Origin of the sequence: Pikeienuella sp. (assembly GCF_046290545.1) — a bacterium.
GTDB lineage: Bacteria > Pseudomonadota > Alphaproteobacteria > Rhodobacterales > Rhodobacteraceae > Pikeienuella.
In genome coordinates, this window is sequence record NZ_JBKAGV010000005.1 from 110849 (window position 1) to 279952 (window position 169104).

At 70.0% G+C, this 169104-nt stretch carries 149 protein-coding genes, 1 tRNA gene and 1 pseudogene; 72 read left to right on the top strand and 79 right to left on the bottom strand.

Annotated elements, in window-relative coordinates; genetic code table 11:
- Nucleotides 1-33: 33 nt before the first annotated feature.
- Entirely contained in the window at nt 34-513 is a 480-nt protein-coding gene (locus ACE37J_RS03185) for a DUF2214 domain-containing protein (protein ID WP_409706914.1), read from the top strand.
- Nucleotides 514-527: 14 nt separating this feature from the next.
- The gene (locus ACE37J_RS03190) at nt 528-896 is read left to right on the top strand and encodes a DUF6152 family protein (protein WP_409706917.1); all 369 of its coding nucleotides are present in this window, start codon (nt 528-530) and stop codon (nt 894-896) included.
- A 268-nt stretch (nt 897-1164) separates the two neighbouring features.
- Here ACE37J_RS03190 and ACE37J_RS03195 read toward each other — a convergent pair whose 3' ends face one another.
- From ACE37J_RS03195 to ACE37J_RS03230, 8 genes are all read right to left on the bottom strand, one after another.
- Nucleotides 1165-2247, bottom strand: coding sequence for a PA0069 family radical SAM protein (locus ACE37J_RS03195; protein ID WP_409706920.1), 1083 nt, complete (start codon nt 2245-2247; stop codon nt 1165-1167).
- Nucleotides 2248-2467: 220 nt separating this feature from the next.
- Nucleotides 2468-2543: transfer RNA gene (locus ACE37J_RS03200), tRNA-Arg, on the bottom strand.
- 45 nt (nt 2544-2588) lie between these two features.
- The gene (parE, locus tag ACE37J_RS03205) at nt 2589-4589 is read right to left on the bottom strand and encodes a DNA topoisomerase IV subunit B (protein ID WP_409706923.1); all 2001 of its coding nucleotides are present in this window, start codon (nt 4587-4589) and stop codon (nt 2589-2591) included.
- Between the two features lie 57 nt (nt 4590-4646).
- Entirely contained in the window at nt 4647-5822 is a 1176-nt protein-coding gene (locus ACE37J_RS03210; RefSeq protein WP_409706927.1) for a sugar-transfer associated ATP-grasp domain-containing protein, read from the bottom strand.
- Nucleotides 5823-5848: 26 nt separating this feature from the next.
- Nucleotides 5849-6784, bottom strand: coding sequence for a DMT family transporter (locus ACE37J_RS03215; protein WP_409706930.1), 936 nt, complete (start codon nt 6782-6784; stop codon nt 5849-5851).
- Nucleotides 6785-6824: 40 nt separating this feature from the next.
- Nucleotides 6825-7709: an alpha/beta fold hydrolase gene (locus ACE37J_RS03220; protein WP_409706933.1), complete on the bottom strand. Its 885-nt coding sequence runs from the start codon at nt 7707-7709 to the stop codon at nt 6825-6827.
- A 49-nt stretch (nt 7710-7758) separates the two neighbouring features.
- Nucleotides 7759-9021, bottom strand: a complete 1263-nt coding sequence (locus ACE37J_RS03225) for a DUF898 family protein (protein ID WP_409706936.1) — start codon at nt 9019-9021, stop codon at nt 7759-7761.
- A 58-nt stretch (nt 9022-9079) separates the two neighbouring features.
- Nucleotides 9080-10021 carry a hydrogen peroxide-inducible genes activator gene (locus ACE37J_RS03230; RefSeq protein ID WP_409706939.1) on the bottom strand — a complete coding sequence of 314 codons (942 nt, stop codon included), beginning with the start codon at nt 10019-10021 and terminating at the stop codon, nt 9080-9082.
- Between the two features lie 127 nt (nt 10022-10148).
- On the opposite strand from ACE37J_RS03230, the gene ACE37J_RS03235 reads away from it, so the two are divergent.
- The gene (locus ACE37J_RS03235) at nt 10149-10367 is read left to right on the top strand and encodes a YdcH family protein (protein WP_409706942.1); all 219 of its coding nucleotides are present in this window, start codon (nt 10149-10151) and stop codon (nt 10365-10367) included.
- A gap of 11 nt (nt 10368-10378) precedes the next feature.
- Nucleotides 10379-10543 carry a hypothetical protein gene (locus ACE37J_RS03240; protein WP_409706945.1) on the top strand — a complete coding sequence of 55 codons (165 nt, stop codon included), beginning with the start codon at nt 10379-10381 and terminating at the stop codon, nt 10541-10543.
- A 36-nt stretch (nt 10544-10579) separates the two neighbouring features.
- Here the strand turns inward: ACE37J_RS03240 and dddP are convergent, their stop codons facing one another.
- Both dddP and ACE37J_RS03250 read right to left on the bottom strand, forming a co-directional pair.
- Nucleotides 10580-11932 carry a dimethylsulfonioproprionate lyase DddP gene (dddP, locus tag ACE37J_RS03245; protein WP_409706948.1) on the bottom strand — a complete coding sequence of 451 codons (1353 nt, stop codon included), beginning with the start codon at nt 11930-11932 and terminating at the stop codon, nt 10580-10582.
- Between the two features lie 102 nt (nt 11933-12034).
- Nucleotides 12035-13711 carry a cation:proton antiporter gene (locus ACE37J_RS03250; protein ID WP_409706951.1) on the bottom strand — a complete coding sequence of 559 codons (1677 nt, stop codon included), beginning with the start codon at nt 13709-13711 and terminating at the stop codon, nt 12035-12037.
- 109 nt (nt 13712-13820) lie between these two features.
- Here ACE37J_RS03250 and ACE37J_RS03255 point away from each other — a divergent pair, with 109 nt between their 5' ends.
- Genes ACE37J_RS03255 through ACE37J_RS03270 form a run of 4 tightly spaced genes read left to right on the top strand, consistent with a single transcriptional unit; the run spans nt 13821 to nt 17128 of the window.
- The gene (locus ACE37J_RS03255) at nt 13821-14672 is read left to right on the top strand and encodes a universal stress protein (protein WP_409706954.1); all 852 of its coding nucleotides are present in this window, start codon (nt 13821-13823) and stop codon (nt 14670-14672) included.
- Nucleotides 14673-14721: 49 nt separating this feature from the next.
- A complete protein-coding gene (locus ACE37J_RS03260) occupies nt 14722-15921 on the top strand; it encodes a class I SAM-dependent methyltransferase (RefSeq protein WP_409706957.1) in 1200 nt (399 codons plus the stop codon).
- Entirely contained in the window at nt 15921-16769 is an 849-nt protein-coding gene (locus tag ACE37J_RS03265) for a heme-dependent oxidative N-demethylase family protein (RefSeq protein WP_409706960.1), read from the top strand. Before ACE37J_RS03260 ends, ACE37J_RS03265 begins: the two co-directional genes overlap by 1 nt.
- A gap of 56 nt (nt 16770-16825) precedes the next feature.
- Nucleotides 16826-17128 (top strand): excalibur calcium-binding domain-containing protein, encoded by a 303-nt coding sequence (locus ACE37J_RS03270; RefSeq protein ID WP_409706963.1) that lies wholly within the window; start codon nt 16826-16828, stop codon nt 17126-17128.
- On the opposite strand, the gene ACE37J_RS03275 is transcribed toward ACE37J_RS03270, so the two are convergent.
- Nucleotides 17125-17538 carry a metallopeptidase family protein gene (locus ACE37J_RS03275; protein WP_409706966.1) on the bottom strand — a complete coding sequence of 138 codons (414 nt, stop codon included), beginning with the start codon at nt 17536-17538 and terminating at the stop codon, nt 17125-17127. The two genes, ACE37J_RS03270 and ACE37J_RS03275, sit on opposite strands and share 4 nt — an antisense overlap.
- 95 nt (nt 17539-17633) lie before the next feature.
- Between ACE37J_RS03275 and ACE37J_RS03280 the strand changes: the two genes are divergently transcribed.
- Nucleotides 17634-18788 (top strand): M20 aminoacylase family protein, encoded by a 1155-nt coding sequence (locus tag ACE37J_RS03280; RefSeq protein WP_409706969.1) that lies wholly within the window; start codon nt 17634-17636, stop codon nt 18786-18788.
- A 7-nt stretch (nt 18789-18795) separates the two neighbouring features.
- Here the strand turns inward: ACE37J_RS03280 and ACE37J_RS03285 are convergent, their stop codons facing one another.
- The 11 genes from ACE37J_RS03285 to ACE37J_RS03335 all read right to left on the bottom strand — a co-directional run bounded on the left by ACE37J_RS03285 (nt 18796) and on the right by ACE37J_RS03335 (nt 32336).
- The gene (locus tag ACE37J_RS03285) at nt 18796-19905 is read right to left on the bottom strand and encodes a S8 family serine peptidase (protein ID WP_409706972.1); all 1110 of its coding nucleotides are present in this window, start codon (nt 19903-19905) and stop codon (nt 18796-18798) included.
- Between the two features lie 133 nt (nt 19906-20038).
- Complete coding sequence (rplI, locus tag ACE37J_RS03290; RefSeq protein WP_409706975.1) at nt 20039-20644, bottom strand: 50S ribosomal protein L9; 606 nt, start codon at nt 20642-20644, stop codon at nt 20039-20041.
- A gap of 11 nt (nt 20645-20655) precedes the next feature.
- Nucleotides 20656-20883, bottom strand: coding sequence for a 30S ribosomal protein S18 (gene rpsR / locus ACE37J_RS03295; protein WP_409706978.1), 228 nt, complete (start codon nt 20881-20883; stop codon nt 20656-20658).
- Between the two features lie 17 nt (nt 20884-20900).
- Nucleotides 20901-21311, bottom strand: coding sequence for a 30S ribosomal protein S6 (gene rpsF, locus ACE37J_RS03300; RefSeq protein ID WP_409707353.1), 411 nt, complete (start codon nt 21309-21311; stop codon nt 20901-20903).
- Between the two features lie 133 nt (nt 21312-21444).
- Complete coding sequence (locus ACE37J_RS03305; RefSeq protein ID WP_409706981.1) at nt 21445-22596, bottom strand: peptidoglycan-binding protein; 1152 nt, start codon at nt 22594-22596, stop codon at nt 21445-21447.
- A 71-nt stretch (nt 22597-22667) separates the two neighbouring features.
- Nucleotides 22668-24125 carry an aldehyde dehydrogenase family protein gene (locus ACE37J_RS03310; RefSeq protein WP_409706984.1) on the bottom strand — a complete coding sequence of 486 codons (1458 nt, stop codon included), beginning with the start codon at nt 24123-24125 and terminating at the stop codon, nt 22668-22670.
- Entirely contained in the window at nt 24122-25720 is a 1599-nt protein-coding gene (locus ACE37J_RS03315; RefSeq protein ID WP_409706987.1) for an ABC transporter ATP-binding protein, read from the bottom strand. Before ACE37J_RS03315 ends, ACE37J_RS03310 begins: the two co-directional genes overlap by 4 nt.
- Nucleotides 25717-26529 (bottom strand): ABC transporter permease, encoded by an 813-nt coding sequence (locus tag ACE37J_RS03320; protein ID WP_409706990.1) that lies wholly within the window; start codon nt 26527-26529, stop codon nt 25717-25719. The genes ACE37J_RS03315 and ACE37J_RS03320 overlap by 4 nt, the downstream gene beginning before the upstream one ends.
- On the bottom strand, nt 26526-27470 hold the full coding sequence (locus ACE37J_RS03325) for an ABC transporter permease (protein WP_409706993.1): 945 nt from the start codon (nt 27468-27470) through the stop codon (nt 26526-26528). The genes ACE37J_RS03320 and ACE37J_RS03325 overlap by 4 nt, the downstream gene beginning before the upstream one ends.
- A 71-nt stretch (nt 27471-27541) precedes the next feature.
- The gene (locus tag ACE37J_RS03330; protein WP_409706996.1) at nt 27542-29017 is read right to left on the bottom strand and encodes an ABC transporter substrate-binding protein; all 1476 of its coding nucleotides are present in this window, start codon (nt 29015-29017) and stop codon (nt 27542-27544) included.
- A 55-nt stretch (nt 29018-29072) separates the two neighbouring features.
- Nucleotides 29073-32336 (bottom strand): chemotaxis protein CheB, encoded by a 3264-nt coding sequence (locus tag ACE37J_RS03335; RefSeq protein WP_409706999.1) that lies wholly within the window; start codon nt 32334-32336, stop codon nt 29073-29075.
- A gap of 143 nt (nt 32337-32479) precedes the next feature.
- On the opposite strand from ACE37J_RS03335, the gene ppdK reads away from it, so the two are divergent.
- The 3 genes from ppdK to ACE37J_RS03350 all read left to right on the top strand — a co-directional run bounded on the left by ppdK (nt 32480) and on the right by ACE37J_RS03350 (nt 36649).
- The gene (gene ppdK, locus ACE37J_RS03340) at nt 32480-35107 is read left to right on the top strand and encodes a pyruvate, phosphate dikinase (RefSeq protein WP_409707002.1); all 2628 of its coding nucleotides are present in this window, start codon (nt 32480-32482) and stop codon (nt 35105-35107) included.
- 246 nt (nt 35108-35353) lie between these two features.
- Nucleotides 35354-36148, top strand: a complete 795-nt coding sequence (locus tag ACE37J_RS03345) for a cell wall hydrolase (RefSeq protein ID WP_409707005.1) — start codon at nt 35354-35356, stop codon at nt 36146-36148.
- A 105-nt stretch (nt 36149-36253) separates the two neighbouring features.
- Nucleotides 36254-36649, top strand: coding sequence for a dihydroneopterin aldolase (locus ACE37J_RS03350; RefSeq protein WP_409707008.1), 396 nt, complete (start codon nt 36254-36256; stop codon nt 36647-36649).
- Here ACE37J_RS03350 and ACE37J_RS03355 read toward each other — a convergent pair.
- Entirely contained in the window at nt 36642-37535 is an 894-nt protein-coding gene (locus ACE37J_RS03355) for a DUF6473 family protein (RefSeq protein WP_409707011.1), read from the bottom strand. The genes ACE37J_RS03350 and ACE37J_RS03355 overlap by 8 nt on opposite strands.
- 212 nt (nt 37536-37747) lie before the next feature.
- On the opposite strand from ACE37J_RS03355, the gene ACE37J_RS03360 reads away from it, so the two are divergent.
- Nucleotides 37748-37957: a hypothetical protein gene (locus ACE37J_RS03360; RefSeq protein ID WP_409707014.1), complete on the top strand. Its 210-nt coding sequence runs from the start codon at nt 37748-37750 to the stop codon at nt 37955-37957.
- A gap of 18 nt (nt 37958-37975) precedes the next feature.
- On the opposite strand, the gene ACE37J_RS03365 is transcribed toward ACE37J_RS03360, so the two are convergent.
- Together ACE37J_RS03365 and trpE are read right to left on the bottom strand one after the other, a co-directional pair.
- Nucleotides 37976-38611, bottom strand: a complete 636-nt coding sequence (locus tag ACE37J_RS03365; RefSeq protein ID WP_409707017.1) for an FMN-binding negative transcriptional regulator — start codon at nt 38609-38611, stop codon at nt 37976-37978.
- Nucleotides 38612-38705: 94 nt separating this feature from the next.
- A complete protein-coding gene (gene trpE / locus ACE37J_RS03370) occupies nt 38706-40220 on the bottom strand; it encodes an anthranilate synthase component I (protein WP_409707020.1) in 1515 nt (504 codons plus the stop codon).
- A gap of 204 nt (nt 40221-40424) precedes the next feature.
- Between trpE and ACE37J_RS03375 the strand changes: the two genes are divergently transcribed.
- Entirely contained in the window at nt 40425-40745 is a 321-nt protein-coding gene (locus tag ACE37J_RS03375) for a DUF1476 domain-containing protein (RefSeq protein WP_409707023.1), read from the top strand.
- A 265-nt stretch (nt 40746-41010) separates the two neighbouring features.
- On the opposite strand, the gene purB is transcribed toward ACE37J_RS03375, so the two are convergent.
- The 4 genes from purB to ACE37J_RS03395 all read right to left on the bottom strand — a co-directional run bounded on the left by purB (nt 41011) and on the right by ACE37J_RS03395 (nt 47255).
- On the bottom strand, nt 41011-42324 hold the full coding sequence (purB, locus tag ACE37J_RS03380) for an adenylosuccinate lyase (protein WP_409707026.1): 1314 nt from the start codon (nt 42322-42324) through the stop codon (nt 41011-41013).
- A gap of 72 nt (nt 42325-42396) precedes the next feature.
- Nucleotides 42397-45051: a TRAP transporter large permease subunit gene (locus ACE37J_RS03385; RefSeq protein ID WP_409707029.1), complete on the bottom strand. Its 2655-nt coding sequence runs from the start codon at nt 45049-45051 to the stop codon at nt 42397-42399.
- 10 nt (nt 45052-45061) lie between these two features.
- Nucleotides 45062-46045: a TRAP transporter small permease subunit gene (locus ACE37J_RS03390; protein ID WP_409707032.1), complete on the bottom strand. Its 984-nt coding sequence runs from the start codon at nt 46043-46045 to the stop codon at nt 45062-45064.
- A 130-nt stretch (nt 46046-46175) separates the two neighbouring features.
- Nucleotides 46176-47255 carry a TRAP transporter substrate-binding protein gene (locus ACE37J_RS03395; RefSeq protein ID WP_409707035.1) on the bottom strand — a complete coding sequence of 360 codons (1080 nt, stop codon included), beginning with the start codon at nt 47253-47255 and terminating at the stop codon, nt 46176-46178.
- Nucleotides 47256-47558: 303 nt separating this feature from the next.
- Between ACE37J_RS03395 and ACE37J_RS03400 the strand changes: the two genes are divergently transcribed.
- Nucleotides 47559-48641, top strand: a complete 1083-nt coding sequence (locus ACE37J_RS03400) for a TRAP transporter substrate-binding protein (protein WP_409707038.1) — start codon at nt 47559-47561, stop codon at nt 48639-48641.
- A 130-nt stretch (nt 48642-48771) separates the two neighbouring features.
- Nucleotides 48772-51264, top strand: coding sequence for a M10 family metallopeptidase (locus ACE37J_RS03405; RefSeq protein WP_409707041.1), 2493 nt, complete (start codon nt 48772-48774; stop codon nt 51262-51264).
- 6 nt (nt 51265-51270) lie between these two features.
- Here ACE37J_RS03405 and ACE37J_RS03410 read toward each other — a convergent pair whose 3' ends face one another.
- From ACE37J_RS03410 to ppk2, 3 genes are read right to left on the bottom strand one after another with little or no spacing between them, the layout of a single operon-like run.
- Nucleotides 51271-52056: an arginyltransferase gene (locus tag ACE37J_RS03410; protein ID WP_409707044.1), complete on the bottom strand. Its 786-nt coding sequence runs from the start codon at nt 52054-52056 to the stop codon at nt 51271-51273.
- 59 nt (nt 52057-52115) lie between these two features.
- Nucleotides 52116-52586 carry an RDD family protein gene (locus ACE37J_RS03415; RefSeq protein WP_409707047.1) on the bottom strand — a complete coding sequence of 157 codons (471 nt, stop codon included), beginning with the start codon at nt 52584-52586 and terminating at the stop codon, nt 52116-52118.
- 57 nt (nt 52587-52643) lie between these two features.
- Entirely contained in the window at nt 52644-53507 is an 864-nt protein-coding gene (gene ppk2 / locus ACE37J_RS03420; protein WP_409707050.1) for a polyphosphate kinase 2, read from the bottom strand.
- Between the two features lie 154 nt (nt 53508-53661).
- Between ppk2 and ACE37J_RS03425 the strand changes: the two genes are divergently transcribed.
- Together ACE37J_RS03425 and ACE37J_RS03430 are read left to right on the top strand one after the other, a co-directional pair.
- A complete protein-coding gene (locus ACE37J_RS03425; RefSeq protein WP_409707053.1) occupies nt 53662-53979 on the top strand; it encodes an ArsR/SmtB family transcription factor in 318 nt (105 codons plus the stop codon).
- Between the two features lie 46 nt (nt 53980-54025).
- The gene (locus ACE37J_RS03430) at nt 54026-55075 is read left to right on the top strand and encodes a permease (RefSeq protein WP_409707056.1); all 1050 of its coding nucleotides are present in this window, start codon (nt 54026-54028) and stop codon (nt 55073-55075) included.
- Between the two features lie 16 nt (nt 55076-55091).
- Here ACE37J_RS03430 and ACE37J_RS03435 read toward each other — a convergent pair whose 3' ends face one another.
- Nucleotides 55092-56519: an aldehyde dehydrogenase family protein gene (locus tag ACE37J_RS03435; RefSeq protein WP_409707059.1), complete on the bottom strand. Its 1428-nt coding sequence runs from the start codon at nt 56517-56519 to the stop codon at nt 55092-55094.
- Between the two features lie 166 nt (nt 56520-56685).
- Between ACE37J_RS03435 and modA the strand changes: the two genes are divergently transcribed.
- From modA to ACE37J_RS03460, 5 genes are all read left to right on the top strand, one after another.
- Nucleotides 56686-57450 (top strand): molybdate ABC transporter substrate-binding protein, encoded by a 765-nt coding sequence (modA, locus tag ACE37J_RS03440; RefSeq protein WP_409707062.1) that lies wholly within the window; start codon nt 56686-56688, stop codon nt 57448-57450.
- Between the two features lie 143 nt (nt 57451-57593).
- Complete coding sequence (gene purL / locus ACE37J_RS03445; protein ID WP_409707065.1) at nt 57594-59771, top strand: phosphoribosylformylglycinamidine synthase subunit PurL; 2178 nt, start codon at nt 57594-57596, stop codon at nt 59769-59771.
- Between the two features lie 376 nt (nt 59772-60147).
- Entirely contained in the window at nt 60148-60381 is a 234-nt protein-coding gene (locus ACE37J_RS03450) for a BolA/IbaG family iron-sulfur metabolism protein (RefSeq protein ID WP_409707068.1), read from the top strand.
- A gap of 10 nt (nt 60382-60391) precedes the next feature.
- A complete protein-coding gene (gene grxD / locus ACE37J_RS03455; RefSeq protein WP_409707071.1) occupies nt 60392-60769 on the top strand; it encodes a Grx4 family monothiol glutaredoxin in 378 nt (125 codons plus the stop codon).
- Between the two features lie 75 nt (nt 60770-60844).
- On the top strand, nt 60845-61738 hold the full coding sequence (locus ACE37J_RS03460; protein ID WP_409707074.1) for a DMT family transporter: 894 nt from the start codon (nt 60845-60847) through the stop codon (nt 61736-61738).
- A gap of 3 nt (nt 61739-61741) precedes the next feature.
- Here the strand turns inward: ACE37J_RS03460 and purQ are convergent, their stop codons facing one another.
- From purQ to purC, 3 genes are read right to left on the bottom strand one after another with little or no spacing between them, the layout of a single operon-like run.
- On the bottom strand, nt 61742-62413 hold the full coding sequence (purQ, locus tag ACE37J_RS03465; RefSeq protein ID WP_409707077.1) for a phosphoribosylformylglycinamidine synthase subunit PurQ: 672 nt from the start codon (nt 62411-62413) through the stop codon (nt 61742-61744).
- A 7-nt stretch (nt 62414-62420) separates the two neighbouring features.
- Nucleotides 62421-62660 carry a phosphoribosylformylglycinamidine synthase subunit PurS gene (gene purS, locus ACE37J_RS03470; RefSeq protein WP_409707080.1) on the bottom strand — a complete coding sequence of 80 codons (240 nt, stop codon included), beginning with the start codon at nt 62658-62660 and terminating at the stop codon, nt 62421-62423.
- Between the two features lie 23 nt (nt 62661-62683).
- Nucleotides 62684-63448, bottom strand: coding sequence for a phosphoribosylaminoimidazolesuccinocarboxamide synthase (gene purC / locus ACE37J_RS03475; RefSeq protein WP_409707083.1), 765 nt, complete (start codon nt 63446-63448; stop codon nt 62684-62686).
- A 171-nt stretch (nt 63449-63619) separates the two neighbouring features.
- Here purC and ACE37J_RS03480 point away from each other — a divergent pair, with 171 nt between their 5' ends.
- The gene (locus tag ACE37J_RS03480; RefSeq protein WP_409707086.1) at nt 63620-64918 is read left to right on the top strand and encodes a hypothetical protein; all 1299 of its coding nucleotides are present in this window, start codon (nt 63620-63622) and stop codon (nt 64916-64918) included.
- Nucleotides 64919-64928: 10 nt separating this feature from the next.
- On the opposite strand, the gene ACE37J_RS03485 is transcribed toward ACE37J_RS03480, so the two are convergent.
- The 4 genes from ACE37J_RS03485 to ACE37J_RS03500 form a co-directional block, all read right to left on the bottom strand.
- Nucleotides 64929-66752 carry an ABC-F family ATP-binding cassette domain-containing protein gene (locus ACE37J_RS03485; RefSeq protein WP_409707090.1) on the bottom strand — a complete coding sequence of 608 codons (1824 nt, stop codon included), beginning with the start codon at nt 66750-66752 and terminating at the stop codon, nt 64929-64931.
- Nucleotides 66753-66791: 39 nt separating this feature from the next.
- Nucleotides 66792-67352, bottom strand: a complete 561-nt coding sequence (locus ACE37J_RS03490) for a hypothetical protein (RefSeq protein ID WP_409707093.1) — start codon at nt 67350-67352, stop codon at nt 66792-66794.
- 87 nt (nt 67353-67439) lie between these two features.
- Nucleotides 67440-68567 (bottom strand): carboxylate-amine ligase, encoded by a 1128-nt coding sequence (locus ACE37J_RS03495; protein ID WP_409707096.1) that lies wholly within the window; start codon nt 68565-68567, stop codon nt 67440-67442.
- Nucleotide 68568: 1 nt separating this feature from the next.
- Complete coding sequence (locus ACE37J_RS03500) at nt 68569-70071, bottom strand: CoA-acylating methylmalonate-semialdehyde dehydrogenase (RefSeq protein ID WP_409707099.1); 1503 nt, start codon at nt 70069-70071, stop codon at nt 68569-68571.
- 94 nt (nt 70072-70165) lie between these two features.
- Here ACE37J_RS03500 and ACE37J_RS03505 point away from each other — a divergent pair, with 94 nt between their 5' ends.
- Nucleotides 70166-70624 (top strand): NUDIX hydrolase, encoded by a 459-nt coding sequence (locus ACE37J_RS03505; protein WP_409707102.1) that lies wholly within the window; start codon nt 70166-70168, stop codon nt 70622-70624.
- An 80-nt stretch (nt 70625-70704) separates the two neighbouring features.
- Here the strand turns inward: ACE37J_RS03505 and ACE37J_RS03510 are convergent, their stop codons facing one another.
- Entirely contained in the window at nt 70705-72096 is a 1392-nt protein-coding gene (locus tag ACE37J_RS03510) for an L-serine ammonia-lyase (protein ID WP_409707105.1), read from the bottom strand.
- 297 nt (nt 72097-72393) lie between these two features.
- Between ACE37J_RS03510 and ACE37J_RS03515 the strand changes: the two genes are divergently transcribed.
- The 5 genes from ACE37J_RS03515 (at nt 72394) to ACE37J_RS03535 (ending at nt 76179) form a co-directional block, all read left to right on the top strand.
- Entirely contained in the window at nt 72394-73047 is a 654-nt protein-coding gene (locus ACE37J_RS03515; RefSeq protein ID WP_409707108.1) for a VPLPA-CTERM sorting domain-containing protein, read from the top strand.
- A gap of 393 nt (nt 73048-73440) precedes the next feature.
- Entirely contained in the window at nt 73441-74157 is a 717-nt protein-coding gene (locus ACE37J_RS03520) for a VPLPA-CTERM sorting domain-containing protein (RefSeq protein WP_409707111.1), read from the top strand.
- A 101-nt stretch (nt 74158-74258) separates the two neighbouring features.
- Nucleotides 74259-75044 (top strand): sterol desaturase family protein, encoded by a 786-nt coding sequence (locus ACE37J_RS03525; protein WP_409707114.1) that lies wholly within the window; start codon nt 74259-74261, stop codon nt 75042-75044.
- Complete coding sequence (locus ACE37J_RS03530; protein WP_409707117.1) at nt 75041-75697, top strand: ferredoxin; 657 nt, start codon at nt 75041-75043, stop codon at nt 75695-75697. Before ACE37J_RS03525 ends, ACE37J_RS03530 begins: the two co-directional genes overlap by 4 nt.
- Nucleotides 75697-76179 (top strand): SixA phosphatase family protein, encoded by a 483-nt coding sequence (locus ACE37J_RS03535; RefSeq protein ID WP_409707120.1) that lies wholly within the window; start codon nt 75697-75699, stop codon nt 76177-76179. The genes ACE37J_RS03530 and ACE37J_RS03535 overlap by 1 nt, the downstream gene beginning before the upstream one ends.
- A 12-nt stretch (nt 76180-76191) precedes the next feature.
- On the opposite strand, the gene ACE37J_RS03540 is transcribed toward ACE37J_RS03535, so the two are convergent.
- The 5 genes from ACE37J_RS03540 to ACE37J_RS03560 all read right to left on the bottom strand — a co-directional run bounded on the left by ACE37J_RS03540 (nt 76192) and on the right by ACE37J_RS03560 (nt 81387).
- Nucleotides 76192-76971: an amino acid ABC transporter ATP-binding protein gene (locus tag ACE37J_RS03540; protein ID WP_409707356.1), complete on the bottom strand. Its 780-nt coding sequence runs from the start codon at nt 76969-76971 to the stop codon at nt 76192-76194.
- A gap of 27 nt (nt 76972-76998) precedes the next feature.
- Nucleotides 76999-78342, bottom strand: coding sequence for an amino acid ABC transporter permease (locus ACE37J_RS03545; RefSeq protein ID WP_409707123.1), 1344 nt, complete (start codon nt 78340-78342; stop codon nt 76999-77001).
- A 1-nt stretch (nt 78343) separates the two neighbouring features.
- The gene (locus ACE37J_RS03550; RefSeq protein WP_409707126.1) at nt 78344-79579 is read right to left on the bottom strand and encodes an amino acid ABC transporter permease; all 1236 of its coding nucleotides are present in this window, start codon (nt 79577-79579) and stop codon (nt 78344-78346) included.
- 97 nt (nt 79580-79676) lie between these two features.
- Nucleotides 79677-80693: an amino acid ABC transporter substrate-binding protein gene (locus ACE37J_RS03555; RefSeq protein WP_409707130.1), complete on the bottom strand. Its 1017-nt coding sequence runs from the start codon at nt 80691-80693 to the stop codon at nt 79677-79679.
- 214 nt (nt 80694-80907) lie between these two features.
- Nucleotides 80908-81387 carry a PaaI family thioesterase gene (locus tag ACE37J_RS03560; RefSeq protein WP_409707133.1) on the bottom strand — a complete coding sequence of 160 codons (480 nt, stop codon included), beginning with the start codon at nt 81385-81387 and terminating at the stop codon, nt 80908-80910.
- Between the two features lie 163 nt (nt 81388-81550).
- On the opposite strand from ACE37J_RS03560, the gene ACE37J_RS03565 reads away from it, so the two are divergent.
- A complete protein-coding gene (locus ACE37J_RS03565; RefSeq protein WP_409707136.1) occupies nt 81551-82636 on the top strand; it encodes a peptidoglycan-binding protein in 1086 nt (361 codons plus the stop codon).
- Nucleotides 82637-82654: 18 nt separating this feature from the next.
- Here the strand turns inward: ACE37J_RS03565 and ACE37J_RS03570 are convergent, their stop codons facing one another.
- The 5 genes from ACE37J_RS03570 to secF all read right to left on the bottom strand — a co-directional run bounded on the left by ACE37J_RS03570 (nt 82655) and on the right by secF (nt 87450).
- On the bottom strand, nt 82655-83668 hold the full coding sequence (locus tag ACE37J_RS03570; protein WP_409707139.1) for a cytochrome d ubiquinol oxidase subunit II: 1014 nt from the start codon (nt 83666-83668) through the stop codon (nt 82655-82657).
- A gap of 4 nt (nt 83669-83672) precedes the next feature.
- Complete coding sequence (locus ACE37J_RS03575) at nt 83673-85049, bottom strand: cytochrome ubiquinol oxidase subunit I (RefSeq protein ID WP_409707142.1); 1377 nt, start codon at nt 85047-85049, stop codon at nt 83673-83675.
- 205 nt (nt 85050-85254) lie between these two features.
- The gene (locus ACE37J_RS03580; protein WP_409707146.1) at nt 85255-85578 is read right to left on the bottom strand and encodes an AzlD domain-containing protein; all 324 of its coding nucleotides are present in this window, start codon (nt 85576-85578) and stop codon (nt 85255-85257) included.
- Entirely contained in the window at nt 85571-86278 is a 708-nt protein-coding gene (locus tag ACE37J_RS03585; protein WP_409707149.1) for an AzlC family ABC transporter permease, read from the bottom strand. Before ACE37J_RS03585 ends, ACE37J_RS03580 begins: the two co-directional genes overlap by 8 nt.
- 245 nt (nt 86279-86523) lie before the next feature.
- Complete coding sequence (gene secF / locus ACE37J_RS03590; protein ID WP_409707152.1) at nt 86524-87450, bottom strand: protein translocase subunit SecF; 927 nt, start codon at nt 87448-87450, stop codon at nt 86524-86526.
- Nucleotides 87451-87679: 229 nt separating this feature from the next.
- Between secF and ACE37J_RS03595 the strand changes: the two genes are divergently transcribed.
- The gene (locus ACE37J_RS03595; RefSeq protein ID WP_409707155.1) at nt 87680-89719 is read left to right on the top strand and encodes a methyl-accepting chemotaxis protein; all 2040 of its coding nucleotides are present in this window, start codon (nt 87680-87682) and stop codon (nt 89717-89719) included.
- 334 nt (nt 89720-90053) lie between these two features.
- Here the strand turns inward: ACE37J_RS03595 and groL are convergent, their stop codons facing one another.
- A complete protein-coding gene (gene groL / locus ACE37J_RS03600) occupies nt 90054-91691 on the bottom strand; it encodes a chaperonin GroEL (protein ID WP_409707158.1) in 1638 nt (545 codons plus the stop codon).
- Nucleotides 91692-91736: 45 nt separating this feature from the next.
- Nucleotides 91737-92048: a co-chaperone GroES gene (gene groES / locus ACE37J_RS03605; protein ID WP_409707161.1), complete on the bottom strand. Its 312-nt coding sequence runs from the start codon at nt 92046-92048 to the stop codon at nt 91737-91739.
- A gap of 172 nt (nt 92049-92220) precedes the next feature.
- Between groES and ACE37J_RS03610 the strand changes: the two genes are divergently transcribed.
- The 6 genes from ACE37J_RS03610 (at nt 92221) to gluQRS (ending at nt 97870) form a co-directional block, all read left to right on the top strand.
- The gene (locus tag ACE37J_RS03610) at nt 92221-93084 is read left to right on the top strand and encodes a TIGR01459 family HAD-type hydrolase (protein ID WP_409707164.1); all 864 of its coding nucleotides are present in this window, start codon (nt 92221-92223) and stop codon (nt 93082-93084) included.
- Between the two features lie 296 nt (nt 93085-93380).
- Complete coding sequence (locus tag ACE37J_RS03615) at nt 93381-93839, top strand: MaoC family dehydratase (RefSeq protein ID WP_409707167.1); 459 nt, start codon at nt 93381-93383, stop codon at nt 93837-93839.
- Nucleotides 93840-93889: 50 nt separating this feature from the next.
- The gene (locus ACE37J_RS03620) at nt 93890-94834 is read left to right on the top strand and encodes a bifunctional riboflavin kinase/FAD synthetase (protein ID WP_409707170.1); all 945 of its coding nucleotides are present in this window, start codon (nt 93890-93892) and stop codon (nt 94832-94834) included.
- Nucleotides 94831-95610 (top strand): lysophospholipid acyltransferase family protein, encoded by a 780-nt coding sequence (locus tag ACE37J_RS03625; protein ID WP_409707173.1) that lies wholly within the window; start codon nt 94831-94833, stop codon nt 95608-95610. The genes ACE37J_RS03620 and ACE37J_RS03625 overlap by 4 nt, the downstream gene beginning before the upstream one ends.
- A gap of 68 nt (nt 95611-95678) precedes the next feature.
- A complete protein-coding gene (locus ACE37J_RS03630) occupies nt 95679-97022 on the top strand; it encodes an MFS transporter (protein ID WP_409707176.1) in 1344 nt (447 codons plus the stop codon).
- Nucleotides 97019-97870 (top strand): tRNA glutamyl-Q(34) synthetase GluQRS, encoded by an 852-nt coding sequence (gluQRS, locus tag ACE37J_RS03635; RefSeq protein ID WP_409707179.1) that lies wholly within the window; start codon nt 97019-97021, stop codon nt 97868-97870. The genes ACE37J_RS03630 and gluQRS overlap by 4 nt, the downstream gene beginning before the upstream one ends.
- On the opposite strand, the gene ACE37J_RS03640 is transcribed toward gluQRS, so the two are convergent.
- Nucleotides 97854-98801, bottom strand: a complete 948-nt coding sequence (locus ACE37J_RS03640; RefSeq protein WP_409707182.1) for an NAD-dependent epimerase/dehydratase family protein — start codon at nt 98799-98801, stop codon at nt 97854-97856. The two genes, gluQRS and ACE37J_RS03640, sit on opposite strands and share 17 nt — an antisense overlap.
- Nucleotides 98798-100546 (bottom strand): fatty acyl-AMP ligase, encoded by a 1749-nt coding sequence (locus ACE37J_RS03645; RefSeq protein ID WP_409707185.1) that lies wholly within the window; start codon nt 100544-100546, stop codon nt 98798-98800. Before ACE37J_RS03645 ends, ACE37J_RS03640 begins: the two co-directional genes overlap by 4 nt.
- Before the next feature lie 154 nt (nt 100547-100700).
- On the opposite strand from ACE37J_RS03645, the gene betC reads away from it, so the two are divergent.
- Complete coding sequence (gene betC, locus ACE37J_RS03650; RefSeq protein ID WP_409707188.1) at nt 100701-102218, top strand: choline-sulfatase; 1518 nt, start codon at nt 100701-100703, stop codon at nt 102216-102218.
- Nucleotides 102219-102221: 3 nt separating this feature from the next.
- Here the strand turns inward: betC and ACE37J_RS03655 are convergent, their stop codons facing one another.
- Nucleotides 102222-103625, bottom strand: a complete 1404-nt coding sequence (locus ACE37J_RS03655) for an AMP nucleosidase (protein ID WP_409707191.1) — start codon at nt 103623-103625, stop codon at nt 102222-102224.
- 95 nt (nt 103626-103720) lie between these two features.
- On the opposite strand from ACE37J_RS03655, the gene ACE37J_RS03660 reads away from it, so the two are divergent.
- Both ACE37J_RS03660 and ACE37J_RS03665 read left to right on the top strand, forming a co-directional pair.
- Complete coding sequence (locus tag ACE37J_RS03660; RefSeq protein WP_409707194.1) at nt 103721-104569, top strand: FkbM family methyltransferase; 849 nt, start codon at nt 103721-103723, stop codon at nt 104567-104569.
- 3 nt (nt 104570-104572) lie between these two features.
- Nucleotides 104573-105931, top strand: coding sequence for a tetratricopeptide repeat protein (locus ACE37J_RS03665; protein WP_409707198.1), 1359 nt, complete (start codon nt 104573-104575; stop codon nt 105929-105931).
- Nucleotide 105932: 1 nt separating this feature from the next.
- Here ACE37J_RS03665 and ACE37J_RS03670 read toward each other — a convergent pair whose 3' ends face one another.
- On the bottom strand, nt 105933-107465 hold the full coding sequence (locus tag ACE37J_RS03670) for an acetolactate synthase large subunit (RefSeq protein WP_409707201.1): 1533 nt from the start codon (nt 107463-107465) through the stop codon (nt 105933-105935).
- A 63-nt stretch (nt 107466-107528) separates the two neighbouring features.
- A complete protein-coding gene (locus ACE37J_RS03675; protein ID WP_409707204.1) occupies nt 107529-108281 on the bottom strand; it encodes an alpha/beta fold hydrolase in 753 nt (250 codons plus the stop codon).
- Nucleotides 108282-108290: 9 nt separating this feature from the next.
- On the opposite strand from ACE37J_RS03675, the gene ACE37J_RS03680 reads away from it, so the two are divergent.
- Nucleotides 108291-109496 carry a glycosyltransferase gene (locus ACE37J_RS03680; RefSeq protein ID WP_409707207.1) on the top strand — a complete coding sequence of 402 codons (1206 nt, stop codon included), beginning with the start codon at nt 108291-108293 and terminating at the stop codon, nt 109494-109496.
- Here ACE37J_RS03680 and ACE37J_RS03685 read toward each other — a convergent pair.
- Entirely contained in the window at nt 109457-110857 is a 1401-nt protein-coding gene (locus ACE37J_RS03685; protein WP_409707210.1) for an MATE family efflux transporter, read from the bottom strand. The two genes, ACE37J_RS03680 and ACE37J_RS03685, sit on opposite strands and share 40 nt — an antisense overlap.
- A 311-nt stretch (nt 110858-111168) precedes the next feature.
- The gene (locus ACE37J_RS03690; protein WP_409707359.1) at nt 111169-111609 is read right to left on the bottom strand and encodes a MarR family winged helix-turn-helix transcriptional regulator; all 441 of its coding nucleotides are present in this window, start codon (nt 111607-111609) and stop codon (nt 111169-111171) included.
- Between the two features lie 71 nt (nt 111610-111680).
- Here ACE37J_RS03690 and ACE37J_RS03695 point away from each other — a divergent pair, with 71 nt between their 5' ends.
- Entirely contained in the window at nt 111681-112037 is a 357-nt protein-coding gene (locus ACE37J_RS03695; RefSeq protein ID WP_409707213.1) for a DUF1428 domain-containing protein, read from the top strand.
- A gap of 6 nt (nt 112038-112043) precedes the next feature.
- Here the strand turns inward: ACE37J_RS03695 and ACE37J_RS03700 are convergent, their stop codons facing one another.
- Nucleotides 112044-112283, bottom strand: a complete 240-nt coding sequence (locus tag ACE37J_RS03700) for a hypothetical protein (protein ID WP_409707216.1) — start codon at nt 112281-112283, stop codon at nt 112044-112046.
- Nucleotides 112284-112537: 254 nt separating this feature from the next.
- Between ACE37J_RS03700 and rnr the strand changes: the two genes are divergently transcribed.
- On the top strand, nt 112538-114772 hold the full coding sequence (gene rnr / locus ACE37J_RS03705; protein ID WP_409707362.1) for a ribonuclease R: 2235 nt from the start codon (nt 112538-112540) through the stop codon (nt 114770-114772).
- 3 nt (nt 114773-114775) lie between these two features.
- Here rnr and murJ read toward each other — a convergent pair whose 3' ends face one another.
- The 3 genes from murJ to ACE37J_RS03720 are packed head-to-tail and all read right to left on the bottom strand — an operon-like array spanning nt 114776 to nt 120324.
- Nucleotides 114776-116338, bottom strand: a complete 1563-nt coding sequence (murJ, locus tag ACE37J_RS03710; RefSeq protein ID WP_409707219.1) for a murein biosynthesis integral membrane protein MurJ — start codon at nt 116336-116338, stop codon at nt 114776-114778.
- A complete protein-coding gene (locus ACE37J_RS03715; RefSeq protein ID WP_409707222.1) occupies nt 116335-119094 on the bottom strand; it encodes a [protein-PII] uridylyltransferase in 2760 nt (919 codons plus the stop codon). Before ACE37J_RS03715 ends, murJ begins: the two co-directional genes overlap by 4 nt.
- A gap of 6 nt (nt 119095-119100) precedes the next feature.
- On the bottom strand, nt 119101-120324 hold the full coding sequence (locus ACE37J_RS03720) for a penicillin-binding protein activator (RefSeq protein ID WP_409707225.1): 1224 nt from the start codon (nt 120322-120324) through the stop codon (nt 119101-119103).
- A gap of 58 nt (nt 120325-120382) precedes the next feature.
- Between ACE37J_RS03720 and rsmI the strand changes: the two genes are divergently transcribed.
- From rsmI to ACE37J_RS03745, 5 genes are read left to right on the top strand one after another with little or no spacing between them, the layout of a single operon-like run.
- Nucleotides 120383-121273, top strand: a complete 891-nt coding sequence (gene rsmI, locus ACE37J_RS03725) for a 16S rRNA (cytidine(1402)-2'-O)-methyltransferase (protein ID WP_409707228.1) — start codon at nt 120383-120385, stop codon at nt 121271-121273.
- Entirely contained in the window at nt 121270-121626 is a 357-nt protein-coding gene (locus tag ACE37J_RS03730; protein ID WP_409707230.1) for a YraN family protein, read from the top strand. The genes rsmI and ACE37J_RS03730 overlap by 4 nt, the downstream gene beginning before the upstream one ends.
- A gap of 16 nt (nt 121627-121642) precedes the next feature.
- Nucleotides 121643-122251 carry a BON domain-containing protein gene (locus ACE37J_RS03735; protein ID WP_409707233.1) on the top strand — a complete coding sequence of 203 codons (609 nt, stop codon included), beginning with the start codon at nt 121643-121645 and terminating at the stop codon, nt 122249-122251.
- A gap of 25 nt (nt 122252-122276) precedes the next feature.
- The gene (gshB, locus tag ACE37J_RS03740) at nt 122277-123236 is read left to right on the top strand and encodes a glutathione synthase (protein ID WP_409707236.1); all 960 of its coding nucleotides are present in this window, start codon (nt 122277-122279) and stop codon (nt 123234-123236) included.
- Nucleotides 123236-124153, top strand: coding sequence for an alpha/beta hydrolase (locus ACE37J_RS03745; protein WP_409707239.1), 918 nt, complete (start codon nt 123236-123238; stop codon nt 124151-124153). The genes gshB and ACE37J_RS03745 overlap by 1 nt, the downstream gene beginning before the upstream one ends.
- 70 nt (nt 124154-124223) lie before the next feature.
- Here ACE37J_RS03745 and ACE37J_RS03750 read toward each other — a convergent pair whose 3' ends face one another.
- Nucleotides 124224-125807 carry an SGNH/GDSL hydrolase family protein gene (locus ACE37J_RS03750; RefSeq protein ID WP_409707242.1) on the bottom strand — a complete coding sequence of 528 codons (1584 nt, stop codon included), beginning with the start codon at nt 125805-125807 and terminating at the stop codon, nt 124224-124226.
- Between the two features lie 191 nt (nt 125808-125998).
- Here ACE37J_RS03750 and ACE37J_RS03755 point away from each other — a divergent pair, with 191 nt between their 5' ends.
- The gene (locus ACE37J_RS03755) at nt 125999-126898 is read left to right on the top strand and encodes an alpha/beta fold hydrolase (RefSeq protein ID WP_409707245.1); all 900 of its coding nucleotides are present in this window, start codon (nt 125999-126001) and stop codon (nt 126896-126898) included.
- Between the two features lie 3 nt (nt 126899-126901).
- On the opposite strand, the gene ACE37J_RS03760 is transcribed toward ACE37J_RS03755, so the two are convergent.
- Nucleotides 126902-131509 (bottom strand): translocation/assembly module TamB domain-containing protein, encoded by a 4608-nt coding sequence (locus ACE37J_RS03760; protein WP_409707248.1) that lies wholly within the window; start codon nt 131507-131509, stop codon nt 126902-126904.
- The gene (locus ACE37J_RS03765) at nt 131509-133380 is read right to left on the bottom strand and encodes an autotransporter assembly complex protein TamA (RefSeq protein ID WP_409707251.1); all 1872 of its coding nucleotides are present in this window, start codon (nt 133378-133380) and stop codon (nt 131509-131511) included. The genes ACE37J_RS03760 and ACE37J_RS03765 overlap by 1 nt, the downstream gene beginning before the upstream one ends.
- A 175-nt stretch (nt 133381-133555) precedes the next feature.
- Between ACE37J_RS03765 and ACE37J_RS03770 the strand changes: the two genes are divergently transcribed.
- The 4 genes from ACE37J_RS03770 to putA all read left to right on the top strand — a co-directional run bounded on the left by ACE37J_RS03770 (nt 133556) and on the right by putA (nt 140758).
- Nucleotides 133556-134041, top strand: a complete 486-nt coding sequence (locus ACE37J_RS03770; RefSeq protein WP_409707254.1) for a hypothetical protein — start codon at nt 133556-133558, stop codon at nt 134039-134041.
- A complete protein-coding gene (locus tag ACE37J_RS03775; protein ID WP_409707257.1) occupies nt 134038-135462 on the top strand; it encodes a sensor histidine kinase in 1425 nt (474 codons plus the stop codon). Before ACE37J_RS03770 ends, ACE37J_RS03775 begins: the two co-directional genes overlap by 4 nt.
- 78 nt (nt 135463-135540) lie before the next feature.
- Entirely contained in the window at nt 135541-137046 is a 1506-nt protein-coding gene (gene glpK, locus ACE37J_RS03780; RefSeq protein ID WP_409707260.1) for a glycerol kinase GlpK, read from the top strand.
- A 157-nt stretch (nt 137047-137203) separates the two neighbouring features.
- Entirely contained in the window at nt 137204-140758 is a 3555-nt protein-coding gene (gene putA / locus ACE37J_RS03785; protein WP_409707263.1) for a bifunctional proline dehydrogenase/L-glutamate gamma-semialdehyde dehydrogenase PutA, read from the top strand.
- 503 nt (nt 140759-141261) lie between these two features.
- On the opposite strand, the gene ACE37J_RS03790 is transcribed toward putA, so the two are convergent.
- The 6 genes from ACE37J_RS03790 to ACE37J_RS03815 form a co-directional block, all read right to left on the bottom strand.
- Nucleotides 141262-142020: an ABC transporter permease gene (locus ACE37J_RS03790; protein WP_409707266.1), complete on the bottom strand. Its 759-nt coding sequence runs from the start codon at nt 142018-142020 to the stop codon at nt 141262-141264.
- Complete coding sequence (locus ACE37J_RS03795) at nt 142017-142733, bottom strand: ABC transporter ATP-binding protein (protein WP_409707269.1); 717 nt, start codon at nt 142731-142733, stop codon at nt 142017-142019. The genes ACE37J_RS03790 and ACE37J_RS03795 overlap by 4 nt, the downstream gene beginning before the upstream one ends.
- A gap of 65 nt (nt 142734-142798) precedes the next feature.
- Nucleotides 142799-143830 (bottom strand): ABC transporter substrate-binding protein, encoded by a 1032-nt coding sequence (locus tag ACE37J_RS03800; protein WP_409707272.1) that lies wholly within the window; start codon nt 143828-143830, stop codon nt 142799-142801.
- Nucleotides 143831-143851: 21 nt separating this feature from the next.
- Nucleotides 143852-144289, bottom strand: coding sequence for a VOC family protein (locus tag ACE37J_RS03805; protein ID WP_409707275.1), 438 nt, complete (start codon nt 144287-144289; stop codon nt 143852-143854).
- A 13-nt stretch (nt 144290-144302) separates the two neighbouring features.
- Complete coding sequence (locus ACE37J_RS03810; protein ID WP_409707278.1) at nt 144303-145070, bottom strand: FadR/GntR family transcriptional regulator; 768 nt, start codon at nt 145068-145070, stop codon at nt 144303-144305.
- Between the two features lie 113 nt (nt 145071-145183).
- Nucleotides 145184-146644: a 4-hydroxyphenylacetate 3-hydroxylase family protein gene (locus ACE37J_RS03815; RefSeq protein WP_409707281.1), complete on the bottom strand. Its 1461-nt coding sequence runs from the start codon at nt 146642-146644 to the stop codon at nt 145184-145186.
- Nucleotides 146645-146772: 128 nt separating this feature from the next.
- Here ACE37J_RS03815 and ACE37J_RS03820 point away from each other — a divergent pair, with 128 nt between their 5' ends.
- The 6 genes and pseudogenes from ACE37J_RS03820 to ACE37J_RS03845 all read left to right on the top strand — a co-directional run bounded on the left by ACE37J_RS03820 (nt 146773) and on the right by ACE37J_RS03845 (nt 151695).
- On the top strand, nt 146773-147678 hold the full coding sequence (locus ACE37J_RS03820) for a polysaccharide deacetylase family protein (protein WP_409707284.1): 906 nt from the start codon (nt 146773-146775) through the stop codon (nt 147676-147678).
- Nucleotides 147679-147681: 3 nt separating this feature from the next.
- Entirely contained in the window at nt 147682-148578 is an 897-nt protein-coding gene (locus ACE37J_RS03825) for an NAD-dependent epimerase/dehydratase family protein (RefSeq protein ID WP_409707287.1), read from the top strand.
- A 101-nt stretch (nt 148579-148679) separates the two neighbouring features.
- A complete protein-coding gene (locus ACE37J_RS03830) occupies nt 148680-148805 on the top strand; it encodes a hypothetical protein (protein WP_409707290.1) in 126 nt (41 codons plus the stop codon).
- 207 nt (nt 148806-149012) lie between these two features.
- Complete coding sequence (locus tag ACE37J_RS03835) at nt 149013-149870, top strand: ABC transporter substrate-binding protein (RefSeq protein WP_409707293.1); 858 nt, start codon at nt 149013-149015, stop codon at nt 149868-149870.
- 160 nt (nt 149871-150030) lie between these two features.
- Nucleotides 150031-150693, top strand: a pseudogene (locus ACE37J_RS03840) (amino acid ABC transporter permease); the annotation flags it as partial.
- A gap of 240 nt (nt 150694-150933) precedes the next feature.
- Nucleotides 150934-151695, top strand: a complete 762-nt coding sequence (locus tag ACE37J_RS03845) for an amino acid ABC transporter ATP-binding protein (protein WP_409707365.1) — start codon at nt 150934-150936, stop codon at nt 151693-151695.
- 17 nt (nt 151696-151712) lie between these two features.
- Here ACE37J_RS03845 and ACE37J_RS03850 read toward each other — a convergent pair whose 3' ends face one another.
- Genes ACE37J_RS03850 through ACE37J_RS03860 form a run of 3 tightly spaced genes read right to left on the bottom strand, consistent with a single transcriptional unit; the run spans nt 151713 to nt 153320 of the window.
- Nucleotides 151713-152330, bottom strand: a complete 618-nt coding sequence (locus ACE37J_RS03850; RefSeq protein ID WP_409707296.1) for a cupin domain-containing protein — start codon at nt 152328-152330, stop codon at nt 151713-151715.
- Between the two features lie 42 nt (nt 152331-152372).
- Nucleotides 152373-152765: a RidA family protein gene (locus tag ACE37J_RS03855; protein WP_409707298.1), complete on the bottom strand. Its 393-nt coding sequence runs from the start codon at nt 152763-152765 to the stop codon at nt 152373-152375.
- A 6-nt stretch (nt 152766-152771) separates the two neighbouring features.
- Complete coding sequence (locus ACE37J_RS03860; RefSeq protein WP_409707301.1) at nt 152772-153320, bottom strand: RidA family protein; 549 nt, start codon at nt 153318-153320, stop codon at nt 152772-152774.
- Between the two features lie 60 nt (nt 153321-153380).
- On the opposite strand from ACE37J_RS03860, the gene ACE37J_RS03865 reads away from it, so the two are divergent.
- From ACE37J_RS03865 to ACE37J_RS03880, 4 genes are all read left to right on the top strand, one after another.
- Nucleotides 153381-155441: a hydantoinase/oxoprolinase family protein gene (locus tag ACE37J_RS03865; RefSeq protein ID WP_409707304.1), complete on the top strand. Its 2061-nt coding sequence runs from the start codon at nt 153381-153383 to the stop codon at nt 155439-155441.
- Nucleotides 155438-157246 carry a hydantoinase B/oxoprolinase family protein gene (locus tag ACE37J_RS03870; protein ID WP_409707307.1) on the top strand — a complete coding sequence of 603 codons (1809 nt, stop codon included), beginning with the start codon at nt 155438-155440 and terminating at the stop codon, nt 157244-157246. Before ACE37J_RS03865 ends, ACE37J_RS03870 begins: the two co-directional genes overlap by 4 nt.
- Before the next feature lie 399 nt (nt 157247-157645).
- Complete coding sequence (locus ACE37J_RS03875; protein WP_409707310.1) at nt 157646-158299, top strand: TetR family transcriptional regulator; 654 nt, start codon at nt 157646-157648, stop codon at nt 158297-158299.
- 49 nt (nt 158300-158348) lie between these two features.
- Nucleotides 158349-158822 carry a RidA family protein gene (locus ACE37J_RS03880; RefSeq protein ID WP_409707313.1) on the top strand — a complete coding sequence of 158 codons (474 nt, stop codon included), beginning with the start codon at nt 158349-158351 and terminating at the stop codon, nt 158820-158822.
- On the opposite strand, the gene ACE37J_RS03885 is transcribed toward ACE37J_RS03880, so the two are convergent.
- Nucleotides 158797-160020 carry an amidase family protein gene (locus ACE37J_RS03885; RefSeq protein ID WP_409707316.1) on the bottom strand — a complete coding sequence of 408 codons (1224 nt, stop codon included), beginning with the start codon at nt 160018-160020 and terminating at the stop codon, nt 158797-158799. The two genes, ACE37J_RS03880 and ACE37J_RS03885, sit on opposite strands and share 26 nt — an antisense overlap.
- Nucleotides 160021-160209: 189 nt before the next feature.
- On the opposite strand from ACE37J_RS03885, the gene dctP reads away from it, so the two are divergent.
- From dctP to ACE37J_RS03925, 8 genes are all read left to right on the top strand, one after another.
- The gene (dctP, locus tag ACE37J_RS03890) at nt 160210-161214 is read left to right on the top strand and encodes a TRAP transporter substrate-binding protein DctP (RefSeq protein ID WP_409707319.1); all 1005 of its coding nucleotides are present in this window, start codon (nt 160210-160212) and stop codon (nt 161212-161214) included.
- Nucleotides 161211-161732 carry a TRAP transporter small permease gene (locus tag ACE37J_RS03895; protein WP_409707322.1) on the top strand — a complete coding sequence of 174 codons (522 nt, stop codon included), beginning with the start codon at nt 161211-161213 and terminating at the stop codon, nt 161730-161732. Before dctP ends, ACE37J_RS03895 begins: the two co-directional genes overlap by 4 nt.
- Before the next feature lies 1 nt (nt 161733).
- Entirely contained in the window at nt 161734-163035 is a 1302-nt protein-coding gene (locus ACE37J_RS03900) for a TRAP transporter large permease subunit (RefSeq protein WP_409707325.1), read from the top strand.
- Between the two features lie 257 nt (nt 163036-163292).
- Complete coding sequence (locus tag ACE37J_RS03905) at nt 163293-163655, top strand: hypothetical protein (protein WP_409707328.1); 363 nt, start codon at nt 163293-163295, stop codon at nt 163653-163655.
- Nucleotides 163656-163708: 53 nt separating this feature from the next.
- Nucleotides 163709-165331 carry a multicopper oxidase domain-containing protein gene (locus ACE37J_RS03910; protein ID WP_409707332.1) on the top strand — a complete coding sequence of 541 codons (1623 nt, stop codon included), beginning with the start codon at nt 163709-163711 and terminating at the stop codon, nt 165329-165331.
- Nucleotides 165321-166019 (top strand): copper resistance protein B, encoded by a 699-nt coding sequence (locus tag ACE37J_RS03915; RefSeq protein WP_409707335.1) that lies wholly within the window; start codon nt 165321-165323, stop codon nt 166017-166019. Before ACE37J_RS03910 ends, ACE37J_RS03915 begins: the two co-directional genes overlap by 11 nt.
- A gap of 51 nt (nt 166020-166070) precedes the next feature.
- Nucleotides 166071-166409, top strand: coding sequence for a copper resistance protein CopC (locus ACE37J_RS03920; protein WP_409707338.1), 339 nt, complete (start codon nt 166071-166073; stop codon nt 166407-166409).
- Between the two features lie 22 nt (nt 166410-166431).
- Complete coding sequence (locus tag ACE37J_RS03925; RefSeq protein WP_409707341.1) at nt 166432-167298, top strand: CopD family protein; 867 nt, start codon at nt 166432-166434, stop codon at nt 167296-167298.
- Nucleotides 167299-167508: 210 nt separating this feature from the next.
- Here the strand turns inward: ACE37J_RS03925 and ACE37J_RS03930 are convergent, their stop codons facing one another.
- On the bottom strand, nt 167509-168351 hold the full coding sequence (locus ACE37J_RS03930; protein WP_409707345.1) for a class I SAM-dependent methyltransferase: 843 nt from the start codon (nt 168349-168351) through the stop codon (nt 167509-167511).
- A 440-nt stretch (nt 168352-168791) separates the two neighbouring features.
- Nucleotides 168792-169104 (bottom strand): hypothetical protein (locus ACE37J_RS03935; RefSeq protein WP_409707348.1); only part of this gene is annotated, 313 nt, incomplete at its 5' end.

The window sequence follows — 169104 nt, forward strand, 5'->3', positions numbered from 1 at the left end:
GCGCCGGCCCCCGCGCCGCGCTAAGGCTGGCGCATGACGACGCTCGCCGACTTCGCCGCAGCCGTGGAGAGCCTCGAGGCCGTGAAGGCGCTCAAGTTCTCGCGCTGGGGCTATTCGCTGACGAACGCGGCGCATGTGCTCGGCATCGCGCTCCTCGTCGGCGCGATCCTGCCGCTCGACCTCCGGCTCCTCGGCGCCTGGCGGAGCGTGGACCGGGTCGCGCTGGCGCGGGTTCTCGTGCCCGTCGCGGCGACAGGTCTCCTCCTCGCCGTGGCGGCGGGGGTGGTGCTCTTCTCCGTCCGGGCGCCGCATTACGTGAAGGTCGATCTCCTCGCCTGGAAGCTCGGGCTGATCGTGACGGGGGCGACGCTGGCGCTGGTCTTCCATGCGCGCGCCGGGCTCTGGGTCGAGCGGGCGGGGCCGGGGCAGGCGGCGTTCCACGGCGCGGCCTCGCTCGTCTGCTGGCTCGGCGCGCTTCTCTGCGGTCGTCTGATCGCCTATTTTCCGGGTTGAAACGGGAGGCACCGATGAAGATCACCCGCCGCGCCGCGCTCCTCGCGCTCGCCGCCGCGCCCGCCGCGGCGCATCACGGCTTCATGCAATGGGACTACGAGAACCCCGTCTTCATCGAGGGCTGGGTCTCGAAGGAGATGGACGGGTTCCCGCACTGGGAGATCTGGGTCCGGGTCGAGGGGAAGGACTGGGAGGTCGATGTCGGCGACCAGTTCGTGCTGGAGAAGGCCGGGCTCTCCGCTGACGGGAAGGAATTCCGGATGCGGCGGGAGATTCGCGTTGAGGGTTACAGGCCGATGGACAAGTCGGTGCTCCGCATCCTTCCGCGGCGGATCATTTTCGACGGCGGCGACGAGGCCTACGACATCGTGGTCGAGGGCTGAGGCGCGGCCCGGGCTGCTCCGGCCTCGCGCGGGTTTGGCCGGGGCAACGCGGTCCGCGCTCCCCTTGGCCCGGGCGACCAGCCCGGGCCGCGGCCTCCCTCCCGCCAGGGAGGCCGCATCGCGACGGTTCGGGACGTGCAACCGTCGAAGTCCCTGACGACATAAACCGCTGAAACCACTCGCTTCGAGGCGTCGTCCCGAGGGAGCCCGCGGCCCTCCGCGCGCCGCCCGGCCCGCGGATGGCCCCGGTTTCGCGCGGCCCGCTTCGTCAGCCCGGCGCCTCGCCAAGCCTGTCGAGAAACGACAATTGCGGGGCGGGGGGCGCCGGTGGCGGCGCGAAGAGGTCCTCCCTCAGCGGCGGCGCCGGCCGGTCCAGCCCCGCCTCCCGCGCCGCGCGGGCGAAGCGGCGGCGGATGAGGTCCGCGAGCGGGCCCTGCCCGGCGAGGCGCTTGCCCCATTCCGGGTCGTAGTCCCTGCCGCCATGCAGGTCCCGCACCTGGCGCATGACGCGCGCCGCACGGTCCGGAAACGCCGCCTCCAGCCATTCGACGAAAAGGTCCCGCACTTCGAGCGGCAGGCGGAGCACGACATAGCCCGCGCTCTTCGCACCGGAGGCGGCGGCGGCCTTCAGCAGGCTTTCGATCTCGTGGTCGTTGATCGCGGGGATGAGCGGGGCGGTCATCACGCCGACCGGGCAACCGGCGGCGGCGAGGCGGCGCATCGCCCAGAGCCGCCGAGCGGGCTGCGCCGCGCGCGGCTCCATCCGGGCGGAAAGCGCCGGGTCCAATGTCGTGAGCGAGAGCGAGACGCGGGCGAGGCCGCGCCGCCCCATCGGGCCGAGAATGTCCGCATCCCGCGCCACGAGCGCGGATTTCGTGACGATGGCGACGGGATGGGAGAATTCGGAAAGGACTTCGAGCACCCCGCGCATGATCCGCTGCGTCTTCTCGACCGGCTGGTAAGGGTCCGTGTTCGTGCCGATGGCGAGGGTCTTCGGCCGGTATCCGGGGCGGGAGAGGGCGCGGCGGAGGAGCGCGGGGGCGTCAGGCTTCACGGTGATCTTCGTCTCGAAATCGAGGCCGGGCGAGAGGCCGAGCCAGGCGTGGGTCGGCCGCGCGAAGCAATAGACGCAGCCATGCTCGCAGCCCCGGTAGGGGTTGAGCGACCGCTCGAAATTCAGGTCCGGCGAGACGACGCGGGAGATGACGCTCTTCGAGCGGTCGATCGTGAGTTCGGTGCGGAGCCGGGGCGGCTCGCCCTCCTCTTCCTGCGCCCAGCCGTCATCCTCCGCCATGCGCGAAAGATCGAACCGCCCGGAGCGGTTCGAGACCGCCCCGCGCCCCTTCGCCATGCCGTTCCGATTCGGTGCATTCATGAGGAACAATATAGGAACATTCCGCCCGCGGCGCGAGAGGGAGTCAGGGCCCATCGGCCGCCTGAAACAATCGATCACGAGTTTATTCGTTTGGAATCAAGGCTCCGATGCCGATTTCCATGGAAATCCCGAAATCAGGGATTGAGCGCCGCATTCCGCGCTCAAGCAGCGCGAAGCGCGGTAGCGCAAACAAAGATGGTGACTCCGGATGGATTCGAACCATCGACCTGCCGCTTAGGAGGCGGCCGCTCTATCCCCTGAGCTACGGAGCCGGCGCGGCGGAAACTACAGGCTCGGGCGCGAAAGGCAACCGCCCCTCAGATGTCCAGCATCTCCGCGAAGCGGGCGTTCTCCTGGATATAGTCGAACCGCGCCTCCGGCTTCTTCCCCATCAGCCGTTCCACAAGGTCCGCCGTCTCCCCCGGCTCGTCGTCGTCGATGGCGACGCGGATGAGGGTGCGGGTGGCCGGGTCCATCGTGGTGGACTTCAGGTCCTTCGCGTCCATCTCTCCGAGGCCCTTGAACCGGCTCACGTCGATCCGGCCGCGGCCCGTGAAGGCGGTCTTCATCAGCCGGTCCCGCTCCGCCTCGTCCTTGGCGTAGACCGACTTTCCGCCCTGGGTCAGCCGGAAGAGCGGCGGCTGCGCGAGGAAGAGGCGGCCATTGTCCACCAGCGGGCGCATCTGGGTGAAGAAGAAGGTCATCAGGAGCGCGGCGATATGCGCCCCGTCGACATCCGCGTCCGTCATGATGATGACGCGCTCGTAGCGCAGGTCCTCGTCGTCATAGCGGGAGCCGAGGCCGACGCCGAGCGCGAGGGCGAGGTCCGCGATCTCCTGGTTCTGGCCGAGCTTGGAGGAGGCGGCGCCGAGCACGTTCAGGATCTTGCCGCGAAGGGGGAGGAGCGCCTGGTTCCGCCGGTCCCGCGCCATCTTGGCGGAGCCGCCCGCGCTGTCCCCCTCGACGAGGAAGACTTCCGTGCCCTTTCGGTCGGTCGCGGAGCAATCGACGAGCTTGCCGGGGAGGCGGAGCTTCTTCGTCGCGGTCTTCCGCGCCGTCTCCTTCTCCTTCCGCCGCCGCTGCCGCTCCTCCGCCCGCTCGATGAAGGTCTCGATCAGGGCGCCGGCGGATTTCGGGTCGGCGGCGAGCCAGTTGTCCCAATGATCGCGCACCGCGCCCTCGACGAGGCGCTGCGCCTCCACGGTCGAGAGACGGTCCTTGGTCTGGCCCACGAAGTCCGGGTCCCGGATGAAGGCGGAGATCATGGCGCAGCCCTGCGCGAACACGTCCTCCCCCGTGATCTGCGCGGCGCGGCGGTTGCCCGTGAGCTCCCCATAGGCGCGGGCGCCCTTGGCGAGGGCCGCGCGAAAGCCGGCTTCGTGCGTGCCGCCCTCGGGCGTCGGCACCGTGTTGCAATAGGAGGAGACGAAAGCGTCCCGCATCGGGGTCCAGTGGATCGCCCATTCGACGGAGCCAGGCGTGCCCGCGAACTTTTCCGCGAACTCGACCTTGCCGGCGAAGGGCAGCGCCGTTTCCGTCGCCACGCCCTTCAGGGTCGCGCCGAGAAAATCGGCGAGGCCGCCGGGGAAATGGAACACGTCCTCAGCCGGCGTCTCGTCCTGGATCAGCGCGGCGGCGCAGCGCCAGCGGATCTCGACCCCGCGGAAGAGGTAGGCCTTGGAGCGCGCCATCTTCCAGAGCCGCGCCGGCTTCAGCGCCGCGCGGGGGCCGAAGATTTCGGCGTCGGGGTGGAAGGTCACGGTCGTCCCCCGCCGGTTCGGCGCCGCGCCGACGCGGGCGAGTGGGGCGAGCGGGGCGCCGCGGGAGAAATCCTGCCGCCAGAGCGTCCTGTCCCGTGCGACCTCTACCTCCAGCCGGTCGGAGAGCGCGTTCACGACGGAGATGCCGACGCCGTGGAGCCCGCCCGAAGTCTCGTAGGCCTTGCCGGAGAACTTGCCGCCGGAATGGAGCGTGGTGAGGATCACCTCGAGCGCGGACTTGCCGGGAAAGCGCGGATGAGGGTCCACCGGGATGCCGCGGCCGTTATCCGAGATGCGGCAGGCGCCGTCCTCCAGCAGCTCGATCTCGATACGGCTGGCATGGCCCGCGACCGCCTCGTCCATCGAATTGTCCAGCACCTCGGCGACGAGATGATGGAGCGCGCGCTCGTCCGTCCCGCCGATATACATGCCGGGGCGCTTGCGGACGGGCTCCAGCCCCTCCAGCACCTCGATGGCGGAGGCGTCATAGGCTTTCGATGCGGCGTCCTCGGCGGCGAAGAGGTCCTTCGCGGCCTGGCTTCCCGGGGCGGCGGCCATTGGGCTCATCCTGTTCTGCTCGACGGTCCGGGATAATGCGCCGGGAGCGCGGCGTGATCAATGGCGGGCGATGTTGAGGCGAAGGAGGTCGTTCCACCGCTCCGGCGCCATCCAGCGGAGGTTCGGCCGCTGGGCCGCGACCATCGAGGCCTTCGCGTTGCCCTCGATCAGCCAGACGCGCTCCGCCGTCGGCGCAAGGTCCCATCCGCAATAGGCGTAGTCGGGGAAGGCCGTATCATGCGCCGCGACGGCGAGGTCCACGATCTCCCGGAAGCGGGGCAGGGGGCGGCCGCGGAAGAGGACGCCGTTGGCCGGGTTCCGCTCGTGCATTCTCGATTGCGCGCGGCCCGTCCCGATGGTGAGCAGCCCCGTCTGCGGCTCGACGCCGACATGGATGCCGACGCCGGCGCCGTTGTCCGCCAGCGCCTCCGGCACGGTCGAGAGCTTCAGCGCGACGGAGACGATTTCCGCCCGCCGCGCCTCGTTCAGGATCGTGTAGACGCGCACGGTGGAGAGCGCCTTTAGCGTCACGTCGGCGATGTCGGGATGCGAGCGGAGCCGGTCCTGCGCGATCCAGTCCGCCTTCGCGCCCGCGTCGCACCGGAGGCGGACTTCGAGGGCGGGGAGGCCATCATGACCGGAAGCGGAGACAACGCCGACGCCGAAGCCGCCCGTCCCGAACATCGGCTTCACGAAAAGCTCCGGCGCCTCGGGGAATGAGCGCGCCTCGATCCGGCCCTTGCGGCAGATCGCGCGAAGCGGGGGATGGGGCAGGCCGTGGCGGGCGCAGCGGGCGGCGAAGGCCGCCTTGTCGTCCATCTCGCAGGTCCCGTTCCAGTATTGCGGGTTGAGCCTCCGGCTGATCGCCGCCTCCTCGAACCGGCGGACATAGAGCGCGGCCTCGGCCTCGGTCTTCAGGTCCTGCACGATCGCGTCCCTCGGGTCGAGGAAGCGGGCGCGGCTGAGCGCCAGCACCGCGGCGGCGCGGTCGGGCGGCAGGGCGTGCGCCCTCGCCAGCGATCGCGCGCGGCCGGGGAGCCAGGCGAGGAAGGCGAGGCGCGTCAGCCGGAAAAAGAGGCGGCGGAGCGGCCCCGCCTCGCGCCAGATCGCGGCGTAGACGTCATGGAGCCCGGCTGCGGCGAGAAAGGGCGGCTCCGCGCCCGCCGGCGCGCGGGGGAAGACGAGCGGCGTCTTCTTGAGGAAATACCAGAAGCGGTTGTGCGCGCGGATCATGTCCGCGGCTCATTCTCCGATTCCGGTCACGCTTTCGTGACGGTTTCCGGCGGCGGCAGCGGCTCCGGCGCCCGGGCGGCGCCCGCCTTCGCGTCCCGCAGCGCGAGGAGGACGGCGCCGGCGACGATGAGCCCCGCCCCGGCGAAGGAAAGCGCGGTCGGGATCGTGCCGAACCAGAGCGCGTCATAGAGCGCGGCGAAGACGAGCGTGGCGTAGAAGAACGGGGTGGCGAAGCTGGCGTCCGTCACCTTCAGCGTCGCCATGAACAGCGCCTGCGCCGTCACCATCGTCCAGCCGACAAGCGCCATCATGACAAGCTCCGCCGCCGAGGGCAGGCGCCAGACGAAGGCGGCGGCGAGGAGGGCGACGGCCGCGCCGAGGAGGTTGGTGCAGAAGAGCATCCTCAGCACCCCCTCCCGCCGCGCCAGGAGCTTGGCGAAGATGATCTCCACCGCCATGAAGAGCGCGGCGGCGAGGGCGATGAGCGCGCCCGGCTCGGTCGCGCCCGAGCCGGGGCGGATGAGGAGCGCGCCGCCCGCCAGCGCCACCGCGGCGGCGGCCCAGCGCACCTTCCCCACCCGCTCCCCCAGGAAGAGGATGGCGAGGATCATCGCGAAGACCGGGTTGAGGAAGCTGATCGCCGTCGCGTCCGCCAGCGGGATCATCGCCGCTGCGGCGAAGAGCCCGGTGACGCCGGCCCAGCCGAAGACGGAACGGCCGGCATAGAGCCCCCAGGGCGCGCCGGAGAGCCCCTGCCGCCGCCAGAGCATGAGGACGGAAAGCGCCAGCAGCGCGAAGCCGTAGCGGCCGAGCACGATCTCGAACGGGTGCATCGGCTCGCCGCCCCATTCCTCCCCGATCCCGCGCCCCAGAGCCTTCGCGAGGAAGGTTGAGAGCGCGACGAAGGCGCAGCAGAGCGTCATGTAGAGCGCGGCGCGGAGCGGCGGGGACAGGGCGATCATCGCCCGCCCTTGCGCCCGGCGGCGCGATTCGTCCAGCGGATCAGCCGCAGAACCCGGCGATGAGGCGGCAAACCTCGTCCGGCTTCTGGTGGTGGAGCCAATGGTCCGCCCCCGCGACCTCGACGCGGCGGAGATCGTCGCAGAGCGCCTCCAGCCCCTCCGTCGCGGCGGGGAGGAGCGCCCTGTCCCCCGTCCCCCAGATCAGGAGATGGGGCATGCGGATGCGGAGCCGCGCCGGGTCGAGCGGGAGGAGCGCCGAGTCGGGCAGGGGCGCGCCGGCGTCGGCCACTTTCAGCGGCGTCGCGCGATACCAGTTCAGCATCCCCGTCAGCGCGCCGGGCTCCGCCCAGGCCGCGCGGTAGCGGGCGAGGCGGTCTCCGGCGAGCCAGGAGAGGTCCATGCCCTCGGCGAAGAGCTTCTCCAACTTCGCGAAATCGTCGGCGGAGAGCCGCGCCTCCGCCTCCGGCGACCGGAGATAGTGGAAATATTGCGAGGCGGCGGATTGCGCGCCGCCCGCCGCCAGCGCCCGCTGGAAGGGGATCGGATGCGCGCCGTTCATGATGACGAGCCGCTCCATAAGCTCCGGGCGGGCGATGGCGAGGGCGTAGGCGACGGAGGCGCCCCAGTCATGCCCGACCACGGCGCGCGCCTTCGGCGCGAAATGCGTCAGGACCGCCGCCGCGTCCCCCGCCAGCTTGCCGGCGGCGTAGTCCTTCACATCGGCGGGCTTCGAGGAGCGGCCATAGCCGCGCTGGTCCGGCGCGACGAGATGGAAGCTTCCGGCGAGCCGCTCCAGCACCTCCTCCCACGCTCCGGAATATTCCGGGAAGCCGTGGAGGAGAAGGAGGAGCGGCGCGCCCGGCTCCCCGGCTTCGAGGCAATGGAAGCGGAGGCCCTGATGGGCGATTTTGGTCTCTCGGATCACCGGAGGAGGATCGGCCGGCGCGCGGGGCCAGTCAATCGCCCGCACGGCGTCAGAGCCCGCCCGCGTCCAGCACGTCTGCGAAGCCTTCCGCCTCGATCTGCCCCTCTCCGGGCCGGTTGCGCACGGCGGCGAGGCTGGCGAGGCCCGTCGCCTCCGCCGCCGCCATCAGCGCGGCGTGGGCGCGCGGCGCGTGAACGCCGTGGACGAGCCAGATGAGGTAGAGCACGGCGAAGCCGTAATTGGCCCATGCGGCGACAAGGAACAGCGCCTGGCCCGCCAGCGTCTCGAACCGCGCGAAGAGCGAGAGGTCGAGGCTGAGCGGCACCTCCGCCGCATCGCCCCCTTCCGCCATCACGGCGAGGTTCAGCGCCGTGGCGGCGAGGCTGACGAGGAAGAGCGCGAGGAAGGGCAGGGCGAGGAGCCCGCGCCCGACCGTCGCCCACGCCGCGCGGCGGAGCGCCGCGCCATCAAGCCGGCAGGTGATGCGGAGGCCGGCGACCCGCCGCGCCTCCATGAAGGCGTTGAGCTCCGCCGCCCGGTACCCGCACCAGAGCGCGTAGAGTAAGGCGGCGGCGAGCGCGGCGGCGAGCGGATAGAGCACGCGCATCATGTCGAGCCGCGTCTCGCCCCAGGCGACGACGAAGCCGAAATTGCGGATCAACGCGAGAAAGGCGAAGGCGGCGAGCGCGCCGAACCACACCATCGCCCACGGGCGGAAAAGGGGCGCGGCCCGCCCTTCGAACCGGAACGGCGCGTCGCCATAGCGCATCCGCTCCGTCATCCGCCGCTCCCGCGCCATCCGGAGCCAGGGGCGGGAGAGGCCGAGCGTCAGGACCATGAGCAGCGCATGGCGCGCCCAGAGCAGCACGAACCCGCCCGCGCCCCGCTCCATCCCGAAGCGCACGCCGCGCCAGCGGGTGCGGAGCAGCCGGTAGCGCCGCGCCCGGTATTTCGCGAATTCCAGCACCGGCAGCACGGCGAGCGCCGTGAGCCCGACCGCCGCGGGCGGAGAGACCGCGCCGAAGAGCCGGAGCGAGAGCCAGGAGAGCGCGAGGTTGAAGCCGAGAATCGCAAGGCCGAGCAGGATCACGACCATCACGGAGCCGCGCAGCATCTCCCCCGCCGTTCCGTCATATTCGAACGGGTCGCCGCCGAGCGTCGTCCGCCCCCAGAAGAGCCGGCGCTGCGCCGTCTTGAACCAGAAGCGCCCGAGCCCGAAGGTGAATGCGGAAAGCGCGCCCCAGCGCAGCGTCACGCGCGTGACCTCGCCCGCGTCGGGCGAGAAGGCGAACCGGGCCGTATCGTTCTCCATGCGCTTTCCGCTCCTCCGCCCCACCTAAGCCCGTAGGGCGGGGGAGGGAAAGGGCGCCTCACGCTCCGCGCGTCGCCGCGCCGATCCGGGCGATGAGCGCTGCGGCGACCTCGCGCGCCGTCTCCGCGATCTCCTCATAGGCCGGGGCGCGCCCGGCGCTCTTGCGCCAGACGAGGCCGATCGTGCGATAGGGCGCGCCGAAGGCGAAGCGGCGCACGACGACCTCGCTCCCTTCCCGGATCTCGGAATGGGCGTAGAGCGCGGGCAGGATCGTGACGCCCATCCCCATCCCCGCCATCTGGCGGAGCGCGTCGAGGCTCGTGCCCTCATAGTCGCGGTTCAGCCGCGCGCCGTGGGCGCGCGCCAGCGCCTCGATCTGGTCATGGAGGTGAAAGGCGGGGGAGAGGGAGAGAACCTCGAGCCCGGCCAGATCCTCCGAGGCGATGCGCCGCTTCGCCGCCAGCGGGTGATCGGCCGCGACGGCGAGATAGAGCGGCTCGCGGAAGAGCGGCCGCGCCTCCAGCTCCGCCCCCGCGGCGGGAAGCTGGGCGAGGATCACGTCGTGCACGCCCTCCGCCAGCTCCCGCTCCAGCACGCGGGGCGGCGCCTCCCGGATATAGAGCTTCAGCGCGCGGCGCTTCGCATGGAGCGCCGCGACGACATGAGGCAGGAGATAGGGGCCGAGCGTCGGCTTTGCGCCGAGGCGGATCGCGCCCACCGGCCCCTCCCGCGCCGCGGCGGCGAGGTCCGCCACGCCCTGCGCGGCCTCCAGCGCGATGCGGGCGCGGGCGACGACCTCCCGCCCCACCGGCGTCAGCGTCGCCCCCGCGCCGCCGCGCTCCACGAGCCGGACGCCGAGCGCCTCCTCCAGCGCCTCGATCTGCGCGCTGAGCGAAGGCTGGCTGACGCCGCAGCGCTCCGCCGCGCGGCGGAAATGCCCGGTTTCCGCCAGCGCGACGAGGCGGCGGAGCTGTTTCAGCGTGATCTTCCCGGCGTCCATCCCCATCCCCCCGGCCGTCTCCGAGGGAGATAGGATTTTCCTATCAGGATTTCATCTCCGATCATGTTTTTCGCGCGCGACCGGCGCCCATATTCCTAGGGTCCGACAAAGAACAGGAGGTTCCGCCATGACCCCGCATGACGATGACGATCCGACCCCGCCGCGCGTCGGCGCACTGCGCGCCCGCCGCGCCCGCATCGATGCGGAGATCGCGGCGGAAGTTCGACGCCCGGCGCCGGACGCGCTCCGGCTCCAGGAGTTGAAGCGGCGTCGGCTGAAGGCGAAGGACGAGATGGCGGGCGTTTTCCGCACCCTTTCCCGCCCCGATCAGCTGCCCGCGGCGTGAAGGGGGCGGCGATGACCTTCAGCTTCTTCGGTTACGTCCCCCCGCTCGCTCCCGCGCGTGAGGCTTCCCGCCTCACGGGTTCGGGCGCGGGCGTCGACGAATGGATGGCGGAGCACGGGCTCCGCGCCAAGACGCGCGAACGCGAGGCGGAGGCCCCCCGCGCCGAAGCCGCGTGAGCGCAGGGTCGCCGGCCGTCCCCTCCGGTCGGCGACCTACCTTCCGAGCGGGTCCCTGAGGCCGCCCATGAGCTTGGGGTCGAACGGGCAGCGGGTGAGGTTCTCCACCCCCGCCTCCGTGATCATCACCTGATCCTCCAGCTTGATCCCGAAGCCGCCGCCGACGCGGCCGAGATAGCTTTCGGAACAGAGGAACATCCCCGGCTCCAGCGGCGAGTCGAATTCGCCGTCCACCCAGAGATCGGGATACTTCACCAGCGGCCACTCGTCGCAAAGCCCGACGCCATGCATGACGCAGCCGTATTTCAGCGCCTGGAATTCCGGCGGCATCGGCCGCGTCGCCATCGAGACCTCGCGGAGCGTCATGCCCGGCTTCAGCAGGGACCAGTTCTCCCAGACCTGCATCCACGCTTCCTGGTGCGTCTCCACCATTTCGCGCGTCGGCTCCGCGTCCCCCACGATCCAGGTGCGGGAAATGTCCACGCACATGCCGTAGCAGCCGATGAGGTCGGTGTCCCAGGCGAGGATGTCTCCCTCCGCGATCACGCGCGGCCCGCATTCCTGGAACCAGGGGTTCGTCCGCGGGCCGGAGGACAGGAGCCGCGTCTCGATCCATTCGCCGCCGCGGCGGATGTTCTCCGCATGGAGCACGGCCCAGACGTCATTCTCCGTCATGCCGGGCCGCATCGCGCGGCGCATCTCCGCCAGCGCCTGCTCGCAGGCGTGCTGGGCGCAGCGGAGCGCGGCGATCTCGTCCGGCCCCTTCACCGCGCGGGTCTTCTCCATCACTTCCTCGCCGTCCGACAGCCCGATGCCGCACGCGGCGAGGGCGGCGTGGCCGACCGGCATCATCTTGTCCACGGCGAGGCGGCGGCCGCGGCCGCATTCCCGCGCCATGATCCCTTCCACCGCCTTCGCGAAGTCGGCGGCGACCTCGGGCGTCCTGTCCCCGTAGTTGAAGTAGAAGAGGCCGGCGCCGTTCAGGATCTCCTTCACGAGCGGATTATGCGCCGCGAGATGGTCGAGCCCCTTGTATTCCCAGAGCGCGACATGGCCGGAGGCCGTGACCATACAGGCGCGGAACGGGTTGTGCGTGTTCCAGAGCTGCATGTTCGGCGCATCCGTGGCGTAGCGGATGTTGAGCGGGTCGGTCAGCAGAACCGCGTCGAGCCCCCGCGCCTCCAGCGCCGCGACGATCCGGTCGCGCCGGTGGAGCCGCATCCGCGGCAGGTCGGGGCATTCGATCCCCGCCGCCGCCCATTCGACATAGGCGAGCTTCGTCGGCCCGATCTCCACCCGGTCGTTGTCATCCGGCGTCATGTCGGGCCTGAGCCCGGGCGTGATTTTCCGCCGTTCGGCGAAGTGGCTTTCGGTGATGTGGCGGTTCATCGGGGGCGCTCCGGCGGGTGACGCGAAAGTGAGCGCGAGAAAGCGGCGGCGCGCTCGCCCGATTGCGGCGAAGGATTGTCGCGAACGGTCCGGCCCGTGCGGTCAGGCTTCTCCGGTCCTGCCTTCGAGCAGCGCCATCGCCGCCCGTTCCGCCGCGTCTGCAAACGGCTCCAGCACGAGGTCGGCTCCGATCTCCGCAAGCCTCCTCGATTCTTCCCGGTCATGCGAGGTAACGGCCAGGAGGCCGCCGAAGCCCGCGCCGCGGGCGATCTGGATCAAGGTCCGCCGCGCATCCTCATGCGTGAGCGCGGCAGGCAGAAGCGGAATGCTGGAGACGATCCAGCGCGCCCGCCCGAGCGGCAGGGACGCGACGAACTCGGCGTCGTTCGCATCGCCGAACTCGGCGCGAAGGCCGAGCGCGCGCCAGCGGCGCACGGCCGCCGGGTTCACGTCGACCCCGAGCACGGCCAGCCCCTCCGCCTTGAGCCGGAGGCCGAGCTCCGCGCCGAAACGCCCCAGCCCGAAGATGATGATCTCCGGCGGCGCTTCGCCCTCATCGTCCGCGCCCGCTTCCTCCGCGAAGGCGCGCCTGCGCTCGAACACCCCGAGGAAGGGCGCGAAGATCCTGTAGAGCTGATGCGAATAGGTGATCATGTAGGTCGAGGCGGCGATGGTCACGAGGCCGACGAGCGTGACGAGGCCGAGCGCCCCGTCGCCGACATGGCCGAGGCTGACCCCCATCGCCACGAAGATGAGCGAGAACTCGCTGATCTGCGCCACAGTCAAGCCCGCCAGGAACCCGGTTTCCTTCCGGTAGCCGAGGGAGCCCATGATCACGAGGACGATGAGCGGGTTGCCGACCAGAACAAAGACGGAGAAGACCAGCGCTGTGAAAAGCTCCTCGCCGAGCCGCGCGAGATCGAGCCCGGCCCCGAGCGCGATGAAGAAGAAGAGAAGGAGGAAATCCCTCAACGGGCCTAGCCGCGCGGAGATCGTCTCCCGATAGGGCGTCGAGGCGAGGGCGACGCCGGCGAGCAGGCCGCCAACCTCCTTGCCGAGCCCGGCGGCTTCTCCGGTCGCCGCGAAGGCGGCGGCGAGGGCGACGGCGAAGGTCACGAGAAGCTCCGGCGCCCGCGCCAGCTTCTCGGTCAGCGGATCGGCCACGTAGCGGATGAAGAGGACCACCGCGCCCACGAGCGCGAGCCCGGAGGCGAGCACGCCGACGATCCGCATCGCCGTCTCCTCGTCCTCGCCGCCGATGCCGATCGCGGAGAGCGCGATCATGGCGACGACCACGAAAAGATCCTGCACGATGAGGAAGCCGAGCGCGATCCGGCCGTGCAGCGTTTCGAGCTCCCGCTTGTCGGACAGCAGCTTGACGATGATGATCGTGCTCGAAAACGTCAGTGCGACGGCGACGTAGAGGCTCTCTACCGCATCGAGGCCGAGGGCGAGGCCGATCAGGAAGCCGAAGATCGAGGTGAAGAGCACCTGCCCGAGGCCGGTCGTCACCGCAACGGCGCCGAGCGAGCGGATCAGCTTCAGGTCGAGCTTGATGCCGACGAGAAAAAGCAGCACCGCCACGCCGAGTTCCGCCAGAAGCTCGATCGCCTCGCCGGAATGGACGATGTCGAGCGCCGAGGGCCCCGCCATCAGGCCGACGGCGATGAAGCTGACGATCAGCGGCTGCCGGAGCAACAGCCCGACGGCGCCGAGCGCGGCGGCGAGCGCGAGCAGCGCCGCGACTTCCGCGAAAGTCGATTGCATCGTGACGTCCATCGCCGCTCCGCATTCCGTTCCAGCAGGATAGCGGCGCCCGGCCGGCCGCGCCACTGCGCGGTCTTGATCGCCGCCGCAACATCGCCATTCTCTTTCGAGGGAGTGCGTGATGGCCTTGTCCTCGATCCTCGCGGCGACGGACTTTTCCGCCCGTTCGGAGCGGTCGGTCGCGCGCGCAGCGCGCCTCGCCGCCGCTCACGGCGCAGCGCTCATCCTCGTGCATGTCATGGATGACGACCGTTCGCCCGCGCTCGTCGGCGCCGAGCGCGCGGTGGCGGAGGCGCTCCTTCAGAAGGCTGCGGCGAGCCTTGCCCCGGCGCCGTCCGACGTTCTGCTGCTTTCCGGAGATCCGTTCCAGGAGATCGCCGCGGCGACGGAGCGGGGCGCCCCCGATCTCCTCGTGGTCGGGGCGCACCGCCCGCGACCGATCGGCGACTACTTCATCGGGACGACTGCGGAGCGGGTCATCCGCGCGAGCCGGCGGCCCGTTCTGATGGCCAAGGGGCCAGCGGACGGAGCCTATCGCCGCGTGCTTGTCGCCGTGGATTTCTCCGCCGCGTCGGCGACGGCCGCCCGCGCCCTCGCCGCGCTCGAACTGGCGGGGGAGGCGGAGGTCGTGCTCGTGCATGTGCGAAAAAGCGCGGCGGACACGCTCTTTCTTCGCGGCGGAATGACGATCGCGGAGCGGGAACGGTCCCTCGCCGAAATCTCTGCGCGGCTATCCGAACGCCTCGCCGCCTTCGCCGCCCATGCGGGGCTTCGCGCCTCGCGCCGCATCGTCGCTTCGGGGGACGAGGGCGACGCCGGCGCCATCCTCGCGACGGCCGAGGCCGTCGGCGCCGATCTCGTCGTGATCGGCACGCGCGGGCGGAGCCGCGGCCGCGCGATCCTGCTCGGTGGCGTGGCCGAGGCGGTGCTCCGCGATTCGGCGATCGACGTTCTTGCAGTCCCCATGCGCTGAGGCGCGTGCGCATATGGCGCGTTCCGCGTCTCCGCGCTATTCCGGAGGCATGGACGCGGTGGCCCGACAATACGAAGCCTATCCCTATCCCGCCCGCGACCCGGCGGAGGAGGGGAAGCGCCTCATCGTCGGCTCCCCTTCCGACCCGCCGGAAATCGACCATTTCCTCTTCGGCGGCAGGCGGGACTGGCGGAAGCCCTTCCGCGCCCTCGTCGCCGGCGGGGGGACGGGTGACGCGACGGTGATGCTCGCGCAGAAGCTCGCCGATGCGGGCGCGGCGGCGGAGATCGTCTATCTCGACATGTCGGCGGCGAGCCGGAAGGTGGCCGAGGCGCGGGCGGCGGCGCGCGGGCTCTCCTCCATCCGCTTCGTGACGGCGGACCTCCTGACCGCGCCGGAGCTCGGGCCCTTCGACTATGTCGACTGCACGGGCGTGCTTCATCACCTGCCGAACCCGCAGGCGGGGTTCGACGCGCTCTCTGCGGCGCTCGCAGAGGGCGGCGGGATGGGTGGCATGGTCTACGCCCCCTACGGGCGCACCGGCGTCTATCCGCTCCAGGCCGCGCTCGCGGCGCTGACGGAGGGCGAGGCGCCGGAGGCGCAGGTGGAGATCGCGAAGCGGGCGCTGGCCGGGCTGCCGAAGACGAACTGGTTCCTCGCCAACCCGCATCTTTCCGACCACCGGGCGAGCGACGCCGGGCTTTATGACCTGCTTTTGCACGCGCGGGACGTTCCCTTCGACGTTCCCGCCCTGCTCGGGGCGCTGGCGCGGGCGGGCCTCGCCTTCGTCTCCTTCATCGAGCCGCTGCGCTATGACCCGGCGCGCTACCTGCCGGAGAGCCTCCAGGCCCGCGCCGTCGCGCTTGACCCGCCCGCCCGGATGGCGCTGGCGGAGAGATTGGCGGGAAACATGAAAACGCATGTGTTCTACGCGGCGAAGGGCGCGCGGAAACCCGCCGCTCCCTCGCCCGAGGCCCGGCCGCGGCTCAACGGCCTCTCCGCCGCCGCGCTCGCCGCCGAGATCGGGCGGAAGGGCGCGCTCCGCCTCACGTCGGACGGCCTGAGCCACCGGCTCGACATCCCGCGCGAGGCGGCGCCGGCGCTCGTGCTGGCGGACGGGCGGCTGCGGCTCGGCGAGATTGCGAGGCGGCTGGGGAAGGATTGGTTCGCCTTCGCGGCGCTCTGGGCGCCGGCCCATGCGGCGCTCACCGGATTCAACCTGCTGCGCTATTCGGAAGGAACGCGATGATGGAGCTCGGCTACGCCCCGCTGACGCCATGGATCCCCGGCCGCCTCCCCGGCATGTCCCCGCTCGCGATGGAGGGCTGGCTGCACCGGGACGAGGCCTTCGAGGAGCAGATGGCCTATCGCGACCGGCTGATCGCGGAGCGGGGGGAGATCGTGCTGGCGGGCGAGGGATGCGACGGGGCGGAGGAATTGCTCGACCTCGTGCTCGCCACGCTCGCGGTGCATGACCGGGATTACGATGTGGGCGACGACGCGGCGCGCCGGCCCGACGGCGAGACTGTCGCGCTCGACCGGTCGCGGCCGCTCGCCACGCTGGGGCGGCTGGCGCAGGAGGATTTCGTGATCCTCCGGAAGGGGCCGGAGGATGCGGAGCATGTTCTCATCGGCGCCATCCTCTGCTTCCCCTCGCGCTGGTCGCTGGCGGAGAAGTTCGGCCGCCCGCTCGTCGCGATCCATGAGCGCGTGCCGGTCTATGACGAGGGGCTTGCGCCGCGGGTGCAGCGCCTCTTCGACGTGCTGACGCCGGACCGGCCGCTGGTTCGCGCCAACTGGCTGCTTCATCCGACGCCCGAGCTTCACCAGCCCAAGCTCTTCGAGGGAAACAAGAAGCCGCATGACCCGACAGGGCGGTTCTGGCTCCGGGTCGAGCGGCAGTCGATCCTCAAGCTGCGCTCTTCGGGCCATGCGGTCTTTTCGATCAAGACCCTGGTGACGTCGGTTGAGGCGCTGGCTGAGGATCAGCGCGAAAGCCTGATCGCCGCGCTGGAGGAGAAGCCGAAGGCGATGCAGGATTATCACGGCGGCGCCGCCTTCACGCAGCTTGCGCTGGCGGCGCTCCGGGCGCTCTAGGCGCGATGCCGGGTTTCGGGCCATTCCGGAAGGGAGCCGAACGCCGGGAGCGCGCATTGCGGCGACGGTTCGAGGCGGTCAGCTCCGGCATCGAGCGTCGGGAAAGATGGCGGGCGAGGCGGAAGCGGCTGCTGATCTTCCTTGCGATCGCCACCCTGTTCGCCGCGGTCGTCGTCGAGGCGTTCAGGCGAAGCGAGCGGCCGGCCCTTCTGACGCTGCGCCACATCGCAGCCTTCCCGAGTTGCGACGCCGCCCGCGCCGTCGGTCTTGCGCCGGCGGCGCGCGGCGCCCCGGGCTACCACCGCCATCTCGATGCGGATGATGACGGGATCGCCTGCGAGCCCTTCAGTCGCCCCTAATGCACCCTCGAAAGAATCGCGTCGATCTCCTCGTCCGACAGGCCGAAATGATGCCCGATCTCGTGGACGAGCACATGCGAGACCAGCTCGTAGAGCCCCGTATCCCCCCGCTCCGCCCATTCGTCGAGGATCGGGCGGCGGTAGAGCCAGACTTCATCCGGCAGGCCGCCGGAATCGACCACGCTCTTCTGCGTCAGGTCCACGCCGGAATAGAGGCCGGTGAGCTGGAACGCGTCCTCGATCCCCATCTCCTCCAGCACGTCGTCCTGCGCGAAATCCGCGACACGGATGAGGAGCCCCTCGCAGCGGGATCGGAAGGTCTCCGGCAGGGCGGCGAAGGCGGCTTCGGCCATCGCCTCGAACTCTTCGAGATCGGGGGGGTAGAGGTCGGATTCGAATTCGTGGGGCATGGCGCCGCGTAGGCCGGCCCGCGGCCCCGGTCAAGCTTCTGGACATTCCCGCGCCGCGGCGGAACAGTGCGGCATCCCGCTACAAGGAGACCCAGATGGCCCCGCTCGACCGCATCACCGCCTATGCCGACGAACTGACCGCGATCCGCCGTGACTTCCATGAGAATCCCGAGCTCGGCTTCGAGGAGGTGCGGACCTCGGGCATCGTCGCTGAAAAGCTGCGGAGCTGGGGTGTCGAGGTCACGACCGGAATCGGCAAGACGGGCGTCGTCGGCGTGATCGAGGGGAACCGGCCGGGCAAGACCATCGGCCTCCGGGCGGACATGGACGCGCTGCCGATCCACGAGACGACGAACCTGCCCTGGGCCTCCAAGACGCCGGGGATCATGCATGCCTGCGGCCATGACGGGCACACGACCATGCTGCTCGGCGCCGCCCGCTACCTTGCGGAGAACCGGGATTTCGCGGGGCGCTGCGTTCTGATCTTCCAGCCGGCGGAGGAAGGGCTCGGCGGCGGGCGGGCGATGATCGCGGACGGGCTCTTCAAAAAGTTCCCCTGCGACGAGATCTACGCCATGCACAACTCGCCCTATCACGAGCCGGGCGTGATCGGCGTGAAGAAGGGGCCGGCGATGGCGGGCGCCAATTTCTTCGACATCACGGTGCGCGGCGTCGGCAGCCACGCCGCGAGCCCCGAGCATTCGCGGGACCCGATCGTCATCATGTCCGCCCTCGTGGGGCAGATCCAGTCCATCGTCTCCCGCAATGTTGCGGCGACTGAGCAGATCGTCCTCTCCATCACGCAGTTCCACGCGGGCGCCGCCTATAACGTGATCCCGGAGGAGGCGAAGATCTGCGGCACCGTCCGCTATTTCAGCCGCGAGACGGCGGACAAGGTCTCCGACCGGATGCGCGCGCTCTGCTCCGGCTTCGCCTCCGCGCATGAGGTGGAGATCGACTGCGACATCCGCAACGTCTTCGACGTGCTGGAGAACGACCCGGCGCTGGCGGAGGCGATGATCGGAGTCGCGCAGGAATTCGTCGGCGACAAGGCGCAGATCAAGGACCAGCTCGTCATGGGCTCCGAGGATTTCGCGGACATGCTCCATGTCGTCCCCGGCGCCTATTGCACGGTCGGCCATGGCGGCTCCGTGCCGCTGCACAACCCCGGCTTCTATCTCGATGACGGGATCCTGCCGCTCGGCGCCAGCCTCTTTGCGCGGCTGATGGAGGTGCGGGGCGCGTCCTGACGCGCCCTCACCAGAAGGCGCGGGCGGCGCCGATCTTCTCCTTCTCCGCCGGCTGCGCGGGGGGCGTCTTCAGCAGCGCCTCAGTGTCCAGCCGGCGGATCGCCTGCATCCTCCTTCCGGCGACCTGGAGGGGGATGTTCTCCTTCCGCGCGCTGAGCCGCAGCGCCTTGCGGAAGCTTTCCACGATCATCCACGGCTCCGGGAGCCGCGAAAGCTCCTCCGCATAGCGCGTGAGCCACATGGCGGCGGCGGCGGCGACCTGCGGCGTGGCGTAGGAGGTGCCGGAGGGCTCGCCGTCATTGTCCTCCGGGTCGCTCCAGTGGGTCGGCTTCGCCTTCCCGTCCACGATGGCGAAGGCGGCGCGGTTCACCGGCGTCGCATAGGCCCAGATGTCGATCCGGTCCGGCTGGTTGTAGCCGCCGACGGGATAGTGGACCTCCCGGCTGCTGATCCCGCCCACGGAGATCGCGCGGGCGTAGCCGGCGGGATAGGAAACGACGTTGATGATCTGCCCGCCCGCGGCGACAAGCGGGACGCCCGCCTCATAGGCGCGGTCGATCGCGTCAGTCGTCGCCTTCGCGAGGCCGGGCTCCGCCTTCAGGCCGTATTGCAGCAGGGCGGCGATGCCGAGGAAGCCGGGATTGCCCATCGAGATCGAAAACACCTTTGGCGGGGCGGGGTGGGCGAGCGCATGGTCGATGGCGCGCCCGATGGCCGCCGTGTCCGCCTCCCCGATGAAGACGGGGCCGTTGGCGACGCGGTAGGGCTGCACCTTCGCCCCCGGCGCGGCGCCGACGAGCGTGCCCGCCTCGTTCCCGAGGATGACGGAGAGCGTCTTGACCCCGTGGTCGGGATATTCGCCGCGCCCGTGGTTGGCGTTCAGCGGGTCTGCGGCGGGGAGGCCGCCGGTCGCCTCCGGGTCGTGAAAGTTCGCGCCCTCGGCGAAGAGGATGTTCGCCGGCGGCGTCTCGCCCGCATAGCCGAGCGCGGGATGGGGGTGGAGCCCGGTGTCGATATGGCCGATCACCGTGTCGGAGGCGGCGAGCGCGGCCTGCGCGGCGCGCCATTCGGCGTCGCCCGGTTTCGGGCCGAGATCGGTGATAAGGCGGTCGGTCATCGGGCGCTCCTCCTGAACCTTTGGAAAGAGGGTAGGCCTTCAGCTTCCGATTGTGGAGGGGGCGCGCAACGCGCGCAGCGAAAAGGGCCGCCCCTCGCGGGGCGGCCCTTCGAACCCGAAGGTCCTGCGTTCACTAGCGCGGCTGCTCGGTCTCGTCCGCCGCGCGATCCTCGATGATCTCATCGGTGTCCGCATCGTCCTCGAAGAGCTGCGCGACGTCGAAGGCCTCCGCGGCCTCCTCTTCGGCGCGCAGGTCCTGGATGGACTTGCCCTGGGCCTGCAGCGCCGCCTCGTCCGGAGACCGGGCGACGTTGATCGTGACCGTCGCGCTCACCTCGGGGTGGAGGATCACGCGCACGTCATGCATGCCGAGCTCCTTCACCGGGGTGGTGAGGATGACCTGCGTGCGCGCGACGGTGAACCCGCCCTCGGTGCAGAGGTCCGCGATGTCGCGCGAGGTGACGGAGCCGTAGAGCGCGCCGGCGTCCGACGCCTGACGGATGGCGACGAAGCGCGCCCCGTTCAGCGTCTTGGCGACCGCCTCCGCCTCCTTCTTCAGTTCGAGATTGCGCGCCTCAAGCTGCACGCGCTCCGTCTCGAACCGCTCCATGTTGCGCTTCGTGGCGCGCAGGGCCTTGCCCTTGGGCAGGAGGAAGTTCCGGGCGAACCCGTCCTTCACCTTCACCACGTCGCCCATCTGGCCGAGTTTCTCGACCCGTTCGAGAAGAACCACATCCATGATTCAGCTCCTCACTTGATCGCGTAAGGCAGCAGCGCAAGGAACCGGGCGCGCTTGATGGCGCGGCCGAGTTCCCGCTGCTTCTTGGCGGAGACGGCGGTGATCCGGCTCGGCACGATCTTGCCGCGCTCGGAGATGTAGCGCTGAAGGAGCTTCACGTCCTTGTAGTCGATCTTCGGCGCGTCGGTGGCGGCGAAGGGGCAGGACTTCTTGCGCCGGAAAAAGGGTTTCTTGGCCATGGTCTCTGTCCTCTCGCTCAGTCGTCGCGCCGGGGCGGCCGGGGCGGGCGGGGCCCGCGCGGGCCACGGTCGCCGCGATCCCCGCGGTCGTCGCGGTCGCGGGAGTTCTTGGCGCGGACGACGGCGCTCTCGCCTTCCTCGTGCGCGTCGACCTTCACGGTCATCACGCGCATCACGTCGTCATGGAGGCGCATCAGGCGCTCCATCTCGTCCACCGCGGGGGCGGGCGAATTCGACTTCAGGAAGGCGTAGTGGCCCTTCCGGTTCTTGTTGATCTTGAAGGCCATCGTGCGAAGGCCCCAGTACTCGAACCCGACGACCTCGCCGCCATTGTCCTTCAGCACCTGGGAGAAATGCTCGATCAGGCCCTCGGCCTGCGCGTTGGATATGTCCTGACGCGCGATAAAGACATGCTCGTAAAGAGCCATGCGTCTCACCTCTGTCATGCGCGCTTCAAAATGCCGGGCGACGAGGCTTCCGGCCCGCATACGAGAGGCGCCGCGTTCAACCATTCGGAAGCCGGCGCTCCCTAGCGCGGGCGGGCCGCGGATGCAAGTCCGCTCAGGCGCCGAGGCGGAACGCCGTCTCCCCGTCGACCACGCCGTCCGCCGGCAGGCCCTGGTCGCGCTGGAAGGCGCGGACGGCGCTGGCCGTCTGCGGGCCGAAGACGCCGTCCGGCGCGGACCGGAGATAGCCGAGGGCGCGGAGCTCCCGCTGGAGCCGCGCCACGTCCTCCCCGCGCATGAAGGGCGAGGCGAGCCGAAGCGCGCGTGCGGGCGGCGCGCCGATTTCCGCCCCGGTCTCGGCGCCGTATCCGGCGCCGAAGCCCGGATCGTCCTCCGGGTCGGCGGAGACGATCTCGTACACGGTCCTCTCGCGGTAGGGGACGGGGCGGTAGAGCGCGCCGTCGCACAGGATCAGCCTGTCCCCGTCCGCGTAGACATCCTCGCAGGTCGGGCCTCTCGGGCGCTCGTCGACATAGACCAGCGTCGAATAGGCGAGGGGGGCGGTGAAATACCATCCCCAGAACGGGGAATAATGATACTGGCCCCAATAGGGATGCGGCGAGCGCCAGCGCGGCGGGCGGTGATAATGGGGGCGCCACCCGTGCGGGCGGCGGTCCACGACCTTGTAGCGGTCATAGCCGTGGCGCGGCCTGTCCCAGCGGCGGTCTCTGTCGCGATCTCGGTTCCAGTCGCGATCCCTGTCTCGGTTCCAGTCGCGATCCCTGTCCCGGTCGCGGCCCCGGTCCCTCTCGCGCGTTTCCCGCGCGGGCCTGTCGTCCACGCGCACCCGCGCTTCCGGCGCCGGGGCGTCGCCGCCCGGGTCTCCGCGCTCGGGGCGGTGCGGGCTCCTGAGCGCATCGACTTCGCGAAAGCCGGTGGACTGCGCCGCCTGCCGTTCCGCCTGGCGCGCCGCGCGGCGCTCCGCCTGACGCTCGGCTTGCCGCTCCGCCTGACGCTGCGCCTGACGCTCCGCCTGACGCTGCGCCCGACGCTCAGCCTGACGGGCGGCCTTGCGTTCCGCTTCCCGCTCCGCCTGCCGTTGAGCCTGACGCTCGGCCTGCCGCTGGGCCTGCCGTTCAGCCTGCCGCGCCTCGCGCGTCTGGAGACGGGTTTCTCCAGCGCCCTCGGCGAAGGCCGCGGGCGCGAAGGGCGGAGGGGGCGCGGCGAAGGCCGTGAAGAGGCCGAGGGCGATCGCCGCCAGTTTCATCCGCCTCGTCACAGCGCGCCTCCCGCATGTCGCATTGACGTCACACGCACGGCCCGTCCGGTTCCGTCGGCTCAGCCGTGATGCGCCGCCACGGTCTTGAGCGCGGAGAAGCCGTAGAGCGCCTCGAACCCCTTCTCCCGCCCGTGGCCGGACTTGCCGGAGCCGCCGAAGGGCAGCTCGACGCCGCCGCCCGCGCCATAATTGTTGATGAAGACCTGCCCCGCACGCAGCTTTTTCGCGAGGCGCATCTGCCGCCCGCCGTCGCGGCTCCAGATGCTGGCGACGAGGCCGTAATCCGTGCCGTTGGCGATGGAGACGGCCTCCGCCTCGTCCTCGAACGGGATCACCACCTGCACGGGGCCGAAAATCTCCTCCTGCGCCAGTTTGTGGTCTGGGCGCACGCCGGAAAGCAGCGTCGGCGCCACATAATGCCCGCCCGAAGGCGCGCCCGCCACGATCTCCCCCCGCGCGGCGGTTTCGAGATCGGCTGCGGCGGCGAGGTAGCCGTCCACGATGGACTTCTGCCGGGCGGAGATGAGCGGGCCGACATCGAGATCGTCGATGGCGCGGCCGACTTTCAGCGCGGAATAGCGGCCCGCCATCATCTCCAGCAGCCGGTCATGCACGCCGCGCTGGACGAGGATGCGGGAGGAGGCGGAGCAGGTCTGCCCCGCATTCTGGATGCCGGCGTTGACGAGGAAGGGCAGGGCCTTTTCCAGGTCCGCATCGTCGAAGACGACCTGTGGGGACTTGCCGCCAAGCTCCAGCGTCACCGGTACGATGTGCTGCGCCGCCGCCTCCTGCACCATCCGGCCGACCGAGACGGAGCCGGTGAAGGAAAGGTGCTTCACGCCGCGATGGCCGGAGAGCGCGGCGCCCGCCTCCTCCCCGAGCCCCGGAACGACGTTGATCGCCCCGGCGGGGAATCCCGCCTCCTCCGCGATTGCGGCGAAGGCGAGCGCGGTGAGGCAGGCTTCCTCCGAGGGCTTCAGCACGCAGGCGTTGCCCATGGCGAGCGCTGCGCCGACGGAGCGGCCGATGATCTGCATCGGATAGTTCCAGGGCACGATATGCCCCGTCACCCCGTGCGGCTCGCGGAGGGTGTAGACGGTGTAGCCTTCGAGATAGGGGATCGTCTCCCCCGTCACCTTGTCCGCCGCGCCGCCGTAGAATTCGAGATAGCGGGCGAGCGCCACCGCGTCGGCCCGCGCCTGCTTCAGCGGCTTGCCGACATCCGCCGCCTCGATCCGCGCCAGCGCGTCGGCGCGTTCGAGGACGAGTCGGCCCATCTTCATCATCAGCCGCCCGCGCTCGGCGGCGGTCAGCCGCCCCCATTCGCCCGCGAGCGCGGCTTCGGCCGCCTCGACCGCCGCGTCGATATCCGCCGCGGTTCCGCGCGCGATCTGGCCGACCTCGGTGCCGTCGGAGGGGTTTTCGAGCGGCAGGCGCTCCCCGTTCGCGGGCGCGCGCCAGCGCCCGCCGATATAGACGGCGTCGGCTCCGAACCAGAGATCGGGATGGGCGTTCATGGCGTTCTCCTCTCAAGCGCCGCCTTCACGTCCGGGGCGGCTGCGATCAGCGCCTTGGTATAGGGATGGGCGGGGGAGCGGAAGAGCGCCTCCGTCTCCCCCTCCTCCACGATCCGCCCGGCCTGCATCACCATCACCCGGTCGGCGAGGGCGCGGACCACGGTGAGGTCATGCGTGATGAAGAGGAAGGAGAGGCCGAGCCGGGCGCGGAGGCCGGCGATGAGGTCGAGGATCTGCGCGCGGATCGAGACGTCGAGCGCGCTCACGGCTTCATCGAGGATGATGAGCTCGGGCTCGATGATGAGCGCGCGGGCGATGGCGAGGCGCTGGCGCTGGCCGCCGGAGAATTCGTGCGGGTATTTCTCCATGTCGGCGGGGGAGAGCCCGACCTCCTCCAGCGCCCGCGCCACCCGGTCGCGCCGCGCGGCGCCGCGCGGCGGATCGTCGAGCAGGTGGAAAGGCTCCGCCACCAGCCGCTCCACCCGCCAGCGCGGGTTGAAGCTGCCGTAAGGGTCCTGAAACACCACCTGCATCTTCCGCCGGACGGCGCGCGGCGGGTCGAGCGTGACGGGGGCGCCGGCGATGCGGACCTCCCCGGCCTGAAGCCGCTCAAGCCCGAGGATGGCGCGGGTGAGGGTGGACTTTCCGCAGCCCGATTCGCCGACGAGGCCCAGAACCTCGCCGCGACGGAGCGTGAGGCTCACCCCGTCCACCGCACGGAGGCGGGCGGGCTTCGTGAAGAGGGAGGCGCGGGGCAGGGCGTAGTCCCGGACGGCGCCCTTCACCTCCAGCACCGGGGCGGGCGCGGGCGCGGCGGGCGCCGCTTCGGGCCGGTGGGCGGAGGCTTCGAAAAGCGCGCGGGTATAGGGGTGGCGGAGCGCGCGGAAGACCGCGCCCGTCTCCCCCGCCTCCACGATCTCCCCCCGGCGCATGACCGCGATCCGGTCCGCCGCGCCGGCGACCAGGCCGAGATCATGGGTGATGAACATCAGCCCCATGCCGAACTCGTGCACCAGCCCGCGAAGCAGCGCCATGATCTCCGCCTGCGTCGTGACGTCGAGCGCCGTCGTCGGCTCGTCCGCGATCAGGAGCTTCGGGCGGAGCGCGATGGCCATGGCGATGACGACGCGCTGGCGCTGACCGCCCGAAAGCTCGTGCGGATAGCGGTCGAGCGAGAAGCGCGGGGCGGGGAGGCCCACGCGGGTAAGCATCGCGCGGGCGAGCGCCTTCGCCTCCCGCCGGTCGGCGGCGCCGTGGATGAGGGCGGTCTCCGCCACCTGGTCGCCGATGGTCTGCACCGGGTTCAGCGCCGTCATCGGCTCCTGGAAGACCATGCCGATCTCCGCGCCGCGGATGCGGAGCATCTCCGCCTCCGTCTTCGCGAAGAGATCGGCGCCGCCCAGCCGGACCGCGCCGCCCGTCTCCGCCCCGTCGGGCAGGAGGCGGAGGACGGAAAAGGCGGTGAGGGACTTGCCGGAGCCGGATTCGCCGATGACGCCGAACACCTCGCCTTCGCTGATGTCGAACGAAACGCCCTTGAGGATCGGGGCGCGGTTGATGGAGAGGGTGAGATCTTCGACCGAGAGGAGGGTCATCGCGCCCGCCTCAGCCGCGGGTCCAGCCAGTCCCTCAGCCCGTCCCCCATCAGGTTGAGCCCCAGCACCGTCAGCACGATGGCGAGGCCGGGATAGAAGGCGAGGGCGGGGTTCGAGTAGATCAGCGTCTGGCTTTCGGCCAGCATCCGGCCCCAGGAAGGTGTGGGGGGCTGCGCGCCGAGGCCGATATAGGAGAGCGCGGCCTCCGCCAGGATGCCGAGGGAGAACTGGATCGTCCCCTGCACGATCAGCAGGTTGGCGATGTTCGGCAGGATATGCTCCGCCGAGATGCGCGCGCGGCCCTTCCCCGCCACGCGCGCCGCCATCACGAAATCCCGCGCCCAGAGCGAAAGCGCCGCCCCGCGCGTGAGGCGGGCGAAGACCGGGATGTTGAAGATGCCGATCGCGATGATGGCGTTGACCGCCGAGGGGCCGAAGATGGCGGTGATGAGGATCGCGATGACGAGCGAGGGGAAGGCGAAGACGAGGTCGTTCATCCGCATGATGACCTCGTCGAGCAGCCCCCCGCGCCGCGCGGCCGCAGCGAGGCCGAGCGGCACGCCGAAGATCATCCCGATCCCCACCGCCACCACCGCCACGGCGATGGAGGTTCGGGCCCCGACCATGAGCATCGAAAAGATGTCGCGCCCGAGCTGGTCCGTCCCGAACCAGAAATCGGCCGAGGGCGGCTGGAGCTTGTTCCGGATCGCCAGCGCCTCGACGTCATGCGGGGTCCAGAGGAACGAGACGAGCGCCGCGCCGACGAAGAGCGCCGAAAGGCAGGCCCCGAATGAAAGCGCCGCCCTCATCGCCGCCTCAGCCGCGGGTCGACCCAAGCATAGGCGAGGTCGACAAGGAATGTGACGAGGATCACCGCGAAGACGAGCAGCATCGTCACTGACTCCACGAGGATCAGGTCCCGCTGCGTGATGCCCTGGAAGATCAGCCGCCCGATGCCGGGAAGAAAGAACACGTTCTCTATGATGATCGCCCCGGCGATGAGAAAGGAGAACTGAAGACCGATGATTGTCAGCACCGGGATGAGCGCGTTGCGGAAGGCGTGCCGCCGCAGCGCCTGCCCGCGCGAGAGGCCCTTGGCGCGGGCCGTCCGCACATAATCCTCCGCCAGCGTGTCGAGCAGGGCGGAGCGCATGACGCGGGCGAGGATCGAGGCCTGGGGCAGGGCGAGCGCGATGGCGGGCAGCGTCAGCGCCTTCATCGCCGGCCAGAAGCCCGCCTCCCAGCCCGGAAAGCCGCCCGCGGAGACCCAGCGGAGGTTGATCGCGAAGATGACGACGAGAAGGATCGCGAACCAGAAATTCGGCACCGCAACGCCAAGCTGCGTCACGCCGATCACCCCCCAGTCCGCCGCCCGCCCCCGCCGCGAGGCGGCGAGGAGCCCGGCGGGAATCGCGATGAGGGTGGAGAGGGCGAGGGCGTAGAGCGTGAGCGGCAGGGAGATCACGATCCGCTCCGCCACGAGGTCGGCCACCGGCGCCTTGTAGGCGTAGCTCGTGCCGAAATCCCCCGTCAGCATCCCGCCGACCCAGGAGAGGTAGCGGAGGGGCAGGGGCCGGTCGAGCCCGAGCTCTGCGCGCACGGCGGCCAATGTGTCCGGCGCCGCGTTCATGCCGAGCATGTAGGCCGCAGGGTCCCCGGGGATCACCTCGATGACGGCGAAGATCGCGACGCTGGCGAGCGCCAGCGAGACGGCGAGGGAGACGAGGCGGGAGAGGGCGTAGCGGAGCATCGGGCCCTTCGGCTAAGCCCGGAGAGAGATCGGGGCAAGGGGCCGCGCCATTTCGCGCGGCCCCTCGGGCTTCATTCCCAATAGGCCGCCGTCATGTCGTTCGCCTGGGTCGGCGAATGCTTCCACATGCCCATCAGCTTCGCGTTCTGCACGCTCGTCCGGGCGAGCTGGAAGAGATAGGCGTTGACGTAATCGTCCGCGATGATCCGCTGCAGCGCCTTCGTCAGCGCGGAACGATCCTCGGGGTCGGTCGTCCGCTCCAGCATGGCGAAGGTCGTCTTGAACTCCTCCGAGCTGTAGTTGAAGTAATACTCGTCCCGCGCGTAGATGCCGATGTCGAAGGGCTCGGTATGGCTGACGATTGTCAGGTCATAGTCCTTGTTCTTGAACACTTCTTCGAGCCAGCCGGCCCATTCGAGATTGCTGATCTCGGTCTCGATCCCGACGGCGCGGAGCTGCGCGGCGACGATCTCTCCGCCGCGGCGGGCGTAGGAGGGCGGCGGCAGCTTCAGGCGGAGCGTGAGGCCGCTCTCGTAACCGGCCTCAGCCAGGAGCTTTTTCGCCATCTCCGGATCGTGGCGCGATTGCAGCGTCAGGTCCACGTAGTCCGGATGATGCGGGGCGAAATGCGCGCCGATCGGGGTTCCGTAGCCGAACATCGCGCCGTCGATCAGCGCCTGCCGGTCGATCGCATGGGCGATGGCGGCGCGGACGCGGATATCGGAGAGCGGCCCGGCCTTGTTGTTGGTGGAGAGGATCGTCTCCCCCTCGGTCGAGCCGGTGATGACGAGGAAGCGCGGATCGGCCGCGAACTGGTCCAGGATCTCGGGGGCGGGGAAGCCGGGGAAGGCGTCGATGTCGCCGGCCATGACCGCGGCGAAGGCGGCGTTCGGGTCCGAGATGAACTTGAACGTGACCGAATCGAGCTTCGCCGGCTCGCCCCAGTAGCCGTCGTTCCGCACGATCTCAACGCTGTCGCCCTTCAGCCAGCGGGAGAAGCGGAACGGGCCGGTGCCGACCGGGTTCGCGCCGTTCTCCGCCGCGCTCTCGGGCGCGACGATCACCGCGTCGCCCCAGGCGAGGTTGAAGAGGAAGGCGCCCGTCGGCTGGTTGAGCGTCACGCGCACGGTTCGGGGGTCGACGACCGCCGTCTCCAGAATGGCGGCGTAAAGCGCCTTCTGCGCGTTCTGGCTCTCCTCCGCCGCGATCCGGTCGAGCGAGAACTTCACGTCTTCGGCGTCGAAGGCCGTGCCGTCATGGAAGGTCACGCCCTCGCGCAGGCGGAAGGTATAGACGAGGCCGAAATCCGAAATCTCCCAGGATTCGGCGAGGCCGGGATGGATCGCGCCGTCCTCCCCGAACTTCACAAGGCCTTCGAAGACGTTGGAATAGACGATCTCGTCTATCGCCGCGGCGGCGCCGGCCGTCGGGTCGAGCACGGGGGGCTCCAGCTGCATCCCGATGGTCGCGCCGGCGGCGAGCGCATGACCTGCGGTGAGCGCGGCGAGGGCGAACGCCCCTGCGGCGAGGGTGGGAACGGCCTTCATCTCTGCCTCCTGTCGACCGGATATCGGCGGGCCTATGCGCCCGTCCGATGCGAGTTTATCGCGAATCCTGCGGAATGCGACGGGCAGTTTCGGCCCCCGGTCTCGGCGCCAGCTCCCCCTCCGGTCGGAAGAGGCCGATGAGCATGAGCGGCGCGCCGTCCGCCCCGTTCAACGCGCGCCCGGCGCAGCGGACGGTGCGGCCGCTCGCCTTCGTCTTTGCGGCGTAGCCGAAGCCGCCCCCGGCGGCGAGCGCATTGCGCATCGCGCGCCGCGCTGCCTCGGCGCCGGCCTCGTCATAGAGGTCGGCGAGGTCCTCCAGCCTTTCCGGCGCGCCGCCATGCAGCGCCGCGGCGGCGTCCGGCCAGTCCATCCTCCCCGTCGCCGGATCGGCGGACCAGAAGACGGCCCCCGTCGCAGCCTCGGCGAGGCTCGTCTGCCCGGAAAGGCGCAGGAGCTCCAGCTCCCGTTCCCGCCGGTCGGTGATGTCGAAGCCGATGGCGTAGACGGTCGGCGCCTCCTCCGCCGTCGGCTGGAAGCGGTAGCGAACGATCTGCCGCCAGCCCCCGGCGCCGCCCTCGATCGCCGCCTCAGCGGAGCGGCCGGATGCGAGGAAGGCGCGATCCCCGGCGAGGATGCGTTCGCCCGATTCCGCGCCGGCGAGATCGGTGAGGAGCGCGCCTTCGGCCGCATCGGGGGAGACGCCCAGAAGCGCGGCCGCGCGCTCCGAAATGCGGAGCACCCGGCCCTCCGCATCCCGCCGCATCAGGAGGACCGGCGCGCGCTCGAAGATATGGGCGAGTTCGGCCGCGAGCCTTCCGGCGCCGGGCGAGGCCATGAAGGTCATCGTCACGCCCTGGAGCTGCCCGCGCTGGGTCGCCACGGGGGCGCAGCGGAGTGTGTGGAACGCGCCGTCGGAGGCGAATTCCCGCGTCGTCGCGCGGCCGAGCTGAAGCGCCTCGTTCGCAATGTCGACGAGCGGCGGGAAGCCCTCCGGCAGCGCGCACTGGCTCAGATGCGGGGTGTCGAGCGGCGGCTCCAGCCGGAAGAGCTGGATCGCCTCGCGGCTCGCCTTGGTGATCTGCAAGGCGCTGTCTATGATGAGGAGCGGCGCGGCGACGTTCTGGAGGATGGTTGAAAGCTCCTCGTTCGTCGTCGCCAGTTCGGCGGAGGAGATCTGGAGCTCCTCGTTCACCGTAACCAGCTCCTCGTTGGAGGATTGCAGCTCCTCGTTCGAGGTTTCGAGTTCTTCGTTCGTCGCCTGCAATTCCTCGTTGGTCGATTGCAACTCTTCGTTGGCCGATTGAAGTTCTTCGTTCGACGTCTCCAGCGCCTCGATCGTCTGCTGCAGCGCCTCGCGCGTGGAGGCGAGTTCGCGCTCCACCGTCTCGAGCCATTCGCCGCCCGGGTCGGCCTCGGCGGGGCGGGCCGGTTGCGCCTCCGCCTGCCGCGAGAAGGCGACGAGGGCGAGGCGCTCGTCTTCGCCCGGCCTCGCGAGGGGGAAGACCTCGATCCGCAGCGCCTCCCCCGGCGCGCCTTCGGAGCGGTGGGCGACGCCCTGCCGCCGCTGGCCGGAGCGAAGCGCGACCGTCACCAGCGTCCGCGCCTCCTGCGCCAGTTCGGGGGCGAGCATGGAGAGGCTCATCTGAAGGCGCGTATTCTCGTTCAGCGTGACGTAGCGGCCCAGATCGCCATAGACGCGCAGGATGCGAAAATCGTCGGAGACGAGCGCCACATCCGGCCCGAGGGTGCGGGCCAGCGCGTCGAACATCGACCGGTCCTCCGCCGCCGAGGCTTCGCTCGCCGCCTCCCGGGCCGCGGCGGCGCGGCTCGCCCGATCCGTCCCCACCGGCAGGTCGTAGCCGCCGAAGCGGATCATCGGGCGCCGCGCCGCATGCCGCCGACGATAGAGATGGGCGCCGTCCCCGATCCTGACGAACAGATCCTCCGAGACGGAGACCGTCTCCGCCGTCCCGAGAAAGATCGACCCCTCCGCCTCCAGCGCATAGGCGAAGCGGGAAAAGACCCGCGCCTGCAATGGCTGGTTGAAATAAATCAGGAGGTTGCGGCAGCAGATCAGATCGAGATTGATGAAGGGCGGGTCCTGGCAGACATTGTGATAGGAGAAGATCACGGTGTCCTTCAGCGCGGGATGAACGGTGACTCCGTCGTCATCGAGCGTGAAATAGCGGGAGACGTATTCCTGCGGCACGTTCTCGATCGCGGCCCGCGGGTAGCGCCCGCGCCGCGCGACGTCCAGCGCGCGGGCGTCGATGTCCGAGGCGAAGATCTGCAGCTTGTCCTTGCCGATCGCCTCGGGCCCGCCCATCGCCTCGGCGAAGAGGATGGCGACGGAATAGGCCTCCTCTCCCGTCGCGCAGCCGGCGATCCAGACACGGGCGGGCCGCCCGGTGCGCCGCGCCGCGATCTCCCGCACCAGCGGCGCAAGCGCGAGGAACTCCAGGGGGTCGCGAAAGAACCACGTCACCGAGACGAGGAAATCGCGGAAGAGCGCATCGACCTCCGCAGGGTTCGAGCGGCAGGTGCGGACATACTCGGCCTGGTCGTCGAGGCCGAGGGCGATCATCCGTCTTTCCAGCCGCCGCTGGATCGTTGTCGGCTTGTAGTCCCTGAAGTCCACGCGGGTCCGCGCGAGAACGATCTGAAGCAGCTCTGCGAGCGGATTCTCCGCCCCCGCAGGCGGCCGGAAGCGGTCGAGATCATGCGGAGAGGCGATGATGCGGCCAAGCTGGGCCCCGATCTCGACCGGGGAGAGAACGAGATCGACGCAGCCGGTCTCGACCGCGGCCGAGGGCATGCCGTCATATTTCGCGCTCTCGGAATCCTGCGCGATGGTGAGCCCGCCGGCGCCGCGGATCGCGCGGACGCCGAAGGCGCCGTCACTGCCCGTGCCGGAGAGAACGATGCCCGCCGCCCGCTCCCGCGCCGATTCCGCAAGGCTGAGAAAGAACCGGTCCACCGAGGGCTTGGGCGAGACGGAGCCTTGCGGGCCGGCGACGAGGCGAAGCCGGCCGGCGCGGTAGATCACGTCCACGCTCGGCGGGGCGACATATATGGCGCCGGGCGCCGGCTTCATCCCGTCCTCCACGTCAAGGACGTCCAGCCGGGTCTCCCGCGCGATGAGGGTCGAGAGGAGGCTCTTGTGCGTCGGCGACATGTGCTGAACGACGACGTAGACGGCGCCGGAATCGCGGGGAAGGTTTCGAAAGAGGTCCCTCAGCGCTTCCAGTCCGCCTGCCGACGCCCCGATGCCGACGACATAGGGCTGCGTCGCCGCAGTATCGACCGTCTCGGCCTCCATCCCCCAGCCCCCACTTTCGCACTCTGCAAAACATCAATCAAAGGTTGTGTAAATTGTCAATCGCTCGCTTTGAAATGGTCGTCTGTTGCATCGCGGGACTTGCCGCTTTCGCAAGCGCGAAGCGCGCGATAGAGGAGGGGGCGATGAAGGATGCGATCAGGCCCCTTTCCGAAGCGACGGACCCGGCGCGCCACGGCGCGAAGGCGCGGCGGCTGTTCCGCCTCGCCGCCGCCGGCGCGCCGATCCCGCCCGGCTTCGTCTTTCCCGACGACGCCGCGCCGGGCGCGACGGCCGGGGCGCTGGCGGCCCTGGAGCGCGAGACGGGGCTCGGCTTCGGCGACCCGGCGCGCCCGCTTCTGCTCGCGTTGCGGTCCAGCCCGGCCGCGGCCGGCGCCGCCGCTTCCCCCGCGCTCCTCAATCTCGGCCTGACGCGGGCGGCTTGCGAAGGGCTCGTCCCCCGTCTCGGCGCGCGTGCGGCGATCGACTTGCGCCGCCGCCTGATCCAGGCCTTTTCCGTCGCCGCGATGGGGGCGGATCCGGAGGCGTTCGAGGCCGCGCTCTATGACCGCATCAAGCAATCGGGCGCGGAGACGGAGGAGGCGCTCTCGCTCGACGCGCTTCGCGCGCTGGAGGCGGATTACCTCGCGCTGACCGAGGAGGAAACGGGCGAGGCTTTTCCGGAGGATGCGGGCGAGCAGCTCTCCCTCGCCGTCGCCGCGATGCGCCGGGCGTGGTCGTCGCCGACCGCGCGGATCCTGCGGCAGGCGAGGGGGGCCGACGCCGCGGCGCCGCAGGCCCTGATCGCGCAGGCCATGGCGCTCGGCCTAGGCCCCGCGCCTTCCGGCGCGGGCGTCGCTCATGGCCGCTCGGAGGAGACCGGGGAGCCCGGCTTCGAGGGCCGCTTCCTGCCCCAGGCGCAGGGCGAGGAGGCGCTGATGGGCCTCCGCACGCCGCGCTTCCTTACCGAGGCGGGGCGGATCGCCGCCGGGCAGAACGCGCCCTCGCTCGAAGCCGCGGCGCCGGAAGCGGCCGCTTCGCTCCGCGCGCTCGTCGCCGGGGCCGAGCGCGCGCTGGGCGAGGCCTGCCGGGTGGAGTTCACGCTGGAGGCGGGGAGGCTCTTCCTCCTCGACGCGCAGCCGCTGAAGCCGACGCCGCGCGCCGCGGTGCGGATCGCCGTCGATCTCGCCGAGGCGGGCGCGATCGGGCGGGACGATGCGCTGCTCCGGATCGATCCGGCGGGGCTAGTCGCCCATCTCCATCCCGCGGTCGCCGCGGGCGCGCGCCGCGACGTGATTGGGAAGGGCTTGCCCGCATCCCCCGGCGCGGCGACCGGCGCGGTGGTCTTCTCGCCCGAGGCGGCGGAGGCGCTCGCCGCGCGGGAGGAGCCGGCGATTCTCGTCCGGATCGAGACGAGCCCGGAGGACATCCGCGGCATGCACGCCGCCGCCGGCGTGCTGACCGTCCGCGGCGGGATGACGAGCCACGCCGCGGTGATCGCCCGCGGCCTCGGCGCGCCCTGCGTCGTCGGCGCTTCCGACATCGCGCTCGACCTCGAGGAGCGGAAGATGACGGCGGCGGACGGCCGCGTCTTCCGCGAGGGCGACGTCGTGACCATCGACGGCGCGGCGGGCGAGGCGCTCGCCGGCGCGCCGCGGCTGGTGCGACCGGAGCTTTCCGGCGCCTTCGAGACGCTGATGGGGTGGGCGGACGAGGTTCGGCGGCTGAAGGTTCGGGCGAACGCGGACACCGGGCAGGACGCGCGCGTCGCGGTCGGCTTCAACGTGGACGGGATCGGACTCTGCCGCACGGAGCACATGTTCTTCGACAAGAAGCGCATCACGGTCATGCGCCGCATGATCCTCGCCGAGAAGGAGGCGGACCGGCGCGCGGCGCTGGCCGAACTCCTGCCGATGCAGCGCGGCGACTTCCGCGAGCTCTTCGAGATCATGGCGGGCCTTCCGGTCACCATCCGCCTGCTCGACCCGCCATTGCACGAATTCCTGCCGCACGGGCCGCGGGAAATGGCCGAGCTCGCAGAGGCGATGAAGCTGCCGCTCAAGGTCGTCACCCGCCGGGCGGAGGAGATGCGGGAGTTCAACCCGATGCTGGGCAAGCGCGGCTGCCGCGTCGGCGTCGCCTTCCCCGAGATCTACGAGATGCAGGCGCGCGCGGCCTTCGAGGCGGCGGTCGAGGCCGGGCGGGCGACGGGGGAGCCGGTGATCCCCGAGATCATGATCCCGCTCGTCTCCGCCAACCGGGAGATGGAGCTGCTGGCCAGGGTGATCGAGCGCGTTGCGGAGCAGGTGCGGGCGGAGAGCGGGGCGGCGCTCCGCTACAAGATCGGGGCGATGGTGGAGACGCCGCGCGCCGCGCTCCGGGCGGGGGACATCGTGGGCTCCGCCGAGTTCCTCTCCTTCGGCACCAACGACCTGACGCAGATGACCTATGGCCTCAGCCGGGATGACGCCGGGCGCTTCATGCGGGACTATGTGGCCAAGGGCGTCTTTCCGGAGGATCCGTTCCATTCGCTCGACGTGGAGGGAGTGGGGGAGCTTCTGCTGATCGCCACGGAGCGGGGGCGGCGCGCGCGCCCCGGCCTCACGCTGGGCCTCTGCGGCGAGCATGGCGGGGATCCGGCGTCGATCCGCTTCTGCGAGCTGGCGGGGTTCGACTACATCTCCTGCTCGCCCTTCCGGCTGCCGATCGCGCGGCTCGCCGCGGCGCAGGCGCGGCTGCTCGCGGAGCGGCGCGATCATGGTGATTCGCGGTAACGATCTGCAGCTTGACGAAATTGTTTCGTGATCTTTCGACGATTCGCGCGGATTGTGATTAACCCATGGGCGCCCGAGACGGATTCCGATTGACCGGAAGGCGCCTTTTCCGCTTCACACGACGTTAACGATTGCTGCGCCCGGCAGAACGTCCGGCGCTTTCTGTCCACGGAGACGATGAGGGGTTCGCCAACCCCGTTGCCCGAAGCGCCAAACCCGCGCCGGGCGTTTTCTGAAGGGTTCCGCATGTCGCCTCGTTTCGCCCGCTACGTTCCTCTGGCCGCCCTCGGGTTGGCGTCGGTTCTGAGCCTCGTCGCCGCTCCCTCCGTGGCGGAACAGTCGGGCAGGGCGGCGGAGGCCTCCTCCGCGCAGGTCCTCGCCCTTCTGCGGGCGGAGCGCTCGGCCTTCCGGACCCTTGAGAGCGACGCGGTGTTCGCCCGCACGGGGCGCCTGCCCGCCGGCCCGGCCCGCTTCACGCCCGGCGCGATCTCGGACCCCGATCTCGACACGCTGGCGCAGGAGGATGCGCTGGCCGCCGCGCTGGCGGAGGCGACGCGCGGGATGGACGTGAACGAGGTCGTCTCCGTCTCCTCCGCATCGCTCGACGCCATCGCCGAGGGGGTGGACCAGCGGGAGCTTCGCTGCCTCGCCGAGGCGGTTTACTTCGAATCCCGGGGCGAGGACACGAAGGGCCAGTTCGCCGTCGCGGAGGTGATCCTCAACCGGGTGGACAGCGGCGTCTACCCGGACGACGTCTGCGCCGTCGTCACCCAGGGGAGCGACCGGCGCAACGCCTGCCAGTTCTCCTACGCCTGCGACGGCAAGGCGGAGCGGGTGGCGAACCGCGCCGCCTTCGTGAAGGCGGCGAAGATCGCGAAGGTGATGCTCTCCGGGCGGCCCCGGGTCGTCACCGGCGGGGCGACGCATTTCCACACCACTGCGGTCAACCCGCGCTGGGCGCGCAAGCTGACCGAGACGACCCGGATCGGCGCGCACATCTTCTACCGCTTCCCCACCCGGGTTTCCTCGAACGACAGCTGAGGCCGCGCATCGCGGGCGCCGCCCGCGGCCCTTTCGGCGCCGGTTCCGCGCGCGCCGCCCGCGATGCGCGGCCGCATGAGGGCGCGAAGGCGGGGGAGGGTCTCGATGCTGGAGAGTTCGGGTCGGGCGTCAGAAGTCGGTGCGGTCGGGGCTGACCGCATATTCCTCCGTGATCATGTGGCTGAGGTCGAGATCGGGGCCTATGCGGAGGAGTTCGGAAGGCGGCAGCGCCTGCGCTTCTCCGTCGAGCTCGAGGTTGCGCCCTTCGCTGCGGATGCGCCGGACGAGGAGGCGAGCGTCGTCTCCTACGACCTCATCCTTCATGCGATCCGCGACCTCGCCGCAGGGCCGCGGATCAAGCTGCTGGAGACCTTCGCGGCGCGGCTCGCCGCGCGGCTCCTCGCACATCGCGGCGTCCTCGCCGCGCGCATCCGGATCGAGAAGCTGGACCGGACCTCCGGCGCGCTCGGCGTGGAGATCGAGCGGCGGGCGCTCAGATGACGATGCGCTCGCCCCGGTCCGCCACGCGCTCCGAGGCGGCGAGGAGTTCGGCGACGGGGCGGCGGAGCGCCTCGGCGGCGGCCTCGTGCATCTCGGGCGAGGGATAGTAGCGGTTCTCCGTCACCGGCATGCCGAACGGGGTCTGCAGCACGGGCGCGCCGCTGCGCGTCAGGTCCTGCGGCATTCCCTTCGAGGTGACGCAATAGACGACCTCGTCGGCCAGCGGGCTCACCGCGTCGATCATCTCCTGATCGACGAACTGGGGATATTTCAGCGCCGGGTTCTCCGCCGTCACCTTCGGCCCCTCGTTCGGGCTCCGCTCGGAGAACCAGAGGAGGACGCGCTTGGTCTGGATCGACTGGAGGAGGACGCGGGTTCGCGCGACCCAGGCCGTCTTCAGCTCGGTCTCGACCGCGAGGAACTTCTCCGGGTCGTCCTCCGCGATCTGGTTCAGCATGTTGTGGGCGTAGGTGAAAGTCTCGAAATCGACATGGGGGAAGAGATCCTCCAGCGCCTTCGAGACAGCCTCGATCTGCGCGTTCCGCGCCAGCTTCACCTTGAAGAGCCGGTTGGAGAGGGAGCGGGCGCTCATCACCTGCACGACGCAGAGATCGGCGGCGGAGGCGGCCTCCAGCACCTCCGAATCGCGAAGAAAGAAGCCCGGGCCGGCGTTGGCGGTGCCGAAATTCACGACCTGCCGGCCCAGCATATCCCCCAGAAGGGCCGGAAACGGCCTCTCGACATAGCGCCCGAAGGTCTGCGCCCCGCCGATACAGGCGATATAGGGCTGCGAGAGATCGGGCTTCGGTCCGCGATAGACCTGGGAGAGGCGGCCCCAGACATAGCCGTCATAGTCGATGAAGGCCTGATCGGGTTTCTGATACATCGCGCACACTCCAGCTTCCGGCGGGGGCAGTCTCGCGCCCTTCGGTGAAGGCCGGGTTAAACGGAGGGCGAGAGGCGCGCCCTCCGCCCTGCGGGCGCCGGCCGGGCGGGCGCCCCCGTCAAGCCGCCTGGCGGGGCGTGTGCACACGCTGTGCAAGGGGGTCAACTATCTGATAAAATTATATTATCAGAAATAGCGCGTGGAAAACGAACGTGGCCCGCGCGCCCGGTTTCTCCGTGCTCCACCGGGATCATCTCGCCACGGTGAAGGCGATCACGGACCATGCCGGGGTGCCGTCGGTGGTGCGCGCCTTCACGCCCTATGGCGACGGGGAGGGGCTGGAGACGGCGAAGCCGGGCGCGGCTCCGCCCGAATCGAAGGGCTATATCGGCGAGCGGTTCGACCCGGAGACGGGGCTGTAGCGCCCCGATGCGCGCCGTTCAGCGCCCGGGTTCCCCGGCCAGCCCGCGCGCCATGCGCCCGGCCAGCGCCTCCTCCCCTGCCGCGCGGAGGCCGGAGACGGCGCCCTGCAGGTCCCGCGCCTCGCGGTTCTGGCTCAGCTTCGACTTCGCCGTGACGCGGCGGACGGCGATGCGGAAGGCGACGATGCCGGCGAGCATCGTCTCCATGTAGTCCGCCGGCGCGTCGGCCATGCGCCAGGCCGCGTCGCCGTTCGCCCGCCGCTCCCGCCGGCTGGTGAGGAGGCCGACGGCGGCGCGCTTCGCCGGCTCGTCATGCTGGAAGGAGATCGCGCCGTGGACATGGACGACGCGGTAATTCCAGGTCGGCACCACGCGGTGATGCTCCGCCTTGCCCGGATACCAGTTGGGGGAGATGTATCCCTCCTCCGCGCGGAAGATCGCCAGAACCTCCTGCCCCTCCGCGATCAGGCGGTGCATGTCGTTCCCGAGCGCGACATGGCCGATCATCTCGCCCGGCCTTCCGGGGAGGAGCGGGATGTGGTTCGCGATCAGGCCCTCCGCCGTCTCAGCCACGATGCAGGCGAGCGGGTGATCCTCGATCAGGCCGGCGACGGCGGCCTCGTCGGTTTCCCTGAAATGGTCGGGGAGATACATGGCCTTCACCTCGCCGCGCGCATGTGGGGTATCTGGATAGATTCCTGAATGGCGGCATAGGGTTGGATGCCCTGCGCACTGTGCGCATGGCCCCTCACCGGTTGCCCCGCCGGGCGAAGCGCGCCGCCTCTTCCGCCGCGCGCATCACGGCGCGGGCCTTGTGAATCGTCTCCATCCGCTCCGCCTCCGGGTCCGAATCCCAGACGACGCCGCCGCCCGCCTGCACATAGAGCGCGCCGTCCTTGATGACGGCGGAGCGGAGGGCGATGCACATGTCCATGTCGTCCGCCGAGGAGATATGGCCGACGCCGCCGGCATAGGGCCCGCGCTTCTCCGTCTCCAGCTCGTCGATGATCTGCATCGCCCGGATTTTCGGCGCGCCGGAGACGGTGCCCGCGGGGAGGCCGGCGAGGAGGGCGGCGAGCGCGTCATGGCTCGGGTCGAGCTCCCCCTCCACGTTGGAGACGATGTGCATGACGTGGGAATAGCGCTCAACGGTGAATTCCGCGGTGGGCCGCACGGTGCCGATCTTCGCGACGCGGCCGACATCGTTCCGCCCGAGATCGAGCAGCATGAGGTGTTCCGCCAGCTCCTTCGGGTCCGCCATCAGCTCGGCCTCCAGCGCCCGATCCTCCGCCTCATTCTCCCCGCGCCGCCGCGTGCCGGCGATGGGGCGGATGGTGACGATGCCGCCGCGGACCTTCACCAGCACTTCGGGGCTCGCGCCCGCAAGCTGGAAGCCGCCGAAGTTGAAGTAGAACATGTAAGGCGATGGGTTCGTCCGCCTCAGCGCCCGGTAGAAGGTGAAGGGCGGGTAGGGGAAATCGAGCCGCCAGCGCTGCGAGAGCACGACCTGGAAGATGTCCCCCGCCGCGATGTACTCCCGCGCCTTCGCGACCATGCCGAGATAGGCCTCGACCGGCGTGTTGGAAACGGGCGCGCCGATCTCCGCCGCCTCCATCAGCGCGCGATCCGCAGGAACCGGCCGGTCCAGCGCCGCCACGGCGTCGGAGAGCCGCTCCGCCGCCTGGGCGTAGGCGGCGCGGGCGGGCTGCCCCTCCCGCGCCCAGACGGGGGCGATCAGCGTCACCACATCCTTCACCGCGTCCATTACGGCGACGACGGTGGGGCGCATCATCAGGCTGTCCGGCAGGCCGAGCGGATCGGGCTTGCCCGTGGGGTAGGGGAGCCGCTCCGCCTGCCGCACCATGTCATAGCCGAAGAAGCCGAAGAGCCCGGCGGCGATGGGGGGAAGCTCCGGCGGCAGGTCGATGCGGCTCTCCGCCTGGAAGGCGCGGAGCGAGGCGAGGGGGGGCAGGGGATCATCCTCGAACGCGTCCTGGTCGTAGCGGGCGGCGCGGTTGAGGCTCGCACGGTCTCCGACGCAGCGCCAGATCACGTCCGGCTTCATGCCGAGCGCGGAATAGCGGCCCTTGATCTCCCCGCCCGTGACGGATTCGAGAAGGAAGCTGTTCTCCGCCGCGCCGGTGAGCTTCAGCATCAGCGAGACGGGCGTATCGAGATCGGCGGGCAGCTGGGTCCAGAGCACCTGGTTCTCGCCCCGCGCATGAGCCGCCTCGAAGGCGGCGTAATCAGGCCGGATCTCCATCAGAAGCAGCTTTTCGGGGGGCGATGCGGCACTTTGCGGGTCCTTCTGCGGCGCGTGGGCGCGCGGACCATAGGCGGAGGCTCCGGCCCCGGCAAGCGGCGGGGGCGCGGCGCTTGCGACCAATGCGACGGGCGGGCCGAGGCGGCTTCACAGCGGCGCCGCGCTCGCCTATGTCTGCGGGCGAAACCTTCAGGGAGAGCCGCCATGACGACTTTCAACGACCGCGAAAAGGCCTTCGAATCCAAGTTCGCCCATGATGCGGAGCTGCAGTTCAAGGTCGCTGCGCGGCGGAACAAGCTGCTCGGCCTCTGGCTCGCCGGGCCGCTGGGCGAGGCGGATGCGGACGCCTATGCGCGCTCGGTCGTCGTCGCCGACCTCCAGGAAGCGGGGGACGAGGACGTGATGCGGAAGGTCATGGCCGACATCGCCGCCAAGGGCGCCGCTGTCACCGAGGCGGATGTGCGCGCGAAACTCGCCGCGCTGGAGGCCGAGGCCAAGATCCAGATCATGAGCGAGATCGACTGAGGCGGCGTCGGCCGCCCCGGCCGCATCGGGCCGGGGCGCCTTCAGCCGGCGAAGGCGGCGCCGAGGGTGAGCGCGACCCATCCGAGCGCGAAAACCGACAGCATCACCGTGCGAAGCGTGAAGCTTCGGGGTTCGTTTTCCATCATCATCTCCGGGGTGGAGCGCCCCCAGCGGGGCCTGTGACGTTCAGATGGGGAGCCGATGGGGCCGCGCAAGCGCGGATCGCGCAATCGGCGCCGGGCCCGTGCAGGCCTGCACGTTTCCGTTACCCTTCGTCCTCCGGCCCGAAGACCCGCGCGAAGATCGTGTCGACATGCCTCGTGTGATGCGCGAGGTCGAAATTCGCCTCGATCTCCTCGGCCGTCATCGCGGCTGAAACCTCCGGATCGGCCTTCAGCGCCGCGAGGAAATCCGCCTCCTCCTCCCAGACCTTCATCGCGTTCCGCTGCACGAGCCGGTAGGAATCCTCCCGGCTCACGCCCTTCTGCGTCAGCGCGAGGAGCACGCGCTGCGAATGGACGAGGCCGCGGAAGCGGTTGAGGTTGCGCTCCATGTTATCGGGGTGGACGACCAGCTTCTCGATCACGCCAGTGAGGCGGGCGAGCGCGAAATCGAGGGTGATCGTCGCGTCCGGGCCGATCATCCGCTCGACCGAGGAATGGGAGATGTCCCGCTCGTGCCAGAGCGCGACATTCTCCATCGCCGGCAGCGCATAGGCGCGGACCATGCGGGCGAGGCCGGTCAGGTTCTCGGTCAGCACCGGGTTGCGCTTGTGCGGCATGGCCGAGGAGCCCTTCTGGCCGGGGGAGAAGTATTCCTCCGCCTCCAGAACCTCGGTGCGCTGAAGATGCCGGATCTCCACCGCCACGCGCTCGACGGAGGAGGCGATCACGCCGAGGACGGCGAAGAACATCGCGTGCCGGTCCCTCGGGATGACCTGGGTGGAGACGGGCTCCGTCTCCAGCCCGAGCTTCGCGGCGACATGCGCCTCCACCGCAGGGTCGATATTGGCGAAGGTGCCGACGGCGCCGGAGATCGCGCAGGTCGCCACCTCGGCCCGCGCCTGTGCTAGGCGGGAGCGGTTGCGGTCCATCTCCGCCCAGGCCTGCGCGAGCTTGAGGCCGAAGGTGGTCGGTTCGGCATGGACGCCGTGGCTGCGGCCGATGCAGATGGTGAACCTGTGCTCGAAGGCCCGCCGCTTCAGCGCCTCGCAGAGATCGTCCATATCGTCGAGCAGGATATCCGCCGCGCGGACGAGCTGGACGTTGAAGCAGGTGTCGAGCACGTCGGACGAGGTCATGCCCTGGTGGACGAAGCGCGCCTCCGGCCCGACATGCTCGGCGAGATGGGTGAGGAAGGCGATGACGTCATGCTTCACCTCGCGCTCGATCTCGTCGATGCGGGCGACGTCGAACTCGACATCCTTCGCTTTCCAGACCGCCTTCGCCGCGCTTTCCGGCACCACGCCAAGATCGGCCAGCGCGTCGGTCGCATGGGCCTCGATCTCGAACCAGATGCGGAACTTCGTTTCCGGAGACCAGATGGCGGTCATTTCCGGGCGGGAATAGCGGGGGATCATCGGGGGCCTCGGCTCGCTGCTGGCCGGGGTGTAGCGCCGGGCGGCGGGGCTGTCCACCGCCCGGCGCGAAGGTCAGAAGTAGAGCGAGAGGTCCCTGTGGTTCGCAACGCAGGCGGCGAGGAATTTCGCCTGATCCTCGGTGAGATCCGCCTGGGCCCGGGCGCCGATCGTGTCCCTGATCCCGTCCAGATAGGCCTGAAGGCCGGGAGCGGCCTCCCGCCACGCGATCTGCTCCTGATAGGCCGCCATGGTGGCCTCATGCGCCGCCAGCGCATCCTCGATGCTGAAGGAGCGTTCGCGGAGCGCGCGGCGGGCCTTCGCAAGCTCGGACCGCACGTCGCCCGCCCCCTCGATGGCGCCGAGCCGGCTTTCCATCTCCTGCACGGCGGCTTCGAGCGCCGGTTGGTCCGCCTCCGTCCCTGCGGCGATCACGTCGCGGAGCGCGGCGAGATCGGCTCCGATATCGAGATAGGCCGGCGTCGCCTGCAGCGTGGCCAGGACCTTGGCGGGATCGTCATAGGCCTTGTCCGCGTTGCGGGTGAAGAGTGTGCGGGCGTCATCCTCCGCCTTGGTGAGCTTGGCGAATTCATCATGCACGCTGTCCCATTCGGCGGGTATGAGGGACTCCAGCCGCGCCTTGTCTGTTTCCAGCACTGCGAGGCGCGCCTCCAGCTCCGCCCGCCGTTCCTCGATGTCGTCGCCGCGAAGCCGGCTGAGCTGGACCCGGATGCGCTCGATCTCCTCCGCTTCGTCACGGATCAGGCGTTCATAACCGCGCACCTCGGTCAGGATCGGGCGATAGGCCGGGGCGGCGGCTTCCACAGCCGCGATTCCCTCGTAGATGGCGGCGAGGGCGGATGAGGCCGTCTCCGCCGCCTCGAAGCCTCCGGTCGCGTCCTGCTGGAGCGAACGGGGCAGGGGCGAGAGATCGAGCGTCTTCGCCGAGGCGATGGCCGCCATGGTCGCCCCGCCGTCATTGCCCATCGTCTCCCGCACATAGTCCGTAAGGCAGGCCTGGAGCCGCGGGTTGCGCGGCGGCGGCGCCGTTTCCGCCAGAAGCGAGGACCGGGAGGGCAGGTAGTTCACGAGCGGCGGATAGAGGCCGACGATGACCAGCGCGGTCAGCTGCAGCGCGATGAACGAGATCACGCCACGATACATCTGCACCGTCCGCACCGTCGCCGGGGCCACGCCGCGCAGGTAGAAGAGCGCGAAGCCGAAGGGCGGCGTGAGGAACGATGTCTGGATGTTGAGGCCGATCATCACGCCCAGCCAGACGGCGGTGATGTTCGCGCCGGGATCGGACAGCAGGATCGGCGCAACGATCGGCACCACGACCACGGCGATCTCGATGAAGTCGAGGAAGAAGCCGAGGATGAAGATGACGAGCATCACGACGATGAACTGCGCCCAGAAGCCGCCCGGCAGCGACTGGAGGAAGTCCTTCACCAGATCCTCGCCGCCGAAGGCGCGGAAGGCCGAGGTGAGCATCGCGGCGCCGAGGAGGATGATGAAGACGAGCGAGGTCGTCTTCGCCGTCTCGACCATCACGCCCTGGAGCGTGCGGTTGAAGCGGAACGTGCGGATGCCGCTCCAGGCGAGGGCTGCGATCAGGAAGAGGACGCCGATCACGCCGATCGTGATGCCGAAGGAGTCTTCCGGCGACGTGACCGACTTGATGTTCATCGTGTAGTTCGTCGTCGCATAGGCGACGATCGCGAGCCCGATCGCGGCGAGAATCGCCGGGATATAGGCGCGGAGCCCGCCCGACGGATGCAGCCGGTAGCCGGCCATGATCATGGCGCCCGCGGCGCCGATGGCGCCGGCCTGGTTCACCGTGGCGATGCCGGCGATGATCGAGCCGAGGACGAGGAAGATCAGCGTGAGCGGCGGCACGAGGGTCACGAAGACCTCGACGAGGAACTTCCGGTCCCACTCGCCCTCGTAATGCACGGCCGGCGCCTTCGAGGGCCGGATCAGCGCATAGGAGAGAATGAAGATCATGTAGAGCGCGACGAGCAGGAGGCCCGGAACCATCGCGCCGAGGAACATCTCGCCCGCCGAAGTCGAGCTCACGTCGAACACGGAGGGCATGGAGAGCTCGCCCGTCGCCTCCTTGTGCAGCGCCTTGCGGAGTGTCGAGGCCTGGTCGGTCGCGGAGGCGAGCTGGTCCGCGAGGATGATGAGCACGATGGAGGGCGGGATGATCTGCCCGAGCGTGCCCGACGCCGCGATCGTGCCGGTTGCGAGCGACGGCGAGTAGTTGTTCCGCAGCATCGCGGGCAGGGAGATCAGGCCCATCGCCACGACCGTCGCGCCCACGATGCCAGTGGTCGCCGCGAGAAGCGCGCCGACGAAGACGACGGAGATGCCGAGGCCGCCGGGCACCGGCCCGAAGAGCCGCGCCATCGTGACCAGCAGGTCCTCCGCGATCTTCGACTGCTGGAGCATGATGCCCATGAAGATGAAGAGCGGAATGGCGATCAGCGTATCCCGGTCGACATCCCAGTAGACGCCCCGAAGGTTCGTCACGCCCGCGGACAGCCATTGCGAGGGGCCGCCGGTATGGAAGTAGGCGTCAGGATTCTCGGCGAAGACCCAGCCGGCCGCCGCAGCGAGGCCGATGGAGATGATCGCGGCGCCGGGCAGGGCGAAGGCCACCGGATAACCGGAGCCGAGCGCCGCCGCCATCAGGACGACGAGGAGGGCGAGAAAGAGGAGTTCCATGTGCGCGCCCTCACTGAGCCGAGGCGGACGCCGGTTCGCGCCGCCCCGGTTCGTCGCGAATGTCCGCGACCGCTTCGAACAACTGGCTGACGAACTGGATCAGCATGGTGACGGCGAAAATGCCGAGAAAGGCGGCCATCTGGTACTTGATGTACATCCCGGATGTTCCGGTCTGCGAGATCTCGAAGCTGGAGATCGGGCTGTTGATGACCGATGTCTTGCTCGCGAAACCGATGGCGATGATCACCCAGCAACTCGTGATCCCGAAGCAGATCGCGCCGATCGCGTTGGCGCGGCCCTTGGCGCGCTGGGAGAAGCCGGCGTAGAGAACGTCGACCCGCACATGCCCTTCCTCGAGCAGCGTATAGGCGGAGGCGAAGAGAAAGAGGGCGGCGTACCAGTAGCGCACGAGGTCGCCCATCAACGCCTGCTCGTACGAGAAGATGAAGCGGGAGAAGACGATTCCGAGTTCGGCCACCACGATCAGAAGCGTGAGCCAGGTGAAGCCGAGCGTGCGCGTGAAGAGCCCGAAGACGAAGCCCAGAGCGATCAGCGGGGCATGGAAGGTCGGCGCGAGGAAGCGCGACTGCCCGTAGAGGATGGCCGTTTCGGCATCCATGAAGTTGGTTAGGAAGCCTTCAGCGCGGACGAACGCGATGGCGGCGTCTACGACCCCGACGAAGAACACCGCCCAGAAGAGCGAGCGGATCAGATAGGCGTTGAAGGCGGTGATGCGCGCAGCGTCCCGCCGCAGCGGGGTCGATCCGCTCGAAAGCACCCAGAACGCCGCCAGCGCGAGGCCGACCAGGTAAAGCGCCGCCATCGCGACGCCGCCCCCCGACAGAATCGCCCGGGCGCCCTGAAAGTCGAGCCAGACGACGCAGACGTTCTCTATCAGATATGCGGCGAGAATGGCGAGCATGCCCCAGCCGAAGAGCCGGAGCACGGGGGCTGGCGCCCCGCCTTTCGCCATGGCGGCGCTCATGTCTGTCATGCGGAAACCCTCGCCTGTCCGTTCCGCCGCGGGGTTCGATGGCCGCCGGCGCAAGAGTCACAGGAAGGGCGGGGCCGAAGCCCCGCCCTGAACCGCCCCTCCGGCGCCGAAGCGCCGGGCGGGGCGGGGATCAGAGGCCCAGAACGCGGTTGCGCTGGCGGACGAAGGTTCCTTCGAACTTGTCCATGAAGCCGCCGACCTGACGGAGCGTCGCCTGGAAGCTGTCGTCGATCTTCGCGGCGAGCGGGGAATGCGCCCGCGTCTCCTCGAAGACCTCCGCGGCGGCGTCGCCGAACGCGTCCCAGACGTCGTCATTGAAGGCGGCAACCTGGACGCCGTGATCGGTGATCAGGCGGTCGAGATAGATGCCGTTGTTCGCCATGTTCTCCTCATGGGAGTCGGCCTGCTCCTTGTGGCAGGCGGCGCGGATCACGGCCTTCTCCCAGTCCGTGAGCGTGCCGTACCACGAGGCGTTCATGCCGAAGGCGATGCCGCCGCCCGGCTCGTGCATGCCGCCGGTGTAGTAGATCTTGGCGGCTTCGTAGAACTTCATGAAGTAGTCGTTGTAGGGGCCGACCCACTCGGTCGCCTCGATCGCGCCGGAGACGAGGTTCTCGTAGATCTGGCCGCCGGGGAGCGACACCGTCGAGGCGCCGAGCTTCGCCATCACCTGGCCGCCGAGGCCGGGGATGCGCATCTTCAGGCCCTTCAGGTCCTCCGCGGAGTTGATCTCCTTGTTGAACCAGCCGCCGGCCTGCGTGCCGGTGGAGCCGCACATCTCGGACTTGATCCCGAACTCGCCGGAAAGCTCGTCCCACAGCGCCTGGCCGCCGGCGAACTTGATCCACGCGTTCCATTCCGGCGTCGTCATGCCGAACGGAACGGCCGTGAAATAGGCGTAGCCCGGGTGCTTGCCCGTCCAGTAGTAGTCCGCGCCGATATAGGCCTGGCTGTTGCCGGCCGCGACCTCGTCGAGCACGTCGAAGGCGCCGACACGCTCGCCCGCCGCGAAGTACTCCGACTGCAGGCGGCCTTCGGACAGCTCGGTGATGCTGGCGGCGAGGCGCTGCGCCGAGATGCCGAGGCCCGGGAAGTCCCGCGGCCATGTCGAAACGATGGTGATCGTCTTGTTGGCCTGCGCGATGGCGGGGGCGGCGAGGGCGCCGGCGCCCGCGAGCGCCGCGCCTTTGAGGAATAGGCGTCGTTCCATGGTTATCTCCCTGCTTTTGCGCCGTTGGACCCGGCGCAATCCGTGCATGTGACGTAGAACAAACCTGTCATGTTGCCAAGCGGATTAGGTTCGCCGGTCACGCTGTGGGACGCCTCCGGGCCCGTGTCAGTCATGGCGCAACAGGGTGATGCGGCAAGCCGCACACGGCGTCGACGCCACGTTTCCGCCATGCCTTCAGGTTCTGGCGTCCATGCCCCGGACGCGCTTGAAAAAAATAGCTTCTTCACGTCTCCTGCCGGAACTCGTCGCCGGAACAAGGCGCACAGACAAGGGAATGGAAACATGGAACGTCGCACTTTTATCACCGGCGCCGCGCTCGCGGGCGCCGGCGCCCTGGCCGCTCCGGCCGTCGCGCAGCAGCGCAAGACGATGACGGTCGTCTCCTCCTATCCGAGGGACTTTCCGGGCATCGGCACCTCGGTGCAGCGGCTGATGCAGCGAATCGTCGAAATCTCCGACGGACAGATCCAGACGGAGTACTTCGCCGCAGGCGAGCGCGTGGGCGCCTTCGACGTGCTCGACGAGGTCGCCTCGGGGAACAGCCAAGCCTATGTCTCCAGCGACTATTATTTCGCCGGGAAGCATCCCGCCTACAACTACTTCTCGACCGTGCCCTTCGGGATGACGGCGCCGGAGATGAACGCCTGGATCAAGTTCGGCGGCGGGCAGGAGCTCTGGGACGAGATCGCCGGCGGCTTCGGGGTCAAGTGCATCCTTTGCAGCAACACCGGCACCCAGGCCGGCGGCTGGTTCAACAAGGAAATCAACTCGCCTGAGGATCTGAAGGGCCTCAAGATGCGCATCCCCGGCCTTGGCGGCGTGGTGATGGCGAAGCTCGGCGCCTCGACCGTCGCGCTTCCCGGCGCGCAGATCTACGAGAACCTGGTCTCGGGCTCCATCGAGGCGACGGAATGGATCGGGCCCTATAACGACTACTTCATGAAGTTCTACGAGGCCGCGAAGTTCTACTACACCGGCGGGATGCACGAGCCGGGGACTGCGGCCGGGCTGGGAATGAACGCCTCCTGGTACGGCTCGCTCTCAAACTGGGAGAAGCACGTCATCCGCGCGGCCTGCCTCGAAGAGAACGGCAACGCCTATGACGAGCTCTCGGCGCTCAACGGGGCCTACCTGAAACGCATGATCGAGGAGAACGGCGTGCAGGTCCGCGCCTTCAACGACGATCTCTGGGACGCGTTCGGAGACGCCGCCGCGGAAGCCTACGCCGAGGTGCGGGCGCATTCCGATCTCGCCGTGCGGATCGACGACAGCTACCAGTCCTTCCTCCGCACGGTCGGCGCCTCCGCCTCCCAGTTCGAGGGCACGTTCCTGAGGCAACGCAACCGGGTTCTCGGGATCGCCTGAGGCGGCATCGGGGGCGGCGCCGTTCGCGCCGCCCCTTCCGACCGTCCTGTGAGATTGGTCGCATTGCGGGAAACGCGGCTTTGCGGCCGCGGCGGCGTGCGTCTATCCTTCCGTCGGGAGGTTTTCGGAAATGCCGCAGGGCGAAGTCACGGCCGCATACGACACTCAGCCGGCCTGCGCCTGCGCGCTCTGCGCCGCCGCCTCGCCTGTCGGCGAGCAGACCGCGCGCGCGACCTCCGCCCCGGTGGACGGCACGGTCTTCGACGCGGACCAGGCGGTCGACGGCCTTCTTTCCGGGGTGAAATGGGCGACGACCTCGCTCACCTTCAGCTTCCCCGATTCCGCCTCCGACTACGCCTATCGCGGCTATCTCAATGTCCGCGACACGTTCGCCCCGGCGACGGAGGGGCTCGCCTCCGCCGCGCGGGCCGGTTTCGCCTTCTTCGCCGAGGTCAGCGGGCTCGAATTCACCGAACTGACGGGCGCCGCGGACGCCGAGGCCGACCTGATGATCGGCCGCTCCGCCGCGCCCGGCACGGCCTTCGCCTATTTCCCCTTCTCGGGCGACGAGGGCGGCGACGCCTGGTTCAACCGGACCGACTTCAACGATCCGGTCTCCGGCAGTTACGCCTGGGCCACGGTGCTGCACGAGATCGGCCATGCGCTCGGCCTGAAGCACGGGCACGAGACGGGCGGCGCCGGCGCCGTGCCCTATGCGTTCGACAGCCATGAGTTCACGCTCATGACCTATCGCTCCTATGTCGGGTCGCCGGGGAGCGCCTATACGAACGGGTCCGCGAGCGGGCCGCAGACCCCGATGATGCTCGACATCGCGGCGGTCCAGCGGCTCTACGGCGCGAATTTCGAGCATCGGTCGGGGGATGACGTCTACGCCTTCACGCCCGGATCGGGGCGCATGGCGGTCAACGGCGTTCTTCAGGAGGAGACGCGGGGCAATGTCGTCTTCCGGACGATCTGGGACGGGGGCGGGGAGGATCTCTACGATTTCTCCGCCTTCGAGCGCGGGCTCGCGATCGACCTCGCGCCCGGCGGCTTCGTCGATCTGGACCCGGACGGAACGGCGCAGCGCGCCTGGCTCGGAGGCGGCGTCCATGCGCGCGGGCATGTCTTCAACGCGCTCGAATTCGAGGGGGACGCGCGCTCCCTGATCGAGCACGCGACAGGCGGCGGCGGGGCGGATCTCATCCTCGGCAACCGCGCGGGCAACCGGCTGGAGGGACTGGGCGGGGACGATTCGCTCGACGGCCTCGCGGGCTCGGATACGCTTGCCGGCGGTGCGGGGGCCGACCTTTTCCGGTTCGATCTCGGTTATTCTGCTTTTGGCGACGTGGACCTGATCCTCGATCTCGACTTCGGCGAGGGGGACAGGATCGAACTTCTCGGCCTGCCCGAGGAGGTTGTCGCCGGCTCCTTCTTCTTCGGGGCGGGCGGCGGGGCGACGATTTCGAGCCTGGAGGACCTGCGGGCGCTTTCCGGCGCCGGGGGCTTCACCCTCGCGGAGGCGGAAGCGGGGGCGGCGGCGCTCGTTCTCTCGGCGGAGGCGCTGAGCCAGACGATCATACTCGGCGCCATCGCCTTCTCCGATCTCTTCGCCGACCCGGCGGAGCCGGCGGCCGCAGACGCGGCCGACTCCGATACGACGACCGTCAACGCGCCCATGGCGGAGCTGGAGACGCCAAGCCCCGCAGCGCCGGAGCCCGAGCCGCCCGCCGAGCTGATCCCGGTCGATCCGCTGGAAGAACCCGTCGCGGAGGAGCCGGAGCCGCCCGCGGAACCCGTCCCGGTCGATCCGCTGGAAGACCCTCTGACGCAAGACCCGGAACCGCCGGTCGAGCCCAGGTTGAAGGACCCTGAGGACGAGCCGCGGGCGTCGGACCGGGAGCCGACGCAGGAAGATACGGCGGACGAGTCTCGCGCGGAGCCGGAGCCCGTTCCTCCGCCTCCGCTTCCCCCGGCCCCGAATCCGGTCGAACCGGCGCTTGTCGATTCCGACCTCTCGGTCCCGGTCGATATCGGCCGCGACGCGCCGCCGCCCGTGCGTATCCGCGGAGCCGCATCGGACGAGACCCTGACGGGCGGCGCCGGCGACGAAATCATCGCCGGGCGGGGCGGAGACGACAGGGTGCGCGCGCGGGGCGGCGACGATACGGTGAAAGGGCAGGCCGGAGCGGACACGCTGAACGGGGGCGGGGGCGACGACATTCTGAAGGGCGGCGCCGCCTCCGACCGGCTCTTCGGAGCCGCGGGCGGCGACCGGCTCGTCGGCCAGCGCGGAGATGACGCGCTGCGCGGCGGCGGCGGAGACGATGCGATCCGCGGCGGCGCGGGGGCGGACAGCCTCTGGGGCCAGGCCGGCGACGACGAGCTGACCGGCGGCGCCGGCGGGGACCGGTTCTTCTTCCGCCCCGGCGCCGGCGACGACATCATCACGGATTTCACGCAGGGCGCGGACCGGATCGTCATCGCCGGCCCCGGCGCCGCCTTCGGGGCGCTCCTGATCGAGGAGGGCGCGGAGGGCGCCGTCATCCGCTTCGCGGACTATTCCGTCACGCTCGCGGGCATGGAGGCCGCAGCGCTTTCGGCGCAGGATTTCCTGTTCTGAGGCGCCTCAGTCCGGCGAGACGGGGGTCGGGTCCGGTTTCTGCAGCTCTTCGACGGGGAGCTGTTCCGGCGCGTCCGTCACCCGCCAGGCGCCGCCCCGGAAATACTCGAACGGCGTGAACTTCGCCTTGTAGTCCATCTTCCGGGAGCCGGGGACCCAATAGCCGAGATAGAGATACGGCAGGCCCGCCTGCCGCGCGATGGCCACATGGTCGAGGATCATGTGGACGCCGAGGCTGCGCGAGGCCAGATCGGGCCGGAAGAAGCTGTAGACCATCGACAGACCGTCCGCCATCACGTCGGTCAGGCAGGCCGCGATGAGGCCGCCGGCCTCCGCATCGTGATACTCGATCACGCGCGTCCGCACCGTCGTCTCCTCGATCATCGCGGCGAATTCGCAGATGTCCATCTCCGCCATGCCGCCATCGGCGTGGCGCGAGCCGAGATAGGCGCGGAAGAGCTCATATTGCTCCTCCGTCGCCCAGGGCGCGCAGGTCCGTCGCTCGACCGTCCTGTTGGCCTTCAGGACGCGGCGCTGGGAGCGGCTCGGCTCGAACGAGGCGACCGGGATCCGAACGGAAAGGCAGGCGCCGCATTCCGAACAGGCAGGCCGATAGGCGACGGACTGGCTGCGCCGGAAGCCGCGCAGCGAGAGCGTGTCGTTCATCCGCCGCGCATCGGCACCGCGCAGCGTCGTGAACAGCTTCCGCTCCTGCCGCCCGGGAAGGTAGGGGCAGGGCTGGTTCGCCGTCAGGAAGAACTGCGCGGTGATGTTCTGGTTCAGATGGGTCATTCAGGCTTCGGACGGGCGGTGACGCGGCGCGAGAAAGGTATCAACGCTTCAAGCCCCTGTCACGCCGGAGAATTGATCATGGTTGAGCCAAATGGAAGGTCATGCAGGCCCCGGCCCATGGCGGAGCCGGCCATCAGGATCGCGGAGACGAGCAGGAGCGGCGCGAAGGCGACGACGACATAGAAGAGAAGGGTGTGCCCGATCGCGTGCGGCAGGTCGAACCTCTCGCCGTCCCGCCGCCTGAGTTCGATCGCCGTGAAGCGCATGCCCCAGGTCGCGGAGCGGTTCGCGAGGGTGGAGACCCGATAGATCAGATCCGCCGCCGCGACGACGAAGCCGAGCAGAAGAAAGCCGAGGCCGAGCGTCAGAAGGCCGACGAGCAGCGCGAGGCCCCAGACGAAGACGAGATCGAGAATGAAGGCGAAGAGCCGGCGCGCCGGGACGCCCGCATAGAAGCGGCGCTCCGTCTCCGGATCGGGGAGCCCGCCCCGCCCTTCCAGCCAGCCCGCCACGCCTTCGTTCATCGCCATGCGTTCTTCCCTTCGCCTCTCACCGGGCACATGGCCCCGGCGGCGGGGCGGCGCAAGTCAGGGCGTTGCGAGCGGGATCGCGCCGGCGGCGCCGCAGATCGCGGGGTCGGGCGGGCGCGCCGCGTCCTCCGTCCGTCCGGAATAGGGAATGGCGGCGAGGACGGCGCGGATCGCGGCGATGCGCGCGCGGCGCTTGTCGTCCGCCCGGATCACCGTCCAGGGCGCGACGCCGCTGTCGGTGCGGCGGAACATCTCCTCGATCGCGGCGGAATAGTCCGGCCAGCGGTCGAGCGACTGATAGTCAATGGGGGAGAGCTTCCACTGGCGGAGCGGATCCTCCTCCCGCGCGAGGAAGCGGGAGAGCTGCTCGGCGCGGCCCACGGTCAGCCAGAACTTGAAGAGGCGGATGCCGTCATTCACCAGCATGTCCTCGAATTCCGGGGCCTGGTGGAAGAAGATCTCGCGCTCCGCATCGGTGGAAAATCCGAAGACGCGCTCGACCACGGCGCGGTTGTACCAGCTGCGATCAAAGAACACGATCTCGCCGGGGCCGGGCAGGTGCTGGATGTAGCGCTGGAAATACCATTGCCCGCGCTCCGTGTCTGACGGTTTTGCGAGCGCGACGATGCGCGCGCCGCGGGGGTTGAGATTCATCGTGAAGCGGCGAATTGCGCCGCCCTTGCCCGCCGCGTCCCGCCCCTCGAAGACGAGAGCGACGCGCTCGCCCGTCGCCTTGATCCAGGACTGCAGCTTGACGAGCTCGATCTGGAGCGCTTCGAGCTCGCGGTCATAGGCCTTCTTCTTCATCCGGTCCGGGTGGGGATAGCCGGCGTCGAGGAACTCGTTGGACTTTGCGAGCTGAATGGCCTTGCGGATGGATTTCGGGGCCCGCTTCTCGAAATAATCCCTGATCTCGCCCATCGGCCCGCATCTCCTCGCAATGTCCGGTGGAAGAATGCCGCCGGCGGACGCGCCCGTAAAGGCTCGGGCCCGCCCCGCGGCGGCGGCGCCCGGCCTCTTCCGCCGCTGCGGGACGAATCATTTACATAACCGGAAATATGGTTATGTTGGCTGCATGACGGAGATCGCCCATCACGCTCGCGCGCTCGCCGCCCTCGGCCACGAGGCGCGCCTCTCGATCTTCCGCCTCCTCGTGAGGGCGGGGGAGGAGGGGCTGAGGGTCGGCGATATCGGCGCGCATCTCGGCCTCGCGCCCTCCACGCTGGCGCATCATCTCTCCACGCTCGTCGATGCGGGGCTGGTGCTGCAGGAGCGGCGGGGGCGGGAAGTGTTCAACAGCGTCGACTTCCCGGCCATGCGCCGGGTGCTCGGCTTTCTCACGTCGGAATGCTGTTCCGGCGTCGTGGTCACGCCGGCGGAGAGCGCCGCGTGAAGGTTTCTTGTCGCCCTGAAACAACCGGAATTCCGGAGATTTGGACATGACCGACGCCTCGCTCCCCGTTCCCGGCCCCTTCGCCGCCCTGCGCCGCGTCGCGAGGGAGCAGCAGGTCTGGCTCGTCTCCGCGCTGATCCTTGTCGCGCTCGCCATGTTCGACACGCCTCAGGCCGGGGCGAGCGCGGGCTTCGCCTTCGATGCGCTTCTGAGCACGGGGCCTTACCTCATCCTCTCCATCGCCATCGCCGCCTGGGCCGGCGCGACCGGGGCGGACAACCTGATCGCCAAGGCCTTCACCGGCGCGCCGCTCGTGATGATCGGCGTGGCCGCCCTCGCCGGCGCCATCTCGCCCTTCTGCTCCTGCGGGGTGATCCCGCTGATCGCCGCGCTTCTGGCGATGGGCGTGCCGCTCTCCGCCGTCATGGCCTTCTGGCTGGCCTCGCCGATCATGGACCCCTCCATGTTCGTGCTGACGGCGGGGGTGCTCGACCTTGAATTCGCCGTGGCCAAGACGCTCGCGGCCATTGGCCTCGGCGTCTTCGGCGGGCTCGTGGTTCATGTCCTCGCCCGCGGCGGGGCGCTGTCCGATCCTCTGCGCGAGGGCGTAGGCAATGGCGGCTGCGGCGGGGCGCGGGTGCGCGCGCCGAAGCCGGTCGTCTGGCGGTTCTGGGCGGAGCCGGAGCGGCGCGCGAAATTCGGCAAGAACGCCCTCACGACCACGCTCTTCCTCGCCAAATGGCTGACGCTCGCCTTCATCCTCGAAAGCCTGATGCTCGCCTGGATCCCGGCGGAGACGGTGACGGCCGCTCTGGGAGGGCAGGGGCTCCTGCCGATCCTGACGGCGACGCTGGTGGGCGTGCCGGCCTATCTGAACGGCTACGCCGCGTTGCCGCTGGTCGGCGGCCTGATCGAACAGGGCATGGCGCCGGGCGCCGGCATGGCCTTCCTCGTCGCCGGCGGCGTCACCTCGATCCCGGCGGCGATGGCGGTCTGGGCGCTGGCGAGGCCGCAGGTCTTCGGCCTCTATATCGGCCTGTCGCTGACCGGCGCCTTCGCCTCGGGCCTGCTGTTCCAGCTCTGGGCGGCGCTGTGAAGTCGAAGGCGCGCCGTCACCCCCAGCCGACGATCCCCTTCACCTCGCAGAAGTCGCGGATGCCCCAGTCGGCGTATTCGCGCCCGTTGCCGGATTGCTTGTAGCCGCCGAAGGGCGCGAAGGTGTCCCATTCCGGATAGTTGAGGTTCACCGTGCCCGCGCGGAGACGCCGGGCGACCGCGCGGGCCTCTTCCGGAGCGCCGGAAACGAAGGCGGCGAGGCCATAGACCGTGTCGTTCGCGATCTCCACCGCCTCATCGAGGTCGTCATAAGGCATGATCGAGAGGACGGGGCCGAAGATCTCCTCCCGCGCGACGGTCATGTCGTTCGTCACGTCGCCGAAGATCGTCGGCTGCACGAACCAGCCGCGATTGAGCCCCGCCGGGCGCCCCGGCCCGCCGCAGACGAGCGTCGCGCCCTCGTCGATCCCGGCCTGGATCAGCCGCTGCACCTTCTCGAAATGGACGCCCGAGACGAGCGGGCCCATCGTCGTTTCCGGGTCGCGCGGGTCGCCCACGACGACGGCGCCCGCCGCCTCCCGCGCGAGCGCCAGCGCCTCGCCGTGGCGGGCGCGGGGCACCAGCATGCGGGTCGGCGCGTCGCAGCTCTGCCCGGTATTGCCGAAGCAGCCCTCCACCCCGCCGGCCACCGCCGCCGCGAGATCGGCCGAGGGCAGGATGATGTTGGGGGACTTGCCGCCAAGCTCCTGCGCCACGCGCTTGATCGAGGGCGCCGCGGCGGCGGCCACCGCCGCGCCCGCGCGGGTCGAGCCGGTGAAGGACATCATGTCGACCCCCGGATGGGCGGAGAGATACGCGCCGACCTCCGCGCCCGTCCCGTTCACGAGATTGAAGACGCCCTTCGGAACCCCCGCCTCATGGCAGATCTCGGCGAAGAGCACGCCGGAAAGCGGCGCGATCTCTGAAGGTTTCAGCACCATCGCGGAGCCCGCCGCCAGCGCGGGCGCGACCTTGCAGACGATCTGGTTCATCGGCCAGTTCCACGGCGTGATGAGGCCGCAGACGCCGATCCCCTCATGCACGATCCGCGTCGTCCCGCGCATCGTCTCCCACTCCATCTCCTCCGCCGCGCGAATCGCGGCTTCGAGATGCACCTGCCCGGCCCAGGCCTGCGCCGCCCGCGCCCATTCGATCGGCGCGCCCATTTCGAGGGACATGACCTGCGCGAAGTCCTCGTAGCGCGCGTTATAGACGTCGAGCAGGCGCTTCAGCACGGCGATGCGCGCGGCGGGCGGCGTTTCGCACCAGCCGGGAAAGGCGGCGCGGGCGGCGGCCACCGCGCGGTCCACATCCGCCGCCGATCCGAGCGCGACCTCGGCCACGATCTCCTCCGTCGCCGGATTCTCGACGCCCAGCCGGTTCGCCGTTGCGGGTTCGACCCAGGCGCCGTCGATGTAGAATTTCAGCATGTTGTCGGGGATCATGGCGGGTTCTCCGGCAAAGGCGGGACAGGGGTGAGGCTTCGCCTGGAGTCTAGCCCGGTGCGGGCGGCGCCGCCATCCCTTGCGGCCCCGCGATCTCCCGGCGCTTGCCTAAGCGTTCGCTTCGGCGATATGTTTCTTTGAATATAACCAGAAGGGGAACTCCCGGATGCCCTCACGCTTCGCCCCCGCCGCGCTCGCCGCCGCGCTCTGCCTCGGCGCAGCCACCGTCGCGGCGGCGGAGGTGGTCGTCTTCGCCGCCGCCTCGATGAAGACGGCGCTCGACGAGTTCGCGGCGAAGTGGATGGAGGAGACGGGCCATTCCGTCGTCGTCTCCTATGCCGGGTCGAACGCCCTCGCGCGGCAGATCATCGAGGGCGCCCCGGCGGACATCTTCCTTTCCGCCGCCGTCGAATGGATGGACGAGGTGGAGAAGGCGGGCCTGCTGGCGGAGGGAACGCGGACCGATCTCTTCGGCAACAGCCTTGTGCTCGTCGCCCACGGGAAGGATGTGCCCGCCGTCGCCGTCTGGCCCGGCCTCGACCTTGCGGGAATGCTTGGCGAGGAGAAGCTCGCGATGGCGCTGGTGGAGGCCGTGCCGGCCGGGCGTTACGGCAAGGCGGCGCTGGTCTCGCTGGGCCTCTGGGAGAGTGTCGCGCCCTCGGTCGCGCAGGCCGACAATGTGCGTGCCGCGCTGGCCCTCGTCTCCATCGGCGAAGCTCCGTTCGGCGTCGTCTACGCGACCGATGCGGCGGCTGACGACAACGTGTCGGTCGTGGGCGTGTTCCTGGAGGGCAGCCACCCGCCCATCGTCTATCCCGGCGCGCTTCTCGCTGATGCGGGGGACGAGGCGGACCGCGCCTTCTTCGCCGCCCTCCGCTCGCCGGAGGCGAAGGCCGCCTTCGCCGCGCAGGGCTTCGCGATCCTCGACTGAGCCGCCGATTCCCTGGCGCGCTCGCTTGCGCGGGGAAGGCCCCTCCGCTACCAGACAGGCGCGGGCGCGCCGCCGGACTTCGCGAGTTCTCGCGCCCCGCGCCGCCCGGGAAGAGAAAGCCGCACGAGCCGCGCGGAGCGCCGATGTCCGAACCCGAAGTGAACGAAGCCCTCGCCGCCGCCCACGGGCTGAAGCCGGAGGAATACGCCCGCATCCTCGAGATTTGCGGCCGCGTGCCGAGCTTCACCGAACTCGGCATCTTCTCCGCGATGTGGAACGAGCATTGCTCCTACAAGTCGTCGAAGAAATGGCTCCGCACCCTGCCGACGAGCGGGCCGCAGGTGATCTGCGGACCGGGGGAGAATGCCGGCGTGGTGGACATCGGGGAGGGCGACGCGCTCGTCTTCAAGATGGAGAGCCACAACCACCCCTCCTATATCGAGCCCTATCAGGGCGCGGCGACCGGAGTAGGCGGCATATTGCGGGACGTGTTCACGATGGGCGCGCGGCCCGTCGCCGCGATGAACGCGCTTTCCTTCGGCCGGGTGGACCATCCGAAGACGAAGCGCCTCCTCGCCGGCGTCGTGGCCGGGATCGGCGGCTACGGCAACGCCTTCGGCGTGCCGACCGTGGGGGGCGAGCTGCGGTTCCACACCGCCTATGACGGCAACTGCCTCGTGAACGCCTTCGCCGCCGGGCTCGCGCGGGCGGATGCGATCTTCTACTCCGCCGCCTCCGGCGTCGGCATGCCGGTCGTCTATCTCGGCGCCAAGACGGGGCGGGACGGGGTGGGCGGCGCGACGATGGCGAGCGCCGAGTTCGACGACACGATCGAGGAGAAGCGCCCGACCGTCCAGGTCGGCGACCCCTTCACCGAGAAGCGGCTGATGGAGGCCTGCCTCGAACTGATGGCGACCGGCGCGGTGATCTCGATCCAGGATATGGGCGCGGCCGGCCTCACCTGCTCGGCGGTGGAGATGGGGGACAAGGGCGGCCTCGGCATCCGCCTCGACCTCGACCTTGTGCCGGTGCGCGAGACGGGGATGACCGCCTACGAGATGATGCTCTCCGAAAGCCAGGAGCGGATGCTCATGGTCCTCCGCCCGGAGAAGGAGGCGGAGGCGAAGGCCGTTTTCGACAAGTGGGATCTCGACTTCGCCATCGTGGGCGAGACCATCGCGGAGGATCGGTTCCTCATCCTCCACAAGGGCGAGGTGAAGGCGGACCTCCCGCTCCGCACCCTCTCCGGCTCCGCCCCGGAATATGACCGCCCCTGGGTCGAGACGCCGAAGCCCGCGCCCGCCGGCCCCGCCCCGGCGCTGGAGATGGACGAGGCGCTCCGCCGCCTCCTCGCCAGCCCGAACCTCTCCTCCCGCCGCTGGGTCTGGGAGCAGTACGACCACATGGTGATGGCGGACACGGTCATCCGCCCCGGCGCGGACGCCGCGGTGGTCCGCGTCCACGGCAAGCGGAAGGCGCTCGCCTTCACCTCGGACGTGACGCCGCGTTATTGCTTCGCGGACCCGTTCGAGGGCGGCAAGCAGGCGGTGGCGGAGGCCTACCGGAACCTCTCCGCCACCGGCGCCCTGCCGCTGGCGGCGACCGACAACCTGAATTTCGGCAATCCGGAAAAGCCCGAGATCATGGGCCAGTTCGTCGGCTGCGTGAAAGGGATCGGCGCGGCCTGCGAAGCGCTGGGCGTCCCCATCGTCTCCGGCAACGTCTCGCTTTACAACGAGACGGACGGCCGGGCGATCCTCCCGACGCCGTCCATCGGCGCCGTCGGCCTTCTCCCGGATGTCGAGCGCGTGGTCCGCATCGCCCCGAAGGCGGGGGACCGGATGATCCTGATCGGGGAGACGCGGGGGCATATGGGCCGCTCCGTCTACCTTGCGGAGCTTTTCGGGCGGGAGGAGGGCGCGCCGCCGCCCGTCGATCTCGAAGCCGAGCGCCGCGCGGGCGAGCTTGTCCGCGCCCTCGGGGCCGAGGGGCTCCTCTCCGCGGCGCACGATCTCGGCGACGGCGGGCTCGGCCTCGCGGCGGCGGAGATGGCGCTGGCCGGCGGGGTGGGGGTCGTCCTCGCCTCCGATCCGTCCATGGCGATGCAGGAATGGTTCTTCGGGGAGGATCAGGCGCGCTATCTCCTCGCCGTCTCCGCCGATGACGAGGAGGCGGCGCTGGACCGTGCGGCGGAGGCCGGCATCCCCGCCCGCACCGTGGGCAGGGCGGGGGGCGACCGGATCGTGCTTGGCGACCGCGCCCTGCCGCTGGCCGAGGCCCGCTCCGCGCATGAGGGCGCGCTGCCCGCGCTGATGGCCTGAGCAAGCGCGGATCTGAACCGTTTGGACGCCCCCTTGCATGGCTTGGCCGGTGCTCTCCGAGAGCGCCCGGCGGATCAGACCCGCGGCTGATCCGCCCGCGGCCGCCGCCCCCCGGCGGCCGCGTTTCCGCGCCCGCCGCGGCGCCCGCAGTCAGATATTCGACCGACGCGGCGGCTTGGCGCCCCTCGCCCTGCGGCTTGCGCCTCCGGGCGACGGCCTCTGCGGCCTTCCACTGGAAGGCCGCTTGCCGAGGCCGGGGAGAGAAACATCAGCCGCGCCTTGCTTCCGCCCGCGCTGATGGCCTGAGCCCTCCTTGCGCGCCGCGCGCCGCCGGACTACTTTTTCCCGGAAGCGACGCGCATGGGGGTCTTGCCGGATGGCGATGGAGGCGACAGCGATCAAACGGCTCATTCTTGAGGCGTTCCCGACCGCCCGGGTGGAGATCACCGACCTCGCCGGAGACGGCGACCATTACGCCGCCACCGTGACGGCGGAGGAATTCCGCGGCCGGAACCGGGTGCAGCAGCACCAGATGGTCTACGCCGCGCTGAAAGGCCGTATGGGGGGCGAACTCCACGCCCTCGCCCTTACAACCCGCGCCCCCGATTGAGGAGAGCGACATGACCACGACGACGACCGACCCGGCCCACGCCGCCATCAAGGCGGAGATCGACGCGAATGACGTCGTGCTCTTCATGAAGGGCACGAAAACGATGCCGCAATGCGGCTTCTCCAGCCGGGTCGCGGCGATCCTCAACTACATGGAAGTGCCGTTCAAGGACGTGAACGTCCTCGACGATCCGGCGATCCGCGACGGCGTGAAATCCTTCTCCGACTGGCCGACCATCCCGCAGCTCTACGTGAAGGGCGAGTTCGTCGGCGGCTGCGACATCATCACGGAGATGGTGCTCTCGGGTGAGCTGGACGATACCTTCAAGACGAAGGGCGTCGCCTTCAACGCCGAGGCGGCGGAGAAGATCCGCGAGACGAACGCCTGAGGGCGCCGGGGCCCCCGGGCCCCTTGCGCCGCGCCCCGCGCCGCCGCATGACAGGGCGGGCGGGGAAAGGCGGCGATGAACACGAGACTGGCAGAACCGGCCGCGCCGCCCCTCGCGGGCTACGTCGCGGTCATTCTGGCCGTCGTGATCTGGGGCGGCTGGATCGTCGCCACCCGCCTCGCCATGCTGGAGCGGCACGCCCCGCTCGACATCGCGCTCCTCCGCTACGCCACCCCCGCCATCCTCTTCGCGCCCTACTGGATGCGGAAGGGAATTTTCCCGAAGGGGGAGAAGCCGCTCCTCCTCATCATCATGACGCTGGGCTGGGGCGGGCCCTTCGTCCTCCTCATCAGCAAGGGGATGCAATCGGTCGAGGCTTCGCTCTTCGGGCCGCTGGTGCCCGGCCTCCTGCCCATGATTGTCGCGCTCTGGGGCTATTTCGCGGAGGGGGAGCGCATCCGCCGGGGCCGCATCGTCGGGCTCGTGTTCATCGCGGCCGCGGTGGCGCTGATCCTCGTCCCCGCAACCGTCGAGGGCGATTCGAACCTCCTCGCGGGCGCACCCTGGCTGCTGACGGCCTGCCTCGGCTGGTCCGCCTTCACCATCGCCTTCCGCAAGACCGGGCTCTCGGGGATCGAGGCGGCGGCCTATGTCTGCCTCTATTCGACGCCGGTGCTGATCGTCGCCGCGCTCTTCCTCGGCACGGAATTGCAGACCTATCCGGCGCGGGAGGTGGCGTTCCAGGTCGCCGTGCAGGGCTTCGCCTCGGGGGCCGTCTCCGTCGCCTGCTTCGGCTATGCGGTGAAGGCGCTCGGCCTCGCCCGCGCCTCCGCCTTCACCTCGCTCGTGCCGGTCATGTCCGCCCTCGGCGGCTGGCTCCTGCTCGGGGAGGTCGTGGGCGCGGCGGGCTGGGCCGCGGCCTTCGCCGCCTGCCTCGGCGTCCTCCTCGTCAACCGCTACGCGCGCTGAGGGTCAGGAGACGGCGGCGCCCGCGAGCGAGCGGAAGAGCCGCGTTCCGTCCGCCCCGCCGAGCGCCGCGTCAGCCGCGCGTTCCGGATGCGGCATGAGGCCGAGCACGCGGTGGTTCTCGGAGAGAATCCCGGCAATGGCGTTCATCGAGCCGTTCGGGTTGGCGCCCTGATAGCGGAAGGCGACGCGCCCCTCGCCTTCGAGCCGCGCCAGCGTCTCCGCATCCGCGACGAAATTGCCGTCATGATGGGCGACGGGGAAGGTCACCGTCTCGCCCTCCCGGTATTCCGCGGTGAAGGGGCTCGCGGACGTCTCCACCTTCAGCGCCACGTCGCGGCAGATGAAGGCGAGGCCCGCATTCCGCATCAGCGCGCCGGGGAGCAGCCCGGCCTCGATCAGCACCTGAAAGCCGTTGCAGATCCCGAGGACCGGCCCGCCCTTCTGCGCGAAGGCGGAGACGGCGCCCATGATCGGGGAGCGCGCTGCGATCGCGCCGCAGCGGAGATAATCCCCGAAGGAAAAGCCGCCCGGCACGCCGATCACGTCGAGCCCTTCGGGCAACGCCGTATCCTTGTGCCAGACCATCGCCGGCGCCGCGCCGAAGGCGTTGCGGAAGGCGACGGCGAGGTCGCGGTCGCAGTTCGATCCGGGAAAGACGATGACGGCGGCCTTCATCGCCCCCTCACTCGATCTCGACGCGGAAGGTCTCGATCACGGTGTTGGCGAGGAGCTTCTCGCACATCGCCCGCGCCGTCGCCTCCGCCGCGCCCCGGTCCGTCTCGGCGAGGTCGAGCTCCAGGTATTTCCCCTGCCGCACCGCCTCGACGCCCGCGAAGCCGAGCGCGCCGAGCGCGTGGCGCACCGCCTCGCCCTGCGGGTCGAGCACGCCGGGCTTCAGGGTGACGTGAATCTTCGCCTTCATGCCAGTCCTCTGAATTCGCGCTCTCAATGCACCAGTTTCGGCCCGGAGCGGGGCTTCGTCGCGTTCTGCGGCAGGATGCCGAGCCGCTTCGCCACCTCGCTGTAGGCGTCCGTGAGCGAGCCCAGATCGCGGCGGAACACGTCCTTGTCGAGCTTCCGGCCCGTCTCGATGTCCCAGAGCCGGCAGCTGTCGGGGCTGATCTCGTCCGCCACGATGATGCGCTGGAAGTCCCCGTCCCAGATCCGCCCGGTCTCGATCTTGAAGTCAACGAGCTTGATCCCGACGCCGAGGAAGAGCCCGGTTAGGAAGTCGTTGACCCGGAGCGCCAGCGCGATGATGTCGTCGATGTCCTGCTGGTTCGCCCAGTTGAAGGCGACGATGTGTTCCTCGGAGACCATCGGATCGCCGAGCGCGTCGTCCTTGTAGTAGAATTCGATGATCGGCCGGGGCAGGGGCTCGCCCTCCTCGATGCCGAGCCGCTTGGAGATCGAGCCGGCGGCGACATTGCGCACGACGACCTCGAGCGGGATGATCTCGACCTGCCGGATGAGTTGCTCGCGCATGTTGAGCCGGCGAATGAAATGCGTCGGCACGCCGATCCCGTTGAGGGCGGACATGATGTGCTCGGAAATGCGGTTGTTGAGGACGCCCTTGCCCTCGATCACGTCGCGCTTCTCCGCGTTGAAGGCGGTGGCGTCGTCCTTGAAATACTGGATGTAGGTTCCGGGCTCGGGCCCCTCGTAGAGGATCTTCGCCTTGCCTTCGTAGACCATCCTGCGGCGGGCCATGCGGGGCTCCTTCCCGGGAAGCCAAAAGGGAATCGGGCGCGGCTTGGATGTCGCCGCGCCCGTCGGGCGGCTTATAGGCTCAAGCCGGGGGGGCCGCAAGGAGAGCCGGCGCTTGCGCTCCCGCCGCCGCTCCGTCACCCTCCTTTCCGGGAAAGGCGGTGAGGTGCGACGATGCTGAGATCCCTGTTCCGCTTCCTTCTCGGCCTCGTCCTCCTCTCCGTCGCCGTGGCGCTTCTCGCCGTCGTGCTGGTGGTGGAGCGCGAGCCGTCCCTCTCCGAGTCCCCCCCGCCCGCCCCGGAAGACGTGCTGGCCGCGCGCGGCTTCGCGCATTCGGTCAAGCGCGCGCTGGCCGGGGAGGGGGAGCCGGAGCCGGTCGTCGTCACCGAAGCGCGGTTCAACAGCATGGTCCGCCTCGGCGCGCGGTTCCTACCCGGCTTTCGCGGGCGCGTGACGCTGGAGGAGGGCGCCGTGCGCGGGGAGGCGTCCGCCCCCGTTCCCTTCACCCGGGGCGCGCTCTGGGTGAACGCCGCCGCGACCGCGCCGGAATTCGAGGGCGAATTCGCCCTCGGCTCGCTTCGCGTCGGGCGGCTGAACCTGCCGCCCGGCCTCTCTCTCGAAGCCGGCCGCATCGCCGCCAATCTCCTCTTCGGGAACGGGGTGGGGGACACTGTGGCGGGCGCCGCGACAAGGCTCGACGTGGAAGGGGACGCGGCCTCGATCACCCTTGCGATCAGGCAGGTCGGCGGCAACCGTGTCGCCCGCGGCGTCTTCGGCGCCCTCCGCGGCTCCGCCCTGCCGCCGCCCGAGGCCGTCGAGCGCGAAATGGCGCGCATCGCCGGGGCGATGGCGCGGGGCGAGCTGCCGGCGGAGGGCAGCTTCCTGCCCCATATCCGCTTCGCCCTCGCCTCGGCGCTCGACTCGGCTGCGGCGGAGGGGCCGGCCGAGGCCTACACCGCCTCGATCCTCGCCCTCGCCTCTATCTGCGGGGCGCGGGATTTCACGACCGTCATCGGCGGCCTCGTCGATCACCGGGTCGAAGCCGGTTTCGAGGACGCCGATTGCAGCCCCCTGACCCTCAACGGGCGAATCGACAGCCGCCGCCATTTCATCACCGCCGCCGCCGTCCAGGCCGCCTCGAACCGCGGCTATTCCGTCACCCTCGGTGAGTTCAAGGAGCTGCATGACATCGCCGCCGCCGGCGGCTTCGACTTCACGGACATCGCCGCGAACAATTCCGGCATCCGCATGTCGAACCGGATGATGGCCGCGCCGGCCGGGGAATGGCCCGCGCTCCTCGCCCGGATCGGGGAGGAGAGCGACGTGATCATCGACTATGCCGGCCTGCCTTCGATCATGCCGGACGAGGAGTTCCGCGCCCGCTTCGGCGATATCGAGAGCGAGGCCTACGCCGCGATGCTGGCGGAGATCGAGGCGCGGATCGACGGGTTGCCGCTCCACAAGGCGAACTGAGGCCGCGGGCTCACCCGCCCGCCGCCTCCCGCTTCTCCTCGAGCTCCAGCCACTCCTCCTCCGCCGCCTCCAGCGCCGTGCGCCGTTCGGCGAGCGCCTCCGTCGCCTTGGCGAACTTCTTCGGCTCGCGGGAGAAGAGCTGGGGGTCGGCGAGGAAATCCTCCAGCTTCGCGATCTCCGCCGAAAGCCGCTCCATCTCCGCCGGGAGGACGGAGAGGCGGTGCGTTTCCTTGAAGCCGAGCTTCTTCCCAGCCGGCTTCTCGGCCGCGGCGGGCCGCGCCTCGGCCTTTGCGGCCGGCTTCTCCGGCTTCGCCGCGGCCGGCCCCTCGCCGCGCTGGCTCCGGTAGTCGGACCAGCCGCCGGCATACTCCACCGCCGCCCCGTCGCCCTCCAGCGCGATCACGGAGGTCGCGACCCGGTCGAGGAAGTCCCGGTCATGGCTGACGAGCAGCGCGGTGCCTTCATAATCCGCCAGCAGCTCCTGAAGGAGGTCCAGCGTCTCGATGTCGAGGTCGTTGGTCGGCTCGTCGAGGACGAGGAGGTTCGATTCCCGCGCCATGATCTTCGCCAGCAGGAGCCGCGCCCGCTCCCCGCCCGAAAGCGCGGAGACGGGGCCGCGCGCTTGCCCCTCGTCGAAGAGGAAGGACTTGAGATAGCCGACCACATGCTGCGGCCGCCCGCGCACCATCACCTGGTCCGAGCGTTCCTTCGGCCCGCGAAGGTCCCCCTCCGTCAGCGTCTCCCAGAGCGATTTCTCCGGGTCGAGCGCGGCGCGGTTCTGGTCGAACCGGGCGATGACGAGGTTGGAGCCGAGCCGCACCCGCCCTTCGTCCGGCTCCAGAAGGCCGGTGAGCATGTTGAGCAGCGTCGTCTTACCCGCCCCGTTCGGGCCCACGAGCGCCACCCGGTCCCCCCGCCCGATTCGCGTGGAGAAGGGGCGGAGGAGCGCCCGCTCCCCGAAGGTCTTCGCGATCCCGACCGCCTCGATCACCAGTTTTCCGGAGGCGGGCCCGGCGGAAAGCGCCATCGCCGCGCGCCCCGTCTCCGCGATCTGCGCGGCCCGGCCCTCGCGCAGCTCCCCCAGCCGCCGCACCCGGCCCATGTTCCGCGTGCGGCGGGCGGAGATGCCCTCCACCGCCCAGCGCGCCTCCGCCTTGATCAGGCGGTCGAGCTTGTGCCGCGCCGCCCGCTCCTCCTCCAGCGTCTTGTCTCGCCAGTCCTCGAACCCCTCGAACCCGCGGGAGACGCGGCGGCACTCGCCCCGGTCGATCCAGAACGTGGCGCGGGAGAGGCGGGAGAGGAAGCGCCGGTCATGGCTGATGAGGATGTAGGCGGACTGCGTCGCCGCCAGCGTCTCTTCGAGATACTCGATGCAGGCGATGTCGAGATGGTTGGTCGGCTCGTCGAGCAGCAGGAGGTCAGGCTCCCCGGCGAGGCAACGGGCGAGCGCCGCGCGCCGCCGCTCCCCGCCCGAAGCGGTCTCGGGCGGGGCCTCCGCCTTCACCTGGAGCCCGTCCATCGCCATTTCCGCCCGCCAGCGCTCCTGCGCCGGCAGGTCTGCCGCCGCGAAATCGCCGAGCGTCGTGAAGCCGGTGAAGTCCGGCTCCTGCGGCAGATAGGAAATCGCCGCGCCGGGCCTTGCGAAGCGCGTCCCCGCATCCGGCTCCACAAGCCCGGCGACGATCTTCAGCAGCGTCGATTTCCCCGCCCCGTTCCGCCCGACGAGGCAGAGCCGCTCCCCGGGAGAAACGGAGAGGGAGAGATCGGTGAAAAGCGCGTTCGGCCCGAAGCCGAGCGTCACGCCGTCGAGGGTCAGGATCGGGGGCTGGGCCATGCGCGCCGGGTAGCGCCCGGCGCGCCCCGGCGCAAGGGCTCAGCCGCCGCGGCGGAACGGGCCTCCCGAGCCCTGGAAGTCCGGGTTCGAGGGCGGCGTCAGCTTCGCCATGAAGCTTGTCAGCCGCCTGCCGAAATCCGGGTCCGACGGCACGGGCGAGCCTGCGGCGACGAACATCGCCTCGGTGACGGGCCGCCCCGCGCTCGAACAGAAGGCCCCGAGGATGCGCAGCTCCGGGCCGGCCACGCCCCCCCGCGCCTCGCCCGAACAGGCCTTGCGCGGCGTCGCCCCGCTTTCCGGCGCGATGACGAGCACGAGATGCGGGCCCGTGCGCGCCGTCGTCGCGGCGCGGATGGTGCGGGGGTTGAAATAGGCCGGGAGCTGGATCGCCGCCGCGATCTCCTCCGGCCCCGCCCCGTCCCGCGTCGCGCCGATGATCGCCGCCTCCCCGCCTGCGCCGGCGAAGACGGAGACGTATTCGGGCTGATAGTTCGGGTCGATATAGTCCTGGATCACCAGGTCGGCGGGAGCCGGTCCGGTGGTGCAGGACGAAGCCGCGAGCAGGGCGCCTGCGGCGAAGACACCGGCGATTCTCTTCATGGTCCATCCTCCTTTCCCCCGTTCCGTTCAAGATGGGGCGAAGGTTTCACGGCGGAAACCCCGGATGCCGGCGGCGTGAGACAAGTCTCAGAGGTCCGCGTGGAATTCCTCGATCAGATGCCGGACGACCGCGCGCCCCGCCTCCGCCGCGTCGCCGCTCGCCGCCTTCGCCGCCTCGAAGACGGCGCGCTGCCGGTCCGCCCCGTTTCCGGCCTCCGCGATCCGCCGCATCCCCTCGACCTCCGCGAGGGAGCCGAGCGCCACCGCGTCCTCCTCCACCAGCGCGATCAGCTCCTCCGCCAGCTCCGCGAAGGGGACGATCGCCCCGCGGCCGAAATCGATCAGCCCCTCCGCCATGCCATAGCGCTGCGCGCGCCAGCGGTTCTCCGCGATCAGGAAGCGGTCATACATCCGCCAGCGCTGGTTCTTCGTCTTGAGCCGCCAGAGCATCCGCATGATCGCCTGCGTCGCAGCCGCGATGGTCACCGCATCTTCGAGGCGCGGGCAGACGTCGCAGATGCGGCTTTCGAGCGTGGGGAAGCGGTGGGAGGGCCGGAGGTCCCACCAGATCTTCGAGCCGTCCTCGATGATCCCGAGGTCGATCAGGGTGGCGAGCATCCGCTCGTAGTCCGCCCAGCTCGCCACCTGGGGCGGGAGCCCGGTGCGGGGCAGGTTGTCGAACACCGTGAGCCGGTAGGAGGAAAGCCCCGTATCCCGCCCCTGCCAGAACGGGGAGGAGCAGGACATCGCCAGCAGGTGCGGCAGGAAATAGCTCATCTGCGGCATGAGGTCGGTGCGGAGCGCATCGTCATCCAGCCCGACATGAACGTGCATCCCGCAGATCAGCAGCCGCTCCGCCACCCCGCCGAGCGCCCGCTGGAGCTGATGATAGCGGTCCTTGTCCGTATGCCGCTGGTCCTTCCAGTCCGCGAACGGGTGGCAGGAGGCGGCGACGGGGGCGAGGCCGAACTTCCTCGCCTCCCGCGCCACGGTGGAGCGGAGCCGCTTCAGCTCCTCCCGCGCCTCTTCCGGCCCGGCGCAGACCGCCGTGCCGATCTCGATCTGGCATTGCAGGAACTCGGGGGAGACCTGCCCCTCCAGCTCCGCCGCGCAGGCCGCCATCAGCCCCTCCGGCGCCTCCGCGAGGGAGAGGCTTTCGAGGTCGACGAGGAGGTATTCCTCCTCGACGCCGATGGTGAAGGCGGGGTCCGTCAAGTCACTTCATCGTCGGGATGGAGAACTCGGCCCCTTCCTTGATGCCGGAGGGCCAGCGCGAGGTCACCGTCTTCGTCCGCGTGTAGAAGCGGAACGCGTCCGGCCCGTGCTGGTTCAGGTCGCCGAAGACCGATTTCTTCCAGCCGCCGAAGGTGTGATAGGCGAGCGGCACCGGGATCGGCACATTCACGCCGACCATGCCGACATTGACGCGGGAGACGAAATCCCGCGCCGTGTCCCCGTCCCGCGTGAAGATCGCGGTGCCGTTGCCGTATTCGTGGTCCATCGTCAGCTTCAGCGCCGTCTCGTAGCTGTCGGCGCGCACGGTGGAGAGGACCGGGCCGAAAATCTCCTGCCGGTAGATCTCCATGTCCGGCGTCACGTTGTCGAAGAGGCAGGCGCCGACGAAGAAGCCGTTCTCGTAGCCCTGCATCTTGAAGCCGCGGCCGTCCACCACCAGCTTCGCGCCCTGCTCGACGCCCTTGTCGATCAGGCCCATGACGCGGGCCTGCGCCTCCCGCGTGACCAGCGGGCCGAAATCGGCGTCGTTCCCGTCCGTGTAGGGCGCGATCTTCAGCTTCTCGACGCGGGGCGCGAGCTTCTCCATCAGCCGGTCCGCCGTCTCCTCGCCCACGGGGACGGCGACGGAGATCGCCATGCAGCGCTCGCCCGCCGCGCCGTAGCCGGCGCCGATCAGCGCGTCCACCGCCTGGTCGAGGTCCGCGTCGGGCATGATGATCATGTGGTTCTTCGCGCCGCCGAAGCACTGCACGCGCTTTCCGGCCGCCGTGCCGCGCGAATAGACGTAATGCGCGATGGAGGTGGAGCCGACGAAGCCGACGCCGCCGATCCCCTCATGGTCGAGGATCGCGTCCACCGCCTCCTTGTCGCCGTTGACGACGTTGAGAACGCCCTTCGGCAGCCCGGCCTCGATCATCAGCTCCGCGAGCATCAGGGGCACGGAGGGGTCGCGCTCGGAGGGCTTCAGGATGAAGGAATTGCCGCAGGCGATGGCCGGGCAGAACTTCCACATCGGGATCATGGCGGGGAAGTTGAACGGCGTGATCCCGGCGGCGACGCCGAGCGGCTGGCGCATCGAATACATGTCGATGCCCGGCCCCGCGCCATCCGTATACTCGCCCTTCAGGAGCTGCGGCGCGCCGATGCAGTATTCCGCGACCTCGAGCCCGCGGATCACGTCGCCCTTCGCATCGGGGATCGTCTTGCCATGCTCGCGCGAAAGCGCCTCGGCGAGCTTTTCCATGTCCCGGTGCAGAAGGCGGACGAATTCCATCAGCACGCGCGCGCGCCGCTGCGGGTTCTGCGCCGCCCAGGCCGGCTGCGCCGCCGCGGCGTTCCGCACCGCTGCATCCACCTCGGCCGTGCTCGCCAGCGGAACCTTCGCCTGCACCTCGCCCGTGGCGGGGTTGTAGACATCCGCGAAGCGGCCCGAAGTCCCCTTCACATGCGCGCCATCGATGAAATGCGTCAGTTCGCGGGCCATTCTCTTCCTCCGTCCCGTGCGTTTCGGCACTGCCTAGACGATCCTCAGGATAGCGGCAATCGACATTCCCTCGCGGAATGTCTATCTGCCGCCGATGATCCCGCACCAGACGGACAGCTTCGACACGATCTTCGCCTCGCTCGGCCCGCCGACCGCGAGTCAGGTCGCCGCGCTCTGCTGGCGCCCGGCGGGAGACTCTCTCACCGTCCTCCTCGTCACCACCCGCCGCACCCGCCGCTGGACCCCGCCGAAGGGCGGGCTGATCGACGGGCGCACGGCGCATGAGAGCGCGGAGATCGAGGCCTGGGAGGAGGCGGGGGTGATCGGGGACGTCTCTCCCATCGCGCTCGGCGAATACCAGACGCTGAAATTCCGGGAGGGGAAGGGCTGGGAGAAGCTGGCGGTCACCGTCTACCCGCTTCTCGTCCAGAGCCTCGAGGCCGACTATCCGGAGCGCGGCGCCCGTCGGCTCCGCTTCTTCGCCGCGAACGCCGCCGTCCGCGCGGTGCGGGAGCCTGAGCTGAAGGCGATCATGGAGCGTTTCCGCGGGTAGGGCGCGCGCAAATCGCTATTTCTGATTTCACTTTGGAATCAATGAATTGACCCCCCTGCGCAATGTGCGCATGCCTCCGCTCAGCACTCCGGCAGGTTCACCGCGAGCCCGCCCTGGCTCGTCTCCTTGTATTTCTCGCTCATGTCCCGCCCGGTCTGCCTCATGGCCTCGATGCAATTGTCGAGCGGCATGAAATGCGTGCCGTCCCCCCGGAGCGAGAGCGAGGCGGCGGAGACGGCCTTGATCGCGCCGAGGCCGTTCCGCTCGATGCACGGCACCTGGACGAGCCCGCCCACCGGGTCGCAGGTCATGCCGAGATGATGTTCGAGCGCGATCTCCGCCGCGTTCTCCACCTGCGCCGGCGTGCCGCCGAGCGCGGCGCAGAGCCCCGCCGCCGCCATCGCCGCCGCGGAGCCGACCTCGCCCTGGCAGCCGACCTCGGCGCCGGAGATCGAGGCGCGGGTCTTGATGAGGGAGCCGATCGCCCCCGCCGTCAGCAGGAACTCCCGCTCCCCGGCCTTCGTCGCGCCCTGGCAATGGTCGCGGTAATACCGCAGCACCGCGGGGCAGACGCCCGCCGCGCCGTTGGTCGGGGAGGTGACGACCTTGCCGCCCGCCGCATTCTCCTCGTTCACCGCCATGGCGTAGACGGAGAGCCAGTCATTCGCCACATGCGGCTGGGCGATGTTGAGCCCGCGCTCCGCCAGCAACTGCTCATGGATGCGCTTCGCCCGCCGCTTCACCCGCAGCCCGCCCGGCAACTCCCCCTCCACGACGAGCCCGCGGTCGATGCAGGCGTTCATCGCCGCGATGAGATCGTCGAGCGCCCTGTCGAGGCTCCCGCTCCGCCCCGCCTCCTCGTTCGCGCGCATCATCGCGGCGATGGAGAGGCCGGAGGCCGCGGCCATCGCAAGCATCTCCGCCGCCGAGTGAAACGCGAAGGGCTTCGCCGGGCCGGGCGCAGACGGCGCAGCGCCGCGCGCCATCTCCCGCGCCGTCATCACGAAGCCGCCGCCGACGGAGTAATAGGTCTCCTCCAGAGCGAGATTTCCCGCCGCGTCATGCGCGAAGAGCCTGAGACCGTTCGCATGGCCGGGGAGGGCGGGGCCATAGTCGAACACGATGTCCGCATCCGGGTCGAAGGCGAGCGCCCCGAGCGCGGGATGCTCGACGCGGCGGGACGCCTTCACCGCCGCCTCGATCCGCTCCGCCTCGTCCGGGTCCACATCCCGCGGGTTCTGCCCGGCGAGGCCGAGGAGCACGGCCCGGTCCGTCGCATGCCCGCGCCCGGTGAAGGCGAGCGAGCCGTGCAGGCTGCAGGAAAGCCGCGCTGGCGCGCCCGCGCCCGGCACCCGCTCCCGCCCCTCGGCAAGCGTTTCGAGAAAGCGGTTCGCCGCCGTCATCGGCCCCATCGTGTGGGACGATGACGGGCCGAGCCCGACCTTGAAGATGTCGAAAACCGAAAGGACCATGCGCGCCTCCGCCCGGCGTATAGAAGGCGAGCCGGGGCGCGGGCGCAAGCGCGGGGGAGACGGATTGTCGACCGTTGGCGACAGGAGGCGGTCACCCCGGGCCGTCGCAACCGGGGGGCGACTCCCGGAAAACAGATACAAGTTTACGCAACCGATGCGTTAGAATATTCTTAACTGGTGTTTCGTGCAGATCCTGTCGGATCCGTGGGGTGTGTCTGGATTTCAGTTTTGGTGTTCCCGTGGCTCCGGCCTGACCGTCTCCCCCATTTTGGGCAGGAGCATCGTGGGAGCGTGAACATGAATAGAACATTCTTCGCTGCGGCTTGCGTGGCGACAGCGGCGCTGGCGTCGGCGATGGCGCCGACCCCGGCCAAGGCGGTTTCCATAGAGTCGGTGACCCCCAATCCGGCCTCGTATGCCGAGATCGACCTTCTCACCACCACCGTCCTTCCGGACTTCTCCTCGTGGAACCCGGCGCCCTCCACAAGGACCGGGAACATCCCGGGCGTCACCCGGTCCCCCTTCGACGAGACGTCCAACATCAATATCTATTCGAACGGCTCGGGCATCCCCGAATCGACGCCGTATTTCTCTGTCGGGCCCGACAACCCGAGCAACCCGGCGATCCTCGAGTTCACCGTGGACCAGAGGGCCTTCTCGTTTCTCTGGGGGTCGCCGGACAGCTATAACGAGCTGACCTTCTTCCTCGACGGGCAGGAGGTCATCACCTTCCTCGGAACGGTGGTGCAGCCGCCGATCGCCGTCGGCTCGGCCTTCGTCGAGTTCAAGGGCAAGTTCGATGCGGTGAGCTTCTTCTCCGATGGGTCCAACGCCTTCGAATGGACCTCCATGTCGGCGACCGCCGTGCCCTTGCCGGCTGCGGCGTGGATGATGCTGGCGGGTCTCGCCAGCCTCGGCTTCGTCGCCCGGCGGAAGAGGGCGGCAGCCTGAAGCCCTTGCGAGCCCGCCTCCTTCTCGTCCCTTGCAGGGGGAGGCGGGTCTCGCTTGCGCCGAGGCTCTCCGCGCGCCAGGCCCGGCTCGGGGAAGAGCCGACGGATCGGGCGCCCGCATCACGTCTGGGCGCCGTCGTCGCAGCCAAGGCGCGTGCCGATGGATGGCCGCCGCTGCGCGCCGCCCTCAAGACGCGCTGCAACCGGAAGGCGACATCCTCAATGCAGATTCATGTTTACGCAACCTGACCGTTAAGATATCGTCAACCTTATGTTGTGTGCAGACCCGAGCGGGTTCGTGAGGCGTTCTCCTGGCATCTGTGTATAGGTCTCGCGTGCCCGCGCTTTGACCGTCTCCCCCCGTCGCGGGAGGGAGCTTTGTGGGAGCATGAGCATGAAGCCATTTTTCTTTGCTGCGGCCTTCGCAGGGGCGAGCCTTCTCGCCTTCTCGGCCTCCGCAGTTCCCGTGTCGATCGGCGTGGCGCAGGTCACCCTCGTCGACTCCTCGAAGCAGGGTCCAGCCAACGACGCCGCGATATACGCGGCCGGTTTCGCTGCGAACACGCCGATCGGAGCCGTCTGGTCGCCGCTCGACCCGACCATCACGCCGCCGCCTAACACCCTTCCCCTTGTCTACCAGTCGCCCTTCGAGAGCGCGACCATCACGCGCGACGGCGACAATGGCCCGACCTACTTCTCCGTGGGCGGCTCTGTCGCCGGGGGCGAGGGCTCCACGTCTCCGACGACCCTGACTCTGGCGGACGAGCGGAGCACCCTGAACATCCTCTGGGGTTCGGTCGACTCCTACAACACGCTGACGTTCCTCGACTCTTCCAACTCGGTGATCCAGTCCATCACCGGGACGGACGTGGTGAACGCCTTCGGGCTCACCGGCTCCGCGCCGAATTTCCGCAATGTCGTCCTCCTGCACATCGCCTTGCCGACCGCCTACAAGAGCCTTCGGTTCTTCTCCGAAGGCCCGACCGGGCAGGACATCGCGGCCTTCGAATTCGCGCTCGCGCCGATCCCGCTGCCGGCGGCGGCGTGGATGCTGCTCTCTGCGCTCGCGGGGCTCGGCTTCGTCGCAAGGCGGAAGAGGGCCCAGGCCTGAACCGCCGGCGGGCCCGCCTCCTTTCTTCCCTTGCCGGGAGGAGGCGGGCGTCACTGGCGGATGTGCTCGCGCCGCGCTAAGTCCGGCCCGAAGGAGGGCCGATGGACTGGGAACCTGTGACGCGGCTGGGCGTATTTCTTGCCGTATTCGGCGCGATGGCGTTCGCCGAGGCGCGCGCCCCCCTGCGGGCCGCCCTGAGAGGCCGCCGCTGGCTGACCAATCTCGGGCTGGTGGCGCTCGACTCGTTCCTCGTCCGCCTTGTATTTCCGGCCGCTGCGGTCGGCGCCGCGCTTCACGCCGAGGCGCTCGGCCTCGGCCTGTTCAACGCGCTCTCCTGGCCCTTCTGGTTCGAATGCCTGCTGGCCTTCGTCATCCTCGATTTCGCGATATGGGCGCAGCATGTCGCCGTCCATCACGTGCCTTTGCTCTGGCGGCTGCACCAGGTGCACCACGCCGACGAGGCGATGGACGTGACGACCGGGCTTCGCTTCCACCCGGTCGAGATCCTGCTCTCGATGGCGCTGAAGATCGGCCTCGTCTATCTCCTCGGCGCTGCGGCGCTGGCCGTGCTCCTCTTCGAGATCGCGCTGAACGCGGCGGCGATCTGGTCCCACGCCAACATCACGCTCTCGCGCCGGGCGGACCGGCTGCTGCGTCTCGTGATCGTGACGCCCGACATGCACCGCAGCCATCATTCCGTCGAGCGGAGCGAGCATGACACCAATTTCGGCTTCTTCCTCTCGGTCTGGGACCGTCTCTTCAGGGTCTGGACGGAGCAGCCCGCGAAAGGGCAGGGCGGCGTCGAGATCGGGCTGAAGCCGTGGCGGGACGGGCGCAGCGCCGGCTTCCTCTGGTCCCTCGCCCTGCCGTTCCGGAGGCGCCCGTGACGCTGGAAGAGATCAGGAACCGCGCAGCGCAGGACGGTCTGGCGCTGACGGGCTGGCTCGCGCCCGGCGCGGAGGACGGCGCGCCGGAAGGATCGCGGGCGCTCCTGCTCTTCGGCTACGGCGGCCCCGCGCTCTGGGCCGCCTTCCGCGCCAGCCCGGAAGCGGCGGACGGCGCACGCCACCCGCTCGACCGCTGGTCGCGCCGTGTCATCGGCGCGCTGGCGGCGGAGATCGGGGGGGCGGCGTTCTTCCCCTTCGAAGGGCCGCCCTATCATCCCTTCATCCGCTGGACTTACGCGGCCGAGCCGATCCATCGCTCGAAGCTCGGCATGGCCGTGCATGAGGAGCGGGGGCTCTGGTCCGGCTGGCGCGGCGCCATCGCGCTCTTCCGGGAAGTCGACCTCCCCCCTGTCGTCCGCGGCGAGCCGCCCTGCGAAGGCTGCCCCATGCCGTGCCGCGCCGCTTGCCCCGTTTCCGCCTTCACGGATGCCGGCTATGACGCTGCGCGCTGCCGGACGCATATCTCCTCGCCCGCCGGCGCCGAATGCCGCGCCCGCGGCTGCCTCGCCCGCCGCGCCTGCCCTGTCGGCGTCGCTTTCGCGCAGTCGGATGAACAGGCCGCCTTCCATCTCGAAGCCTTCCGGATCGTCTGATGACCCTCCGCCTCATCCTCCTCCGCCATGCGAAGTCGGACTGGCACGCCGGCCTTTCCGACCATGAGCGCCCGCTGAACCGCCGCGGCCGCCTCGCCGCGCCGCTGATGGGCGCCTGGCTGCGGGAGGAGGGGCTGACGCCTGCGCTGGCCCTCGTGTCCTCCGCCACAAGGACGCAGGAGACCTGGGAGCGCCTCGGTCTCGCCGCCCCGATGGAGACGCGACCCGCGATCTACGAGGCGGAGGCGGAGACGATCCTGGAGGAGCTCAATCTGACCGGGGGCGCGGCCTCGCCGCTCCTCCTCGTCGGCCACAATCCGGGCATCGGGGACGCCGCGAACCGCCTCCTCTCCGATGACGTCATCGGCGACTTCCCGACCGCGCAGGCGGCGGTCATCGGCTTCGAGGCGGCCGTCTGGGCGGATGTCCGCCCCGGCTGCGGCCGCCTTCTCGCGCTCGCGCAGCCGAAAGGGCTGGTCTGACGCGCCTTCGGCTCAGTGGCCGAGGATCTGGCTGAGGAACAGCTGCGTCCGCGGGCTCTTCGGGTTGGTGAAGAACTCCTTCGGCTCGTTCTGCTCGACGATCTGCCCGGCGTCCATGAAGATCACGCGGTTCGCCACGGCCTGGGCGAAGCCCATCTCGTGCGTCACGCAGATCATCGTCATCCCCTCCTCGGCGAGCTCGATCATCGTGTCGAGCACTTCCTTGATCATCTCGGGGTCGAGCGCGGAGGTCGGCTCGTCGAAGAGCATGATCCGCGGCTTCATGCAGAGCGAGCGGGCGATGGCCACGCGCTGCTGCTGACCGCCGGAGAGCTGGCCGGGATATTTGTGCGCCTGCTCGGGGATCTTGACCTTGCGGAGGAAGTGCATCGCCGTCTCCTCCGCCTCCTTCTTCGGGGTCTTGCGGACCCAGATCGGCGCGAGCGTGCAGTTCTCGAGGATTGTGAGGTGCGGGAAGAGGTTGAAGTGCTGGAACACCATGCCGACCTCGGCGCGCACCTTGTCGAGGTTCTTGAGGTCGGAGTTCAGCTCCGTCCCGTCCACGATGATGTCGCCGGCCTGATGCTCCTCCAGCCGGTTCACGCAGCGGATCAGCGTCGACTTGCCCGAGCCCGAAGGCCCGCAGACGACGATCCGCTCCCCGCGATAGACGGTGAGGTTGATGTCCCTGAGAACGTGAAAGTCGCCATACCACTTGTTCATCTTGCGGATGTCGATGGCGACCTCGTCGGAGATCTTCATCTGGCTCCGGTCGATCTCGCGTTCGGTCATGTGTGCGGGTTCGGCCATGACGGGCTCCTATCGATGGTCTGTGCGGAGCTTCCGCTCCAGATATTGCGAGTAGCGGGACATGCCGAAGCAGAAGATGAAGAAGAAGAGCGCGATGAAGCCATAGAGCTCCCACACGATCCCGTTCCAGGCCGCATCGGCGCGGATGGCGGAGGAGAGACCGAGCGGGTCGAGGAGGCCGATCACGATCACCAGCGTCGTGTCCTTGAAGAGGCCGATGAAGGTGGAGACGATGTTGGGGATCGAGATCTTCAGCGCCTGCGGCAGCACGATCAGTCGCATGGACTGCGCATAGGTCAGCCCCATCGCGTCCGCCGCCTCGTATTGCCCCTTCGGCAGCGCCGCGATGCCGCCGCGGATCACCTCCGCCATGTAGGCCGAGGCGAAGAGCGTCACCATGATGCAGACGCGGAGGATGAGGTCGAAGTTCGAGCCCGGCGGCATGAAGTAGTTCAGCAGCGTCGAGGCGACGAAGAGCAGCGTGATGAGCGGCACGCCCCGCATCGTCTCGATGAAGCCGACGGAGATCGCCTTCACGATCAGGAGCTTCGATTGCCGCCCGAGCGCCAGCGCGATGCCGAGCGGCAGCGAGGCGACGATGCCGACGAGGCCGATGATGAGCGAGAGCATGAAGCCGCCGAGCTTGTTGCTCTCAACCTCCTCAAGCCCGATCGGCAGGACGGAGGAGAGCGCGCCGTCCACCGGCCCGACCAGCGTCAGCAGCCAGAACACGGTAGCCAGCACGGAGGCGACGAGCGTCAGCAGCGGCCCGAACGCCTCTCCCACGACCGCGGTGAAGAGCGCTTGCGCCCGTGTGAAGATCAGATAGCCGATCACCGGCCCGAGAAGCACCGCGACAGGCCCCCAGATCGATCCGCCCCAGATCAGCAGGTAGCAGATGAAGGGCGCCAGCGCCGACAGCCCGAGCAGCGCCCGCGGCGCCGAGGCGAAGAGAACGGGCCAGAGCGCGAGTACGACGACGATGAAGGCGAGGATCGGCCGCCAGTAGAGATCGGCCGGATAGAAGCCGAAGAAGAACTGGTTGAACCGCTCGTTGATGACGGCGAAGCAGGCCCCGCTCGCCTCCGCCCGGCAGCCGTTGAGCGACATTTCCGCCGGAGACCACGAACTGTCGATGAACCAGGGCAGGATCTCGTAGAGCAGGAACGCGACGAAGGCGAAGGAGAGGATCGTCAGCAGGCTGTTGATCGGCCCCGAGAAGAGATTGTCCTTCGCCCATTTCACCGGGCCGACCGCGGTCGAGGGCGGCGGCGAGGCGGGGATCTGCCCGTCCGCCACGAAGGCGATGGGGGCCTTGCGCGCGAGGGCTGTTTCGGCGTGCGTCTCGCTCATCTCACCGCTCCCTCAGCTTGATGCGTTCGTTGTAGAGATTCATCACGAAGCTGATGGAAAGCGAGATCACGAGATAGAACGCCATCAGCAGCAGAAGCGTCTCCATCTCCCGGCCCGTCTGGTTCAGCGTGATGCCGCCGAGCGTGCCCGTCGCGTCCATGTAGCCGACGGCGATGGCGAGCGAGGTGTTCTTGGTGAGGTTGAGATACTGGGAGATCAGCGGCGGCACGATCACCCGCATCGCCTGCGGCAGGATCACGAGGTTCATGGTGCGCGAGGGGCGAAGGCCGAGCGCGAAGGCCGCCTCCGTCTGCCCCTTGGAGACCGCCTGGATGCCGGCGCGCACATTCTCCGCGATGAAGGCGCCGGTATAGAGGGAAAGCGCGATCCAGAGGCCGAGGAAACTGTCCCGCACGAAGGTGCCGCCCTGGAAGTTGAAGCCCTGCAGCGCCGGATAGCCGAGATGGAAGCCGAGCGCGACGAGCAGCGCGATGAGCGGCAGGAACACGGCGGAAAGCCGGTACCAGAGCACGTTGGGCCGTTCCCCCGTGGCCGCCTGCTTCGCGTCCGCCGCCCGCCCGATCCGCTTCGAGGCGTAGAGACCGGCGAAGAGAACGGCGAGCACCGCGATGAGGTCGAGCGAGATTTTAAAGAGCCCGAGATCGAGATCGCCGAGCCCGCGGGAAAAGAGCGGCTCCGGGAAATATGCGCCCCGGTTGGTGAGGACGAAGGCGCCCGTCTCCACGTCGCGGAACTCGCGCGGGGCGGGCAGGCTCTCGTTCACCACGGCGGTGACGATGATGATCCAGAGCAGGGTCGGGACGTTCCGGAACGCCTCGACATAGACGGTCATCAGCTTTGCGACGATCCAGTTCTTCGAGAGGCGCGCGACGCCGGCGAGGACGCCGAGGATCGTCGCCGTGATGCAGCCGACGAGGGCGAGGACGAGCGTGTTGAGGATGCCGAGCACCGCCGCGCGGCCATGCGTGGACTGGGACGTGTATTCCAGCAGACGCTGGTTCACGTCATAGCCGGCCGTCGTCCAGAGGAAGGAGAAGCTGAAGGTCTTGCCGAGCGCCGCAAGGTTCTGCGCCGCGTTGCTGATCAGCCAGCCCACGCCCAGCATGAAGGCGAAGAGCGCCACCACCTGGATCGTCGTCGAGCGGTATCGCGTGTCGTAGATGAGCTGGGAAAGGCGGAACCCTTCCGCCGGCGGCGGGCCGCTGGTGACCGACATGTGCACCCCCTGTCAGGGCTTGAACGCTTTGGTTCTTTTCGTTGCGCGCCGGGCGGGCGGGCCGCCCGGCGCAAGGTCTCGGGCCGTCAGGCCGGGATCACCGGAACGGAGCCGCGTAGAGCAGGCCGCCCGCAGTCCACTGCGCGTTCAGGCCGCGCTCCAGCGCGATCGCGGTGTTCGGGCCGAGATTCGCCTCGAAGATCTCGCCGTAATTGCCTTCGGAGGCGATGGCGCGATAGGCCCAGTCCGCGTCGAGCCCGATCATCGCGCCGAGATCGCCCTCGGCGCCGAGGAGGCGCTTCACTTCAGGGTTGGTCGAGTTCGCCTTCATGTCGGAGGCGTTCGCCTTCGTCACCCCGTATTCCTCGGCGGCGATGAGGGCGTTCAGCGTCCACATGACGATGTCGCCCCACTGGTTGTCGCCATGGCGGACGAGCGGGCCGAGCGGCTCCTTGGAGATGATCTCGGGCAGGAGGATATGGTCCGCCGGCGCCTCGAAGGTGGCGCGGGTCGCGGCGAGGCCGGATGCGTCCGTCGTGTAGGCGTCGCAGGCGTTGGCGAGGTACTTCTGCTGCGCCTCGGCGTTCGTCTCGATCGGAACCGGCTCGTAGCTCATGTTGTTGGCGCGGAAGAAGTCCGCGAGGTTGAGCTCGGTCGTCGTACCGGTCTGGATGCAGATCGTCGCGCCGTCCAGCTCCATGGCGGAGGAGACGCCGAGCGCCTTCGGCACCATGAAGCCCTGGCCGTCATAGTAGTTCACGCCGACGAAGTCGAAGCCGAGATCGGTGTCGCGGCTGAACGTCCAGGTCGTGTTGCGGGCGAGCACGTCGACCTCGCCGGAGGCGAGGGCGGTGAAGCGCGTCTTGCCGGTGGTCGGAACGTAGGTGACCTTCTCCGCGTCGCCGAGCACGGCGGCGGCGATCGCGCGGCAGACGGAAACGTCGAAGCCGGACCACTTGCCGGCGGCGTCGGGCGCGCCGAAGCCGACGAGGCCGGTGGTGACGCCGCATTTCAGCGTTCCGGCGGCCTTCACATCGTCGAGGGTGGCGGCGGAGGCGGCGGAGGCGGCGAGCCCCGCCACGGCCATCGCGCCGAGAATGTATGTGGATTTCATCTTTTCAGACCTCTTCCCTGGTGGGCGGCCCCTTTGCGGGGCGCGTTACGCCAGCCCGACCGGCGCACAGGCGCCGATCAGGCTGATAACAGGGAGTGATGCACTGCGGGAGCGCCCCGTCAAGGCTTGGCGCCTCCGAATCCGGCGCCGCCGCCCTGTCAGACGACGCTTTGTCCGGATTGAACGCAAATGCCGAACGAACGGGCGCCCGGCTTCACAACTCGAGGATGAGGCAGGTCGTCGTTCCGGTCGCGTAGAGCTTGCCGTCCTCGCCCGTCATCCGCCCTTCCGCCGTCGCCGTGCGCCGGCCGACATGCACCGCGCGGCCCTCGGCCCGGATCAGCCCGCTCTTCGTCGTGGCCGCGCGCAGGATGTTGATCTTGTATTCGAGCGTCGTGTAGCCGCGGCCCTTCGGCAGCATGGTCTGCACGGCGCAGGCCATGCAGCTGTCCAGCAGCGTGCCGAACCACCCGCCATGGACCGAGCCGATCGGGTTGTAGGCGGAGAATTCGGGCCGCCCGCCGAAGACGACGCGCCCTTCCTCGACCTCCAGCAGGTCGTAGTTCAGCGTCCCCGCGATGGGCGCGCCGGCCAGCCGCCCGTCCCGGATCGCCTGCATGAATTCGAGGCCGGACATCGAGCCGATGACCTCCGGCCCCGGCATTTCGCTCATGTCCTTCGCAACGCGCCGCATCTCGTCTCTCCTCCTGTCGCGGTGCGAGGGTGTCCCGCCCCGCCCGGCGCCGCAAGCCGCCCGTCCGCGCGACGCAACGTCACTTCCCGCATCCGCGCGCTCGCTTGAATCCCGCGGCGCCCTCGCCCATTCTGCGCCCGCGTCCAGAACCGCCGGGGGGCTCATGCGTTCCATCGTCTTCGCCGTCGCCGCGCTGCTCGCCGGAGGGCTCTCCCCGGGCGGAGCCGCCGCGCAGGACATCGCCTGCGGCGGGTCCTACACCGTCGTCCGCGGCGACACGCTGCAGCTCATCACCAACCGCGCCTACGGCCCGGACAAGTCCTACCAGCTGCTCTACAGCGCGAACCGCGCGACGATCGGGCGCGACCCCGGCCTCATCGAGATCGGGATGCAGCTCGCCATCCCGTGCCTCGACGGCGGAACCGTCTCCGCCGCGCCGACGGCGACCGTGACGCTGGAGGCGCAGAGCACGGGCGCCCCGCCGATGCCGAATCGCGCCGCCCTTCGCGCCATGACGGGGACGGACTGGGCGCCCTTCACCGACCATACGCAGGAACAGGGGGGCATGATCACGGAGATCCTGAACGTCTCCCTCTCCCGCGTCATGGACGAGAAGGACTACAAGATCGACACGATCAAGGACTGGACGGCCCATCTCGTCCCGCTCCTTTCCGACGTCGCCTATGACGTCTCCATCGCCTGGTTCAAGCCGAACTGCGACCTGATCGAGAAGCTTGGGGAGGATGCGCAGTTCCGCTGCCGCAGCCTCTACTGGTCCGACCCGCTCTTCGAAATGATCACCGGCTATTACGTCCGTGCCGACGATCCGGCGAAGCCGCGCGCGCATGCCGACCTGATGGGCAAGCGCATTTGCCGGCCCGAGGCCTACGCCACCTACATGCTGGAGGAATTCGACCTGAAGGAGCCGGCGATCACCCTCGTCCGCCCGACGCTCTTCAGGGATTGCTTCGAGGGGCTGGTCGCGGGCGAGGTCGACGTCATCCTCGTCGCCACCACGGTGGCGGACAGCATGGCGGCCTCGCTCCGCCTTCAGGGGCAGATCGAGGAAATCCCCGAACTCGCCTATGTGACGACGATGCACGCCGTCTCGTCGATCAACAATCCGAGGAAGGAAGAGCAGATCGCCCTCATCAACGAGGGTCTTCGCCAGATCCGGGAGGACGGCGTCTGGTTCGAGATCGTGCAGCGCCACCTCATCGCCCATGCGGCGAAGACGACGGGCGGATGAGCCGCCCGCCGCCGCGCGTCAGTAGTAGGTGAGCTTCGTCGCCTTCCCGCGGAACACCGTATAGGCGATGATCGTGTAGCCGATGATCGCCGGCAGCACGAAGAGCGCGCCGACGAGGATGATCGCCAGGCTCTCCGGCGCGCTCGCCGCCTCGTAGATCGTTAGCTTCTCGGGCACCACATACGGGTAGAAGGAATAGGCGAGCCCGCCGAAGGCGAGGATGAACAGGAGGGCGGCAAGGGCGAACGGCGCCCAGGACCAGCCGTCATTCCGCATCGGCATCCGGTCCAGCATCCGCCAGAGCACGAAGGCCGCCGCCCCCGCCGCGAGCGGCAGCGGCGAGAGGAGCAGGATCTCGGGGAAGGCGAACCACTTCTCGAAGATGCGGGGGGAGACGAGCGGCGTCGCGAGGCTGATAAGCCCGAACCCGCCGATCATCGCGAAAAGCCCGGTCCGCGCCCAGCGCACCGCCCGGTATTGCAGGTCGCCCTCCGTCTTCAGGATCAGCCAGCACGCCCCGATGAAGCCATAGGCCGCCGTCAGCGCGAAGGCGGCGACGACGGCGAAGCCGAGCGTCGCCCATGTCCGCTCCAGCCCCATGATGTAGAGCCCGAGCATGTAGCCCTGCGAGAGCGAGGCGCCGAGGGAGCCGACGAAGAAGATCCGGTTCCAGAGCCGGTGCAGCCGCCCCGTCGTCTTCGCCCGGAACTCGAAGGCGACGCCGCGCAGGATCAGCGCGATGAGGAGGAGCGCGCAGGGAAGATAGAGCGCCGTCAGGATCTGCCCGTGCGCCGCCGGGAAGGCGACGAGGAGGAGCCCGACGGCGAGCACCAGCCACGTCTCGTTCGCATCCCAGAACGGGCCGATCGAGGCGATCATCCGGTCCTTGTCCTCGTCGCCGACGAAGGGCGTTAGCACGCCGACGCCGAGGTCGAACCCGTCCAGCACGACATAGATCAGGATCGAGAGGCCCATCAGCCCCGCAAAGACGAGTGGGAGCCAGATTTCCGGGGGGCCGAAGAGATCCATCATCGCCTCACTCCGCCGCGACGGCGACGGGCCCCGCGCCCGAGCGCACGAGCTCCGGCGCCACCTCGCCCCGCGCCGCCCTGCGCGCGAGCACGAAGAGCATCGTCACATAGGCGAGGATCAGCGCGACATAGACGGTGAGGTACATGATGAGGGTGGAGAGCACCATGCCCGCCGGCACGTCCGCCACTGCCTCCTTCACCGTCACCACGCCCTGCACGAGCCAAGGCTGCCGGCCGATCTCGGTCGTGTACCAGCCCGCGAGCGTCGCCACCCAGCCGGAAAAGGCCATCGGCACGAAGGCGCGCAGAAGCCAGGGGTTGAGCCCCGCCGCCGTCCGCCGCCGCCACATCAGGAAGGCCGCGCCCCAGGAGAGGGCGAGCATCGTGAAGCCCGTCGCCACCATAACCCGGAAGGACCAGAAGACGGGCGCGACCGGCGGGTGCAGAACCGTCCCGTCCTCCGCCACGAAGTCGTTGAGCCCCTGCACCTCGCCGTCCAGCGAATGCTTGAGGATCAGGCTCGCCCCGTTCGGGATCGCGATCTCGAAATCGTTGCGCCGCTCTTCCTCGTTGGGGATGCCGAAGAGCACGAGGTCCGCCGGCCCCGTCTCCCAATGGCCCTCCATCGCCGCGACCTTCTGCGGCTGGTGCTCCAGCGTGTTGAGCCCGTGCATGTCCCCCGCGAAGATCTGCGCCGGGATCAGCGCGGCCGCGACCCAGACGGACCAGCGGAACGTCGTCCGCGGCTCGCGCGAGGGGTCGCCGATCAGCATCCGGAAGGCGGAGAGCCCGGCGATCAGGAAGGCGCAGGTCAGCCCGCTCGCCAGCAGCATGTGCGTCAGGCGATAGGGCATCGAGGGGTTGAAGATGATCTCCAGCCAGTCGGTGGCATGCGCCACGCCGTCCCGCATCTCGAAGCCGGCGGGCGTGTGCATCCAAGAATTGAGGACGAGGATCCAGAAGGCGCTCATCGTCGTCCCGAAGGCGACGAGGAAGGTGGCGAGCGTATGCAGCCAGCTCGGCACCTTGTTCCAGCCGAAGAGCATGATCCCGAGGAACACCGCCTCGAGGAAGAAGGCCGTCATCACCTCATAGGCCAGCAGCGGCCCGGCGATGTTGCCCACCCGCTCCATGAAGCCCGGCCAGTTGGTGCCGAACTGGAAGGACATGGTGATGCCGGAGACGACGCCGAGCGCAAAGGAGAGCGCGAAGACCTTCACCCAGAAGCGATAGGCCGCCATCCAGGCTTCGTCCCCCGTCCGGTTGTAGAGCAGCTTGAAGGAAAGCAGCATCCAGCCCATCGCGATGGTGATGGTCGGAAAGAGGATATGGAACGAGATGTTCGCGCCGAACTGGATGCGCGAAAGGATCAGGGCGTCCATCATGGGCTCCGTGCCGCTAGGTCTGGTTCATAGCAGAAAATAGGCCGGAAGGCGTGAACGGGGAGGAACGCCCTGTCGCATGCGTCAGCATGGCGCTGACGATAGGTAAGGCGCCCGGCCGGTGTGGAGGGGGGCCGTCCCGGCCGGGCGGGCGACGGCGAACCGTCGCTTGACCGTTCAACGCGCGAGAAGCGGATTCCGTTGCTCAGAGGACCTGCAAAAAGATCATCAGCGCCGCGAGCCCGGCGAGGAAGGCGAGCGGCGCGCTTCGCGTCCACATGCCCGCCGCCAGCGTCGCCGCCGCCGCGAGGAGTCGCGCCGGGTCAGTCTCCCCGCCTGTGCCCGGCGGCCAGAGGATGATCGGGGCGACGAGCGCCGGCAGCACCGTCACCGGCACGAAGCGGAGGAGACGGTGCGCCCAGGGCGGCGTCTCCCGCCCCGCCATCAGCCCGATGAAGGAAAAGCGGATCAGATAGGTGATGATCCCCAGCGCCACGATCACGCCCCAGATCGTCAGGTCGTCACGCATCGCGCCGCTCCCGCCGTATCTCGTAGAGCGCCCCCGCCGCCATGCCGAGCGCCGCGCCGACGACAAGGCCGAGCGAGAAGGGCAGTGCGGAGGCGAGGAGCGCGCCCGAGGCGGCGACAGCCGCGGCGAGCGCCGTCGCCCGGTCGCGGATCATCGGCGCGCAGAGCGAGGTGAACATGATCGCCCCCGCGAAATCGAGCGGCCAGTCCGGCGGGATCGCGGCGCCGAGCACGGCGCCGACCCAGCAGAAGAGATACCAGAACGGGCAGACGGCGAGCGCGAGCCCGAAGAAATAGGCGAACTTCTCCTGCATGGTCCGCTCGTGCGCCTCGTAGTCGCGGAGCGCCATGGCGTAGACATGATCGACGAGGAAATAGGCCCCGACGAGCCGCCACGGCAGCGGCCCCCCGGCGATATGCGGGGCGAGGGAGGCCGAATACATCGCCATCCGGAGATTCACCGCCGCCCCCGCCAGCACGGCCATGAAAGCCGGCGCGCCCTCGCCCAGAAGCTGGATCGCGGTGAGGGAGGAGGCGCCGGCGATAACGATGAAGCTCATCCCCATCACCTGCGCGATGTCGAACCCCGCCTCCACCGCGACGACGCCGAAGAGGAGCGAGAAGGGGATCGAGGCGAGGTTGAAGGGCATTCCGTCCCGCAATCCGCGGCGAAAGAGCGGCCCGCTCCTGTCAGTCGTCATGTGGTCCCCCTGAAGGCGCGCCTTCAAAGCATGGGGAGGGAGCGGGGGGAAGGGGGGCTCCTCGCTCCCGCATCCGTGTTTCGCGCCGGATCCGCCGCAAGCGCCCGGCCGATTTGCCCCGCGGCGAATCGGCCGGCGCCCCATTCCCGCGCCTGGAAACGTCAATGCGGCTCGCGCAGCCCTTTTTCCGATTACCTATATATCACAGGTACATAACCCCCTTGCACACCGTGTGCACACATCCCTCACTCCCCCTCCGCCGTCTCCTCCGCCCGCCGCGTCAGCGCTCCCGGCAGGTGGAGGAGCAGGGGCGCGGCGATGCAGATGGAGGAGATCGTGCCGAGCGCGATGCCGAAGGTCGTCGCCGCCGCGAAGCCGAAGAGGGCGGGGCCGCCGAAGATCATCAGCGAGACCGTGGCGGCCAGCGTCGTCCCCGAGGTCATCAGCGTCCGCCGCAGCGTCTCCGTCACCGCCTGGTCGATGACGAGGGGCAGGGGCCCCGCGCCGGGGCGGCCCAGCGTCTCCCGGATGCGGTCGAACACCACCACCGTGTCGTTGATCGAATACCCCGCAACGGCGAGCAATGCGGCGATGGAGGTGAGGTCGAAGGAGAGGCGGGTGATCGCAAACAGCCCCACCACCATCGCCACGTCATGCGCCGTCGTTAGGAAGGCCGCGAAGGCGTAGCGCGCCTCGAATCGCAGCCAGATGTAGATCGCGATGCCGAGCACGGCGAGGAGGCTGGCGAGCGCGCCGCTCCGGAAGAGCTCGCCGGAAACCTTGGGGCCCACCACATCCACCGAGCGGATCTCCGCCCCCGCCCCCAGCGCGCGGGAGACGGCGTCCGCCGCCGCGCTCCCGCCCTCGCCCGGGGGCAGGCGGATGAGGACGGAGCCGCCGTCCAGCCCCTGCGCCTCGGCGCCGGTCAGCCCCTTCGCCGCGAGCCGCTCCCTCAGCGCCTCCAGCGCAGCCGCGTCCGCCTCCCGCCCCAAGGCCGCCTCGACGGAGACGCCGCCGGTGAAGTCGATCCCGAGATCGAGCCCCCGGAGCCCGAGCGCGACGAAGGTCGCGAGCAAAATCGCGAGCGAGACGGCGAAGCCGAGACGGCGCCATCGGGTGAAGGGCAGGGGCGCCGCGCGCCCCGGCGCAAGGCCGGATGATGTGATGGTCATGATGCGGGCCCGGTGCGGCCCCGTCCTCCCGGGCGGGGGCGCGGGCGCGCGCCCCACGAGACGCCCGATCAGAGATTTGGCGTGCGACCGGCCAGCGCGCAAGGGGAGCCGGCCGCGCACCAGATCGCCGCGGTTAACCTGCCGAAAATGTGTCTTGGGTATTCGTAAGCGCGACTGGGGCGAGGCCGCTTGGCTCGGAGTCCCCACGACTGCAGCCATGGAGCTCCCCTTGAATCTCAAGACCCGGATCGCGCTTGCGATCTTCCTGCCGCTTGCGTCGACCGTCGGCCTCGTCGCGCTCGCCCTTTCGGACTTGTCGCAGGCCGCGGCGGAGATGAGCGCCCGGGCGAATGTGATCCCGCTCAGCGACCGCGCAGGCGCCGCGATCCACGAGTTGCAGATCGAGCGCGGTCTCAGCGTATCCTTCATATCGGCGAACCGTGAGGGGCCGGCGCTCGCCAGGCTTCAGGATCAGCGGCTTCGCGTGGACGCGGCGCTGGAGGCCTTCGAAACGGCCGCTGACGACGCGCGCGCAGCCGTTCCCGCGCTTGCCGCGCCGCTGGACGCCGCGGTCGCGGTCCGCGCGGAGGTCTCCGCATTCCGGCCCGAGGTCGAGGCCGGGGCCGCCGCCCCGGAAGCGGCGGCCTTCTACACCGCCCGCATCGCGAAGTTCTCCGCCGTGATCTCGAACGCCGTGCGCCAGAGCCCCGATCTGGAAACGGCGCTGGACCTCGCCGCCGTCGCCTACATCGTTGAGGCGAAGGAAAATGGCGGGCTCGAACGCGCCTTCGGCGCGGCGCTGCTGAACCAGGCCGCCGCCGGGCAGGTCAACGCGCGGCTCTATCGCGACTACAAGGTTCGCCTTGTCGGGGAGACAGCCGCGCTGACGCTCTTTCGGCAGCAGGCGCCCGAGGCGCTCGTCGCCCGCTTCGACGAGGTCGTGGCCGGCCCTGCCGTCGCGCAGGTGACGGAATGGCGCACGATCCTGGCGGACTTGGACGTAACGCTGGATACGAAGGGCGTGACCGGCTCCGAGTGGTTCGATACCGCAACCGCGCGCCTCAACCTGATGCACGACGTGGCGAAGGATGCGCTTGCCTCCTCTGGCCTGGCCGCCACTGCGCGCATCGCCGTGTTGGAGACGAGAACGACCCTCTTCGCCGTCGCGGGCGCGATTCTGATCGTCGTCACGGCCGCGGCCGGCCTCCTGATCCGCGCCAGCCTCACGCGGGGCGTCGCGTCGGTCGGCCTCGCCCTTGGCGGGCTCCGCCGCGGCGCGACGCAAATCGAAATGCCGGCCCGGCGCCGGTCGGACGAGCTCGGCCTGATCCTCGAGGATGTCCGGCATGTCGCCGCCTATCTTGCGAAGACGGCAGACGCGGCGGACCGGATCGGCGCCGGCGATCTCGGCGTGAAGATCGTTCCCGTCTCCGAGGAGGACCGGATGGGCCGCGCCTTCGCGGCGATGGTCGCGGCGCTTAACCGCACGATCGGCAAGGCGCGCGAGGTCGCCTCCGCCGTCGAGGCCGGGGCCGGCGACATGGAGAAGACGGCGGAGACCATCGCGGACGGGGCCGAGACGCAGGCGGCCTCCGTCCAGTCCGCCTCCGCCGCGGTCGAGGAGATCACCGCCAGCCTCGGTCAGACCTCGCAGAACGCGCGGGAGACGGAGCGGATCGCCGTCGCCTGCGCCGCCGAGGCGCGGGAGAGCGCGGCGGCCGTCAACCAGTCCTCCGCCGCGATGGAGGCCATCGCCGAAAAGATCATGATCATTCAGGAAATCGCGCGGCAGACTGACCTTCTCGCCCTCAACGCCGCCGTGGAGGCGGCGCGGGCCGGGGAGCATGGGCGCGGCTTCGCCGTGGTCGCCTCCGAAGTGCGGAAACTGGCGGAGCGGTCGCAGGCCGCAGCGGTCGAGATTTCGGCTCTCTCGACCGAGACGCTCGGCGCCGCCCGCGCCGCCAGCGGCCGGATCGAGCATCTCGCGCCCGAGATCACCCGCACCGCCGCGCTCGTCTCGGAGATCGCCGCCGCGGTGCGGGAGCAGTCTTCGGGCGCCGAGAGCATCAACGAGTCGGTGCGCGCGCTCGACGCCGTAATCCAGGAAAACGCAAGGGCCGCACGGGCGGCGCGCGCGACCGCGGAGGCGCTTTCGGGCCACACGAACGAGCAGCAGTCGATGATGGCCGCCTTCACTCTGGCTGAGGCGGAGGGGGGAGCGCATGCGGGGAAACCGCCTGCGCAGGACCGGATGAAGGCGGCCGCCTGAAGCGAGGGCCGGCCCGCGCCAACCCGCGTGTCCCTCCGATCACGTCGCGCGGCCCCGGGCGTGCCGGCGGCGTTTCCGCTCCGCCCGCCCGGCGGGAAGGGGGGCGCGCCGCCCTTGCGGCGAGCCTGTCCCGACTGCGGGAGGAGCGGCGCCAAGTGCCGCCGCGCGGGGTCCGACGGTTTGTCGCAAAAGTGACAAGTTTTCAGAAACATCTCCAAAACAATACGTTAGGGGGTCTGCTCACTGTGAGCGCACACGCCTCGCGCCGTCGACGCAAACGAAACGGGCCGCCCCGATGGGGCGGCCCTCACTGTCCCTCGACTGACGCGAGGTCTTACATCATGCCGCCCATGCCGCCCATGTCGGGCATCGCCGGCTGAGAGCCCTTCGGCTCCGGCTTGTCGGCGACCATGGCCTCGGTGGTGATGAGGAGGGAGGCGACGGAAGCCGCATCCTCGAGCGCGTGGCGCACGACCTTGGCCGGGTCGATGATGCCCATCTTGAACATGTCGCCATATTCCTCGGTCTGGGCGTTGAAGCCGAAGTTCTTCTCCTTCGACTCCATGACCTTGCCGGCCACGACCGCGCCGTCGACGCCGGCGTTCTCGGCGATCTGGCGCAGCGGGGCCTGGATGGCGCGGGCGACGATCTTCATGCCGGTCGTCTGGTCCGCATTCGCGCCCTCGAGCCCGACGAGCACGCGGCCCGCCTGCACGAGCGCCACGCCGCCGCCCGGAACGACGCCTTCCTGCACCGCGGCGCGGGTGGCGTTCAGCGCGTCGTCCACACGGTCCTTGCGCTCCTTCACCTCGACCTCGGTGGAGCCGCCGACGCGGATCACCGCGACGCCGCCGGCGAGCTTCGCGAGCCGCTCCTGCAGCTTCTCGCGGTCGTAGTCGGAGGTCGTCTCCTCGATCTGGCTGCGGATCTGGGCGACGCGCGCCTCGATCTCGGCCTTCTCGCCGTGGCCGTCGATGATCGTGGTGTTGTCCTTGTTGATGGACACTTTCCGCGCCGTGCCGAGCATGTCGATGCCGACACTCTCGAGCTTCATGCCGAGATCATCGGAGATCACCTGGCCGCCGGTCAGGATCGCGATGTCCTGCAGCATGGCCTTCCGCCGGTCGCCGAAGCCCGGAGCCTTCACGGCCGCGATCTTCAGCCCGCCGCGGAGCTTGTTGACGACGAGCGTGGCGAGCGCCTCGCCCTCGACATCCTCGGCGATGATGAGGAGCGGCTTGCCGGACTGGATCACCGCCTCGAGCAGCGGCACCATCGGCTGGAGGGAGGAGAGCTTCTTCTCGTGGAGAAGGATCAGCGCGTCCTCGAGCTCCGCCGTCATCTTGTCGGCGTTGGTGACGAAGTAGGGGGAGAGGTAGCCGCGGTCGAACTGCATGCCCTCGACGACGTCCGTCTCCGTCTCGAGGCCCTTGTTCTCCTCGACCGTGATGACGCCCTCGTTGCCGACCTTCTGCATCGCGTCGGCGATCTGCCGGCCGATCTCGGACTCGCCGTTGGCGGAGATGGAGCCGACCTGCGCAACCTCGTCGGAGTCGTTCACCGGGCGGGACATCGCGCGGATCTCCGCGACGACCTTGGCGACCGCGAGGTCGATGCCGCGCTTCAGGTCCATCGGGTTGATGCCGGCCGCGACCGACTTCATGCCCTCGACGACGATCGCCTGGGCGAGAACCGTCGCCGTCGTCGTGCCGTCGCCGGCCTCGTCATTGGTGCGCGAAGCGACTTCGCGGACCATCTGGGCGCCCATGTTCTCGAACTTGTCGGAAAGCTCGATCTCCTTGGCGACGGTGACGCCGTCCTTGGTGATGCGCGGCGCGCCGAAGCTCTTGTCGATCACGACGTTGCGGCCCTTCGGGCCGAGGGTCACCTTCACCGCGTTGGCGAGGGTGTTGACGCCCTTCAGCATGCGGTCGCGGGCGTCGGTGCTGAACTTCACGTCCTTGGCAGCCATGTGGATGCTCCTTTATTCGTTGTCAGTGTCAGTCGCCGGGCGCGCTCAGGCGGCCTTCGCGGCGGAGGAGGGCGTGATGATCCCGAGGATGTCGCTCTCCTTCATGATGATGAGCTCCTCGCCGTCGAGTTTGACCTCGGTGCCGGACCACTTGCCGAAGAGGATCTTGTCGCCGGCCTTGACGGCCATCGGGATCAGCTCGCCGGAATCCTTGCGCGCGCCCTCGCCGACGGCGATGACTTCGCCTTCCTGGGGCTTTTCCTTGGCGCTGTCGGGGATGATGAGCCCGCCGGCGGTCTTGGCCTCGCCTTCGATGCGGCGGACGAGCACGCGGTCGTGCAGGGGGGTGAACGCCATGTCAGTCGCTCCTGGTTCGTCTGCGGTTGTTCGTTTCGGGAGGCTTGAAGGATGTTAGCACTCGCCTCCCCTGAGTGCTAACCGTGGCGCGGAGATAGAAACATCGCCGCGCGCCGTCAACCCCTCATTCATACCCGTTGCGCCGCGCGCGGAGCCGGGCGAAAGACGGGGCATGACCGAGATCATCGACTCCCTCGCCGACCTTTCCGGCCGCTATGACGCGCTCTTCTGCGATGTCTGGGGCTGCTATCATGACGGCGTCGCGCCGCTGCCGGGCGCGGTTGCGGCCTTGCGGGCCTTTCGGGCGGGGGGCGGGGCGGTCGTCCTCCTCACCAACGCGCCGCGGCCGCCGGAATCCGTGCGGCTCCAGCTTGAGGCGATGCGGGCGCCGGAGGACAGCTGGGACGTGATCGCCTCCTCCGGCGGCGCGGCGCGGGATGCGCTGCGGCGCGGGGAATGGGGCGCGCGGCTGCATCATCTCGGCGTGTGGGAGAAGGACGCGGCGGTCTTCGAGGGCGTGGCGGCGGAGCGGGTGCGGCTGGAGGATGCCGAGAGCCTCGTCGTCACCGGCCTCCGGGACGACAGGACGGAGACGCCGGAGGACTATGACGACCTGCTGACCGAGGCGGCGCTGCGGCGGCTGCCGATGCTCTGCGCCAATCCGGACCTTGTCGTGGATGTCGGCGGGCGGAGGGCCTGGTGCGCCGGCGCGCTCGCGGCGCTTTATCGGGAGAAGGGCGGCGCGGTCACGGAATACGGCAAGCCGCACCCGCAGATCTACGACCATGCCCGGCAGGTGCTGACGGAGGCGGCGGGGCGGGTGATTCCGGACGAGCGAATCCTCTGCGTCGGCGACGGGATCAGGACGGATGTCGCCGGCGCGGCGGGGGAGGGGCTGGACTGCCTCTTCATCGCCGCCGGCCTCGCCGCGGAAGAGGTGCTGGGGCCGGACGGGGCGCCGGAGAGGGGGCGGCTCGACCGGTTCCTCGGCGAGGCGAAGGCCGCGCCGCGCTATGCGATGGGCCTGCTGCGTTGAGCCTGCGCACAGTGCGCAGAGGGGTCAACCCGCTGAATACATGAAGCAATCAGAATCTTCGCATTTTGCGAAGGCTGCCCCCGCTTGCCTCTCCCTCTCCCGGATCAGGGGGGGCGGGAGCGCTTCATCCGTCCGGAAATCGCTTGACGGACGTAGTGGAGCGGGGGTGGGCCGGAGTGAAAGCGGCGAGCAACATAATTTCCCATTCCCGCCGGGGTGAGACCGGATATTACCTTCGTGCTTGCCGTTTCCGCGCTGCGGCGCTACATCCCGCATCAGCGAAGAGGGGATGCGCCATGTACGATTCGGACGGACGGGACGAGATTCGCCGCGGGACGATCTGCATCGAGGACATCGAGATCGGCATGTGCCGCCGCCTCTCGAAGACCATCGACGATTCCGACATCGAGCTCTTCGGCCGCGTCTCGACCGACAGGAACCCGGTGCATTTCGATGACGACTACGCGCGCGACACGATCTTCGGCGGGCGCATCGCCCACGGGATGCTGACCGCGGGCCTGATCTCCGCCATCATCGGGGAGCAGCTGCCGGGCCATGGCTCGATCTACATGAAGCAGTCCCTCACCTTCCTCGCCCCCGTCCGGCCGGGCGACCATGTCGAGGCGAAGGTGACGGTGACGGCCATCGACTACGGCAAGCGCCGCGTCACGCTTGAATGCTCTTGCGCCGTGGGCGATACGGTCGTCCTGAAGGGGGAGGCGCTCGTCCTCGCCCCGTCGGCGAAATTCGACTGAGGCGGCCGCGCGCGATCCGGGGCCGCGCCTGAGCGGCGGAACGGGGGCGGATGCGGATCATCGAAGGGCTGGACGAGGTCCGCGACGGGGATCGCGGCGCCTCCGCCGCCATCGGCAATTTCGACGGCGTGCATCTCGGCCACCAGGCCGTGCTCGATCTCGCCCGCGCGCCGGATATGGCGACGGGCGCGCCGCTCGGCGTCGTCACCTTCGAGCCCCATCCGCGCGAGCTGTTCCAGCCCGATGCGCCGCCCTTCCGGCTCATGCGCCTCGGCGCGCGGGCGGACCGGCTCGCCCAGCTCGGCGTCGACCGGCTGTTCGTGATCCGCTTTGACCGGGATTTCGCGGCGCTCACGGCCGAAGCGTTCTGCGCCGAGGTGCTCGCCGGCCGGCTCGGGCTTTCCCACGCCGTCGTCGGCGCGGATTTCCGCTTCGGGATGAAGCGGGCGGGGGATGCGGCCTATCTTCGCGAGGCGGGCGCCCGGCTCGGCTTCGGCGTCACCATCGCCGATCTCGTGGGCGGGGAGGCGGGCGAGGTCTCCTCCACCGCGATCCGCGCCGCGCTCGCCGAGGGCCGGGCCGAGGACGCGACGCGCATGCTCGGCCATCTCCACCGGATCGAGGGCGTGGTGGAGCATGGCGAGAAGCGCGGTCGCGAGCTCGGCTATCCCACTGCGAATCTCTCGATGGCGGGCCTGATGCTCCCGCGCTTCGGCGTCTACGCCGTGCGCGTCGAGGTGAAGGACGGGCCGCATCGCGGGCAATACGAGGGCGTCGCCTCGCTTGGCGTGCGCCCGATGTTCGGAGAGAACCGCCCGAATATCGAGACTTACATCTTCGACTTCAAAGGCGACCTTTACGGCGCGCGGCTATCCGTCGGCCTCGTCTCCTGGCAGCGGCCGGAGCTGAAATTCGACGGGCTGGAGGCTCTGATCGAAGCCATGAAGGCGGACGAGGCGGAGGCGCGCAAGCGCCTCGGGGAGGCGCGGCGATGACGGGTTTGCGCGTTTTCCTTTTCAACGTGGTCTTTTACGCCGTGACCTTCGTGCGCGCCATGTGGATCGCGGCCGCCTGCCGCTTCGTCTCGCCCGACAGGACCCGGGCGATGATCGCCTCCTGGTGCCGCTGGACGCAATGGTGGGTCCGGATCTGCCTCGGCGGGCGGATCGAGGTGCGGGGGGCGGAGAACCTGCCGCCGCCGCCCTATGTGCTGGCGCCCAAGCACCAGTCCGAACTCGACGTCGCGGTGATCTTCGGGCGCCATTCCGATTGCGGGGCCGTGGTGATGAAGGAGCTGGGGGACCTGCCCTTCCTCGGCGCCCTCATCCGCAAGCTCGACCTCATCACCGTCTCGGTCGAGGGCGGGCCGCAGGGGCTGACCGAGATGATCCGGGAGGGCGCGGTCCGGGTCGCGGCGCAGGGACGGCCGATCCTGATCTATCCCGAGGGAGAGCTGATGGCGCTCGGCGCCAAGGCGCGCTACCGCACCGGGGTCTTCAACATCTACGACGCGGCGAAAATCCCGGTCGTCCCCGTCGCCCAGTCCCTCGGCGCGATCTGGCCGAAGCGGGAATGGGCCAAGAAGCCGGGGCGGACCGGCGCGATCCAGTATCTGCCGCCGATCCTGCCGGGGCTGGAGAAGGACGAGTTCATGGCCCGGATCGAATCCGAGGTCGAGGCGGCGACGATGGCGCTGATCCGCGAGCACGCCGGGCCCGCGGAGCTGGCCGCCGCGGAGGACCGCTTCGCGCGGAAGGCCGGGAACGAGTAGCGGCCGAACCCTCTTGATCCCCGCGCTGAGCCGTGCGGAAGTCGCAACGAGCTAGACAGGGGTTCGGGATGACGGATCAGGCGGCGGCGGGCGCGCCGAGCAGGGCGGCGGGGAACCAGTTCGCGCTCTTCGGCTCGCGGCGGTTCACGCCGCTCTTCATCGTGCAGTTCCTCGGCGCGTTCAACGACCAGACCTTCAAGAACGCCTTCGTCGCGCTCCTGACCTACCGGCTGGCGGACAGCATGGCGCTGACGGAGGGGCAGGTGGACCTCTTCGTGCAGATGTCCGCCGGGCTCTACATCCTGCCCTTCGCGCTCTGCGCCGCGACGGCCGGGCAGATCGCGGACGGGATGGACAAGGCGCGGATGATGCGCCGGGTGAAGTTCGCGGAGATCGTCCTGATGGGGATCGCCGCCGCGGCCTATCTCACGCAGGCGCTGCCCGTTCTCCTGATCCTCATGTTCCTGATGGGCGCGCAATCCGCCTTCTTCGCGCCGATCAAGTATGGCGTGCTGCCGCAATACATGAAGCGGGACGAGATGCCGGCGGCGAACGGGCTCATACAGGGCGCGACCTTCCTCGCCATCCTGCTCGGGCAGATCTTCGGCGCGAAGCTGGTGCTGACCGATTCAGGGGTGCTCGCCGTCTCCGTCGCGGTCGTCGTCATCGCGGTGATCGGCTGGATCGCGAGCTTCTGGGCGCCCTCCGCGCCGCCGATGGGGCCGAAGCCCAAGGTCAACTGGATCATGCCCCTGGCGATGGTGCAGATCATCCGCGAATGCCGGGATTCGAAGCCGGCGATGTTCGCGATGCTGGCGCTCGGCTGGTTCTGGTTCGCGGGGGCGACGTTCCTTTCGCTGATCTTCCAGGTGGCGAAATTCTCGCTCCTCGCCTCGGAGGATGTGGCGCTGATCCTCCTCACCTCCTTCTCCGTCGGCGTCGCGCTGGGCGCCGTGTTCTATTCGGTGATCGTGAAGGGCGAGGTGACGCTGAAGACGGCGCCATGGGGCGCGGCGGGCATGGCCGTCGGCGCGCTCCTCTTCTATTTCGCGGTCGGCGCCTATGGCGCGGGGCTCGAAGGGCGGACGGAGCTGATGGGTGTCTCCGAATTCCTCGGGCGGGCGGAAAGCTGGCCGGTGCTCGGCGCGCTCGTCTTCATGGCGATGTGCGCGGGGCTCTACGTCACGCCGCTCAACGTCGAATATCAGGTGAAGGCGCCGGAGGGGCGGAAGGGGCAGTTCGTCGCCTGCTCCAACGTGATCGACAGCCTCTGCATGGTCTTTTCCGCCGCCGTCACCGCCGCGCTGATCGGCGCGCTCGGCGTGCCGCGGGAGGGGGTGTTCGCGCTCGCCGGGCTTACGGGCTTCATCGCCGCCTGGATCGTCTGGCGGAAGGCGCGGGCGGAGGGGTGAGGCCGGTCGAGCGCTTCGCGCCCTCGCCGACCGGGCTGCTGCATCTCGGCCACGCCTTCTCCGCGCTCATGGGCTTCGACGCGGCGCGGGCGGAGGGGGGCGTCTTCCGCCTGCGGATCGAGGATCTGGACGCGGGGCGGGCGCGGCCGGATTTCGAGGCGGCGATCTTCGAGGATCTGCGCTGGCTCGGCCTCTCCTGGCCCGAACCCGTGATGCGCCAGTCCGCCCGCGGCGCGGCCTATGAGGCGGCGCTGGCGCGGCTCGGGGCGATGGGGCTCGTCTATCCCTGCTCCTGCACGCGGGCCGACATCGCCGCGGCGGGCGGCGCGCCGCAGGAAGGGGCGGAGGCGGGGCCGCCCTATCCCGGAACGTGCCGGCCGCGGACGGGCGGGCGCGCGGCGCCGGGCGCGGCCCATGCGCTCCGGCTCGACATGGCGGCGGCTGCGGCGCGCGCCGGGGCGCTGACCTTCCGGGAGATCGGGGCGGGCCCCGCCGGGGAGACGGGGGAGATCGCGGTCGCGCCGGAGGCGCATGGCGACGTCGTGCTGAGGCGGAAGGACGGGGCGGCGGCCTATCATCTCGCGGTCGTCGTGGACGACGCGGCGGAGGGCGTGACCCATGTGACGCGGGGGGAGGACCTTTTCGCGGCCACGTCCGTCCACCGGCTCCTCCAGGCGCTGCTCGGCCTCGCCGCGCCGATCTACCGCCATCACCGGCTGATCCGGGACAAGACCGGGCGGCGGCTCGCCAAGCGGGCGGATGACGTCTCGCTCGCCGCGCTGCGCTCCGCCGGCTGGTCCCCCGAGGATGTGCGGCGCGCGGTCGGGCTCGTCAGAGCCGGCCCGTAGCCTTCGCCCAGGCGGCCATCTCCGCCAGCCCCTGCGCGAGGCCGACCTGCGGGCCCCAGATTTCCGGCGGGACCGGAGGCAGGGCCGGGTCCGCCCCCCAGTCCGGCGCGAGGATTTCCCGCGCCTTGCCGGGGGTGAGCATCGCCGCGCGCCCGGTGAGCGCGGAGAAGGCCCCGCCCGCCGCCCCGAGCGCCCGGAGCGCGAGGGCGGGGAGGCGGATCGCCTTCGGCTCCCGCCCCAGCGCGAGTGCGCCGGTCTCGGAGAGCTCCGCCCAGGTGTAGCCCTCGCGGCGGCGGTCCGTCAGTTCGTGGAGGGCGCCGCCGCCGGGATGCGCCGCGAGCGCGGCGACGGCCTCCGCCGCGTCCCGCGCCGCGATGAGGGAGACGCGCGCGTCGGGCGCGTTGAGCATGACCTGAACGCGCCCGGCGGCGAGCTTCAGCACCTTCAGGCTCTCCTCGTCATGCGGCCCGTAGATCGCGCCGGGGCGGAGCACCCGGAAGTCGCCGTCCCCGGCGAGCGCGCGGAGCCGTTCCTCCCCCGCCCGCTTCGAGGCGGCGTAGGCGGAGAGATGCGGCGCGCGCGCGGCCATGGAGGAGACGAGGATGAAGCGCGCGCCAGGGCTCCGCGCCCGCCACGCTTCGGCGAGCGCGCCCGTCCCCTCCGCATTGGCGCGCATGAAGCCGGCCGTGTGCGGCGCCTTCACCACGCCCGCCATGTGAACCACAAGGTCCGCCCCCTCGCAGAGGCGCTCCAGCATGGCGGGCTCCGAAAGGTCGCCGGGGATGAGGTCGATCCAGTGCTCCGCCAGTTCCGGCAGGTCGGGCGCGCGGCGCACGAGCATCCGGAGCCGCCATCCCTTCGCGGCGAGCGCGGCGGCGACATGGCGGCCGAGAAAGCCCGCCCCGCCGGTCAGCGCGGCGAGGCCGGTCACGCCGGGCCGAGGTCGAATTCGCCGTCGAGGAACATGATCCGCGCCTTCGCGCGGGAGAGCTTGCCCGAGGAGGTGGAGGGCAGGGCCCCGTTTTTCGCCAGCGCGACCCGCGCCTCCAGCCCGTGCGCCTCCCGCAAGGCGGCGCGGATCTCGGCGCGGAGCGCCTCGCGCTCCTGCGGCTCGCGCAGGCGGCATTCCGCGACGAGGACGATCTCCTCCTCCGTCTTCGTGCCGCCGTCATCGGGGAGCACGGAGAAGGCGGCGGTTCCCCCGGCGCGCACATGCTCCACCATCCGCTCCACCGACCATTCGAGGTCCTGCGGCCAGATGTTCCGGCCGTTGACGATCATCAGGTCCTTCGCCCGCCCGGTGATGACGATCTGCCCCTCGCGCAGATAGCCGAGATCGCCGGTGTCGAGCCAGCCGCCGGAAAGCGCGGCGGCGGTCGTCTCCGGATCGCCGAAATACTCCCGCATCAGCGAGGGGCCGGAGGCGAAGATGCGGCCGACCGCGCCCTCCGGCAGCGTCTCCCCGTCATCCCCCCGGACCACGATGGCGTGGCCGGGCAGGGCCGGGCCGCAGAAGGCGAAGTCCCGCGCCTTCTCCCCCGGCGCGGCCGGGCGGGCGACCATGTCGCGCTCCAGCGCGTCGAGCGCGAGCCGCTCCGTCCTCAGCCCCTGTCCGAGCGGCGCGAAGGAGAGCGCGAGCGTCGTCTCCGCCATGCCGTAGGAGGGCGTGAAGGCGGCCGGGTCGAAGCCCGCTTCGGCGAAGCATTCGGCGAAGGCGCGGATGATCGGGGCCTTCACCATGTCCGCCCCGATGCCGGCGACGCGCCAGGAGGAAAGGTCCAGCCCTTCCGGCGCGCGGCCCTTGGCGCGGCGGAGCGCGAGGTCATAGCCGAGGGTCGGGCCGAAGGTCACCGTCGCGCGGTTCCGGTCGATCAGTTCGAGCCAGAGCAGCGGGCGGCGGATGAAATCCTTCGTCTCGATATAGTCGGCGGAAAACTGGGTGGCGATCGGCGTCAGGAAACAGCCGACGAGCCCCATGTCGTGATAGAGCGGAAGCCAGCTAACGCCCCGGTCGCCCTCGCGAAGCTTCAGCCCGTGCGCGGCGATGCCATGGAGATTCGCCATCATCGAGCGATGCGTGACGGCGACGCCCTTGGGCGAGCCGGTCGTGCCCGAGGAGAACTGGAGATAGGCGATATCCTCCGGCGCCGGGGCGAATTCGGGCGCCGCGCCCGCGGCCTCCGGCAGATCCGCCATCCGGCCGCAGAAGAGGAGCGAAGCGCCCGCCATCGCCTCCGCCACCCACTCGGCATACTCGGCCCCGGCGATCACGGCGCGGGCGCCGGCGACGCCGACGATCCGGCGAAGCTGGTCCGAATAGGCCTCCCGCGCCCCGAAGGCGACGGGGAGCGGCAGCGGCGCGGGCGCGAGGCCGGCGATCATCGCCCCGGCGAAGGCGCGGGCGAAATCCGCATTCGTCTCCGCGAGAATCGCCACGCGGTCGCCCCGCCGGAGGCCGAGGGCGAGCAGGCGCGCGGCGACGCCCCGCGCCTCGGCCGCGAGGCGGGCATAGGGCAGAACCTCCGCCACTTCGCCGCGCGTGTTGTAGTATGTGAAGCCGGTCGCGCCCGCCGCCGCATAGTCCAGCGCTTCCGCGAAGGTCGCGAAATCCGCCGGGCGGAAGATGATTCCGCTCGCCGTGGGGGCGGGGGCCGGTATCGGATTCGGGGCCTGCATGTCCGGTTTCGGGCCGCTTTCTTTCAGGGTCTCGCGATCAGGCCCCGGCCTCTATCACTTCTGCGCCGGGGGCGGAAGCCCGGCGCCGGGTTGACGCTGGCGCCGGCGCGCGCAGCGTGCGAGCAAGACGCGCATCCGGGCGGAGGAGGAACGAATGGCGCGCCGGCCGAACATGCTCGTCATCATGGTGGACCAGCTGAACGGGACGCTCTTTCCCGACGGGCCGGCCGCATGGCTCCATGCGCCGCATCTGAAGGCGCTGGCCGCCCGCTCGCTCCGCTTCGCCAACGCCTACACGGCGAGCCCGCTCTGCGCCCCGGCGCGCGCGAGCTTCATGTCCGGCCAGCTGCCGCGGCGCACCCGGGTCTATGACAACGCCGCCGAGTTCGCATCCGACATCCCGACCTTCGCGCATCATCTTCGCCGCGCCGGCTATCGCACTTGTCTCGCCGGGAAAATGCACTTCGTCGGCCCGGACCAGCTGCACGGTTTCGAGGAGCGGATGACGACGGATGTCTACCCCGCCGATTTCGGCTGGACGCCGGATTACCGGAAGCCCGGCGAGCGGATCGACTGGTGGTATCACAACATGGGTTCCGTCACCGGCGCCGGCGTCGCGGAGATCACCAACCAGCTCGAATATGACGACGAGGTGGCGGCGGAGGCGCTGGCGCGGCTCTACGACTATTCCCGCGGGCATGATCCGAGGCCGTGGGCGCTCACGGTCAGCTTCACGCATCCGCACGATCCCTATGTCGCGCGGCGGAAATTCTGGGACCTCTACGAGGATTGCGCGCATCTAGACCCGCCGGGCGAGGCGCTGGCATTCGCGGCGCATGACCCCCATGCGCAGCGGCTGCTCCGCGCCTGCGATCACGAGGCGTTCGGCATCACGCCCGAGCATGTGCGGCGAAGCCGGCGGGCCTATTTCGCCAACATATCCTATCTCGACGAGAAGATCGGGGAGATCCTCCGCGTGCTGGAGGAGACGCGGCAGGCGGAGAACACGGCGGTCCTCTTCGTCTCCGACCATGGCGACATGCTCGGGGAGCGGGGGCTCTGGTTCAAGATGTCCTTCTACGAGGGCTCCGCGCGCGTGCCGATGATGCTGGCCGCGCCGGGGCTCGCGCCCGGCCTCGTTGCGGCGCCCGTCTCCACGATGGACGCCGCGCCGACGCTCGCGGCGCTCGCCGGCGTCTCGATGGAGGCGGTGCTGCCCTGGACGGACGGGGAAAGCCTCCTCCCGCTCGCCTCGGGAGGGGAGCGGGAAAGCCCTGTCCTGATGGAATACGCCGCGGAGGGCTCCGAGGCGCCGATGGTCGCGATCCGGCGTGGGCGCTGGAAATACGCCGCCTGCGCGCTCGACCCCGAACAGCTTTTCGACATGGAGGCGGACCCGGGCGAGCGGCGCAACCTCGCCGCGGGCCCGGCCCATGCGGAGACGCTCTCGGCCTTCCGCGCGGAGGCGGCGGCGAAATGGGACCTCGCGTCCTATGACCGGGAGGTGCGGGAGAGCCAGGCCCGGCGGCATGTCGTCTACGAGGCGCTGCGGCAGGGCGGATACTACCCGTGGGATTTCCAGCCGCTGAAGCGGGCGGCGGAGCGCTACATGCGCAACCACATGGACCTCAACGTGCTGGAGGAGAGCCAGCGCTTCCCCCGCGGGGAATGAGCCCTACTGGAACGGAACCTCGTTGAAGCTCCGCAGCTTCCGCGAATGGAGCCGGTGGGAGGGCATCTGCCGCAGGAGCTCCATCGCGCGGACGCCGACGGCGAGGTGCCGATCAACCTGCCGGCGGTAGAATTCGGAGGCCATGCCGGGCAGCTTCAGCTCCCCGTGCATCGGCCGGTCGGAGACCACGAGCAGCGTGCCGTAGGGAACGCGGAAGCGGAAGCCGTTGGCGGCGATGGTCGCGCTCTCCATGTCGAGCCCGATGGCGCGGGACTGGGAGAAGCGGCGGATCGGCTCGGACTGGTCGCGAAGCTCCCAGTTGCGGTTGTCGATCGAGGCGACGGTGCCGGTGCGCATGACGCGCTTCAATTCCTCCGCCGCGACGCCCGCAACCTCGGAGACTGCGCCTTCGAGCGCCTGCTGCACCTCCGCCAGCGCCGGGATCGGCACCCAAACGGGCAGGTCCGCGTCGAGCACGTGGTCGTCCCGCACATAGCCGTGGGCGAGGACATAGTCGCCCAGCCGCTGCGTCCGGCGGAGCCCGGCGCAATGGCCGAGCATCACCCAGGCCGAGGGGCGGAGGACGGCGACATGGTCCGTCATCGTCTTGGCGTTGGAAGGGCCGACGCCGATATTGACGAGCGTGATCCCGTTATCGTCCGCCCGCTTCAGGTGATAGGCGGGCATCTGTGGCGGATGCGCGCCGGCGCGGGGCTCGACGAAGGCGTCATAGCCGCTCGACGGGTCCGCGACGCGCTCCTGCGCAAGTCGCCTGAAACCATCTACATAGAACTGGTAGTTCGTGTAGAGCACGAAGTTCTGGAAATCCTCCGCCCCGGTGCCCGTATAGTGCTGGAGCCGGTGCAGCGAATAGTCGATCCGCGGCGCGGTGAAGAGCGAGAGCGGGCGCACGGCGGCGCCGAGATAGTCGATCTCCCCGTTCACATGGGTGTCGTCCATCGTCGCGAGGTCCGGCATGTCGAAGAGACGGCCGAAATCCGCGAGATTCTCGAAGCTCACCTCGCCTTCCACATGGAGCCCGGTCGGGAAGGCGAAATGGATCGGGATCGGCATGTCCGAAAGCCCGGTCTCGAAGGCGCAGCCGTGGTTCGCCCGGATCTCCCGCAGCTGGGTCAGGAGATAGCGGGCGAAGAGGTCGGGCCGCGTCACCGTCGTCTCGAACCGCCCCGCCGCGTCGCAGAAGCCGAAGCTCTGCGCCGGCGGATGCGGCAGCGTCCGCTCCACAGTGACGGAGAGGCGGGGGTAGAAGCCGCGCGCCGGCGCTTCCAGCCGCTCGCCCCGCGCGAAGGCGGCGAAACGGTCCCTCAGCCGGGCCGTCTCCTCCGCGTAGAGGCGCTGCAGCGCGGCGAGCGCGGCTTCGGGGCTTTCGTGCGATTCGGTGCTCATCATAGGGGAGATAGGGGATGGCCCTGCGCCGGTCCATCGGCCTTTGCATCGCGCGCGGGCGGCGTTAATGCTCCCGCGTCGGGCGCGGAGACGAGATGAGCGAGCATGTGGAAACCTCCCTCGGCCGGTTCACCGCGGAGAGCCGGCAATTCGTGAGGCTCTGCGCGCTGGCGGAGCCGGCGCAGCTCCGGATGATGAAGGCGGCGGTGCGGCGGCTGCGGCTCGGGCTCTTCGTCGACATCGGCGCCAATCTCGGGGCCTATTCGGTCAGCATCGGGCGCCTCGCCCGGCGGCCGCTTGTGGAGGCGTTCGAACCCTCGCCGGACACGTTCGAGGAGCTGCGCCGCAATATCTCGCTCAACCCCGAAATCGCCGCGCGGCTCCATAACGTCGCCCTCTCGGACCGGGCCGGGGAGGCGCCCTTCGAGCGGCGGCTGCGCTTCGGCCCCGGCAACCGGATCGCGGAGGGCGGCGCGCCTGTCCGCCTCGCGCCGCTCGACGACATCCTGCCGGCGGAGGGCGCGCGCGACGCGGCGGTGAAGATCGACGTGGAGGGGCACGAGCGCCCGGTGATCGAAGGCGCGCGCCGCTTCCTCGCCGCCCGCGCGGCCTATGTGCAGGTCGAGACATGGCGGGGGCCGGGCCGCGCGCCGGTGCGGGCGGAGATGCGGCGGCTCGGCTTCCTCTTCCTCCTCCGCGCGCAGGGCGACCAGATATTCCTGCACGAGAGCCTCGCCGCTGAGGCCGAGGGCCTCCGCGATGTGCACAGCGACGTGACGGACCGCGCCGTCGCCCTCTCCGCCCGGCTGGCGCGGGAGGGGGAGCGCGCGCTCCTCGACCCGTCGCTGCGGCGGCAGGCGTTGCGGCTCTATGGCGGGTTCGAGGATATCAGGATCGGCGCCTGGCGCCGGCGCCTTCTCGGCGGATTCGGGATCGGAGGATAGGGCATGGCGGAGACGGACCACTGGGGCAACGCGATCACGGACCGGGAGCCGGAGACGGTGAGCGCCATCCGCGATTTTTCCCACGGCCTCATCGCCTTCGACCGGAAGGCGGGCGGCATAATGAAAGCCGCGAAGCGGGACCGGGGATCGCCCCTCGCGAACGCCTACGCCGCGATCCTGATGATGTGGCTGGAGCGGGCGGACAGCCCCGCCCTCGCCGCCCCGTTCCTCGAAGCGGCGGAGGCGGCGGCGAAGGGCGCGACGGAGCGGGAGCGGCGGATTGTCGATGTCGCCCGGAAATGGGCCTCCGGCGACATCCCGGCGGTGATCGCCGCGGGGAAGGAGATCCTCGACCTCTGGCCCTCGGACCTCGTCGCCGTGAAGATCCGGCAGACGCACATGTTCGACCTCGGCGACGCGCCGGGGATGCTGCATTCCGCCCGCTACGGCGCGAAGGCCTTCCCGGACGAGCCCGGCGCGCTCGGCATGCTCGCCTTCGGGCTGGAGGAGAGCCACCTGCTGAAGGAGGCCGAGGCCGTCGCCCGGCGGGCCATCGAGATCGACCGGAACGAAGGCTGGGCGCAGCACGCGCTCGCCCATGTCCTCCTCACCGAGGGGCGCATCGCCGAGGGGCGCCAGACGCATTTCGCGCTCCGCGACACGTGGGAGGGGAAGAATTCCGTCCTCTATGTCCACAACTGGTGGCATGTCGCGCTCTTCGCGATCTCGGAAGGGGATTACGACGGCGCGCTGGCGATCTATGACGATCACATCCACGGCGTGCAGCCGGATTACAGCCAAGACCAGATCAACGAAATCTCGCTCCTCGCCCGGCTTGAGCTTGTCGGTCTCGACGTCTCGCCGCGCTGGGAAGGGCTGGCGGACCGGCTGGAGGGGCGGGTGCGGGATGTCGTCAACCCCTTCCTCTCGCTGCAATACCTCTATGCGCTCGCCCGCGCGGGGCGGGGCGCGGCGGCGGATTTCATCGACCACATGCGCGCCCATGCCGAGGCCGGCGGATGGTCCGCCGCGATGTGGCGAGACATGGCGGTTCCCGCGGCGGAGGGGCTCAAGGCCCATGCGGAGGGGCGCTGGTCGGAGGCGGCGGAGCGGCTCGGCCGCGCGCTGCCGATGATCTGGCGCGGCGGCGGCAGCCATGCGCAGCGCGACGTCTTCCACCAGATCCATCTCGACGCGCTGATCCGCGCCGGTCGCTTCTCCGAGGCGCAGCAGATCCTGATGGGCAGGCTCGGCTTCGAGCCGCTCTCCGTGCCGAACAATACAGCGCTCGCAGGCGTCTACGCCGCGCTCGGCCTGCCGGAGGAGGCGGCCGCCGCGGCGGCGCGGGCGCGGCGGGCCTAGCTCAGCACATCACCTCGACCAGATACGGCCCGCCCGAGGCGAGCCCCGCGCGGATCGTGGCGGCGAGGGCGGGCGCCTCGGAGACGCGCTCAGCCTCCACGCCCATCGAGCGCGCCATGGCGAGCCAGTCGATGGCCGGATCCTCAAGGCTCAGCATGGAGAGGGCGCGGGGGCCGACATTGGAGACGCCCACATTCGCAAGCTCCCCCCTCAGGATGCGATAGCTGCGGTTGGCGAAGATGAGGACGGTGACGGGCAGCCCCTCCCGCGCCATCGTCCAGAGCGCCTGCGGCGAATACATCGCGGAGCCGTCGCCGACGAGGGCGAGGACGGGGCGGCCCCCGCCCGCCAGCGCCGCGCCGACGGCGAGCGGCATGCCGTAGCCGATGGAGCCGCCGCGGTTGTTGAGCCAGTCATGCGGCGGGGCGCCGGCGGTGAGGCCGAAGAAGGCGCGGCCGGTCGTCACGCTCTCGTCCACCACGATGCAGCCTTCGGGGATCGTCGCGCCGAGCGCGGCGGCGATGCCGTTCGGGTCGGTCGGCCCGGCGGGAATTTCGGGGCGGCCCGGCTCCGCGGTCTTTGGCGCGTCATGGGCGCCGAGCGCGTCCGCCAGCGCGCGGAGCGCTTCGGCGGCTCCGGGGCCGGGCTCCGCGACTTTCGCGAACTCGGTTCCGGGCTGGGTCAGCACGCCCGGCTTGTCCGGGTAGGCGAAGAAGGCGACGGGCGGCTTCGCGCCGGCGAGGACGATCCGGCGGAAGGGGCGCAGCGCCTCCAGCGCCTGGTCGACCGGATAGGGCACCCGGCCCACCGCCACGCGGCCGGCGCCGCGGGCAAGGCGGGCGTTGGACCATTCGGTCATCAGCGCGCATCCCGTCGCCGCGGCGATGCGGCCCGCGTCGCGGAGCGCCGCTTCGTCCGTCGCGCCCGGGCCGAGGAGCAGGAGCGCGCCCGGCTCGCGGAGCATCTTCACCGCCGCCTCGATCGTCTCGGCCTCCGGCGCTTCCGGCTCCGGCCGGGCGATGGCGGCGGCGGGGCGGCCGCCCTCGGTCCAGGCCGTGTCGCCGGGCAGGATCAGCGTCGCGATCTGGCCCGCCGAGGCCGCCGCGGCGGCCTCCGCCGCATCCTGCCCGACATCCGCAGAGGAGCGGGAGGTGCGGACCCAGTGCGAGACGGGCCGGGCGATCCCCTCGATATCCGCAGTCAGCGGCGCATCCAGCGCGATATGGGGCAGGGCGTGCTCGCCCACCACGTTCAGGACGCCGGAATGCGCCTTCTTCGCGTTGTGGAGGTTGGAAAGGCCGTTGGCGAGGCCGGGCCCGAGATGGAGGAGTGTCGCCGCCGGGCGGCCCGCGATGCGGAAGAACCCGTCCGCCGCGCCGGTCGCCACCGTCTCGTGCAGGGCGAGGACGGATTTCATCTCCGCCGCGCCGTCCAGCGCGGCGACGAAGTGCATCTCCGACGTGCCGGGATTGGCGAAGCAATGGTCCACGCCCGAGGCGAGCAGGGTCTTCACGAGCGAGTCTGCGCCGTTCATGCCGGTCCTCCGATTGGTGCAGCCGGGGTAGCGGCGGGGGCGCGGCGGCGCAAGGCGGGCGCGTCAGAGTTCGTCGAGCGCGCCGGTCAGGAGGGCGAGTTCCGCCGGGCCGCTGAAGCGGTGGTCGGCGCCCTTCACCAGCACCAGCCGGGCGTCCGGGCTTTCGAGATGATCGAGCAGGCGGAGCGCGACGGAGACGGGCACGTCCTCGTCCGCCGTCCCCTGGAAGAGCCGGACGGGGAAGGGGAGGCGGAGCGGCGTGTTCAGGACGAATTGCGCCGCACCGTCCTCGATCAGCCGGCGCGTGATCGGATAGGGTTCATCCGAATAGGCGGAGGGGCGGAGCCATCGGCCCGTCTCCGCCATCTCGGCGCGCGCGGCCTCGTCCATCTCCGCCGCCATTTCCGCGGTGAAATCCGGCGCCGCGGCGATCCCGATGAAGGCGGAGACGCGCTCCGGCGCGCGCCGGGCGAGGAGGAGGGAGATCCAGCCGCCCATCGAGGAGCCGACGAGCGCTTGCGGGCCGTCCGTCAGCCGCGTCAGCGCCTCAAACGCGTCCTCCGCCCAGTCGCCGACGCAGCCCTCCTCGAAGGCGCCGTCGGAGGCGCCGTGGCCGGAATAGTCGAACCGGAGGAAGGCGCGGCCCGCCTCCCGCGCCCAGGCTTCGAGCGCCAGCGCCTTCGTCCCCTCCATGTCGGAGCGGAAGCCGCCGAGAAAGACGACGCCCGGTTTGTCACATCCCGCGCCGCGCGCCTCCGTTTTCCGGTAGGCGAGGGCGCGGCCCGGGGTAAGCTGCAGGCGGGACGGGCTATCCATGGAGATCCGGTGGCGGCTGAGGACGGAACGGCGATGCGCGATGCTAGCGCGCCGGAGCGGCGGGGAAAACCGCTGACCGTTCTCGAACTTGCGCCCCCGCCGGGCCACGGCGGTTCGGAGCGCGCGCTGCACGAGACCGCCGCGGCGCTCGTCCGCTCCGGCGCGCGGGTGGTGATCGCGGCGGCGGAAACGCCCTCCGCCCTCCGCCTGCGCGCGACCGGCGCGAGCCTCGCCGCGCTCGACCTCGACACGCGCTCGCCGCTCCGCATCCGCTCGAACGCCCGCGCGGTCGCGGCGCTGGCGCGGGCGGAGGGCGCCGACCTCATCCATGCGCGGAGCGCGGCCGCCGCCGCCGCCGGCCTTCGCGCGGCGGAGGAGACGGGCGCCGCCTTCGTCACCACATGGTCCGAGCCGGACGAGGCGGGGATGCTCGCCCGCCCGCTCTTCGACGCGCTGGCCGCGGGCGCGCCCGTCATCGCGCCCTCGGATCATGTCGCGGCGCATCTGCGCGAGGCGCGCGGGCTCGGGCCGGACCGGGTCGTCACGATCCCGCGGGGCGCGGACATGGCCGGCTTCGCGGAGGAGGCGGTGAGCCCCATGCGCGCGCTCCGCATGGCCGAGGCGCTGGGCCTCGCCGAGGATGCGCGGCCGCTGATCCTCTCCCCCGGCCGCATCGCGCCGGGCAAGGGCCGGCGCCTGCTCGTCCGCGCGCTTGCGCGGCTGAAGGCGGAGCGGGGGGCGGACTTCACGGCGATTATCGTCGGAGAAGGGGAGGGCGCGCAGGCGCGGCTCATCGAGGCGGAGATCGCGGCGGCGCGGGCGGGCGACGTCATCCGCCTCGCCGGGCCGGCGGCGGACATGCCGGCGGCGCTGATGCTCTCCGCCCTCGTCGTCGCGCCGGCGACGGAGCCGCAGCTTTCCGCCCGCATCCTTCTCGAAGCGCAGGCGATGGGCCGGCCCGTCATCGCCGCCGATCACGGCGCGGCGCGTGAATCCCTTCGCCACGGCGCGAGCGGGTGGCTGTTCCCGCCGGGTGACGAGGCCGCGCTCGCCGCCGCCCTTTCCGCCGCGCTCGACCTTGATGAAAGCGGGCGGGCGCATATGGCGATGGCGGGGCGCGCGCTCGTCCGCTCCCGCTTCAGGCTGGAGGACACGATCGCGCGGACGCTCGAAGTCTACGAGGCCGCGGCCTCCGGCGCCCGCTCCGCCGCCTGAGCGAGCCGCCGCCCGGAAAGGCGCGCGAAGCGGAAGGTGAGGAGGCAGGCGGCGACGATCAGCCCCGCGGCCAGCCCGATCCAGAGCCCGGCGCCCCCGAGCCCGAGCGGAAAGGCGAGCAGCGCCCCGCCGCCGACGCCGAGCGGCCAGTAGCAGAACCCGGCGATCCAGAGCGGCACATAGGCGTCCCTGAGCCCCCGGAGGCAGCGCGCCATGATCGCCTGCGCCCCGTCGAAGACCTGGAAGATCGCGGCCACGACCATGATCTGCGTCACCAGCGCCGCGACCTCGTCGAAGCCCGGCGCGGAGGCGGGGAGGAACAGGCGCGTCATCTCCTCCGCCAGCAGGAGCGGCGCGGCGACGAGGAGCGTGAGCGCGCCCGCGCCGATCCCGAGCGCGACGAACCCCGCCTGCCGCGCCCCCGCCGGGTCCTCCCGCCCGACGGCGTGCGCGACGCGCACCATCCCCGCCTCCGCGATGCCGAGCGCGATGACGAAGGGAATCCCGATCCAGGCCATCAGCACCTGATGCGCCGCCAGCATCCCCGCCCCGATCACGCCCGAAAGGAGCGCGACGGCGGTGAAGAGCCCCGCCTCCAGCCCCACCATCGCGCCGATGGGCAGGCCGAGGCGGAAGATCACGCGGATGATCTTCGGGTCGAACCTGAGCCGCGCGCGGAAGAGCCCGTAGCCGCGCAGCGCCGGCTTCCGCCAGATGTAGAGCGCAAGGGCGGCGAGCATCGCCCAGCTCACGATCGAGGTCGCGAGCCCGGCGCCCGCCACGCCAAGCTCCGGCGCCCCCCAGCGGCCATGCACCATCGCCTCCGCCAGCAGCCAGTTGAAGCCGACCGCCGCGACCGTGATCGCCATGATCGGCCCCGTGCGCGAAAGCGCGGCGACGAAATCGCGGAGCGCGGTGAAGAGCAGCATGGCCGGCACGAACGGGGTCAGCGCATGGAGGAACGGCTCCGCCGCCGCCGCCACCGCCTCGTCCTGCCCGGCGAGGCGCATGATCGAACCGAGATTCCAGATCAGCGCCATGAGGGGAACGGAAAGGATCAGCGCCGTGATCAGCCCCTGCCGCGCGGCGTGCCCCGCCTCCTGCTTCCGCCCCGCCCCTTCCGCCTGCGCGGCGAGGACGCCGGTGACGGAGAGGATCCCCATCATGATCACCATGCCCTCATGCGCCAGCGAGGCGGCGAGGCCGACCGCGGCGAGCGGCTCGACGCCGAGCGAGCCGACGACGAGCTTCGTCGTCACGAACATCGCGTATTCGGCGAGATAGGCGGCGATCAGCGGCCCCGCGATGCGGAAGAGGCGCCGCGCCTCCTGGGGCGGGGAATGTTCGGGGGTCAGGCGCATTGCAGGGCTCTTGAGGCAGCTTTCGCCGCCTTGGGGGACCCAGGCAGGGCGTCTCCGACCCGGATAGACCGGCGCGCGAGGGGAGGCAAGCCGAGGGTTCAGGCGGGGCGAGGCGATTGCATTCGGCGCGCCTTCGCCGTTCACCTCCTGCCCCGATCAGCGACCTTCCGGTGGAAGGTCGCCGAGGGCGAGGGGCGCCGAGCAGCCGCGGGCGGATCGGCCGCATGTGTGATCCGCCGGGCGCACTTGGCGACGTTCGCCGAAGTGAACCGAAGGCGGCGAATGCGAGGCGGAACCGCACCGCCCGCCGGTCATCCGAGCCCCCGCAGCAGCCCCCTCAGCGCGCCCGGCCCTTCCTCCGGCAACCCCGCGTCAAGCGCGTCATGCGCCGCGCGCCAGGCCGGGAGCGCCGCCTTCAGCGCCTCCCGCCCCGCCTCCGTGAGCGAGAGCCGGCGCGCCCGCGCATCCTCCGCATCCGCCGTCACGGAGACGAGGCCGCGGCGGCGGAGCGGCTTCAGCGCGGCGGTGAGCGTGCTCGCATCCATCGCGAGGAAGGGCGCAAGGTCGCCGATCCGCGGCGGCTCGGGCCGGTTGAGCGACATCAGGAGGGAGAACTGCCCGTTCGTGAGCCCGAAGGGCCTGAGCGCCTCGTCGAAGCGCCGCGCCAGCGCCCGCGCCGCGCGCTGGACATGGAGGCAGAGACAGCGGTCCCGCACCTCATGGGTGGCGGAGAGGGGGAGGGCGGGGTCCATCATGCAAAATAACTTGATATCAAAATAAACTGCGGTCAAGCTCCCCGTCATCGACTCAGGGAGGATGAAGAATGACCTACGTTTCGGGCTTCCTGCTCGCCGTCTCGGACGAGAACCGCGAGCGCTACCGCGCCCATGCCGAGGCGGCCTGGCCGGTCTTCCGCGATCTCGGCTGCCTGAGCTTGCGCGAATGCTGGGGCGCGGATGTGCCGGACGGGAAGGTCACCTCCTTCCCGATGGCCGTGAAGAAGGCGGAGGGGGAGAGTGTCGTCTTTTCCTGGATGGAATGGCCCGACAGGGCGACCGCGGACCGCGCCTTCGCGGCGATGATGAGCGACCCCCGGATGGCCGAGCTGGGCGAGATGCCCTTCGACGGGATGCGGATGATGTGGGGCGGGTTCGAGACGCTGGTGGACCGGCGGGCCTGAGCGGCCTCAGCTCGCGAAGAGCCTGACAGGGGCGCCGCCGCCGCGGAGGGCGTGCTCGCCCATGTCCTCCAGCCGCTCCCCGGTCGGCGCCGCGTCGGCCGCGCCCGTCACCGCGCCGGGCTCCATCCGGTCCGCCCGCCCGGAATGGCCCCGAAGGTCGGAGACCCGGATCACCGCGCGGATCGGTCGCCCGGCGCAGCGGGCGAGGCGCCCCGTCCTGCGGGTCGCCGCGCGCCGCCTCGCCACGGTCGAAGACCGGGTGGGGCGGGGTGCGGAGACAGGCCGCCGGCAAGCGGCGCTCCGAATGGCCGGAAAAATTTCGAAATTTTGAAAAAGCGTTTGGAATCAAACCTCCGAGGGCGATTTCCATGGAAATCCCCCTCGGGGCGGCCCCGTTCAAGCCCCGCTCAAGCCCCATGCAGGCCCCGCGCAGACCCCGGGAGCCGCCGCCGCTGACCGGCCGGGTGGACGGGGCGCATCGCTTCCGCCATATCTCGCGGATGCGAGACCTCCCCACACGCGACGCCATTCTCGACTTCGTCCGGGACAATCCGGAGAAGGCCTCGAAGCGCGACATCGCCCGCGCCTTCGGCCTGAAAGGGGAGGCGCGGGTCGAGCTCAAGCGGATGCTGCGGGAGATGCAGGCCGACGGCGCGCTGAAGAAGGCCGACCGCGCCTTCCGCGGCGACGGGATGCTGCCCCCCGTAGGCATGCTCGCCGTGGAGGGCGCGGGGCCGGAGGGCGACCTCTTCGCGCGCCCGCTCTCCTGGGCCGGGGCGGAGCCCGCGCCCCGCATCGTCATCGTGGAGAAGAAGGGCGACCCGGCGCTCGGCAAGGGCGACCGCCTCCTCGCCCGGCTGCGCCCCGCGGACGGCGAGCCCGGCCTCTACGAGGCGCGGATGATCCGCAAGATCGCGGCGGGCGCTCAGCGGAGCCTCGGCATCTTCCGGGCCGAGGGCGCAGGCGGAAGGCTCGTCCCCGTCGACCGCAAGCAGGACGAGATGATCGTCGTGGACGCCGGCGACGCGCGGGACGGCGAGCTGGTGGAGGTGGAGCAGGTTCCGGGCCCCCGCTTCGGCCTCCGCCACGGCCGCGTCGTGGAGCGGCTGGGCGACCCGGGCGCGCCCCGCGCCGTGTCCCTCATCGCGATCCACGCCCGCGGCATACCCACGATCTTCCCCGAGGCCGCGCTGGCGGAGGCGGCGGCGGCCAAGCCGGTGCGGATCTCGAAGAAGCGGGAGGATCTCCGCCATCTCCCGCTCGTCACCATCGACCCTTCCGACGCGCGGGATCATGACGACGCCGTCTTCGCCGAGCCCGACCCGGAGCGGGAAGGGGGCTGGATCGTCTGGGTCGCCATCGCCGACGTCGCCCATTACGTCCGCCCCGGCTCCGCCCTCGACCAGGAGGCGAAGCTGCGCGGCAACTCCACCTATTTCGCCGACCGGGTGGTGCCGATGCTGCCGGAGGCGCTTTCGGGCGATCTCTGCTCGCTGCACGAGGGCGCGAACCGGCCCTGCCTCGCCGTGCGGATGCGGCTCGCGCCGGACGGGGCGATGGACGGGCATTCCTTCCACCGCGGGCTCATGCGCTCCCCCGCCTCGCTCACCTACGAGCAGGTGCAGGCGGCGATGGACGGGCGGCCCGACGACGCGACGGGGCCGCTGCTCGACCCGGTGATCCGCCCGCTCTACGGCGCCTTCGCCGCGGCCTGGAAGGCGCGGGAGCGGCGTGCGCCGCTTCATCTCGACCTCCCCGAGCGGAAGATCGAGCTCTCGCCCGAGGGGCAGGTCCTCTCCGTCGGCTTCCGAGAGCGGCTGGACGCGCATCGGCTGATCGAGGAATTCATGATCCTCGCCAATGTCGCGGCGGCGGAGACGCTGGAGCGGAAGCGCAAGCCGCTCCTCTACCGCGTCCACGAAGAGCCGGACCCGGCGAAGATCGAGGCGCTGCGCGTGATCGCGGAGGAATCCGGCTACAAGCTCGCCAAGGGCGAGGTGCTGCGCACGAGCCAGCTCAACGAATTGCTCGACGCGGCGGCGGAGGGGGCGGATGCGGAGCTGATCGGAATGGCCGTGCTCCGCTCCATGACGCAGGCCTATTACGCGCCGGTCAATTACGGCCATTTCGGCCTGCATCTTCGGTCCTACGGGCATTTCACCTCGCCGATCCGGCGCTATGCCGATCTCGTCGTCCACCGGGCGCTGATCGCGGCGCATGGCTGGGGCGAGGACGGGCAGACATGGGAGGAGGCGGAGGGGCTCGCCGCCATCGGCGAGCATATCTCGATGACCGAGCGCCGCTCGATGGAGGCGGAACGGGACACGACGGACCGCTATCTCTCCGCCTATCTTTCCGACCGGATCGGCGCGGAGTTCGAGGGCCGCGTCTCCGGCGTCGCGCGGTTCGGGCTCTTCGTGAAGCTGGACGAGACGGGGGCGGACGGGCTGGTGCCGATCTCCTCGCTCGGCGCGGAGTATTTCCGGCATGACGAGGCGCGGGCGGCGCTGGTGGGCGAGAAATCGGGCAAGACCATCGTGCTGGGCGCCCGCGCGCGCGTGCGGCTGATGGAGGCGGCGCCGCTGACGGGCGGGCTCCTCTTCGAGCTGCTTGACGCGGAGGGCTTCGGCCGCCCTGGCCGGGCCGGGCCGCGCGGCGCGGCGCCGCGGCGGCGGGCGGGGGCGGACAAGATCAGGCGCGCCAAGGTGAAGACGCGGGAGAAGCGGGGGCGTTGAGCCCTATCGACCGCGCCGCATCGCGGCCCTGAGATCCGCCGGCGCGAAGCCGCCGAGGCCCCACGCCGCCGCCGCGTAGACAACGCCGCCGCCCAGCACGAGAAGCCCGAGCGCGGCGTAACGAAGGCCGGGCGCCACAAGCGCGCACTCCATCGCCGCCGCCGCGGCGAAGAGGGCGGCGCCCATCAGCAGGCTCGCGGCGAGGAGCCGGGGGAGGCGGCGGCGGAGCCGCTCGTCGGGCGCCACGTCATCGCCGAAGGCGCGGGCGAAGCGCCAGAGAAGGGCGAGGTTCAGCCAGCCGGCCAGCGTCGTGCCGAGCGGGATCGCCTCCCACCCGATCAGCGGCGCGCCGCCGGCGGAGACAGCGGTGTTGAGCGCGACCGAGGCGAGGGCGCAGTAAAGCGGCGTCTTCGTATCCTCCCGCGCGAAGAATGCGGGCTGGACCACCTTCTGCATGACGAAGGCCGGCAGACCCAGCGCGAAGAGCGCCGTCGCGCGCGCCACCGCCGCGGCGTCTTCTGCGCCGAAGGCGCCCCGGCCGAAGAGCACCGCGGCGAGCGGCCCTGCGAGCGCCACGAGCGCGACCGCCGCGGGGAGCGTCAGCGCCATCGAGAACTCCGCCGCCCGGCAGAAAGCCGCCCGCGCTCCCGCCCCGTCCCCCGCCCGGAAGCGGCGCGAGAGCTCCGGCAGGAGGACGACGCCGATCGCGACGCCAACGACGCCGAGCGGCAGCTGATAGAGCCGGTCCGCATAGGACAGCCAGGCCACAGCGCCGGCATGGAAGCTGGCGATCACCGTGCCGATGAGAAGATTGATCTGCATCACCCCGCCGGAAACGGCGCCCGGCGCGCCGAGGACGAGGAGCCGCCGCATCGCCGGGCTCCAGCGCGGACGGCGGAGCCGCAGCGACATGCCCGAGAGCCGCGCCGCCCGGGCCACGAGCCAGACCTGAGCGAAACCCGCCGCCAGCACCCCGAGCGCGAGCGCCGAGCCGACCGGCGCCGCGGCGCCGGCGGCGACCGCCATCGCCCCGATCAGGATGACGTTGAGAAGAACGGGCGCGGCGGCCGGCGCCGCGAAGCGCCCCAATGCGTTGAGCACGCCCGAGAAGAGCGCCGTCAGCGCCATGCAGAGGAGATAGGGAAACTGGATGCGGGCGTAGAGCACCGCGAGGTCGAACCGCGCCGGATCGTCCGCGAAGCCCGCCGCGAGGAGGAAGATAAGCGCCGGCATGAAGATGAGCGCGAGCGCCGAGAGCAGAAGGAGAACGAAGAGGAGCCCCGCCAGCGCCTCCTCGGCGAAGCCCTTGGCATCCTCTCCCGCCTCCAGCCGTTTCGCGAAGAGGGGCACGAAGGCCATGTTGAACGCCCCTTCCGCGAAGAAGCGGCGGAACATGTTGGGCAGGCGAAAGGCGACGAAGAACGCCTCCGCCATCGGCCCGGCGCCGAGCAGGGCGGCGATCATCACGTCCCGCACGAAGCCGAGAACGCGGCTCGCCATCGTCCAGGAGCCGACCGTGGCGAAGGCGCGGAGGAGGCGGATTGGCCGCGGGGCGGCTGCGTTCACGAAGCGTCCTCGGCCTCGGCCGCCGCCTGGCGGATCGCGTCGCGGAGGCGCTGCTCTACGGATTTCTGCTTCTGGGCGGAGCGGATCTTCAGCCCGAAAATGTCCTTCACGTAGAAGCTGTCCACCGCCTGCTCGCCATAGGTGGTGATGACGGCGGAGACGATGTTGATGCTCGCCGCCGCGAGGGCGCGGGTGAGATCATGGAGCAGGCCCACACGGTCCCGCGTGTCGACCTCGATGACGGTGTAGAGATCCGAGCTTTCGTTGTCGAAGGTGATGGTCGTCGGCACTTCGAAGGGCCGCTCCCGCTTCTTCAGCTCGCGCTTCGGTTTCAGCGCCTCCCGCGCCACGTACTCGCCGCGGAGCGCGCGGTGGATGCTCTTCTTGATCCGCTCGTGCCGCGCCGGCTCGAACGGGGCGCCCTCCCGGTCCTGCACCCAGAAGACCGCGGTGGTCATCCCCTCGGACGAGGTGAACATCCGCGCGTCCCGCACGGAGGCGCCGGCGAGGGCGAGGGCGCCGGCGATGCGGCTGAAGAGGCCGGGATGATCCGCGAGGTAGAGGCAGAGCCGTGTCGCGTCCCGCGCCGGGTCGTCGTCGAACCGGCTGTGGATGTTGTCGGGCTTCGCGCTCCGCCCGATCTCGGCCAGCCGCTCCTGCGTGTCGGTGTCGAGCCCGAGCCAGTAGGGCGGGAAATGCTGGGCGAACCAGGCGTCGATCTCCTCGTCCTTCCAGGCCGAAAGACGCTCGCGCAGCCGCGCCTTCGCCTCGGCGACGCGCCCGGCGCGGCTGAGCCCCTCGTTTCCGACGCCGAGAACCGCCAGCGTATCCGCATAGAGATGGCGGAGAAGCTGCGCCTTCCAGTTGTTCCAGGTGGTCGGCCCCACGGCCCGGATGTCGAGCGCGGTGAGGACGAGGAGGAGCTTCAGCCGCTCCACGCTCCGCACCTGGTCCGCGAAGGCGCGGACGGTCTTCGGGTCCGAGATGTCGCGCTTCTGCGCATAGTCGGACATGATGAGGTGATGGCGGACGAGCCATTCCACCATCTCCGTCTGCCCTTCCGTCAACCCGAGGCGGGGGCAGAGCCGGGCGGCGATCTCGGCCCCGACCTCCTCATGCGGGCGCGCATCGCCCTTGCCGATGTCGTGGAAGAAGAGCGCGAGGGTGAGGACCTGCATGTCCACCCCCTTGGCGATGATCTCGCTCGCCACCGGAAGGTCCGTGATGAGCCCTCCGGAGGCCAGCTTGCGGAGGCTGCCGACGGCGAGAATCGTATGCTCGTCAACCGTGTAGCTGTGATACATGTTGAACTGCATCAGGCTCACGATCCGGTCGAATTCCGGGATGAAGGCGCCGAGCACGCCGGTCTCGTTCATCCGGCGGAGCGCGCGCTCCGGGTCCCCCGATTCCGAGAGGAGGCGCAGGAAGATCGCGTTCGCCTCCGGATCGAGGCGGAGCGCCTCGTCGATCAGGTGGAGCTTCCGCGCGGCGAGGCGATGGGCGTTCGGGTGGATGAGCGCGCCGGTCTTCAGCCCCTCCTCGAAGAGGCGGAGGATGTTCACGGGGTTATCGTCGAACCAGCCTTCGTCCGCCACGTCGATGCGGCCGTCGCGGATGAAGAACCCGGTCGGATCCTCCCGCGTCGCACCGAAGGCGAAGGCGCGCACCAGCGCGCCGAGGCCGGGGCGCGCCTTCTTCTGGTCCGCCTCCAGCGCTGCGCAGAAGAAGCGCGTGAGGTCCCCGACGTCCTTCGCATGGCGGAAATAGCGCTGCATGAAGACCTCGACGCCGCGGCGCCCGCCCTGCGGCTCGAAGCCGAGCCGCCGCGCGACCTCGACCTGGTAGTCGAAGGTCAGCTGCTCCTGCGCCCTGCCGGCGGCGAGGTGGAGATGGCAGCGAACCGTCCAGAGGAAGGACGCGGCGGCGGAGAAGATCTCCGCCTCTTCCGCCTTGAGCACGCCCTTGCCGATCAGGTCCGCCACATCCTCCGCGTCGTAGATGTACTTCGCGATCCAGAAGAGCGTCTGGAGGTCGCGGAGCCCGCCCTTGCCCTCCTTCACGTTCGGCTCGACGAGATAGCGCGATCCGCCGTGCCGCTCGTGCCGCTTGTCGCGCTCGGAGAGCTTCGCCTCGACGAATTCGGGGCCGGACGAGAGGAAATCCTTCCGGAGCGCGGCGGAAAGCTTCTTCGCCAGCGCCTCGTCGCCCCAGAGGAAGCGCTTCTCCAGAAGCGCGGTGCGGATCGTGAAATCCTCCCGCGCCAGACGCTGGCATTCGGAGATGCTGCGGACGGACTGGCCGACCTTCAGCTTCAGGTCCCAAAGGAGATAGAGCGTGGACTCGACGACCTTCTCCATCCAGGCGGTCTTCTTCCAGGGCGTCAGGAAGAGGAGATCGACATCGGAGAAGGGCGCCATCTCCCCCCGCCCGTAGCCGCCGACGGCGACGACGGCGAAGCCCTCCGCCGCGTCGCGCGCATAGTTGGGGTGAAGGTAGGTCGAGGCGAAATCGAGCGCGCCGCGGACGACGAGGTCCATCGCCTCCGTGAGTTCGCGCGCGACGCGCGGGCCGCTGTCGCGTGCGCCGCCGAGACGGGCGAGCGCGGCCTGGCGGCTTTCCGCCTGTATCTCGATCAGCGCGGCGAGGGCGGCGGCGCGCGGGTCGGGCGCGGTCCTCGCCTCTTTCAGCGCGGCCTCAAGCGCGACGCGGAGTTCCGCGAGGCTTCGCGGCCGCGGGCTCTCGGGCGCGCCGTCCATACCGCCTCAGACGCCGGGCGCGGCGGAGGGCGCCGGGTCGAGCAGGGCGGGGCCGTTCGGGGTCATCTCCATGACCGCGAGGGCCCGCCGGTTAAGCCCGTCCGGCGTCAGGCGGAATGCGCCGGTCGCGCCTTCATGCGGCGCGGCGACGATGGAGGCGGGGGAAAAGGCGACGGGGCCGCCCGCCTGCGCCGCGCGCAGCATGTCCGCCGCCGCGGCGACGCCGTCATAGCCGAGCGAGGCGAGCGGCGATGGCGGCCGCGCCATCCGGCTCTCGAAGGCGGCGGCGAAGGCGGCGCGGCTCGAAGGGTCCGGCGCCGCGAACCAACCGCCCTGGAGCGTGGATTCGGCGGCGTTGCGCGCATCGTCCCAGCGGCTGAGGCCGAGATAGCGGACGGTGCGCGGCGACACGTCATAATAGGCGAGGAAGGATGACATCGCGCGGAGCGCGTCGCCCGCATCGGCGATCAGCACGCCGCCGGCCCCCGAGGCGAGGATCGCCCCCGCGCCGGACTGGGACGCGCTCTCGATCCCCTGGAAGCTCCGCTCATATGTCAGTTCTGGGGAAAGCGAGACGCCGGCGTCGCGCGCGGCGCGCGGCGCCTCTGCGGAGACGGCGTCGCCATAACGATCGGCGGGGCGGACGAGCGCGACGCGGCCGATCCCCTGCGAGCCCGCATAGCCGAGCACGCGGCGCATCTCGTCCCCCGGCAGCCAGCCGAGCAGCCAAACATTGCCGCCCGCGACGCTCGCATCGTTGGAGAAGGACAGGATGCTAAGGCCGCCCTGCGCGGCCACAGGCGCCGCCGCCGCCGTTCCATCTCCGAGGAGAGGGCCGAGGATCAGCGCCGCGCCGTCCCTGACGGCATGGGAGGCCGCCTCCGCCGCGCCGGCCGCCGTACCCTTCGAATCGTAGATCTTCATCACGAGATTGGCCGGCGCCCGCTCCGCCATCGCGATCTGCGCCGCTGCGACGAGGTCCTGCGCCGCGCGGGCGGCCGCCTGGCTCGACGAGGTCGTCGGCGCGATCAGGGCGAGGGTGACGGGGGCGTTCGGGTTCACCGGCGCGGCGACCGGCGCGGGCTGCGCGCTCCCGCCGCCGGAGGGCGCAGCCGCCGAGGGGCCGGGCTGCGGCGCCGAGGCGCAGGCCGATAGCAGGGCTGCGCCCGCGACGAGAATGAGGCCGCGAAACGCGGCGAAGCGGGTGAGTGCGCTTGCGCTCCGGCCCATGTTCTGACCCTCCTGTGCTCAGCCCGCAACCGGGCCCCCTCCGGCCGCCGGGGAGAGTATGGAAGACCAGAGGATAAGTAAACGTGACGAACCCGCGGGCGGGGGGCGCCTCGCCGCCGGGCTCTGGCTTGCGGCGACGCCGATCGGCGCGGCGGGGGATGTGACGCTGCGCACGCTCGACGCGCTCGCCCGCGCGGATGCGATCGCGGCGGAGGATACCCGCACTGCGCTGAAGCTGATGACTCTCCACGGCGTGGCCCGCGGCGGGCGGCCGATGATCGCCTATCACGACCATAACGGGGAGGCGGCGCGGCCCGGGATCCTCGCACGGATCGCGGCGGGGGAGAGCGTGGTCTATGTCTCGGAGGCCGGCACGCCGCTGATCGCCGATCCGGGGTTCAAGCTGGCGGCGGAGGCGGCCGCACGGGGGCTGCCGGTCTTCGCGCTTCCGGGGGCCTCCGCGCTCCTCGCCGCCCTGGCGGTGGCCGGATTGCCGACGGACCGGTTCCTGTTCGCGGGCTTCCCGCCGCCGAAGCAGGCGGCGCGCCGGGCGATGCTGGCCGAGCTGGCCACTGTGCCGGCGACGCTTGTCTTCTACGAGAGCCCGCGCCGCCTTGCGGCTTCACTGGCGGATATGGTTTCCGTGCTCGGCGGGGCGCGGGGCGCGGCGGTCTGCCGAGAGCTGACCAAGAAATTCGAGGAGACGCGGCGGGGAACGCTCGCCGACCTCGCCGCGGAATACGCCGGGACGGAGCCGCGCGGCGAGATCGTCGTGGTCGTCGGCCCGCCGGGCCCGGCGGAGACCTCGGAGGCGGCGCTGGACGACGCGCTCCGCGCCGCGCTTCGCGAGATGGGGGTGCGGGACGCTGCGGCAAGCGTCTCCGCCGCGCTCGGCCTGCCGCGGCGGCGGGTCTACGCCCGCGCTCTCGAACTGGCGGGAGCGTCGTGAGCCGGGCGGAGCGGGGCGGGCGCAACCACCGCGCCGGGCTGGCGGCCGAGGAGGCCGCGCTCCGGCTCTATCGCGACGCGGGCGCCGCGCTCCTCGCCCGGCGCTGGCGCTGCCCTGCGGGGGAGATCGACCTTGTGCTCCGGGAGCCCGACTGCCTCGTCTTCGTCGAGGTGAAGCGCCGTTCCGGGCCCGTGGAGGAGGACCCTGTGGGCGAGCGGCAATGGCGGCGCTTGGAGGCGGCGGCGGAAACGTATATCATCGCGTCAGGATCGGGCGGCGTCCCGCTCCGTTTCGACCTCGCCCTCGTGGGCGCGGACGGGCGGACGGAGATCATAAGAAACGCCCGGACATGAGGCGAAAGGCGAGATGATGAGCGGACAACACGGAGTCGCGCGCGCGCTTTGCGCTGCGCTTATGGCGGCGAGCCTTTCGGGCTGCGCCGCGGGCCTCGGCGTCGGCGCGCTGGCGACGGCGGGCGTCGCCGTCACGCAGGAGCGGTCCACGCGGCAGGCGCTGACGGATACGGAAATCAGGCTTTCCATCAACAACAAGCTGGCGAACGAGGATCTCGGCCTCTTCGCGGACGTCAACACCGAGGTGGTGGAAGGCCGCGTGCTCCTCGCCGGGTCGGTGCCGCGGTCGGAGCAGCGGGTGCGGGCGGCGGAGCTGGCCTGGTCCACCCCTGACGTCGTGGAGGTCGTGAACGAGCTGACGGTGGCGGGGGATGCGGGCGTCCGGTCCTATGCGCAGGATGTCTGGATCTCGACGCAGTTGCGGGGCCGACTCCTCGGCGACAAGTACGTTTCCAGCGTCAACTACAATGTCGAGACGGTGGATCAGGTTGTGCACCTCATCGGCGTGGCGCGGTCGGAGCGGGAGCTGGAGCGCGTGGTGAGCCATGCGCGGAAGATCGCAGGCGTGCGCGAGGTTGTCAGCCATGTGCTGACCAAGCATGACGAAAGGCGCGCCGGGCTCTGAGACCGGGGCGCAGCAAGGAGCCGGAATGAGCCTCTCCGTCGCCATCCAGATGGACCCGATCGCAGGCGTCGACATCGACGCCGACAGCACCTTCCGCCTCGCGGAGGAGGCCCAGGCGCGGGGGCATTCGCTTTTCTACTACCATGTCGGCGACCTCGCCTTCGACGAGGGGCGGGTGGTGGCTGCGGGCTGGCCGCTGGAGGTGCGGCGCAAGCGGGGGGATCATTTCACGCTCGGCGCGCGGGAGATGCGGGACCTTTCGGAAACGGATGTGGTGCTCCTGCGGCAGGACCCGCCCTTCGACATGTCCTACATCACCAATACGCATCTCCTCGAGCGCATCCATCCGAAGACGCTGGTGGTGAACGACCCGTTCTGGGTGCGGAACTGCCCCGAGAAGCTGCTCGTGCTCGACTTTGCGGACCTGACGCCGCCGACGATGATCGCCCGCTCCCTCGCCCATATCCGCGACTTTCGGGAGCGGCACGGAGACATGATCCTGAAGCCGCTCTATGGCAACGGCGGCGCCGGGGTCTTCAAGCTGACGGGGGGGGACGGCAACCTCGCCTCGCTCCATGAGCTCTTCATGGGGATCAACCGGGAGCCGCTGATCGCGCAGAAGTTCCTCCCCGCCGTCTCGAAGGGGGACAAGCGGGTGATCCTCGTGGACGGGGAGCCGGTGGGCGCGATCAACCGCGTGCCGCAGCAGGGCGAGACGCGCTCCAACATGCATGTCGGCGGGCGGCCCGAAAAGGTCGAGATGACGGCGCGGGACCGGGAGATATGCGCCCGGATCGGGCCGGTGCTGAAGGAGCGGGGGCTCGTCTTCGTCGGCATCGACGTGATCGGGGACTGGCTGACGGAGATCAACGTCACCTCGCCGACCGGGATCCAGGAGTTGCAGCGCTTCGACGGCACGAACGCGGCCGCGCTGATCTGGGAAGCGATCGAGCGGCGCCGCGCTGCGCCGCTTGCGGGCGGCTGATGTCGATCCGGCTCTCCATCCTGTCGCTGTTCCTGCGATTGGTGGAGAAGCCGCGCCTCGCCCGGCTCAAGGATCCGCTGGAGGCGCGCGCGATGTTCGAGGCGACGGCGGCGCGGTTCTTCCGCTCGCCGGAGGATGCGAACCGGATCGAGGCGCGTATCGCGGGCCCGGCGGGGCCGATCGCCTGCGACTGGATAAGCCGCGGGCGGCCGGACCGGCGGGCAGTGATCCTTTATCTCCATGGCGGGGCCTATGTGATGGGCTCACGCGCGACGCACCGGCACGTCGCGGCGGTGCTCGCCGGCCATGCGCGCGCCCGGGTCCTCCTGCCGGAATACCGGCTCGCGCCGGAGACGCGCTGGCCGGGCGCGGTGGAGGATGCGCTCGCCTGCTACCGCGACCTGCTGGAGACGGGTTACGAGCCCGGCCGCATCGCCCTGGCGGGGGACAGCGCCGGCGGAGGGCTCGCCTTCGCCACGCTGATCGCGGCGCGGGAGGCCGGATTGCCGGATCCGGCCTGCATCGCCGCCTTCTCGCCCTGGCTCGACCTCACGCTCAGCCAGAAGAGCCTCAGACGGAACGCGCGGTCCGACCCGATGTTGCCGGCGAGCCGGATCGAGGAGACGCGGGATTACTACGTCTCCGCCGCCGATGCCGGGGCTCCCACCGCCTCGCCGCTTCTCGCCGAGATCCCGTCTCCGCCCCCCGCGCTGATCCAGGCGAGCCGGATCGAGCTTCTGGAGGACGAGGCGGGCGTCATGGCGGAGAAGCTTCGCGCCGCGGGCGGCGACGTGCGGCTCGAATGGTTCGCCCGCGCGCCGCACGCCTGGCATATCTTCTGCGGCTTCGCGCCGGAGGCCGACGGCGCGCTCGCGCGCGCCGGGGCCTTCATCGGGGACCGGATCGTGCGCGACTAGGTCGGTTTCCGTTCCGACTGAATCAGTCACAACGGACACCAAGACGGGCACTCGTTCCGAGTTGTTGCGCTCAGACGAACCCCCAGAGATCCGCCTCCGCCACGCGGTCGGCGAGATCGCCCGTCAGGCCGAGATCGGAGACGTCGTCCCCGATCTTCCGCACCACGATCTCCTCGATCCCGATCGCAGTCAGGCCGAGTTCGCGGAAGTAGGCGAAGCGGCCATTGTAGGACTCGACCTTGCCGGCCATCGCCTCCGCCGTCTCGTCAGTCAGCGTCAGGACCAATGTGTCCCGCCCGCCGCCGCCGATGAAGAGGTCGAACGATTTCCCGCCGCCGAGCAGCGACGCTTCCGTGTGGAAGAACACGTCGTTCCCGCCGCCGCCGATGAGGAGGTCGGCGCCGAGCCCGTCCGCCAGCGCGTCGTGCCCCGCGCCGCCGTTGACGAAATCGTTCCCGGCGCCGCCTCCGATGAAGTCATCGCCTATGTTGCCGTTGAGGTTGTCGTTCCCGGCGCCGCCGGAGACGATGTCGGACCCCTTGCCGCCGCTGACCTTGTCGTTCCCTAGGCCCGCCAGCGCCACGTCATCGCCGCCGCCGAGGTCGATCCGGTCATGGCCCGCCTTGGCGAGCACGAGTTCCTCCGCTCCGGTTCCGCGGAACCGGTCGCTGCCGTCCGTCAGGATCGAGACTTCGGAGGTCAGCGACTCGGCGGTGAAGACGCCGAACGTTTCGTGCATCGCTTCGGTCGGATGGAAGAGATCGTAAAAGGCGAACTGGTCCGGGTGCAGGCCCTCGACCGCCGGATTGGACGGGAAGAAGGGCAGAGGGCCTTCCGGCCCTTCGATGATGATCGGGTCGGCCGCCGTCCCGAAGAAGAGCTGTTCGGAGACGGTGACGAAGCCGAAGGCGGACGGGTCCGCGGCGACCTCGGCCGCGACCGCTTCGAGGTCGACGATCTTCACCGTCACGCCGAGCGCGGAGAGCTGCGCCGATTGCGCGACGAGCGCGTCATTGTAGCCGGAGATCACCTGGTCTCCCAGCGCCTGGATGAGCGGCGGCGCGAACTTGAAGGAGGGGAAGAAGCTCGCCAGCGGCAGGGTGTTGAGGATGATCGTCCCGACGCCCGCCTGCGCGAGCGCCGCCGCGGCGCCGAGCGTCGCCGCCGCCACCGAGCCCGCGAGAGCCGCAGCCTCCGCCGCCGTCTGCGCCGGGTCGAGCGGGTTGGACGGGGTGAACCGGTTGAAATCGTTCAGGCCGATGAAGATCGATGCGGCGGATGCGGGCGCCGCGCCCTGCGCCAGCGTCGCCAGATAACGGGAGACCTGGCCGCCGAGATTGATGTCGAGGTCGAGGAGCGATTGATCCGGGTTCTCCACGAGGAAATTGCCGGAGACGCCCGGATCGACCGCGCTTCCCAGCGTCCGCTCGCCGACCGCGCGCGCCCCGCCGATGGCGAAGTTCAGCTCATCGGCCCCGAGGAGGCCGGTGGCCACGTCCGCATAGTTCCGCCCGTTCGTGACGTTCTCCGAGTAGCCGAAGGAGGCGAGGGGGAAGGGCAAAGTCAGTAGCTGAGAGGTGATGGCGAAAAGGTTGCCCCCGTCGGTCATGCTGTCGCCGAAATAGACGATAGGGCCGGTTGCGGCTTCGGTCATGCGTGTCTCCCTGGTTCCGCGCCTTCGTGAAGCGGCGCTTCGCCTGATTAGTATCGCAATCCCCGCATGCGCGATGCGAAAGATCACCACCCGGGAAGCCCTTCCTAAGTTCCGCCTGGAGCCCTGAGCCTTCCCCTCTTGCGCATCGGCGGGATAGGAATGCCCCGGCGCAAGGGCGTGGGGGTGTCGGCATGGAGACGAAACGCATCATGGCCGGGGCGCTGGACGTCGCCTGGCTGGAGATCGGGCCGGCGACGGGATGGCCCTGCATCTTGCTTCACGGCTGGCCCTATGACGCCCATGCGGGCGCCCGGGCCGCGAAGCGGCTCGCGGCGGAGGGCGCGCGGGTTCTCCTCCCGTGGCTCCGCGGATTCGGGGGGACGCGGTTCCTGAGAGCGGAGACGCCGCGATCGGGCGAGCAGGCGGCGCTCGGCGCCGATCTCCTCGCGTTTATGGACGCGCTCGCGCTGCCGCGCGCCACGCTTGCGGGATACGACTGGGGCGGGCGCGCGGCCTGCGTCGTCTCCGCGCTGTGGCCCGAGCGGGTGGAGGCGCTCGTGACCGGCAACGGCTACAACATCCAGAACATCGCGCGGTCGATGGAGCCGGCGTCGCCGGCGCAGGAGGCGGCCTACTGGTATCAGTGGTATCTGAACCATGAGCGCGGCGCGCGCGGCTTCGCCGTCGACCCGGCGGGCTTCGCGCGGCTGCTTTGGCGCATGTGGTCCCCGGAATGGCGGTTCAAGGAGGAAGAGTTCGCAGCGAGCGCGGCCGCCTTCGCCAACCCGGACTGGGCGGCGGTGACGGTTCATTCCTATCGCCATCGTTATGGCAATGCGCAGGGGGACCCGGCCTTCGCCGACATCGAGGCGCTGCTCGCGGCGGGGCCGGAAATCTGCGTTCCGACGGTCATCGTGGACGGCGACGCCGACGGCGTCGCGCCCTTCGCGGCGGGCGACAATGCGGCGCGGGATGCGGCGATCACGGGGCCGCGCCGGCGGATGGTCCTCAAGGGGGCGGGGCACAACCTGCCGCAGGAGCGGCCGGCGGAGTGGGCGGAGGCGGTTCTCGCGGCGCGGGCGCTGCGCTGAGGTTCAGAAATCCCGCTTCCACTTGAGCCCGAGCGTCGTGCCGACATCGGGGCCGACCTCGCTTTCGAGCTGGAGCTCGTCGAAGATCTCGATCTCCACGATCACGCTGCCGGAGCCGCCGGAAATCGGCTGCTTCGCGCCGACGAAGACGTCGCGGGAAACGTTGGAGCCGACCGTGACGGAGGAATTGCCGGAGCCGTCATCATCAAGCCGCAGCACGTCGAGCCCGACGGCGCCGCGCACGCTGTCCGCCGATCCGCCTGTTCCATCCAGCAGGGTGGCGAGGCCGACGGCGAGGGAGAGCGCCTCGGTCGGCGAGAGGGATTGCTTGGAGCGGCCGAAAAGCACGCGCGGCAGCACCTCTTCCTCCGGCAGCGCCGGGCGGGACTGGAAGGAGATGTCGGGCGCCTGCGCCGTCCCGGCGACGACGATGCCGCCCCGCACGCCGTCATTCTCGTGGAAGAGCGCGACGTCCAGAGTCGGGTCGATCCCCGGCGCGCCGGTAAAGCGGACCGCCCCGCGTTCCAGCTCGAACACGCGGCCGAGGAAGGAGAGGACGCCGCGGCGCCTCTCGACCGCGCCGCGGATGCGCGGCGCCGCGGCCGTCCCGCGGATCTGCAGGGCGACCGTCCATTCGGAGTCGAGCCCGCGGCCGCGGACAAAGATGTCCTGCGGGCCGGTCACGTCGATGTTGAGGTCAATCTCCTCGCCGAAGGGCTCCGGCGGCTCCGGGATCGGCTCGCCCTTGATCCGGACCGAGCCGAGATCGGCGATTCCGGGCGGCGTGGCGGCGACGAGGCGCACCTCCGCCCGGTCGATGTTCACGCGCCCCGAAATGTCCGGCGCGGCGAAAGGGCCTGCGGCGGCGATGTCGAGCGAGAGGATTGCGGTCACGTCGTCCCGCCGCACGAGGGTCGCGCCCTCCGCCTTCACCCTCGCGTCGAGCCGTCCATCCGCCAGCGCGACGCGGCCGGTGACGGGCCCGCCCGAGCCGTCCTCCGCCCGGAGGTCGAGCACGAAGGCGCCGCCGGGCTCGACCGTGGAGGCGATTTCGAGGTCCACGAGGATCGTGCCCGTATCGAGATTTTCGTAGCGGCCGTCCGTCAGCGCGATGTCCCCGCCGATTTCCGGCGCGTCGAGCGTGCCGGAAAGCACGAGGGCGATGCGCGCCGCACCGTCGAGGACGTGGCCGGGGGCGGGGACGAGCGACCATAGCTCCCCGATCCGCCCCTGCCAGTCGACCGCGCCGGAAAGGCGGCCGCCTGCCGGCGGGGCGGGCAGGGGGCCGCCGGTCGGGCGGAGCGGGGTCGCCGCTCTCACGCGGAAAGGCTGGTCGAAGGGGCCGGTGAGGGAAGCGTCGAGCCTCGCCTCCCGCCCGTCCCAGTCCAGCGCGGCCTCGAGGTCGAGTGCGCCGACATCGGCCAGCGCATCCTCGAAGCGGAGGCCGGGGGCGGCGATGCGGGCGGTCGCGCCCGCGGTTCCCGGCCGCGTGTCGAACCGCGCCGAGAGGTCGAGCGCGCCGGCGGAGACGGGCGCGCCGGCGAGGGCGGCGAGCGTCGGGAGGTCGGGCGCCGCAAGGCGGATGTCGCCGGAGAGCCCGTTCGGGTGCAGCGCCGCCGCGCCCGTGAGCCCGCCGCCCGGAAGCGAGAGATCGATCCCCTCGAAACGCGTCGACCCGTTCGCGGAGACGATGCGGAGCGGCGCGCGGAGGGCGAGCGCCGCCTCCCCCGCATCGAGCGAGAAGCGGGAGACAGTCGCCTGCGGCCCCGCGCCCGCGAGATCGGCCCGCGCCGCGGCGGCGAGAGCGAGAGGCTCGCCCGAGGAGAGTTCGCCTTCGGCCGCGAGGTCGAGCGCGAGGGCGGAGAGGCGGCCGCGCGCAGAGAGGGTGGTTGACGCGAGCGTCGCCGGGCCGAGATCGGCGGCGCCGAGACGGAGCCGGGCGTCCAGCGCGGGGTCGCCGCCCGAAGCCTCCCTCACCGTCGCGTCGAGCGCGGCGGAGGCGATGCGCGCCTCGCCCGCCGCGAGGCCTTCGGCGCGGAGCGTGGCGGCGATGTCGTCGAGCCCACCCTTCGCAGTCACGGTCGTCGCGGCGACCGTCGCGCCGCCGAGATCGGCGCGGGCGATGCGGGCGGTCAGGTCGAATGCGGGGGCGGAGAGAAGGGCGGAGGCGGAGCCCTCCGCCTCCAGCCCGCCGAGCGCGAGGCCGTATCCCGAAAGCCCGGAGGCGGTGAGGGCGAGGCCCTCGACAGCCGGGTCTCCCGCGGCGTCGAGCACCCGCGCTTCGAGCGAAACGGACGCGACGGCGGCCTCGCCCACGGTCTCGTCGCCCTCCACTCCCTCGACCGACAGCGCCGCGTTGAAGGCGGACAGGGCGCCCGCGGCGGAGAAGCGGCCGGACGCGGCGCGCGCCGGGCCGAGAAGGGCCCCGGCGAAGTCGCCCGTCACGTCGAATTCCGGATTTCCGCCCGCCAGCGCCGCGCCGCGCCCCTCGACTATGAGTCGCGCGACGCCGTAGCCGAGCGCCTCCACGCCTTCGGCGGAGACGCGGCCCTCGGCCTCGGGCGCGCCGAGTGCGTCGCGCACGGCGAGATCGACTTCGGCGCGCGCGGCGAGGGCGCGGGCGCCGTCGGGGAGCCCGGCTTCGAGACGGTCGAGCCGCAGGGCCGCCGTCGCGTCCTGCATCCCGTCGCGGCGGGAGAGGGTCACCGAGCCTTGGAGCGCGCCGGAGGCGGGGTTTCCGGTGAACGCGGAGAGGGGTGCGAGGTCCGGCGCGGCGATGTCGAAGGCGCCTTCGGCGAGCGTCGTCTCGAGATCGAGGGCGAGGGCGCCGGCGATGCGGGCGCCGAGCCCTTCCGCGACCATGTCGGAGAGCGCGAGGGTCTGCCCATCGAGCCGAAAGCCTCCGTCGAAGGCGACGGGGCCGAAGCGCGATCCGGAGGCGCGGAGGGCGGCGGTTCCCTCCGGCGTCTCGCCGAAGGTCGCGTCATGCGTCAGCCGCACCTCGCCATAGCCCTCGCCCTCGAAGCGGAGGCCCTCGGCGGCGAGGCTGCCTTCGAGCCGGGGGAGGGCGAAGGGGCCGGTGAGCCGCCCCTCGGCGGAGAGCGTTCCGCCCGCGTCCACTTCATAGGCGGCGGCGAGGGGCGCGAGGTCCGGCGTCGCGAGGCGATAGGTCAGGTCCGCCCGCTCCTCCGCCACGTTCGCCGCGCCGGCGGCTTCAAGCGTGAGCGGCGCGGCGGCGATGCGGAATTCCGCGAGCGTCGCGGTCGCTCCGTCCCAGTCCGCGTCGAGGGCGATCTCGGTCCGGCCGAGGAGGTCGGGCCCGAGACGGTCCAGCCTGAGGCCTTCGACAAAGCCGGATAGGTCGGCGGCGACGTTGGGCCCGGTGACGCGAACGGTCGCGTCCAGCGCGGCGTTCGCGACGTCCGCCGGCGCGGTGCGGAGGCCGGCGAGGGCGAGGCGGCCGGTCGCGGTCAGGTCGTCGGTCGGGCCGGTGACGGCGCCGTCGAAGCCGAAGCGGTCGAAGCTGACGCCCTCCACGAGTTCCGAGAGGCCCGCCCGCGCTTCGAGCGCGACGGCGAGGTTAGAGACGGTGGTGGAGCGGTCGAAGGTTCCCGTGGCGTCGAGTGAGAGATCGGTCGCGCGCACCTCGCCCTGCCGGATCGTAATCAGGCCCGCATCGTCCTCCGAGAGGTCGAAACGCAGCCGGGCTTCCGGGGCCAGGGCGACGGCGATCTCCGGCCCGAAGACTTCCGGAAGGCGCGGGCCGGGCGTCACAGCGAAGTCCGCGTTGGCGGCGAGGGGGCCGATGGCGGCGAAGCGCCCGGAGCCCTGCGCGGCGAGGACGCCTTCGATTGCCGCATCGAGCGTCACGTCCCAGTCCGTGAGCGGGCCGAGGGCGGCGAGGTCCACACGCGTAGAGGCGTCGTTCGGGAGACCGGCGAGGGCGGCGACGAGGCCGCCCGGCTCCTCCTCCGCCAGCAGCGTGAGATCGAGCCGGTCCGCCCCGAAATCCCGCACGAAGTCGAGCGCGATGCGGCCGAACACATTGTCCCGCCGGGTGAGGGTGAAGCGGAGCGATTGCTCGTCCCCCTCGTCCCGCGCCGCGCCGGCCCCGTCGAAGGCGATGCCCGTGGGCGCGATCACGCCGGGCGCCACGGTGACGCGGACGAGCTCAAGCGCGGCGATGCGGGTCGTTATCGGGGAGCGCGGCCAGTCGAACGGGTCGCTGTCCTGCTGGTCGAGCTCAGAGCCTTCCTTGACCTCCACCGCGACGGCCGAGGCGTTTGGCGCGCGGCGAACGTCCACGCCGATGGCGGCGAGGCGTTCGATGGCGAGTTCGCCGCGGAGGACGCGCGACGGGGTCCAGCGGAGCGAGAGCCGGTCGATCCGAAGCCAGACGCCATCCGCATCCGCGGCGGTGAGGCCGACGATCTCCGTGGAGCCGTCCGCCGCGTCCTCTACGCCCTCGGCGGCGAGGACGAGCTCGCCGGGGACGGAGATCTGGTCGAGCACGAAATCGACGAGGCTGTTCCGGAGCCCGAGGAAGGAGAATTGCGCCGCCGCGGGCAGGGCGACCATCAGCACGAGGATAAGGGGAAGGAGCCGCCGCATCAGAAGGCCTGCCCGATGGAGATGTAGACCTGGAAGGCGTCGTCCGCGCCGCGCGGGTTCACCGGAACGCCGACATCGACGCGTAGCGGCCCCACAGGGGAGAAGTAGCGTACGCCGCCGCCGATGGCCACCTGCACGCCCTCGTCAAAGTCCGGGAAAAGCTCCTCTGAAACGGAGCCCGCCTCCACGAAGCCGGCAAGGCCGACCGTTTCGCTCACCCGGGCGCGAAGCTCGGCTCCGAGTTCGGCGACGGAGAGGCCGCCGGTCGGGTCGTTGTTCGCGTCGAGCGGGCCGATGAACCGCTCCGCATAGCCGCGGACCGAGCCGCCGCCGCCGGAAAAGAGCCTGCGGTTGACCGAAACGACGTCGAGATCGCCGGCGAGGATCGAGCCGAGACGACCGCGGGCGGCGAGGATGTATTTCTTCTCCCCGGTCAGGTCGAAATAGGCGGAGGTTGACGCATCGAGGATCATGAACGCCGCCGGATCGTTCCCCACCACGCCGGAGAAGGGCGTCGCTGCGGCGCGGGCGCGGAAGCCGTTGGACGGGTCGAGCCGGTCATCCGTCGCGTCTATCGCGGCGAAGACCGGAAGACCGAACAGTCGCGACGTCTCCGCCGGAACCCCCGCGCCCTCGTCGAGCCGCGAAAGCTCGAGAAGGATTCCGGCCCCGACCGTCAGCTCCTCGCTCAGTTCGCGCTCGAGCCCGGCGAAGAGCGTGCCGCCGATCTCGTCGAAGGCGTCGTCGTCGATCCGCCGCGCCTCCGCGCCGAAAACGAGGTCCTGCCCCGGGCGGCCCAATTGCGGGATGCGATAGCGGGTATCGAGCGATTGCTCCTCGAGCCCCGCCAGCGCCTCCAGCGTCACTGTCTCGTTCGCACCGAAGAGGTTGCGATGCTCGAAGCCGCCTGTGAGGGCGGGGCCGGCGTCCGTCGAATAGAGCGCGCCGGCGGAGATTGTGCGGAAGGGCGCCTCCTCCAGCGTAACGGTCACCGGGGCCTCCGCCGCTTCGGGCGGCTCGGGCGGCAGCGTGGCCGAGCCGGCGGCGAAGAGATTGGTGGAGATGAGGGCGCGCTGGAAGGCGACGAGCTTCGCCGGCTCGGCCACGTCTCCCTCCGCGAAGGTCAGATACGTGTCGAGATAGTCCGGGTCGACGTCCTCCAGCCCGACATAGGTCACCGGGCCGAAGACATGGGCGCGGCCGGCGGCGATGGCCGTCTCGACCTCGATCTCCGCCGTCTCCGGGTCGGCCACTGCGTCCCGCCCAAGGCGGCTGGCATAGGGGCGGCCCGAGGCGCGGAGCGCCTCGACGGCCGCGCTCTCCGCATCGAGAATGCGGTCGGCGCGGGCCGGGCCGCCGACGGGCGAGCCGAGAAGGCCTGCGTCCGGCGCCGCGGGCGGTTCGCCCGGCCCTGTCTCCAGCAGCTGGAAGCGATGCGCGGCGAGCGTGTAGCGGCGGTTTGGCGTGACCACGATGCGGACGAGCGCGCCCGGGGCTTCGGTCTTCGCCTCCTCCTCCGCGGGAGTTTCCGTCGCGTTATCCGCGGGAGCCTCCGGCGCAACCTCCTCGATCCCGTAGCGCGCCTCGGCCTCGAAATAGCCGTCGGAACGCATGATCTTCAGCACGGTCGCCATGTCGCCCTCGGCCCGGCGGCGAAGGAAGGCGAGGCTCTGCGCGCCGCGATCCTGCTGGCGGTAGAGTTCCAGCGCCTGCTCCATCAGCGCTACGACGCCCTCCCGCTCCACGCCCTCGATCGCAACCGCGTAGTCGAGCGCCGTCTCCGGCCGTGCGAATTCAGGGGGCGGGGGCCCGCCATCCTCGGCGCAGGCGGAGAGAAGGAGAAAACCAAGGAGAAGGCCGAGGCGAGACACCGTCATCCTCCCTCTTAACGCGTGCGCCGGGCGGCGCCGAGGTTTGCGTGTTCACGTTTACCAACGCGCCGAAACATTCGGTCAGAACGGGGCGGCGGCAAGCGAGCCCTTAAGCGTTTCTGAACAGCTTTTCGGGAAACTCGACGCAATCGGAATCACAAAGGAGACAAGACCGATGCCAATGTACACGCGCCGCGGCTTCGCGCTGCTCGCCCTCGCCGCTCCGGCGGCGCTCACCTTGCCCGCGCGCGCCGCGGATGACGCCCTGCTGGTCGTCACGGGAGCCGCCGCCTCCTCGCGGACTTTCAGCCGCGCCGATCTCGAAGGCATGGAGCAGCATGTGATCGAGACGAAGACGAACTTCACCGACGGGCGCCCCGCCTTCCGCGGCCCCCGGCTCGGCGCGGTGCTTGCCGCCGCGGGAATCGAGGCCGGGTCGACCATCCGCATGACCGCCGCCAACGACTACGCCATCGAGGCGCCCTTCGCCGACATCGCCGCCTATGACCCGATCCTCGCGATGGAGATCGACGGCGTGAAGCTGACGCCGCGCAGCCGCGGCCCGATCTGGATCATGTATCCGGTTGACACGCTGGCGGCGGACGATCGGGAGATCAACGACAAGCTGATCTGGCAGCTCACCCGCATCGAGGTGATGTGAGCCACAGGCTCCCCCTCGGCCTGAGGCGGAGCCACCTCATCTTCGTCGTCATCCTCGGCGGGCTCGGCCTCGTCCTCGCGCTCATGTTCATCGACATGCAGAAGCGCGGGGATACGGCCGGGAAACTGGCGCTGATCGGCGAGGATACGGCGGTTCTCCATACGGCGACCTCGATCTTCGAGGTCAACCGCTTTCGCGAGTCGCTCCTCGCCGCGCTTGTCACGGCGGAGGGCGAGGCGGATGCGGAGGCGGTGCGGACGCGGTTCGACATCCTCTGGAACAACGTCCATACCGCCAACAGCGGCGCCCTCGGCGAACGCATCGCGCTTTTCGATGAGGAAGGGGCCATCGACGGCGCCATCGAACTTCTTGCCCGGCACGAGGCTTGGGTCATGGCCTTCGACGGGTCGGACCGCGCAGGGGCGACGGCCGTGCTCGCAGATTTCGAGGCGGCGAACCTCAAGCTCCGCTCGCTCCTTTCCCAAGCCTATCGCTACGAGCGGAATCTGCTCTACGGGGTCTACGACAACCTCCTGCTGCAACGTGAATCGGGCCGTTACGCCGGGATCGGCGTCGCCATCGTCAGTTTTCTCGTCCTTGTCGGAGCGCTCCTGATCGCGCGGCGCGACGCGCGAATCTCGCGCAAGCTGATCGCGCATGCCCGAGAGGCCGAGAAGGCGGCGGAGAGCCGCGCGCGGTTCCTCACAATGGTCAGCCATGAGCTGCGGACCCCGATGAACGGCGTGCTCGGCCTTCTCGACGTGATCCGCTCGCTCGGCCTCGAGCCGGCGCAGGCGCAGCTCGCGGGGGCCGCCGCGGCCTCGGCGCATGAGATGCTGCTGGTGATCGAGGCGCTTCTGATCCTTTCGGACATCAGGGACGGCCGGCTCGAACTCGTGGACCAGCACGCCTCGCTCGACGCGCTCGTGGTCGATCTCCGTCGCCGGCTCGCGCCGCTGGACGCGGAGGAGGGGGCGCCCGGCTCTTACAGCGTGGGCGGCTCGCGGCGCTTCACCGGAGATTCCGCCCGGCTCTGCCAGGCGCTCGCCTTCATCATCCATTATGTCCGCAAAACGCTCAGAGCGCAGGACTTCATCTGCGCCCTCGAGGCGAAGGACGGCGTGCTCGACATCCGGATCGAGCTGGACGAGGGGGTCGAGGCGCCCTGGGCGATTGAGACCATTCTGGCCGAAGCGGAACCGAACCGAGCCGAGCTCTCGGCGGACGCGCTCGCGCCGCTGGCCGGGCGCGCGATTCTCGACGTTATGGGCGCGCGCTACGCCATCGAGCCGGCCAGGGAGGGCAGGAGCCGTGCGGCGGTGCGGATCGAACTGCCCTGCGCGGCGGTCGCGCACCCGGCGGCGCCGGCGCGGCCCGCCTCCAGCGCCACGGCGGCGGGGTCCTTCGCGCAGGCGGTCTGATCCGGCGGCTGGCCCGGCCCTTCCGCCGGCCTGCTCAAGCCCTTATCCTCCCGGGCAAAAGCATCACGGAGGAATGACATGACCGGCCGCATTCTCGCCATCGATCAGGGCACCACTTCCTCGCGCGCGATTCTCTTCGACGCCTCGTTGACGCCGCTGGCGACGGCGCAGCAGGAGTTCAGGCAGATCTTCCCGCGTTCGGGTTGGGTGGAGCACGACCCGGAAGAGATCTGGTCCACCACCGCAGCGATGTGCCGCTCCGCTTTGGAAAAGGGCGGAGCGAGGCCGGAGGACATCGCCGCAATCGGCATCACGAACCAGCGGGAGACTGTCGTCGTCTGGGACCGGGAGACGGGCAGGGCGGTCCACAACGCCATCGTATGGCAGGACCGCCGGACGGCGGACACCTGCGCGCGCCTGAAGGCCGAGGGGCGCGAGTCGGCGGTCACGGCAAGGACGGGCCTGCTGCTCGACCCTTACTTCTCCGCCACGAAACTCGCGTGGATCCTCGATAACGTGGAGGGCGCGCGGGGGAAGGCGGGGGAGGGGCGGCTTCTGTTCGGGACGGTGGACAGCTTCCTGATCTGGCGGCTCACGGGCGGCAAGGTCCACGCCACGGACGCGACGAACGCGGCGCGCACCATGCTCTACAATATCCACGAGGGGCGGTGGGACGAGGAGATCCTCGACATGCTGGGCGTGCCCGCGGCGATGCTGCCCGAGGTGAGGGACAGCGCGGACGATTTCGGCGAGACGCGGGCCGATCTCTTCGGGCGGCCTGTGCCGATCCGCGGCGTGGCGGGGGACCAGCAGGCGGCCACGGTGGGGCAGGCCTGTTTCGAGCCGGGGATGATGAAATCCACCTACGGCACCGGCTGCTTCGCGCTGCTGAACACCGGGGCGGAGGCTGTGACCTCGAAGAACCGTCTGCTGACGACGATCGCCTATCAGCTCGCCGGCAAGCCGGTCTATGCGCTGGAAGGGTCGATCTTCATCGCGGGCGCGGTGGTGCAGTGGCTGAGGGACGGGCTGAAGATCATTCGCGAAGCCTCGGAGACGCAGCCGCTCGCCGAGGCGGCGGACCCGGAGCAGCGGCTCTATCTCGTGCCGGCCTTCACCGGACTCGGTGCGCCCTGGTGGGCGCCGGACGCGCGGGGCGCGATCTTCGGCATCACGCGGAACACCGGCCCGGCAGAGTTCGCGCGCGCGGCGCTCGAAAGCGTCGCCTTCCAGACGCAGGACCTGCTGGAGGCGATGCGGGCGGACTGGCCGGCAGGCTCCGGCGCGGCGGAGACGGTGCTGCGCGTAGACGGCGGCATGACGGCGAGCGACTGGACGATGCAGGCGCTCGCGGACCAGCTCGGCGCGCCGGTGGACCGGCCCGTCGTGACGGAGACGACCGCGCTCGGCGCGGCCTATCTGGCGGGGCTCCATGCCGGGCTTTGCCCGGAGCCGGCGGAATTCGCGCGGAGCTGGGCGCTCGAACGGCGGTTCGAGCCGCGGCTCGACGAGGCGGAGCGGCGCCGGCGCCATGCGGGCTGGCGCGATGCGGTGCGCCGGCTTCTCGCGCCGTCGGAGGCGTAGGCCGAACGCGCTGCGCCCCGCCGCCAGGCGGGCCAGTCGTTCCATGATGCCGGGGCGGAATGCGATCTTTCGCTTCGCCCCGGCGCTGAATTCGGGACGGCGCCAGGGCGCCGGCGCTGCTATGTTGCGCCGGAAGCCCCCAATACGGACCCGCCCCATGACCGACCATCGCACCGCACTCCGCGCCGCCGAGAAGGCCGACGAGGCCGAACGCCTCGTCGCGCTGAAAGCGGAGGCCGCTCTCTCTCCGGAGGATCGCGCGGCGGTCGCCGGCCGGGCGGCCGATCTCGTGCGCGCCGTGCGGGGCGCCGCCTCGCCGGGGCTGATGGAGAGCTTCCTCGCGGAATACGGGCTCTCCACGGCGGAGGGCGTCGCGCTCATGTGCCTCGCGGAGGCGCTGCTGCGCGTGCCGGACGCGGAGACGATCGACGACCTGATCCGGGACAAGATCGCGCCGCATGACTGGGGCGCGCATGTGGGCGATTCCGGCTCGATCCTCGTCAACGCCTCGACCTGGGGATTGATGCTCACGGGACGGGTGCTGGAGGAGGAGGAGGGCGGCGTCGTCGGCGCTCTCCGCGGCATGGTGCGGCGGCTCGGCGAGCCGGTGATCCGCCGCGCCGTCGCCGCCGCGATGCGGGAGATGGGCTCGGCCTTCGTACTCGGGGAGACGATCCAGTCCGCCATGAAGCGCGGCGACGCGATGGTGGCGAAGGGCTACACCTATTCCTACGACATGCTCGGCGAGGCCGCGCGCACCATGGCGGACGCGGACCGCTACATGGCCGCCTATGAGGCGGCCATCGCCGCCATCGCCGGGCGGGCGAAAGCCGCCGACATCCGCGCCAATCCCGGCATCTCCGTGAAGCTCTCCGCCCTCCATCCGCGCTATGAGCGGCGGCAGAAGGCGGAGACGATGGGGGAGGTTGCGGAGCGGCTGCGGAAGCTCGCGCGGCTGGCGAAGGGCGCGCGGATCGGCCTCAACGTGGACGCGGAGGAGGTGGACCGGCTGGACCTCTCGCTGGACGTGATCGAGGCCGCGCTGTCTGACCCGTCGCTGGCGGGGTGGGAAGGGTTCGGCGTCGTCGTCCAGGCCTATCAGAAGCGGGCGCCCTTCGTGATCGACTGGCTGGATGCGCTCGCCGCCCGGCTCGACAGGAAGATCATGGTGCGGCTGGTGAAGGGCGCCTACTGGGACACCGAGATCAAGCGCGCGCAGGTTCTGGGGCTGGAGACCTATCCGGTCTTCACCCGCAAGGCGGCGACGGATGTGAGCTATCTCGCCTGCGCGCGGAAGCTCCTTGGCCTCCGGGCCCGCATCTATCCGCAGTTCGCGACGCACAATGCTCACAGCGCGGCGGCGATCCTCCACATGGCGGGGGGGCCGGACGACAGCTTCGAGTTCCAGCGCCTGCACGGCATGGGCGAGGCGCTGCATGAGGAATTGCGGAAGCGGAACGGCGCGCGGTGCCGCATCTATGCGCCGGTGGGCGCGCATGAGGACCTCCTCGCCTATCTCGTCCGCCGCCTCCTGGAGAACGGGGCGAATTCGAGCTTCGTGAACCAGATCGTGGATGAAAGCGTTCCGGCGGAGAAGGTCGCCGGCGACCCGTTCGCCGCGCTGGAGGGGCCGGGCGCGGCGCTTCCGAAGCCTGCGGATATCTTCCAGCCGGAGCGCGCCAATTCCCGCGGGTGGGACGCGGCGGCGGAGACGGATCTCGCCGGGCTCGACGCGGCGCGGGCGCCCTGGCGCGGGCGCGTCCGGGGCGCAGGGGCGGCTCAGGTTCGGAACCCGGCGACGGGGGCGCTTGTGGGGCTCCTGGACTGGTCCACGCCCGAGGACGTCTCCGCGGCGGTCGGAGCCGCGTTCGAGGCGGGCCGCGGCTGGGCGGGGGCGCCGGCGAAGGCGCGGGCGGCGGCGCTGCGTGAGGCGGCGGACCTTTTCGAAGAAGCGCATGGCGAGCTCTTCGCGCTCCTCGCCGCGGAGGCGGGCAAGACGCTGGACGACGCGATCGCGGAGCTGCGCGAGGCGGCGGATTTCCTTCGCTACTACGCCGGGCGGGCGGAGGACCTGCCGGGGGCGCCGCGGGGCGTGATCGCCTGCATCTCGCCGTGGAACTTCCCGCTCGCCATCTTCACCGGACAGATCGCCGCCGCGCTCGCCGCCGGAAACACGGTGGTCGCCAAGCCGGCGGAGCAGACGCCGCTGATCGCGGCGCGGGCCGTCGCGCTGCTGCATGAGGCGGGCGTGCCGGTGGATGCGCTGATCCTCGTTCAGGGCGCGGGCGATGTGGGCGCGGCGCTGACGCGCGATGCGCGGCTTTCCGGCGTGTGTTTCACCGGCTCCACCGAGGTTGCGAAGATCATCGACCGGACGCTGGCGGAGCATGCGCCGGAGGCGATGCTGATTGCGGAGACGGGCGGGCTCAACGCGATGATCGTGGACTCGACCGCGCTCCCCGAACAGGCGGTGCGGGACGTGGTGGCGAGCGCCTTCCAGAGCGCGGGGCAGCGCTGTTCCGCCCTCCGCATCCTCTATGTGCAGGAGGAGGTGGCGCCGAAGATCACGAAGATGCTCTTCGGCGCGATGGACGCGCTGCGGCTCGGCGACCCGGCGGAGCTTTCCACCGATGTCGGCCCGGTGATCGACGCCGAAGCGAAGGCGGGGATCGACGCCTATGTGGAGCAGGCCGCCGCCGAGGGGCGGCTGATGCACCGCGTCGCCGCCCCGGCGAAGGGGCTCTTCTGCGCCCCGGCCGCGATTCGCGTGAGCGGGATCGGGGAGATGGAGCGGGAGGTGTTCGGCCCCGTGCTCCACATCGCGACCTTCCCGGCGGAGGGGGGGGCGGAGGTCGTCCGCGCCGTGAACGCGAAGGGTTATGGGCTGACGATGGGGCTCCATACGCGGATCGACCGGCGGGTGCAGGAGGTGGTGGAGGCCGCGCATGTCGGCAATCTCTACGTCAACCGCAACCAGATCGGCGCCATCGTCGGCTCCCAGCCCTTCGGCGGCGAGGGGCTTTCGGGGACGGGGCCGAAGGCGGGCGGGCCGCTCTACCTGCCGCGCTTCCGCCGCCGGCCGGCGGCTTCCTTCGAAGGCGCCGAAGGGGGCGAGTTCGACGCGGCGGAGGCCGGCGCGCTGCTCTCCCGGCTCGCGCCCGGGCCCTGGGCGAAGCGGGGGGACCGGGTGGAGGCGCTGCGCGCGCTCCTCCGGGGACGCGCGGCGCGGGCCATGGCGGCGGCGGCGGCGCTCGACATGGGGCCTCTGGATCTGCCGGGGCCGACGGGGGAGTCGAACCGGCTCACGCTCGCGCCGCTCGGGCGCGTGCTGCTGATCGGCGGGGGGGAGGCGATGCTCGGCCACGCCGTTCAGGCGCTCCGCGCGGGGAACGCCGCGCTCGCCCTCGGGCCCGGGGCGCCGCGGCTCCTCGCCCCGCTGATGGGGTCGGGGGTTCCGCTCTTCGCGCTGGAGGGGGCGCCGGCGGGCGAGGCGCTGGAGGCCTTCCTCCGCGATGCGCCCTACGAGGCGCTGGCGCTCTCCGACCAGCGGCTGCTCGCGGCGGCGCGGATGGCGATGGCGGGGCGGGAGGGGCCGATCCTCCGCCTGATCGACGAGGAAATCGCGCCCGAACGCTTCATGGGCGAGCGGGCGCTCTCCATCGACACGACGGCGGCGGGGGGGAACGCGCAGCTTCTGGCGGCGGCTTCGTGACGGAGAGCGCCCTCTGAGGTTCGCTCTCCTCCGCCGCGCCGCGAGGCGCTGATCGAGTTCGCTGCGGCGAGATCGGCCTTCGGCCAGAACTCTACGAGGGCCGTGCGCCGCACGCGTTCGACCTTGCTGTTGCAATCCGGCGAGCGCGGGCGGATTGCACGGAACCTGATACTCCATGACCGCAGCCGGTCATGAACAGCGAAACCACGAAAGCCGCCTGATCATTTCCAGAGGCCATCCGGAAGATTGCGCCAGCTTGACGAAGGTGACCGGGCCGGTTCCGGGCCCTTCCTGCATCAAAGTCGAACACAACGGAGAAAGCCGCCCGCCGCCGGATCTGGAGAATGCTTTCGCCGGGCAAGTGGCGGAGGGTTTGGGCCTGCCGTCCAACCGCATCCAGCTTCGCGCCGCTGACAAAGAGCGCTTGCCGCGCCCCGCGACCTGCCTTCGGATCATCCTCGCGTCGCGCCGGGGAAGTGCGCGGCTTTCGACAGGTACAGGGCCTATGTAGCCCAGCGCAGCGATCGGCGCTCGATCGCCACCACGGCGGCGAAAAGGGAAAGCGAAAGCAGGGAAGAGAGAATGATCGCGGCGTAAAGGCGGTCCGACTGGTAGTTGAAGGTCGCCTGGATGATCAGCGCGCCGAGCCCCTTGTCGGCTCCAATCCATTCGCCGACGATCGCGCCGATGACGGCGGTGGCGGAGGCTATGCGGAGCGACGCGAAGAGCATCGGCAAGGATCGCGGGGCGCGGAGCCGCCAGAACACTTCCCATTTCGAGGCGGAGAGGATGCGGAAAAGCTCCCTCTCGTTCGCGGTCGGCGCGTCCAGCCCGCGGATCATGTTGATGAGTGTCGGAAAGTAACAGATGATCGCCGCGATGATGATCTTCGGGGTCATCCCGAGCCCGAAGATCAGAATGATCACCGGCGAAAGCGCCAGGATCGGAATCGTGTTGAAGAAGAGCGCGATGGGGAAATAGGCCGCGTTCATCACGCGCGAATGCACGAAGAGAATCGCCGTCAGGACCGCCGCAAGATTGCCGGCTACGAAGCCTGCGAGCGCCTCCACCGCCGTCGGCTTGAAATTCTCCCAGAGCATCGCGCTCTGCGTCTCGAACACGGCCAGAACCCGATCCGGCGGCGGCACGACATAGGCGGGAACGCCGGAGAGCGGCAGCCCCCAACGCCAGGCGGCGGCGACGGAGAGCGCGCCCAGAAGAGGGAGCAGCGCCCGCGCCCAGAGTGGAAGCTCCCGTTTCAAGAGACCGCACCGAGCGCGACGCGCAGCTCCGCTGCGGCGGCGACGAGCGCCGGATCGTCCCGCCCGGAAATCCCCGCCTTGGCGGCGCGGAGGTCCAGGTCGTGCACGATCCGGCCCGGATTGGCCGCGAGCACGATCACCCGTTCCCCCAGCCAGACCGCCTCTGCGATCGAATGCGTCACGAAGATCACGGTCGCGCCCGTCTTCCGCCAGATGGCAAGAAGTTCGTCGTTCAGTCTGTCCCGCGTGATCTCGTCGAGCGCGCCGAAGGGTTCGTCCATGAGGAGAAGGCGCGGCGCGCCCTGAAGCGCGCGCGCGATGGCGACCCGCTGACGCTGCCCGCCTGAAAGCTGATGCGGCAGTCGCTCGGCGAAGGCGGAAAGCCCCATCGTCTCCAGCAGCGAATCCGCCCGATCCGCGAGCCGCTCCGCCGGCGCGTCACCCGCGATGCGCGCCCGGCCGACGGAAAGCGGCAAGCGCACGTTCTCGCGGACAGTTCGCCAGGGTAGCAAGGTCGGGTCCTGGAAGACGAACCCGACATCCCGCCGCGCCCGCGCCGCCGCGGGCGCGCCGCCCAGCACTTCTATCGACCCGCCGAGCGGCGTCAGGAGGTCCGCCGCCACCCGGAGAAATGTCGACTTGCCGCAACCGGACGGGCCGATCACGCAAAGGAAAGCGCCGGCTTCGACATCAAGATCCAGCCCTTCGATCACCCGAGTAGGCCCGAGCCGGCCATCGTAGCCGACATCAAGCCCCCGCGCGCGGATCGCCCTCGGCGTCAGGCCGGCGCCCCAAGTTTCGGCCTCGCGTCCGCGTTCGCCTCCAGAACCGCGGTCGTGTAGCAATCCGCAGCGGCAGGGCGGCCCGAAGGATATTGGCCGACTTCGTCGAAGAGCGTTATCTGCCGCTCTATCGAGGCGGGGTCGAACCAGCCCCAGCCGTTTGCGGCCGTGTCCGCGTCGAAACTCAGCGAAAGGACGAGGTCGATGGTCTTCATCTCCCATTCGAGGCTGAGTTCGGGATGGGCGGCGACGGTCGTCTCCACCGCAGCCTGCGGATTGGCGTGGGTCCATCCCCAGCCCTTGCCGACAGCGCCGATGAACCGGGCGAGAAGATCCACATTTTCCGATGCGGCTTCGTCCGTCGCGAAATAGACGTTTGCGTAGCTCTCGAACCCGAGATCACGAACGAGAAGATCGACCCGTCCTTCCCCGATCACGCTCAGCGCCTGGGTGTTGGTGATCCAGCCGCCGATCGCGTCCACCTCGCCGAGGACGAGGGGTTGCTTGTCGAAGCCGACATTGACGAGCGTCAGATCGTTGATGTCGATGCCGTTCTTCGCCGCGATCGCGTCCATGATGAAGCGCGCGGTCGGCTGCACGCCGATCCGCAGCCCCTTCAGGTCGGCCGCCGAACGGAGCGGGGCGGCAGGCAGGGAGGCGAAGGCATAGGGGCCGGTGCGGAATCCGCAGGCGATGACCTTGACGGGCACGCCCGCGGCGCGCGCGGCGAAGAGCTGCGGCGTTTCGGAAAACTGGCCGAGTGCGGCGGCGCCGGAGACGACAGGGGGCACGGTTGCGGAATTCGGGCCGCCGGGGGAGAACTCGACGGCGATCCCGGCCTCTTCGAAATAGCCCTGGGCCACGGCGACGACATCGCCGATCTGACCATTGGAGATCAGCCAGTCATACTTGATGACGACCGTGTCGGCCGCATGCCCGCGCCCCGCGAAGAGCGCCATGCCGGGGGCAAGCGCCGCCAGCGCGGCGCCCTTCTTCAGCAGTTCCCGGCGGTTCGTTGTGAATGCCATGCTCGCCTCCCTCTCTCGCCCTCAGGCGTTCTCCTCATGGTAGTCTCCGGGGCCTGCGCCGATCCAGGCGTAGATCTCCCACAATGTTCCGTCGGGGTCGTGGAAATAGGCGCAGCGCGCATTCCACACGTAGTCCTCCGGAGGACCCGTGAAGGGCACGCCGGCGGCTGAAAGCTCGGCGTGCCAACGGTCCACCGCCTGCGCATCCGGCAGATTGACGGCGATGCAGGCCTTGTGCGCCATCTTCGGCGCCCGCTCGGTCGAGACGCCGCAATGCGCGCCGATATGGTCGATCTCCCACGCCGCGAGCGTCAGCCCGGCGCCGTGAAAGTCCGCGAAGCCCTCGGCCTTGCGCCGGAGGCGGAAGCCGAGCTTTTCGACATAGAAGGCGACGGTCCTGTCGATGTCCTCGACGAGGATGCAGATATCGGAGATCGGTTGGGTCTGGCCGAATTTCATCGCGCCGCCTTTCTCATCGTTTCAAGGTGACGCCGACGCGCGCGGCGGCGCCAACGAGATGGGCTCGCATCGCCGCTTCCGCTTCGTCCGGCGCGCCGGAGCGGAGGGCGGCGTAGATCTTGTCATGTTCGCCGAGATTGACGTCGACAAGGTCCGCGATCGGGTTGATCGCGCGAGCGTGGCGGATCGAGCCGCGGATCCGTTCGCAGATGAACGAGACGAACGTTTCGATGAAGGCGTTGCCCGTCGCCGCGGCGATTTCCCTGTGGAAGACAAGGTCGGCGTCAATGGAGCCTTCTTCCCACCGTTCTTCGCCCCTCATTCGCTCCAGCGCCGCTCCGATCCGTTCGAGATGCGCGTCAGTGCGGCGCGCTGCGGCGAGACGGGCGGCCTCCGTTTCGAGGATCGCGCGCAACTCGAAAAGCTGCGCCATGCCTTCTCCGCCGAGTGTGGTGGCGTCTATCCTGATCGCGAGCCGGCGTTCCGGAGCGAGGACGAAGGAGCCGACGCCCTGCCGCGCGTCCACGAGCCCGTCCGCCCTCAACCTCGCCACGGCTTCACGCACCACATTGCGGGAGACGCCGAACAATGCGGCCAGCTTCTGTTCCGTCGGGAGCCGTGTTCCCGGCGCGATGGCGCCTTCGGAGATGCGCCGGCTCAACATCGCCGCCACTCGGTCAGGCAAGAGCGCCGCCGACAGCGGCGTTTCATTTCCCGGCCAGTCATCTGACGATGCGTCCGCTATTTCGACCACCTCCATGTTGTAGGATGATGCGATCATGTGGTGATCTGGGTCAATCTCAAATGCGCGCGTGGCGGTGTTCGGCGCTCTTGTCGATATGCTCGCAAGAAGGTCGCGGCGATGTGCGCAGCAGCAGACTCGCCCCGTCTCGTCTAGCTGGCCGGGCGTTGGGACCCGGCAAGGGCGCGACTGACCATATCGGAGCCATTGGCCCAGTCGTGAAGGCGCCAGACATGGGCGTGGTTCACGTAGGCCGCGCCGCCGTAAAACATCTCATACTGTGTGTGCCGCGAGCCGAACTCGGACCCGACCGCGTCCCAGGCCAGTTTCATCAGCGCGACGCGGTCGCGCGCGTCGGTTACGGGCGAGACCTGCGTCTCTTCGATGATGGGTCCGAGCTCTGGGTCGTCGAAGTCCCGGAGGGACGAGGGCAGCATGATGACCCCGCCGCCGGCGATCTCCCGCAGGATCTGAACAGCCTGGGGATAGAGCTCCTGCGTGAAGGTCTGCGCGGCGTAGAGGAGCGGCGCGGAGGGAACGAAATGGCCGCCGACCCCGCGCCCCTCGGCCTCCATTCCCGAGACCATGCCCTCGACCATCCCGGCCATTGCCGCGAGACGCCCGAGGGCGCTGCGCACCTGCGGGATGCGGTCAGCCCCGTTCACTTCGGCGATGCGGCGCCCGAGTCCGGCGAGAAACCGCATCTTCACCATCAGGCGTATCTGGGACTGGTAGTTCTGGAACACGTGCGCAGGCGTGTCGTGCCACTGGGCCCGGGCGATGTCGGTGTCCCGGTAGACGAAGACCCGTTCCCACGGGACCAGTACGCCCTCGAAATGGACGACGGCGTCGTTCTCGTCGAACCGGGCCGACAGCGGGCAGTCGAAGGCCGAGACCGCCGCCCGCTCATAGGACCGACGCGACAGCAGCCGCAGGCAGGGCGTCGCGACCGGAACCGCGAAACTCAGGGCGTAGGCCTCCTCGCCCGGCGCCAGCGGCTGTATGTGCCCGACAAGGATTTCGTCGGCCATCACCGCCGCTGTGCCGAGCATCTTCGCTCCCCGCACGACTATCCCGGCGTCGGTCTCGCGCTCGACATGCAGGACGAGGTCTCGCCGCTGGCCGGAGGCCGAGGCCGACTTGTCCGCCTGCGGATTCTGGATCACGTAGCTGACGAAGAGGTCCTCCGCGCGCGCACGAGCGAAATAGGCGGCCAACGCCGCCGCGCGCTCGGCTCCGCCGCGTGCGAAGACATCGAGCGCCATGACCATGCCGCCGAGCGAGCTCGCGACATGGTCCGGCGAGCGGCCGAGAAAGCCGAAGTTCAGCGCCGACCAGGCGGCGATGGCCTGACGGCGGCGCACAAGATCGGAATGGCTGTGCGGCAGATCCCAGGCGCGGTTCACGCGCCGGTCGGGCGCTCCCGGGCAGGGAAACGTCATCAGTTCAAGCTGCGCGGGCGAGGCCTGGAAATCATACATCGCCGCGAACGAGGCAACTGTATTCCGGAACGCCGGGTGGTTCGCGACATCGCTCACGCGCTCGCCATCGATGTGCACGGCGCGGTCGTCGCGGAGAGCCGCGAGATAGTCCTGTCCCCGGCGAACTTTCATGGGTGGAGGCTCTCCTCGATGCGGCCCGTTCACAGGGTTAGCAATCGGATTGCTCCGGAGTCAAATGGCTTGCATGACTACTGTGGAGATGGGATCATTCCGGCTGATGGCGTGTTCACGAGGCTTCGATGATCGATGACCGAGACTATATCGGCTACGGGTCGAGGCCGCCGCAGGCGCAGTGGCCCGGGGGCGCGCGCCTCGCGCTGAACATCAACCTCAATGTGGAGGGCGGTGGCGAGCGCTCGATCCTCGACGGGGACGGCGAGTCCGAGGGCCTGCTGAACGATATCGGCCAGCCGGCGCTGCCGGGGCTGCGGAGCATGCTGGCGGAGTCGGTGTTCGAATACGGGCCTCGTGTGGGCGCCTGGCGGCTGCTTGAGCTTTTCCGGGCCTTCAGGGTCAAGGTCAGCGTTCTGGCGGTGGCCGCGGCGGCCGAACGCACGCCAGACCTCATCCGCGCCTTCGCGGCCGAGGGGCACGAGATCGTCAGCCATCACTTTCGCTGGCTCGACTACCAGCGCGTAACCGAGTCGGTGGAGCGCGAACATGTTGCGCGCGCCTTCGAGACGTTGACCCGCGTCGTCGGGCGCCGCCCCGTCGGCTGGATGACCGGGCGGCCGAGCGCGAGCACAAGGCGGCTGATCGTAGAGGCGGGCGGGTTGCTCTACGACCGCGACTCCCTGAACGACGAACTGCCATACTGGCGCGTCGTGGCCGGCCGGCCGCACCTGGTGGTCCCCTATTCCTTTGAGACCAACGACAACCGCTTCGACGGGAACGTGGGCTTCTCGACCGCTGACGACTTCGCCGGCTACATGATCGACACATTCGAAGAGTTGCTCGCCGAAGGCGCCCACACGCCGCGGATGATGTCGCTGGCGCTGCATGACCGACTGATAGGGCGGCCCGGGCGGATCGCCGGGCTGCGACGTTTTCTTGCCCACGCGACGGCGCGGCAGGGGGTCTGGGTCGCTACTGGCCAAGAGATCGCGGAGCATTGGATCCGTACGCATCCATTCTGCGAGGCGTGACCCTTGGCGCGCGTACTCGTGACCGGCGCGGCCGGTTTTGTGGGGAGGGCGGTCGTCAAGCGGCTGCGGGCGGCGGGGCATGAGGTGCGCGGCTCGGATCTCGCGGGGGGCGCAGAGGTTGCTGCCGTTGACTTGCGCGACCGGGCGGCGGTCGCTGCGTGGGTGGACGAGGCGCCGGTCGACCTCACGATCCACGCCGGCGCCGTCTCGGGGCCGATGGCGGTGGGGGCGGACCTTGCCGGAACCTTCGACGTCAATCTGGGCGGTTCCGTCAACCTGCTTGCGGCCCTCCGGGGCGGCCGGCTTGTCCATATCTCGTCGAACGCGGTCTATCTGGGCCCGGGCGCGCCGGACGGCCTCGCCGAGACCGCGCCGGTTGGGTCCGACGAACCATATGGCGCAAGCAAGGTGGCGGCCGAGGCGGCGGTCGCGGCATGGGTCGGCGCCGCGGGGCTCTCGGCCGTGGTGCTTCGGGCGTCCTCGGTCTACGGGCCCGGCCGGCGCACCGCTCATCTCATGCGCAGGCTGAGCCACGCCGCAGCGACGGGGGCCGTGGCTGACGTGAGCGGTCCGGAAGGCAACCTGCGCCAGTTCCTGCATGTTGAGGACCTGACCGCTGCGATCGAGCTGGCGGCGGGTCTGGTTCTTGCGATGCCTCCGGGTCGGCTCGAAACCTTCAATATCGCCGGCGATGAATGGGTTGCGGAGTCTCGCATCGCCGACCTCGCCGAGTCTCACCTGCCGGGACTTCGCGTGCGCCGGACGCCCCCGCCCCGAAGGCCTGACGAAGGCCCCGGCGGGCGTCTCGACTGTCGTCGCGCTGCGGATCGGCTGGGCTGGAGGCCGCGCATCGCGCTTGAGGACGGCCTCGCTTCGCTGTTCTCGGCCGAGCGTTCCTAGGCTCCCGGCGTCGAGACATACGCCGGAGACGCCCGCCCTTCGCGCGATGGGCGATTTCCTGCCCGCCCCCGCAAAGCGCTCCGGCGCAGCCGGATGCCCGCATGGTGACCAACCTGCCTCGGATGGGCGAATACCGCGCATCGTCTGGTGGGCTGCTGGAGGCGAAGGCTGCAAATGCGCAGATACTGAAATCAATGAACGCCTGTAATTTAGGCGAATTTGATTGAGTGCTGCCTCTTTGGTCAACGAACCTGCGCCTCGGCGTTGCGCCAATGTGTCGTCGGGCAAGGCGCGCCACGCATCCTGAAGGACAAGTCACGTGGCACGAAACTTGCTTTGATGAAACGAAAGTGACTTGCGTCTGCTGCAACGCGGGCGCTTTCGGACTCGATGCAACCGATCAACAGGGGCCTCCCGGGGCCGAGGAGGCAGACATGAACAGAACGACCGGTCTCTTGGCTGGGGTCATGGCGACGACGCTCGCCGCCATTGCGGCGCCGGCGTTTGCGCAGACTTGCGAACCAGCGCGCTTGGCGGAGAAGTATCCCGGCCTCGCCGGCAAGACCCTGCGCATCGGCGCCGACCCGCAAACACCGCCTTACGTGATGCGCGAAGACGGCAACTTCGAGAACGTGATCGGGGTGGACGCGGACCTGGCGCGCGCGGTTTTCGATTGCCACGGCATCGACTACGAATTCTTCCTCGGCGGTTGGTCCGGCCTTCTGCCGGCTGTGATCGCCGGTCAGATCGACGTGATGTGGAACAACCTCTACTACACCGCCGAGCGCGCAAAGCAGGTCGACTACGTGATTTACATGCAGGCGGGCACCGGCGCGATGGCGCGCGCCGGCAACCCGACTGGAGCCGAGGGCATCGACCAGCTCTGCGGGCTGAATGTCGGCGTCGGCCTCGGCACGGTCGAGGAGGCGGCGATGAGGACGGAGACCGCCGCCTGCGCCGCCGCCGGCAAGCCGGAGATCAATGTCTTCACCTTCCCTGACGTTGGCACCGGGGCGCGACTTCTGGATTCGGGCCGCGCCGACATCCTGCTCTGGGACCTCGCATTCGTGGACGCCCGCGTGAAGGAGAGCCCTGAGAAGTACTCGCGCGCCTTCCTGATCCTGTCGGGCTTCCAGATCGGCGCGGGCGTGCGAAACGGCAACGACGAGCTTTTGGCAGCCGTCCGTGAAGGCCTCGAGATCGTCGAGGCCAACGGCCGGCGGGACGAGATCTTCCAGGCCTACAGCGTCGATGTCGAGCTGGGCCTGCCCGCCGCCGTCAAGACCGACTGACGCCTTCGACCCTATGAACACCTCCTCCGGCCGTGGCCCGGTCGCCGCATTCTGCGCACTTCTGTTCCTCGCCTTCGCGACGACAATGGTGCTGGACATGACCGCGGACGCCCAGACCCTGGAGCAATCGACGCTTGAGGCCTTGGCCGGCGGCGCCGCGATGACAGGGGCCGGGCCGGAGGAGGTTCGCTTTCCGTGGCTCGCCGATTTCCTTGGCTACTTCACCTCAGCGTTCCTTTGGGAGGGGGCGTGGCTGGCGGTGAAGATCACCGCGCTGTCGATGAGCCTGGGCCTTGTCCTCGGATTGGGGCTGGCGCTGATGCGCCTGTCGGGGGTCTGGCCGGTTCAGGCCGTGGCATGGCTCTACATCTGGGTTATGCGCGGCACGCCTCAGCTGCTTCAGTTGATCTTCATCTTTGATGCGCTGCCCTTCATCGGCATCCGGCTGGACAGCTTCACCACCGCGGTCATCGGCTTCTCGCTCAACCAGGCGGCGTTCAGCGCAGAGATCATCCGGGGCGGCATCCTGTCGGTCAATCGCAACCAGACGGTCGCCGCCGACGCCCTGGGGATGCCGCCCTTCCTCACCTTGCGGCGGATCATCCTGCCGCAGGCAATGCGCGCCATCCTGCCGGGAACATTCAACGACATGATCGGGATGATCAAGCTCACGTCGATCGCCTCGGTGATCTTCGTGAACGAGCTGACCTTCCGGTCGCAGCAGATCGTCGGACAGAACTTCAAGTTCTTCGAAGTGTTCGCGGCGGCGGCGGCGATCTACCTCCTGCTGACCAGCGTGATCTCCATTGCGCAGATCGCGCTCGAACGCCGGTTCGACCTCGAACGGGAGCCTGTCGCCCCGGGCCAGGGCCCGATCCGCCGGATGTTCGGGTTCGACTTCCGCCGGCCCGGGCCGCTGCGCGAGGCGGCGCCTTCCTTGCCGCCCGTCCCCGCCGCTGCGGCGACGCCAGGCGTCGCAGTCGATCCCGGGCTGCAGGACGCCGGCTGGCTCCGCGCGCTGATCGAGCACGGGGCCGCGGATGCGGGCGGCCCGGAACGGTTCGTGGTCTGCCGCAACGTGCAGAAAGCCTACGGCGCGCGCGACGTTCTGGTGAGCATCGACCTCGAGGTTTCCCGCGGCGAGGTGGTGGCGATCCTCGGGCCGTCCGGCTCGGGGAAGAGCACGTTGCTGCGGATGATCAACCACCTCGAGTCGATGGACGCGGGCGAGATCACGGTGGACGGCCGTCATGTCGGCTATCGCAAGGTGCACGGCGGCCTCCGGCCGACCCGTCGGCTTTCGGCGGCCCGGGCAGAGGCGCGCGTCGGCATGGTTTTCCAGCACTTCAACCTCTTCAACCACCTGTCCGCGCTCCAGAACATCGCCGAGGCGCCGATCCGCGTCTTCGGGAAGCCGAAGGCGGAGGCGGAGGCGACGGCCCGCCGGCTGCTCGGGCTGGTGGGGCTTTCCCATCACGCCGACACGCTGCCGCACCGGCTCTCGGGCGGCCAGCAGCAAAGGGTGGCGATCGCGCGGGCGCTGGCCACTTCGCCACGGCTGATGCTGTTTGACGAGCCGACCTCCGCGCTGGACCCGGAGCTGGTGGGCGACGTGCTGGCCGTGATGCGGCGGCTGGCCGAGGCCGGCATGACCATGCTGATCGTCACTCACGAGATCCGGTTCGCTCGGGAGGTCGCTGACCGTGTGGTGTTCATGGATGAAGGCGTGATCGTCGAGCAGGGGCCGGCCCGCGAGGTGATCGACACGCCGAAGAAGGAGCGCACGATCCGGTTCCTGCGCCAGGTGGCGCGCGAAGATGTCTGACCTTCACGGGGATGCGGTCAGAAGGTCGGCGGCGTGTTGATCCAGAGCACGAGGCAGCCGTCGAATCCGGAGGCGCGGTAGCTGTGGGGCACGTCCGAGCAGAAGAAGAAGCTGTCGCCGGCCTCGACATGGTGGCTTTGCCCGTCCACCACCAGTTCGAGCGCGCCTTCGAGGACGTAGCCGACTTCCTCGCCTTCGTGCTCGAAGGGGCCGCACGGGGCGCCGCCGGCGGGCAGACGGATCAGAAGCCCCTCGAGCCTCCGGCTTTCCGCGAAGGGAATCAGGCTGTCCGCGACGCTCCCGTCGCCCTCTATTCCCTCCGAACGGACGTAGCGGGGGCGGGCGCCGGGGCGGTAGACCGTGCAAGGTTCATTCGTGGGAGGCGTCAGCAGGGCAGCGACGTTGATCTCGAGGGCGCGCGCGACACGGTGAAGCGTGGTCAGCGAGGGCATGACGATGCCGTTCTCGACGCGCGAGAGCAGGCTCTCGGAGCAGCCCGCCCGGGCGGCGAGATCCTTCAGGCGAAGTCTCTTGAGCCTTCGGAAGGCGCGGAGGCGCTTGCCGAGTGCGCGAAGCTCCTCAGCCTGCTCGTCAATGGCGCCAGGGTCAGCGGGTGTGTGAGACTCGGATTCCACCAATGTCTTTTTCTCGGCTTGGTCGCGATCATGCCGCCGGCGTCACGGCTGACGGGCGGTCGCCTCAATCTCTACGAGCATTTCGGGCTCGGCAAGCCGGGCCCGAACGACCGTGCGGGGCGGCGCTGCGGGCCCGAAAGTCTCGACCCAGACACGGTCCATCGCATCGAAATGGCGAATGTCGGCAAGATACACGGTAGCCGCGACCACATCCTTGAGGCCAGCGCCGCCCTCGGCGAGGATCGCCGCGATGTTGGACAGGACCTGCCGTGTCTGTGCGGCGGCGTCATTGGGGCCAACAATTCGCGCCGTCCGGTCCCATGCCACTTGGCCAGCCGTCCATATCCAGCCGTCCGCCATTGCGCCGGGAGAATAAGGATAGGTCGGACGAGGCTGGAACGACAGGCTTTCAGGGCGGAGGATGGCTTTCGGCATGACGCCTCACCCGCGCCCGAGAAATGCGACGGCCTCGATCTCGACCAGTCGGGCGGGGTCGGAAAGCCGAGCCTCGACCGTGGTGCGCGCGGGCGGATCATTGGGGAAGTGCTTGGCGAAAGCGTCGTTCATCGCCTGAAAGTGGCGAATGTCGGCGAGGTAGACATTGCATTTGAGCACGTCGGCCATGGTTCCGCCCGCCGCGGCGAGCGCCGCCGCCATGTTTCGGAGCGTCTGGTCGGTCTGCGCTCCGACATCCCCTCCGCCGATGCACCGACCGTCCGCGTCACCGGGCGTGCAGCCGGAGAGGAACAACCAACCATCGGCTGCAGCTGCTGCGGGGGCCGCGCTCCCGGCAGCGGGGAAGAGGGTTCTCGGCACGACTTTCGCATCCTTCGCGTTGTTGATCGCGGGATAGGGCAGCGACCGTGCGTTTGCAAGCTGCATGCATGTGAGACATTCGATTTGCACCGCTGCGGGCCCGCGTGCCCGAGGTCTGGGAAGGTCGCTTCGCGCCGCTTGCGTATGGTTGATCGGTATGCAAGTAAATTGCATAACGTGCAAGTAACGGGGATGAGCCTCGCCTTGCCCATCCGGGAGGACTGAGCGATGCGCATGTCGATCGACGTCGGCGGGACCTTCACCGACCTGGTGGCCGATTTCGGCGGCGGCGCGCTACGCCTCTTCAAGGCGCCGACAACCTATCCCGACCCGCTCGGCGGGATCGAAGACGCCCTGCGTCGCGCCGCGGCCGGCGCGGGGATGGATCTCGCCGCGATGCTGGGGCGCACCGAGGTGCTGTTTCATTCCACCACCCGCGCCATCAACGCCGTGGTGACAGGGCGGACGGCCCGCACCGCGTTCCTCGCCACAGAGGGGCACCCGGACTCCCTGGTGATCCGTGAGGGCGGCCGCACTGACCCGTTCAACTACAGGATCGCCTATCCCGAACCCTATGTTCCCCGCTCGCTCACCTTCGAGATTCCCGGTCGCATCTGGGCGGACGGGCGCGAGGTCAACCCTTTGGACGAGGCCGAAGTCGTCAGGGTGATCGGCCGGCTGCGCGAGGCGAAGGTCGAGGCTGTGGCGGTCGCCCTGATCTGGTCCATCGTCAACCCGGCCCACGAGCTGCGCGTGGGCGAACTGATCGAGGCGCACCTCCCTGGCGTGCCCTTCACATTGTCCCACAAGCTGAATCCCACAGTTCGCGAATACCGCCGCGCCTCCTCCGCCGCCATAGACGCCTCGTTGAAGCCGGTGATGACGACGTATCTGGAGGGGCTCGAGGCGCGGCTGCGGGCGCTGGGGCTGGCGGGCGAGATCTTCGCCGTCACCTCCCAGGGCGGACTGGTGGAGCTGGCGCGGCTGGCCGAACGGCCGATCCTCGCCCTGAACTCGGGCCCGTCCATGGCGCCGGTGGCGGGGGCGTTCTACGCAGCCGTGGAGGACGCGGGGCTGGCCATCGTCACCGATGCGGGCGGCACGACATACGACGTCAGCCTGGTGCGCGACGGGGTGATCCCGTGGACCCGCGAGACCTGGCTCGGGCCGCTCTACCAGGGGCATATGACCGGTTTTCCCTCGGTGGACGTGAAGAGCATCGGCGCCGGCGGCGGCTCGATCGCCTCGGTGGATCAGGCGGGTCTCTTGCGGGTTGGGCCCGAAAGCGCGGGCTCGACTCCGGGTCCGGTTTGCTACGGGAGGGGCGGAACCGAACCGACGGTCACCGACGCGGCTCTGGTGCTTGGGCACATTGACCCGGCCTTCTTTCTCGGGGGCGTCATGGCGCTGGCCGAACGCGCGGCGCGGGAAGCGATCGAGACGCGCATCGCGCGGCCGCTCGGTCTGGGGACGGAGGCGGCGGCCGCGGCGATCCTCGACCTCGCCACCGAGCAGATGGTGGGCGCGATCGAAGCCATCACGGTGCGTCAGGGGATCGACCCTAAGGACGCCGTGCTCATCGCAGGCGGCGGCGCGGCGGGGCTGAACACGGTCGCAATCGCGCGCCGGCTCGGCTGCTCTACTGTCATCGTGCCCGATGTCGGCGCAGTCCTCAGCGCCGCCGGGGCGATGATGTCGGACATGACCTTCGAGTTCGCGCGGACCGAGATGATGCGCAGCGATCAGCCCGATCTCGCTCGCGCCCGCTCGGCTATCGCGGCGCTCGCGGCCGATGCGGAGGAGTTCTTCGCCCGCGCCGGCGCCGCGGCCGCGGAGCGCCGGGTGGACTGGTCCTTCGAGGGCCGCTATCCCGCCCAGGTCTGGGAGATCGAGGCGCCGCTGCCCGCCGGGGCTTTCGACGGTGAATCGCCGGGCCCGGACCTCGTGCGCGCGTTCCACGCGAGGCATGAAGAGCTCTTCTCCTTTCGAGACGATGGAGACGTGGTCGAGATCATGACCTTGCGGGCCCGCGCGCAGTGCCGCGGCGCGCCGCCCGCCCATCCCGGCGTTGGCGCCGGGCCCGGCGACGGGCCGCCGCCCGAAACGCGCTCCATGACATTCGGCTCCCTCGGGGCCGTCGCGGCTCCGGCTTGGCGGCTCGAGGCGATGCCGGCCGATGCGCCTGTGAGCGGCCCGGCGGTCATCGAGTCGAGCTTCACCACTGTCGTGATCCCGCCGGGCGCGGTGGCCCGGCGATGCAGCGACGGGCATCTGGTGATCGCGGTGAACGGATGAGACGCGAGGAGGCGGCGATGGGAGGCGGCGTGGAGCGAGTGGAGGAAGGCCGCCGAAACGGCGTGGCGCTGGCGATCCTCCAGCAACGGTTCGACGGGGTGACGCGCAAGATGGCCAACACGCTGCTTCGAACGGCGCGTTCCGGCGTGATCAACACGGCGCGGGACTTCTCCTGCGCGATCGTCACGGCGGATTGCCAACTGCTCACCGCGGCGGAAAGCTATCCGATCCACGTGATCGGCGGGGCGGACATGATGGCCGCGGCGATGCTGGAGATCCACCCGGACCCCAGGCCCGGCGACGCTTACCTCCACAACTCGCCCTACCATGGCAACAGCCATGCCGCCGACCACACGATTCTCGTTCCCGTGTTCGACGACGACGGCCGACACCGTTTCACCGTGCTCTCCAAGGCGCATCAGGCGGATTGCGGCAACTCGTTGCCGACGACCTACATGGGCATGGCCCGCGACGTCTACGAGGAAGGCGCCCTGATCTTCCCGGCCGTGCGGGTCCAGCGGGACTATGTCGACAACACGGACGTCATCAACATGTGCATGATGCGTATCCGCGTGCCGGAACAATGGCGCGGCGACTATCTCGCGATGCTGGGCGCAGCGCGCATCGGCGAGCGCGAGATCAGGCGCATGGGCGCCGAGATCGGCTGGGACGCCCTGGCGACGCACGCGGCCGACTGGTTCGATCTCTGCGAGGAGATGATGGCCGACACCCTTCGCGGGATGGCGGCGGGCGCCGCGAGGGCCACCTGCACCCACGACCCTCTGCCGGGGTGCCCGCCCGGAGGAATACCCGTCAATGCCGACGTGAAAGTCGACCCCGGCGCCGCCCGCGTCTCGGTCGACCTGACCGACAACATCGACTGCCTGCCGGTAGGCGTGAACCTCAGTCACGCCTGCGCGCGCACCGCGGCCATGGTGGGCGTTCTCAATTCCCTTCCCCGCTCGCTGCCCGCCAATTCGGGGACGCTGCGGCGGATCGACGTGCGCCTGCGCGAGGGTTGCTGCGTCGGCATTCCGCGACACCCCACCAGCACCTCGGTGGCGACTACGAACCTCGGCGACCGGGTCACCAACGCCGTGCAGCGGGCCATAGCGATGATCGACCCCTCCTGTGGAATGGCCGAGGGCGGGGCGGCGATTCCTCCGGCGGCGGGGGTGATATCGGGCGTCGAGCCCCGCAACGGGCACGCCTACGTAAACGAAGTGATCCTGGCGGCGGGGGGAGGCCCTGGCACGCCGGTGCAGGACGGGTGGCTGTCATTGTTCACGATGGGCAACGCGGGCATGCCCTTTTATGACAGCGTGGAGGTGGACGAGATGCTGCACCCCATACTGGTGCGCACCCGGCGCCTTTCCCCCGACAGCGAGGGAGCCGGAACCTTTCGCGGTGCGCCCGGCATCCTGACCGAGTTCGAGCCGGTGAGCTGCGACATGGAGCTGGGCTTCTGTTCCGACGGCACCGTAAGCCCCGCGCTGGGCGTTTGCGGCGGCCAAGCCGCCCGGTCTGCGCGACAGTGGATCGAACACCCGGACGGCTCGGCGACTCCGCTCAGCACGTCGGAGCAGCTCGTTGTGCGTCAGGGGGAGCGGGTGGTGTCGCATTCCAACGGCGGAGGGGGCTACGGAGACCCGCTCCGGCGCGATCCCGTTCGAGTGGCGCATGACGTGACCGAAGGCTGGATAACCGCCCACCGCGCCCGCGCGATCTATGGCGTGGCGCTGACATCCGAAGGCCTTGTCGACTCCGCCGAAACGGCGAAGTTGCGCGAAAGCTCGGCGGGGTAGCCACGCCGCAGATCTCCGCATCAGCCAGGCGGTGAACCTGCCAGACATCACGGCAAGCGGACCGGTCTCGTCGACGGTCTGGACCACCTTCGCAGCCAGCCGGGTGCGGGACTCTGTGGCCTGTATGTCGTCGCAGTTCACGTTGGCGAAGGCGACCAGCCCTTGAGTCCCTGATCTGGAATGAAATCGCGGGGGGTGGGGCCTGCCGCCCAACCGCCTCCGGATACAGGCCATTGAAAACAAGCTTATTTCGCATCTCGTCCGCCCGGAGTTCCGCTTCGCTGCTGAGCCTTCGTGGTCTTCCGGTGGTGTAGCGGCCGCAGCATCCAAGCGAGGACGCCAAGCTGAATGACGCTTCGTTCGCTGGACTCTGATTTGGCTGTCCGTCAGTTAGACTGAATGGAAGCAGAAAGCAGTCACCGACCGAGACGAGACCCCGAGGGCACGAGGCTGCGCCTTCTGGAGGCGGCGACCGCTGAATTCGCCGCTCATGGATTCGAGGGCGCCCGTGTGGAGCGGGTGGTTGTGGCGGCCGGCGTCACGACACGAATGCTGTATCATTACTTTGGCGACAAGGACGGACTCTATGTAGCCGTGCTTGAGGCCGCCTACGCCGAGCTTCGAACGGGCGAGCGGCGGCTCGATCTCGACATCGGGGCGCCTGAAGAAGCACTGGACCGGCTGGTGCGGTACACGTTCGACTTCTTCCAGAGCAATCAGGTCTTCGTGCGTCTCACTCAGGGAGAGAACCTGCTTTCCGGGCGGCGCGCGCGCCGTTCCAAGTCGATCCGCGAAATGTCCCAGCCGCTAATTGACGGGATCGGACGGCTGATCGAGCGCGGCGTTGCGAGCGGCGCCTTCACGTCGCGCCCCGATCCGCTCCAGCTATACATCAGCATCGTCGCGCTCAGCGCGCATCACATCAACAACCGGCACACGCTCGGCGTCGTTTTCGGGCGCGATCTGGCCGAGGAGGGCTGGATCGCCGCACGACGGGAACATGCGGTGGAGATGATCATGCGCCATGTCGGCGCGCGCAGCGGCGCCTTGTAAACATCCGCTTACTTTCAGATCATGCAGAGCCTGAATGAAGGAGCGGAAGATGGGACGGATCGACGCGCGGATGACGGAACTCGGGCTCGAGCTCCCTCCACCCTGGACGCCGCGGGGCAGGTTCGCCCCCTTTCGACGGGACGGCCGGCTCGTCTTCCTGTCCGGGCAGATCTGCGAATGGGGCGGGGAGGTGACGCTGAAAGGGCCTGTCGGCGAAGGAGGGGTCTCGCCCGAGGAGGCGCGGATGGCGGCGCGGATCTGCGCGCTCAATCTGCTCTACTGCCTTCGACTGGCCTGCGACGGCGATCTTGACCGGGTGGGCTCCGTCCTCCGCCTCGGCGGTTTCGTGAATTGCGTGCCGGGCTTTCCGCTCAGCCCGTTCGTCATCGACGGGGCTACGGACGTCTTCATCGACCTCTTCGGCGAAGCCGGCGTCCATGCCAGAACCGCGGTCGGCGTCTCCGGCTTGCCGGGGAACGCCGCGGTGGAGGTGGACGCTATCCTCTCGCTGAAGGAGGGATAGGCCGGGGCGGCGCGAACCGCTCCAGCACGAGCCCTGCGCCAAGAAGCGCGGCCTCCTTGCCCGGGGGCGCCGCGAGCATGACGGAGAGCGGGAGGCCGGCCTCGTCAGCGCCCCATGGCAGACATAGCAGCGGGCCGCCGAAGACGGTCCAGACCGTGAGCATGTGCTGATAGCCCGTGCCCGCGGCCCGCGGCGGCGCCGGCGCAGGAACGGGCGGCGCAAGCAGGAGGTCGTATCCCGCGGAATCCCGCCAGAACCTGTCCCGCGTCGCAGCAAGCCGGCCGAGCGTCTCGGCGCGCTCCGCCGCTCCGACCGTTGCGCCCGCCCGCAGGGCTTCGGTGAAGGCCGGGCCGAGAGGCGCGCCGGCGAGGCGCGCGCCATGCGCCGCCGCGGCCTCCGCCTGCATGACGGTCCGGTGGTCCGCTATGGTCGCCGCGAAATCCACGGCAGGCGCCAGCGCCTTCACGGAAGATCCTGCGTCGCGGAGCGCCGCCGCCGCCCCTGCGATGGAGCCGGCGACAGATTCGGCGAGCGCCGTCGCCGGATCTGTGGCCGGGAGGCCGAGTCGCAGCCTTGAAAGGTCCGATCTTTCAGGCGCCGCCCCCCCACAGGCGGCGAAAGCGGCCGCTGCGGTCGCCACGTCTCGCGCGATGAAGCCGATCATGTCGAAGCTGGGCGCAAGCGGCGTCATCCCCGCCGTGGAGAGCGCGCCGCGCCCGGGCTTGAAGCCGACCGCGCCGCAATAGGCCGCCGGGCGGATCAGGGATCCTGCCGTTTGCGTGCCAAGCGCGAAGTCGAGGATCCCGGCGCCGACCGCCGCGCCCGATCCGCTGCTGGAGCCCCCGGGCGTTCGCGAAGGATCGAAGGGATTCTGCGTGGGCGTCGGGTCGGTGAACGCGAACTCGGTTGTGGCGGTCTTGCAAAGGCAGGTCGCCCCTGCGCCCCTCAGCGAAGCGACAACCGACGCGTCCCGCCTTGCTGGAGCGGCTGCGGCGCAGGCGGCGCTGCCGTTCCGGGTCGGCGCGCCTTCCACGTCGATCACGTCCTTTACGCCGAAAACCAGCCCGGCCAGAGGTCCGGAAGCCGCCGCAAGCGCCGCGGCTGCGCGGTCGAGAGTTGCAGGGTCGACATCGAGCAACGCGCCGAGACGCGGCTCCCATCGCGCCACGGCGTCCCGCAGATGGTCCACGCGCGTCATTCCAGCCGCCATCCGCCTCACCTCCCGCCTCAATGCGCCGCAGCGCAGCATAAACCTCTTGCGAAGCTTTGTAAGCATGTGCTTACTTGCATCAATCAACGGCAGCAAGACTCAAACGGTCTAAAAAGAGTGCAAAAATTGGGGCGCTGCCTAAAGAATGATCTGAAACCAGATGAAAAGGACGTGAACATGACGCCGAGACGCCTCCGATTCGCCAAAGCGCTTCGCGCCGCCGCCGCCGCCGCAACCCTCGTTGCTGCGCCCTTCGCCGCGCAGGCGGCCGAACTCTCGCTGCTCTCAAGCTTCAACAGCACACAGAAGCCGACCTACGCGGTGCTCGAGCGCTATCTCGAAAACGTCGCAAAGATCGGCGGAGACGCCGTGACCTTCCGGATCTCGGGGCCAGAGGCGGTGCCGATATTCGAGCAGCTTGAGCCCGTCTCCTCCGGCGCCTTTGACATGCTCTACACCCATCCGGTCTTCCATGCGGGAAGCGGCGGGCTGGCGCTTACGGTGGATGCGATGAAGGTCGACCCGGTGGCCCGCCGGGCAAGCGGCGTCTGGGACGCCGTGGACGCCTTCTATCAGAAGACGCACAACCTGAAGATGGTCGCCATGATGTCCGTCAGTATGGAGGGCTATCATCTCTTCACCAAGGAGCCGCTCAGCGAAGCAGGGGATCTTGCGGGCCGCAAGGTGCGCGGGACGCCGACCTATTTCGGCCCGATCAAGGCGCTGGGCGCGGAGCCTGTCGTCCTCCCCGGCTCCGAGATCTATTCCGCGCTCCAGACCGGGATCGTGGATGGAGCCGGCTGGCCCGCCGCCGGCATGGTCAGCATGAAACACTACGAGGTTGCGAACTGGCGGCTTCGCCCGACCTTCGGCGCGGCGACGCAACCCGTCTTCGTCAATCTCGACGCATGGAACGGCCTGACGGCGGAGGAGCAGTCCATCCTGCTCGAGGCGGGCCGGATCACCGAGCTCGAAATGCCTTGGCTTGGCAACGCTATCCAGGCGGAGGAGGATGCGGCGCTCGCCGAGCTTGGCGTCGGGGTGCAGCAGCTTTCGCCTGAAATGGCCGCCAAGGTGCAGTCCGCGTTCATCGACTCGATCTGGAGCATCGGCGCCGATTGCTGCGGTGAAGCGGCGACGGCCCTCCGCGCGCTCGCGAAAGACGCAGGGCTGACCGAATGAGCGCCGCGCGGGCGGCTCCGGCATGGTCGCGGGCGGCCGCCGGAGCCGCCCGCGCCCATGACTTGCTGACGGAGGCGGGCCTGCGGCTCGCCATGCTGGCGCTCGCAGGGATCGTCCTCGCCTATGTGTGGGAGGTCGTCGCGCGCTACGCCTTGGGCGCGCCGACGCGGTGGTCCGCCGATCTCGTTTCATACCTCCTCCTTTTTGTCGCCTTCATGGCGATGCCGGCGGTGACGAAGGAGGGCGGGCACGTCGCCGTCACGATCCTGCTGGAACGGCTTTCGCCCCGTGCGCTGCGCCTTGTCACAGCGCTGATCGGTCTCTCCGGCTGCGCCGTCTGCCTGTTCCTCGCGAAAATAGCGGCGGACGAGACGGCGCGGCAGTTCGCGCGGGACGTGCGGATGATGGCGGCCTGGCCGGCGCCGAAGGGCTGGATTTCAGTCTGGGTCGTCTACGGCTTCCTTTCTTCCGCGCTGTACTTCGCCCGTGCGGCGGCGGCGCGAGGCGCGCGGGGCTGACATGGAGGCGCTTCTCTTTCTCGGGCTTGCCGCGGGCGGGTTGATCCTGCTCTTTCTCGCGGGCGTTCCCGTCTTTCTCGCCTTTCTCATCCTCAATGTCTCCGGCGTCGCGATCCTGATCGGGCCGCGCGCATTCGGCCTCGTCGTAAACTCGATCTTCACCACGGCGACGACGGGCACGCTGACCGCCGTCGCGCTCTTCGTGCTTATGGGGGAAATCCTCTTCCGCTCCGGCGCGACGGATGTGCTCTTCCGCGCGATGGACCGACTGATCGGGCGGGTCGCCGGGCGGCAGTTCATGCTGGCGGGCGCCCTCTCCGCCGTGTTCGGGGCGCTCTCGGGCTCGAACATGGCCGTCGCGGCGATGATGGCGCGGACGATCTTTCCCGGCATGATGGCGCGGGGCTATGACCGCAGGCTCTCCATCGGGATGATCCTCGGCGGCGCCAGCCTTGCGCCGGTGATCCCGCCAAGCGTTTTGGTGATCATCATCGCGACCCTCGCGAATGTCTCCGTCGCCGGATTGCTCATCGCCGGGGTCCTGCCGGGCCTTTTGCTGGCGGGGCTCTTCATCTTCTATGCGATGATCCGTGTGCGGCTCGACGCGGCGCTGGCGCCCGAGGCCACGGAGGCGGCGGGCGGGGACGGCTCAGCCTGGGCGGCGCTCCTCTCGTGCGCGCCGTTCCTTCTCATCATGGCGTCGGTGATGGGGCTCATCCTTCTCGGCGTCGCCACGCCGTCGGAAAGCGCTGCGACCGGCGTCGTCGGAGCGATGATTGCGGCGGCCGTTTTCGGGCGGCTGAGGCTGACCATGCTCTCCGAGGCGCTCCGCAGCGCCGCGCTCATCACCGCCATGATCATCGTGATCATGGCTTCCTCCACGCTCTTTTCGCAGCTTCTCGCCATCAGCGGCGCATCCGGGGCGCTGACGGAGGCGGTCTCCGCGCTCGGGCTCTCGCCATGGCTGATGCTGCTGGCGATGCTTGGCCTTGTCTTCGTCTTCTGCCTCTTTGTCGATCAGGTCGCCGTGATGCTCGTGATCATTCCGATCTACCTCCCGCTGGTGGAGACGCTGGGGTTCGATCCGCTCTGGTTCTGGTTGCTGATGCTGCTGAACGTCACCGTGGGCGGGATCACGCCGCCCTTCGGCTATGCAATGTTCGCCTTCAAGGGCGCGGCGGATGGGGTCACGATGGACGAGCTCTTCGCCGCCGCCTGGCCCTTCGTGGGGCTCTTCCTGCTGGGCATGGGCATTGTCGCCGCCTTTCCCGGCCTTGCGACGTGGCTGCCGGGCTTCCTCTGAACTCCGCGAGCGGGGGAGGGGCTCGGAATGCCTGGAAAGCCCCTTCGGGAGGCGTGCTTGCGGCAGACATCCGCAACGCTGTCGCCGGCCTCCCGCTCCGGGAGAATGCCTGTGGTCTGCTCCTCGGTGAACGTGTTTCGGTTCAATTCGGTCCGCTCCTGTCGGGCGGGATGCCAGCGTGCTGTGGACGAGGTCGCCGCGTGACCGCACGCGCAAGCGCGGTTGATCCCGGCGCCGCGCGGCGCTACCTCTTCAGCATGCGAACCTTCGCCGCCATCATCCTGGCCTCTATCTGGATCGTCGCCTCGACGGTCACGGCGAGCGCGGGAGCCGCCCACGGCGCCGCGCATGCGTCCAAGCTGCATGCGACGGTCGCGGCGGCGCATGGCCATGACGGGCATGCGCATGGAGGCGGAACCGCGGATCATGGCGGCGAGGCGGAGGATCACCCCGGCTGTGGCTCGATCCTCTCCTGCTCCGGGTTTTTCGCATCGATGCCGCTTCCCGCGGAGGACACAGCGCAGCGGATCGCCGAGCCGCCGGAAGCCTTGTCCTACAGGCGCTTCGAAGGGCTCCGCCCCGGCTTCCAGCCCCCGCCGCCGAAGCCGGCCGAAACCTGACGAGCGCGCCGCGATGGTCGCGGCGCGTCATGCAGCGTTTCGGAGGATGAACAATGAGATCATTGGGTTTTGCGCTCGCCCTCGCCGCATGCGGCGCGGCGGCGGGCGAGATCGACCTGAGCGTGGACCGCGTGATGATCCGCGCCGGCGGGCTGGAGAAGGCGGGGATTGGCTATAACGGGACGAGCCCCGGCCCCGTGCTCCGCTTCACGGAAGGCGAGGAGGCGGCGATCCGGGTCACGAACAACCTCGATCACCCGACCTCGATCCACTGGCACGGCCTGATCCTGCCCTATGACATGGACGGGGTGATTGGCCACGGCTTTCACGGCGTCGCGCCGGGGGAGACCTTCACCTACCGCTTCCCGATGCGGCAGGCGGGCACCTACTGGTATCACAGCCATGTCCACGGGCAGGAGGCGGACGGGGCCTATGGCGCCATCGTCGTCGCGCCAAAGGAGCCCGAACCCTACGCCTATGACCGGGACTATGTGGTCCTGCTGAACGACCAGCATCCGCACGGGGCCGACCGGCAGTTCCGCAACCTCAAGATGTCGCCCGACTACTATAACCGCCAGCAGCGCACGCTCGGAGACCTCCTTTCCGACGCGCGGGAGCATGGGCCCGCCGCCGCGCTGAAGGACCGGTCGGACTGGGGCGAGATGCGGATGATGCCGACCGACATCGAGGATGTGCAGGGCTTCACCCCGCTCCTCAACGGTATGGGCCCGAAGGAGAACTGGACCGGCCTCTTCCGCCCCGGCGAGACGGTGCGGCTCCGCTTCGTCAACGCCTCCGCCATGACCTTCTGGGATGTGCGGATCCCCGGCCTCACCATGCAGGTCGTGCAGGCGGACGGGAACGACGTGCAGCCGGTCGAGGCGGACGAGCTTCGCATCGTCGTGGGCGAAAGCTTCGACGTGCTGGTGACGCCGACCGAAGACCGGGCTTATTCGATCCTGGCGGAATCCGTCGCCCGCTCCGCGATGGCCCGCGGCACGCTCGCCCCGCGGGAGGGGATGGCGGAGCCGATGCCCCCGCTCCGCGACCCGCCGCGGCTCGCCATGGCCGACATGGGGATGGCGCATGGCGACCATTCCGGGCACGGAAGCATGGGCGCAGGCGGGGAGCCGCCGCCCTTCGATCCGTTCTACGCCTTCGGCAGCGGGCTCACTCCCGTCGCGTGGAACGGCGGGCGCTTCCTCTCCTACGCCGATCTCGTCGCGCTGAAGCCGCGCTACGATTTCCGGGCGGCGGACCGGGAGATCACGGTGCGCCTCACCGGGAACATGGAGCGCTATGTCTGGTCCCTCGACGGCGTGAAATACGAGGACTCAGAGCCGATGCGCCTGAAGCTCGGGGAGCGGGTGCGCATCACCTTCGTGAACGAGACGATGATGGCGCATCCCATGCATATCCACGGGCTCTGGTCCCTGCTCGACAACGGCTCGGGGCCGGACATGCCGGCGAAGCACGTCGTCGCCGTCGCCCCCGGCGCCTCCGCGACGATCGAGGTGGAGGCGGACGAGCCGGGGCTCTGGCTCCTTCACTGCCATCTCGCCCACCACATGCGGGCGGGGATGATGCGGCAGATCATCGTCGAGGCGGATTACGATCCGGCGACGGCCGGCGCGGCTCCGGCCGCGCATGGCGGGATGGCGCATCATGGCGGGTAGGGCAGGGCTCGCGGCGCTCGCCCTCCTCGCCGCCGCTTCGCCCGCCGCGGCGGAGGAGCTGATCTGGGGCCTGCAGGTCGAGCAGGCGGAGCTTCGCGTCCAGAACGGGGAGGATGTCCTCGCCTGGGATCTCGACGCCTTCATCGGCGGGGACGAGCTTCGCCTGACGCTCCGCTCCGAGGCGGAATACGGGCTCGATGAGGATGCGTTCGAGTCGGCGGAGACGCAATTACGGCTTCAGACGCCCGTCTCGGATTTCTGGGACGCGGTCGTCGGCGTGCGCTACGACACGCCCGCCGGCGGGCCTGAGCGGGCATGGGCGGTGATCGGCCTCCACGGGCTCGCGCCGCAATGGCTGGAGATCGACGCCGACCTTTTCCTCTCGGAGCATCCGGTTTTCCGCTTCGAAGCCGAATACGAGGCTTTGATCACCAACCGGCTGATCCTCGTCCCCTCGGTCGAGATCGACCTGCCCCTGGCGGACGATTCACGACGGGGGCAGGGGGCCTTCGCGCCGACGGTCGAGATCGGGGCCCGGCTAGGCTACGATCTCGTGGACCGGGCGCTTTCCCCCTATCTCGGCGTCCACTACGAGTTGCGGCTCGGGGAGACGGGGGACCGCGCCCGCGCCGCGGGCGGCCGGCGGGACGAGCTCTTCGCCGTCGCCGGCATCCGCATGATGTTCTGAAGCCTCGCCGCGGCGGCCCGTCCGCCGCGGCGCCAGTCAGGAGACGAGCGAATGATCCGACTTGCAGCCCTCGCCCTCGCGCTGACCGCCTCCGCGGCCCTCGCCCATTCGGAGAAGGAAATCGTTCTCCCTGCCGAGAACGCCGTCGTCGAGGGCTCGCCCGAGGCGATCGGCATGACCTTCGACGGCGCGATGCGCATCACCGCGATCACGCTGAAGGGGCCGGACGGCGCCCCCCGCGCCCTGGCGCGGACGGACCGGATGGCCCCCGTCCTCGAATTCCGGGCGACGCCGGAACCGCTCGCCCCCGGCGCCTACCGGGTGGACTGGAAGGGCATCTCGACCGACGGGCACATGATGGAGGGCGGATGGTCCTTCACCGTGAAGTGACCTCGCCGGCTGCGGGGCGCCGGTGATCGACCCCGGCGCGCTCGACGCCCTGCGGCTCGCATTCAAGGCGCTCGAATACGGCGCGGCGCTGCTGGCGGCGGGAACGGCTCTCTTCCTCGCGGCGCACGGAGCGGCGATGGGGGAGGGCGGGCGAAGCGCCGCGCGGCGGCTCGGCGTCATCGCGGCCCTCGCCGGCGTCTCCTTCGTCGGTCTCCGCTTCGCGGCGGAAGCGCTGTGGCTTGCAGGCGGAGACGTCGCGCTCGCGGTTGACCCGATGCTCCTCGGCGCGATCGGAGGGAGCGCGTTCGGCGTGGCGGCGCTGGTGCGCGCCGGCGGCCTCGCCCTTCTCGCGATTGCGCTTCTCTCTGCGCGACGTCTGCCGGCGGCGCTCGCCGCCCTCGCAATCTGCGCGTCCTTCGCGCTCGTCGGCCATTCGCTGCGGGAGCCGCGGCCGCTTCTCGCCTCCCTCGTGGCGCTCCATATCGCCAGCGCCGCCTACTGGATCGGCGCCTTCGCGCCGCTCCGTGGCGCCGCGCTGCGCCGCCCGAACGCCGAGGCTGCCGCCCTCGCCGCGGCCTTTGGCCGGAACGCGCTCGTCGCAGTCCCGGCGCTGGTCGCCGCCGGCGCCGCGCTTCTCGTTCTTCTCGGCGGCTCGTTCGGGGCGGCGCTGGCGACGGAGTGGGGGCGCGCTTTGGCCCTCAAGCTCGCGTTCGTCTCCGCTCTCCTCGCGCTCGGGGCGGCGAACAAGCGGCGGCTCACGCCCGCACTCGCCCGCGGCGAGGCGGGGGCCGCGCGCGCGCTCCGCCGTTCGGTCGAGGCGGAGATGGCGCTGGCCCTGTTCGTCGTGGTCGCGACGGCCGTGGCCACCACAAGCGCGGCGCCGGAGTGACGCCACCGCCCGCATCACAGGTTCGATGCTCCCGGGCGGTCGTGACTCAGCGGCGCGCGGCGCGCGGCCTTACCGCCATGGAGCGTCGCCTGAGGGTTCGAGGCGCCCGCTATCGACCACGAAGGAGCCGGCGCCGTGGCCCCGCTCGCGCGGATGACGATCCGCGTTCCGAATGCGGAGCCGGTCAGTTCCGGGCGGGGATTTCCTCGTTCAGCCCGGCTTCACCGCCGCGAACCGCCCGCCGCCGAGTCTGCCGGCGGCGACGAGGTCCACGAAGCGCACGTAGCTCTCGTGGAAATCGGAATCCCCGGTCGGCGTCCCCGCCGCCGCCGCTTCCTCCCGCATTGCGCGGAACATGGCGAGCCGCGCCTTCAGGATCGGGGCCCAGTCCGCCGTCCGGTCCTCCACGCTGTCCAGCGAGAAGCCGGCGTCCAGGATCAGCGCCTGCCAGCCTGCGATGCTTTCAAGCCCGGCGACGGCCATGCCCCGGCGCATGAGGCCGGCGTCCGCCTCGCTCATCGGCTCATGCGCCACCCAGTCGGTGAAGACGAGCCTCCCGCCGGGGCGGAGGATGCGGAACGCCTCCCGCATCGCCGCCGCCTTGTCCGGCACATGGAGGAACGCCTCCTGGCTCAGCACCGCGTCGGCGGAGGCGTCGGGGAGCGGCGCCGCCGTAACGTCCCCCTCCACCACGCGCACCCGATCCTGCATCCCCACGAGGCGGGAGAGGCGCCCCGCGCCTGCGACGCGCGCCGGCGTCAGCTCCACACCGGTCACCCGCACGCCGTAGCGATGCGCCAGATAGCGCGCCGGCCCGCCGAGCCCGGCGCAAAAATCGACCACCTCCATCCCGGGCTTCAAGCCCGCGAGCCGGGCGAGCGCGTCGTTGGCGTCCAGCCCGCCGTAATGGTCCTGATCGTGCGGGAAGAGCGCCTCGGGCGGCAGCGTCGCGCCGGGGCGGGCGACCGACGGTTCGGCCTTGGAAAGACGCTCGATGATGATCTCGGAAGAGATCGGATGCCCGGTGTAGAAGTCGATCGCGCCTTCGCTCATCCGCCGCCTCCCTGGCTTTCTTTCAGCGTACCGTCCGCCGCGCGGCGCGCCGCGTCAAGCGGGCGGCGCTGGGCGGGGTGCGCTGCGCGGAGCCGAGCAGATCAGGTGACGCCGCTATCGATTTGGCGCGCGAAGCCGGCGGAGGCTGATCCTGATCGCCCGCGACGTGGTTGTCGTGAACTCGATTGCCGTCGGGCTCTGTTTTGGCCTCGATCTGCGCGCTAGAGGCCGAGGTCGCCGCCAGGCGCCCGGCTGCGGTCGTGATCGCGCCTCCGAACACGATCCGTTCATCGCGAAGAGGCGCGCAGCGCGCCGAAATTCTGCGTATCGGCGGAGAGGATGGCCCTGGAGGAAGCCTTCGCCACCCTAACTTATTGAATCGTATGAATTTAAACGCGTAGTTGCCTCGCTTCAAATGAAGCGAAGGCTTCGACTGCTGGTTATCCGCCTGTGTTTTGCAGATCGCGCTTGAGAACCGAAAGAGAGAGTTCCAGCATCTCGCGAACGCGCATCGGCGCCTCGCCTGAAGCGCGTTGAGTGATGGCGAGGCCTATCTGTTCGCCCAGATAGGCCGCCGCCGCTTCGAAAGAAAGCCCCTCTCTCAGTTCACCGGCTTCGTCGCGCGCCCGCAGGAATGCGGCGTAGGCGGTCCTGGCCGCCAAGTCGATCTCGTCGACCCTCGCACGCGTCCGGGGCCCCAGTCGGTGCTTGCCCGCGCGCATCTTGTAGAACAGGCACCCGGTTTCCATCCGC

Excerpts from the sequence above, each read along its gene's own strand:
- ACE37J_RS03185 (WP_409706914.1), top strand. The coding sequence starts at position 34 with ATGACGACGCTCGCCGACTTCGCCGCAGCCGTGGAGAGCCTCGAGGCC.
- ACE37J_RS03190 (WP_409706917.1), top strand. The coding sequence starts at position 528 with ATGAAGATCACCCGCCGCGCCGCGCTCCTCGCGCTCGCCGCCGCGCCC.
- ACE37J_RS03195 (WP_409706920.1), bottom strand. The coding sequence starts at position 2,247 with ATGGCGAAGGGGCGCGGGGCGGTCTCGAACCGCTCCGGGCGGTTCGAT.
- parE (WP_409706923.1), bottom strand. The coding sequence starts at position 4,589 with ATGGCCGCCGCCCCGGGAAGCCAGGCCGCGAAGGACCTCTTCGCCGCC.
- ACE37J_RS03210 (WP_409706927.1), bottom strand. The coding sequence starts at position 5,822 with ATGATCCGCGCGCACAACCGCTTCTGGTATTTCCTCAAGAAGACGCCG.
- ACE37J_RS03215 (WP_409706930.1), bottom strand. The coding sequence starts at position 6,784 with ATGATCGCCCTGTCCCCGCCGCTCCGCGCCGCGCTCTACATGACGCTC.
- ACE37J_RS03225 (WP_409706936.1), bottom strand. The coding sequence starts at position 9,021 with ATGGAGAACGATACGGCCCGGTTCGCCTTCTCGCCCGACGCGGGCGAG.
- ACE37J_RS03230 (WP_409706939.1), bottom strand. The coding sequence starts at position 10,021 with ATGGACGCCGGGAAGATCACGCTGAAACAGCTCCGCCGCCTCGTCGCG.
- ACE37J_RS03235 (WP_409706942.1), top strand. The coding sequence starts at position 10,149 with ATGACCCCGCATGACGATGACGATCCGACCCCGCCGCGCGTCGGCGCA.
- ACE37J_RS03240 (WP_409706945.1), top strand. The coding sequence starts at position 10,379 with ATGACCTTCAGCTTCTTCGGTTACGTCCCCCCGCTCGCTCCCGCGCGT.
- dddP (WP_409706948.1), bottom strand. The coding sequence starts at position 11,932 with ATGAACCGCCACATCACCGAAAGCCACTTCGCCGAACGGCGGAAAATC.
- ACE37J_RS03250 (WP_409706951.1), bottom strand. The coding sequence starts at position 13,711 with ATGGACGTCACGATGCAATCGACTTTCGCGGAAGTCGCGGCGCTGCTC.
- ACE37J_RS03255 (WP_409706954.1), top strand. The coding sequence starts at position 13,821 with ATGGCCTTGTCCTCGATCCTCGCGGCGACGGACTTTTCCGCCCGTTCG.
- ACE37J_RS03260 (WP_409706957.1), top strand. The coding sequence starts at position 14,722 with ATGGACGCGGTGGCCCGACAATACGAAGCCTATCCCTATCCCGCCCGC.
- ACE37J_RS03265 (WP_409706960.1), top strand. The coding sequence starts at position 15,921 with ATGGAGCTCGGCTACGCCCCGCTGACGCCATGGATCCCCGGCCGCCTC.
- ACE37J_RS03275 (WP_409706966.1), bottom strand. The coding sequence starts at position 17,538 with ATGCCCCACGAATTCGAATCCGACCTCTACCCCCCCGATCTCGAAGAG.
- ACE37J_RS03280 (WP_409706969.1), top strand. The coding sequence starts at position 17,634 with ATGGCCCCGCTCGACCGCATCACCGCCTATGCCGACGAACTGACCGCG.
- ACE37J_RS03285 (WP_409706972.1), bottom strand. The coding sequence starts at position 19,905 with ATGACCGACCGCCTTATCACCGATCTCGGCCCGAAACCGGGCGACGCC.
- rplI (WP_409706975.1), bottom strand. The coding sequence starts at position 20,644 with ATGGATGTGGTTCTTCTCGAACGGGTCGAGAAACTCGGCCAGATGGGC.
- rpsR (WP_409706978.1), bottom strand. The coding sequence starts at position 20,883 with ATGGCCAAGAAACCCTTTTTCCGGCGCAAGAAGTCCTGCCCCTTCGCC.
- rpsF (WP_409707353.1), bottom strand. The coding sequence starts at position 21,311 with ATGGCTCTTTACGAGCATGTCTTTATCGCGCGTCAGGACATATCCAAC.
- ACE37J_RS03305 (WP_409706981.1), bottom strand. The coding sequence starts at position 22,596 with ATGAAACTGGCGGCGATCGCCCTCGGCCTCTTCACGGCCTTCGCCGCG.
- ACE37J_RS03310 (WP_409706984.1), bottom strand. The coding sequence starts at position 24,125 with ATGAACGCCCATCCCGATCTCTGGTTCGGAGCCGACGCCGTCTATATC.
- ACE37J_RS03315 (WP_409706987.1), bottom strand. The coding sequence starts at position 25,720 with ATGACCCTCCTCTCGGTCGAAGATCTCACCCTCTCCATCAACCGCGCC.
- ACE37J_RS03320 (WP_409706990.1), bottom strand. The coding sequence starts at position 26,529 with ATGAGGGCGGCGCTTTCATTCGGGGCCTGCCTTTCGGCGCTCTTCGTC.
- ACE37J_RS03325 (WP_409706993.1), bottom strand. The coding sequence starts at position 27,470 with ATGCTCCGCTACGCCCTCTCCCGCCTCGTCTCCCTCGCCGTCTCGCTG.
- ACE37J_RS03330 (WP_409706996.1), bottom strand. The coding sequence starts at position 29,017 with ATGAAGGCCGTTCCCACCCTCGCCGCAGGGGCGTTCGCCCTCGCCGCG.
- ACE37J_RS03335 (WP_409706999.1), bottom strand. The coding sequence starts at position 32,336 with ATGGAGGCCGAGACGGTCGATACTGCGGCGACGCAGCCCTATGTCGTC.
- ppdK (WP_409707002.1), top strand. The coding sequence starts at position 32,480 with ATGAAGGATGCGATCAGGCCCCTTTCCGAAGCGACGGACCCGGCGCGC.
- ACE37J_RS03345 (WP_409707005.1), top strand. The coding sequence starts at position 35,354 with ATGTCGCCTCGTTTCGCCCGCTACGTTCCTCTGGCCGCCCTCGGGTTG.
- ACE37J_RS03350 (WP_409707008.1), top strand. The coding sequence starts at position 36,254 with ATGCTGGAGAGTTCGGGTCGGGCGTCAGAAGTCGGTGCGGTCGGGGCT.
- ACE37J_RS03355 (WP_409707011.1), bottom strand. The coding sequence starts at position 37,535 with ATGTATCAGAAACCCGATCAGGCCTTCATCGACTATGACGGCTATGTC.
- ACE37J_RS03365 (WP_409707017.1), bottom strand. The coding sequence starts at position 38,611 with ATGTATCTCCCCGACCATTTCAGGGAAACCGACGAGGCCGCCGTCGCC.
- trpE (WP_409707020.1), bottom strand. The coding sequence starts at position 40,220 with ATGGAGATCCGGCCTGATTACGCCGCCTTCGAGGCGGCTCATGCGCGG.
- ACE37J_RS03375 (WP_409707023.1), top strand. The coding sequence starts at position 40,425 with ATGACGACTTTCAACGACCGCGAAAAGGCCTTCGAATCCAAGTTCGCC.
- purB (WP_409707026.1), bottom strand. The coding sequence starts at position 42,324 with ATGATCCCCCGCTATTCCCGCCCGGAAATGACCGCCATCTGGTCTCCG.
- ACE37J_RS03385 (WP_409707029.1), bottom strand. The coding sequence starts at position 45,051 with ATGGAACTCCTCTTTCTCGCCCTCCTCGTCGTCCTGATGGCGGCGGCG.
- ACE37J_RS03390 (WP_409707032.1), bottom strand. The coding sequence starts at position 46,045 with ATGACAGACATGAGCGCCGCCATGGCGAAAGGCGGGGCGCCAGCCCCC.
- ACE37J_RS03395 (WP_409707035.1), bottom strand. The coding sequence starts at position 47,255 with ATGGAACGACGCCTATTCCTCAAAGGCGCGGCGCTCGCGGGCGCCGGC.
- ACE37J_RS03400 (WP_409707038.1), top strand. The coding sequence starts at position 47,559 with ATGGAACGTCGCACTTTTATCACCGGCGCCGCGCTCGCGGGCGCCGGC.
- ACE37J_RS03405 (WP_409707041.1), top strand. The coding sequence starts at position 48,772 with ATGCCGCAGGGCGAAGTCACGGCCGCATACGACACTCAGCCGGCCTGC.
- ACE37J_RS03410 (WP_409707044.1), bottom strand. The coding sequence starts at position 52,056 with ATGACCCATCTGAACCAGAACATCACCGCGCAGTTCTTCCTGACGGCG.
- ACE37J_RS03415 (WP_409707047.1), bottom strand. The coding sequence starts at position 52,586 with ATGGCGATGAACGAAGGCGTGGCGGGCTGGCTGGAAGGGCGGGGCGGG.
- ppk2 (WP_409707050.1), bottom strand. The coding sequence starts at position 53,507 with ATGGGCGAGATCAGGGATTATTTCGAGAAGCGGGCCCCGAAATCCATC.
- ACE37J_RS03425 (WP_409707053.1), top strand. The coding sequence starts at position 53,662 with ATGACGGAGATCGCCCATCACGCTCGCGCGCTCGCCGCCCTCGGCCAC.
- ACE37J_RS03430 (WP_409707056.1), top strand. The coding sequence starts at position 54,026 with ATGACCGACGCCTCGCTCCCCGTTCCCGGCCCCTTCGCCGCCCTGCGC.
- ACE37J_RS03435 (WP_409707059.1), bottom strand. The coding sequence starts at position 56,519 with ATGATCCCCGACAACATGCTGAAATTCTACATCGACGGCGCCTGGGTC.
- modA (WP_409707062.1), top strand. The coding sequence starts at position 56,686 with ATGCCCTCACGCTTCGCCCCCGCCGCGCTCGCCGCCGCGCTCTGCCTC.
- purL (WP_409707065.1), top strand. The coding sequence starts at position 57,594 with ATGTCCGAACCCGAAGTGAACGAAGCCCTCGCCGCCGCCCACGGGCTG.
- ACE37J_RS03450 (WP_409707068.1), top strand. The coding sequence starts at position 60,148 with ATGGCGATGGAGGCGACAGCGATCAAACGGCTCATTCTTGAGGCGTTC.
- grxD (WP_409707071.1), top strand. The coding sequence starts at position 60,392 with ATGACCACGACGACGACCGACCCGGCCCACGCCGCCATCAAGGCGGAG.
- ACE37J_RS03460 (WP_409707074.1), top strand. The coding sequence starts at position 60,845 with ATGAACACGAGACTGGCAGAACCGGCCGCGCCGCCCCTCGCGGGCTAC.
- purQ (WP_409707077.1), bottom strand. The coding sequence starts at position 62,413 with ATGAAGGCCGCCGTCATCGTCTTTCCCGGATCGAACTGCGACCGCGAC.
- purS (WP_409707080.1), bottom strand. The coding sequence starts at position 62,660 with ATGAAGGCGAAGATTCACGTCACCCTGAAGCCCGGCGTGCTCGACCCG.
- purC (WP_409707083.1), bottom strand. The coding sequence starts at position 63,448 with ATGGCCCGCCGCAGGATGGTCTACGAAGGCAAGGCGAAGATCCTCTAC.
- ACE37J_RS03480 (WP_409707086.1), top strand. The coding sequence starts at position 63,620 with ATGCTGAGATCCCTGTTCCGCTTCCTTCTCGGCCTCGTCCTCCTCTCC.
- ACE37J_RS03485 (WP_409707090.1), bottom strand. The coding sequence starts at position 66,752 with ATGGCCCAGCCCCCGATCCTGACCCTCGACGGCGTGACGCTCGGCTTC.
- ACE37J_RS03490 (WP_409707093.1), bottom strand. The coding sequence starts at position 67,352 with ATGAAGAGAATCGCCGGTGTCTTCGCCGCAGGCGCCCTGCTCGCGGCT.
- ACE37J_RS03500 (WP_409707099.1), bottom strand. The coding sequence starts at position 70,071 with ATGGCCCGCGAACTGACGCATTTCATCGATGGCGCGCATGTGAAGGGG.
- ACE37J_RS03505 (WP_409707102.1), top strand. The coding sequence starts at position 70,166 with ATGATCCCGCACCAGACGGACAGCTTCGACACGATCTTCGCCTCGCTC.
- ACE37J_RS03510 (WP_409707105.1), bottom strand. The coding sequence starts at position 72,096 with ATGGTCCTTTCGGTTTTCGACATCTTCAAGGTCGGGCTCGGCCCGTCA.
- ACE37J_RS03515 (WP_409707108.1), top strand. The coding sequence starts at position 72,394 with ATGAATAGAACATTCTTCGCTGCGGCTTGCGTGGCGACAGCGGCGCTG.
- ACE37J_RS03520 (WP_409707111.1), top strand. The coding sequence starts at position 73,441 with ATGAAGCCATTTTTCTTTGCTGCGGCCTTCGCAGGGGCGAGCCTTCTC.
- ACE37J_RS03525 (WP_409707114.1), top strand. The coding sequence starts at position 74,259 with ATGGACTGGGAACCTGTGACGCGGCTGGGCGTATTTCTTGCCGTATTC.
- ACE37J_RS03535 (WP_409707120.1), top strand. The coding sequence starts at position 75,697 with ATGACCCTCCGCCTCATCCTCCTCCGCCATGCGAAGTCGGACTGGCAC.
- ACE37J_RS03540 (WP_409707356.1), bottom strand. The coding sequence starts at position 76,971 with ATGACCGAACGCGAGATCGACCGGAGCCAGATGAAGATCTCCGACGAG.
- ACE37J_RS03545 (WP_409707123.1), bottom strand. The coding sequence starts at position 78,342 with ATGAGCGAGACGCACGCCGAAACAGCCCTCGCGCGCAAGGCCCCCATC.
- ACE37J_RS03550 (WP_409707126.1), bottom strand. The coding sequence starts at position 79,579 with ATGTCGGTCACCAGCGGCCCGCCGCCGGCGGAAGGGTTCCGCCTTTCC.
- ACE37J_RS03555 (WP_409707130.1), bottom strand. The coding sequence starts at position 80,693 with ATGAAATCCACATACATTCTCGGCGCGATGGCCGTGGCGGGGCTCGCC.
- ACE37J_RS03560 (WP_409707133.1), bottom strand. The coding sequence starts at position 81,387 with ATGCGGCGCGTTGCGAAGGACATGAGCGAAATGCCGGGGCCGGAGGTC.
- ACE37J_RS03565 (WP_409707136.1), top strand. The coding sequence starts at position 81,551 with ATGCGTTCCATCGTCTTCGCCGTCGCCGCGCTGCTCGCCGGAGGGCTC.
- ACE37J_RS03570 (WP_409707139.1), bottom strand. The coding sequence starts at position 83,668 with ATGATGGATCTCTTCGGCCCCCCGGAAATCTGGCTCCCACTCGTCTTT.
- ACE37J_RS03575 (WP_409707142.1), bottom strand. The coding sequence starts at position 85,049 with ATGGACGCCCTGATCCTTTCGCGCATCCAGTTCGGCGCGAACATCTCG.
- ACE37J_RS03580 (WP_409707146.1), bottom strand. The coding sequence starts at position 85,578 with ATGCGTGACGACCTGACGATCTGGGGCGTGATCGTGGCGCTGGGGATC.
- ACE37J_RS03585 (WP_409707149.1), bottom strand. The coding sequence starts at position 86,278 with ATGACGACTGACAGGAGCGGGCCGCTCTTTCGCCGCGGATTGCGGGAC.
- secF (WP_409707152.1), bottom strand. The coding sequence starts at position 87,450 with ATGACCATCACATCATCCGGCCTTGCGCCGGGGCGCGCGGCGCCCCTG.
- groL (WP_409707158.1), bottom strand. The coding sequence starts at position 91,691 with ATGGCTGCCAAGGACGTGAAGTTCAGCACCGACGCCCGCGACCGCATG.
- groES (WP_409707161.1), bottom strand. The coding sequence starts at position 92,048 with ATGGCGTTCACCCCCCTGCACGACCGCGTGCTCGTCCGCCGCATCGAA.
- ACE37J_RS03610 (WP_409707164.1), top strand. The coding sequence starts at position 92,221 with ATGACCGAGATCATCGACTCCCTCGCCGACCTTTCCGGCCGCTATGAC.
- ACE37J_RS03615 (WP_409707167.1), top strand. The coding sequence starts at position 93,381 with ATGTACGATTCGGACGGACGGGACGAGATTCGCCGCGGGACGATCTGC.
- ACE37J_RS03620 (WP_409707170.1), top strand. The coding sequence starts at position 93,890 with ATGCGGATCATCGAAGGGCTGGACGAGGTCCGCGACGGGGATCGCGGC.
- ACE37J_RS03625 (WP_409707173.1), top strand. The coding sequence starts at position 94,831 with ATGACGGGTTTGCGCGTTTTCCTTTTCAACGTGGTCTTTTACGCCGTG.
- ACE37J_RS03630 (WP_409707176.1), top strand. The coding sequence starts at position 95,679 with ATGACGGATCAGGCGGCGGCGGGCGCGCCGAGCAGGGCGGCGGGGAAC.
- ACE37J_RS03645 (WP_409707185.1), bottom strand. The coding sequence starts at position 100,546 with ATGCAGGCCCCGAATCCGATACCGGCCCCCGCCCCCACGGCGAGCGGA.
- betC (WP_409707188.1), top strand. The coding sequence starts at position 100,701 with ATGGCGCGCCGGCCGAACATGCTCGTCATCATGGTGGACCAGCTGAAC.
- ACE37J_RS03655 (WP_409707191.1), bottom strand. The coding sequence starts at position 103,625 with ATGAGCACCGAATCGCACGAAAGCCCCGAAGCCGCGCTCGCCGCGCTG.
- ACE37J_RS03660 (WP_409707194.1), top strand. The coding sequence starts at position 103,721 with ATGAGCGAGCATGTGGAAACCTCCCTCGGCCGGTTCACCGCGGAGAGC.
- ACE37J_RS03665 (WP_409707198.1), top strand. The coding sequence starts at position 104,573 with ATGGCGGAGACGGACCACTGGGGCAACGCGATCACGGACCGGGAGCCG.
- ACE37J_RS03670 (WP_409707201.1), bottom strand. The coding sequence starts at position 107,465 with ATGAACGGCGCAGACTCGCTCGTGAAGACCCTGCTCGCCTCGGGCGTG.
- ACE37J_RS03675 (WP_409707204.1), bottom strand. The coding sequence starts at position 108,281 with ATGGATAGCCCGTCCCGCCTGCAGCTTACCCCGGGCCGCGCCCTCGCC.
- ACE37J_RS03685 (WP_409707210.1), bottom strand. The coding sequence starts at position 110,857 with ATGCGCCTGACCCCCGAACATTCCCCGCCCCAGGAGGCGCGGCGCCTC.
- ACE37J_RS03690 (WP_409707359.1), bottom strand. The coding sequence starts at position 111,609 with ATGGACCCCGCCCTCCCCCTCTCCGCCACCCATGAGGTGCGGGACCGC.
- ACE37J_RS03695 (WP_409707213.1), top strand. The coding sequence starts at position 111,681 with ATGACCTACGTTTCGGGCTTCCTGCTCGCCGTCTCGGACGAGAACCGC.
- rnr (WP_409707362.1), top strand. The coding sequence starts at position 112,538 with ATGCGAGACCTCCCCACACGCGACGCCATTCTCGACTTCGTCCGGGAC.
- ACE37J_RS03715 (WP_409707222.1), bottom strand. The coding sequence starts at position 119,094 with ATGGACGGCGCGCCCGAGAGCCCGCGGCCGCGAAGCCTCGCGGAACTC.
- ACE37J_RS03720 (WP_409707225.1), bottom strand. The coding sequence starts at position 120,324 with ATGGGCCGGAGCGCAAGCGCACTCACCCGCTTCGCCGCGTTTCGCGGC.
- rsmI (WP_409707228.1), top strand. The coding sequence starts at position 120,383 with ATGGAAGACCAGAGGATAAGTAAACGTGACGAACCCGCGGGCGGGGGG.
- ACE37J_RS03735 (WP_409707233.1), top strand. The coding sequence starts at position 121,643 with ATGAGCGGACAACACGGAGTCGCGCGCGCGCTTTGCGCTGCGCTTATG.
- gshB (WP_409707236.1), top strand. The coding sequence starts at position 122,277 with ATGAGCCTCTCCGTCGCCATCCAGATGGACCCGATCGCAGGCGTCGAC.
- ACE37J_RS03745 (WP_409707239.1), top strand. The coding sequence starts at position 123,236 with ATGTCGATCCGGCTCTCCATCCTGTCGCTGTTCCTGCGATTGGTGGAG.
- ACE37J_RS03750 (WP_409707242.1), bottom strand. The coding sequence starts at position 125,807 with ATGACCGAAGCCGCAACCGGCCCTATCGTCTATTTCGGCGACAGCATG.
- ACE37J_RS03755 (WP_409707245.1), top strand. The coding sequence starts at position 125,999 with ATGGAGACGAAACGCATCATGGCCGGGGCGCTGGACGTCGCCTGGCTG.
- ACE37J_RS03760 (WP_409707248.1), bottom strand. The coding sequence starts at position 131,509 with ATGCGGCGGCTCCTTCCCCTTATCCTCGTGCTGATGGTCGCCCTGCCC.
- ACE37J_RS03770 (WP_409707254.1), top strand. The coding sequence starts at position 133,556 with ATGCCAATGTACACGCGCCGCGGCTTCGCGCTGCTCGCCCTCGCCGCT.
- glpK (WP_409707260.1), top strand. The coding sequence starts at position 135,541 with ATGACCGGCCGCATTCTCGCCATCGATCAGGGCACCACTTCCTCGCGC.
- putA (WP_409707263.1), top strand. The coding sequence starts at position 137,204 with ATGACCGACCATCGCACCGCACTCCGCGCCGCCGAGAAGGCCGACGAG.
- ACE37J_RS03800 (WP_409707272.1), bottom strand. The coding sequence starts at position 143,830 with ATGGCATTCACAACGAACCGCCGGGAACTGCTGAAGAAGGGCGCCGCG.
- ACE37J_RS03805 (WP_409707275.1), bottom strand. The coding sequence starts at position 144,289 with ATGAAATTCGGCCAGACCCAACCGATCTCCGATATCTGCATCCTCGTC.
- ACE37J_RS03810 (WP_409707278.1), bottom strand. The coding sequence starts at position 145,070 with ATGATCGCATCATCCTACAACATGGAGGTGGTCGAAATAGCGGACGCA.
- ACE37J_RS03815 (WP_409707281.1), bottom strand. The coding sequence starts at position 146,644 with ATGAAAGTTCGCCGGGGACAGGACTATCTCGCGGCTCTCCGCGACGAC.
- ACE37J_RS03820 (WP_409707284.1), top strand. The coding sequence starts at position 146,773 with ATGATCGATGACCGAGACTATATCGGCTACGGGTCGAGGCCGCCGCAG.
- ACE37J_RS03830 (WP_409707290.1), top strand. The coding sequence starts at position 148,680 with ATGGTGACCAACCTGCCTCGGATGGGCGAATACCGCGCATCGTCTGGT.
- ACE37J_RS03835 (WP_409707293.1), top strand. The coding sequence starts at position 149,013 with ATGAACAGAACGACCGGTCTCTTGGCTGGGGTCATGGCGACGACGCTC.
- ACE37J_RS03855 (WP_409707298.1), bottom strand. The coding sequence starts at position 152,765 with ATGCCGAAAGCCATCCTCCGCCCTGAAAGCCTGTCGTTCCAGCCTCGT.
- ACE37J_RS03860 (WP_409707301.1), bottom strand. The coding sequence starts at position 153,320 with ATGCAATTTACTTGCATACCGATCAACCATACGCAAGCGGCGCGAAGC.
- ACE37J_RS03865 (WP_409707304.1), top strand. The coding sequence starts at position 153,381 with ATGTCGATCGACGTCGGCGGGACCTTCACCGACCTGGTGGCCGATTTC.
- ACE37J_RS03870 (WP_409707307.1), top strand. The coding sequence starts at position 155,438 with ATGAGACGCGAGGAGGCGGCGATGGGAGGCGGCGTGGAGCGAGTGGAG.
- ACE37J_RS03875 (WP_409707310.1), top strand. The coding sequence starts at position 157,646 with ATGGAAGCAGAAAGCAGTCACCGACCGAGACGAGACCCCGAGGGCACG.
- ACE37J_RS03880 (WP_409707313.1), top strand. The coding sequence starts at position 158,349 with ATGGGACGGATCGACGCGCGGATGACGGAACTCGGGCTCGAGCTCCCT.
- ACE37J_RS03885 (WP_409707316.1), bottom strand. The coding sequence starts at position 160,020 with ATGACGCGCGTGGACCATCTGCGGGACGCCGTGGCGCGATGGGAGCCG.
- dctP (WP_409707319.1), top strand. The coding sequence starts at position 160,210 with ATGACGCCGAGACGCCTCCGATTCGCCAAAGCGCTTCGCGCCGCCGCC.
- ACE37J_RS03895 (WP_409707322.1), top strand. The coding sequence starts at position 161,211 with ATGAGCGCCGCGCGGGCGGCTCCGGCATGGTCGCGGGCGGCCGCCGGA.
- ACE37J_RS03900 (WP_409707325.1), top strand. The coding sequence starts at position 161,734 with ATGGAGGCGCTTCTCTTTCTCGGGCTTGCCGCGGGCGGGTTGATCCTG.
- ACE37J_RS03905 (WP_409707328.1), top strand. The coding sequence starts at position 163,293 with ATGCGAACCTTCGCCGCCATCATCCTGGCCTCTATCTGGATCGTCGCC.
- ACE37J_RS03910 (WP_409707332.1), top strand. The coding sequence starts at position 163,709 with ATGAGATCATTGGGTTTTGCGCTCGCCCTCGCCGCATGCGGCGCGGCG.
- ACE37J_RS03915 (WP_409707335.1), top strand. The coding sequence starts at position 165,321 with ATGGCGGGTAGGGCAGGGCTCGCGGCGCTCGCCCTCCTCGCCGCCGCT.
- ACE37J_RS03920 (WP_409707338.1), top strand. The coding sequence starts at position 166,071 with ATGATCCGACTTGCAGCCCTCGCCCTCGCGCTGACCGCCTCCGCGGCC.
- ACE37J_RS03930 (WP_409707345.1), bottom strand. The coding sequence starts at position 168,351 with ATGAGCGAAGGCGCGATCGACTTCTACACCGGGCATCCGATCTCTTCC.